General features: G+C 43.9%; 176 protein-coding genes, 2 tRNA genes, 3 rRNA genes and 3 pseudogenes (2 of these 184 cut by a window edge). 84 read left to right on the top strand and 100 right to left on the bottom strand.

The features are described from left to right. Window positions 1-2,235: the 3' portion of a bifunctional fucokinase/fucose-1-phosphate guanylyltransferase gene (locus K429_RS0127650; protein ID WP_029328856.1), read on the top strand. Its footprint begins 600 nt before the window's first position; only the last 2,235 of its 2,835 coding nucleotides appear in the window; its start codon lies off the left edge, out of view; the stop codon is at window positions 2,233-2,235. A 9-nt stretch (window positions 2,236-2,244) separates the two neighbouring features. On the opposite strand, the gene rlmH is transcribed toward K429_RS0127650, so the two are convergent. Then, on the bottom strand, window positions 2,245-2,718 hold the full coding sequence (gene rlmH / locus K429_RS0127645) for a 23S rRNA (pseudouridine(1915)-N(3))-methyltransferase RlmH (protein WP_033160743.1): 474 nt from the start codon (window positions 2,716-2,718) through the stop codon (window positions 2,245-2,247). Between the two features lie 94 nt (window positions 2,719-2,812). On the opposite strand from rlmH, the gene K429_RS0127640 reads away from it, so the two are divergent. The 9 genes from K429_RS0127640 to K429_RS0127595 all read left to right on the top strand — a co-directional run bounded on the left by K429_RS0127640 (window position 2,813) and on the right by K429_RS0127595 (window position 9,668). Continuing rightward, window positions 2,813-3,205 carry a DUF4783 domain-containing protein gene (locus K429_RS0127640; protein ID WP_007209689.1) on the top strand — a complete coding sequence of 131 codons (393 nt, stop codon included), beginning with the start codon at window positions 2,813-2,815 and terminating at the stop codon, window positions 3,203-3,205. Further along, window positions 3,198-4,046 (top strand): carboxylating nicotinate-nucleotide diphosphorylase, encoded by an 849-nt coding sequence (gene nadC, locus K429_RS0127635; protein ID WP_007209688.1) that lies wholly within the window; start codon window positions 3,198-3,200, stop codon window positions 4,044-4,046. The genes K429_RS0127640 and nadC overlap by 8 nt, the downstream gene beginning before the upstream one ends. 104 nt (window positions 4,047-4,150) lie before the next feature. After that, on the top strand, window positions 4,151-4,861 hold the full coding sequence (locus K429_RS0127630; RefSeq protein ID WP_029328855.1) for a hypothetical protein: 711 nt from the start codon (window positions 4,151-4,153) through the stop codon (window positions 4,859-4,861). Between the two features lie 6 nt (window positions 4,862-4,867). Further along, window positions 4,868-5,566 (top strand): hypothetical protein, encoded by a 699-nt coding sequence (locus K429_RS0127625; RefSeq protein WP_029328854.1) that lies wholly within the window; start codon window positions 4,868-4,870, stop codon window positions 5,564-5,566. A 108-nt stretch (window positions 5,567-5,674) separates the two neighbouring features. After that, window positions 5,675-6,226 carry an RNA polymerase sigma factor gene (locus K429_RS0127620; protein WP_007209685.1) on the top strand — a complete coding sequence of 184 codons (552 nt, stop codon included), beginning with the start codon at window positions 5,675-5,677 and terminating at the stop codon, window positions 6,224-6,226. Next, window positions 6,213-7,325 (top strand): outer membrane beta-barrel protein, encoded by a 1,113-nt coding sequence (locus K429_RS0127615; RefSeq protein WP_029328853.1) that lies wholly within the window; start codon window positions 6,213-6,215, stop codon window positions 7,323-7,325. The genes K429_RS0127620 and K429_RS0127615 overlap by 14 nt, the downstream gene beginning before the upstream one ends. Before the next feature lie 18 nt (window positions 7,326-7,343). Then, window positions 7,344-7,886, top strand: a complete 543-nt coding sequence (locus K429_RS0127610; protein ID WP_007209683.1) for a DUF4943 family protein — start codon at window positions 7,344-7,346, stop codon at window positions 7,884-7,886. A 12-nt stretch (window positions 7,887-7,898) separates the two neighbouring features. Next, entirely contained in the window at window positions 7,899-8,582 is a 684-nt protein-coding gene (locus tag K429_RS0127605) for a DUF4858 domain-containing protein (RefSeq protein WP_029328852.1), read from the top strand. A 144-nt stretch (window positions 8,583-8,726) separates the two neighbouring features. After that, a complete protein-coding gene (locus tag K429_RS0127595; RefSeq protein ID WP_007209681.1) occupies window positions 8,727-9,668 on the top strand; it encodes a nitronate monooxygenase family protein in 942 nt (313 codons plus the stop codon). Between the two features lie 226 nt (window positions 9,669-9,894). On the opposite strand, the gene gadC is transcribed toward K429_RS0127595, so the two are convergent. Then, window positions 9,895-11,484 carry a putative glutamine/gamma-aminobutyrate antiporter GadC gene (gene gadC, locus K429_RS0127590; protein WP_007216359.1) on the bottom strand — a complete coding sequence of 530 codons (1,590 nt, stop codon included), beginning with the start codon at window positions 11,482-11,484 and terminating at the stop codon, window positions 9,895-9,897. A 190-nt stretch (window positions 11,485-11,674) separates the two neighbouring features. On the opposite strand from gadC, the gene K429_RS0127585 reads away from it, so the two are divergent. After that, complete coding sequence (locus K429_RS0127585; protein ID WP_007209679.1) at window positions 11,675-12,403, top strand: potassium channel family protein; 729 nt, start codon at window positions 11,675-11,677, stop codon at window positions 12,401-12,403. 689 nt (window positions 12,404-13,092) lie between these two features. Here K429_RS0127585 and glsA read toward each other — a convergent pair. Together glsA and K429_RS0127575 are read right to left on the bottom strand one after the other, a co-directional pair. After that, window positions 13,093-14,058: a glutaminase A gene (glsA, locus tag K429_RS0127580; protein WP_007209678.1), complete on the bottom strand. Its 966-nt coding sequence runs from the start codon at window positions 14,056-14,058 to the stop codon at window positions 13,093-13,095. A gap of 66 nt (window positions 14,059-14,124) precedes the next feature. Continuing rightward, the gene (locus K429_RS0127575; RefSeq protein ID WP_007209677.1) at window positions 14,125-15,567 is read right to left on the bottom strand and encodes a glutamate decarboxylase; all 1,443 of its coding nucleotides are present in this window, start codon (window positions 15,565-15,567) and stop codon (window positions 14,125-14,127) included. Between the two features lie 327 nt (window positions 15,568-15,894). Here K429_RS0127575 and K429_RS0127570 point away from each other — a divergent pair, with 327 nt between their 5' ends. Next, a complete protein-coding gene (locus tag K429_RS0127570) occupies window positions 15,895-17,136 on the top strand; it encodes an MFS transporter (RefSeq protein ID WP_007209676.1) in 1,242 nt (413 codons plus the stop codon). A gap of 71 nt (window positions 17,137-17,207) precedes the next feature. Here the strand turns inward: K429_RS0127570 and ald are convergent, their stop codons facing one another. Continuing rightward, on the bottom strand, window positions 17,208-18,314 hold the full coding sequence (ald, locus tag K429_RS0127565; protein WP_029328851.1) for an alanine dehydrogenase: 1,107 nt from the start codon (window positions 18,312-18,314) through the stop codon (window positions 17,208-17,210). Between the two features lie 723 nt (window positions 18,315-19,037). On the opposite strand from ald, the gene K429_RS0127555 reads away from it, so the two are divergent. The 3 genes from K429_RS0127555 to K429_RS0127545 all read left to right on the top strand — a co-directional run bounded on the left by K429_RS0127555 (window position 19,038) and on the right by K429_RS0127545 (window position 24,235). Then, window positions 19,038-20,705, top strand: coding sequence for a M23 family metallopeptidase (locus K429_RS0127555; protein ID WP_029328850.1), 1,668 nt, complete (start codon window positions 19,038-19,040; stop codon window positions 20,703-20,705). A 36-nt stretch (window positions 20,706-20,741) separates the two neighbouring features. Further along, on the top strand, window positions 20,742-22,385 hold the full coding sequence (locus tag K429_RS0127550; protein WP_007216372.1) for a C69 family dipeptidase: 1,644 nt from the start codon (window positions 20,742-20,744) through the stop codon (window positions 22,383-22,385). Between the two features lie 107 nt (window positions 22,386-22,492). Further along, window positions 22,493-24,235: a phospho-sugar mutase gene (locus tag K429_RS0127545; RefSeq protein ID WP_007216373.1), complete on the top strand. Its 1,743-nt coding sequence runs from the start codon at window positions 22,493-22,495 to the stop codon at window positions 24,233-24,235. Window positions 24,236-24,713: 478 nt separating this feature from the next. On the opposite strand, the gene nudC is transcribed toward K429_RS0127545, so the two are convergent. The 10 genes from nudC to K429_RS0127500 all read right to left on the bottom strand — a co-directional run bounded on the left by nudC (window position 24,714) and on the right by K429_RS0127500 (window position 37,172). After that, a complete protein-coding gene (gene nudC / locus K429_RS0127540; RefSeq protein WP_007210018.1) occupies window positions 24,714-25,517 on the bottom strand; it encodes an NAD(+) diphosphatase in 804 nt (267 codons plus the stop codon). Between the two features lie 33 nt (window positions 25,518-25,550). Next, window positions 25,551-28,646 carry a response regulator gene (locus K429_RS0127535; RefSeq protein WP_007216374.1) on the bottom strand — a complete coding sequence of 1,032 codons (3,096 nt, stop codon included), beginning with the start codon at window positions 28,644-28,646 and terminating at the stop codon, window positions 25,551-25,553. Between the two features lie 85 nt (window positions 28,647-28,731). Beyond that, window positions 28,732-28,875, bottom strand: a complete 144-nt coding sequence (locus tag K429_RS30745) for a hypothetical protein (protein ID WP_007210016.1) — start codon at window positions 28,873-28,875, stop codon at window positions 28,732-28,734. 97 nt (window positions 28,876-28,972) lie between these two features. Then, window positions 28,973-29,467, bottom strand: coding sequence for a GNAT family N-acetyltransferase (locus K429_RS0127530; protein WP_029328849.1), 495 nt, complete (start codon window positions 29,465-29,467; stop codon window positions 28,973-28,975). Between the two features lie 61 nt (window positions 29,468-29,528). Next, window positions 29,529-30,251, bottom strand: coding sequence for a LytTR family DNA-binding domain-containing protein (locus K429_RS0127525; RefSeq protein ID WP_007216376.1), 723 nt, complete (start codon window positions 30,249-30,251; stop codon window positions 29,529-29,531). Next, window positions 30,248-31,300: a sensor histidine kinase gene (locus tag K429_RS0127520; protein WP_029328848.1), complete on the bottom strand. Its 1,053-nt coding sequence runs from the start codon at window positions 31,298-31,300 to the stop codon at window positions 30,248-30,250. Before K429_RS0127520 ends, K429_RS0127525 begins: the two co-directional genes overlap by 4 nt. Further along, window positions 31,297-32,370, bottom strand: a complete 1,074-nt coding sequence (locus tag K429_RS0127515; RefSeq protein WP_029328847.1) for a sensor histidine kinase — start codon at window positions 32,368-32,370, stop codon at window positions 31,297-31,299. The genes K429_RS0127520 and K429_RS0127515 overlap by 4 nt, the downstream gene beginning before the upstream one ends. Window positions 32,371-32,437: 67 nt before the next feature. Beyond that, entirely contained in the window at window positions 32,438-34,831 is a 2,394-nt protein-coding gene (locus K429_RS0127510) for a TonB-dependent receptor (protein WP_029328846.1), read from the bottom strand. Window positions 34,832-34,887: 56 nt separating this feature from the next. Further along, the gene (locus tag K429_RS0127505; protein WP_029328845.1) at window positions 34,888-35,310 is read right to left on the bottom strand and encodes an ACT domain-containing protein; all 423 of its coding nucleotides are present in this window, start codon (window positions 35,308-35,310) and stop codon (window positions 34,888-34,890) included. 257 nt (window positions 35,311-35,567) lie between these two features. Beyond that, window positions 35,568-37,172, bottom strand: coding sequence for an ABC-F family ATP-binding cassette domain-containing protein (locus K429_RS0127500; RefSeq protein WP_029328844.1), 1,605 nt, complete (start codon window positions 37,170-37,172; stop codon window positions 35,568-35,570). Window positions 37,173-37,635: 463 nt separating this feature from the next. Here K429_RS0127500 and K429_RS0127495 point away from each other — a divergent pair, with 463 nt between their 5' ends. Continuing rightward, window positions 37,636-39,765, top strand: coding sequence for a GAF domain-containing hybrid sensor histidine kinase/response regulator (locus K429_RS0127495; RefSeq protein ID WP_029328843.1), 2,130 nt, complete (start codon window positions 37,636-37,638; stop codon window positions 39,763-39,765). A gap of 12 nt (window positions 39,766-39,777) precedes the next feature. Here K429_RS0127495 and cdd read toward each other — a convergent pair whose 3' ends face one another. After that, window positions 39,778-40,257 carry a cytidine deaminase gene (gene cdd / locus K429_RS0127490; protein ID WP_007210006.1) on the bottom strand — a complete coding sequence of 160 codons (480 nt, stop codon included), beginning with the start codon at window positions 40,255-40,257 and terminating at the stop codon, window positions 39,778-39,780. 98 nt (window positions 40,258-40,355) lie between these two features. Here cdd and K429_RS0127485 point away from each other — a divergent pair, with 98 nt between their 5' ends. The 5 genes from K429_RS0127485 (at window position 40,356) to K429_RS0127465 (ending at window position 47,683) form a co-directional block, all read left to right on the top strand. Continuing rightward, window positions 40,356-41,282: a glucosaminidase domain-containing protein gene (locus K429_RS0127485; RefSeq protein ID WP_007210005.1), complete on the top strand. Its 927-nt coding sequence runs from the start codon at window positions 40,356-40,358 to the stop codon at window positions 41,280-41,282. A 148-nt stretch (window positions 41,283-41,430) separates the two neighbouring features. After that, a complete protein-coding gene (locus K429_RS0127480; RefSeq protein WP_007216382.1) occupies window positions 41,431-41,991 on the top strand; it encodes an RNA polymerase sigma factor in 561 nt (186 codons plus the stop codon). Then, the gene (locus K429_RS0127475) at window positions 41,991-42,968 is read left to right on the top strand and encodes a FecR family protein (RefSeq protein WP_029328842.1); all 978 of its coding nucleotides are present in this window, start codon (window positions 41,991-41,993) and stop codon (window positions 42,966-42,968) included. The genes K429_RS0127480 and K429_RS0127475 overlap by 1 nt, the downstream gene beginning before the upstream one ends. Before the next feature lie 112 nt (window positions 42,969-43,080). Next, the gene (locus K429_RS0127470; protein ID WP_007216384.1) at window positions 43,081-46,224 is read left to right on the top strand and encodes a SusC/RagA family TonB-linked outer membrane protein; all 3,144 of its coding nucleotides are present in this window, start codon (window positions 43,081-43,083) and stop codon (window positions 46,222-46,224) included. A gap of 31 nt (window positions 46,225-46,255) precedes the next feature. Continuing rightward, the gene (locus K429_RS0127465) at window positions 46,256-47,683 is read left to right on the top strand and encodes a hypothetical protein (protein WP_007216385.1); all 1,428 of its coding nucleotides are present in this window, start codon (window positions 46,256-46,258) and stop codon (window positions 47,681-47,683) included. Window positions 47,684-47,778: 95 nt separating this feature from the next. Here K429_RS0127465 and K429_RS0127460 read toward each other — a convergent pair whose 3' ends face one another. Genes K429_RS0127460 through K429_RS0127425 form a run of 8 tightly spaced genes read right to left on the bottom strand, consistent with a single transcriptional unit; the run spans window position 47,779 to window position 58,316 of the window. Then, complete coding sequence (locus tag K429_RS0127460) at window positions 47,779-50,334, bottom strand: DUF5686 and carboxypeptidase-like regulatory domain-containing protein (protein WP_029328841.1); 2,556 nt, start codon at window positions 50,332-50,334, stop codon at window positions 47,779-47,781. Window positions 50,335-50,350: 16 nt separating this feature from the next. Continuing rightward, complete coding sequence (locus tag K429_RS0127455) at window positions 50,351-50,932, bottom strand: outer membrane lipoprotein carrier protein LolA (protein ID WP_029328840.1); 582 nt, start codon at window positions 50,930-50,932, stop codon at window positions 50,351-50,353. 9 nt (window positions 50,933-50,941) lie between these two features. Beyond that, window positions 50,942-51,670 (bottom strand): 3-oxoacyl-ACP reductase FabG, encoded by a 729-nt coding sequence (gene fabG / locus K429_RS0127450; protein ID WP_029328839.1) that lies wholly within the window; start codon window positions 51,668-51,670, stop codon window positions 50,942-50,944. A gap of 13 nt (window positions 51,671-51,683) precedes the next feature. After that, on the bottom strand, window positions 51,684-53,159 hold the full coding sequence (locus K429_RS0127445) for an NAD(P)/FAD-dependent oxidoreductase (protein ID WP_029328838.1): 1,476 nt from the start codon (window positions 53,157-53,159) through the stop codon (window positions 51,684-51,686). Further along, a complete protein-coding gene (locus tag K429_RS0127440) occupies window positions 53,156-55,642 on the bottom strand; it encodes an MMPL family transporter (RefSeq protein ID WP_029328837.1) in 2,487 nt (828 codons plus the stop codon). Before K429_RS0127440 ends, K429_RS0127445 begins: the two co-directional genes overlap by 4 nt. Before the next feature lie 23 nt (window positions 55,643-55,665). Further along, the gene (locus K429_RS0127435; RefSeq protein ID WP_029328836.1) at window positions 55,666-55,917 is read right to left on the bottom strand and encodes an acyl carrier protein; all 252 of its coding nucleotides are present in this window, start codon (window positions 55,915-55,917) and stop codon (window positions 55,666-55,668) included. A gap of 24 nt (window positions 55,918-55,941) precedes the next feature. Next, entirely contained in the window at window positions 55,942-57,162 is a 1,221-nt protein-coding gene (locus tag K429_RS0127430; RefSeq protein ID WP_029328835.1) for a beta-ketoacyl synthase, read from the bottom strand. A 17-nt stretch (window positions 57,163-57,179) separates the two neighbouring features. Next, on the bottom strand, window positions 57,180-58,316 hold the full coding sequence (locus K429_RS0127425; RefSeq protein WP_007209990.1) for a hypothetical protein: 1,137 nt from the start codon (window positions 58,314-58,316) through the stop codon (window positions 57,180-57,182). 655 nt (window positions 58,317-58,971) lie between these two features. On the opposite strand from K429_RS0127425, the gene K429_RS0127420 reads away from it, so the two are divergent. The 13 genes from K429_RS0127420 to K429_RS0127365 all read left to right on the top strand — a co-directional run bounded on the left by K429_RS0127420 (window position 58,972) and on the right by K429_RS0127365 (window position 74,813). Continuing rightward, window positions 58,972-60,219, top strand: a complete 1,248-nt coding sequence (locus tag K429_RS0127420) for an efflux RND transporter periplasmic adaptor subunit (RefSeq protein WP_007209988.1) — start codon at window positions 58,972-58,974, stop codon at window positions 60,217-60,219. A gap of 92 nt (window positions 60,220-60,311) precedes the next feature. Continuing rightward, window positions 60,312-61,355 (top strand): ABC transporter permease, encoded by a 1,044-nt coding sequence (locus tag K429_RS29205; protein WP_231501920.1) that lies wholly within the window; start codon window positions 60,312-60,314, stop codon window positions 61,353-61,355. Between the two features lie 34 nt (window positions 61,356-61,389). Beyond that, window positions 61,390-61,551: a hypothetical protein gene (locus K429_RS31065; protein ID WP_231501919.1), complete on the top strand. Its 162-nt coding sequence runs from the start codon at window positions 61,390-61,392 to the stop codon at window positions 61,549-61,551. A gap of 6 nt (window positions 61,552-61,557) precedes the next feature. Beyond that, entirely contained in the window at window positions 61,558-62,844 is a 1,287-nt protein-coding gene (locus K429_RS0127410; protein ID WP_029328834.1) for an ABC transporter permease, read from the top strand. Between the two features lie 176 nt (window positions 62,845-63,020). Next, a complete protein-coding gene (locus K429_RS0127405; protein ID WP_007209985.1) occupies window positions 63,021-63,686 on the top strand; it encodes an ABC transporter ATP-binding protein in 666 nt (221 codons plus the stop codon). Window positions 63,687-63,717: 31 nt separating this feature from the next. Further along, the gene (locus K429_RS0127400; RefSeq protein WP_029328833.1) at window positions 63,718-64,992 is read left to right on the top strand and encodes an ABC transporter permease; all 1,275 of its coding nucleotides are present in this window, start codon (window positions 63,718-63,720) and stop codon (window positions 64,990-64,992) included. A 12-nt stretch (window positions 64,993-65,004) separates the two neighbouring features. Further along, a complete protein-coding gene (locus K429_RS0127395) occupies window positions 65,005-66,267 on the top strand; it encodes an FtsX-like permease family protein (protein WP_022210116.1) in 1,263 nt (420 codons plus the stop codon). A 40-nt stretch (window positions 66,268-66,307) separates the two neighbouring features. Further along, window positions 66,308-66,928 (top strand): GIN domain-containing protein, encoded by a 621-nt coding sequence (locus tag K429_RS0127390; protein ID WP_007209978.1) that lies wholly within the window; start codon window positions 66,308-66,310, stop codon window positions 66,926-66,928. Then, window positions 66,928-68,220, top strand: coding sequence for an ABC transporter permease (locus K429_RS0127385; protein WP_022210115.1), 1,293 nt, complete (start codon window positions 66,928-66,930; stop codon window positions 68,218-68,220). The genes K429_RS0127390 and K429_RS0127385 overlap by 1 nt, the downstream gene beginning before the upstream one ends. A gap of 26 nt (window positions 68,221-68,246) precedes the next feature. After that, window positions 68,247-69,485, top strand: coding sequence for an ABC transporter permease (locus K429_RS0127380; protein ID WP_007209976.1), 1,239 nt, complete (start codon window positions 68,247-68,249; stop codon window positions 69,483-69,485). Window positions 69,486-69,498: 13 nt separating this feature from the next. Beyond that, window positions 69,499-70,779, top strand: coding sequence for an ABC transporter permease (locus tag K429_RS0127375; RefSeq protein WP_007209975.1), 1,281 nt, complete (start codon window positions 69,499-69,501; stop codon window positions 70,777-70,779). A 2-nt stretch (window positions 70,780-70,781) separates the two neighbouring features. Further along, window positions 70,782-72,056: an ABC transporter permease gene (locus tag K429_RS0127370; RefSeq protein WP_029328832.1), complete on the top strand. Its 1,275-nt coding sequence runs from the start codon at window positions 70,782-70,784 to the stop codon at window positions 72,054-72,056. 141 nt (window positions 72,057-72,197) lie between these two features. Further along, window positions 72,198-74,813, top strand: a complete 2,616-nt coding sequence (locus tag K429_RS0127365) for a PAS domain-containing sensor histidine kinase (protein ID WP_029328831.1) — start codon at window positions 72,198-72,200, stop codon at window positions 74,811-74,813. Window positions 74,814-74,815: 2 nt separating this feature from the next. Here K429_RS0127365 and K429_RS0127360 read toward each other — a convergent pair whose 3' ends face one another. After that, entirely contained in the window at window positions 74,816-76,051 is a 1,236-nt protein-coding gene (locus K429_RS0127360; RefSeq protein WP_007209886.1) for a hypothetical protein, read from the bottom strand. A gap of 214 nt (window positions 76,052-76,265) precedes the next feature. Between K429_RS0127360 and K429_RS0127355 the strand changes: the two genes are divergently transcribed. Together K429_RS0127355 and K429_RS0127350 are read left to right on the top strand one after the other, a co-directional pair. Continuing rightward, complete coding sequence (locus K429_RS0127355) at window positions 76,266-77,465, top strand: pyridoxal phosphate-dependent aminotransferase (RefSeq protein WP_007209884.1); 1,200 nt, start codon at window positions 76,266-76,268, stop codon at window positions 77,463-77,465. A 30-nt stretch (window positions 77,466-77,495) separates the two neighbouring features. Then, entirely contained in the window at window positions 77,496-78,740 is a 1,245-nt protein-coding gene (locus K429_RS0127350; RefSeq protein ID WP_007209883.1) for an ABC transporter permease, read from the top strand. Between the two features lie 203 nt (window positions 78,741-78,943). Here the strand turns inward: K429_RS0127350 and K429_RS0127345 are convergent, their stop codons facing one another. The 7 genes from K429_RS0127345 to K429_RS29575 all read right to left on the bottom strand — a co-directional run bounded on the left by K429_RS0127345 (window position 78,944) and on the right by K429_RS29575 (window position 86,471). After that, window positions 78,944-80,116, bottom strand: coding sequence for a glycosyltransferase (locus tag K429_RS0127345; RefSeq protein WP_007209781.1), 1,173 nt, complete (start codon window positions 80,114-80,116; stop codon window positions 78,944-78,946). Between the two features lie 48 nt (window positions 80,117-80,164). Then, window positions 80,165-80,806 (bottom strand): dethiobiotin synthase, encoded by a 642-nt coding sequence (bioD, locus tag K429_RS0127340; RefSeq protein ID WP_029328830.1) that lies wholly within the window; start codon window positions 80,804-80,806, stop codon window positions 80,165-80,167. A 116-nt stretch (window positions 80,807-80,922) separates the two neighbouring features. Next, window positions 80,923-81,693 carry a malonyl-ACP O-methyltransferase BioC gene (gene bioC / locus K429_RS0127335; protein ID WP_007216401.1) on the bottom strand — a complete coding sequence of 257 codons (771 nt, stop codon included), beginning with the start codon at window positions 81,691-81,693 and terminating at the stop codon, window positions 80,923-80,925. Continuing rightward, the gene (locus K429_RS0127330) at window positions 81,678-82,376 is read right to left on the bottom strand and encodes a pimeloyl-ACP methyl esterase BioG family protein (protein ID WP_022208540.1); all 699 of its coding nucleotides are present in this window, start codon (window positions 82,374-82,376) and stop codon (window positions 81,678-81,680) included. Before K429_RS0127330 ends, bioC begins: the two co-directional genes overlap by 16 nt. A gap of 102 nt (window positions 82,377-82,478) precedes the next feature. Continuing rightward, window positions 82,479-83,633 (bottom strand): 8-amino-7-oxononanoate synthase, encoded by a 1,155-nt coding sequence (locus K429_RS0127325; protein WP_029328829.1) that lies wholly within the window; start codon window positions 83,631-83,633, stop codon window positions 82,479-82,481. Next, a complete protein-coding gene (bioA, locus tag K429_RS0127320; protein WP_029328828.1) occupies window positions 83,630-85,888 on the bottom strand; it encodes an adenosylmethionine--8-amino-7-oxononanoate transaminase in 2,259 nt (752 codons plus the stop codon). The genes K429_RS0127325 and bioA overlap by 4 nt, the downstream gene beginning before the upstream one ends. Window positions 85,889-85,895: 7 nt before the next feature. Continuing rightward, entirely contained in the window at window positions 85,896-86,471 is a 576-nt protein-coding gene (locus K429_RS29575) for a hypothetical protein (RefSeq protein ID WP_029328827.1), read from the bottom strand. A 253-nt stretch (window positions 86,472-86,724) separates the two neighbouring features. Here K429_RS29575 and K429_RS30530 point away from each other — a divergent pair, with 253 nt between their 5' ends. From K429_RS30530 to gpmA, 17 genes are all read left to right on the top strand, one after another. Further along, window positions 86,725-86,919, top strand: coding sequence for a hypothetical protein (locus K429_RS30530; RefSeq protein ID WP_195738998.1), 195 nt, complete (start codon window positions 86,725-86,727; stop codon window positions 86,917-86,919). Window positions 86,920-88,002: 1,083 nt separating this feature from the next. Further along, window positions 88,003-89,525 (top strand): 16S ribosomal RNA (locus tag K429_RS29195). A 198-nt stretch (window positions 89,526-89,723) separates the two neighbouring features. Further along, a tRNA-Ile gene (locus tag K429_RS0127300) sits at window positions 89,724-89,797 on the top strand. Between the two features lie 84 nt (window positions 89,798-89,881). Next, window positions 89,882-89,955: transfer RNA gene (locus K429_RS0127295), tRNA-Ala, on the top strand. Window positions 89,956-90,080: 125 nt separating this feature from the next. Further along, window positions 90,081-92,963, top strand: a 23S ribosomal RNA gene (locus K429_RS0127290). Between the two features lie 68 nt (window positions 92,964-93,031). Further along, a 5S ribosomal RNA gene (gene rrf, locus K429_RS0127285) occupies window positions 93,032-93,141 on the top strand. The 16S, 23S and 5S rRNA genes sit together here with 2 tRNA genes alongside, the layout of an rRNA operon. A 327-nt stretch (window positions 93,142-93,468) precedes the next feature. Next, on the top strand, window positions 93,469-94,059 hold the full coding sequence (locus K429_RS0127280) for a hypothetical protein (RefSeq protein ID WP_007213467.1): 591 nt from the start codon (window positions 93,469-93,471) through the stop codon (window positions 94,057-94,059). Window positions 94,060-94,070: 11 nt separating this feature from the next. Beyond that, complete coding sequence (locus tag K429_RS0127275; RefSeq protein WP_007218704.1) at window positions 94,071-94,913, top strand: DUF2764 domain-containing protein; 843 nt, start codon at window positions 94,071-94,073, stop codon at window positions 94,911-94,913. Window positions 94,914-94,931: 18 nt separating this feature from the next. Then, a complete protein-coding gene (locus K429_RS0127270) occupies window positions 94,932-96,686 on the top strand; it encodes a V-type ATP synthase subunit A (protein ID WP_007213465.1) in 1,755 nt (584 codons plus the stop codon). Between the two features lie 119 nt (window positions 96,687-96,805). Beyond that, window positions 96,806-98,128: a V-type ATP synthase subunit B gene (locus K429_RS0127265; protein WP_007218703.1), complete on the top strand. Its 1,323-nt coding sequence runs from the start codon at window positions 96,806-96,808 to the stop codon at window positions 98,126-98,128. 45 nt (window positions 98,129-98,173) lie between these two features. Beyond that, the gene (locus K429_RS0127260) at window positions 98,174-98,515 is read left to right on the top strand and encodes a four helix bundle protein (RefSeq protein ID WP_022210185.1); all 342 of its coding nucleotides are present in this window, start codon (window positions 98,174-98,176) and stop codon (window positions 98,513-98,515) included. 70 nt (window positions 98,516-98,585) lie between these two features. After that, the gene (locus K429_RS0127255) at window positions 98,586-99,191 is read left to right on the top strand and encodes a V-type ATP synthase subunit D (RefSeq protein ID WP_007213463.1); all 606 of its coding nucleotides are present in this window, start codon (window positions 98,586-98,588) and stop codon (window positions 99,189-99,191) included. After that, entirely contained in the window at window positions 99,188-100,993 is a 1,806-nt protein-coding gene (locus K429_RS0127250; protein WP_029328826.1) for a V-type ATP synthase subunit I, read from the top strand. The genes K429_RS0127255 and K429_RS0127250 overlap by 4 nt, the downstream gene beginning before the upstream one ends. Before the next feature lie 43 nt (window positions 100,994-101,036). Beyond that, on the top strand, window positions 101,037-101,501 hold the full coding sequence (locus tag K429_RS0127245; RefSeq protein WP_007213461.1) for a V-type ATP synthase subunit K: 465 nt from the start codon (window positions 101,037-101,039) through the stop codon (window positions 101,499-101,501). A gap of 248 nt (window positions 101,502-101,749) precedes the next feature. Beyond that, the gene (locus tag K429_RS0127240; protein WP_007218699.1) at window positions 101,750-103,411 is read left to right on the top strand and encodes a glycogen/starch synthase; all 1,662 of its coding nucleotides are present in this window, start codon (window positions 101,750-101,752) and stop codon (window positions 103,409-103,411) included. Window positions 103,412-103,449: 38 nt separating this feature from the next. Then, on the top strand, window positions 103,450-106,014 hold the full coding sequence (locus tag K429_RS0127235) for a glycosyltransferase family 1 protein (protein WP_007213458.1): 2,565 nt from the start codon (window positions 103,450-103,452) through the stop codon (window positions 106,012-106,014). Window positions 106,015-106,290: 276 nt separating this feature from the next. Beyond that, window positions 106,291-107,037: a 2,3-diphosphoglycerate-dependent phosphoglycerate mutase gene (gene gpmA, locus K429_RS0127230; protein WP_029328825.1), complete on the top strand. Its 747-nt coding sequence runs from the start codon at window positions 106,291-106,293 to the stop codon at window positions 107,035-107,037. Window positions 107,038-107,131: 94 nt separating this feature from the next. Here the strand turns inward: gpmA and K429_RS0127225 are convergent, their stop codons facing one another. From K429_RS0127225 to K429_RS0127175, 11 genes are all read right to left on the bottom strand, one after another. Next, entirely contained in the window at window positions 107,132-107,854 is a 723-nt protein-coding gene (locus K429_RS0127225; protein WP_007218696.1) for a DUF6064 family protein, read from the bottom strand. Window positions 107,855-107,885: 31 nt separating this feature from the next. After that, a complete protein-coding gene (locus K429_RS0127220; RefSeq protein ID WP_007213454.1) occupies window positions 107,886-108,380 on the bottom strand; it encodes a threonine/serine exporter family protein in 495 nt (164 codons plus the stop codon). Further along, the gene (locus K429_RS0127215) at window positions 108,377-109,144 is read right to left on the bottom strand and encodes a threonine/serine exporter ThrE family protein (protein ID WP_007213453.1); all 768 of its coding nucleotides are present in this window, start codon (window positions 109,142-109,144) and stop codon (window positions 108,377-108,379) included. Before K429_RS0127215 ends, K429_RS0127220 begins: the two co-directional genes overlap by 4 nt. A 169-nt stretch (window positions 109,145-109,313) precedes the next feature. Beyond that, a complete protein-coding gene (gene nrdG / locus K429_RS0127210; protein ID WP_007213451.1) occupies window positions 109,314-109,823 on the bottom strand; it encodes an anaerobic ribonucleoside-triphosphate reductase activating protein in 510 nt (169 codons plus the stop codon). 105 nt (window positions 109,824-109,928) lie between these two features. Continuing rightward, a complete protein-coding gene (locus tag K429_RS0127205) occupies window positions 109,929-112,136 on the bottom strand; it encodes an anaerobic ribonucleoside triphosphate reductase (protein WP_007213450.1) in 2,208 nt (735 codons plus the stop codon). Window positions 112,137-112,442: 306 nt separating this feature from the next. Next, window positions 112,443-113,537, bottom strand: coding sequence for a TlpA disulfide reductase family protein (locus K429_RS0127200; RefSeq protein ID WP_029328824.1), 1,095 nt, complete (start codon window positions 113,535-113,537; stop codon window positions 112,443-112,445). Window positions 113,538-113,660: 123 nt separating this feature from the next. After that, on the bottom strand, window positions 113,661-114,215 hold the full coding sequence (locus K429_RS0127195) for a 30S ribosomal protein S16 (RefSeq protein WP_007213448.1): 555 nt from the start codon (window positions 114,213-114,215) through the stop codon (window positions 113,661-113,663). 188 nt (window positions 114,216-114,403) lie between these two features. After that, a complete protein-coding gene (locus K429_RS0127190) occupies window positions 114,404-114,649 on the bottom strand; it encodes an RNA-binding protein (RefSeq protein ID WP_007213447.1) in 246 nt (81 codons plus the stop codon). Window positions 114,650-114,878: 229 nt separating this feature from the next. Further along, window positions 114,879-116,186: a Na+/H+ antiporter NhaC family protein gene (locus tag K429_RS0127185; RefSeq protein WP_007213446.1), complete on the bottom strand. Its 1,308-nt coding sequence runs from the start codon at window positions 116,184-116,186 to the stop codon at window positions 114,879-114,881. A gap of 209 nt (window positions 116,187-116,395) precedes the next feature. After that, window positions 116,396-117,886, bottom strand: coding sequence for a UxaA family hydrolase (locus K429_RS0127180; RefSeq protein WP_022210191.1), 1,491 nt, complete (start codon window positions 117,884-117,886; stop codon window positions 116,396-116,398). 10 nt (window positions 117,887-117,896) lie between these two features. Next, entirely contained in the window at window positions 117,897-118,955 is a 1,059-nt protein-coding gene (locus K429_RS0127175) for a LacI family DNA-binding transcriptional regulator (protein ID WP_007213444.1), read from the bottom strand. Window positions 118,956-119,317: 362 nt separating this feature from the next. Between K429_RS0127175 and K429_RS0127170 the strand changes: the two genes are divergently transcribed. From K429_RS0127170 to K429_RS0127135, 8 genes and pseudogenes are all read left to right on the top strand, one after another. Further along, the gene (locus K429_RS0127170) at window positions 119,318-120,343 is read left to right on the top strand and encodes a sugar kinase (RefSeq protein WP_022210192.1); all 1,026 of its coding nucleotides are present in this window, start codon (window positions 119,318-119,320) and stop codon (window positions 120,341-120,343) included. Window positions 120,344-120,386: 43 nt separating this feature from the next. After that, window positions 120,387-120,755: pseudogene (locus tag K429_RS29190) on the top strand (four helix bundle protein). Between the two features lie 82 nt (window positions 120,756-120,837). Further along, window positions 120,838-121,506: a bifunctional 4-hydroxy-2-oxoglutarate aldolase/2-dehydro-3-deoxy-phosphogluconate aldolase gene (locus tag K429_RS0127160; RefSeq protein ID WP_029328823.1), complete on the top strand. Its 669-nt coding sequence runs from the start codon at window positions 120,838-120,840 to the stop codon at window positions 121,504-121,506. A gap of 98 nt (window positions 121,507-121,604) precedes the next feature. After that, window positions 121,605-122,376, top strand: a pseudogene (locus K429_RS29185) (cytochrome-c peroxidase); the annotation flags it as partial. A 515-nt stretch (window positions 122,377-122,891) separates the two neighbouring features. Continuing rightward, a complete protein-coding gene (locus K429_RS0127150) occupies window positions 122,892-123,314 on the top strand; it encodes a nucleotidyltransferase substrate binding protein (protein ID WP_029328822.1) in 423 nt (140 codons plus the stop codon). After that, window positions 123,307-123,627 carry a nucleotidyltransferase family protein gene (locus K429_RS0127145; RefSeq protein ID WP_029328821.1) on the top strand — a complete coding sequence of 107 codons (321 nt, stop codon included), beginning with the start codon at window positions 123,307-123,309 and terminating at the stop codon, window positions 123,625-123,627. The genes K429_RS0127150 and K429_RS0127145 overlap by 8 nt, the downstream gene beginning before the upstream one ends. Before the next feature lie 151 nt (window positions 123,628-123,778). Further along, window positions 123,779-124,948, top strand: a complete 1,170-nt coding sequence (locus K429_RS0127140; RefSeq protein WP_029328820.1) for a glycosyltransferase family 2 protein — start codon at window positions 123,779-123,781, stop codon at window positions 124,946-124,948. A 44-nt stretch (window positions 124,949-124,992) separates the two neighbouring features. After that, on the top strand, window positions 124,993-126,036 hold the full coding sequence (locus tag K429_RS0127135; RefSeq protein ID WP_029328819.1) for a glycosyltransferase family 2 protein: 1,044 nt from the start codon (window positions 124,993-124,995) through the stop codon (window positions 126,034-126,036). A gap of 58 nt (window positions 126,037-126,094) precedes the next feature. Here K429_RS0127135 and K429_RS29180 read toward each other — a convergent pair whose 3' ends face one another. The 30 genes from K429_RS29180 to trpB all read right to left on the bottom strand — a co-directional run bounded on the left by K429_RS29180 (window position 126,095) and on the right by trpB (window position 162,076). Beyond that, the gene (locus K429_RS29180; protein WP_044097189.1) at window positions 126,095-126,538 is read right to left on the bottom strand and encodes an N-acetylmuramoyl-L-alanine amidase; all 444 of its coding nucleotides are present in this window, start codon (window positions 126,536-126,538) and stop codon (window positions 126,095-126,097) included. Beyond that, window positions 126,535-126,630, bottom strand: a complete 96-nt coding sequence (locus K429_RS30525; RefSeq protein ID WP_149950328.1) for a smalltalk protein — start codon at window positions 126,628-126,630, stop codon at window positions 126,535-126,537. Before K429_RS30525 ends, K429_RS29180 begins: the two co-directional genes overlap by 4 nt. Before the next feature lie 53 nt (window positions 126,631-126,683). Then, a complete protein-coding gene (locus K429_RS0127120; protein ID WP_029328817.1) occupies window positions 126,684-127,202 on the bottom strand; it encodes a DNA-binding protein in 519 nt (172 codons plus the stop codon). A gap of 236 nt (window positions 127,203-127,438) precedes the next feature. Then, on the bottom strand, window positions 127,439-127,684 hold the full coding sequence (locus tag K429_RS0127110; RefSeq protein WP_029328815.1) for a DUF4248 domain-containing protein: 246 nt from the start codon (window positions 127,682-127,684) through the stop codon (window positions 127,439-127,441). Window positions 127,685-127,749: 65 nt separating this feature from the next. After that, window positions 127,750-129,564, bottom strand: a complete 1,815-nt coding sequence (locus K429_RS0127105) for a bifunctional DNA primase/helicase (protein WP_029328814.1) — start codon at window positions 129,562-129,564, stop codon at window positions 127,750-127,752. Between the two features lie 143 nt (window positions 129,565-129,707). Then, a complete protein-coding gene (locus K429_RS0127100; RefSeq protein WP_231501918.1) occupies window positions 129,708-130,739 on the bottom strand; it encodes a DUF4373 domain-containing protein in 1,032 nt (343 codons plus the stop codon). 686 nt (window positions 130,740-131,425) lie between these two features. Next, window positions 131,426-132,298 (bottom strand): glycosyltransferase family 2 protein, encoded by an 873-nt coding sequence (locus K429_RS0127095; RefSeq protein WP_029328812.1) that lies wholly within the window; start codon window positions 132,296-132,298, stop codon window positions 131,426-131,428. 2 nt (window positions 132,299-132,300) lie between these two features. Then, the gene (locus K429_RS0127090; protein WP_029328811.1) at window positions 132,301-133,080 is read right to left on the bottom strand and encodes a class I SAM-dependent methyltransferase; all 780 of its coding nucleotides are present in this window, start codon (window positions 133,078-133,080) and stop codon (window positions 132,301-132,303) included. Between the two features lie 7 nt (window positions 133,081-133,087). After that, on the bottom strand, window positions 133,088-134,053 hold the full coding sequence (locus K429_RS0127085) for a glycosyltransferase (protein ID WP_029328810.1): 966 nt from the start codon (window positions 134,051-134,053) through the stop codon (window positions 133,088-133,090). Then, the gene (locus K429_RS0127080) at window positions 134,050-135,507 is read right to left on the bottom strand and encodes a lipopolysaccharide biosynthesis protein (RefSeq protein WP_029328809.1); all 1,458 of its coding nucleotides are present in this window, start codon (window positions 135,505-135,507) and stop codon (window positions 134,050-134,052) included. The genes K429_RS0127085 and K429_RS0127080 overlap by 4 nt, the downstream gene beginning before the upstream one ends. Window positions 135,508-135,513: 6 nt before the next feature. Beyond that, on the bottom strand, window positions 135,514-136,650 hold the full coding sequence (locus K429_RS0127075; RefSeq protein WP_029328808.1) for a glycosyltransferase family 4 protein: 1,137 nt from the start codon (window positions 136,648-136,650) through the stop codon (window positions 135,514-135,516). Continuing rightward, a complete protein-coding gene (locus K429_RS0127070) occupies window positions 136,647-137,273 on the bottom strand; it encodes a DapH/DapD/GlmU-related protein (protein WP_029328807.1) in 627 nt (208 codons plus the stop codon). Before K429_RS0127070 ends, K429_RS0127075 begins: the two co-directional genes overlap by 4 nt. A gap of 3 nt (window positions 137,274-137,276) precedes the next feature. Beyond that, window positions 137,277-140,246: a CotH kinase family protein gene (locus K429_RS0127065; protein ID WP_029328806.1), complete on the bottom strand. Its 2,970-nt coding sequence runs from the start codon at window positions 140,244-140,246 to the stop codon at window positions 137,277-137,279. Between the two features lie 34 nt (window positions 140,247-140,280). Then, window positions 140,281-141,399 carry a glycosyltransferase family 1 protein gene (locus K429_RS0127060; protein WP_029328805.1) on the bottom strand — a complete coding sequence of 373 codons (1,119 nt, stop codon included), beginning with the start codon at window positions 141,397-141,399 and terminating at the stop codon, window positions 140,281-140,283. Then, window positions 141,396-142,625, bottom strand: coding sequence for a glycosyltransferase family 2 protein (locus tag K429_RS0127055; RefSeq protein ID WP_029328804.1), 1,230 nt, complete (start codon window positions 142,623-142,625; stop codon window positions 141,396-141,398). Before K429_RS0127055 ends, K429_RS0127060 begins: the two co-directional genes overlap by 4 nt. Then, complete coding sequence (locus K429_RS0127050) at window positions 142,619-144,115, bottom strand: O-antigen ligase (RefSeq protein ID WP_029328803.1); 1,497 nt, start codon at window positions 144,113-144,115, stop codon at window positions 142,619-142,621. Before K429_RS0127050 ends, K429_RS0127055 begins: the two co-directional genes overlap by 7 nt. 25 nt (window positions 144,116-144,140) lie before the next feature. Beyond that, window positions 144,141-146,306: a hypothetical protein gene (locus tag K429_RS0127045; RefSeq protein ID WP_029328802.1), complete on the bottom strand. Its 2,166-nt coding sequence runs from the start codon at window positions 146,304-146,306 to the stop codon at window positions 144,141-144,143. A gap of 7 nt (window positions 146,307-146,313) precedes the next feature. Next, complete coding sequence (locus tag K429_RS0127040) at window positions 146,314-147,153, bottom strand: TolC family protein (protein ID WP_029328801.1); 840 nt, start codon at window positions 147,151-147,153, stop codon at window positions 146,314-146,316. 31 nt (window positions 147,154-147,184) lie between these two features. Continuing rightward, window positions 147,185-148,357: a sugar transferase gene (locus tag K429_RS0127035; protein WP_029328800.1), complete on the bottom strand. Its 1,173-nt coding sequence runs from the start codon at window positions 148,355-148,357 to the stop codon at window positions 147,185-147,187. A 26-nt stretch (window positions 148,358-148,383) separates the two neighbouring features. Then, window positions 148,384-148,743 (bottom strand): PleD family two-component system response regulator, encoded by a 360-nt coding sequence (locus K429_RS0127030; protein ID WP_007662320.1) that lies wholly within the window; start codon window positions 148,741-148,743, stop codon window positions 148,384-148,386. A 36-nt stretch (window positions 148,744-148,779) separates the two neighbouring features. Further along, on the bottom strand, window positions 148,780-150,990 hold the full coding sequence (locus tag K429_RS0127025) for an LruC domain-containing protein (protein WP_029328798.1): 2,211 nt from the start codon (window positions 150,988-150,990) through the stop codon (window positions 148,780-148,782). 198 nt (window positions 150,991-151,188) lie between these two features. Further along, window positions 151,189-153,786 (bottom strand): LruC domain-containing protein, encoded by a 2,598-nt coding sequence (locus K429_RS0127020; RefSeq protein WP_029328797.1) that lies wholly within the window; start codon window positions 153,784-153,786, stop codon window positions 151,189-151,191. 304 nt (window positions 153,787-154,090) lie between these two features. After that, on the bottom strand, window positions 154,091-155,128 hold the full coding sequence (locus K429_RS0127010; RefSeq protein WP_029328796.1) for an asparaginase: 1,038 nt from the start codon (window positions 155,126-155,128) through the stop codon (window positions 154,091-154,093). Between the two features lie 132 nt (window positions 155,129-155,260). Then, window positions 155,261-156,037 carry a tryptophan synthase subunit alpha gene (gene trpA, locus K429_RS0127005; protein WP_022210224.1) on the bottom strand — a complete coding sequence of 259 codons (777 nt, stop codon included), beginning with the start codon at window positions 156,035-156,037 and terminating at the stop codon, window positions 155,261-155,263. 15 nt (window positions 156,038-156,052) lie between these two features. Then, window positions 156,053-156,670: a phosphoribosylanthranilate isomerase gene (locus K429_RS0127000; protein ID WP_022210225.1), complete on the bottom strand. Its 618-nt coding sequence runs from the start codon at window positions 156,668-156,670 to the stop codon at window positions 156,053-156,055. A 56-nt stretch (window positions 156,671-156,726) separates the two neighbouring features. After that, window positions 156,727-157,569 (bottom strand): indole-3-glycerol phosphate synthase TrpC, encoded by an 843-nt coding sequence (gene trpC / locus K429_RS0126995; RefSeq protein ID WP_029328795.1) that lies wholly within the window; start codon window positions 157,567-157,569, stop codon window positions 156,727-156,729. A gap of 127 nt (window positions 157,570-157,696) precedes the next feature. After that, a complete protein-coding gene (gene trpD, locus K429_RS0126990; protein WP_029328794.1) occupies window positions 157,697-158,692 on the bottom strand; it encodes an anthranilate phosphoribosyltransferase in 996 nt (331 codons plus the stop codon). 91 nt (window positions 158,693-158,783) lie between these two features. Next, the gene (locus K429_RS0126985; RefSeq protein ID WP_029328793.1) at window positions 158,784-159,350 is read right to left on the bottom strand and encodes an aminodeoxychorismate/anthranilate synthase component II; all 567 of its coding nucleotides are present in this window, start codon (window positions 159,348-159,350) and stop codon (window positions 158,784-158,786) included. A 125-nt stretch (window positions 159,351-159,475) separates the two neighbouring features. Beyond that, the gene (locus K429_RS0126980) at window positions 159,476-160,876 is read right to left on the bottom strand and encodes an anthranilate synthase component I family protein (RefSeq protein WP_029328792.1); all 1,401 of its coding nucleotides are present in this window, start codon (window positions 160,874-160,876) and stop codon (window positions 159,476-159,478) included. Between the two features lie 27 nt (window positions 160,877-160,903). Further along, the gene (gene trpB / locus K429_RS0126975; RefSeq protein ID WP_029328791.1) at window positions 160,904-162,076 is read right to left on the bottom strand and encodes a tryptophan synthase subunit beta; all 1,173 of its coding nucleotides are present in this window, start codon (window positions 162,074-162,076) and stop codon (window positions 160,904-160,906) included. 535 nt (window positions 162,077-162,611) lie between these two features. On the opposite strand from trpB, the gene K429_RS0126965 reads away from it, so the two are divergent. Further along, window positions 162,612-163,196: an HdeD family acid-resistance protein gene (locus K429_RS0126965; RefSeq protein WP_022210231.1), complete on the top strand. Its 585-nt coding sequence runs from the start codon at window positions 162,612-162,614 to the stop codon at window positions 163,194-163,196. 89 nt (window positions 163,197-163,285) lie between these two features. Here the strand turns inward: K429_RS0126965 and K429_RS0126960 are convergent, their stop codons facing one another. The 18 genes from K429_RS0126960 to K429_RS0126870 form a co-directional block, all read right to left on the bottom strand. Further along, window positions 163,286-164,581: a S28 family serine protease gene (locus tag K429_RS0126960; protein ID WP_029328790.1), complete on the bottom strand. Its 1,296-nt coding sequence runs from the start codon at window positions 164,579-164,581 to the stop codon at window positions 163,286-163,288. A gap of 207 nt (window positions 164,582-164,788) precedes the next feature. Continuing rightward, window positions 164,789-166,978 (bottom strand): glutamine synthetase III, encoded by a 2,190-nt coding sequence (locus K429_RS0126955; RefSeq protein ID WP_007214348.1) that lies wholly within the window; start codon window positions 166,976-166,978, stop codon window positions 164,789-164,791. Between the two features lie 58 nt (window positions 166,979-167,036). Further along, window positions 167,037-168,476 carry an ammonium transporter gene (locus K429_RS0126950; protein ID WP_029328789.1) on the bottom strand — a complete coding sequence of 480 codons (1,440 nt, stop codon included), beginning with the start codon at window positions 168,474-168,476 and terminating at the stop codon, window positions 167,037-167,039. A 105-nt stretch (window positions 168,477-168,581) separates the two neighbouring features. Next, entirely contained in the window at window positions 168,582-168,938 is a 357-nt protein-coding gene (locus K429_RS0126945; protein WP_007214346.1) for a P-II family nitrogen regulator, read from the bottom strand. Window positions 168,939-169,072: 134 nt separating this feature from the next. Further along, entirely contained in the window at window positions 169,073-169,792 is a 720-nt protein-coding gene (locus K429_RS0126940) for a hypothetical protein (protein WP_029328788.1), read from the bottom strand. Between the two features lie 88 nt (window positions 169,793-169,880). Beyond that, a complete protein-coding gene (locus K429_RS0126935) occupies window positions 169,881-171,113 on the bottom strand; it encodes an LL-diaminopimelate aminotransferase (protein WP_007218639.1) in 1,233 nt (410 codons plus the stop codon). A 101-nt stretch (window positions 171,114-171,214) separates the two neighbouring features. Then, entirely contained in the window at window positions 171,215-172,027 is an 813-nt protein-coding gene (dapF, locus tag K429_RS0126930) for a diaminopimelate epimerase (RefSeq protein ID WP_029328787.1), read from the bottom strand. A gap of 638 nt (window positions 172,028-172,665) precedes the next feature. Then, window positions 172,666-173,436: a glycerophosphodiester phosphodiesterase family protein gene (locus K429_RS0126920; RefSeq protein ID WP_029328785.1), complete on the bottom strand. Its 771-nt coding sequence runs from the start codon at window positions 173,434-173,436 to the stop codon at window positions 172,666-172,668. 113 nt (window positions 173,437-173,549) lie between these two features. Continuing rightward, the gene (locus K429_RS0126915) at window positions 173,550-174,872 is read right to left on the bottom strand and encodes an ABC transporter substrate-binding protein (RefSeq protein WP_029328784.1); all 1,323 of its coding nucleotides are present in this window, start codon (window positions 174,870-174,872) and stop codon (window positions 173,550-173,552) included. A 148-nt stretch (window positions 174,873-175,020) separates the two neighbouring features. Continuing rightward, window positions 175,021-175,812, bottom strand: a complete 792-nt coding sequence (locus tag K429_RS0126910; protein ID WP_007214337.1) for an ABC transporter permease — start codon at window positions 175,810-175,812, stop codon at window positions 175,021-175,023. Next, a complete protein-coding gene (locus K429_RS0126905; protein WP_033160611.1) occupies window positions 175,809-176,582 on the bottom strand; it encodes an ABC transporter permease in 774 nt (257 codons plus the stop codon). The genes K429_RS0126910 and K429_RS0126905 overlap by 4 nt, the downstream gene beginning before the upstream one ends. A 16-nt stretch (window positions 176,583-176,598) precedes the next feature. After that, complete coding sequence (gene potA / locus K429_RS0126900; RefSeq protein WP_022210240.1) at window positions 176,599-178,041, bottom strand: polyamine ABC transporter ATP-binding protein; 1,443 nt, start codon at window positions 178,039-178,041, stop codon at window positions 176,599-176,601. Between the two features lie 313 nt (window positions 178,042-178,354). Continuing rightward, a complete protein-coding gene (locus K429_RS0126895) occupies window positions 178,355-179,812 on the bottom strand; it encodes a DUF4062 domain-containing protein (protein WP_029328783.1) in 1,458 nt (485 codons plus the stop codon). Between the two features lie 10 nt (window positions 179,813-179,822). Beyond that, window positions 179,823-181,493 (bottom strand): restriction endonuclease subunit S, encoded by a 1,671-nt coding sequence (locus K429_RS29175; RefSeq protein ID WP_029328782.1) that lies wholly within the window; start codon window positions 181,491-181,493, stop codon window positions 179,823-179,825. Window positions 181,494-181,510: 17 nt separating this feature from the next. After that, entirely contained in the window at window positions 181,511-183,562 is a 2,052-nt protein-coding gene (locus K429_RS0126885) for a class I SAM-dependent DNA methyltransferase (RefSeq protein ID WP_052340685.1), read from the bottom strand. Between the two features lie 78 nt (window positions 183,563-183,640). Then, complete coding sequence (locus K429_RS29170; RefSeq protein ID WP_044097178.1) at window positions 183,641-183,844, bottom strand: helix-turn-helix domain-containing protein; 204 nt, start codon at window positions 183,842-183,844, stop codon at window positions 183,641-183,643. A gap of 227 nt (window positions 183,845-184,071) precedes the next feature. Continuing rightward, window positions 184,072-184,329: a hypothetical protein gene (locus K429_RS30520; RefSeq protein WP_029328780.1), complete on the bottom strand. Its 258-nt coding sequence runs from the start codon at window positions 184,327-184,329 to the stop codon at window positions 184,072-184,074. Between the two features lie 188 nt (window positions 184,330-184,517). Then, on the bottom strand, window positions 184,518-185,603 hold the full coding sequence (locus K429_RS0126870; protein WP_029328779.1) for a site-specific integrase: 1,086 nt from the start codon (window positions 185,601-185,603) through the stop codon (window positions 184,518-184,520). A gap of 458 nt (window positions 185,604-186,061) precedes the next feature. On the opposite strand from K429_RS0126870, the gene K429_RS0126865 reads away from it, so the two are divergent. The 3 genes and pseudogenes from K429_RS0126865 to K429_RS31365 all read left to right on the top strand — a co-directional run. Beyond that, complete coding sequence (locus tag K429_RS0126865; protein ID WP_029328778.1) at window positions 186,062-187,609, top strand: ATP-binding protein; 1,548 nt, start codon at window positions 186,062-186,064, stop codon at window positions 187,607-187,609. 697 nt (window positions 187,610-188,306) lie between these two features. Continuing rightward, a complete protein-coding gene (locus K429_RS0126855) occupies window positions 188,307-188,531 on the top strand; it encodes a DUF3791 domain-containing protein (RefSeq protein ID WP_007214333.1) in 225 nt (74 codons plus the stop codon). Further along, window positions 188,528-188,617: pseudogene (locus K429_RS31365) on the top strand (DUF3990 domain-containing protein); the annotation flags it as partial. The gene K429_RS0126855 and the pseudogene K429_RS31365, both read left to right, overlap by 4 nt. A gap of 221 nt (window positions 188,618-188,838) precedes the next feature. Here K429_RS31365 and asnB read toward each other — a convergent pair. From asnB to gltB, 3 genes are all read right to left on the bottom strand, one after another. Next, complete coding sequence (gene asnB / locus K429_RS0126845; protein WP_029328777.1) at window positions 188,839-190,533, bottom strand: asparagine synthase B; 1,695 nt, start codon at window positions 190,531-190,533, stop codon at window positions 188,839-188,841. A 19-nt stretch (window positions 190,534-190,552) separates the two neighbouring features. Continuing rightward, a complete protein-coding gene (locus tag K429_RS0126840) occupies window positions 190,553-191,893 on the bottom strand; it encodes a glutamate synthase subunit beta (RefSeq protein WP_029328776.1) in 1,341 nt (446 codons plus the stop codon). Between the two features lie 138 nt (window positions 191,894-192,031). Further along, window positions 192,032-196,606, bottom strand: coding sequence for a glutamate synthase large subunit (gene gltB / locus K429_RS0126835; protein ID WP_029328775.1), 4,575 nt, complete (start codon window positions 196,604-196,606; stop codon window positions 192,032-192,034). Between the two features lie 1,042 nt (window positions 196,607-197,648). On the opposite strand from gltB, the gene glmS reads away from it, so the two are divergent. The 13 genes from glmS to K429_RS0126770 all read left to right on the top strand — a co-directional run bounded on the left by glmS (window position 197,649) and on the right by K429_RS0126770 (window position 216,752). Continuing rightward, window positions 197,649-199,493 (top strand): glutamine--fructose-6-phosphate transaminase (isomerizing), encoded by a 1,845-nt coding sequence (gene glmS / locus K429_RS0126830; protein WP_029328774.1) that lies wholly within the window; start codon window positions 197,649-197,651, stop codon window positions 199,491-199,493. A 69-nt stretch (window positions 199,494-199,562) separates the two neighbouring features. Further along, on the top strand, window positions 199,563-201,446 hold the full coding sequence (locus K429_RS0126825) for an amidophosphoribosyltransferase (RefSeq protein ID WP_029328773.1): 1,884 nt from the start codon (window positions 199,563-199,565) through the stop codon (window positions 201,444-201,446). A gap of 68 nt (window positions 201,447-201,514) precedes the next feature. Continuing rightward, on the top strand, window positions 201,515-202,591 hold the full coding sequence (gene carA, locus K429_RS0126820; protein WP_029328772.1) for a glutamine-hydrolyzing carbamoyl-phosphate synthase small subunit: 1,077 nt from the start codon (window positions 201,515-201,517) through the stop codon (window positions 202,589-202,591). A 195-nt stretch (window positions 202,592-202,786) separates the two neighbouring features. Beyond that, window positions 202,787-206,020: a carbamoyl-phosphate synthase (glutamine-hydrolyzing) large subunit gene (carB, locus tag K429_RS0126815; RefSeq protein ID WP_029328771.1), complete on the top strand. Its 3,234-nt coding sequence runs from the start codon at window positions 202,787-202,789 to the stop codon at window positions 206,018-206,020. Between the two features lie 92 nt (window positions 206,021-206,112). Continuing rightward, window positions 206,113-206,310, top strand: a complete 198-nt coding sequence (locus K429_RS0126810; RefSeq protein ID WP_022210247.1) for a hypothetical protein — start codon at window positions 206,113-206,115, stop codon at window positions 206,308-206,310. Next, entirely contained in the window at window positions 206,310-206,585 is a 276-nt protein-coding gene (locus K429_RS0126805; protein WP_029328770.1) for a type II toxin-antitoxin system YafQ family toxin, read from the top strand. Before K429_RS0126810 ends, K429_RS0126805 begins: the two co-directional genes overlap by 1 nt. Window positions 206,586-206,767: 182 nt before the next feature. Continuing rightward, complete coding sequence (locus tag K429_RS0126800; RefSeq protein WP_029328769.1) at window positions 206,768-207,748, top strand: GntR family transcriptional regulator; 981 nt, start codon at window positions 206,768-206,770, stop codon at window positions 207,746-207,748. 70 nt (window positions 207,749-207,818) lie between these two features. Further along, window positions 207,819-209,591: an L-fucose isomerase gene (gene fucI, locus K429_RS0126795; protein ID WP_029328768.1), complete on the top strand. Its 1,773-nt coding sequence runs from the start codon at window positions 207,819-207,821 to the stop codon at window positions 209,589-209,591. 15 nt (window positions 209,592-209,606) lie between these two features. Beyond that, window positions 209,607-210,245, top strand: coding sequence for a class II aldolase/adducin family protein (locus tag K429_RS0126790; RefSeq protein ID WP_029328767.1), 639 nt, complete (start codon window positions 209,607-209,609; stop codon window positions 210,243-210,245). Then, window positions 210,245-211,630: a rhamnulokinase family protein gene (locus tag K429_RS0126785; protein ID WP_029328766.1), complete on the top strand. Its 1,386-nt coding sequence runs from the start codon at window positions 210,245-210,247 to the stop codon at window positions 211,628-211,630. Before K429_RS0126790 ends, K429_RS0126785 begins: the two co-directional genes overlap by 1 nt. Before the next feature lie 106 nt (window positions 211,631-211,736). Beyond that, window positions 211,737-212,126: an L-rhamnose mutarotase gene (locus K429_RS0126780; RefSeq protein WP_029328765.1), complete on the top strand. Its 390-nt coding sequence runs from the start codon at window positions 211,737-211,739 to the stop codon at window positions 212,124-212,126. A gap of 23 nt (window positions 212,127-212,149) precedes the next feature. Continuing rightward, window positions 212,150-213,475: an L-fucose:H+ symporter permease gene (fucP, locus tag K429_RS0126775; protein ID WP_022210253.1), complete on the top strand. Its 1,326-nt coding sequence runs from the start codon at window positions 212,150-212,152 to the stop codon at window positions 213,473-213,475. Between the two features lie 157 nt (window positions 213,476-213,632). Next, entirely contained in the window at window positions 213,633-216,752 is a 3,120-nt protein-coding gene (locus tag K429_RS0126770; RefSeq protein ID WP_029328764.1) for an ATP-binding protein, read from the top strand. Between the two features lie 166 nt (window positions 216,753-216,918). On the opposite strand, the gene K429_RS0126765 is transcribed toward K429_RS0126770, so the two are convergent. Then, window positions 216,919-217,818, bottom strand: a complete 900-nt coding sequence (locus K429_RS0126765; protein ID WP_029328763.1) for an AraC family transcriptional regulator — start codon at window positions 217,816-217,818, stop codon at window positions 216,919-216,921. Window positions 217,819-217,996: 178 nt separating this feature from the next. On the opposite strand from K429_RS0126765, the gene K429_RS0126760 reads away from it, so the two are divergent. The 5 genes from K429_RS0126760 to K429_RS0126740 are packed head-to-tail and all read left to right on the top strand — an operon-like array spanning window position 217,997 to window position 223,932. Then, window positions 217,997-219,259: a TolC family protein gene (locus K429_RS0126760; protein WP_029328762.1), complete on the top strand. Its 1,263-nt coding sequence runs from the start codon at window positions 217,997-217,999 to the stop codon at window positions 219,257-219,259. Window positions 219,260-219,281: 22 nt separating this feature from the next. Further along, window positions 219,282-220,184: an HlyD family secretion protein gene (locus K429_RS0126755; RefSeq protein ID WP_029328761.1), complete on the top strand. Its 903-nt coding sequence runs from the start codon at window positions 219,282-219,284 to the stop codon at window positions 220,182-220,184. A 24-nt stretch (window positions 220,185-220,208) separates the two neighbouring features. Further along, window positions 220,209-221,669 (top strand): ATP-binding cassette domain-containing protein, encoded by a 1,461-nt coding sequence (locus tag K429_RS0126750; RefSeq protein ID WP_029328760.1) that lies wholly within the window; start codon window positions 220,209-220,211, stop codon window positions 221,667-221,669. Window positions 221,670-221,697: 28 nt separating this feature from the next. Beyond that, window positions 221,698-222,801, top strand: a complete 1,104-nt coding sequence (locus K429_RS0126745) for an ABC transporter permease (protein WP_029328759.1) — start codon at window positions 221,698-221,700, stop codon at window positions 222,799-222,801. 12 nt (window positions 222,802-222,813) lie between these two features. Beyond that, window positions 222,814-223,932 carry an ABC transporter permease gene (locus tag K429_RS0126740; RefSeq protein ID WP_029328758.1) on the top strand — a complete coding sequence of 373 codons (1,119 nt, stop codon included), beginning with the start codon at window positions 222,814-222,816 and terminating at the stop codon, window positions 223,930-223,932. Between the two features lie 2 nt (window positions 223,933-223,934). Here K429_RS0126740 and K429_RS0126735 read toward each other — a convergent pair whose 3' ends face one another. From K429_RS0126735 to K429_RS0126725, 3 genes are all read right to left on the bottom strand, one after another. Further along, window positions 223,935-225,938, bottom strand: a complete 2,004-nt coding sequence (locus K429_RS0126735; protein WP_029328757.1) for a hypothetical protein — start codon at window positions 225,936-225,938, stop codon at window positions 223,935-223,937. Between the two features lie 182 nt (window positions 225,939-226,120). Beyond that, complete coding sequence (locus K429_RS0126730; protein ID WP_029328756.1) at window positions 226,121-228,034, bottom strand: hypothetical protein; 1,914 nt, start codon at window positions 228,032-228,034, stop codon at window positions 226,121-226,123. A gap of 4 nt (window positions 228,035-228,038) precedes the next feature. Further along, complete coding sequence (locus tag K429_RS0126725) at window positions 228,039-228,251, bottom strand: hypothetical protein (protein WP_007218607.1); 213 nt, start codon at window positions 228,249-228,251, stop codon at window positions 228,039-228,041. Between the two features lie 166 nt (window positions 228,252-228,417). Here K429_RS0126725 and K429_RS0126720 point away from each other — a divergent pair, with 166 nt between their 5' ends. Next, a complete protein-coding gene (locus tag K429_RS0126720) occupies window positions 228,418-229,560 on the top strand; it encodes an acyltransferase (RefSeq protein ID WP_029328755.1) in 1,143 nt (380 codons plus the stop codon). 91 nt (window positions 229,561-229,651) lie between these two features. Here K429_RS0126720 and K429_RS0126715 read toward each other — a convergent pair whose 3' ends face one another. Together K429_RS0126715 and K429_RS0126710 are read right to left on the bottom strand one after the other, a co-directional pair. Then, the gene (locus K429_RS0126715; protein ID WP_007214301.1) at window positions 229,652-230,080 is read right to left on the bottom strand and encodes an Hsp20/alpha crystallin family protein; all 429 of its coding nucleotides are present in this window, start codon (window positions 230,078-230,080) and stop codon (window positions 229,652-229,654) included. Between the two features lie 276 nt (window positions 230,081-230,356). Beyond that, a protein-coding gene (locus K429_RS0126710; protein ID WP_029328754.1) for a glycoside hydrolase family 43 protein crosses the window boundary here: on the bottom strand, window positions 230,357-230,686 show its final stretch. Its footprint extends 1,233 nt past the window's final position; only the last 330 of its 1,563 coding nucleotides appear in the window; its start codon lies off the right edge, out of view — the gene reads right to left on this strand; the stop codon is at window positions 230,357-230,359.

Raw genomic sequence — 230,686 nt, 5'->3', positions numbered from 1 at the left:
GGAATCTGGTTACTGAGTGATCGGGCTGTAGAGTTATTGATGAAGCGTTCGCTGAAAGATGGCTCGGGTTCTGATTTAAAGTACTATGACTTGTATTCAGATTTCGGTTTATCCCTTGGTAATCATCCACGCATTACTGATGATGAGTTGAATAGGTTGTCTGTAGCTATATTGCCATTACCCGGTGGAGAATTCTACCACTACGGCACGAGTCGTGAACTACTTTCCTCAACTGTTACTTTACAAAATAGGGTGTACGATCAGCGTCAGATCATGCACCGGAAAGTAAAGCCCAATCCTGCAATATTTGTACAGAATGCAGAAGTAGGTATCTCTCTTTCTTCCAATAATGATAACCTTTGGATTGAAAATAGCTTTGTTGGTACATCATGGAAGATAGGTTCCCGGCAAATCATTACGGGAGTACCGGAAAATGACTGGACGTTAGAATTACCGGATGGAGTTTGTATAGATATTGTGCCTCTTGCAGAGAAGCATTGGGCAGTTCGTCCGTATGGTTTCGATGATGTATCTAAAGGAGATATCCGGGATGAAAAAACTTTGTATCTGGGGATTTCCTTCCCTGATTGGTTAGCGGAGCGTGGACTGACTCCGAATGATGTAACTGGAAGAAAAGATGACTTACAGGCTGCCGGAATCTTCCCTGTGGTAGAAGGTGTTGAGCAGATGGGCGCAGTACTTCGCTGGATGACTTCGGAGCCGGAATTGACAGAAGGTAAGGAAATCTGGCTGAACAGTCAACGTCTTTCTGCCGATGAAATCTCAGCGAAAGCTGATTTACGTCAATTATATGCCCAACGCGAGAGTTTCCGGAAAGGTAATTGGGAGTTGCTGGCACGCAATTATGAGAAGAGTGTCTTCTATCAGTTGGATTTGGCTGATGTTGCCGAGGATTTCCATTGTTTGAAGATAGATAAACCGGATGTGTTGCCGGCTGATGCACCTCAGATGCAGCGTATTCATAATCGGATGCTTCGGGCTCAGATAGATAAACTGAACGGAAAAGACTTTCTGAATGATGAAAAAGAGGCTTTCGGATTACTGCGCGAAGGATTACTTTCTGATTTATATGAAAAGAAAAGCAGCCCATATCTGAATGTATACAGCGATCAGATTGTTTGGGGGCGCAGTCCCGTACGTATTGATGTTGCAGGTGGTTGGACGGATACTCCTCCATATTCTCTTTTTGCTGGTGGGAATGTAGTGAATCTGGCGATTGAACTGAATGGACAACCTCCTTTGCAGGTTTATGTGAAACCTTGCAAAGAGTATCGCGTTGTGTTGCGTTCTATTGATATGGGAGCGATGGAAGTAGTGAATACTTTCGAGGAATTGCAGGATTACTGTAAGATAGGTTCTCCTTTCTCTATTCCGAAAGCAGCGTTGACATTGGCTGGTTTTGGTCCGGCGTTTTCAGAAGTGGTTTATCCTTCGTTGGAGAAACAGTTGCAGGCATTCGGCACAGGTATAGAGATTACTTTATTGTCTGCTATTCCTGCAGGCTCGGGCTTGGGAACCAGTTCTATATTAGCTTCTACGGTTTTAGGCTCTTTGAGTGATTTCTGTGGCTTGATGTGGGATAAGAATGAAATATGCCGTCGTACACTTGCTTTGGAACAGTTACTAACAACGGGCGGTGGTTGGCAAGATCAGTATGGCGGAGTGTTACAAGGCATCAAACTGTTGCAAACAGAAACCGGGTTTGTACAGAATCCGTTAATACACTGGTTGCCTGAACATCTCTTTACGCATCCTGAATATCGTGACTGCCACCTATTATATTATACGGGAATTACACGTACTGCTAAAGGTATCCTGGCAGAGATTGTGCGTTCCATGTTCCTAAACTCATCTGCGCATTTGGCTATATTGGAAAATATGAAAGCGCATGCATTGGATATGGCAGAAACCATTCAAAGGAACGACTTTGAAACCTATGGCGCATTGATTGGTAAAACGTGGATGCAGAACCAAGCTCTGGATTGCGGTACTAATCCTCCGGCAGTAGAAGAAATTATCAATAAGATTAAGGACTACACACTGGGATATAAATTGCCGGGTGCAGGTGGGGGAGGTTATTTGTATATGGTGGCGAAAGATCCGCAGGCTGCATTGCGCATCCGTGAGATACTGACGCAGGATGTACCGAACCCTCGCGCACGATTTGTAGAAATGGCGTTGTCGGGAACAGGATTCCAGGTGTCAAGATCTTAATTAAGATCGTTATTCGTGATGGTAAGGACCGCCATTGAGTATATTCATGGCCCGGTATAACTGCTCTACAAAAATCAGCCGTACCATCTGATGCGAGAAAGTCATTTTAGAAAGGGACATTTTCTCATGTGCTGCCTGATATACTTTGGGTGAGAAACCATACGGTCCACCGATAACAAATACAAGCCGTTTATTTACGGTGTTCATCTTGCGCTTCATATAGTCCGCGAACTCTATGGAGCGCATTTCTTTTCCCCCTTCGTCCAGCAATACAATCACGTCGCCCGGCTGGAATGCCTTGCATATCAATTCCCCTTCTTTTTCTTTCTGAACTTCCATTGAAAGACTTTTCGTATTCTTCAATTCCGGGATAACTTCCATTTCGAAGGATAAGTAGCGTTTAGTACGCTGTACATAGTCGTTAATGGCAGTTATAAAGTGCTGTTCTACAGTTCTTCCTACGACGAGTAATGTTGTTTTCATGCTGCTTACATTCTGATTTGTGCACAAAATTAGCGCTTTTTTATTGTATTTTACAATAAATGCTTACCTTTGCGTATCATTAATACTTGTGATTATGAAAAAACGAGTAGTTTTATTGTTGACCTGCCTTTTCTTATGGGTGTCCTCGATCTTTGCTCAGGACGTACCTGTGGGGGTGGTTGTGGCCTTCAAGAAGGGAAACTCTCAGGAACTAAACAGGTATCTGGGTGATAAGGTGGATCTGATTATCCATAATCGCACGACCAATGCTGACAAGCAAACGGCAGAAGGAACTATGGCTAATTTTTTTGCCGAGAACAAAGTCAGTAGCTTCAATGTGAATCACGAAGGAAAGCGGGATGAATCAAGTTTCATCATCGGCACTTTGGGAACCGCAAATGGAAACTTTCGAGTGAATTGTTTCTTCAGAAAAGTACAGAACAAATATGTTATACATCAAATAAGAATAGATAAAACGAATGAATAAGGAAGAAGAACTGATTGACAGGCTGATAGATCTCGCCTTTGCAGAAGATATAGGTGACGGAGATCATACCACCCTTTCGTGTATTCCCGCTACGGCAATGGGTAAATCCAAACTTTTGATTAAAGAGCCGGGTATTCTGGCTGGTATCGAAGTTGCCAAAGAAGTGTTCCGTCGTTTCGACCCTACTATGAAGGTAGAAGTCTTCATCAATGATGGAGCTGAGGTGAAGCCGGGCGATATAGCAATGGTAGTGGAAGGCAAGGTGCAGTCTCTGTTGCAGACAGAACGCCTGATGCTGAACATTATGCAACGCATGAGTGGCATTGCTACCATGACGCATAAATATGCCGAGAAACTGAAAGGTACGAATACGCGTGTGCTCGATACCCGTAAGACTACTCCCGGTATGCGTATCCTTGAGAAGATGGCTGTAAAGATTGGCGGTGGTGTAAATCATCGTATCGGACTGTTCGACATGATTTTGCTGAAAGACAATCATGTGGATTTTGCCGGAGGTATCGACAAGGCTATCAATCGTGCTAAAGAATATTGCAAGGAAAAAGGTAAAGACCTCAAGATAGAGATTGAGGTACGTAACTTCGATGAATTGCAACAAGTGCTTGATCTTGGTGGCATAGACCGTATCATGTTTGATAACTTCACGCCTGAAATGACAAAGAAGGCTGTGGATATGGTAGGCGGTCGTTATGAAACCGAGTCTTCGGGTGGTATCACTTTCGATACGCTGCGCGATTATGCCGAATGTGGCGTAGACTTTATCTCTGTAGGTGCTCTGACCCATTCTGTAAAAGGATTAGATATGAGTTTTAAAGCATGTTGACAAAGGCGAAAGGCTGTATTTAGAAAATAGCAAGAAGCCTCTCATAAGTTTGCCATCATATTGCAATCTTAATGAGAGGCTTTTTTCATAGATACTTGGAAAGTATGGAAAAGATAGATTGGAATAGGGTAAAAGCTACTATCAGAAATTGGAAGCCTGGCGAGTATATACGGCAAACTTCTATTGTTGTGATCGGTGTGCTGATAACCTTCGTTGGCAGTGAACTGGTCACCAGATGTTCGGAACAAGCGGATATTAAATCTACTATGTTGCTGATTAAGGATGAACTGAAAAGTAATCGGAAGAACTTTGAAGGTATTGTGTCTGAATTCAGCACAGATGAGCGCCTTTCTGCTTTGTTGGTGGAACATGATATGAATGTTCGGCTGATACCGGAAGATTCGCTGAAGCAATTTCGTTATTCTATAGGGCAGATTCGTAGTTTCTATTATACCCGGAATGCGCTGGACATACTTAAGAACTCTATGCTGATGCAGAAAATATCCGATAAAGAGTTTTTGCTTTCATTGATTGATGTTTATGAAGCATTAGAAGGATTTAAACTATCAATGAATGGGTATTATGATATGAAGGAAGATGCGGCTATTCCCTTTTATTTGACTTTGACTGATGAACAGACAAATACGGTTAATGAGGGAAAATGGGAAGCATGGGAAATATATCTTTCAGATAGGAAGTTGCGAAACTTTTTGAAAATTCCACAGGGATATTTTATTCCTGGCTATCAAGAACGTATAGAGCAAAAGATTGATAAGATGATTCAAACCATTGAACAGAAATATGGTTCAAGATAAATACTTATGGGAAATATAGATAAGATAAAGTCTACGATTAAAGGCTGGAGATTGGGAGATTATTTCCGCCAGTTCAGTATTGTGGTGGCAGGTATTATCGTTACCTTTTGGGGAAGCGATAAGGTTACGGAGCATAGTCGTCAAAAAGAGGTGCGGACCGCGATGCAACTGGTGGCGGAAGAATTGGAGTATAACAGAAAGGAACTGCGTAATATAAAGCACTTGTTGGATATAGACAGGAACATGAGTTCTTTGCTAATAGAGCATAAAATGGATATATCGGGAATACCGGCGGATACTTTAAGTAAGTATGACAAGCTTTTCAATAATATGAGTGAACTCTCTTATAAAACCGATGCATTGGATGTCTTGAAAGGTTCTTCGTTGATGCAGTATATTTCTGACAAGCGTTTGTTGCAGGATGTATTGCAAACCTATTTTGAGTTGGGAAGGCGGAAGAAAGATGTCAGTGATTACTATGCAGCAAAAACGGATGTAATTATGAAACTTGCCATGTCCAGGAATTTTAAGTTTGCTTTGAAAACTAACAATAACCTGCTGAATCAAATCTCATTTCTTATAAGTAATGATCAATTTGTCAATTTTGTCATAATGGTACCCGGTTTCTTATACTGGGAAGAATTTGATGAACTGGATGAAATGCTTGACAAGCAGATACAAACTTTGAAAGCAAAGTATAAATAATCTCCATTCTTTAACTTCTTTTTAGATATAACATTGCAGCATTCTACGGAAAGCTGCGTCTAACTAACAAACGACGCGAAGAGGCGTCCGTAAAAAATAGCACTGACATTGGAAAATGAAATAGAACTGATAGAGGGCTGCCGGGCAGGAAAGGATTCCGCACGTAAGGAATTGTATACCCTTTATTCCAAGCAGATGCTTGCGGTATGCTACCGCTATACGGGCGATGAAGATGCCGCGCATGACGTACTGCACGATGGGTTCATCAAAATCTTTACCCATTTCACTTTCCGGGGCGAATGTGCATTGGCAACGTGGGTGACAAGAGTAATGGTGACACAGGCAATAGATTATCTGCGAAAGCAGAAACGCATCACCCAACTGGTGGTGAACGAAGAACAATTGCCTGACATACCCGACGAAGCAAGTATAGCCGATAGCGGTAGCCGCCTCTCCGAACAGCAGTTGATGGCATTTGTGGCAGAATTACCCGATGGATGCCGAACCGTTTTCAACTTGTATGTGTTTGAAGAGAAATCACACAAGGAGATAGCGGAAATGCTTGGGATTAAGGTACATTCATCCACCTCGCAACTGCATCGCGCCAAGAATTTGTTAGCAAAAAGAATTAAAGAATATACAGAGTATGAAAGGAAATGATGAAATAACCGGTTTGTTCCGCAGTCGCCTCTCTGGGGCAGAGATGACGGTGCGGGATGGCTTTTGGGAGGAGCTGAAAGGCGACCTGTCAAGAGTTGAAACCGATGCAACCAATACTTCTGCAGCTACTAAACGTTCTGTCCTCACTCCACGCTTCTACCGGGTGGCTGCGGCGGCTTCTGTAGTATTAGTGCTTGGAGCTGCTTCCGCTGCATTCTGGTACTTCTCTCCGAAAGATGAGATTCAGGAAGCATTCACCAAGGTGGCTACACTGACACCGGAAGGTAACTTGAATGGAGATGTGGTGCAGGAAAAGTTCCCCTCTATTCATGAGACTAAACTTACAGCGCAAAATCCTGGTCATAAGAATCCTGTACCAGTATCATCCGGAGGCATACTTGCTGCGAATGGTGATGATGAAGAGACTGTATCAGTCACTGTCTCCATTACAATTTCCCAACGCGTATATGGCAATCACCACCAAGGTAACGGAATGTATGGTCAAACAGCTTCATCAAGGAATGAAAATAATCATCGTGTCACGGCTACTGATCCCGCTGTCACAAATTCAGAGCTTGGCTCAGATTCCGATAAGGCGCTCCCCATTACCAATGCGGGTGGTTGTGCTAAAAAATGGGCTTTCAAAGCAGGTATAGGTACAGCGTTGCCAAAGGGGGACTTCGGGATACCGTTCACCGCAGGGGTTTCTGCTGAGCGTCATTTGAACAAACATTTTTCTCTGGAGGCAGGTTTGCAATACAACCGTCTTGACGGAGACCATGCGATACACACACTGGCTGTTCCGGTAAAACTGAATGCGGTGCTGGCAAGCAATTCTAAAGTAGACTTTTACGCTACATTGGGTGGTGCTGCCGAGAAATGCATAGCCGGAGCTGAAGACAATGGTTTTGGAGCAGAGCCTATACAACTTTCCATTGCGGCAGGTCTGGGAGTCCGTTATAAGTTGAACGACCGGATTGCTCTGTTTGCAGAGCCTACGGTATCTCATCATTTTGATACGGATTCGCAAACAAAAACGCTGCGAACGGAACGTCCAACGAACCTTAATCTACTTTGCGGTGTTCGTATGACATATTAACCTTAATACAATGCAACAATGAAAGCAATTTCTAATATACGTGCCGTAATGGCCATTTTGATATTCTTCTTTTCTCTTTCTTTTGTATCATGTACGGAAGAAACGTTGGACTACAATAATCCTGACGTGGATTTATTCGTCAAGCAACTAAAAGCTGGAAAATACTCTGTCGAAAGTCCGGAAGGTCTGAACACTATTCCCCGGTTTACTGTTGATGACATAGGGGACTTGTTGAAGTATGCCGAAGATTTGACGGTAATTCCTTCTTTCCCATTGGCTCCGGTTTCTTATTCCGCAGGTGGCAAGCTTCGTTTAGGTGAGTGTATTTTGTGGACAGTAGAAACAATCCGTTTAGGGCAGAATGCTTCGATGGGGTGCAAAATGGTACATGTGGATGCAGAGAATTATGAAGGCATTTACTTCTTATCGGATGATGAAGTTCTGGATGCTTCCGCCCGTTATCGCCGCTGGTGGGAAAACCGCAAATACCCCCGTACGATGTGGACCATAGACCCTTGTTATGATGAACCGCTTTGTGGAAGCGGATATATGTGGTGGTAAGAAAATAAATAAATGAGAAAATATTGCACTATAATCGGACTGCTTTTAGTAGTAGTCCTTCCCGTTTGCGCTCAGAACTGGACACCTCAGGACTCTCTGCGATTGCGCCGTCTGCTGGATGGAGAAGGAGAGATTAAGCTGAATCCGGAAGTTCTGAAAGAGATGGGAGTACAGGAACCTCTGAGCAAACAGCAGATATCGATGGAGAAACAATGGCTGGATTTCAACACAACACTTCCCGAAATACCAAATACACCGAAGAAGAAAGTTGTTCTTACCTTGCGCCCGTATACTGCAACTACGAAGTACAATTGGGACCCGGTGTATCAGAAGAAGATTAAAATAGATAAGAACACGTGGCGAGGGGATCCTTTCTATGAACTTAAAATACTTCGCATTTATTCCGATTGGGCAAAGACGCCTTTCGAAAAGGGTGTCCGTAAAAGTATGGATGAAATAGAGGCAACCGGAATGCGCTACCGAATGACAGAACGGGCTAATAATATGGCTGTAGGTAGCTGGCAGGGTGCTAGTGGCGGTTTAGGATTTTCCGGTGATTTTATGGCACCTTTTACCAAAGAATTCTGGAACGTCAAGGGACGTAAGCGCCGTGCCCGTACGCTGGAAGTGTTACGTGCATATGGAGACTCGATAACGGTACGGGGTAAAGAACCTGTCAAGACGATTAAGAATTAAGGATTTGTATAATTTGAACATCCGGTGATATGTATGTTGTAAATTCGTATTTCCGGGTGTGTTTTTTATTACAATTCGCCTTTTCTTCCGAACCTTTCATCCTTTTTTCTTGTTTCTTCCTAATAATCCCTAAACGGAAAAACTATGAACAGAATTACTTCCCTTTTCGGAATTCGATATCCAATAATCCAAGGTGGTATGGTTTGGTGCAGTGGCTGGCGCTTGGCGTCGGCAGTAAGTAATGCGGGTGGACTGGGCTTGCTTGGGGCAGGTTCCATGCATCCTGAAACGTTACGTGAGCATATCCGTAAATGCCATGCTGCTACACATAATCCTTTTGGAGTCAATATTCCATTGATGTATCCGCAGATTGAAGAAATCATGCAGATAGTGGTAGAGGAAGGAGTCAATATAGTTTTCACTTCCGCCGGAAGCCCTGCCAAATGGACGGGATGGCTGAAAGAGCGGGGAGTGACAGTGGTGCATGTGGTCAGTTCTTCCCGCTTTGCGATGAAAGCCGAAGAGGCGGGTGTGGATGCTGTTGTTGCTGAGGGCTTCGAGGCCGGTGGGCATAACGGAAGGGAAGAAACTACCACTTTGTGCCTGATGCCTGCCGTGCGTGCTGCTACTACCTTACCATTGATTGCTGCTGGAGGAATTGCTACGGGTGAGGCTATGCTTGCTGCACGGGTGTTGGGAGCAGAAGGAGTACAAATAGGTACGCGTTTTGCATTGACTCAGGAAAGTTCAGCTCATGAATATTTCAAGGAATATTGTTTGCGTTTGCAGGAGGGGGATACCCGGTTATTGTTGAAGAAGCTTGCTCCGGTACGTTTGGTGCGGAATAATTTCCGTGACGCTGTAGAGGCAGCCGAAGCCGTGGGGGCTACACAAGATGAACTTCGTATTCTTCTGGCTCATGGACGTGCCAAGAAAGGGATTTTCTATGGAGATCTGGAAGAAGGAGAACTGGAGATTGGTCAGGCTTCTGCATTACTTTATGGTAAACAGATAGAGACGGTTGCTGAGGTGATGCAGGAACTGACAGAAGGGTATAGAAGAGCGTGGGATGCGCTAAAGGAATAAGAATTTAGCTATATGAGACGATGAAATTCGTCCCATGAGATGAAAAAATTTGTATCATGAGGCAAAAATAAATGTCTCGTGGGTCAAAAAGATTCATCTCATAGGACGAATTTTTTTGAATAGGGGGAATGAAATGGAGTCATTTCACTTTCTTACCGTCCAAAATAAAAAATGGGGCTGTACGTCAATCTGTACAGTCCCATTTTTATGTTTTCCGGTTGTATCCCTATGATTTAGGTGTGCCGGAATTATTTGTTGTACTAGTTGGATTTACGGTAGGATTTGCAGTTGGTGTTGCCGTAGCTGTGCTTGTTGTGCCTGCTGCTGTTGCAGTGGCTGTTGCTGCGTTTGCTGCAACTTTTGGTTGTTCTTCCCAATGGAAGGGTTCGAAGTTAGTATTCGGATCAACCCAAGTCGGTTTCTTGCAAGCGTAAATGATGAACGGAGCTGCCACAACAACGATGGCACCGATAATCAATACGGAGAACCAAACTGTATTGCTACCCGTTGAAATCTGGCTAGGCGGGATAAAGCTCAGGATGAATGCCAACAGAGAACCACAGAAACCGAGTCCGCCGATGAACCACATCAATCCATTACCACCCTTACCGATACGGAACGGACGGTTCAACTTCTTCATCTTGTAACGCAATACGATAGCTCCTGTAAACATCAACATATACATGATAAGGTAAAGAACTACTGTCAACTGTGACAGGATCTGATAGAAGCTCTGTACGGAAGGCATTACTACGAACAAGAGGCTCAATACTGTTACAGCACCACCTTGTACGAACAGGATGTTCTTCTGTACACCCAGTTTGTTTGTCTTCTGGAAGAACGGGGGCATGTAACCTGCCTTACCTACGGCAAAAATACCTTTGGACGGACCGGCAACCCAAGTCAATACACCTGCCAGCACACCGAATGCAAGAGCAATAGCGATGATCGGTGATAACCAGGAAGCATGGATGTACTTGAAGTAATTGTCGAAACCAACCAGCAAGCTTTGTGTCAGACTGATGTCTTTGGCCGGAATGATAACACCCAGTGCGAAAGTACCCAGTACGAAAATGATAACTGTGATAGCTGCACCGATAAATACTGCTTTCGGATAATTCTTGGAGGGGTTTTCTATATCCTTAACGTGGATACCGCCCATTTCCATACCGGCATAAAAGAGGAAGATACTTGCGGCGAGTACGACGTTGTCGAAGTTCGTCAGATCGGGGAAGAAGCTGCTGTGGAAGTCCAGATTGGAGTGTCCGCCTGTAGCCAGATAAATGATCCCCAGGATAATCAGTAAGGCTGCCGGGATAATGGTACCAACCATACCGCCGACTTTGGCTACCTTACCTACCCATCCCATACCTTTCAATGAGATGAAAGTGGCGAGCCAGTAGATGATGAGCACTACGGCGAGTGTGTAGTACTTGTTACTTGCCAACGACATATCGTGTGCGTCGTTCATTCCGATGAAGGCGATGGATACAGCACCGAATGTCAATACGGTAGGGTACCAGATAGTACTCTCAATCCATTGCACCCAGATGGCAAGGAAACCGAGCCGCTTACCGTAGGCTTCTCCTACCCAGCGGAACACACCACCTTGTTTGTCCTGGAACATCGCAGCCAATTCCGCAGCGACAAGTGACGTCGGTATAAGGAATACGATAGCTGCAAATAAATAGTAAAAGGCCGAACTCATTCCGTACACGGCCTCGGCAGGTAGTCCACGTAGGGATACTACTGCCGTTACATTCATGATTGCGAGGGTGAACACACCCAGCTTCACTGTTTGTTTAATATTTGCCATAAGTTAAGGTTTTAGGTGAAAAATATGTTTTAAAATCAGTCTCTATAACAACGACCCGGTGGAGTTGTTTTCAGGGATAAAGTGAAAGTTGGTAAATTAACACTTAAACAAATGTCTTGTGCAAGACGTTTTAGGGCAATCGGGCAGAAATCAATAATATATTAAATCAGAATAAATAATAGGTATTATTATGAAAATGGCTCTTTCAGAATTTGCATTACGAGAGAAGGGAATTTATGGTGTCTTACACATTGTGATTCTGTTACTTTCGTTATTTTTAGTGGTTAGTATTTCAGTAGATACATTCAAGGGTATTCCTTTCTATACTCAGACGGTATTTATGAAGGTTCAGTTTGCCGTGTGCATCCTGTTTTTGCTGGACTTTATTTTGGAGTGGTTTTTAGCAAAGCATAAAGGACGTTATTTTGCTACTCACTTCGTTTTTCTTCTGGTAGCCATCCCTTACCAGAGCATTATTTCCTGGGCCGGATGGACGTTTTCCGAGGAAATCACTTATTTATTGCGTTTTATTCCTTTAGTGCGCGGTGGTTATGCGTTGGCCATTGTGGTAGGTTGGTTGACGTATAATAAGGCATCCGGTCTGTTTGTTACTTACCTGACGACTTTGCTTGCTACGGTTTATTTCTCCAGTCTGGCTTTCTATGTTATGGAGCATGGGGTGAATACATTAGTTACAGGCTATGGGGATGCTTTGTGGTGGGCGTTTATGGATGTAACGACGGTTGGTTCCAATATTATTGCTGTGACGGTGACGGGGCGTGTACTGTCAGTTCTGCTAGCAGCATTGGGGATGATGATGTTTCCGATATTTACGGTGTATGTGACGAGTCTGGTGCAAAAGAGGAATCAGGAGAAACAAGAGTATTATAAGGAGTTGCAGGGAGGGGATATAAAGTAATGTTGTGTGTGTGTACTTTTTCTTTCGGCTTGTCCCGAAAGAAAAAGATACCAAAAAGAAAGGGACCCCGGCTACGTCTCCGGTGCTACTCCGACACTGTCATTCGCAGACGGGGTTCGAACTCGCTTCGCTCAGACAGATCGCCCCTTACCTGCGCCTGACAGTGCCTACGCTTACGCACCTGCGCCTATGCCGGAGGGCTGCGCGGTAGGGTGCTGCGCTATGGCGATAGTTATGTGCTGGAGGTGTTAATTTATATTGGTGCGGTAATGAGCTATATTCCCATTAGGACTGAACGTACTTCCCACTACGACTGAAGCCACTTCCCACTACGACTGAACTAGTGTTCCACTACGACTGATCTTAGTGGAACACCAAGTAGACTATCACACAAGAAGTTATATTCTTCAGTTCACTTCTATATAATGCATATCGGTATAGTAATAAGTTCTCACCACAGAGTAACACAGAGTTTCACAGAGTTTAATTGATTTGAAATCAAAAGAATAGAACTCCGTGAAACTCTGTGTTACTCTGTGGTGAATGAATTCATAACCGAAAAGAAATGAATTAATTTAGCTGATAGCTTCTATAGTTTACAAGCCGTATATTGAGTATATATAAGTACAGGCGCCGCCTATCCTCTCCGGACTGACGACGCCTTTTATTTATGAAAAAGAGAGATTGTCTTATTCTATAATAGTCACACGGTCACCATTGAACACGCCCAAACCTAATTTGTTCATGATATACTTGATGGCGAGTTGTGATTTAACAGAATTTCCTGCTTCGTCCAAAGGAGGTGCAAATGCAGCTGCGCCGAATACACCGGGCAGTACAGACATAACTCCACCACCTACACCACTCTTGGCAGGTATACCGGCAGTGTACATCCAGTCACCTGAATGTTCGTAGAAACCTACGGTAGAAATCATGGAAGTAATCTTCGGAGCTAATGAAGCTTCAAACACTTCTTTCTTGGTGACAGGGTTTACACCACTGTTAGCGATGGTTCCGGCAGCAATCGCCAGTTGTCCGGCAGTGATACCTAATGAGCATTGACGAGTGTACAGGTCGAGTGCCATATCCGGATTATCGTAGATACGGTTGTAGTTCTTCAGTAACCATGCAATAGAGCGGTTGTTGAAGTTCGTAGCCGTTTCCGACTTATACAGCTCATCAATCAATTGTGGAGCTGAACCGCACAAATCAGTAATATTCTGAACGATAGCTTCCCATTTCTTATCTGAATTGCCCACAGGCTCAACCATGGAACATGCTGAGATGGCACCTGCATTTACCAATGGGGTAGAAGGGTGATCATTCTCCAGCAAAATGGCGATGATTGAGTTGAAAGGTAGTCCTGTAGCATCTGCACCAATCATATCCAGCACCTTCTGTGCTCCGTATTGACGGAGGATGAGGATGGCTGTATGTACTTTGGAAACAGATTCTATACCGAAACGGTAGTCAGTGTCACCTATATTAATGGTTTGTCCGTTCATCAGACAGATGCTGATGCCGAACAGATTCTTGTCGATGTTGGCAAGGTAGGGGATGTAATCGGCATTTTTTCCCCCGGTGTTACCCTTCACCTGTTCATAGGCTTCCTGGGCAACCTCTTTTAGTTGAGAGATTGAAATCTTTTTATCCATACGTTTTCTTTTTAGAATTGACAAGGGGACGAGTTGGCTTGTCCCCTTGTTGATTGGTTCCCTTAATTATTTCGCTGCTTTGTGAGCTTTACAACCGTGATTAAACACTTTAGCTTCTACTGGCAAGTTCTTTTCCTGAGCCATGCGGGTAGGAGTAGGATAATCCAATTTTTCCAGTTCAGTGATGGCATTCTTGATGTCGCCCAGCAGCATGTCTGCCATGTCGCGGCTGAAGCCCTGGCGTACTACCACACGCATTACGACGTAGTCGTCCAGTTTAGAAGGTAGGGTATAAGCCGGTACCATCCAACCATGTTGCGACAGTTTATCCTGAAGATCGTACAACGTCCATTTAGCATTCTTGGCGTATTCCGGTTTCATGTACCAGATGAACAACGGGTTCACCACTTCTTCTGAATAGTTGACGAACGGTTCCATCTTAGCGATTTCATCATGGATATACTTCGCGATGGTCAGTGAGTTATACTGTACCTCTTTGTATCCCTGGAATCCTAAGCGAATGAATTGGTAGTACTGACCCAGGATTTGAGCAGCAGGACGGGAGAAGTTCAATCCCACCTGAGTAATGTTTGCACCCAGATAGTTTACGCTGAATGACATTTCTTCGGGCAGATATTCTTTACCTTTCCAGCAAACCCAACCCAGACCCGGATAAACGAGACCGAATTTATGTCCGCTGACACTGATAGAAAGAACCCACTTCAAACGGAAGTCCCATTTCGTTTCAGGATAGAGGAACGGCAGGATGAATCCACCACTGGCAGCATCTACATGGATAGGAATATCGTAACCGGTCTTGGCGTTGTAAGCATCGAGAGCTTTGTCCAGTGCTTCTACGTCATCGTTCAGTCCGGTCCATGTCACACCCTGAATAGGTACGATACAAATGGTGTTTTCATCACACATCTTTAAGGCTTCTTCCGGATCAAGAGTAGTCTTGTCAAGGGTCAAAGGTACTTCACGCATTTCAATCTGCCACAACTGTGCGAACTTTTCCCACACTACCTGGAAACCTGTTGAGATAACGAAATTAGGTTTATCGAAAGGTTTGCCTTGAGCCTGGCGTTTTTTACGCCAACGCAGCCAAGCTGCCACACCGCCCAACATACATGCTTCACTTGAACCAATGGCCAGCGCACCTGTTTTCCAAGTATCCTTTTCCGGAGAGTTCCACAGGTTTGCTACGATGTTGATACATTTTCCGTTCATCACGGCGATACGGGGATATTCCGTTTCGTCAATGTAGTTAATGTTGATCGCCTCGTTCATCAGCTTGGTGGCGTAATCGTCCATATAAGTGGTAACGAAAGTGGCCAGGTTCAGACGGGGTTGAGTTTGAGCGAAAGTTTCGTCTTTTACCATCTGATAAGCAATCTCGGGAGTAGTAGGTCCATCAGGGATCTTCTCTACCGGAGAGGGTTGCAACATTCTGTTTGATCCAAACACTTCTGTTTTGGCATCACCTTTTCTGAAATTTACATCTTCCATTTTACTAATATTTTAGTTTAGGTTTAGGCGGCGAGGATTTTCCCCGTCGAATTTCCCAGAACAACGGCGTTTGCAGAGGAAAGTTCCGACGTTTTACATCTTTTGGCGTTTATTAAAGGGAAGGTAAATGATAATTTAGGAGTGTAGCTATTGATATTCTGACTATCTCAATTCCCCTCCTCCTCCGAGGAGGAGAGTTTAAGATACTCCCGACTGGCATTCTCTCTCCGTTAAATGATTATTTATCCTTTCCTCCTTTTTTGAACTTTCTATAACCATAATTGTTTCTCTTGCACTATTTCAAACCCTATAAATATATATGTGTATATGAAAATCAATACCGGCCGGGGAACCATTCCTCTTATTACATTGATCGGCATCTGGTCTATTTCTGCATTGACCTCTTTGCCGGGATTGGCTGTTTCTCCTATTTTGGGGCAGCTTTCCACTACTTTTCCGGATGCTTCGGAACTGGATATTCAGATGCTTAGTTCTTTACCGTCGTTATTGATTATACCTTTTATTTTGTTGGCGGGCAAGTTGGCTGAGAAACGCGACTTTGTCCGTCTGTTACGCGCGGGGCTCTGGATGTTCGCCGCGAGCGGGGTGCTGTACCTGTTTTCCACAAAAATGTGGCAATTAATAGCTGTCAGCGCCCTGCTGGGAATTGGTGCGGGACTGATTATTCCGCTTTCTACCGGATTGATTTCCCGTTATTTCACGGGAACCTACCGGGTGAAGCAATTTGGATACAGTTCCGCCATTACAAATGTTACGCTGGTGGTGGCAACCGCTGTTACCGGCTATCTGGCAGAAGTGAACTGGCATCTGCCTTTCCTGGTCTATTTACTACCTTTGGTAGCCATCATACTCACCATCCATCTGAAAGACGAAAATGCGGATGGTGAAGCACAAGTCACTTCATCGGATAAATCTCCTGCCGATACTTCTTCATCGGCAGAAACGGCTGCTCCCGCTATCCCCGGCAAGTATGGTATTCATGTCCGTCATCTGCTGCAACTGATGCTTTTTTATGGGCTTACCACTTATATTGTATTGATCGTGACGTTCAACCTTCCGTTCCTGATGGAGGAACATCACTTTTCCAGTGGGAACTCGGGAATGATGATTTCCCTCTTCTTCCTTGCTATCATGGCACCCGGTTTCTTTCTGGGGCATGTTGTAAAGTATCTGAAGGAAAAGACGAAGTTTTACAGCCTGCTGTGTATTGCACTGGGGTTGGCACTGATATGGATTTCTCCCAAAGAATGGCTGATCATACCGGGCTGCATACTGGTAGGATTGGGCTATGGTGTTATCCAACCGTTGATCTATGATAAAACGGTGGATACGGCTGTTCCCCAGAAAACCACGCTGGCACTGGCTTTTGTGATGGCAATGAACTACTTGGCTGTGCTGCTTTGTCCGTTTATCGTAGATTTCTTCCAATCATTGTTTCATGTACGTTCGCAGGAGTTCCCATTTATCTTTAACCTTTGCATTACGATACTTGCATTGATATGGGCGTATAGGAGGAAGACGGATTTTCTGTTCAGGGATAAACTGTGATTGATCATTTATACAAAGAAAAGGAGTTCCATAAAAACGGAACTCCTTTTCTTTGTATTTATAGCTACTTGTTATAGTTCTATCGGTTCATATTCCAGTCCGAATACATCCGCTACAGCTTTATAAGTAACTTTACCTTCCACTACGTTCAGTCCCAGTGCCAGAGCGGGATCGTCTTTACATGCTTTTTGCCAGCCTTTGTCTGCCAATGCTACGGTATAAGGTAGTGTGGAGTTCGTCAGTGCCATAGTTGAAGTGAATGGTACTGCTCCCGGAATATTGGCTACCGCATAGTGCACGATGTCATCCACTACATACGTCGGTTCGCTGTGGGTGGTAGGATGAGAGGTTTCAAAGCATCCGCCCTGATCTATGGCAACATCTACGAGAACGGTTCCCGGTTTCATCATCTTCAGCATATCTTTGGTAATCAGATGTGGCGCTTTATCTCCCGGAATCAGTACGGAACCAATCACGAGGTCTATGTTGGGCAATTCCATCCTGATGTTATGCATAGAAGAATAGAGAGTTTTTACATTTTTTGGTAACACTTCACTGAGGTAGCGCAGGCGCGTCAGATTAATATCGGTGATTAATACTTCCGCACCCATTCCGGCGGCCATCTGTGCAGCATTGGTTCCTACTACACCACCACCCAGAATTAATACACGTGCAGGACGGACACCGGGTACGCCACCCAGTAATTTCCCTTTTCCGCCTTGCGGCTTTTCCAGGAAACGGGCACCTTCCTGTGTAGCCATGCGTCCGGCCACTTCACTCATGGGGGTGAGCAATGGGAGGGAGTGGTCTTCTTTCTCTACGGTTTCGTAAGCGATGCAGATACCACCGCTTTCTATCATGGCTTCGGTAAGTATTTTATCGGCGGCAAAGTGGAAATAGGTAAATACCACTTGACCCTTTTTAATCAGTTTGTACTCGGGGGCGATAGGTTCTTTCACCTTCACAATCATTTCAGCTGCGGCATACGTAGCTTCGATGGTTGGCAGCATTTTCGCACCCACTGCAATGTACTCTTCATCAGGAAAACCGCTGTTTGCACCGGCAGATGCCTGTACATACACTGTATGACCTCTTTTCACCAACTCGGCTACTCCGGCAGGGGTCATTCCTACACGGTTCTCGTTGTTTTTGATTTCCTTAGGTACTCCGATAATCATAACCTTGCAATTTTAATTGGGGGTTAAACATGTCGCAATGTAGCGATTTCCGTGTTTCGGTGTACTTCGGGAATAGGTGTTTTACAACAGTATTTTTATACAGGTTTTAATCTGGAATAATCGAATGCCCCCTGAGTTTCAATATTTTGCTCAGGAGGTAATTCTTGTATGAATATGAAATGATTAGTGCCCATACCAGTCGTATTTTTTCTCCTTGGTACTTGCTTTATCCTGTTTTTGCAACTGTTTTTGTGTACTGTGCAAACGGCGCATAGTAATAATCGTAAATACGACGCCTAAAATGATAAGCACTACTAAGACAATGCTTGCATAAATAAAAATAGTATGGCTCATAAACTTCTGTACGGTGTTTTTAATTAGTTTGTGCTGCAAAGATATGGCTTTTGGCGGATCCTGCAAGCATATTCCTAATCAAATTTCCATCCCTGCGTCTCCTTCGCTGTTCGTACCTTCCTGCCAGGGATTGATACTGACGGTGGCGTTGTACTAAGTCTACAGGTGCGCATGGTAGTAAGCGTTCGGATACGTACTCTTGGTTATCTCAAGGGAGAGTGTTCAAAGCTTCGCCTCCTTCTTCTCCTTCGTTTTCGTCTTCAGGTTGTTTATATGCGATAAATATTTATCGGGTAATATTTGCTTGCATTTCTTTATAATCTACCCGGAATAATGTACATTTGCCCGACAAATTATTTATCGACCTATATGAAACATACTATATTATCCCTTATACTTCTGGCATGGGGAGCGCAGGCTTATCCGCAAACAACGGAGAATGTGTCTTCCGATGCTACTTTTACCCCTCCTTTTGATTTCCCCATCACCTTCTCCGGGAATTTCGGTGAGATACGTGCCAACCACTTTCATGGCGGATTGGATTTCAAAACAGGAGGAACCATCGGCAAACCGGTACATGCCCTGGCCGAAGGATATATTTCGCGTATTCGCGTCACGCATGGTTCGGGATATGTGCTCGATGTAGCTTATAATAACGGATATAAAACCATCAACCGGCATCTCAGTGCTTTTGTGGGTGATGTGGCACGCCGTGTGGAAGACCTGCAATATGAAAAGGAATCATGGGAAGTGGAGATTACTCCCGAACCGGGTGAATATCCGGTGAAGGCAGGGCAGGTGATCGCTCTGAGTGGTAATACTGGTTATTCTTTCGGGCCACACCTGCATCTGGATATGTTTGAGGCGGATACGGACGATTATATCGACCCGTTGCCCTTCTTTAAGAAGAAAGTGAAAGATAATACGGCTCCCCGTGCCGAAGGCATTATGCTTTTTCCTCAACCGGGCAGGGGAGTAGTAGACGGAAACCAGAAGCATCAGGCGTTTCCGCTTACCCCAAAACAACTTATTACTGCTTGGGGATTGGTAGGTTCCGCTATCCGTGCCTATGATTATATGGACGGGGTGAGCAATCGTTACGGAGTACATACTGTTATTCTGGAAGTAGATAGTGTGGAAGTGTTTCGTAGTGTGGTAGACCGTTTCTCGGAATATGAAAACCGGATGATTAATTCGTGGACATACGGTCAATATATGAAGTCGTTCATCGAGCCGGGAAATACATTACGTATGCTGCATGCTCCCAATGGAAACAGGGGACTGGTTGATATTAATGAAGAGCGTCCCTACCGCTTCGTTTATACACTGAAAGATGCGCTGGGAAATACTTCCAAAGTACGTTTTACGATACATGGAAAGCGTGCGGAAATAAAACCTGTGGAGCACCGGGAGAAGTACATTTTTCACTGGAATAAAGTAAATATCCTGCAAGAGCCCGGTTTGAATCTGGTTATCCCCCGAGGAATGCTCTATGATGACGCATATCTGAATTATGCCGTGCGGGCTGACAGTGGAGACATTGCTTTTACCTATCAGTTGAACGATACCCGTATACCTTTGCATGGACGTTGCGAATTAACTATCGGATTGCTCCGCCGTCCATTGGAAGATATGACGAAATATTATGTAGCAAGTGTGAGTAATCGTGGAAAGAAATATAGTATAGGTGGCAAGTATGAAGACGGATTCATGAAGACGACGATCCGTGAACTGGGCACTTATACTGTTGCCATTGACACCGTACCGCCCCAAATCACTCCGCTCAATCCAAAACAATGGGGGAGCGCGGGACGCATCACTTTCAAGGCAAAAGATGGAGAAACCGGTATCAGTAGCTACCGGGGAACCATAGACGGAAAATATGCTTTGTTTGGCAAGTCCAATTCCATCAGTGGAAATCTGGTTTGCGAACTCGATCCGAAACATGTGAAGAAAGGGGGGCGGCATGTTGTGGAGATGACCGTAACGGATGGTTGCGGTAATCAGACGACGGAGCGATTTGAGTTTGTCTGGTAATGGAATATATTAATCGATAATTAAAATAACTGAAGTATGAAAAGTAAAAGACTGACTCTTTCCGTCTTATGTATGGTGGCAGCCGTAGCGCATGCGTTGGCTTGTACCAATCTTATTGTAGGTAAAAATGCCTCTACTGACGGTTCTACCATCGTTTCCTATTCTGCCGATTCCTACGGGTTGTTCGGTGAGTTATACCATTATCCTGCCGGCGTACATAAGAAAGGTACTCTGATGGATGTACACGAGTGGGATACCGGTAAATATCTGGGCCAGATAGAGCAGGCTCGTCAGACTTACAATGTTATTGGTAACATTAACGAATTCCAGCTCACCATTGCCGAGACCACTTTCGGTGGTCGTCCGGAATTGGTAGATACTACCGGTATCATCGATTATGGCAGTCTGATTTATTTGGGACTGCAACGTGCCCGTACGGCCCGCGAAGCTATCAAGGTGATGACTGATCTTGTGCAGGAATATGGTTATTACAGCAGTGGGGAATCTTTCACGATTGCCGATCCTAACGAAATATGGATTATGGAAATGATAGGTAAAGGTCCTGGTGTACGTGGTGCCGTATGGGTGGCCGTACGCATTCCGGATGATTGTATCTCGGCTCATGCCAACCAGTCCCGTATCCACCAGTTCGATATGAATGATAAGAATAACTGCCTCTATTCTTCCGATGTGATTTCTTTCGCTCGTGAAAAAGGCTACTTCACTGGTGTGAATAAGGATTTCAGCTTTGCTGATGCGTATGCTCCTCTGGATTTCGGTGCGCGTCGCTATTGCGAAGCCCGCGTATGGAGCTATTTCAATATGTTTACCGATCGTGGTGAGGAGTTTCTGCCATACATAGAAGGTAAGACTAATCAACCCATGCCGCTCTATTTGAAGGCAAACCGCAAAATCTCCGTACAAGATGTGAAGAATGCCATGCGCGACCATTACGAAGGTACTCCGCTGGATATCAGCAAGGATTTCGGTGCAGGTCCTTATCACACTCCCTATCGTCTTTCTCCGCTTTCTTTTAAAGTGAATGGTCAGGAATATTTCAACGAACGTCCTATTTCTACCCAGCAGTCCGGTTTTGTTTTCGTATCTCAGATGCGTTCTACCATGCCCGATGCTATCGGTGGTGTGCTCTGGTTCGGTACGGATGATGCTAATATGACAGTGTTCACACCTGTATATTGCTGTACCGATAAAGTGCCTGTATGCTACTCTCGCGTAGATGGCGCCGACTATATTACTTTCTCTTGGAATTCTTCTTTCTGGATCTTCAACTGGGTGGCGAATATGGTTTATCCCCGTTACGATCTGATGATTGGAGATGTACGTGCAAGCCAGTCGGAGATGGAAACCACTTTCAATGATGCACAGGAAGGAATCGAATCAGCTGCATCCAAGCTGTATTCCAAAGATCCTGCCCGGGCAAAAGAGTTTCTGACTAACTACACGAATATGACTGCACAGAGTACGCTCGATACCTGGAAACGTCTCGGCGAATTCCTTATCGTAAAATACAACGATGGTGTGGTGAAACGTATGAAAGACGGTAAGTTCGAACGTAATTCCATCGGTCAGCCGGCTGGTGTGATACGTCCCGGATATCCGAAAGAATTCCTTGAGGAATACGTAAAACAAACCGGTGATCGCTATAAGATGCCGGAATAATACAGTGTAAATCTTTAATGAAAATGTAGGAAATTTGAACTTATTCGCCTACATTTGTGTCTTGTAAATAACAGATATATTTTAACCTCTAAAATAACAATGATTATATGGAAAATCAGGAACTTATCAAACAGGTAACTGAGAAAGCCCAGAGATGGCTCACCCCGGCTTATGATGCCGAAACTCAGGCGGAAGTGAAACGCATGTTGGAGAATGAAGATAAAACCGAATTGATAGATTGCTTTTATAAGGATTTGGAGTTCGGAACGGGTGGCTTGCGCGGTATAATGGGCGCAGGAACTAACCGTATGAATATTTACACGGTAGGTGCAGCTACACAGGGCCTTTCCAACTATCTGAACAAATGCTTCAAGGATAAAGAACAGATTTCTGTAGTGGTAGGTTATGACTGCCGTAACAATAGCGACAAGTTTGCCCGGATTTCTGCAGATATCTTCTCTGCAAACGGTATCAAGGTATATCTCTTCGACGATTTGCGTCCTACACCGGAAGTTTCTTTTGCTATCCGTCACTTTGGTTGCCAGAGTGGTATCAATATCACAGCAAGTCATAATCCGAGAGAATATAATGGTTATAAGGCTTATTGGGATGATGGTGCACAAGTACTTGCTCCGCACGATACCGCTATCATTGACGAAGTAAATAAGGTGACTGTTGATGATATCAAGTTTGAAGGTAACAAAGAGTTGATTCAGATCATTGGTGCTGATGTAGATAAGGTTTATCTGGATATGGTTCATTCTATTTCTATAGATCCGGAAGTTATCAAGCGTCAGAAAGATCTCAGCATTGTTTATACTCCTCTGCATGGTGCAGGTCGTGTGCTGATTCCTTCTTCTCTGAAGGAATGGGGATTTGAGAATGTGAATTGTGTACCCGAGCAGATGGTGAAGGATGGTAATTTCCCGACAGTGGTATCTCCGAACCCTGAAAATGCTGAGGCGCTTTCTATGGCTATCGCATTGGCGAAGAAGATCGATGCTGATATTGTAATGGCCAGTGACCCGGATGCTGACCGTGTAGGTATGGCTTGCAAAGATGATAAAGGTGAGTGGGTGCTTATCAATGGTAATCAGACTTGTCTGATCTTCTTATATTACATTATCAAGAATCGTATTGCAATGGGTAAGATGCAGCCGAATGACTTTATTGTGAAGACCATTGTAACTACTGAACTGATTAAGGCTGTCGCTGATAAGAATAAGATTGAAATGCGTGATTGCTACACCGGTTTCAAATGGATTGCACGTGAAATCCGTTTGAGCGAAGGCAAGCAGCAATATATTGGTGGCGGTGAAGAAAGCTACGGCTTCCTGGCAGAAGACTTTGTTCGTGATAAAGATGCCGTTTCTGCTTGTTCATTGTTGGCTGAGATCTGCGCCTGGGCTAAGGATCAGGGCAAGACGCTGTATGATGTGCTGATGGATATCTATGTAGAGTATGGTTTCTCTAAAGAAACGACTGTAAACGTAGTGAAACCCGGTAAGAGCGGTGCGGATGAAATCAAAGCCATGATGGATAACTTCCGTGCTAACCCACCGAAGGAAATCGGAAGTTCACCTGTCAAATTGATCAAGGATTATAAGACATTGAAGATGATCGATGCTCAGGGAAATGCTGTTGATCTGGATATGCCGGAGACTTCAAATGTTCTTCAGTATTTCACGGAAGACGGTACAAAGATTTCTGTTCGTCCGTCGGGTACAGAACCGAAAATCAAGTTCTATATCGAGGTGAAGGGCGAAATGGGTTGCCCGAAATGCTACGCCAGTGCTGATGCTGAAGCAGAAGAAAAAGTGGTGGCAGTACGTAAGTCACTCGGCATCTGAGAAAGATAAACTGCTGTAAGGCAGAAGGAAAGGTGTAATCCTGCGAAGGGTTGCACCTTTTTTGTTTTTTATTCGTTAGCGTGGACATTCTTTCCGTTTTAAGGTTCTTTTGCTTTCTTTAAGTCAACTCTGAAATCATTCTCTGTTAAATGCCGTTTTATATGCAACGTATAAACCTAACCTAAACCTTAGTAATATCCATCAGGATGATAAAAGGGGATTTTGGCAATTAGTGGCGTAAGAGCGTTTTCAATAGTGAAAGCATCGGTTGAGATAAATTGCTACTATCCTCTTTTTTTCTGATGGATATATTTTAGAATTACTTGATGAAGGTCGAATGACCGGGAGATGAGAAAATATACAGATTGCGGTTGCATGCTAATTGGTTGATGTGAATGAGAGTCGTTTCATTCGTAGTTGTTCGTTTGTTGAATGCATGTCCTCCGCAATCTGTTTTTATTTGAATGATTTCCGTCTTTTAATTATTGCTTAGCCACCAGTCTATCATTTTTCGTGCTATGCTCAGTTTTCGTGGAATTTCCGGCATATTTTCTTTTGAATAGAATGCTCCGGCACTGAGCTCGTCTTTCTGTAACTTGATTTCCCCACTTTCATAATCAGCAATGAAGCCTACCATCAGTCCGCTGGGATAGGGCCAGGGCTGGTTGCCGAAATAAGTGATATTCTTCACTCGTAATCCGGTTTCTTCCATCACTTCGCGTTGTACGCATTGTTCCAGAGTTTCTCCTGCTTCGAGGAAACCGGCTACCAAACCATAGAATGTTCCGCGGAAATTGCGGGCATGTACCAGCAAGATTTCTTCCCCGCGGCGTATTAGTACAATGATAGCTGTAGAAATAGGTGGATATATTTCGTAAGCACACGAAGGGCACTTTTTCATGATAGGGGTCTTATGTTCCGTAGGCATACCACACGCGGGACAAAAACGGCTATGCTGATCCCAATACAGTATCTGATATGCTTTTCCGGCAGCTTTATATTCGTCCAGAGTGATGTATTCGTAGGAACCCCGGAGGTTGACCATAACCCATTCTTCAGTTTCAGTAACGAGCTGTTCAATGGCGAATGCATGTACCATTTCATCCGTGGGCAGAAAAACTTCATGGATCGTACTACCTGAGCCGGGGGCCAACGGTGGTTCTGTACCATAAGGTACACTGTATTTAATCTCTCCTTTTTCTGTTTTCTCTTTTTTCAGCAACAGTTGGTCTTTGAAAAAGATGAACCACTGTGTAGGGCCCTGTTTTTTACTATTCTTCATTCCTGATAAAATATCTGTTTAAAAGATTATATATTAGCTATATTTTTTCAATACAGCCATTAATTTAGCCCGGTCTATGGGTTTAACAAGATACTCGTTGCATCCTGCATCCATAGCAGTTAGGCGGTCATTCTCAAAAACGTGTGCAGTTAATGCTATAATGGGTAATTCTGCATTGAATTTACGGATTTCAGCTGTAGCTGTCAGTCCGTCCATAACAGGCATCTTCATATCCATGAGTAGCAGATCTATGTGACGTTTATGTAGTATTTCTATGGCTTCCTGACCGTTGGCGGCATGCACCAGATTAAAACGTTTCCGCAACAAAGCTGACACTAACTGGTAATTGCTTTGAATATCCTCGGCAACCAGGATTGTTTTACGTCCGGGAGTATTGCTTGACGAGGTTCCGGCAACTATATCTTTTTTATCTGATGAGGTTACCCTTTCTGTTCTTTGCTGAGTAATTTCGGATGGTATTTCCACTTCACAAGGTAACAGTGCCCAGAACAATGAGCCTTTACCGTATTCTGATTCAAATCCTACATTACCTCCCATTGCTTCCGCAATTGCTTTACAAATAGATAGTCCCAAACCTGTACCTTGTGCAAATTCGTCTAATTTCTCAAACCGGTGGAATACTTTGTTTTTCTTTTCGTCCGGTATGCCGATTCCCGAATCTTTTACATAAAAATAGATTCCCTCTTCTCTGTATTCATAGCCCATTTCAATAGTTCCTTCCGTGGTATATTTAATGGCGTTGGTTACATAGTTGGTAATGATTTGTGCAACGCGATTACGGTCGAGAGTAACTAAACAGTGTTGGTAAGGATTGACAGCTACTATTTGTATTTTGGGGTTTGTGGCCCTTTGCTTCATAGAAGCAAACATGGAGTTGAAATAGTCCGTCAGGTCGAATTCTTCATATTTCAATTCTACAGAGCCGGCTTCCAGTTTGGACAAATCAAGAATATCGCTGATCAATTTCAGTAACATTTCATTGTTATTATTAATAATCTGCATGTAATCCTCCTTCTCTTCATCGCTTGCATACATCATCAGTCCGGAGAAACCGACGATGGCATTCAGCGGGGTACGGATTTCATGACTCATGTTAGCTAAGAAAGCGGATTTGAGTTTGTCTGATTGTTCAGCATGCATCTTTGCTATCTGCAATTCCTTAATCATCTCTTCACGTTCGGTCACATCGTCTACACGGATGACAATGCCATCAGCTGTACCGTCTTCAAGAAAAACTGGAGTTCCATATACTTCGACGACGTGTGCATTATCAAGTTTAAATTTGATGAGTTCTGTCTGACGGGATTGGAAAGCACGTGATAATATACACTCCTCGCACGGTGAAGTTCGGTTGTGGGCACTTTTATAGCAAAGTTCACCTTGCTTGTAGGCTTCGAAAGACAAGCTTTTTGAGCAGGAGGAGACATTTTCCCACTGTACGCGATAGTCTCGGGTGATGTATGCTAAGCCGGAATTGGTATTGTTGAGTACTAATTCATTCAAGGTAACCAATTTCTTCAGTTCTTCTTTATTTTTGAGTAATGTCAGTTCTGCTTGTTTGTGTGCATCTATGCAGATGGTCATGCCAAACATATATTTATAGGGAGCATCATTCAGGGTGCTTGTTTCCAGCATGCCACGGGTTTGCCACCATTGATAAACTCCGTTACCGTTTAAATCGAGTTGGTATTCCAATTCCCAAATACCATTATCCTGTTCAACAACGGCTTGCAGGGAATCATGGAATTTTTGTTTGTCATCAGGATGCACACAACTCAGAAATTTCTCCACCGAACAGATCTCAGAAGCCTTTTTGGTAACTTCATTGAACCCTTCGCCAAAACTTATCCTGTTTTTGTCCGGTTCAAAGAACCAAGTAAAGGCATTCATAGCTCCCAGAGTGATTGAAAGAATCTGTGCGCGACGTTTAAGTTCATTTTGCAGACTTTGATCCCAACGGGTATTCAGTAGTAAACGTTTTCCATCATCTTCGATAACGCTCTTGCGCACGATTGTATCATAACTGCGCCCGTCTTTCAGGTTTACACGCTCTAGTCCCAGATAAGGACTACCGGTATTGAAGACCTCAAGATCTGTTTTTTGAATACGTGCCACTTGTTCTTCATCCATGACATCGTATGTTGTCGTATCTTCGCTCGTACCGAACATACGTTTACTTTCTTCATTGCAGAATATATAACGGAAGTTATCTTCTACATCTTTTATATGGATGGAGAGCGGAATATTATTCAATATCTTATCCAGAAGCTGCTTCTTTTTATGGATATCTGTATTGTTTTTGCGAGTACCCACGTATTTAAGTACCTGTCCGCTTTCGCTATAAGAGTAGGGGGAGCCGTTGACGAAGCAATATTGCCATTCGGAAGAACCGAATAACTTGATGCGTCCTTCGAATGTGAACGAGAAGTCTTCACCGCTATTCATTCTCTGCATGATGCTGACCATTTCTTTACGGTCTTCAGGATGAATCGTTTCTAAATAAAGATCTATTGACAGGGGACGTGATTTGTCATATCCGTTCAGAGGCTCATTGTCACTAAAAAATAGCCGGGAGTTGACATCAAACTCCCAAAGCATGATATCTGCTGTTTTTATGGCTATCTCTGTCTTCAGACGGCTTTGGCGGAGCATCTCTTCTTTCTCCAAAGACTCTGTGATGTCTTCCATGATAATAACATAACTTGCCAATTCCCCGTTTGGGTTACGAATGGGTTGCCCATTACATTCCAGGTAACGAATGCCGGTATATACGGTAGTGATGTAACCGTCTACTTTTCCAAAATCATACGGAAAGGAGGTGGATATGGGTAATCCTGCTTTTATTGCATTTTTAATTTCGTCGGTCACTACCGGACTGTCGTATATGTTTGGATGACTTTCTGCCATCTCTTCCATATCTGTCCCAAATATGCGGCAGAAACGTTCGTTGAAATACAATATCTTTCCTTTAGCGTTATAGACAGCTACTGCTACCGGAAGTGAGTTGAGGATAGTCATGCTCTGGTTATAAAGACTATCATATTGCTGCTGTAGTTTAACATGTTCGGCAATATCGTTTGCTAGTGAGTGCTTCTGTTCTTTTTCCATGCGTTTGAGCTGTTATTTGTCTAAGTTCGTAAATACACACATAAAGATGCATCTATACAAGTAAAAAAATACTGGCTAAGGATTCTTAATTGAGAAAGGCTATGCATGCCGCTGCGTTAGCTGCATGAATCATTCTACAACGGATAAATCCGTCTTGTATAAACAAATGCTGCATGATGACATGCTGCATAGCTGAATTGGAAAGCTGGCTGAGACGATTTTCTATCATACTCTGTTGCTATTACTTGAAATAATTTATTTCAAGGCGCAAACATATATAAAAAAAATCATTTTCAGTCTTTCTCTCAGCAGAAAAAAAACGAAGATTATCGTGATATTTTTTGGTATGCAATCCTGGGCGTCCCATTTGAGACATAAACCGTCCCACAACGGATAAATTCGTTTCGCGCAAGGAGATTTTGCATGATGATATTGTCTTTATGTGTGTCCGCACGTAAGTTTGGATATTGCTTGGTGCACCAATTTAAACAGATATCGCCAATGCCTTTGTAACTTCCGTCGGAAGCGATACGGTGAATCACATAATAGGGATCATCATTCAGCCAGGCTCCATCTTCGATAATGGAATAAAAGGGGTCGGGACTCGGAACAAAACAAAATGTTCCGACGATTTTTCCGTGTTCATCTTCGCATGCGTAGCAATGTCCGTCGGTGATTTCTTTGGCAATCAGTTCACGCTGCGGGTAGCCGTTGAGCCACTGGTTTCCGTTTCCTACGGATGCCATAAACTTGCGGGCATGATCGAATATCTCCATCAGGCGGTCTAAGTCAGAAAGTTGGCTGGGACGAATTTGTATCATATCTGTAAACCTGTTAAGTTGCTTAATTCCGGAATACAAATGTACATCATTATTTTTTATATTACCCTTTTCTTTTTCCTTTCATTAGAAATTCTTCAAAGAATGTATCGCGGTAGCTGTTGCCTATGGCAATCTCATAATTGCCTATATAGATGTCATTGTTATCAAATGAATCGATGTGACGGGTATTGACGATATAGGACTTGTTTACACGGAGGAACAGATCCTGGGGCAAGAGCTCGGAGATGCCTTTCATATTCATACGGGTTATGATGCGCTGCTCCGGTAATTGAAGGATTACATAGTCTTTCAATCCTTCGATGAAGAGAATATCGGCATAGTTTACTTTGAAATATTTCCGTTCGGACTTGACAAAGAAATACTCGGAAGATACATTGGCTTCAATAGCCTCTTTCTCTTCTTTCATCAATAAGGAATGATAGGAGAGAGCCTTCTGTACAGCTTTCTGGAAACGTTCTGTTTCTATCGGCTTGACCAGATAGTCGATGGCATCGACTTCATAACTATCCAGTGCATATTCCGTATAAGCAGTGGTGAAGATGATAAGTGTTCGTTTGGAGACAGTATGTGCGAACTCTATGCCGGTGATACCGGGCATCTGGATATCCAGAAAGATCAGGTCGACAGAATGTTCTTCCATAAACCGTGCGGCGGACACTGCATTGTTGAACATGCTCAGTAAGCAGAGCTCTTTATTTTCTTCTACCAGCATTTCCATAGCCTCGCGTGCCAGGGGTTCATCATCTATTATAATACAATTCATAAGTTCAGCTTTAAATTTACTACATATTTGTTTGCTGTTTCGGACACTTCCAGCAAATAGCGACCGATATATAAGAGTTCGAGCCGACGTCGGATGTTTGTTAGGCCGATTCCGCCTACACGGCTCTTGCCTGTTGCTATGGCAGGCTTGGAGTTTTCACACAGGAATTCCAATTGATTATCATCAACTTTGAAGAAAAGGTGAACGTATGACGGATGTTCACTATCGAAATTATGCTTCACTGCATTCTCTACAAAAGGAATGAATAGCAAAGCCGGCAATTGTATGCCATCGATATTACCTTCCTCTGTAATATTGTAGTCAAAGTGGTCACGCCGTACTTTCTCCAGATTCAGATAATCGTTCAGGAAATGGATATCGGAACGGAGAGGTACATGTTCGCGGAAGTTATCATTCATCTGGTAACGCAATAAATCTTCAAGCTTGAATAATACTTTAGATGCTTCTGCGGGATTTTTTCGAATGAGTACATTGGCATTATTCAGCATATTGAATAAGAAGTGAGGATTTATCTGGTTTTTGAGAAACTTCAATTCAGAATGCAGAGTGGCAGATTGGATCTCATCTACACGCTGGTTATAGAGTATCCAGTGACGGAGCAGGAGTATGGCGGACATTCCAGCTACGGTAAATCCCATGGCTAATACTCCTGATATGGCATTTACCACGATAGGTAACAGACCGTTATCGGATGGGGGAACAGAAATATCTATGGTGAAAATTTGGAATATGGCTACAGCTATAATGACTATCAGACTAACTCCGGATACACCGAGGGCATATATCAACAGGCGATTTTTCAGCAGGAAGCGAGGGAATAGCCAATAAAGATTGATATAGAAAACTGCATCGATGGAAATAAAATAGATGGCCCATCCCAGCAATCTTTGAGGGAAGCTGAGTGGTCGCATGGGGACATTCCAAAGTATGTTTACTGTAATCATAAATACCACGAATTGCAGAAACAGATGCCTTGCCGTCCGATAACGTGGAGCAAGCAGGAAATTGGTAAAACGGTTATTGATCATTTTCCACCTCCTTTCAATTCAAGCTGAATGCTTTGGCCGGTTAATTCCAGCCGGTAGTTCTCTCCGTATTGCAAATCAAGACGTTGCCGGATTTTATTTAATTCCTGTTCCGGTTCCAAGCAAAGTCTGGATACCTGGCAGTTGAACTTAATATTCTCATCTTCTGCATGCAGATGGATGTCAATGGATGCAGGATGTTCTTCCTGTGTTTCGATTTGTTTTACGGTGTACTGTATAAAAGGGATGAAAAGCAATGGGAATACAAAAGTGCGTCCTGTCTCTCCCGATGCGTTCATGTGGAAATCAAATTTGCCGGAGACAAGTTGTTCCAGTTCCAAATAATTGGTGAGGAATTTGATTTCTGTATTTAACAGCACTTTTTCCCGGTTACAGTCATACAGCTGATACCGGAGTATCTGGCTCAGTTTCATTAACATTTTCGAAGCCTTTCCCGGATTTACCAATGCCTGTTCTCCTGAATAGTGGAGTACCCGGAATAACATGGAAGGACTAATTTGTTCTTTCAGATGTTCTATTTCAGACTGCAACCTGATTTTTTCCAATTGCATCACTCGTTGGTTTTCCAGTATCCAAAGCCGCAGTAAGACAGTCATGCCACCGCCCATGATACTGAGGAGCGTTAATGGGAAAGAGGAAAGATAGTCCATCACAAATGCCACTTTAGAGTATCCGACATAAATGTTAGGAACTGAAAAGATATCGGATACAATATACTCCTGTGTAGCTTGAAAGATAAAAACTACGATTAAAGCGGTTGAGAGGGAAAGAATATATGTCAGATATCTTTGTTTGAGCAAGTAACGGGGTACCAGATAGAGCAAATTGAAATAGAAAATGGAACCATAGAGCAGAAACATATTGAAGATAAGAAGATAGGTCCACTTCCCTAACATCTCTATATAGCCCTGACAACTGAATAATACCAGATTACAGGCTATGACAAGCAGTGCCACGATGACAGTGATATGTCTGGCTACCCGGAAGCGCGAACTGACGAGGAAGCGGTATAGAAAAGAATTATCATTGCCTATAATAGGTATTACTTTCATGGAGGTATCTTTCATTTGAGGTGACGAAGATAGAATAAATTCATATAAAACACTGGATTATCCTAAATTAAAACTCTATTTTGTAGCTGATATTGGTCAGACCTGTTTTCTGTTCACTTACCTCTATCTTTCCTGTTTTTATATTATAGAGGTGCTGAATGAACTCTTTGCTGCCCGTAAAGTTGAGGCCTTTCACGGAGAATTCATGAGATACACGTCGTTTATTGATGCGGTAGCTTACTGTATAATTACCAATCAACATCGGAGAACGTTGAATGGAATATGCCCGCATTTCATCATACTGTACTTCTTTATCGGGGTGATCCATCGTTGCTTCCACATCTATCGGAGCATAGCGTTCTCCGCCTTGCAGAGTGAGCTTCAGATTGACACTGAGAATGTTTTGTTTATTGCGTCCCAACATCCATTCTTTGCCGATTAGCCCGTTCAATACATATTTTCGGTTAAAGTGTGTGTTGTGCCAGACACCGTCGCCACCGCAATAACGGGAATCGAACAGGGAGGCAGTTATCATGTAGTAGAGGCCTTTGTTCAGTGCTCGTTCCCATGTGAAGTCTACACCGAAGTTGCGCCCTCGTCCTTTGTTCACTAAAGCATTTTCCACGAAAAACTCATCTCGGTTAAGCACTGAAAAAGAACTATCGCGCATGACGGGCACATCGTATAGGAACTGAATGTAAGGTTCCACTTTCAGACTTGTATTTTCTGAAACCTTATAGGCGAATGAGAGCATCAGATGGTGTGCTTTGGTGAAATCGAGGTTTTTGTTTACTGACCGGTCACCGGTACTTTGTGTCTTTACAAAGTAAACGTCCATTTTTTCCATACGGCTATACATACCATAAGCCAAAGCAAAGGAAGTCCGGGTATTTGTTTGCCATTTCAGGCTGGCACGTGGCTCAAGGGTCCAACGATTATTTAGTGTGAGTAGTTGTCCGTGCAGGCCGAAGTTCAGGCTTAGTTTATCGTTTATTCCCCATGCGGAACTGTTGTAGGCTGAAATCAAACTGGTGTTTCCGTCTCCTTTTGAGATTGTTTCCAACGGTTGGTCAATGAATGGAGCAAGTTCTAAATTCATGTTGTAGAACATTTGTGTAAAGGTTAATCCGGTTTTATTGGTAAAACGGTTATTTACTTTCCGGTTCAGTGACGAAGTCAGTATCAGGTTTGTGCTTCTGCTGTTCTGATCGATGTTAGGTGAAGGATTAAATTCTCTGTCATAAGTGGTTTGTATGGCTTCTTGGTCGGAATAGGTTCCGGCAAGTGTGGTTTTCAGCAACGTGTTTTCATTAAAGAAGTAGCGATGGGTAACACCTCCGGCTGCCATGTACTGCGTAGAACGTCCCTGTCCGGCATCTTCCAGATAATCCCATTTATCCGGATTCTTTTCGAGTGAGCTTTTATATTTGTCAAGTAATGCAGTGCCCCATACGGCGAAAGTGCCTGCGTGGCGGGTGGGGAAGTTTAGTTTGAAGTTCAGGTCTTGATAGTCCATCTTTCCACCTAAGTCAACGTTCAGTAATCCTGTAGTGGAGTAGCGGTAATTGAAGATATACGAAGCCTTATGTTTCTTGCTTAACGGCCCTTCGGAGGCGAAATCTATTCCCATGATACCTACCTGGAATGTGTTTTCATTTCGCTGGTTGTTTCCGTTGCGTAGCTTCATGTCGAAGACACCGGAAACAGCATTGCCGTATTCTGCCGGAAAAGCACCTGTGAAGAAGTCGGAGTTTCCTAAAACTTGTGCACTGAGTGAGGACAGAATTCCACCTCCTAAGGTGGCGATATCTGCGAAATGGTTTGGATTGGGAATTTCCACATCTTCCAGTCGCCACTGCAATAAATGCGGGGCATTACCGTGGATAGATATACCATTGTTGGAAACGCTTGGCGTTACTCCGGCAAATGAAGCAACCAGTCGGGCCGGATCATCAAATCCACCTGCATAGCGACTCGCTTCTTCCACGCTGAGCATACGTGCTCCTGCGACAGCCATTTTATTCATGGCTTCGTTCCGGTTGTGCGCACGGACCACTACTTCGCTCAGTTCGTTTACGCTTTCCTGCAAAGCTATTTCCAGATAAACTTCCTTAGCGGAAGTCACCAGAATTTCCCGTACAGTCGCTGACTCATATCCCATGAAAGAAGCTTGTACAGAATGACGGCCTACCGGAACTTTTGGAAGTGCGAAACGTCCGAGACTATCGCACATCATCCCTAATCCCGGAATATCCGTCAACTGTATCGTAGCATACGGAATAGGATGTCCTGATGCCCGATCATTGACTACTCCTCGCAGTGTTTGTACGGGGCGTCCACTACTTTGTGGGATATTCTCATTATCAGTCGATGCTTGTCCGGGGATATTAGAAACTTCTTTTCCGAAAGAGCAAATTGAAATTAGTAATGCAATTATTACTAATACTTTAGTTTTATCCATCTTTATCGTTTTTGGTTTAATGCGACAAAGATAGGTCTCCGTAATACGCTACTCTTTTATTTGAGACGAACCGGATGGCTTTGTAGACGAAACTCGGAAATAGCGGCTAAAGCTTGCTCTGCTTTTTCTTCAGGCACAAAAATGTGATCATGGTAGTACGCGGCAACCACATTGGCACTAATATTCTTTTCTGCCAATTTAGTTGAAAATGCGGCTGTTAATCCAACAGCGTCCAAGCTTGAATGTACATTTAGGGAAATGAGCTTATAAACAGATTCATAATTTATATTTTTATCAATAGCCTCTTGTTGGGTGATGATAAGCGTCAGTCCCTCTTTTTCATGGAAAAAGCCGATGGGGTTCAATTGATGTACATCATCCCAGTGGAATTCGGGAAAAGTACAAAAAACAAAACTGCGTTCATCCAGAACAGGATCGATACTGGATAATAATGTCCCTAAATCTTTGATGCCTGCCATAACGTATTGATTTATATTCTTTTTCTTTTCATTGATGAAGTGATTCTTAATATGCCTTCAATTGCAAAAATAGTACTTTTTTATGATTTAACGGAAGAACCTTTATACTTACGGCTCCTTCTTGTCTTATCTATTCATTTACGAAAGCCTTACCAGTTATATAACTCATACGTGTTGAGTTGTATAACCCAGGCTGTATAAGTTGTATAACTGGTAAACCTTTTCGTAGTAAGTAAGAGAAAAAAGAAGTTAGTAAGCTATTTGCTTTCTAACTTAATCCATGATTTACAGTTTATTTCTTTCAGAAATTCCTTATCATGTGATATGGCGATTACCGTTCCTGTATAGTCCCGGATAGTTGCTGTAATGATCTCGATACTTTCAATATCCAGATTATTGGTCGGTTCGTCCAGTATGAAAACATCTGGGGTGTTATCTGCAATCATCAGGCAACAGAAGGAAAGGCGCATCTTTTCTCCACCACTAAGTAACCTGCAAGACTTGTTCCATGTAGCTGCTGGGAAGAGATAACGATTCAATATCGTTTTCAGCTCATGCTCCGGCAGGTGGCGCCGATTGAAATATTCCGCTTGTTCCAGAATACTATATTCATTATGGATAAGAGAATATTCCTGATCCAGATAAACTGTGCTGAAATCAATACGGTCAAGTGTTCCACTGACGGCAGAAAGATCTCCGCAAAGTAGTTTCAACAATGTGGTTTTGCCGCTGCCATTATTGCCTTCAATATATAAGCGGTCGCCACTCCGTAACTGAAAGCTTAACGGTGTTGTCCACATGGGTTGGGGAGCATCCGGATATTGAAAGTTCATTTCTTTTGCAGTAGCCAATACCTTACCTTCGTGCAGAGTGGAGGCATTGAAATTTGTTTTTAATTTCTCTACAAGGGGAAGAGTACTTTTTATGTTTTGCATGTCCTGCTGTAACTTTTCAGCTTTCTCGGTATGTACACTTTTTAGTTTATTAGTACTTACTTCCGCCCTGTTTTTCATAGTACCCATCATAATGCGGGGAATACCTTTCTTGATAGCAGCCTTTTCACCCCGTACATTCTGTTTTGCCTTTTGTTCCGCCAATTCACGGGCAGTTTTCCGGGCAAGTCGCAGGGCTTTTTGCTTTTCTTCCAGTTGCTCTTGCAGGGCGTTCAGTTGGATTCCTTTTTGTTCCTTAAAGAAATCGTAATTGCCGCCATAGAAAGTTAGTCCGTTAGAGGCTAATTCACAAATGGCAGGTAACTGGTTTAGTAGGGTACGGTCATGGCTGATAACAAGTACAATGGCCGGAGTGCGCCGTACGAAATCATATAACCGTTGCCGTCCTGTTGCATCCAGATGGTTTGTTGGCTCATCCAGCAGAATAGCGACAGGTGAGTGCAATTCCATGCCGGCAAGAAAGATACGTGTTTTTTCTCCCCCGCTTAATCCGCCCATCAGACGGGAGAGGGGAATACCATCCATTCCCCAGGCCGACAAGGCAGCTTGGGCACGTTCTTCAATATTCCAGTCATCATTCAGTGTGGTGAAATGTTTTTCAGATACATCTCCGTTTAGAATGGCATGTAAGGCTTTCAGTTTGCCATCTATCCTTAAAGCCTGTGCAATGGTCCGGTCATCATATTGCCCGAAATGTTGAGGCACATAATAGAGATGTTCCGGGTGGCTGACCGTTCCGGTTGTAGCAGATAAATCACCTGCAATAATCCGCATTAAAGTGGATTTTCCGCAACCGTTGTTTCCAGTCAGCGCTATTTTATCTCCTGGGTTGATAACAAGGTTCAAATGTTGGAATAAGACTTCTTTGTCGGAATGGACATAGCTAAGATCTCTGATAATAATACTCATGGTAAATACTGTGTTTAAAGAGGTGAATACACTGTACCCAAAAATGCTTTGGATACAATAAAATCTCGATTGTGGAGGGGATAGACAAACACAGTATTGGCTAAACATTCACGTTTGTGATGCTCAGCGTTCTGAATTATAAAGCATGTAAAAAGTGATGTTTACCGAAATGTTTGTCTTTACTTGGAAATTCTCATCGTAGTAATTATTAGTTAGTGGGTGCAAAGATAGGTATTTCTTTTGGATATTGCAATATTACTATTAAAAGGTGGATATTCTGAGTATTTCGATAAGCCTTCGATTATTAGACTTTTAGGTAAAATACCGTTTTTAAGAAGATTTTCTTAAATTGTAGAATAAAACCATATGTTTGCCAAATAAAACCATATATTTGCAAAATATAGGGTGTATCTCGTCAGAGAACAATTAATCATTATATTTAATTTATCTCAATAAATCTCGTATGAAATCTACTGATTCCGAACAAGAAGGAGTCGGCATGGAACTGGAACAGTACCGTAACCGGCTCGAACAAATGGTCGAAGAAAAATCTAAGGACCTGATTGCCATCCAAGAAAATCTGGAAGCAACCAACCGGCGGCAGGCATTATTCATAAAAGTATTGCAAATATTACAACTGGAACCGGACATACCCACAGCCATGAATATGGCACTTGCAGAAATCGGTCGTTATACCGGCGTTGATCGTTTGGCAACATGGGAAAACCACCTTGACGGAATTACGTACGGATGCACCAATGAATGGTGTAACGATGGTATTGAACCGGCTATAGATTACTTGCGGAGTATGACTATTGAAGCGGGGAAGCCTTGGTTCGATATGCTCGAAGAAAACCATATCATCTGTACGTCTGATATTTATTCACTTGATCCCTTTATTACTCAGATGCTTGAAATTCAAGGTGTAAAAGCTATTGCTGTTTTTCCTTTGTCGCAGTTAGGGGTGCATTTCGGCTTCCTGTCATTTAACTTTTGCTGGAATAAGCAGTGGGACGAAAAAGATGTGGAACTAATGAGCCAAATATCGCAAATTGTATCTACCGCTACGAAACGCTGGCAAGTAGAAACTTCCCTGCAATTGTCTCAGCGAACCATGCAAAAGGTGTTGGATAATATCAATGCAAATATCTTTGTTTGTGATTATGATACACAGAAGGTGCTTTTTGCAAATAAGCCTTTTAGGGAAGAAGCCGGACAGGTTTCGGGAAATGCAGAATGCTGGAAAATGCTGAATGCAGGATTGAATGGATTGTGTGCGCATTGCCCGAAACCACAGTTGCTCGATGCTGATCGCAAATTTACAGGTGTTCATTTCTGGGAAGACTATAATCCAATTACCGAACGTTGGTATACCATCCAGAGTATGGCGATAAAATGGCTCGACGGACGATGGGCAATCATGGAATTGGCCACTGATATTACTACTCGTAAGCAGGTAGAACTGGAGCTGATTTTGGCAAAGGAAAAAGCGGAAGAGTCGGATAGACTAAAATCAGCATTCCTTGCGAACATGAGCCATGAAATACGCACTCCTTTGAATGCTATCGTGGGCTTTTCAAGCCTGCTTGCCGAAGCTGATGATGATGAGCGTGAATCATACATGTCTCTGGTAGAGGAGAACAACGAACTGCTGCTTAATCTTATTTCTGATATTTTGGATATTTCTAAAATAGAGGCCGGTACAGTAGAGCTTATTATAACAAGAGTGGATGTGGCCCGACTTTGCCGCGAAGTCATTTCCACCTGTTCGCATAAAAAACATGAGGAGGCGGTGGGGTTACGTTTTGACGAAAGTTCACCGCAGATAATGGTTGATGCCGATAAGAATCGAATTATGCAGGTGCTTTCTAACTTCATAACTAACGCTTTAAAATTTACAACCAAGGGATCGGTCACTCTTTCCTATAGATTGGAAGATGACGGTCTGTTGCATTTCTGTGTAACGGATACCGGTAAAGGTATTCCTGCTGAACAGCAGCATGAGATTTTCAGTCGTTTTGTAAAACTCGACTCTTTTTCACAGGGTGCCGGTCTTGGTTTGTCTATATGTCAGAGTTTAGTAGAACGGATGGGAGGACAGATTGGAGTAAACTCCCGTGAAGGAGAAGGTTCGTGTTTCTGGTTTACACATCCGTATACACTCGATGCCTCATTGGATTCGGATGTTGTAACAAAGGGTGGAGAGCAAGTTATAAAGATCGTTTCAAGGAACTATAAACCTCTAATTCTAGTGGCCGAGGATATAGATAGTAACTACTTGTTGATCGAGGCGCTTCTCAGAAAGGATTACCGTCTGCTGAGAGCACATGACGGCAATGAAGCTATAGACCTTTTCAATACTCAAGCTCCTGATCTCATTTTTATGGATATGAAGATGCCGGGTATGAACGGGATAGATACAGTCGTTATGTTAAGGGAAAACGGTGCTCAGGTGCCCATCATTGCACTTACGGCATTTGCTTATGACGATGATAGGGCATTGGCACTTAATGTGGGTTGCAATGACTTTTTGACCAAACCAGTTTCGCCACTCGAGTTACGCAGGATGGTCAGTAAATGGATAGGGAAATAAGTTTTGGAAGTATTATTCCATAGAAGACGCGTCAAATGATAAAGGCAGCAAAGCGCCTACGCTCTTCATTTCGTAAATACCCTTTTTCCCGAAGAGTAAAATGCGCATCGGTTGTTTGAAGCGTTTTTCTGTTTCAAGCATCACTTGACGGCATGCACCACAGGGTGGAATCGGATCATCCAAAAAATCCCGTTCATTGCGTGCAGCAATGGCAAGTGTTTCTACTGCCTGATCGGGATATTGGGAGTTTGCATAAAACAAGGTAGTACGTTCGGCACAAAGTCCCGATGGATAAGCTGCGTTTTCTTGATTGGTACCTGTGACAACTGTACCATTTGCCAAACGTGCAGCGGCACCCACGGAGAAGTGCGAGTAGGGGGCATAACTGCGTTGGGTAGCTTCGCGTGCGGCATCCATCAGTTGGCGGTCAGCATCACTTAATTCATTATAATCGTATATTTTAATGTCAATTTGTAAGGTCAAATCTTTCATAAGGCAGTGATGTATATTGTAATTAATGTTACAAAGTTAGAAAAGAGATTGGTAATTCCAATTCTTTTTAAGATTTTTGTACCTCAACTTTTACTGATATGAATAGAATTAACGCTATCAGACTCACTGCAATCCTGGCACTTCTGGTTTGTACCGTTGCCGCCCAGGCACAGCGCCGGAATACCCGTTACGTGGAATATATAGAGAAGTATGCTCCGCTTGCCGTACAGCAAATGAAGGAACACAAGATACCTGCCAGTATTACCCTGGCACAAGGGCTTCTTGAAAGTGGTGCCGGACAGAGTGCACTGGCACGCAAAAGTAATAATCATTTCGGCATTAAATGCGGTAGTAACTGGCGTGGACGTACGGTGCGTCATGATGATGATGCCCGCAATGAATGTTTTCGTGCATACAGCAATCCCAGGGATTCTTATGAAGATCACTCCGCTTTTCTGAAAAGGGGTGCGCGTTACGCTTTCCTGTTTGATCTGAAAGTTACAGATTATAAAGGTTGGGCACGCGGTCTGAAGAAAGCCGGATATGCAACTGATCCCTCTTATGCTAATCGACTGATAACAATCATAGAGGATTATGACCTTTATAAGTATGACAGTCGTGGCATGAGTAAGCGTGAAGCCCGTAATTGGGAGAAGGAATTGAAGAAGAAACCCTGGCTGGCTAATCCGCATCAGGTATATATAGCTAATGACATAGCTTATGTTGTAGCTCGTGATGGCGATACTTTCCGTTTCCTGGGTAAGGAATTCGATATCAGTTGGAAGAAACTGGTGAAGTATAATGATTTGCATAAGGATTATACATTGGAAGCGGGTGATATTATCTATTTGAAAAGTAAGAAAAAGAAAGCCTCTAAACCACATACAGTTTACATTGTGAAAGATGGTGATTCCATGCATACCATTTCACAAAAATATGGTATACGGTTGAAGAACCTGTACAAGATGAATCGGAAAGATGATGAATATATACCGGAAGTAGGTGACAGATTAAGATTAAGATAAAAACAGATTGCATATACTAAAAATGACCGCTCATAAGCGGTCATTTTTAGTATATGGCAGAGGCTTGTAACAGAAATATAATTTGCTTGTAACCGGAAAATCCTTCTCTTGGGCATACTTTTGCATTTTCTTTTAAAATATTCCGGTTATGGCGACAGGTGACTCTTTTTACGAGGACGAGTACTTGCTTTCCTTGCTCAGACAAGGCAGTCAGGATGCATTTACGCAGATATATAATAAGTACTATTCTATGCTATACTCCTTGTCTTGCAAGTATTTGCAAGACAGAGAACTTGCGGAAGACGTGGTTCAGCAGGTATATTTGCGTTTATGGGAATCCCGTTCTTCTGTTTGCATTACAGCGAGTCTGAAAAATTACCTTTATACAATGGCGAAGAATCATGTTCTGAATATGATTCGTGATAAAAATGAATGGATAGTCAGGCAATATGAAAACATCCAGCAAGAAAATGATATTGCAGACGATGGTTTGCAGGAAAAGCTGGAGGAAGAAAGAAAACTGAGTTGCTTCTACCGGGCTGTGAAGCAATTGCCGGGAGCTAAGCGGGAGATATGTTTGCTGAAGATATATGAAGGGTTGAATAATCAAGAGATAGCTCATAGACTGAATATACCTGTGGGAACAGTGAAGAACTATTATACACAATCCATACAGTTATTGAAATACTACCTCAAAGAATTATATTGATGAATGCAATAAAAGATGTAATGATGAATAAGGTACTTGCTGGTGAAGCCGGTAAGGAAAAGGCACGTGAGTGGGGACGTTGGCTGGCTACGGATGAAGGGCAGGCGTATCTTGCTGCGCAAATGGATGCCGATTTCTTTGAGGAAAGAGAAAATATGGATGATGGTATCTGTGAAGAATCCCGTAAAAGGGTATTCTGCAATCTGCAAAAGAAAATTTCGAGAAGACGTTTTGCCGGACTAACTCTAAAAGTGGTAGCGGCGATGGTACCCGTTGCAGCTGTTATAGCCATATTACTCTATCTTAATACGCAGGTTTCTCTTTTTGAACCTCCGTTTTACCAGGATATCTATGTGGCGAAGGGAGAACGGATGCAAATAGCTTTTCAGGATGGTACCCGTGTTTACTTGTATCCCGGTTCCCGTCTTTGTTATCCGGATAAATTCGGTCTGACGGAGCGTAGGGTGACTTTGGATGGGGAAGCTTATTTTGAGGTGAGCAAGAATTCTCACAGACCCTTCATTGTTGATTTGGATAAAGCTTCTATCCGAGTGACAGGAACTTCTTTTCATTTGCAGGCCTATGCTTGCGAACCGGACATCACAGTTGAACTGGATGAAGGGCAGGTAGATTTACTATATGGTGACCGGCAAGAATACTCTTTGCGTCCGGGCGAATCACTTATATATAATAAGGTGAAAAACGCTTGTATACTTCAATTACAGGAAGGAGTAAGCGGGCTTATTCGTTGGAAAGAACAGGAGATCGATTTCCGGAATACTCCGATGAAGGAAGTGCTGAAAGAATTGGATTTGCATTACGGTGTCCCTTTTTGTGTCGGAGATACGGTTGTCTATCAGTATTCTTATACTTTTTGCGTGAAGAAAGCCTCTTTGGAAGAAGTGATGAAGACACTTGAAATAATCTCCCCTGTCCGTTTTCAGAAGGGAGATACCATCCGGGTACGGATGAAATAGCATTGACATGTAAAAGACATGTTCCCGTTATACACTTTAGCTTACCCTTTGTGTCAATAGTACGTATAAAGATCATATTGAATTAATTTCATTAATCATTTAACGTATAAAAATGAAACGAGGTATTTTGATTGTTTTAATGGCTTTTCTGGGCTTGACTTCTGTTATGGCTGCTCAGAAAGTAACTCTGAAGTGTAGGGAAGTTGCCTTAAAGGAAATCTTCGCTAGAATTACGAAACAGACAGGGCTGACGGTAGCCTATAGTTCGCAGGTGCTTAATGTAGATACAAAAATCAGTATTGAGACAGAGAATGCGGAAATAACAGAAGTCTTGGAGAAATTGCTACCCGCTACAATAGGGTATAAGATCGAAAACAGTTCAATCCTGATATTCAAAAAAGAAGTTTCCAAGAAAGCTTCTACAGTCAGGATGAAGGGAATTGTTTTTGATAAGAAGACGCGGGAACGGTTGGCAGGTGTAACACTGGTTTTGAATGATAATCCGTCTGTAGGTACCATTACCGATATAGATGGAGTGTTTCAAATAACTGCTGCCCAGGGGAGCAAGTTGAAAGTGTCCTATATAGGATATGAAACGCAGCTGGTTGCTATAAGTCCGGTCGATGAATTGAAAGTGGAACTTGATCAGGATAACTTCAAATTGGATGAGGTTGTGGTAACAGGCCAGGGGGCTGAGGTGCAAAAACGCCGGTTATCATCGAATGTAACCACTGTTAGCAGTAAGGAACTGGAACGTATGAAACAGGGGCGTATAGACCAGGTGTTGCAAAATGCTCTCCCCAATGTGCAGATAACGATGTCCAGCGGCCAGGCAGGTGCAACTTCACTGGTAAAGTCAAGAGGTCTATCTTCTGCTTTTTCTAACTCTACTCCCGTGATTTATGTAGACGGAGTGCGTGTGGATAATATGAACACAGGTGCAACTTTGAATAACTCATTAAGCGGAAACAGTGCAGTGACCGGTTCTATCGGTGATATTCCGATGGAGAATATCGATCACATTGAGTATGTGACGGGTGGTGCGGCCACTACCCTCTATGGTTCAGATGCAGCCAATGGCGTTATTCAGATTTTTACAAAGAAAGGAGCGGAGCAGAAGACTACGTTCTTTGCCGAAACTCAATTGGAGGCGGATATTGCTTCTTCCCAGTTTTATCATTTTAAACGTACCAAAGAATTGTTGCATCAGACAGGATTCACACAGAAGTACCGTGTCGGCTTTGACGGTGGAACAGAGAAGTTCGGTTATAGTTTTGGCGGCAGCATGAGTAACGGTACGGGAACTCTGATAAAGAACGGTAACGAGGATCGTAAATATGACTTGCGCTTTGGTTCAAGAATGAAATTCAATGAACAGTTTGAATATCAGAACTCATTTGGTATGGTGATAGAAGACTTTGCGAGAAGCCGCAACGGTAACCAGGGAGGATATACCGGATTATGGTTTACGGAAGGCGCTGCGGCTACTAATTTCAGGTATACGGATGCAGCGGGCGAACTGGTGAATTATGGCGCTGATCTGGACGCTTTAGATGACTATACTTTTGCTCAGATGAAGGCTTTTGTTACGAAAGCGGAGGCATTGCAAAACAACCGTGAGTCCGTAAAGCGTTTTCAGACTTCCCAATCTCTGAGCTATGCTCCTCTGGCTAATCTGACTTTCAAAGGGGTATTAGGAGTAGATTATCGATTGAATACCAATAAGAACATCATAACTAATGAATATCTGATTCACACCCAGCAGAAGCCGGAAGGAACTTCAGATGCAGGCAGTATCTCCAACTTCGACCGCAACTATTTCGGTCTGACTTTGGATTTAAACGGACAGCATAAATATCGTTATAAAGATGTTTTTAGTCTGATCTCTACGGCAGGCTTCCAGTTTTTTAGCACTTATGACCACCAGTCGGTATATAATGGAACAAACGTACGTGATGGTGCCCAGATAATAGAGGGTGCGGGAACGTTAACTTCTAATGAATGGCTAAGCTATCTGTATAATTACGGCTACTTTATTCAGGAAAATATCGGTTTCCTGGACCGCTATTACATTGATTTGGGATTGCGTTCGGACTATAATACTGCTTTTGGTGACAATGTAGGCTGGCAGTATTATCCCAAAGTAGGACTTTCTTATGTTCTCTCTGAAGAACCTTTTATGCAGAGACTGAAAGAGAATAATCTTGTAAGCAGTTTCCGTATTCTGGCCAATTATGGTATTGCCGGTAGTTATCCTCCTGCTTTTGAATATCAACGTACTGTGGCGTTCAATTCTTTCCAGGGAGGACAAGCCGCTTCTTTTGGTAAATATGGAAATCCGGATCTGGCACCTGAAAAGAAACATTCGTATGAAGCCGGTTTTAATGCTGTGCTTTTCAACCGTGTATTGAATTTGGGATTTACTTATTATTATGCTCTGACCAAAGACGCTCTTTTCAGTATTCCGTCCCTTCCTTCATCCGGTCAGTCTGCCAACTATTTGTCTAATGTCGGTGAAATAGAGAATAAAGGTATTGAATTGAGCATTGGGCTGCAATTAGTGGATACAAAAGATTGGAATGTTCGCCTGAATGCATCTTATAATACGAATCATAATAAAGTACTGAGTATTGGTAATGCAGTTCCTTTTGCTATTGGCGGTTTCTCTTCGCGAACGGTTCAAACGGTGGTAGCTGAAGGAGAACCGGTAGGTTTCATCCGTGGTTATAAGGCCGTACTGAATCCGGATAACTCACTGAAGGAAATTCTTCCTTTACAGAATCTGGGCTCTACACTTCCTACAGCTTATGGTAACTTCTCTTTGTCGGCAAGTTATAAGAATCTTTCGTTCATGCTCAGCGGTGATTATCAATATGGAGCTTATGTACATTCGTTCGACCGCCAGTTCCGTTTCTCAAAGGGGCTGAAAGACGATGCTATTCCAGAGAAAGCACTGGAAGGACTTGACCAGGGGGCTAACTGGCTTAATTTCACTAACTTTTTCGTAGAGAAATCAGATTTCCTGAAAATTAGGAATATCGGAATAGCTTATGATTATAAGCCGAAGAAGTATCTGAAATCAGTCAATCTGGCTTTCAATGTTTATAATCCGTTTGCCTTTACAGCCTCATCGGTAGACCCGGAAGCTGCCCTGGCAGGTGCCCGTTCGCAAGGTGCAGTAGCGGTAGGTGGATTGAACTACTCTTCTTATTCCACTCCTCGTCAGTACGTGGGAACGATACGTGTCTCTTTTTAATCATTAGTTTAACTCATAAATAAATATAGATATGAACATTAAGAATTATATATTGATAGCTTCCCTGGCTTGTGCCTGTTCGTCTTGTGAACTTTTACAGCCGAATGAGATCATTAATCCGAATGTAGATGAAGATACATTTCTGAAGACCCCTAATGCCATGAGTACTTGGGTGAACGGAGCCAACCGTTCGTTTGCCACGATTATCGGTTCGTATGTGGAATTGACTGAAATACTCTCCGATAATTATTTTAATAACTATAGCCAGAGTAGTAAGGTTTTCGATTTTCCCACTATCCTGTATACGGATATAGATGTAACCAATTTGCAGCGTCACGTAGGTACATTGCGGGAAACGGCGATCCAGGGATTGGAAGTAGTGGCTAAGGCCGATGCAACTACTACAGATGAACAACGCTATAATCTCTATTATATCAAGGGATATTCTTATCTCCTGGCAGGAGAATATTTCCGGGCGCTCCCTGTTGAAAACGGGGGAGAGGTAAAGGGCTGGAAGGAGAACCTGAATCTGGCTATCTCTACATTTACGGAAGCTCTGAAATTTACAAGTGATACGGATGAGACAGCGTTTATCAACACCTTGATAGCCCGTGCCTATTATCGGCTCGGAGATAAAGTAAATGCAGTGAAGTATGCCAGCAATGTCTTGACGTTGTCGACGGATTTCACAAAACAGGTGACATTTGATGGAGAGAATAATGTGATAAGTTCTATTCAGGGATATATTTATGGCACTAATTTCCAACCACTGCCCCGTTTGGATTTCCTTGATCCGAAATATTTTCAGACTAAGGCAAAAGAGGCACGTCCTATCTGTATTGCCAAAGCGGAAGAACCCTATCTGATTTTGGCTGAAGCTGCTTTAGCTGACAACGATGTAAACGGAGCAAAAGGTTTTCTGAAAACATTGTTGACGCTTGTTAGCAATCGTCCGGTAGCAACAGACATTAATGATCAGTTGGAAGGACGTTATAACGGAGGGTATAAAGAATATCCTAACAGTTCGGAATACCGGGTAGCCGCATCTTCGGAGGATGAATTCAGGAGCGGACTTGTGCTCGACCGTCAGTCACCTCATTTGATTTCTGTTCCTTATATTTCCGGTACTTCCGTTACAGAAGAAATGATTGATGCTCCAACCACAGTCGATGGGCTTTTAGAAGTTCTTTATCTGATGCGACAAGAAATCTTTATGGCAGAAGGCAGACGTGCAGCCGACTTGGGCATTCGTTTCCCGGTATGTGAAACGGAAGCCGCAAATACACCTTCGGCAGCAGAATATACCACTGCACAAATTCCTTCTTTCATTCCTTTGAATCAGGATATGGATGCTTTTGAAATGGATAAGGAAGCGAAAACGGTTGTGATTAAATATAATATGAACCGGATTATCGTACAGAATAAATCTTCGGAATATGTAGCGCCTTTCTTCAATTAAATAATAATCCCCTATGTAGGTATTACTAATATATAATGCCGGCATAGGGGATAATTTGTATAATATCCGGAGTTATAACCGAAGAAGTTGGGATATTAGAATGATAGTCTCATTGTACAACGTATTCCTTTTGTCTGAATGTCCGGATGGTTGCGATAGTTTAATCGCCAGACATAATCAACGCGAAGGAACTTAAAGATATTCTCAACGCCCACACTTGCTTCCATATAAGGAGCCTTTCCCAATGTATATGAACCCTTTGGGAAAAGATATAGCCCGTCCCCTCCATTCTTAGGATTATTCTTCTCCGTCAGATGTCCCCATAAACCACGGAAACAGAATACCTCCCTTGCTTTCAATTTCTTGATGAGAGGCAGACGATTCAGAAGATTTCCATTCATATAGTATGTCAAATCCCAGGAAACATATTCGTCACTGATAAACTCCATGGCGTTCATATTCGTATAAGCTTCCGGCTGAATGGTATAAGAAAGGTTTGCATTCGGCAGAATTAACAGCGGATACGGAACTTTGCTCCATACCTTTCCGGCTTTGGTGATAATGTCGATATATCCAAAAGCTGAAAACCAGAAACGTTTCTGTATGCCGATATCCGTACGATGATAATCGTAGGATGAGCCAAGCAGGTTTTTCTTTGCCATGACATGACTGAAATTAAAAATTAAAGCATCAAATGTAATTGGAACACGACTATTGCGAGTCTGATAGAATTTTTCATTTTTGCCATAACGGAGCTTCAGTTCCAGTTCCGTCATATTATAGTGCTTGACATCGCTGATGGTTCCGTCTGCATTGATACGGTCGAAAACAGCATATTCCGTGGCATATTCGCGACGGTTACGAACAATGGCATTATATGCCAGTCCGTTATACTGTTCGTAAGAGTAAGTCAGCTCAGCTTGTCGCAAATAAGTTGCCCGTGTATCCTTCTGACGTCTGATACTTAGAAGGACATTATCCTTGCTGGTGTACATATACTGCTGTCCCAACTTGTTAATATCATACATATATTCAAGCCGGATTGAATTTATCGGAAATTCCTTGCGGTATTCTTTGCGTTCATTGAATGAATATTCAACAAGGGCATTATACTTCAGCTTTTCATCTCTCGTTCCATACGCCATATAGCCATCGAAGAACCAATTTTTATTGAGTGCGGGCGTCGTTGTGCCTCCCACCCGAAAGCGTGCCCCTTCGATTGCACTACCGCTAATGGTAGAATTCATCGGACCAAATTCGAATTTATTCATAGCCGGGTCTTTATTGGTAGGGATATAGCCCGACACGAGAGTTGTGACGACCTTTTCCGTTACATAAAATACCGGAACAGAGCGTAATTTCACCATCAGTTTTTCCACGGAGTTCGGATTCTTTTTGATTGCTTCTCCCGGACGATTGCTTATCCAGAAATCATCCGGCTGGCGATAAGCATCTTTTGAGATGATGACAGGTGCACTACTTTTAAAGATTTGGGCTTGTTCGGCATTGGGTTCTTCGAATGACTGGTTGCTATAGACATTCAAACGCCTTGCATACATTCCTTTAGTTTTCTCACTTAACTTGAAATTTACGCTGATATCGTCTTTCTTAATAATACGGGTACTATCTGAGGTCCGTTCGAATATCTGCTCGATAGTCATTCTGGAAACAAAATTCAAATTGATATCCTTAGGAACATTGAGGATTGCTTTTTGGACAAAATAAGTGGAGTCGAGCGTGACATACAGATGCCCGGTAAAACCGAAGGTTTCCGAATTGAACGGAACAAATCCGAGATCCACACACTTTTGGCCATTTACGTTTAATGTATCCATCAGATAGTATTTATAATAGTTCGGTCCGATTGTGGAAAGCGGGCTTACAAACCTCTGTAGAAATAACGGTATGTCATTTTGGAAAATGTCGACTTCCCTGAATACTTCGCTCAAAACCTGCTGGATACCGTCGCGCGAGAATATTTCATCTACACCGGACGATTTGTTTCCTTTTACTATATGTTTCTTAGACTTTGGGTCCTTACGGTAATAGACCGTCTCGACTTTTTCTTTTTCCGAAACCGGCAGGATGGTGGTGCCAATATCAAGCGTATCGACAAAATCGGCCAGGAAATCGAACTTGCCTGGCTTGCCATTCTTTTTAGGCTTTGGTTCATACTCATTCATGGCGAAGACCATTTTTTCATACCGGTCGTATTGGAAATAGTCATGATTATGGGGGTCATTACTTTCACGTAGAGCAATCACCTGCCTCACAAATGTAACAGCTGGGTTTTCTTTCTTGCTGTATTTCTCCTTTTGAGGTCTGACAACCACTTCATTCAACATAATTCCATTTGGAACTAATTGTATTTTCAGGTCATTGGTTTTCCCCGGGATGACTTTCATTTGTTTCTTGTCATATCCCAAATAAGATATTTCCAGAATCTTATCGATGGTTGGAGTAGAGAATGAAAAGTTCCCATCCCCATCGGTGGCTGCTCCTATGGTTGTACCCTCAAATTTAAGAGATACATAAGGCAACCTTTCGCCTGTAATCGAATCGGTTACGATTCCTTTTATTATTGTATTCTGTCCATTCGCCACCCACACGAAGAAGAAGGACGCTAACAAAAAAACAATCTTTTTTCCCATTGTAATCTCCTATTAGTTAGTCGGAGAAGTCATATTGCGTATAATTCTTGCCCTTCTCATTCATGCGTAAACCTTTAAATTCGGATGATTGAATATCGATGGTAAGTACGAACGATGTGAACATCATCCTGCGCTTAGCTTTTGCATCCGGAATAATCGGAGTGATGGTCAGCGCACAGAGATTCCCTTGTTTCGTAATTTCCATGTCGGCCACTTCTTTGATATCCGTACTGTCGCTATCGCTCGAAAGTAGATTCCTGAGAACAATCAGAAGAACTTCAAATTGCTTATGGGTTACTCCCTTAGCTATGCTTTCCTGACCATCATTGATCATAGTGAAGACACCGTTGTCCATTATCAGCATATCTTTCCCTTCATTAAACGTCATGTATGCTTCATTAGGCTGCATGAAGTGAAATTTACCTTTGGTAACAGCGTCTTCTGCCACTGCTGCATGGTGCTTAGTCCGAATCACGGTAGCTGTGAAGGTATTTATGCCTTTGTATCGTTCGGCAACTTTTCGGATATCAGCTTCTTGTGCCGATAAGGCGGTACACAAGAGGATGGCAGTGATAAATAGGATATATAATCTTTTCATACATGTAGTTTAAGTATAAAGTCCTCCATTAATTGAAATCACATTACCGGTAATGTAACCGGCGTTTGGCGAAACCAGAAAGCCAACCAGTTCGGCCACTTCCTCGGGAGTACCGAAACGATTGGCTGGAATGGTTTTCTTCAGTGCATCTTCGTCGAGTCCCTCTACCATATCTGTTCTGATAAATCCGGGGGCGACAGCGTTGACAGTCACATTTTTGCGTGCTACCTCCTGAGCCAGTGCTTTCGTGGCGGCTATGATGGCTCCCTTTGCTGCGGAATAGTTGGTCTGTCCCGGCATTCCTTTGACACCGCTTACGCTTGCCATATTGATGACACGTCCGAACTTACGGGCCAACATGGATTGCAGCAAGGGTTGTGTTACATTGTAAAAACCATCGAGACTGATGCTGAGTACACGATGCCAGTCGTTTTCAGGCATGAATATCAGGAGATTGTCACGGCGTATACCAGCATTGTTAACCAATACTTCGATGTATTCTTCAGGATGGGCGTTCTCCCATGACTCGATGGCTTTGCTGGTCTGTTGCCGGTTGCTTACGTCGAACATCAGTATCTCGCCATCCTGTCCGGCCTGGCGTACCAGTTCCAGAGTCTTTTGGGCCTCTGTGGCGTTACTTACATAGTTGATAATGATGTGGTAGCCCATCTGAGCTAATTTTACACAGACAGCACGGCCAATGCCACGACTGCCTCCGGTTACTAATGCATACTTCATTGTTAGGTCTATTTTAGTTTTTTACTATATTCCATATCGGTTCCTTTCCTAATACTTCAGCACAAGTGAAGAGCGCTGTCATGGTCACACCGTGTAACCCGTGCAGCATCAGATTCTGTCCCGTAAGAAGCAGGTTGGGGATGGGTGTACGTGGTGAGAGCAGGGTTATCATCGGATTTCTGAAATCCTTGCGCAGGCCATAAGCTGACCCCTCAGGTGTGAGAGTATAATTACGGTAAGTGAGTGGCGTGCTGGTGTAGCATCCGGTGATCCTATCACGAAGGCCGGGAATGAAACGTTCGGCAAGGGTGATACATTCGTCTGCGACACGCTTCTTCATCGCTTTATAATCTTCACCACGACGGCCCACTTCGGTATGGCTCCATTGTTCACACTCACTCCAGTTCATTGGGGTGAGGAGATCTACCTGTTGTACATACTTACTGCCATCTTCCGGTATGCGGCAACTTACCAGTACTCCGCTTACAGGATTGTTTTTCAGATGAAATGCCCATACATCCGGTTCCTTATAAATATATTGGTTCCAGTTAAAGTATCTGAGAGTTTGCGGCTTGATGCGGAGCGATACGGTGAACATGCCGAAAGTATTCTCCAGATGAGTAATTCTGCTGCGATAAACTTTCTTCATCCTGCTGCTTTGTTTCACCAGATTGCAGGTGACAGCAGGATGGATATTGCTGATAAAAATAGTGCCTTCGTAGATTTCTCCATTAGAGCATACTGCATGCACCAGTTTACCATCTTTTTCCACTAACTCCCGGACTTCGGCATTACAGATAATCTCGCCACCATGCATACGAATGCCATCAGCCAGTGAGTTTACTATCAGAGAACCGTCACCTTTTAATCGCCAACTGCTTTCGATGAAACTTCCGTTACCATGAGCGAAGGTGAACAATGGAAGAGATTCTTTCCGTAATTCCATTTTCAGGGAAGTGCCACAGAGTACATTTATCAGTAGTGGATCATGGAATGTCTCTGTCAGATACTGATAAGCGCTTGTTTCAAAAAGCCGGGAAAGTAATGATGACTCTCCGGTTTGAGGATTTAACGCATCGAATTGCTGTTCACCGCACTGTTTCAGCATATCTGCATATTTGTTCAACGCATCACGTTCAGCTGGAAAGGCTGCTGTCAATGTTTCGACAAATGCATCATATCCTTGTGCGAAGCTGAAAGTCTGATTTCCGATTGTTACCCGGTCGAAATGGTTGTCAAGGCGTTGCCATGGAAGACGTAGCAGTCCCAGATGCCTGAATGCAGAGTGTAGTGATTGTCCCTCGTCCAAACCTCCTACATAGTGAAAGCCTGTATCGAAAGCCAATCCATGCCTTCTGTAGCTTTGGAGGCATCCACCTGCTTGTGTTCCTCTTTCAAGCAGAAGAACGCTCATACCGGCTTTCGAAAGAATGTGTGCACATTCCAGCCCACCCAGTCCGCTACCTATGATAACTGCATCGTACTTCATTCTTTATTCTTATTAATCATTCTGAAAATGGCCGGTTGTACCACATAAGAGATCACTACTGCCGAAATCATGCCCACAAGAGTGGAGAATCCTACTGATTTGATGGCAGGATGTTCGGCAAACAGCATGGAACTCACGGTAACAATCAGGATAAATGCACTGAAGAATATAGCTGTTTTGTGATAACCCAGCAAGCGCGAGTTCTCTTTACCGCCAATAAGTCCGTTCATCACGAATATGCTATAATCAACCCCTATACCAAAGATAAATGTGGAGATGATAATGTTGATGAGATTGAACCGTACATCAAAAATCACCATTGCCCCCAACACTATAAGCCAGCTCGACAAGATTGGCATAAAACCGAGCAGGGTATGCTTGATATTGAAATGGAAACTGAAGAAGAGTACGATGAGTACAAAGAGCATGGAAACCCATTGCAGCACATTGAAGTCGTCATTCAATTGGATCAGTGTATCTGTAGTATAATAATAGGTGTCGAGCACAAGCAGGCTAGGTGATGAAACTATAGCCTCACAGATACGGTTATAGTCACTTTCCTTGCTATGAATAGAGTCGTTTTTGCATCTTACGGATGTAAAGCACAGATACTCGTCGTTGTAGGACTGTTCCATCAGAGTAGACTGGTAGCCTTCCGGAATAATACTTGCTTCATAAAGAGCGTCAGGCTCATAATCAGCAGTTGCAAATTCAAAGAAAGGAGAGAATGCATCGGGAATAAGACCGGCTTCGGGAGCTGTCTTATTGATTAAATCATGTACAAGTTGCAAGCGTTCTCCGGTCCAGAAGTTTTTCCATGCGTCAATGCGTTCTTGTTGTACATGCAAGGGTACAAATATTTGATTCGTATGGGTATAGCTCTTCACAAGTCCGATATTTTGCAGGGAATCGAGTTTGGCAGCCATGATTTCAAAATTCTCTATGGCTTCTTCCATCGTTGCCCCTGAACTTGCGAAATACTTCTGCTTGTCACCTGTATGGGTTTTGGAACGAAGCAGATTCTCTGAATATGAAGTACTTTCGGCTTTATAGCCTAAGTTGTGCATGTCGGCATCGAATTGTGTTCCTCCGGCAATATAGAATCCTATACACACTACCGCAGCGGTAAGTATGGTGAAAAGCAGGGGCTTTTTACGGTCGAAGGGGTAAGCATTAATACGGTCGATGATGGCGAATGCACGGTGATTCAACTTGTTTTTCCTTGGATTGAGGAACTGTGGTAAAAATACCAGGCTGAAGAATGTAGTCCCCACAATGGCGAAAGCAGCGAAGAGACCAAAGTCCTGTAACAGTTCTGTCCGAATGAAGATAAGTCCCATGAAGGAACCAATGGTGGTAAGGCATCCTAAACAAACAGGTTTGACCTGATCGCGCAACACTTGTTCGGGATCACTGATATATTTATAATGCGTAATGATATGCAGTACATAGCTGAGTGCCACTCCCAGTACTACTGCTCCGATACCGAGTGCCAACAATGAGAAATGTCCTTTTATAAAATACATTGCAGCAAGTCCGAAGAGAGTGCCGAATACCACGGGAAGCAGTAATAGCGGTATGGTATTGTAGTTGCGGAAGCAGATAGAAATAAAGATAAGAACCAGTACTAATGAGCCGATAATAGTTCCTTTCAGGTCCGATTTTATTCGCCATGAATTATAGAATCCACTGGCAGGAGTACCGTGATAGCTGATTTTTACGTCGGGAGCAGAGGCGGAAAACTGTTCTATCTGATCATTCAATATGCGGAATAGGGTAGAACCCTGTCCCGTATTGGTGGCTGAATACATGGGTGTAATAAATGCTACACACACTGTGGAGTCTTGGACGAAGAAATGCCCGTTAAGGGTTTTGTAGCTGCCGGCTGCCCCTTCGGTAAAAGGTTTCATCTGTTCCATAAGTAAACCACGCAGTCCTACAGGATCCATCTGTATAAGTTCGGGAAACATACTTCCCACCGGACTCAACAAGTCATCGTGGTTAGCTTTCATTTGCTGCTTCATGTGTGGATAGGTAAGCATCGCATCGAGACGAGTGTAGATGCTTGTATCGATATATGCCGGTAAGTGCGCACTCATATAATCGATAACGTCCAGCATCAGGTCATCGGGCAATCTGTAGAAAATATTCCCGATGACCTGCTGTGTTGAGTCCATGGCTGCATTTCTAGATTCCAGAGAATCAATGAAAGCATCACATATTTCGGTTATATGTTCCACAGAGGCTCCATTCTTTCCTTCAAAGAGCAAGAATGTTTTATCCTTGATGCGCAGGTTGGCAAAGGCGAGTTTGGTAGTACCATCTTCATTTTTCGATGAAGGCATCAGTTTGTTGATGTCTTCTTCCAGATATATTTTTGAGGCAAAATATCCGAAGAAGGCATATAAAGCAATCATTGACACCCAGAAAACTGCGCGATGATTACGGAAAAAGCGATAAATCTTTATGCAGAATTCTGTCATACTACCATCTCTTTATATCTTTATTATTCACTCTGCCCGAAGTGTGATTCTATATAGTCATAGAGATTGTTGAAGGTCTGAATCTTCTGTAAATCGGTTACGGGAATTTTGATCTTGTAGGTATGCTGGATAATGGCTACAAGATCCACAAGACTGAGGCTGTCCAACGAGAGTGTTTCCTTTACATTGGCATTCGGTGTAAAAAGGTCCTGATCAATTTCAAATTCTTCAGCCAATATGGCATTTACCTGTTCAATAATACTTTCACGTGTCATAATAATTTTCTTTTTAAATGGTTACTATAAATTTCTTACAATAAGGGTTGAGTTTGTTCCGCCGAATCCAAAGGAATTGGAAAGGAACATATCAAAGTGCGCTTCGCGCGTTTCCGGTAATATATGGATACGGGTAGTTTCCTCATCCGGATTTTCAAAGTTGATGTTTCCTGCTATAAAGTCGTTCTTCATCATCAACATCGAGTAGATCAGTTCGCTGGCACCAGCCATCCACATCTCATGCCCTGTCTGGCTTTTGGTGGAGGTTACGGGAACCTTGCAATCGCCGAATATCTGAGCTATGGCTGATGCTTCTCTGCTATCTCCGATACGTGTAGAGGTGGCATGTGCATTGATATAACCTATTTGTTGGGGGGATATACCCCCCTTGTTCAGACACAATTCAAGCGAACGGGCCGGCCCTGCTACATTGGGAGTGGAAATATGATCCCCATTGCCCGAGAATCCCCAACTTACTATTTCTGCGAGTATGGGTGCCCCTCGCTTCACGGCATGTTCGTAGCTCTCTATGATTACTGTTGCCGCACCACCACCGGGTACCAGACCGTCACGGTCGCGGTCGAACGGACGGCTGGCATTGGCGGGATTGTCTTCACGTATAGAGAATGATTGGATGCCGTCGAATGAAGCCACGCTGTATAAGTTGGTTTCCTGAGCACCGCCGCATATAATGCAATCCTGCATTCCGCTACGTATAAGTGTGTATGCCAATCCTATAGCCTGGGAACCGGATGCACATGCGGCTGAGGCCGTCAGGTTAATACCGCGCAGTTTGAACAGGCAGGCAAGATTCATCGTCACGGTAGAGTTCATCGACTGGAAAATGGCACCGCTGCCGCAAGCTGATGTATCCTTGAACTCACGAAACTTATCGAGCGCCTGCATGGTAGCTTCAGCTACGGAGTCGTTTCCATAGATAATGCCGATCTCATTTCTGTCTATATAATCTTGATCCAGCTTTGCATTTTCGAGGGCCGACCGTGTGGCCATATAAGCATATTGAGCTTCCTCGGGCATGAAATGCCGTAAATTGCGTGGGATGAACGGTTTAAGGTCAGGACGCTCTACATCTGCACATAATGCGGAACGGAATCCGGCATCTTTGCGTTCCTGGCTGAAGATAATGCCGCTTTTTCCGGTATATAGCGAATCGCGTACATCTTCGAGTGTTTTTCCGAGGCACGACCATATCCCCATACCTGTGATTACTACTTTTCTTTCCATATCTCTTTTTATCGTTATTATAATTTCTTTTTATAGCATCGTCTTCTTTTTGTCAGGGTGGGATGCAGGGGCTTCCATTGAGTCAGTTCTTTTACATTGTCTTCCAGTTGCGGACCTGTCTCAGCCCATTTAAAGTGACGCTCATTATAAACCGGTATAAGGTCATCGAAGAATAATGCATTTACCCCCAGTCCCTGATAATCGGGACGCACCGCTATCAGGAGCAGTTCGGCTTTTTCCTCTTTTTTCCATTTCAGGGCACGAACCAGATGATACCATCCTAAGGGGAAGAGTTTTCCTTTGGCTTTTTGCAGGGCATGAGACAGACTTCCCATGGTGATTGCCACTCCTATAACTTCTTCATTCTCATTTTGTATGACGGGTAGCATTTGCTTGTCTATCAGTGGGAAGTATCGTTTGACATACATATCCACTTGTTTGTCTGATAATTCTGTATAGCCGAAGAGGGGAGCATAGGCAGTGTTTAAGAGTTTGAATACTTTTCTTCCATAACCGTGCTTTACAACATCAGCGTTGGTTAATTTCTTCACTCGTAGTCCGAACATCTCTTTCGAAAGTTGGGTCACACGGGCATATTTAGACGGTATTTCTTTGGGTACTTCAATGCAAACCTGCACCCAATCCACTTCCTTTTCATACCCTAACGTGTCCATGTGTTTGGGATAGTAGGGGTAGTTATATATTGTAATCATTGATCCCAGCTTATCGAAATCTTCAATAAGCATCCCTTCCTTGTCGAAATCGAAAATTCCCATCGGGCCTTGTATATAATCCATACCATGTTCCTTGCCCCATTGCTCCACGGTTTTCAGCAGTGCGGCTGATACTTCCAGGTCATCAATAAAGTCTATGAATCCGAATCGGACGTTCTTCGTTTGCCATTTTTGGTTGGCTCGATAGTTGATGATACCCGCTATGCGGCCAACCGGTTTTCCAGCTTCGTTATATGCAATAAAAGGTTGTAGGACGGAGTATTCCAGTCCTGCATTCTTACGCGGATTAAATGTATTACGAATATCCATTTCCAAGTCAGGAACGTAGTATGGACAGTCTGCATACAACCAGTTTGTGAACTTCACAAAATCGTCCATTTCACGCTTCGTTTCTACTTTTTTTATACTGATATTTTCCATAATGAGGGTAAAAATATAAAAGGATTTTCTTATCACAAAGAGGATGAAATAAGTTGCGCCTTATTAACCAATGTTTGAGGATTTCAGAATATCGTTGACCGCTATGATGTGTTTATCTGGGAAACTATGACAATATTATTGATGCGTATATTGTCCTCTTTTTAGTTTGATTCTAAGCTATTCATTTGTTTTACACCAGGGATCATTTCGTGCAGGACTAATGAATAGTATGTTTATCCTTAGGAACAATTGGGTGTTGACCTTGGTCAACAGGCTTGTTAACCAAGGTTGACGGATTCGTTAGCCAAGGTTGATAGGCCTGTTAACCAAGGTCAACACCCGATAAGACTTACTGTGGAGATGAAGAACAAGCAGGGCAAAAGTAAACGACTGCCTGTCTGTTGCTAAATAACTGCTGATGCTTTTATTGTGAATGGTGTGGGATGAACTTCCTGAAGTATGATATACTTATCCGAAAATGTACAGAGTGTTCGATATCGGACACTCTTCTTTTTTCTCTATCGTCTTGTTTTCAGTTACTTACATTTTTGGCACGCATTTAGTATATATAAATAATGTGAATAATATGCCTGTTCGTTTTTGAAAGCGGAACAGGTTGAAAACTGATAAAATAATAAATAACTCAATATTCAACATGGACAGAGAAATTCCGAAAGAAGTGCGTAACAAAGAGCGCAACAAGAAAATTATCCGCTACGGTGGCATCGGCGTGGCAAGTGTAATCGTTATCAGCGTACTCATCTCATTTATGCGTACGGGAGTGAAAACAAAAGATCTGGTGTTTTCTACGGTTGATAAGGGTACGATTGAAGTCAGTGTTAGTGCATCAGGAAAAGTGGTGCCGGCTTTTGAGGAAATCATCAATTCACCTATCAATACCCGAATTGTTGAGATATATAAGAAAGGTGGAGATAGTGTGGATATAGGTACACCAATCTTGAAACTTGACTTGCAGAGCGTGGAGACGGACTACAAGAAATTGCTGGACGAAGAGCAGATGCGTAGCTATAAGTTGAATCAGCTTCGGGTGAATAATCAGACCAAACTGAATGATCTGGCTATGAAGATTAAAGTATCGGCCATGCAGTTGAACCGTAAAAAAGTGGAATTGCGTAATGAGCAGTATCTCGACAGCTTGGGTTCGGGAACTACGGATAAAGTGCGTCAGGCTGAACTCAGCTATAATGTGGCCCAGTTGGAATATGAGCAGCTGGAGCAGCAGTATGATAATGAAAAGGAAGTGCTTGCTGCCGAATATAAAGTTCAGGAATTGGATTTCAGCATATTCCGCAAGGGACTTGCCGAGATGAAACGTACGCTGGATGATGCACAGATTCGCTCACCGCGTAAAGCTATTCTTACCTATATAAATAATCAGATTGGTGCGCAGGTTTCACAGGGTAGTCAGCTTGCAGTGATTTCCGACCTCAGCCACTTCAAAGTAGAAGGTGAAATAGCTGATACATACGGTGACCGTGTGGCAGCGGGAGGCAAAGCGATTGTAAAAATAGGCAGTGAGAAACTGGAGGGTACAGTTAGCAGTGTGACACCGTTGTCGAAGAATGGAGTGATCTCTTTTACGGTACAGTTGAATGAAGATAATAACCGTCGTTTGCGTTCGGGCTTGAAAACGGATGTCTATGTGATGAATGCAGTGAAAGAAGATGTAATGCGTATTGCTAATGCTTCTTATTATGTGGGACGCGGTGAGTATGAGCTTTTCGTTCGTAACTCTGATAAAGAGATTGTGAAACGTAAGGTACAGTTGGGAGACAGTAACTTTGAGTTTGTGGAAGTAGCCAGCGGCTTACAACCGGGCGACCAGGTGGTGGTGAGCGATATGAGCAACTATAAAAATAAGAATAAGTTGAAACTGAATTAGCTGTAAGTAACCTGATACATAAATCTTATGCACAGGTTTATATCCCCTATAGTGTATCCTCCTATGTGATAATCATTAAAAACGATGATACTATGATTAAACTTTATCTTAAACAAGCGTGGACCATGATAAAGCAGCATCGGCTCTTTACCGGAATCTACGTGGTGGGTACAGGACTTTCAATAGCCCTTGTCATGACACTGTTCATTATTTTTTATGTGAAGTTTGCGCCCATATATCCCGAATATAATCGCAACCGGATGCTGACTGTAACGAAAATGAAGTCTTATCCTAAAGATAATGATAAGAGTTGGAACTGCTCTGCCGTTAGTTATGATGTAGTGAAGATGTTGCAAGATTTGCCACATCTGGAAGCCATTGGTGCAACAGCAAGTAACTATCGTGAAAATTACGTAGAGGTTCCAGATAATAATGAGCCGATTAGCGTAACCCCGCTTTATACTGATGTCGGCTTCTGGAAGGTTTTCACTTTTCGATTTCTGCATGGAAAACCTTTCACGCAAGCGGATATCGATGCGAAACGCAGGGAAGTGGTTCTTCCGGTGAGCGTTGCAAGGAAACTGTTTGCTACAGATGACGTAGTGGGAAGGCGCTTTAATATGGATGCACAGGAATATCGGGTTTGCGGAGTGGTGGAAGATGTTTCTGCCGCTACGCCTTCTTCTGTGGGAGATATGTGGTTACCGATAACGCTTAATTCCTGGGTTACTTCGGATGCTACCGGGAAATTGGTAGGTAGTGTCGGTATATATATGACCGCTCCTGATGCTGAGGATAAAGAAGCCTTAAAGGAAGAAGTGCGTGAAGTTTTCAGAAAATTGAATCTTGCCTCCGATAAGTACATGAATGATTTAATGGGGCAGCCCGATGATTATTGGGCCAGTACATTCCGGTTCGACTCTTGTTCAGCTCCTGATTTGGCTTCTGAGTTGAGAATGTATCTTTATATGTTGCTTGCTTTACTTTTCATTCCTGCAATGAACCTGAGTGGTATGATGTCTTCACGTATGGACGAGCGCCTTTCCGAGTTGGGAGTACGCAAAACTTATGGTGCTACTAATATGAGGCTTATAGGGCAGGTATTATGGGAAAATCTCTTGCTAAACGGCAAGTGACTGGATACTTACTCTCTTTGACAGTTATACAGATGTGGAAAAAACTCCTTTCCTCTCATTCGAGATGCTTTTCAATCCGACGGTATTCTGTGCGTCATTCGGACTTTGCGTGCTACTGAACCTCATATCTGCACTTATTCCTGCAATATGGGCATTGCGCCGAAACATTATTCAGTCGTTGAACTCTAAACGTTAAGATGCTATGATGAAGATAATAAGACACCAATTATGGAATCAGCGCCGGCAGAATGGTTGGATATTTGTGGAACTGGTGGTCGTGAGTTTTTTTCTCTGGACAGTAATCGATCCTATTTATGTATTGACATCCAATCTTGCCATTGATCCCGGTTATAATGAGGAACGGGCGTATGCCCTTTATATGGAATACTATGATGAATTGCATGGTAAGTATGACAAAACCCAGGACAGCACTGCGATTAAGCAGGAGAATCTGTATCGTATTACCCGCTTGGTGAAGAACTGTCCGGAAGTGGAAAGCTTTGCCTTGGTGACCAGTGCCAGCTTCCCAAACAGTTCTTCGTGGAATGGCGCGGAATACTTCAATGACACATTGAAGGTACATTCGCAATATTACCAGTTTGTACAGACAGAGGGGGGAGATGTATTCCGTACGTATGGTATGAAGGATGCCAAGAGTGGACAGATAATGTCTTTGCCCGAAGATTGTGCTGCTCGTGAAGGGGTATTTATTACAGAACGTATGGCAGAAGAGCTTTTTGGCACCACAGATGCGGTAGGTAAAAGGGTGAGGTATAATGACAGTACTTTCCATGAGGTTATGGGAGTATTGCAGGATTATAAACACCGGATTAATGAACAACCGGGTAATCTGTTGATACAGGTAAATAGTAAGGTAGGGAATCACAGTTGGATTCAGTGGATGTATATGTTGACTTTCAAATTGAAACCCAATGTGGATATCCCGACTTTTGAGAAACGCTTCAAGGCGGAAGTGGTTCCCCAACTGAATGTAGGTAATTTCTATTTTACCAAGTTGGGACGTTTTGCAGATATCCGCCACAAATATGAAAATGAGAGTGGAGTGACGAATACTTTACGCCTGCAATATTCATTGGCAGGATTTGCTTTGCTCTGCGTGTTCCTTGGTATGGTAGGCACATTCTGGATACGCTGTAATGCGCGGAGGCAAGATATCGGATTGATGCGCAGTATGGGAGCTACAAAGAAAGTTATCCGCAATCAGTTTTTGATGGAGGCATGGCTACTGGTAACAATCGCATTTGCAGTTTCTCTGCCTTTGACTATGCACCGTATCTATGTATCAGGTTTTGCCAATCCGTCTGAGAATGGTAATCCTGTATACTGGCAAAACCAGCCACTGACGCATTTTCTGATAGTCAGTGTACTGGCGTATATCGTATTGCTTATTATTGCATTGCTGGGTACGTATGCACCCGTCACCCGCGCGGCAAAGATATTGCCTGCTGAAGCTTTAAGAGATGAATAAAATAACGATGCGGACAGCTGAAAACGGACAGAGTGTTCATTTCCGAACAGCTGCTTGGAAATGTAAATGATTGATAATGAATGTATGTTTGCTTTGGCATACCATTTGACTGAAAGCTGTGAAGAATCTATAAATTGAGAACTGAATAAATCAATAACAATTAAATACTTACCATTATGATTAAATTGACTGAGATAAACAAGATTTATCGTACGAATGAGATTGAAACCGTGGCATTGGAAAATGTGAACCTCGAAGTTGAAAAGGGAGAATTTCTCAGTATCATGGGACCTTCCGGTTGTGGAAAATCTACATTGCTCAACATTATAGGGCTTTTGGATGCCCCCACGAGTGGGATCATTGAGATTGGTGGTACTCGTACAGATGGTATGAAGGATAAGCAACTGGCTGCTTTCCGTAATAAGAAGCTGGGCTTTGTGTTTCAGTCTTTCCACTTGATTAACTCATTGAATGTGCTCGATAATGTAGAACTTCCTTTATTATATAGAAAGGTGTCTGCAAAGGAACGCCGCCACTTGGCAGAAGAGGTGTTAGCAAAGGTCGGTTTGAGCCACCGTATGCGTCACATGCCTACACAACTCTCCGGTGGTCAGTGCCAGCGTGTAGCTATTGCCCGTGCCATTATCGGTAATCCTGAGATCATTCTTGCCGATGAGCCGACCGGTAACCTGGACTCTAAGATGGGTGCTGAGGTAATGGAACTGCTGCATCAGTTGAATAAGGAAGACGGACGTACCATTGTAATGGTAACCCATAATGAGGAACAGGCAAAGCAGACAAGCCGTACCGTGCGCTTCTTCGACGGACGCCAGGTAGAATAAGAATTGTAATTAGTAACTCGTAATTATTATGATGCAAACTATTCGTCAAGCCTTTACGATCCTGAGGCAAAATCCGTTGCTGAGCACTATATCCATACTGGGTACGGCTTTTGCCATCACCATGATTATGGCTATCGTGATTACCTGGCAGACGAAGTATGCTGACTTGGAGCCGGAAGTGAACCGCAGTCGTTGTCTGTATTTCTCTGCTATGCACATGCAGGGAAAAGAGAATAAGGATAGGAATAATTATAGCACTCCTTCGGCTGCGTTTATGAAAGAGTGCATACAGTCAATTCCGGAAGTGGAAGCTTGTACTGCATTTACAACGGCAGATGTTGCACTGGTATCTTTAGCTGATGGTAACAACCGATTGAAAGTTGATGCAATGAATACTGATCCTGAATTCTGGAAAGTTTTCAGTATGCAGTTTCTTGGTGGAAGAGCTCTCACTGAAGCCGATCGGGGAGGAGATATGCGCTCTATCGTTATTTGTGCTTCTGTGGCCCGAAAACTTTTTGGAACAACAGAGGCTATTGGGCAGCAAATATTGCTGAATAGAGAACTGTCGCGTATCATCGGAGTTGTGAAGGATGTTTCTGTTACTGCCAAAGATGCTTATGCTCAAGTATGGGGGCTGTATCATACCGATGAATTGAAAGTAACTGGTTGGTGGAGCTATCTGGGTGGAAAAACGATTGCAGTATTGGCACGTACTCCTGATGATTTTCCTGCTATCAGGCAAGGAGTTGAGAAAAGAGTGAAGGATGTCAATGCCGGTCTGGAAGAAATGCAGATGGACATTATGGAGCAACCTGACAATATTGTGGCACACGTGAACCATGTTTGGGCTAATGTAGGGCCGGATCTGCCGATGCTTTATCTGCAATATGGAATTGCCCTGTTCATCATTTTGCTGGTACCCTCGCTCAATTTGTGTGGGCTGAGCAATAGCCGTATGCAACAGCGCGTTAGCGAACTGGGTGTACGCAAAGCTTTCGGGGCAACCGGTAGCACGCTTATCCGTCAGATATTGAATGAGAATCTGGTACTTACATTGATAGGAGGCGCAGTAGGGTTGGTATTCAGTTATCTTGCTGTCTACGTTATGCGTACGTGGCTGTTCACTAATAGCCAGAATATCGGTACGGCAGGTGATTTCAGTTTAAGTATGGACGCTTTGTTCAGTCCGATGGTGTTTGTATTGGCTTTTGTTTTTTGTCTGGTGATTAATCTGTTGAGTGCAGGATTACCCGCTTGGCTTGCCACCCGCCGTACAATTGTAGACTCATTGAACGATAAATAAAAAGGAGACCTTATGAAATTCATATTACATAATCTACGCATGATTTGGTCGCGTTTCCGCAGTAACGGATGGGTGCTGGCTGAACTGTTCCTGGTGTTTGTCGTGATGTGGTTCCTTTGTGACTCATTGGGTTGCCTCAAGTACACCTTTTACCGTCCTCTTGGTTACAACATTGACCACGTATATAGACTTACAACGATTATAGGCGGCGCTACAAGTGATACAACTTTGACAAATGCCGACAGATATCTGCGTGCATTGAAGAAATTGGAGCAGGAACCCAGCGTTGAAGCAGCTGCCCTGTGTTACTGGAGTTTGCCGATGCACGGAAGCAACAGTTACAGTTCATTGGCTGCACAAGATACTATAGGTGTAAATGCACGTATCATCAATACCACTGGTGGATACATTAACGTTTTCCGCATGAGTGATGATCCGCAACGTCCCTTTGTGGAGACTCCTTCAGGGTGGGACAATGTGATGTTGAGTCAGGCTGCTTTCGACCGTTTTCAGAAAAGGATGCCGACGTTCTCGTTGGATACACCATTGAGCAAGTACGGTGACTCCACATCAGTCGTCACGCAAGGTGGAAAGATTGAAGCTTTTAGAACCTATCGCTATGGAAGTGATGCTCCTTGCTTTTTCTATCGTATGGATGAAAATCTGATTAAGAGACATTTTACTGACGAGTGGGCACAGATAGTCTTTCGTGTGAAACCTGCTGCCGATGGTCCGGATTATCGTACAAATTTCATTCGTGAGATTGCGCCAAGACTGGATGTAGACGATCTGTTTGTGGCTGATGCTGTACCTTATACCGAACAGCAACTGCAATTTGAAGTCATGAACGGTGATACGGATAAAGTGAATAGCCAAGCTATTGTTGTGCTTTTTTTGCTTGTAAATGTATTTTTAGGATTGATAGGCACTTTCTGGTTCCGCACTCGTCGTCGTCGCAGTGAGATCGCCTTACGACTGGCAATGGGGAGTACAAAGAATCAGGTGTTCAGGTTACTGGCGGGCGAAGGATTATTGTTGCTGGCATTAGTAACAATACCTGCCATGATTATCTGTTATAATATAGGAATCGCAGAATTCACCATAGGACGAACGGAGCTTATTTCTACCTGGCCGGTAGAGTGGAGTTTTGTACGCTTCCTGCTTGGTTCTTTAGCGGCTTGGTTCTTGATAGCACTTATGGTGATGGTGGGTATTTGGTTTCCGGCGCGGCAGGCGATGAAAATACAGCCGGCTGAAGCTTTACATGAAGAATAGAAAAGAGAAATAGTAAAAACAATTTTAAATAGCAAAACTTATGAAGACTTTATTTATAACTTTGAGTTTATTATTTGCCGCAGTAGCCGGCACAGTATACGCAGCTAATGAAAAGGACCCGCAGGTAAGCGAAGTTCGTAAGGTGGAAGCTTTTTCTTCTGTAAAGGTAACATCTGTAGCGACGGTGTATTTCACGCAGAGTAATTCGTATTCTCTGAAAATAGAAGGTAGGGAAGAGTATGTAACCACTACTACTACAGAAGTGAAAGGAGATTGCCTGATTATCGGTTTCAAGAATAAGAAAGATGGTGATAATAATCGCAACAAAGGGGTGACCATCTATCTGAGTGCACCCGATCTGAAAGATGTAGAGTTTACTGGTGTAGGCTCTTTCAATTGCGAAGGTGCGCTGAAACTGAATGATGTCAAATTCGAGATAGAAGGCGTGGGTAAAGTGAATGTGAAAGACCTGACCTGTAAATCTTTAGTTGTAAAGATGGAAGGTGTAGGTAAAGCTGATATCCATGTGGATTGTGACCGTTTGCGTGCCAGTATGGAAGGCGTAGGCAGCGTTACCCTGAGCGGACGGGCACGTCAGGCAGACATCTCTAAGGGTGGTATTGGTGGAGTGAATACACGTAACTTGAAGATTGGAGAATAATGATAAAGCAATATTTTACTCAGGCCTGGGCACAGCTTCGGCAACAGCCGCTGATAAGTGCTGTCAGCATAGCCGGTACGGCACTTGCCATCTTCCTCATTATGTTGGTGGTGATGATGCAGCAGGTGAAGGTGGCGCCTTTTGCTCCGGAGAGCAACCGTGACCGTTTTCTGCATGTCCACTACATGAGTATTACGAATAAGAATTGGGGTGGTGGTAGCAGTAACGGTCCGATGGGACTCAAGACGGCACGCGAGTGTTTCCAATCCCTGAAAACACCCGAAGCTGTGACTATCTACACCTGCATGGTAGTTTCTACGCCTGTAAACTTGCCGGGACAACCCGGCACAGGTATCGACCTGCTGCAAACGGATGATACTTTCTGGCATGTGTTCGATTTCTCTTTTATTGCCGGAAAACCCTATGATCGGGCTACATTCGATGCCGGACAGCCGGTAGCAGTGATTACCGAAAGCGTAGCACGCCGATTGTTTCAGACGTCGGATGCTATCGGTCGTGAGTTCCTCCTGAACCATGCGCCATACAAAGTGGCGGGCGTGGTAAAGGATGTTTCTACACTGGCTACCGTTGCTTACGGGCAGGTATGGGTACCTTATACTTCAACGGAAATAACCAAGGATACTTGGAGTGATGAGCACATGGGTATGATGAGTTGCACCATCTTGGCACGGAGCCGCGATGACTTCGAAGCTATCCGTGAAGAAGCGGAACGACGCAGGCAAGAGTACAATGTCATTCTCGGCGAGGATGGCTATGAACTGATTTATCGTAATCGTCCTTATGATCAGGAGAAGAGTTCGATTGCGTTCAGTGCCAATCAGGAGCCCGACGTGGAGCAGCATCGCCGTCAGCGTATGATTATTTTTATAATCCTGTTGATAGTACCTGCCATTAATTTGAGTTCGATGACTCAAAGCCGCTTACGCCAACGTGTGGCAGAGATAGGCGTACGCCGTGCATTCGGATCTACGAAGATGGAACTGATGGGGCAGATTATTTCAGAGAACTTGGTAGTGACGTTGCTGGCTGGTGCTTTGGGGTTGTTGTTGAGCGTGGCGTTTGCTTATCTGGGTAACTCGTTGCTGTTTGCACAGGAATTCAGTCAGACGCTGAGTCCTCCGGCAGTGGATGCCGGTATATTGTTGCATGCGTCTACTTTCGGTTGGGCATTGCTGTTCTGCTTTGTGCTGAATTTGTTGAGCAGCGGTTTCCCGGCGTGGCGTGCTTCAAGAGTGGGAATTGTAAATGCATTGGGCGGTCGCCTACATTAATCACTAAACATTAATCATTAAAGAAAATGACCAAGAAACTTCTTGTACAAATAAAGAATGAATGGCGCAATAATCTCTGGCTGGCGCTGGAGCTACTTGTGGTGAGTGTAGTGATGTGGTATGTGGTAGACTACCTGTACACCCGTGCCGCCACTTATCTGGAACCACGCGGATTTAATATAGAAAATTGTTACCTGATAGAGTTGGGTGAACTGACGCCAAAGAGTCCGGATTACATTGCCGATCGGAAATCCGAAGATACTCACAATGATATTGCCGAACTGGTAGAAAGGTTGCGTCGTCGCCCGGAAGTGGAAGCTGTCAGCCTTTCACAGAACTCCTATCCCTATAATGGAAGTAACAGTAGTGGAGAGGTGAAAATCGACACGTTGAACTCTCCCGGTTGGACTATCCGTCGCATGGTGACCCCCGACTTTGTCCGTGTCTTCCGTTATCAGGGTGCACAAGGTGAGACGCCCGAACAAATGGCTGAAATGCTGGAGCGTGGTGAGATCCTTACTTCTAACAACCTTTATAGTAAATATAATCGTAAAATGACTGAATTCATAGGTCAACGCTTTCAGCTTTTTGGTGATACAACGAGGACCTATCGTCTGGGAGCTGCATTACAAAACGTGCGTTATCATGACTATGATCAGGCCCGCAATTCGTACTGTTTCTTATGTAAGCAGTCATTCTACTATGTAGGTTTGGAGCTTTGTGTTCGTGTTCGTGAGGGACAGGACCATGATTTCATTCAACGGCTGAAAGCAGACAGTGAAGCTCAGTTTCGCGTAGGTAACCTCTTTATTTCAGAAATTCGTTCTTTCCATGATATACGTCGTAACTTCCAGCAGGCATGGACCAATGATATCCGTAACTATGTAATGGGTATGGGATTCCTGCTTTTGAATATCTTCCTCGGATTGCTTGGTACATTCTGGTTCCGTACCCAGCAACGTCGCTCAGAGATTGCATTGCACAAAGCCCATGGGGCGACGGACAGTGCTATCTTCAGCCGATTGCTGAGTGAGGGTTTGCTGTTGCTGGCAGTTGTTACGCCTATAGCATTGGTTATAGACTGGAATCTGGCACACATGGAACTGAATTCATGGAGAAATAACACCACGCTGGAGTGGGACCGATTATTGCTTTGTGCAGCTATCAGCTTTGTATTGATTGCTCTGATGATTGCCATTGGCATTGGTATTCCGGCACGTAAGGCAATGAAGGTACAACCGGCTGAGGCTTTACATGACGATTAAATTACTTTAAAATATGATACGACTCTACTTCCTTCAAGCCCTCTATCACTTGCGTGAGAACCCTATCATTACCTGGGTGTCCGTGTTGGGTACGGCAATGGCCATCTGTATGATTATGGTGCTTGTCATCACTTTCCAGGTGCGTCTCGTAGATTGTGAGCCTGAAGTGAATCGCTCACGTACACTCTACGTACCTTATATGTCCGTCAAGCTGAAAGGGAAATCGGACAATGAATCGGCTAATGCTTCTATGTCAGTGCGTACTGGACGTGAATGTTTCCGTGCGTTGACTACGCCGGAAGCTGTGACTCTAGTCAGTAGTGCTGGCAAAGTGCGTGCCTCTGTGCCTGCCGGATCGAAAGCTACTGCTGATATGGTACAGACTGATGAAGCTTTCTGGAGCGTTTTTAGTTTCCGTTTTCTCAGTGGTGCAGGATTTACCCGTGCTGATTGTGATGCCGGATTACCGCGTGCCGTGCTGAGTGCTACGATTGCCCGTCAACTCTTTGGTACTACCGATGTTGTCGGGCATACGGTGCAATTAAACTATATAGATTACACAGTTGCAGGTGTTGTGGCAGACGTATCTATGCTTGCTACGGCCGCTTATGCACAGATATGGGTACCTTACACCGCAGCCGATGCGGAATCCCTCTCTTGGCAGGATGACACGATGGGACCTATGCATGCGGTTATCCTTGCCCACTCATCGGCGGACTTTGATGCGATCCGAAAGGAAACAGAACTCTTACGCCAAAAGTATAATGACGGATTACGGGATGTAGAGATTTTCTATCGCGGGCAACCCGATACACAACTGGCTTATCTCTATCGCCGTTGGTACGCTGAACCTGATGTTCCCGGAGTTATGTTACGTTATGGTATCGTTATCGCCATCTTATTATTGGTTCCGGCAGTGAACTTATCCGGTATGACTCTTTCACGTATGCGTCGCCGTATGGCGGAGATAGGTGTGCGTAAGGCTTTCGGCGCTACTGGCGGTGAACTGATACGGCAAGTTTTCTTTGAGAATTTTGTACTGACGTTGCTGGCAGGTGTTGTCGGATTAGCGTTGAGTTATGCAGCCACATTCCTACTGAATGATTTTCTTTTCAGTAATTCGACAAATGCCTACCTCAGTGGAGAGACAGCACTGACCCCCGGTATGTTATTATCACCGTGGGCTTTTATAGCAGCTTTCGCATTCTGCCTCCTGATGAATGTACTTTCTGCAGGTATTCCTGCATGGCGTGCGTCGCGGATGAATATTACTGATGCAATAAACCAAAGATAGCTATGAAGAATCTACTTACACAAATTAAAAATGAATGGCGAAGTAATCTCTTTCTACTCGTAGAGTTACTGCTGGTTTTTGCTGTACTTTGGTACATTGTAGACTGGGTTACTGTCACTGCGCGCGTTTATCGCGCTCCGATGGGCTTTGATACGGAACATTGCTATAATTTGTCTTTCAGTACCTTGACATCCAAGTCGGCACTTTATAATCCTGAACTCACAGTTGAGGATAATATAGATGCTTTGCTTGAGATAACCGAACGTTTACGGCATCGTCCGGGTGTGGAGGCTGTCTCCATTTCACAGAACTGTTACCCTTATAATGAGGGAAGTAACAGCGCTCAGTTTTATTTGCAGGATAGTATTCATGTGGGTGCTTACCTGGTTTGGTCTGATCCGGATTTCTATCGTGTTTTCCGTTATCAGGCAGTTGATGGAGGCTCTTCCGAGCAACTGGCTGCTGCTATTTCCGACCAAACCATGATTATCACGTCCAATGTCACTGAGGATTATCCGGTACTTGATTTACCCGATGCACGTCCGCTATTGAATCGTGAAGTGGCTCTGACTTATCCCGATCGTGGGTATCATCGTCGTATTGCTGCCATTGCCGTTCCTGTGCGCCGTTCTCATTTTGAAACATCGCACGAATGGGGTGGGGCGTTTATCGGGAATAATCTGAATAGAGATGAGCTGATTAATGAGCTGGGTAACGTGCGCTACGTCCAGGTGAGTCTCCGTGTTTCTCCTGATGCAGACAAAGACTTTGTAGATGCACTTATGGCAGATGCCGACCGCTTATATCGGGTAGGTAACATCTTTCTGTTGGAGGCATCTTCTTTCAGCGATATTCGTCATATCAGCGAACTTGAAGATGTGAACGAAGTGAAGACACAGCTTTGCATCCTGTTCTTCTTGATGCTGAATATCTTCTTGGGAGTGATTGGTACATTCTGGTTCCGTACGCAACATCGTCGCCGTGAAGTGGCATTGCGTATGGCAATGGGATCCAGTCGTCGCGGCATTTTTCTGCGCTTGATGGGAGAAGGCATATTACTCTTGACGGTAGCTGCTATTCCTGCATTGATTATTGCTTTTAATGTGGGTATTGCCGAGTTGGTGGATATCAGTAAAATGCAATTTACAGTCGACCGGTTCCTGATTGCAGCTATACTTACGTGGTTGCTTATGGCGTTGATGATTATTGTCGGCGTCTGGTATCCTGCTTATAAAGCCATGCAGTTACAACCGGCGGATGCCTTGCACGACGAATAGTCAGTTTTTCTTCTATATGTGCACCTTTTCTTTTGCATGGGGTAAAAGAAAAGGTGCATTCTGTTCTGTATTTCAATATAATCCGTATATTTGCGAGGAAAATTCATAGCACATTTATTCAAAACAGAAGAAAAACGAGATATGAAGAGACGCTTATTCCTCGTGATGCTGATAGGCCTGTTTCCTTGCATTGTATTTGCCGGACACCTTTATGCTGCGGAACGTACATACAACGTGCTTTTCATCCAGTCATATAATCATCGTACTCCTTGGAATGACCGCTTGACGGAAGGAGTGCGTGATGGCCTGTCACGTGGAGGTATAAAAGCGAAAGTCACAACAGAATATTTGGATGCTGATTACTGGACTTTTGCATCTGAGTGTGTCATTATGCGGCGTATTTGTGAACGGGCACGTCAAAAAAACACGGATATTATTATTACAAGCAGTGATGAGGCTTTTTATACATTGATGCATTGTGGAGATTCCCTGCCTTATAAACTACCGGTTGTGATATCGGGTATCAAATATCCCAATGAAAAGCTGATCTCGAAGTTACCCAATGTTTGTGGGTATACATCCAAGATTGATTTCGTGCACCTACTCGAAAATGCACGTCGTGTATTTCCCAATCGTACAGAAGTTATTTGTGTTTCGGACAGTAGTCTTTTAGGACTTAAAGGTGTTGCTGAACTGGAGCGTATATGGCCCAATTTCCAGGAGCTTCATCCGGAATATAAGATGAAAGTAATGAATGTACAGTCACAGGCTCCTAATCCTGTCATTTCCTCTATTTGTTATGATTATAATGCCTATAACCGCATTGTCATTGCCCCCAAATGGACACCGTTCCTTTCTTTCATCGGAAAAAACTCTAAAGCTCCGGTTTTTGCCGGACAAAGTCTGGCATTGACTAACGGAGTATTCTGCGTGCACGATATGGAACCTTACGAAGGAGCTAATGCGGCAGGAAAGTGTGCTGCACAGGTGTTGCAAGGAGCTATCCCTTCGGTGATAGGGGTCGTGGACCTTCCCGGTAAACTGCTTTATGACTTCAAGCAGTTGGAATTTTTTAGAGTGAATGCGGATAAAGTGAGTGATAGTGGCATTATCATGAATGCACCGCTGATGGAGCGCTACCGTATCTGGTTTGTGCTTTTTTACTCTGTCGTGGTAGGTGCATTGGTCTTTCTTGTTATCTGGCTCTATCGCTTGAACCGTCATGAATCACGTCGTCGTATGCACGCCCAGACGCGTTTGCTGATACAGAACCGCTTGGTGGAGCAGCGTGACGAATTTGATAATATCTTCTGTTCTATCCGTGACGGACTGATAACTTACGATACGGATTTCCGTATACATTTTGTCAACCGTGCTTTGATGTTGATGCTCGAACTGGACCCTGACACTCATACGGCACGTTCTTACGAAGGGCAGATGGCAGGTTCCATCTTCCACATTTATTCAAACGGAGAAGACATCCTGCAATCATTACTGAAACAGGTGAGGACAGAGCGTCGTGTAATCCCTATTCCGGAAAAGGCTTTCATGCAGGAAGTTCATAAGGGAACCTATTTTCCTGTTTCCGGTGAAATTGTGCCGATTTACTCCAAGAACAAGATGACAGGTATGGCTATTTGTTGCCGCAATATCTCGGAGGAAGAAATGCATAAACGCTTCTTTAATCTGGCTGTGGATGCAAGTTCCGTATATCCTTGGCAATATGATGTACGTACGCACAGTTTCCATTTCTCAGGTGCATTGCTCGATTACTTCGGGCTTCCCGGCAAGCAGACCATCTTGCGGAAAGAATTGGAGCTTTTTATTCATTCGGATGATTTGGAAGAGGCTCGTCAACATTTCACAGCTATTTTTAAAGGCGAGGAAATGGATACCCGGATGAGTTTCCGTATGCGTAGCGGAGAAGGTAAATATGAATGGTGGGAATTCCGTAGTGCTTCTTACAATGGTCTGGATTCCGAGGCACCTTATATGGTATTGGGTGTTTGTCAAAGTATCCAGCGTTATAAGGCTACCGAAGAAGAGTTGATAGCAGCCCGTGACAAAGCTTTGCAGGCTGATACTCTGAAGTCGGCTTTCCTTGCCAATATGAGCCATGAAATCCGTACTCCGTTGAATTCTATCGTCGGTTTCTCTGACTTGCTGAAGGACATTGAAGCATTCAGTCCTGAAGAAGTGAAACAGTTTGTGGATACGATCAACGCGAACTGTACTTTATTGCTGGCACTGATTAATGATATTCTCGATCTGTCCCGTATCGAGTCCGGTTCAATGGACTTCCGTTTTGCCGGATACAACCTCACGTTTGTGATGCAGCAGATCTATGACTCTCAGCGCCTGAGTATGCCTCGGGGGGTAGAGCTGGTCATGAAGCTGCCCGAAGGTGAGGGTAAATCGATAGTAACGGATTCTGTCCGTCTGAAACAGGTGATTAACAACTTCATCAACAATGCCAAGAAGTTCACTACTCAAGGTTCTATCACTTTCGGTTTCCAGACAGAAGAGCCGGGCTATACCGTTTTCTTTGTGGAAGATACCGGAAGCGGCATTTCAGAAGAAAATCAGCGACGCATATTCGAACGTTTCTATAAAGTGGATAGCTTTACGCAAGGTGCCGGCCTGGGACTGAGTATCTGCCAGACTATTGTAGAGCGTTTCAGAGGGGAAATAAACGTATCTTCTGAATTAGGAAAAGGTACACGCTTTACAGTACGTGTACCTGATTTTAATGAATAGTATTATTCAACTCTTTTGCATCCGTTCGCTTGCAGGAATTCATCCAGCAGTATTTCGTAATTTCCCTGTATCAGGATATGATGGTTTCCCAATGGATTTTTGAGGAAATACTCTGCGGGTGTATCCATTTTAATGCGTACCTGTGTGCGGCACATATTAATGTAGTTCGTATTCTCAGTCAGGGTGCCTGTGCTCAGGTAATATTCGTCCAGACATTCTCCGCCACATTTTACCAGAGTGACGTGTCCCGTAGGCAGGATTCCCTGAATACCGATACCCATCTCTGTTTCAAAGTGATTGCGGATGATGTATTGTTCGGTTTGTGCAATACCCACGGTGCAGTGAGCAAGTACGATTTCGTTGGTGCGTGCATTGATCATGGAAGGGTTTGCCATGAAAGAAGCCTTGCCGGTCAGCACTTTTACGGCAAGTTGGGTAAAGATAGATTGCAGGTCACCTTCACATCCGGCAATGATACCGTCATCGTTCAATAGGGAGAGGGCGAGGCATCCGGTGGTTCCGGTTTGTTCTATCAGTTTAAAACAGCTCAGGGTGAGTGCACTCAGTTTTTCTTTCTCCACAATCCGTTTAATGGCGCGATACAGGCGCATGGCTTTTATCAGATCCTCCGGTGTAGCTTCGCGGCAGGCAAGAGCTTTACCGGCAAAAGCAGCGCAGGCTTCGCCCACTTCGTCGTCTGTTACTTGATTGTAATATTCATAAACGCGTTCCAGTGAAATGTCGGTGTATTCAATTCCCCAGCGCCGTTTGGAAAGAAGGTAATCTACATTGCTGGCAACAAGCCAGGAAGAGGGGGAGCCTATTACGCCGATACGCGATCCGAAGAGTGCTTGTTGAGCTTTGAAGTTACTGTGGAGTACGAAGATACGTTTGATGATTTCGGGTAGTTCTCCGTGGAGGATTTCACTTTTCATACCCCGGCCACGTAGCCAGGACGAGATTTCGAGAGCGGCGGCCAGTGAGTTTTGCATACCGTCCGCCAGTAAGATTGCAGGGCGGGGCAGAGACTCGAAGTGCTGGATAACCAACCGTTCTACACCGCCGGTAGCAATGAAAAGCAGGCTGAAATCGTCTTTAGTGAGTTTGTTTATGTTTTGATATTCTACAATATTTACAGTGAAATATTTCTCCAGTTCGTTTAATATAAGTTCGTGTGAGCCGAGAATGGATGCTTGTTTATGCAGCAACGATGCAAATGTTATCAGGTTTAATACCATGGCATTGTATATGATTTACGATTTGACACTCAAAGGTACAATTTCTTTTGAATTCATCACTATCTTTTAAGTCATAGCTAGTGTTTTTAAACTTTTTTGCCAATGCTTTCCCGTCATTTCAAATAAAGTGTTACTTTTGCACCTTCGATTGCATATATATGAAAGTGTATCGTCAATCGTTAATATTTATTTGTCAAATTGTAAAAACTTAGACATGCCAGCAATATCTATTCGCGGAACGGAGATGCCCGCGTCTCCTATCAGAAAACTGGCTCCTCTGGCTGACGCAGCCAAGCAAAGGGGAGTGCATGTATTCCACCTGAACATCGGACAACCCGATTTGCCCACACCGCAAGTCGCGATTGATGCGATACGCAATATCGACCGGAAAGTTCTGGAATATAGTCCCAGTGCAGGATATCGCAGTTACCGTGAGAAGCTGGTGGGCTATTATGATAAGTTCAACATCAAACTGACGGCAGATGATATCATCATTACGTCCGGTGGTTCGGAGGCGGTATTGTTCTCCTTCCTGGCGTGCCTCAATCCGGGTGACGAGATTATTGTTCCCGAACCGGCTTACGCTAACTATATGGCGTTTGCCATCTCTGCCGGTGCTAAGATACGCACCATTGCCACTACCATAGAAGAAGGTTTTTCGCTTCCTAAAGTAGAAAAGTTTGAAGAGCTGATTAACGAGCGCACCCGGGCTATCCTGATCTGTAATCCTAATAATCCGACAGGTTATCTTTATACCCGTCGCGAAATGAACCAGATACGTGACCTTGTGAAGAAGTACGATTTGTTCCTCTTCTCCGATGAAGTGTATCGTGAGTTTATTTATACGGGTTCTCCTTATATCTCTGCCTGCCATTTGGAAGGTATTGAAGACAATGTGGTACTGATTGACTCCGTATCCAAGCGTTACTCGGAATGTGGTATCCGTATCGGTGCTTTGATTACGAAGAATGCGGAAATACGTAGTGCTGTAATGAAGTTTTGCCAGGCACGTCTCAGTCCTCCGTTGATTGGTCAGATTGCTGCCGAAGCTTCTCTGGATGCCGATGAGGATTACCTGCGCGATACGTATGATGAATATGTAGAACGCCGTAAGTGCCTGATAGACGGACTGAACCGTATCCCCGGTGTGTATTCGCCTATTCCTATGGGAGCATTCTATACAGTGGCAAAACTTCCGGTGGATGATTCCGATAAGTTCTGTGCCTGGTGTCTTTCTGACTTCGAGTATGAAGGACAAACCGTATTCATGGCACCTGCTTCCGGCTTCTATACTACTCCCGGTTCCGGTCGGAATGAAGTGCGTATAGCCTATGTGCTGAAGAAGGAAGACCTGACCCGTGCGCTTTTTGTCTTATCAAAGGCATTGGAGGCATATCCGGGAAGAGTTGAATAAATACGTAAGAAGAACACAAGTTATTATGACATGAGTTTAGCCCTGTTTTTGGCCCGACGTATTTATCGCGACAGCGATGCGGGAAAGCAAGTTTCCCGTCCTGCCGTGCTCATTGCCCTGATAGGTGTTGCTATCGGTCTGGCGGTGATGATTATCACGGTGTCGGTGATTGTCGGGTTCAAGAACGAAGTGCGTGGTAAAGTAATAGGTTTCGGTGCGGACATTCAGATAACGAATTCGGATGCTGCACGTTCCTACGAGACGCGTCCTGTGGTGGTGAATGACAGTGTCATCTCCATTCTATCCGAATATCCTGAGGTGAAGCATGTGCAGCGCTATTCCACCAAACCGGGCATGGTAAAGACTGCCGAGGATTTTCAAGGCATGGTTCTGAAGGGGATAGGACCAGAGTTTGATCCTGCTTTTTTCCGTGAACATCTGGTGGAAGGAGAGTTACCGCAGTTCAGTGATACGGCTTCTTCCAATCGGGTAGTCATTTCTAAGGCACTGGCTACAAAGCTGAGGTTGAAACTTGGAGATAAGATAGATACCTATTATATCCAGGATGATATTCGTGCCCGCCGTTTGCAGATTGTAGGAATTTACCAGACTAACTTCTCGGAATACGATAACCTTTTCCTCCTTACCGATTTATATCTTGTAAACCGTCTCAACAACTGGGAACCGGGGCAAGTGAGCGGTGCAGAATTGCAGGTACGCGATTATGATCGTCTTGAAGAGATCACCTATCAGATTGCTGCCGACCTGGACGGAATGGAGGACCGGTACGGTGAAGACTATTGTGTGCGCAACGTAGAGCAGCTGAATCCCCAGATATTTGCCTGGCTCAGTATTCTGGATGTGAATATCTGGGTAATATTGATACTGATGGCAGGCGTAGCAGGTTTTACCATGGTGTCCGGCTTATTGATTATCATCATCGAACGTACTTCCATGATCGGCATACTGAAGTCTCTGGGCGCCAATAACACCACCATACGCAAGGTATTCCTTTGGTTCTCAGTCTTTCTTATCGGTAAAGGTATGCTATGGGGCAATGTCATCGGACTGGCGTTCTATTTCTTGCAAAAGTGGTTTGGTATCTTCAAACTTGATCCGGAGACGTATTACATGGATACCGTTCCCGTATCCTTCAATATTCTGCTGTTCTTATTACTGAATATAGGTACTCTGCTGGCATCTGTCCTGATGCTGTTAGGCCCCTCTTTCCTGATTACACGCATCCATCCCGCTAACTCAATGAGATACGAATAAAAGTGATTAGTGTTTGGTGATAAGTGATTAGCGCCATTCGGTATATTATTTTTTAGACGCGGATGACACGGATAACGCGGATTTTTTTTATCCACTTTTATAGCGCAGCCTTTTAAATCCGCGTTATCCGTGTCATCCGCGTCTAAAAAATTATTTATCATTTAATTCATAACCGAAAAGAAATGAATTATTCCAGCCTACTCTTATTTTCTCAGGAAACTACTTTTCTTTCTGAATAGGCAATACAACTTCCAGCGGAGTGATTGCATAGGCTGTAGAATATCAAATACCGGAAGCGTAAAGATGTAACGTCGTTTCTCTCCGAGATCCTTTGCCGTCTTATTGATAATCAGCGCTTGCAGGGTGTATCGCAAGGCGAACAACAGAAATGCAATGCCGGCTGCCAACCAGTGAAAATTCAGTATCCCAATCACCAGAGCGGTTATCCATGCTGCATGAAACAGTAACCGTGTAGTAGTTTCAAAGCCCGATAAATAGCGTTGGATACCCCGGTAGAAATGTGCTGTACCCATATAGCTGATTTTCTCTTCCCGCCAGTCCTTGGCACGGTAAACGGGTTGCACACGTACCACTGCATTGGCATCGGTCTCTATCCTCGTGTTCTCGGCCGTAGCTGTCTTATTGATGAATAAATCATCATCTCCGCGTTGCAGGTTCAGGTGTGCTGAAAAACCTTTCTGGGCATAGAATAACTCTTTCCGGTATGCCATGTTGCGTCCGATACCCATATAAGGCTTTCCCGCCAGTGCATAGCCCAGGTAGCGCATGGAAGTAAACAGATTATCAAAAGATACCCGTTTGTGCAGCCAGCCTTTTCCACGTTCGTATCCGCTGTATCCCAGTACGATTTGCGCACGGGAGGTAAAGTTGCGTGCCATGGTGCGCAGCCATTGGTTGCTTTCGGGCAGACAGTTTGCATCGGTAAACACAAGCCAGTCATATTTGCTTGCCTTTATTCCGAGAGTGATGGCCAGTTTCTTGCGGCTGATGTAGCGTGAAGAACTGGGCACGAAGCTATGATACAGGTTCGGGTACTTTTCCCCTTGCAGAGTCAGGTAATCTTCGCTTTCATCCGTGTTGCCATCATTGATGACGATCACTTCGAATTGCGGGTAATCCTGTTCCAGCACAGCAGGCAGATTACGGCGCAGATTTTCCACTTCCTCGCGGGCATAGATGATGACCGATAAAGGAGGCAACTCCTGTGAAAAATGTATGTCACTTCGCTTTACGGCACGGCTACGGGCATGTATACGATTATAAAGACAAAAGTAATAAAGGAGTTGAATCAGGAAAAGGATACCGACAGCGGCAAGTAATGCTTGTTCTGTAGTATTGAATGTTAATGCTTCCATGTGGTCGTATGACGTTTTTTGTGTTGCAAATGTACACAAAAAATATGATTATACGACAGGTACCACCACAAACTTGCTTTTCGGGAAATACTTATCCAGATACCGGTGGATATACTGCATCGTATCTTCTTGTATTGTAGTATCTTCTACGGTAGGATAGAGATTATACAGCACTGTATCCAGTTGTATTCCTCTGCTTCGGATTGCCTCGAAGCTGAGCAATGTATGGTTGATACTTCCCAGCTTGCCGGAAGTTACGAATATCAACGGATATTGTTTTTCTGCAATGTAGTCAATCGTCAGGTAATCCTCGGTAAGGGGAACCATTAACCCGCCTGCACCTTCCACGAGCACCACATCGTAGCGTCGGGCAAGTTCTTGTGTGGCACGTTCTATCTTTCCGAAGTCAATCGGACGGTTGTCAATACGTGCAGCCAGATGAGGAGAGCAGGGATAAGAGAATATCTCAGGCATGGTCAATCCCTCACGGTCTTCCTCCGTCATGCCGATGCCCATGAGACGGCGGTGCAGGTCTATATCCTCGGAATAGCCGATGTTACCTGTCTGGATAAATTTCTGCGTGATAACACGTTTACCGCTGCCAATCAGTTGACAGGCATAATAAGCTGTACAATAAGATTTTCCGGCATCCGTATCGATACCGCTGATAAAATACACATTCTTTTCCATTTCCTTTAATACTTATAGTTCACCACAGAGTAACACAGAGTATCACAGAGTTTAATCAGTTTGAAATCAAAAGAATAGAACTCTGTGATACTCTGTGTTACTCTGTGGTGAATAGCTCATTTATATATCTTAATCTTTTTTCTTCGTGTAACAATATAAATAGGATGATACGTCAGAGTGACATTTCCGTCCTCCCGTCTGAACTGTTCGGTATAGCTGTTGCAGAAAGTCTGTAACCGTCCCCGTGTCCATACTTTCTTTTCCGTTCCTGTCACTCCGGTTTCCTTCAGATGTTGCAACACCTGGAGTGGGGTGCTGAAGGGGAGGGAGACTATTTCCTCTTCAGCATACACAGTCTCAAAATGAGGAGCAAGGAGTTCTTTCAGCGCTTCTATGGGCAGATAATCAAGTCCATGTCCTGTGAGCGTGCGGATTTCGCGCATATTTTCAGTACCGAAGGTGCTGAAAGCCAGATAACCGTCTTCCGACAGGAAACGATGACAGCGGGCGAAGAACTCCTTCGGATCATTGAACCATTGCAAGGTAGAGCAGGAAGTGATTAAATCCGTCTTTTCGGGGAAGTCCAGCGCTTCAGCATCTCCGGGAATGAACCGCACGGTATCTTGTGGAAGCAAATCAGTGAGACACTCTTTCATCTCCGGACATAGATCGTTCAGCAGCAGGCTTTCCGGTTGCAACTTGTGCAGCAACAACCTGGAATAGCTGCCGGTACCACATCCGAACTCCACGATACGGCGAAAGAGCGGAGAAGCGCGCTCCGTCAGCAGTTGCAGCATTTTCTCGGCTACCTGTTGCTGTACGCGGGCTTCGTGCGAGTAAGTATCCCGTGCACGGGCAAATCGTTCCGCAATCAGTCTTTTGTCCATATTTCCTGTAAATAGTATCGGAACAGTTCTACTTGATAATGGGCATCTTCTGTGTAATGCACCCGTAAGGTTTTCCGGCTGATTTCCGCTTCTTTTCGCCAGGCATTCAGCTGATTATCGGGAGGAATGATGCGGTCGTTGTTTCCCACTACCGCCTGTTGCCAATAGAACGAAGTGGCGGGCAGCGAGAGATACATGCGTTCTATTTCCGCCAGTTCCTCTTTCAGCTCCTCCAGCGGCCGCCTGGGTGTAATGTTCAGGAACTCTTTGAAGGCCTCCCCGTTGAAGCACATTCTTCTCAGAAACTTATGCAGGGAAGGGCCGGTCAAACCTTCCAGGGTTCCGTGATAGATTGCAGTCGGAATGCCGTATGTATCATCAATAGGATAGGGGGTTCCATTGATGGCTATACTGTTTTTGATGACGAGAGCTGTATCCGTTTCCTGCAATTTACCCATTACTTGAGTTGCCGCCCATACTCCCATTGACCATCCGATGACATTGATTTCGCGGTATTCTTTCAGCAAGGAAGCATCAAACTCCAGTGTCCGGTAATCGTAGCAGAGCATGTAGTCACTGTCCGCAGGTTGATAATCTTTGAACGGTGTTTCGTCGGCTCCCCATCCGGCAAAGAATAGTAATAACCGGGGATGTCTGTCTTTTATGATATAAACTTGCTTCATAATTCTGTATCTTTTTTCTAAGGTACGCGGACAACACGGATGAAAAATTAAAAATCCGCGTTCGTCCGTTTCATCCGCATCGTCCGCGTACCTGTATTATTATTATTTAATATATTTTACTAGCTTCCTGACTTCTTCCTCCCTTATTTCCGCCGTCAGCGAAAAGCGGATACGCGATGTCCCCTCCGGAACCGTAGGTGGCCGTACAGGCAAGGCATAAAAGCCATGCCGTTGCAACTCCTCGGCCTTCTGAATAGTCTCTGAGCTTTTCCCTACAATCATAGGAACTATATAACTGGCACTCGGACACTCATATCCCTTCTCTTTCAGAGCCTCGCGAAGAATATTGCTGATATTTTCCAAATGTATTCTTCGCTCCCTGAAACCACCCAATCGGCGGACGATAAACAAAGTCCATGCGATATTTACCGGAGGAAGAGCCGTTGTAAAAATAAGTGTTCGCATTCTGTTCACTAGATACTCCCGGATGGTGCGTCGGCAAACAATGTATGCTCCGGCTGATGCGGCTGCTTTGCCAAAAGTGCCTACCAGAAAATCAATCTCCCGGATGCATCCGGTTTCTTCGGCGCAGCCCAGTCCTTGTTCGCCCCGTGCTCCGAAAGCGTGCGCTTCGTCCACGTAGAGCAATACGTTTTCGTACATCTGTTTCAGCTGTACCAGTTCTTTCAGATCGGCAGTATCTCCGTCCATGCTGAAAATACTTTCGGTGACGACAATCACCTGTCTGTATGCCGCATGATTTTCGGCGAGCAACCGTTCCAATTGTTTCAGATCATTGTGCCGGTAGCGGATACATTTGGCTGACGAAAGCCGGATGCCGTCGATCAGGCTTGCGTGTACCAGCTTATCCGCCAATATCAGTGTTTGCGTATCGCTCACGGCGGGCAGGATACCCGTATTGGCATGATAACCGCTGTTGAACACCAGTGCCGCTTCCGTTCCGAACAGCTGTGCAAGCGTCTGTTCCAGTTCCGCATAGACGATGAAGTTACCGGTCAGCAGGCGCGATGAGGAAGAGGTGGGCAGAAAACTGTCGGCTGTCAGTTCTTGCAGAAACTCTTCCCGCAAGTTGCGGTCGGCAGCCAGCCCCAAGTAATCATTCGAAGAAAGATTCAGCATACGCTGTCCACCTTCGATAACCTCCCGTCCTTCATGGATCAGGGCGGGCAGGGTTCGCAGGTTGCTGCGCTCTTTCAGTCCTTGCAGCTCTTGCTGCATTTGATCTGTTACATTCATCCTATTTCTCCTATAATCTTCAATAATCCGCTTGTCAGCTTTGTCAACTGCTCCGGTTCTATGATGAACGGTGGCATAATGTAAACCAGCTTGCCGAAGGGGCGCACCCAAATTCCTTCCTCCACGAACCGTTTTTGCATCCACGCCATGTCTACCGGGTCTTGTACTTCAATCACACCGATGGCGCCCAACACCCTCACATCTGCCACCTGTGGAAGTGCCAGCGCAGGTTCCAGTTCACGCCACAACTGTTCTTCAATGCGGCTCACTTTTCCCTGCCAATCGTATTCGGATGACGTCAACAGGCGTATGGAGGCGCATGCCACTGCACATGCCAGCGGATTTCCCATAAATGTGGGGCCGTGCATGAAAGCTCCCGGTGCATGATTGGAAATTGAATCCGCCACTTCGTTTGTGGTCAGTACGGCGGACAGCGTCATGTATCCGCCCGTCAGCGCTTTGCCTATGCACATGATGTCCGGTTCCACGCCTGCATATTCCCAGGCAAACATCTTGCCTGTACGCCCGAATCCGGTGGCTATCTCGTCAAAGATCAGCAGAATGTCATATTCCTTGCATATTCTGGCGGCTTCACGCAAGAATTGCGGATGATAGAACCACATGCCGCCGGCACCCTGAACGATGGGTTCCAGAATCAGTGCAGCCAGTTCCTCGTGATGCTTTTCCACAATGTCCAGCAGTTCCAGTGTGTCGTCGGCATTCCAGTCGCCATCAAAGCGCGATTGCGGACGGGAAGTGAAATACCGCACCGGCAATGCCGAGCCGAACAGGGAGTGCATTCCGGTCACCGGATCGCATACGGACATTGCGTTCCAGGTATCTCCGTGATACCCGCGACGGATGGTTACGAAATTACTTTTCTTTGTCAGATGCGCCCGTCCGGGAGCCGACTGACTTTTGGCATACCAATACTGTACAGCCATTTTCATGGCTACTTCCACAGCTACCGAACCGGAGTCGGCATAAAATATCTTTTGCATGGATGGCGGCACCAGTGGCAACAGCAGTTTGCCCAGTTCTATCGCCGGATCATGCGTCAGTCCGCCGAACATGACGTGTGACATCTTTTCCGTCTGTTCCCGAAGAGCCTGGTTCAGCACCGGATTGTTGTAGCCGTGCACCATGCACCACCAGGACGACATACCTTCTATGAGCACCTGTCCGTTTTCCAGTGTGATGGTTGCCCCGTCTCCCCGTTTCACCTTATACACCGGTAAGGGGTTGGTGGTCGATGTGTAAGGATGCCACAAATGTTCCCTGTCGAACTGTGAGTCGCTGAAGCGGTAGCCTGCATCTTCTATCAGTGCTTTGTCTTCTGAGACTTTCGATCCGAGGGTCGTGAGCAAATCTCCCACGATGGCGGAGTTCACACCTATGTATAAGGATTTTTTCACGGCTTCCTTTGTCAGTTGAGAGCGTCCGCCTGCAAAACGCAGGTAGGCTGTGGGGTTGATGAAGCGGAACAGGGCGATGGTGGTCAGCACTTCTTCCTCGGTCAGCCGGGACTGGCTTTCCAACGGTGTTCCCGGAATGGGCTGCAACAGGTTCAGCGGGATAGAGGGCACTTCCAGATCTCTCAGTGTAAAAGCGAATTCAATCCGCTGTCCGGCTGTTTCGCCCATGCCGATGATGCCGCCGCAACAAATATCCATTCCTACGCGACGGGCGGCTGCCAGGGTTTGTAGTTTTTCTTCCTGTGTGTGCGTGCTGCACAGGGTGGGGAAGTGGCTTGGGGCGGTTTCCAGGTTGCAGTGATAGCGCGTCACGCCTGCCGTATGCAAGGCGCGCAACTCGTCTTCATTCAGCAGTCCCAGCGAAGCGCAGAGTTGGATGGAGCTTTTCCGTCTCATATATCGGGCGGCTTCACACAGTTTCTCCATGTTTTTCCCCGAAGGCTTCCGCCCGCTGGTCACCAATGAGAAGCGGGCTACGCCTTGTGATTCGTTGTGCAGTGCATGGCGCAGGCACTCATCCTTATCCACCAGATCGTAAACATCCGCTTTCGTCTTATAGTGTGATGATTGTGCGCACCATTTGCAGTTTTCGGGGCAGCGGCCGGACTTTGCATTGATGATGGAGCACATATCGAACTCCTGCGATGCCCGTGCGGCGGTGATCTCGTGTGCCGCTTCATAGAGGGCTTCCTTATCCGGCTGTGTGGCCAACCATTCCGCTTCTGCCTGTGTGATGGGGACATCTTGCAGTACTTTGTTTTTCAATTCTTCTACTGTCATATTCTTACTAATTTAGCAAATTCATAGGAGTTATCATTTCATTAGGAATTAAAGGAGGTAAAGCCGATACTCCTGAAAAAAGATTTTTGGGAGCTACTTCCTTTACCTCTAAATACATGTGACGCGAATCGTGCAAATCTGAAAACAGCATTTGCATGATCCGCGTCACATGTGTTCCACTCTTATTTATAATGGTGTTTATATCCAACCCCTGTCTTGTTTTGAGATAGGGGGGATTTACATACTTTTTCCCTTTAGGACCGATTGTAGCCGGGCACAAAACAGGCATCAATCCTCTGAAACCGAAGATTTCGAGCTTTGTTCCCAATCCGTTCTCGCTTCCCAACGGTATGCCTATGTCAGTTTCCTGTCCTTTACCGTTGTCTGTATCTTCCAGGCTCTGCCTGCCGCTTTTGCAGCCGGCTGATGTTCCGGACTTTTGTTTGGAGAGCGAAGAGTCCGCCACACTTTTGGGCAGGCAACCGATAGTGACGCAACGTCCCAGGCTGGCAAATGCAGCATAGGCTTTCCGGCTCCATTTCCTGAAGCGCAGGGTCGTTCTATTGAGTTGTCTTTTTCTCATGGGGTTTCCGGATCGGTTCAATGCCGTTTTTCGGTATTATTCTTGTTAATCGGCCGCAAATGTAACAAAAATATTTTTCTCTTTATAACGATTGAAGGCCTATGATCGCATGAATAAAAAATAGTTCCCCCATGTTTCACAACGTAGAGCCGAAATTCCATCGGACGTTGGTACACTTGGTACAGAGGTTCACCGTTCCCTTTGCTTCACACACACGCGCGTAATATATAAGGTGTACACTCAAGAGGAAAATGTGGCAAATGACAGTAATCCGCTGTCATGGGGGAGCTTTTACGTTTCGCCTCACCGACGAGCAGAAGAAGGAATTCAAGGCCTATGGGATCTCGCCATTACCTCCGCTTCCACTTGGCTGAAGCACTTGTGGAAATACGGTCTGTTGGAAAGCGTAGCCGTAAATGGAACTTATACAAAGTCGGATAAGCGGTGAGGAATGATCAGTGGTGGGGACAGAGTGGTGGGGATTCACACCTTATTATACGCGCACGTGTGTGTGAGGCAAAGGGAACGGTGAACCTCTGTACCAAGTGTACCAACCCCACCATTACAAAACCATACCTCAACTCCGCAAAAATGAATCTCAACCTTACCTCGCTAAACCTCAGCTCTGCAACGCTAAACCTCAGCTTTAGGTTCTCAAACCTTAGCTTTACACTTCCAATCCTCAGCTTTAAGGTTCTCCCAGTACTTTTCCCCGCCTCTGTCTACGCGCACGTTGCGCGCACGCATATATAATAATGTACCCCCTTCCAGCTCCTTTCATCCCCCCCTTTCAAATTTATGTTCTACAACATCCTTATCAATCAGCCATTTACGAAATTGTTTCAAAAAAGTTTCGAAAAAAAGACAGATATGTTTGGAGTGAATAGATATATCGGCTACTTTTGCACCCGCTAACCAAGAGACGGTCAGCCTTGAAATTGACATTCTGACAGAAACGGCGTAGGAACTCCAACGTTTTTCTTTTCTTTAGCCTTTATTCCGATCAGGAATACAGCATTCTAAAAGAAAAAAGAAAAAAACTTCCGGAAACATTTGGAAGATATGCTTAAAAGTTCTTACCTTTGCACCCGCTTTCCGAGAAGAGGCTGACACAGAGTCGGCTTCCCTGATAGAGGCGGCGCTAAGAACTTCTTCTTCTTTTATCTCCCTTTCGCAAAGAGAGACGACGAGAAAAAGAAAAAAGAAAAAAACTTTCGAAATTATTTGGAAGATATACTTAAAAGTTCTTACCTTTGCATCCGCTTTCTGAAAAGAAAAGCAGTTTTAAAAAGAAGCGATCTTTGAAGAATTTACATAAACAATACAAGTAGTACAAGAGCAGGTGCTTCGCAAATTAGTAATTAAAAATTAATAATTAAAGCGCAGCATCTGGGTATAAAAAAAGAACCGTCAAGTAACTTATATATATAGGTAATTTGAAGACTTTTAATAAACCGAGCGTCCTGAACAGAGCAAAAACACTGTCGCTTTTTAATTATTAATTATTAATTTGCGCAGTCACAATACTTTTACAATGAAGAGTTTGATCCTGGCTCAGGATGAACGCTAGCTACAGGCTTAACACATGCAAGTCGAGGGGCAGCATGACCTAGCAATAGGTTGATGGCGACCGGCGCACGGGTGAGTAACACGTATCCAACCTACCGGTTATTCCGGGATAGCCTTTCGAAAGAAAGATTAATACCGGATAGTATAACGAGAAGGCATCTTCTTGTTATTAAAGAATTTCGATAACCGATGGGGATGCGTTCCATTAGTTTGTTGGCGGGGTAACGGCCCACCAAGACATCGATGGATAGGGGTTCTGAGAGGAAGGTCCCCCACATTGGAACTGAGACACGGTCCAAACTCCTACGGGAGGCAGCAGTGAGGAATATTGGTCAATGGACGAGAGTCTGAACCAGCCAAGTAGCGTGAAGGATGACTGCCCTATGGGTTGTAAACTTCTTTTATATGGGAATAAAGTGAGCCACGTGTGGCTTTTTGTATGTACCATACGAATAAGGATCGGCTAACTCCGTGCCAGCAGCCGCGGTAATACGGAGGATCCGAGCGTTATCCGGATTTATTGGGTTTAAAGGGAGCGTAGGCGGACTATTAAGTCAGCTGTGAAAGTTTGCGGCTCAACCGTAAAATTGCAGTTGATACTGGTCGTCTTGAGTGCAGTAGAGGTAGGCGGAATTCGTGGTGTAGCGGTGAAATGCTTAGATATCACGAAGAACTCCGATTGCGAAGGCAGCTTACTGGACTGTAACTGACGCTGATGCTCGAAAGTGTGGGTATCAAACAGGATTAGATACCCTGGTAGTCCACACAGTAAACGATGAATACTCGCTGTTTGCGATATACGGCAAGCGGCCAAGCGAAAGCATTAAGTATTCCACCTGGGGAGTACGCCGGCAACGGTGAAACTCAAAGGAATTGACGGGGGCCCGCACAAGCGGAGGAACATGTGGTTTAATTCGATGATACGCGAGGAACCTTACCCGGGCTTAAATTGCATCTGAATAATTTGGAAACAGATTAGCCGCAAGGCAGATGTGAAGGTGCTGCATGGTTGTCGTCAGCTCGTGCCGTGAGGTGTCGGCTTAAGTGCCATAACGAGCGCAACCCTTATCTTTAGTTACTAACAGGTCATGCTGAGGACTCTAGAGAGACTGCCGTCGTAAGATGTGAGGAAGGTGGGGATGACGTCAAATCAGCACGGCCCTTACGTCCGGGGCTACACACGTGTTACAATGGGGGGTACAGAAGGCAGCTACACAGCGATGTGATGCTAATCCCAAAAGCCTCTCTCAGTTCGGATTGGAGTCTGCAACCCGACTCCATGAAGCTGGATTCGCTAGTAATCGCGCATCAGCCACGGCGCGGTGAATACGTTCCCGGGCCTTGTACACACCGCCCGTCAAGCCATGAAAGCCGGGGGTACCTGAAGTCCGTAACCGCAAGGAGCGGCCTAGGGTAAAACTGGTAATTGGGGCTAAGTCGTAACAAGGTAGCCGTACCGGAAGGTGCGGCTGGAACACCTCCTTTCTGGAGCGACGCTCAGTCAAAATCAGAGATTTTGAAATTAATAATTAACAATTATAAATTAAAAACTCTCTGTACTAACAAATTAGAAGTTGGTTCTTTTGACATGCTACATAAGAACCTCTTGCACTACGCGTAGTTGTTTATATAATATATATTGAGAAAGAAGAAGCCGAGCCGCAAGGCGAGGTTGAACTCGACAGTCCTATAGCTCAGTTGGTTAGAGCGCTACACTGATAATGTAGAGGTCGGCAGTTCAACTCTGCCTGGGACTACTTCTTAAATTAGAAATTAGAAATTAAAAATTAAATTTACGACATCGCATTTTAATTTATAATTTATAATTTTTAATTAATGAAGGGGGATTAGCTCAGCTGGCTAGAGCACCTGCTTTGCACGCAGGGGGTCAACGGTTCGAATCCGTTATTCTCCACTCTGATAACAAATTTAATTATTAATTATTAATTTGTTAATCAACCGTTCTTTGACATGATGTACAAAAAAAAGTAAAGTTATAACAAGCTGAAAGTATATATCGAGCCATACGGCTAGGTAAGACTAAAAGTAAGTAAGGGCGCATGGCGGATGCCTTGGCTCTCGGAGGCGATGAAGGACGTGATAAGCTGCGATAAGCTGCGGGTAGGTGCAAATGACCTTTGATCCGCGGATTTCCGAATGGGACAACCCAATATCTTGAAGAGATATTATCCATCTTACGATGGAGGCGAACGCAGGGAACTGAAACATCTTAGTACCTGTAGGAATAGAAAATAAATAATGATTCCCCAAGTAGTGGCGAGCGAACGGGGAATAGCCCAAACCATATGTGTTACGGCATGTATGGGGTTGTAGGACCACGTCGTGGGACGAAAGTTAGTGAGTAGAATGATCTGGAAAGTTCAGTCATAGACGGTGATAACCCGGTATACTAAGCTAACTGAACCCTAGTGGTATCCTGAGTAGCGCGGGACACGAGGAATCTTGCGTGAATCTGCCGGGACCATCCGGTAAGGCTAAATACTCCCGAGAGACCGATAGCGAACCAGTACTGTGAAGGAAAGGTGAAAAGCACTTCGAACAGAAGAGTGAAATAGTCCCTGAAACCATGCGCCTACAAGCGGTCGGAGCAGTTTAAACTGTGACGGCGTGCCTTTTGCATAATGAACCTACGAGTTACTTTTTCCGGCAAGGTTAAGGATCTTGAGATCTGCAGCCGAAGCGAAAGCGAGTCTTAACAGGGCGGATAGTCGGAAGGAGTAGACGCGAAACCAAGTGATCTACCCTTGGCCAGGTTGAAGGACAGGTAACACTGTCTGGAGGACCGAACCGATAAGCGTTGAAAAGCTTCCGGATGAGCTGAGGGTGGGGGTGAAAGGCTAATCAAACTTGGAGATAGCTCGTACTCCCCGAAATGCATTTAGGTGCAGCCTTGATTTATACTAATATGAGGTAGAGCGACTGATAAGATGCGAGGGCTTCGCCGCCTATCAAGTCTTGACAAACTCCGAATGCGTATTAGTTCTATATCAGGAGTGAGGGCATGGGTGCTAAGGTCCATGTCCTAAAGGAGAACAATCCGGACCATCAGCTAAGGTCCCGAAATAATTGCTAAGTTGATCTAACGAAGTCAGATTGCTAAGACAGCTAGGATGTTGGCTTGGAAGCAGCCATTCATTTAAAGAGTGCGTAACAGCTCACTAGTCGAGGAGTTTGGCGTGGATAATAATCGGGCATAAGCAATTTACCGAAGCTATGGGATGTGCAAACATCGGTAGGGGAGCATTCTACTCAGCGTCGAAGGTGAAGCGTAAGCTTTGCTGGAGCGTGTAGAAAAGCAAATGTAGGTATAAGTAACGATAAAGGGGGTGAGAAACCCCCTCGCCGAAAGACTAAGGTTTCCTGATCAACGCTAATCGGATCAGGGTTAGTCGGGTCCTAAGGCTCAGCCGAACGGTGAGGCCGATGGCAGAACAGGTTAATATTCCTGTACTACCTTAAAGAGTGACGTGGAGACGGAGGCGTGACAGTGCCGCGAACTGACGGAATAGTTCGTTGAAGGGTGTAGATGTTGATCGGGGCAGGCAAATCCGCTCCGAGAGTCGAACCTGATAGTATGGAGCGTTCTTCGGAACAATCCAATAGTGCATGTAAACATACTCCCAAGAAAATCCGCTAAACTTAATCTTTAAGGTACCCGTACCGTAAACGGACACACGTAGTCGGGTTGAATATACTAAGGCGCTTGAGTGATTCACGGTTAAGGAACTAGGCAAATTGACCCTGTAACTTCGGGATAAAGGGTCCCCACTGCGAGGTGGGGCGCAGAGAATCGGTCCAGGCAACTGTTTAACAAAAACACAGGGCTATGCCAAATTGAAAGATGAAGTATATAGCCTGACACCTGCCCGGTGCTGGAAGGTTAAGAGGAGATGTCATCGCAAGAGAAGCATTGAATTGAAGCCCCAGTAAACGGCGGCCGTAACTATAACGGTCCTAAGGTAGCGAAATTCCTTGTCGGGTAAGTTCCGACCTGCACGAATGGTGTAATGATCTGGACACTGTCTCAACCGTGAGCTCAGTGAAATTGTAGTATCGGTGAAGATGCCGATTACCCGCGATGGGACGAAAAGACCCCGTGAACCTTTACTATAGCTTAACATTGAATTTGGGTAATTGATGTGTAGGATAGGCCGGAGGCTTTGAAGCAGGTACGCCAGTATTTGTGGAGTCGCTGTTGAAATACGGCCCTTTGGTTATTTGAGTTCTAACTCGCTGATGCGAGGACACTGTTTGGTGGGTAGTTTGACTGGGGTGGTCGCCTCCAAAAATGTAACGGAGGCTTCTAAAGGTGCCCTCACGCCGATTGGTAACCGGCGGCAGAGTGTAATGGCATAAGGGCGCTTGACTGGGAGACTTACAAGTCGATCAGGTAGGAAACTAGAGCATAGTGATCCGGTGTTTCTGTATGGAAAGGACATCGCTCAAAGGATAAAAGGTACTCCGGGGATAACAGGCTGATCCCTCCCAAGAGCTCATATCGACGGAGGGGTTTGGCACCTCGATGTCGGCTCGTCACATCCTGGGGCTGGAGAAGGTCCCAAGGGTTGGGCTGTTCGCCCATTAAAGTGGCACGCGAGCTGGGTTCAGAACGTCGTGAGACAGTTCGGTCTCTATCTATCGTGGGCGTATGAAATTTGCGTGGCTCTGACACTAGTACGAGAGGACCGTGTTGGACTGACCTCTGGTTTACCAGTTGTGCCGCCAGGTGCATTGCTGGGTATCTAAGTCGGGATTGGATAAGTGCTGAAAGCATCTAAGTACGAAGCCAGCCACAAGATTAGATTTCTTAGGGTCGTTGAAGACTACAACGTTGATAGGATGCAGGTGTACAGGTGGTAACATCATAGCCGAGCATTACTAATTGCCCGTTCACTTTTGGTCCTTGCCTTGTATGGCAGGTATATACGTTCAGTTTAAAATCTTTGCTTTTTGCATCATGTCTAACTTATTTAGGTGACTATAGCATCAGGGTTCCACCTCTTCCCATTCCGAACAGAGAAGTTAAGCCTGATCACGCCGATGGTACTGCGTCAAGTGGGAGAGTAGGTAGTTGCCGTTTTTTAGAGAGAAGCCTCCATATCGAAATGATATGGAGGCTTTTTGTGTTTATAGGTATAATATTTGTATAATGGTTACTTTCAGTAGCTTTTTTTCCTCTTTGAACCTTCTATTTTCCTTTTTCAGCAAGCAATTTCTTTTTAGTTTGAAACTTCATCCTTATCTTTACAGAATAAAAATGGTATAAAAAGGCTTTTTTTGAAAAATAGGACGTTTTTATTCCATTCTTTCCCCCTTTTTTCTAAGGGATTTTAGTACTTTTGGACTCGAATCTAATAAAAAGGGAAAAAATCGCAATTATATAATTATTAAAATTACTCCTGTGTATATGGAAAACAAAATTCAAGAGTTGACTGATAAGATTTACCGCGAGGGGGTCGAAAAAGGTAACACTGAGGCCCAGAAACTTATCGCTAACGCTCAAGATGAAGCCAAGAAAATTGTGGAAGACGCTCGTAAAGAAGCTGAAGCAATTGTGGCTGCCTCTCGTAAGTCTGCCGATGAACTGGCAGAAAATACCAAGTCGGAATTGAAATTATTCGCCGGCCAGGCAGTGAATGCACTGAAGTCTGAAATCGCTACACTTGTGACGGATAAGATTGTCAATGCGGATGTGAAAGCATTTGCTGCCGATAAGGATTATCTGAACGCCTTCATAGTTGCATTAGCTTCCAAATGGAGTGTGAACGAGCCTATCGTGATCTCTACCGCCGATGCCGACGGCCTGAAGAAATACTTCGCCGCACAAGCAAAAGCGTTGCTGGATAAAGGTGTGAAGATAGAACAGGTAAATGGTAATAAGACGTTGTTCACCGTTTCGCCTGCCGATGGTTCGTACAAAGTAAACTTCGGTGAAGAAGAATTTATGAATTACTTCAAAGAATTCCTGCGTCCGCAATTAGTGGAAATGCTGTTCTAAAACCACAGGATATGAGTAAATACTATTACTACTTGGTAGCCGGTTTGCCCGAACTCACTTTGGAGGATAGCAAACTGAGCTATACGGTAGCTGATTTCAAAGCGGAACTGTATCCGGATTTGTCCGACGAAGATAGACGGTTGATTGACCTGTTTTATCTGAAGTTTGACAATGCGAACGTTCTGAAATTACTAAAGGATAAAGACGCTGCCATTGACTCTCGTGGAAATTATTCCGCAGAAGAATTGGCTGAGTTTATCTCATCGCTTAAAGATGGTGACGAGGTGGCTGATGCCGTATTTCCTTCCTATCTCTCCACTTTTATTTCAGAATATTTCAATACTCCTGCCGAGGATGATTTTCTGCATGAGGATCGTCTGGCTGCGCTTTACTATGCGTATGCAATGAAGTGCAGGAATAAGTTCGTGTCTTCCTGGTTTGCGTTCAATCTGACAATGAACAATGTGCTGGTGGCACTGACTGCCCGGAAATTCAAGATGGATATCGCTCCGCTGATAGTGGGAGATACGGAAGTGTGCGAGGCTTTGCGTACATCCGGTGCCCGTGATTTCGGGCTGACAGGAGAGGTGGACTTCCTGGATCAGTTGGTGAAGATCAGTGAAACCGAAGAGTTAGTGGAACGGGAAAAGAAAATTGACCAGTTACGTTGGAATTGGATGGAAGAAGCTACCTTCTTCAACTATTTCACTGTAGAGCGTCTGTTCGTTTTTCTGCTGCAACTGGAAATGATAGAACGGTGGATTTCTTTGGATAAGGAAAAGGGTAATCAGCTGTTCCGCAGCATCATAGCAACGCTGAAGGATGAAGTGCAGATTCCCGCAGAATTCAGATAAAATAAATAACATAATTATATGGCAACAAAAGGAACTGTTAGTGGCGTTATCGCCAACATGGTAACCCTCGTCGTTGACGGCCCGGTGGCACAGAACGAGATTTGCTACATCTCGACCGGCGGTGACCGACTGATGGCGGAGGTGATTAAGGTGGTAGGTACCCATGTGTACGTGCAGGTGTTTGAGAGCACCCGCGGACTGAAAGTAGGGGCTGAAGCCGAATTTACCGGACACATGCTTGAGGTGACATTAGGCCCGGGTATGCTTTCGAAAAACTATGACGGTCTGCAAAATGACCTCGATAAGATGGATGGAGTCTTCCTGAAACGCGGACAATATACCTATCCGCTGGACAAGGGAAGCAGATGGCACTTTATGCCTCTGGTGAAAGTGGGTGATAAAGTGGAAGCTGCTGCCTGGCTGGGCCAAGTGGATGAAAACTTCCAACCCCTGAAAATCATGGTGCCTTTCACTCAAAAGGGTGTATGTACCGTGAAATCCATCGTAGACGAAGGTGAGTACAGCATCGAAGATATCGTAGCCGTACTGACTGACGAAGAAGGGAATGACATCCATGTGAACATGATACAGAAATGGCCGGTGAAACGCGCCATGACGAATTATAAAGAAAAACCGCGTCCTTTCAAACTGTTGGAAACGGGTGTACGTGTCATTGATACCGTGAATCCTATCGTAGAAGGTGGTACGGGATTTATCCCCGGCCCGTTCGGTACGGGAAAAACGGTGCTTCAGCACGCCATTTCAAAGCAGGCGGAGGCGGATATCGTAATCATTGCTGCCTGTGGTGAGCGTGCCAATGAGGTTGTGGAAATCTTTACGGAATTTCCGGAACTGGTTGACCCGCATACCGGACGTAAGTTGATGGAGCGTACAATCATTATCGCTAATACTTCGAACATGCCGGTAGCTGCCCGTGAAGCATCTGTATATACGGCTATGACGATTGCAGAGTATTATCGTAGCATGGGTCTGAAGGTATTGTTGATGGCTGACTCCACTTCCCGCTGGGCACAGGCTTTGCGCGAGATGTCCAACCGTATGGAAGAGTTGCCTGGACCTGACGCATTCCCGATGGACTTGTCTTCTATCATCTCCAATTTCTACGGACGTGCCGGATATGTGGTGCTGGGTAACGGTGAAACGGGTTCTATTACCTTTATCGGTACGGTGTCTCCTGCCGGTGGTAACTTGAAAGAGCCTGTAACGGAGAATACGAAGAAGGTAGCCCGCTGTTTCTACGCTCTTGAACAGGATCGTGCCGACAAGAAGCGTTATCCCGCCGTGAATCCGATTGATTCTTATTCTAAATATATCGAATATCCTGAATTTGAGGAATATATCAAAACTCACATCAATGGCGAGTGGATCGGTAAGGTGAATGAAATCAAAAACCGCTTGCAACGCGGTAAGGAGATTGCCGAACAGATCAATATCCTGGGTGATGACGGTGTACCTGTAGAATATCATGTAACATTCTGGAAATCAGAATTGATCGACTTCGTAATCCTGCAACAGGATGCTTTCGACGAAATTGACGCTGTAACGCCGATGGAGCGCCAGGAAGATATCCTGAACATGATTATTGATATCTGTCATACGGAGTTTGAATTCGATAACTTCAATGAAGTAATGGATTATTTTAAGAAAATGATCAATATCTGTAAGCAGATGAACTACTCGAAGTTCAAATCAGAAGAATATGAAGGATTCCGTAAGCAGTTGCAGGAACTGATTGAAGAACGTAAAGCCTAAGGAAAAGTACAATTTACCATTTACAAGGTACAATTTGCCGTTCGGCATGTGTGTGTAGGTGGTAAAAAGTTAGAATGCGAAAATTGTAAATTGTAAATTGCTAAATTGTAAATAAATAGATGGCAACAAAAGCATTTCAAAAAATATATACCAAGGTCACTCAGATTACGAAAGCTACGTGTTCGCTGAAGGCAACAGGGGTAGGGTATGATGAGTTGGCAACCGTAAACGGCAAGCTCGCCCAGGTGGTGAAGATTGCCGGTGACGATGTGACTTTGCAGGTATTTGAGGGTACGGAAGGTATCCCGACCAATGCGGAGATAGTATTTCTGGGTAAGTCGCCTACGCTGAAAGTGAGCGAACAGCTTGCGGGACGTTTCTTCAACGCTTTCGGTGATCCGATTGACGGTGGTCCGTCTATCGAAGGTCAGGAAGTGGAAATCGGTGGTCCGTCTGTGAACCCGGTACGCCGTAAACAACCGTCGGAACTGATTGCGACTGGTATTGCAGGTATCGACTTGAACAATACGCTGGTATCCGGACAGAAGATTCCGTTCTTTGCCGACCCTGACCAGCCGTTTAACCAGGTAATGGCGAACGTAGCACTTCGTGCCGAGACGGATAAGATCATCCTGGGCGGTATGGGTATGACGAACGATGACTACCTGTACTTTAAGAATGTATTCTCCAACGCCGGTGCGCTCGACCGTATCGTCAGCTTCATGAATACAACGGAGAATCCTCCGGTAGAACGTTTGCTGATTCCGGATATGGCGTTGACGGCAGCCGAATATTTCGCTGTGAACAATAATGAAAAGGTATTGGTACTGTTGACTGATATGACCTCTTACGCTGATGCGTTGGCGATTGTATCCAACCGTATGGACCAGATTCCTTCAAAAGATTCTATGCCGGGTTCTCTTTATTCGGATTTGGCTAAGATTTATGAGAAGGCAGTACAGTTCCCAAGTGGTGGTTCCATTACCATTATCGCAGTGACAACATTGTCCGGTGGCGATATTACGCATGCTGTGCCTGATAATACGGGTTACATTACGGAAGGTCAGTTGTTCCTGCGTCGTGATACAGATATCGGTAAGGTTATCGTTGACCCGTTCCGTTCACTGTCCCGTCTGAAACAGCTCGTTACAGGTAAGAAGACGCGTAAAGACCATCCGCAGGTGATGAATGCTGCTGTACGTCTGTACGCCGATGCTGCCAACGCCAAGACGAAGTTGGAGAACGGTTTCGACCTGACAAATTATGACGAACGTACCCTTGCATTTGCCAAGGATTACTCCAACCAATTGCTGGCTATTGATGTGAACCTCGATACAACTGAGATGCTCGATGTGGCTTGGAGCCTGTTCGGTAAGTATTTCCGTCCGGAAGAAGTGAATATCAAGAAAGAACTTGTGGACCAATATTGGCCCACAAATTAAAAATTAATAATTAAAAATTAAAGCTACGCGGTAAGGACGGATAATGTGATTGATCAGAGGGCTGTTGCTTTTGGGGTTAGGATTGTGAAAGCTTGCAGGTTTTTACAAGAAAACAAAAAGGAATTTGTGTTATCAAAACAAGTCCTTCGATCAGGAACAGCAATAGGAGCTATGGTTAAAGAGAGTGAATTTGCTGAGAGTAAAGCTGATTTTGTTCATAAATTGAGCATTGCACTGAAAGAGGCAAATGAAACGAAATATTGGTTGCTTTTATTGCACGAAAGTGAATATTTAGATGATAGTTCTTATGAATCGGTTAATGAAGATTGTTTGAATTTGATTCGTTTACTTGTTTCTATTATTAAACGAATGAAATGCGCAGCTTGATTTTTTTATTAATATATAATGTGATAAGTATGAGCCTTTAATTTTTAATTTAAAATTTTTAATTAATAAAGTGGCTATAAAGTTTCAATATAATAAAACTTCCCTCCAGCAGTTGGAAAAGCAACTGAAAGTGCGGGTACGAACACTCCCTATTATCAAGAATAAGGAGAGCGCACTACGCATGGAAGTGAAGCGCTGCAAATCAGAAGCTGCCGCGCTGGATGAGAAGTTGGAACGGGAAATCCAGGCCTACGAAGCGATGTTCGCCCTTTGGAATGAGTTTGACTCCTCATTGATAAAGGTGAGCGATGTACATCTCGGCGTGAAGAAGATTGCCGGTGTACGGGTGCCGCTGCTCGAAAACGTTGATTTCGAAATACGCCCCTACAGCCTGTTCAATGCCCCCAAATGGTATGCCGACGGCATACATTTGCTCAAGGTGTTGGCACAGACGGCTATCGAACGGGAGTTTATCGTCGCCAAACTGGGCTTGCTGGAACATGCACGTAAAAAGACTACCCAAAAGGTAAACCTCTTTGAGAAAGTGCAGATTCCAGGCTATCAGGATGCTCTGCGAAAGATCAAGCGCTTCATGGAAGACGAGGAGAACCTCTCCAAGTCATCGCAGAAAATCATGAAATCCCATCAAGAGAGTAGGAAGGAGGCAGAAGCATGATTACAAAAATGAAGAAGCTCACATTCCTTGTATATCATAAGGAGTACGAGGCATTTCTGAACGGAGTGCGCGAACTTGGAGTAGTGCACGTGGCTGAAAAACAGCAGGGAGTAGCTGATAATGCAGAGTTGCAGGACAGCATCCGGCTTTCTTCGCGTTTGCAGGCAACATTGAAAATGCTGCATGGATTGGGCGAGGCGAAGGAAACTACACCCGCTTCTGCTGCCCGCGGGCTGGAAGTGCTGGACGAAGTGGATGTGTTGCAAAGTGAAAAGACCAAGCTGCAACAACAGTTGCAAAACTATCAGAAGGAGAAAGCCGCCCTGGAACCCTGGGGTGATTTCGAGCCTGAAAGTCTGAATCTTCTGCATGATGCCGGCTTTACGGTAAACTTTTACTGTTGCTCGGAAGGTAGCTATGACGAAGCTTGGGAGGAAATTTATAATGCGATGATTATCAGTTGTGTATCCTCACGTATCTATTTCATTACTGTAACTAAGAATGAAGTGGAAGTAGATTTGGATGCAGAGCAGATAAAGTTACCTCCTTATTCATTGACCCGTGTGCAGATACTTTGTCAGGAGACTGAACAGGCTTTGGCGGACAATGACCAAAAGCTGGCTGTGCTTGCTGAGAAGGAGCAACCTTCATTACAAGCAGCCTTGAAGGAGGTGAACACTGAAATAGAGTTTTCTCAGGTGATACTGAACACAGAGGCTACAGCTGGAGAAAAACTAATGTTGCTGCAAGGCTGGGCGCCGGCTTCCAAAGAAAAGGAAATTGCCGCATGGCTGGATGAACAGCATATCTATTATGAGATTACGAATCCGACACCGGAAGATAATGTGCCTATCCAATTGAACAATAAGGGGTTCTTTGCCTGGTTTGAGCCGATATGCAAACTCTACATGCTTCCGAAATACAGTGAGTTGGATCTGACACCGTTCTTTGCACCGTTCTTTATGGTGTTCTTCGGGTTGTGTCTGGGCGACTCCGGTTACGGGTTGTTCCTGTTCCTTGCCGCTACGCTGTACCGTATGTTCGCCAAGAATATCAGTGCTACGATGAAGCCGATTCTTTCATTGATACAGATATTGGCTGCTTCTACATTCTTCTGTGGAATGCTGACGGGTACGTTCTTCGGAGTGAGCCTCTATGACATAAACATACCTTTCTTGCAGTATATGAAGGATCATTTGTTCATGGATAATAATGCCATGTTCCAGTTGTCACTGATACTCGGTGTGATTCAGATTCTCTTCGGTATGATACTGAAAGCAGTCAATCAGGCTATACAGTTCGGCTTTAAGTATGCCGTAGCCACTATCGGTTGGATTGTGTTGCTGATATCCTGCGGAGTAGGATTCATGTTGCCCGAAGTGATGCCGTTGGGTGGTACGGTACATCTGTGCATTCTTGGTGTGGCTGCCGTTATGATATTTCTCTTCAACAGTCCCGGTAAGAACGTGTTTATGAATATCGGACTGGGTTTGTGGGATTCTTACAACATGGCTACGGGTTTGCTGGGCGACGTGCTTTCGTATGTTCGTCTGTTTGCCCTCGGTCTGTCGGGAGGTATCCTTGCGGGAGTATTCAACAGTCTGGCTGTGGGCATGAGCCCTGACAATGTGATTGTCGGTCCGATTGTGATGGTACTGATATTCGTTATCGGACATGCTATTAACATGTTTATGAATGTACTGGGTGCGATGGTTCACCCCATGCGTCTGACTTTCGTGGAGTTCTTTAAGAATTCCGGTTACGAAGGAGGCGGAAAAGAATATAAGCCATTTAAAAAATAACAATTATAGAATTAAAAATTAAAACAATAAAAAACGTAAGATTATGGAAATGAACTTATTGATTGCCTACATCGGCATCGCAGTAATGATTGGTTTGTCTGGCATCGGTAGTGCCTATGGAGTGACGATTGCCGGTAACGCAGCTATCGGTGCTTTGAAGAAGAACGACGGTGCATTCGGAAACTTCCTCGTATTGACAGCACTTCCCGGTACGCAGGGTTTGTATGGTTTTGCCGGTTACTTTATGTTCCAGACTATTTTCGGTATCCTTACTCCTGAAATGACAGCCATCCAGGCTGCCGCTATTCTTGGTGCAGGTATCGCCTTGGGATTGGTTGCCTTGTTCTCAGCTATCCGTCAGGGACAGGTTTGTGCAAATGGTATCGCAGCTATCGGACAAGGTCACGATGTATTCAGCAATACATTGATCCTTGCCGTATTCCCGGAACTTTATGCTATCGTTGCTTTGGCTGCAACATTCTTGATTGGTAGCGCACTGGTTGCATAAGAATCTATTTCTGAATAATTTGCTAACCCAGGGTTGTCATTCCGGTGATGATCCTGGGTTTATTGTTTCCAAATGCCACACTTGAACAAGGCAAATGCCACACCTCGTTAAGTGAAATGCCCTTCTAACTATTTTTCGCAAACGATTGTTTATGCATATTTCATTAGTTTTTTCGATTAATAGGCTATTTTTCAAAGAATAATGTGTATTTTTGCAGCCGGTATTAAGTAATAGAGATTAAAAGTAATATGACTAAAGAGCTGTTAACCCCCGACTACATCTTCGAGTCAAGCTGGGAAGTATGTAATAAGGTTGGAGGTATCTATACGGTTTTGTCCACGCGAGCAAATACCTTGCAGGCAAAATTTCATGATAGATTGTTTTTTATAGGGCCTGATTTTTGGCAGGGTAAAGAGAATCCTTTGTTTATCGAGTCCGATAACCTTTGTGCAGCATGGAGAAAGCATGCAGCTGAGCAAGATAACCTTTCCGTCCGTGTAGGACGCTGGAACATTCCGGGCAATCCGATCGTTATATTGGTTGATTTCCAACCGTTTTTCGCACTGAAGAATGATATCTATACAGAAATGTGGAACCGCTATCAGGTGGATTCACTGCATGCATACGGTGATTATGATGAAGCATCCATGTTTTCGTATGCTGCCGGAAAGGTAGTAGAGAGTTTTTATCGCTACAACCTGACGGAGACAGATAAAGTGATTTATCAGGCACATGAGTGGATGACCGGTATGGGAGCCCTCTACTTGCAGACTGCTGTTCCTGAAATCGCTACGATATTTACCACGCATGCCACGTCCATCGGACGTTCCATTGCAGGTAACAATAAGCCTCTTTACGATTATCTCTTCGCTTATAATGGCGATCAGATGGCGGAAGAGCTCAATATGCAATCCAAACACTCCATTGAAAAACAGACTGCGCACTATGTAGACTGTTTTACGACTGTGAGTGAAATCACAAATAACGAGTGCAAGGAATTGCTTGATAAGCCTGCCGATGTAGTGCTTATGAATGGTTTTGAAGATGATTTTGTACCGAAAGGAACGACGTTTACCGGAAAACGCAAACGTGCGAGATCTACCATGTTGCGCGTTGCCAATTGCCTGATGGGTACGGATATGGGTGATGATACGTTAATTATCGGTACCAGCGGTCGTTATGAGTTTAAGAACAAAGGCATCGATGTCTTCCTTGAATCACTGAATCGGCTGAACCGTGATAAGAACCTGGAGAAGAATGTATTGGCATTCATCAATGTGCCAGGATGGGTAGGTGATGCCCGTGAAGACCTGCAACAGCGTCTCAAGAGCAAGGAGAAATTCACTACTCCGCTGGAAGTACCTTTGATTACTCACTGGCTGCACAACATGACGCATGATCAAGTGCTGGACATGCTGAAGTATATGGGCATGAGCAACCGTCCTGAGGATAAGGTGAAGATTATTTTTGTTCCCTGCTATCTCGACGGAAAAGATGGCATTATAAACAAGCAATATTACGATTTGATATTAGGAGAAGATCTTAGTGTCTATCCTTCATATTACGAACCTTGGGGCTATACCCCGTTGGAAAGTGTTGCTTTCCATGTTCCTACCGTCACGACCGATCTGGCAGGTTTCGGACTTTGGGTGAACAGCCTGAAGAACCAGCATGGCATCGATGATGGGGTAGAGGTACTTCACCGTTCGGATTACAACTATTCTGAAGTGGCTGACGGTATCAAAGACACCATTTCGGCATTTTCTGCAAAGACGGATGCAGAAGTGAAAAACATTCGCAAGCGTGCCGGGCAAGTGGCTGAACAGGCTTTGTGGAAGCATTTTATTGAATATTATTATGAAGCCTATGACTTTGCCCTTCGTCATGCGATGGAACGTCAGTTAGGTTAAAATAAATATGAATTATTAATCAATCAAGTAATCATACAATGAAGATTAAAGTTAGTAATGTAAACACTCCGAACTGGAAAGATGTGAATGTGAAATCTCATGTTCCTGCCGAGTTGGAGAAATTGTCTGAATTGGCACATAACATTTGGTGGTCTTGGAACTATGAAGCTACTGAACTGTTTAAAGACCTTGACCCTGCTTTGTGGAAAGAAGTTGGTCATAACCCCGTCCTTCTGTTGGAAAGAATGAGTTATGCTAAACTCGAGGCGCTTGCAAATGACAAAGTAATTCTGAAGAGAATGAATGACGTCTATGCTATGTTCAGAACGTATATGGACGTGAAACCTGATCAGAAGCGCCCTTCCGTTGCTTATTTCAGCATGGAGTATGGTTTGAACCAGGTACTTAAGATATATTCTGGTGGTTTAGGTGTTCTTGCCGGCGACTACCTGAAAGAGGCTTCCGATAGCAATGTTGACCTTTGCGCAGTAGGATTCCTATATCGTTACGGTTATTTCACGCAGACCCTCTCAATGGATGGCCAGCAGATTGCCAACTACGAAGCTCAGAACTTCGGTCAGTTGCCCATCGAGCGAGTGATGGACGAGAATGGCAATCAGGTGATTGTAGATGTTCCTTATCTGGATTATTTTGTTCATGCTTTTGTATGGCGTGTAAACGTTGGACGTATTTCTCTCTATCTGTTGGATACGGATAATGAAATGAACAGCGAATTCGACCGTCCTATTACTCACCAACTCTATGGTGGTGACTGGGAAAACCGTTTGAAACAAGAAATATTGCTTGGTATCGGTGGTATCTTGACACTGAAGAAACTGGGTATCAAGAAAGATGTTTATCACTGTAACGAAGGACACGCAGCGTTGATCAACGTTCAGCGTATCTGTGATTATGTAGCTGAAGGCTTGTCTTACGACCAGGCTATCGAACTGGTACGTGCTTCTTCTCTGTACACTGTACATACTCCGGTTCCTGCCGGACACGACTACTTCGACGAGGGTCTCTTCGGTAAGTATATGGGTGGTTACCCTGCCAGAATGGGTATCAGCTGGGAGGATCTGATGGATCTTGGCCGTAATAATCCGGGCGACAAAGGCGAACGTTTCTGTATGTCCGTCTTTGCTTGCAACACTTCACAGGAAGTGAATGGTGTAAGCTGGTTGCACGGAAAGGTTTCTCAGGAAATGTTCTCTACTATCTGGAAGGGCTATTTCCCCGAAGAAATGCATGTGGGTTATGTTACGAACGGTGTACACTTCCCGACTTGGAGCGCTACCGAATGGAAACATCTCTATGCTGCTAACTTCGATGAAAACTTCTTGTATGATCAGTCTAACCCGAAGATTTGGGAAGCTATTTATAATGTGCCCGATGAAAAAATCTGGGAAACACGTATGGCTTTGAAGAATAAGTTGATCGACTATGTTCGTAAGCAATACCGTGAAACTTGGCTGAAGAACCAAGGTGATCCTTCACGTATCGTTTCTCTGATGGATAAGATCAATCCCAATGCGTTGCTGATCGGTTTCGGTCGTCGTTTTGCTACTTACAAACGTGCTCACTTGCTGTTCACTGACCTCGACCGTCTGGCTAAGATTGTGAACAACCCTGACTATCCGGTACAGTTCCTGTTCACAGGTAAGGCTCATCCGCATGATGGAGCAGGCCAAGGTTTGATTAAGAGAATTATCGAAATTTCCCGTCGTCCGGAATTCCTGGGTAAGATTATCTTCCTGGAAAACTATGATATGCAGCTGGCTCGCCGTCTGGTATCCGGTGTAGATATCTGGTTGAATACGCCGACTCGTCCGCTCGAAGCATCCGGTACTTCCGGTGAGAAAGCGTTGATGAACGGTGTTGTAAACTTCTCCGTACTCGACGGTTGGTGGTTGGAAGGCTATCGTGAAGGTGCAGGTTGGGCGCTGACTGAAAAGCGTACTTACCAGAACCAGGAACATCAGGATCAGCTCGATGCAGCTACTATCTATAGCATCCTTGAAACAGAAATCCTGCCGTTGTACTATGCACGCAATAAGAAGGGATACTCTGAAGGTTGGGTGAAGACTATCAAGAATTCTATTGCACAGATTGCACCGCACTATACCATGAAACGTCAGTTGGACGACTATTATAGCAAGTTCTACACTAAGCTGGCTAAGCGTTTCAGCGCATTGTCGGCTAATGACAACGCCAAAGCAAAAGAAATTGCTGCTTGGAAAGAAGAAGTGGTGTCTAAGTGGGACAGTATTGAGGTAGTGTCTTATGACAAGTGTGAAGAATTGCTTCAAGCTACTATCGAAAGCGGTAAGGAATATACCATTACTTATGTAATCGATGAGAAAGGCTTGAATGATGCTATCGGTCTGGAACTGGTAACTACTTATACTGCCGGAGACGGTAAACAGCATGTTTATTCTGTTGAACCGTTCAGTGTAGTGAAGAAAGAGGGTAATCTTTATACCTTCCAGGTGAAACATAAATTAGAGAACGCAGGTAGCTTTAAAGTATCCTACCGTATGTTCCCGAAAAACTCTGACCTGCCTCACCGTCAGGACTTCTGCTACGTTCGTTGGTTCGTGTAAGAGTTTAATCTAACAAAATAGAGAAGCTGCTCACGGGAGGTTTACTAAACTTCTCGGGGCAGCTTTTCGCTTTTTTATTCACCTTATAGTATATGTACTATGAGACATTTACTTCTTTCATTGAGTTGTTTGTTTGGTATAGTTTCTGGCGTGCCAACAAATGCTGAAGTTGTGCATATATGCTGATTCACTGCTGAAATAGTGATCCCTCCCTCTTATTGAACAAGTTCCGATAGATGCGTGTTTTATTTATACGACTAATAAAAAATAATTCGTATGAAGAAAATTGTATTACTTCGCCATGGCGAGAGCGCATGGAATAAGGAAAATCGTTTCACTGGTTGGACCGATGTAGATTTGACAGAAAAAGGTATTGCCGAAGCTGAAAAGGCGGGACAGTTATTGATAGATAATGACTTCCAGTTTGATAAAGCCTATACTTCCTACTTGAAACGTGCAGTGAAAACACTGAATGTGGTATTGGATCGTATGGATCAGGACTGGATACCGGTAGAGAAATCCTGGCGCCTGAACGAGAAGCATTATGGACAGCTTCAAGGTTTGAATAAGGCGGAAACTGCTGCCAAATATGGTGAAGAGCAGGTGTTGATCTGGCGTCGTAGCTATGATATTGCTCCGCATGCACTGACTGAGGATGACCCTCGTAATCCGCGTTTTGAAGCACGTTATAATGAAGTGCCCGATGCGGAACTGCCCCGTACCGAGTCTCTGAAAGATACAATCGAACGCATCATGCCTTACTGGAAATGTGTGATCTTCCCGAATCTGAAAACAGCCGATGAGCTGTTGGTTGTGGCACATGGTAATAGTTTAAGAGGAATCATCAAGCACCTGAAACATATCTCCGATGAAGATATTGTAAAGCTGAACCTGCCCACCGCCGTGCCTTATGTTTTTGAATTTGATGATGACCTGAATTTGCAAAAAGACTATTTCTTGGGAGATCCGGAGGAAATAAAGAAGTTGATGGAAGCAGTAGCAAATCAAGGAAAGAATAAATAGAATGAAATCAGTATGAAATATGAAGTATTAGGTATCAGGTATTAATGATGCGTGGCCCTTAATACTTCATACTTAATACTTCATATTTAATTTTCTAGCCCACTAATTCGTTCAATATCGTGATACTTAGAAATACTCCAATTGCTACACAGAGTGCTATTAGAATCCAGTTGGTATATTTGGCACTTGGTTTTGTTTCTTTATGCAGATTCTGGTCGAAGTAATTCTTGAAGAAGAGATAAATGGCAGGAACGGTTGCACTTGCCAGCAATAAATCTTCGGGAATTTTGTAGATGTACACTTTAGAAAACGCTATCAATGCCCAGTGACAAAGGAAAAGTATTACAAGCAGATTCACTTTGCGTGAAAATGCCAGTAGCAACCCGATGGTGAATACGGCCACGGAGCAGGGCATCACACAGGTGGTCATCATTGGGAATTCCATGCCCCGTGCCCATGACAAGAGAGGGTAAAGGAATGGCATGGCATACAGTATGTAAGTCAGTTTGTCATATTTGTGATAACGTTCAAACGGAGTATAGTTTGTAATGAGGTCCCATAGCCAGATAAGTGCAATTATACCCCAGAATATGGCAAGTATATAATTGTAATTCCGGTCACCACAATAGATCATGTAGTAGACGATAGAAATCCAGCTATTTAAAAATACCATATATCCCTTCATCAACCGCTTTATCAGCAGTGTCGGTTTTTGATAAAGTAGTACGGTCAGCAGGATACCTGCAATCGTAATAATTACCTGGAAAATCCAGGTTGCTTCATTATATTGTGCGATTGTTTTCCAAAAAACTTCCATACGCAATCTTTTAAATTTTAATTTTCAACTTTTAATTTTTCTCGTGTCTTGTCATGGAGAAAGCCCGTTTGATAAACAAGAACAACGGTATAGTGGCGCCCACTGCCAACATGAAGATGACGCTACAAGTAACGATTGTGTTCGTGAATAAGTCTATCAGATACTTTTCTTGCAATTCCGGTACTTTCATATTCTGCATGAACATGATGAGTGAGAATACTATTTTGTAGGCGTACATACCCGGAATCATAGGCAGCAATGCAGGGATGTAGAGCACAGTCATGGGACAATAGATACGTTTTCCCAAAACAAGACTTCCCATACCGATACTGAAAGAAGCAAATAGGGATGCAGTAGCGATATCTACTCCCAGATAGGTCATCAGACAAAAACGCAGGGCATGGCCGATAGCGGCAAGTAAGGCAATGGAAGGAAAAGCGCGCAAGGGAGGATCTGAAATCGCTCCGAAACCGATGGCGGCAACTGCGGCAAATATGCCGTCCGTAAGTATATCAACGAGTATCATAATAAACTGTTTCTAATTAACATAAGAGTGCAGGAGAGTCCTACGGAAATACATAATACCAGCAACAATGCCTGGATGAGACGGGTGCAGCCGGTTAGTACATGTCCCTCAACAATATCAATGACACCATTCAGCAAGGGGACGCCGGGCACCAGATAAAGAACACTTGTGGCAATGGCTATCTCGGCTGTCGTTTCCAGCGTAAGCGCTGAAGAAGCAACCATGGAAGCTACGAATGCAGATACAATGAAAACAAGATAATGATTGATTTTCTTCTTCTGCATAATCTGTTTAATGTAGAAACCGATGAGTGTTGCGGAGAATACAATGAGACGCGCTGTCCAGTCACCACCAAACAGGGCGCAGAAAGAAGCATTGGCAAAACCCACTAGAAACAATGTACAAAGCGGGTCCATCTTCGGTCGTGATATTATTTTCTCATACTTGTCCCAAAGTGTTTCCAGAGGTAAATGATTGTCGTAGGCTTCCCAGCTAAGCGCACTCAGTTCAGCGTTCAGTTCGAAACTGATGGGGAAAGCGGGAATAATGGCTACTTCATTGTAGACTTCCGTGCTGTCAATGTCGCATACACTTACCACCATGGTCTTTTGGAAAAGGCTCATTTTCACGTCTACGTCCAGTGACTTTCCGATGCGACGGGTGTTTCGTATCACGCGTGAAGTGTGTACGCCGGACCCCATAAGACGATTAGCATACTCCAGTAAAAACCGGGTAATTTCTTTTAATTCGTTTGGCGAATTCATACTTTAAAATGTTATCCTAATATTATCTATTCTTGAAAAGCGCCGCAAAGGTAAGGCTTTTTGAGGAAAGAAAGAAATGATAATAAGTTATAATTATGGGAATTTCTGAAAGGAGGGAGGAAAGAAAGGAGAGCTTGAGATGATGGCGGCATCTCAAGCATACTGATTATTAAGCAATGCGAGGTACGGGATTATAATTGTATGTCACTACCTCTTCTGCCTGCAATGAAGCCTGTACGTCAATCAAGCGTTGGTTTTTGCTTCCGCGGAAGCACAGGCTTTCATCCCGTAGTTCCTGTTTGAATTTCCCGTCTACCAGTACATCGATATACTGCAATAGTTTGGCCTGTAGTGGGTTGCGTAGCAGAGTCTCAAAAGTATATCCTGTATAGCACCAGATGTTCTTGCTACTTTTTTCCTTGATGGCACATGCCAGTTCTGTAAATCCCTCAGGTTGGTACATCGGATCTCCGCCACTGAATGTTACGTCTGCAAAATTGTCGGCAAGCACTTTCGCCAGAATTTCGTCTGTCGACATCCAGCGTCCCCGGTTGATATCCCAGGATTCAGGGTTATGGCAACCGGGGCATCTGTTCGGGCACCCGGCAGCATAAATGGAGGTCCGGAAGCCCGGACCGTCCACTGTAGTATCTTCTATAATGTCGAGGATAGAAAGCATGATTCAATTAAAAATTAAGAATTAAAAATTAAAGGTTGGTGGGAGGGAATGAAATTAAGGGCTGCTTCGTTATTGCGCAGCTCTTTAATTTTAAATTTATAATTTTTAATTATGAATGACACGGTCGTTGAGTTCCGCCAGTTTGGCATTGTTCCAGCGGTCGGTAGTACCTACCAGGTAACCGGTGATACGTTGTAACTTATCGATGTGCGTACTGCCGCATTTCGGACAGGCTTCCAGGTTCGGAGTAGAGTTTTCATATCCACATTCCAGACAGCGGTTGCGGTTATGGTTTACTGAGCCGTATCCGATATTGTACTGATCCATCATGTCCACTACACGCATGATGACCTCAGGATTGTGTGTCGCATCACCGTCTATTTCTACATAGAAAATATGTCCGCCACGTGTCAGTTCATGATACGGAGCTTCCACTTCTGCCTTATGGCGGGCGCTGCACTTGTAGTACACAGGTACGTGATTGGAATTTGTATAGTAATCCCGGTCTGTAATTCCCGGCAATACACCGAACTTCTTACGGTCTGCCCCTGTGAATTTGCCGGATAGTCCTTCGGCAGGCGTAGCCAGTACACTGTAATTATGGTGATACTGATCGGAGAATTGGTCGGCGCGGTCGCGCATATAAGTTACTATTTTCACTCCCAGTTTTTGTGCTTCTTCCGATTCTCCGTGATGTTTGCCGGTAAGGGCAACCAGACATTCTGCCAAACCTATGAAACCTATGCCCAACGTTCCTTGATTGATAACAGAGGCGATTGTATCGTTTGGTTTCAGTTTTTCGCAACCTACCCATAGAGCAGACATCAGCAATGGGAATTGCTTGGCAAATGCGGTTTTCTGGAACTCCATACGTTCGTGCAGTTGGCGTGCAGTGACTTCGAGCATTGCATCCAGTTTTGCGAAGAATTTGGCTATACGCAATTCTTTATCTTCTATCTTCATACACTCGATAGCCAGGCGTACGATATTAATGGTAGAGAAAGAGATATTTCCACGTCCGATTGAAGTTTTCGGTCCGAAACGGTTTTCGAATACACGCGTACGGCATCCCATGGTGGCTACTTCGTGCTGATAGCGTTTCGGGTCATCTGCCTTCCACTCTTCGCTTTGGTTGAAAGTAGCGTCCAGATTGAGGAAATTCGGGAAGAAGCGGCGGGCCGTCACTTTGCAGGCAAGCTGGTAAAGGTCATAGTTCCGGTCTTCCGGCAGATAGCTTACACCACGTTTCTTTTTCCATATCTGAATAGGGAATATGGCTGTTTCGCCGTTACCTACACCTTGATAGGTGCTTTTCAGAAGTTCGCGGATGATGCAGCGTCCTTCGGCGGATGTATCCGTGCCGTAATTGATAGAACTGAATACTACCTGGTTGCCACCGCGTGAGTGAATGGTATTCATATTATGGATGAATGCTTCCATTGACTGATGTACACGTGCTACAGTCTTGTTAATGGCATGTTGCACAATGCGTTTCTCGTCAGACAGTCCATCCAGCGGTTGTTGCAGGTAGTCTGTAAGTTCTTTCTGATATAGATGTGAATAATCCTTTCCGTTCAACTCTTCCAGATTCTTGATTTCTTCGATATAGCTGTTGCGCACGTAGGGCGCCAGATAAAAGTCGAATGCCGGGATAGCCTGGCCGCCATGCATTTCATTCTGTGCAGTTTCCAGTGAGATACACCCCAGGATACTTGCGGTTTCAATACGTTTGGCAGGACGGGATTCACCGTGTCCGGCAGAAAAGCCGCAGGTCAAAATACGATCCAATGGATGCTGAACACATGTCAGGCTCTTGGTAGGGTAGTAGTCCTTGTCATGAATATGCAGGTAATTGCCGCTTACGGCTTCCAGTACTTCGTCGCTTAGCAGATAATCATCCACAAAGGGTTTGGTCGTTTCACTGGCAAACTTCATCATCATGCCTGCCGGGGTATCGGCATTCATGTTTGCATTTTCCCGTGTCACGTCATTGGATTTTATTTCTATAATCTCCAGAAACATGTCGCGCGTCTTGGCTTTACGGGCAATGCTGCGCTGATTGCGGTAAGCGATATACTTCTGTGCTACATCTTTCCGGCTACTCTTCATCAGTTCCATTTCTACGGCATCCTGAATGGCTTCCACCGTCATTTGTGCACTTCCCTTGAAAGATATATGATCTGTGATTTGGCGTATCAATTGCAAATCTTCGCCTTTATCCGTATGTAACATAGCTTTACGGATAGCAGTTACTATTTTCTCTTCATTGAAGCCTACTACACGTCCGTCTCTTTTGATTACAGTCTGTATCATGGTCTCGTTTTAATTTTTTAGTTATCCATTAGAATTGGGACTGCAAAGGTATAAACTTATCTATAAGTTTTTGTTTTTGGGAAACTTTTGTCGGTCTAAAATATGTTAATCAGTTGATTCTTAGAAATGTATGATTGCAAAGTGGATAACTTTTTGTTTTAGCCGATTTTGAAAAGTTGTTCAAAATGGAAAACTCTGTGTAGTAGGTAGATACAAAAAAACTCCCTTGCTACACCTATTTGTAACAAGGGAGTTTATGCTATAAGAATAAATTCTCGATTGTGATTATTCTTTTCCGGACAAAGATTATTTCAATACTTCAGCCAATTTTTCCTGTAGACCTTCACCGTGCAGCCCGCGTGCGATGATGGTTCCTTCACCGTCGATCAATACAGTGTGAGGAATGCTGCTTACTGCATATAGTTGGGCACCTTCGCAGTTCCAGTATTTCAGGTCGGACATTTGCGGCCAAGTGATATTCAGTTTCTGGATAGCATCTTTCCATGCTTCGCCGCTTTGATCCAAAGATACACCTACGATTTCAAAACCTTTGTTTTTGTATTGAGCGTAAGCTTCTACCAAATTGGGCATTTCACGACGACAAGGACCACACCAGCTTGCCCAGAAGTCGATGAGTACCACTTTGCCTTTACCTACATAGTCAGACAACTTCACTGGTTTTCCGTCAGGAGTTTCCATTTCGAAATCTGTAAACTTCTGGCCTACAGCAGTTGCTTTCATCTTTTCTACATTTTCTTTGATTTTGATGATTACTTCATCATTTGCAAATTCAGCCGGTATCTGCGGTACCAGCGGATCCAGTTCATCTACTTCAAGGTAGTAGTAGTTATTCTTCAGCAAATGAACACCTACGAGGTTTGTGATATTCTTAGCGATACCTGCCTTGGTGATCTCCATTGACTTTTCTTGTAGGTCATTCATTTCCTTCATTTTGGCTTCGCGCTGTTCGTCAGTCAGTGTAGTATCTGACATAGACTCGTATATAGTCATCATTTGTTTGTTCAGACCGTTCAGTTGAGCTCTGATTTCCTGGTAAGCATCATTGCTTGGCGTACCGGTAGCGGAATCATTATCACGCGTCAGGTTGATGTTGATGTTACCGTTTTCAAGGAAAAAGTCCATTAATATGCCTTCTTTTCCTGCCGGTCTGTAAGTCACGTAACGGTTTACGGCAGTATCTTGTACACCTTTGAAGGTGAATGTGCCTTTTGTGATAACTGCGGAGTCAACTTTTACAAGATTTCTTCCGTCTACTTTTTGCAAAAATACGGTGTCGCCGTCAGCTCCACCCTCTACAGTTCCGGTTACCACGTAACCTTTGTTTCCGCTACAGGCAGCAACGATGGCGGCCACAGCGAGCAGATAGATAAATTTTTTCATTGCTTTTATTATTAAGTAAAAATATGTAGCTACAAAGATAATCAATAAAAAATCCCCTCCGGCATAACCGGAGAGGATTTTATAGTTTTAATCCCATTTTTTGTAATCGTGCTGTGCTTACTATTATTCAGCAGCAGCTTCGGCTGCGGGAGCTTCTTCGGCGGGAGCCTCTGTTGCTTCTTCAGCAGGTGCTTCGGCAGCAGCTTTTTCTGCTTCTTCAGCAGCTTTCTTTTCAGCCAATGCTTTAGCTTTCTCAGCGTTCACTTTCTTTTCGGCTTCCAGACGTGCTTTTGCTTCAGCTTTCTTAGCTTCTTCGTCTTTAGCTTTCAAGGCAGCCAAACCGCTTTGTTTGTTGTTCTTCCAAGCTTCAAATTTAGCTTCAGCTTCAGCTTCGCCAAATGCGCCTTTAGTTACACCACCCAACAGGTGTTTTTTCATGTAAACGCCTTCGCGTGACAAGATGTTACGAACAGTGTCAGTCGGTTGTGCACCTTTCATAACCCAGTCAAGTGCGCGGTCGAACTTCAAATCTACTGTGGCAGGATTGGTGTTCGGATTGTACGTACCAATCTTCTCAATAAATTTACCATCACGTGGTGCTCTTACATCTGCAATAACGATAGAGTAAAAAGCATAGCTCTTACGTCCATGTCTTTGCAATCTGATTTTTGTTGCCATTTTAAATAATGTTTTAAATAAATGATTTGAATTATGCTACTATCTCGTAATAGCGGCTGCAAAGGTAGGACTTTTTATTTTGATTGACAAAGAGTTTGCTTATTATTTTCAGTAAATCAACTATAAAAAAAGGATGAATTTCATTAGAAATCCATCCCTCTTTTTAATAACGTATTATCTGAGAATGATTAATTCTTCGGTAATGCTTCTTTAACTACCATCGGACGGCCTCCGTATTCAGCACCGTTCAATGCATTGATAGCGTTAGATGCTTCTGCAGAATCCGGCATTTCGATGAATGCGAATCCTTTAGATCTTCTTGTTTCACGGTCAGTGATGATTCTTACTGAGTCTACTGTTCCGTACTCTTCCATAACTTCTCTCAAATCTGATTCTCTAACCTTGTAATTAAGGTTACCTACATACAAATTCATAAATCTAAATAAAATAATAAATTAATAATTCAATAAACAAAGTTTTTGGAAGTTGTTAGGTCAGAGATGGAAATACTCAATGTAGAGGAAATACATACGTGAAATAATCAAATCGAATAAACTTTCTTATTGTTCGGGTACAAAGTAACGCATTCTATTTTAATAATGCATCATCTTTTACCATATTTTTTTTCGATATTTTCATTTTTTATTGGATATGGGAGATTTTTTACGAATATTTCCGTGGATATCTCACTAATATTGCCAGTAATGCACATATTCCCATTGTAAACGGATAATACAAGCTACCGATAATGCTGATGGGAGAAATTCCCGCTAATCCGGCGGCAATCAATAGTTGCGCCCCGTAAGGAATGATACCTTGTATCAGGCAGGAGAAGGTGTCCAGGATACTGGCTGTCTTCCGGCGGTCCAGATGAAAGCGTTGGGCGATGTCCTTGGCTATCGGTCCGGTGGTAATGATGGCGATGGTATTGTTGGCGGTGCATAGGTTGGCAATGCTGACGAGTGCGGCGATACTCAGTTCTGCACCTCGCTTGCCTTTTACGTGACGTGTCAGGCGGGAGATTATGAAATCGATGCCTCCATTATACCGAATGGTCTCAAGCATGCCGCCCGCAAGTAAAGTGATGATGATAAGTTCTCCCATTCCCGTGATGCCTGTTCCCATGGCGCCGAACCAGTCGAAGAAAGCTGTGCTTATGTCTGTTCCGCTTGTAATGATGCCTATGATGCCTGTGCTGAGAATCCCCAGCAGTAAAACCAACATTACATTTACACCTGCCACTGCCGTACCCAATACGATGAGGTAGGGGATAACCTTTATCCATTCAATCGCTTGCGTCTGTGCAGGGGCTGATATTGATAATCCCTGGAATATATAGATACATAATACGACCAGTGCTGCCGGAACCACAATCATAAAGTTCACCCGGAACTTATCCCTCATCACACAATCCTGTGTTTTGGTGGATGCAATTGTTGTGTCCGAAATAAAAGAGAGATTATCTCCGAAAAATGAACCGCCCACTACAATGGCAACCATATATGGCAGATCTATACCGGTTTTTTCCGCCAGTCCGATGGCTACGGGCGTCAGTGCTACAATTGTTCCCACACTGGTGCCGATGGAAAGTGAAATGAAACAGGCAGCGATGAAAATTCCTGCCAGTAATAAATTGTCCGGCAGAATACTCAGAGTCAGGTTTACTGTAGCGTCGATTGCTCCCATCTGTTTGGCGCTTTGTGCAAAAGCTCCGGCAAGGATGAATATCCATATCATCAATATGATATTCTTATTGCTGGCTCCTACCGAGAATTGATACACCCGCTTTTCCAGACTCAATCCGCGCGTCAGTGCGATGGCATAGCAAGATGACAACAGGAATGCTACCGTAATGGGTACTTTATAGAAATCGTTTACAATCAATGAAGTCACCAGGTAAAGGCATAAAAATACCGCCAGCGGGCTCAATGCCCACCATCCACCTTTTCGTTTATTCGCTGTATTTGTCATTTTAATATATATATTGTAATACGGAATTACTTCACCACAGAGTAACACAGAGTCTCACAGAGTTTAATCAATTTGAAATCAAAAGAATAGAACTCTATGATACTCTGTGTTACTCTGTGGTGAAACATTTATTCGCTGCAAAATTATAAAAAACAAAGAGCGGAGCAAAATAGTTTTTGCCCGCCCTCTATCTCTATAATTGTCAATTGTTATAGCGTTACTCCCGTTTTGAAGATTGCGATTTCCTTGTAACCTTTCTTCTCGTTGTTCACGAATTCACCACTTGCCACCTGGATAATGTAATCGATAAACCGTTCGCAAGTCTTTTCCATCGGCTCGTTTTCCACGATAACTCCTGCATTGAAATCAATCCATCCCGGTTTGTTCTTTGCCAGAGTGGAGTTGGTGGAAATCTTCATGGTCGGCACATACGTTCCGAATGGTGTGCCACGTCCTGTGGTGAACAATACCATGTGGCAACCGCAGGAGGCCAGTGCTGTTGCTGCCACCAGGTCATTTCCCGGAGCTGACAACAAATTCAATCCTTTTACTTTCAGACGTTCACCATACGGCAACACACCTTCCACGTAGCTTTTGCCACATTTCTGGGTGCATCCCAAGGCTTTGTCCTCCAAAGTTGAGATACCGCCCGCCTTGTTTCCCGGAGACGGATTTTCACCTACCGGTTCGCCATGTGAAAGGAAGTATTCCTTGAAGTCGTTAATCAGTTTCACAGTTTCTTCAAATAATTCCTTGTTGCGGCAACGGTTCATCAATATGGTCTCTGCACCGAACATTTCCGGAACTTCCGTCAATACGCTCGTACCACCTTGTGCCACCAGGAAATCGGAGAACATACCCAACAGCGGATTGGCTGTGATACCGGAGAAACCATCCGATCCGCCACACTTTAAGCCTACTCGCAATTCACTCAGGGGTACATCCACACGTTCGTCCTTGCTGGCTTTTTCATACAGCTCCCGCAACAGTTTCATACCTTCTTCGTACTCATCGCCTACTTTCTGCGTTACCATGAATTTTACACGGTCTTCGTCATATTCTCCCAGGAACTCACGGAACACATCCGGCTGATTGTTTTCACAGCCTAAGCCCACTACCAGCACTGCACCTGCATTGGGGTGCAATACCATGTCCCGCAGGATTTTCTTAGTGTTTTCGTGGTCGTCTCCCAGTTGCGAGCAGCCATAGTTGTGAGGATATGCCATAATCGCATCCACTCCTTTGCCGCCGGTTTCCCGACGCAGACCTTCGGCCAGCTGGTTGATGATACCATTCACGCAGCCTACGGTCGGTATAATCCACACCTCGTTGCGAATTCCCACTTCGCCATTTTTACGGCGATAACCTTTGAATGTCAGGTTCTTGTGTGGAATATCCAGCGTAACGCTTGTCGGATTGTATGTATAATCCAGCAATCCAGCCAAATTTGTCTGGATATTATTCTCATTCATCCAATCCCCCTGTTTCTTAGTCGTGCGTGCATGACCGATAGGGTACCCATATTTAATGACGTTTTCGCCTTCTGCAAAGTCTTTCAATGCAAATTTATGTCCGGCGGGCACTTCCTCACTCAGAGTGATTTCCGTCCCGTCCACCGTGAGCTTTTCTCCTGCCGGCAGTGTCACGATAGCGACAGCTACATTATCTGCAGGGTTGATTTTAAGGTACTTAGTTTCCATAATTACTTTATTATTTATTTGAATAAAATTCAATATTCTCTTTCGTAAGCAAGTCTATCGGCATAAAGTTTTCTCTTGGTACTTCCTTTTTGAAGATCAGGTAGTCGCACAATGCTTTGATACCATCGAACCCTTGCAATTCAGGCTGTTGGGCGATGAGAAAGGATACACTGCCTTCCATCAGGCATTTCACGTTGCGTTCCAGCAAGTCATATCCCATCAGTTTAAAGTCTGTTTTTTGTTGCTTCAATAAATATTCTCCGACAATGTAAACTTTCGAATTGAAAGTGATGCCATTCTTTACGTTCGGATGTTTTCTGAAAAAATCGTTCAGCATCTGTGCGTCATCACTGTCTCGCTTGGCGTGCAGGTTCAGTTCCCAGATGCGGCAATCGGAGTGATGCTTCAGCATGTATTCACGAAATCCGATTTCCCGGCGCTCTTGCTGGTTAGAACCTACAATACCTTCGTTTATCTTGCGGAAAATTACGATTTCCCGTTCCCCGCCTGCAAGCAACATCATCATTCGTGCGGCAAAATATCCACTCTGGTGCGAATTCTGTCCGAAAAAGGAGAGGGCAGGCTGATCTTTCAGATTAGAGTCTATATATATATAAGGTATAGAACGTTTGTTCAGTTCCTCTGTGAACGGTTTCGTATATTGCGGTACGGTAGGGGCGAACATAATCCCGTCCGGTTTCTGTTCCAGGATATTCCGGGCAACATCTCCGAATGAATGATAATCGAACGGATCGTAATAGGAGAGGTTCACGGAGATATTGAAGTCCGAATACGCTACCAGTGCGTCTTGGATACCGGCTTCTACGGCAGTCCAATATTCGCCTTTCTCATGTTGCGGCAGCAGGCAGGAGAATGTATATTTCTTGTTCGATGCCAGTGCGCTGGCGTACATATTGGGTTGGTAATCCAGCTGTTTCAGAATTTCCTCCACCCGTTTCCGGCTGGCTTCCGATACTCCGCTGCGTCCGTGTATCACCCGGTCTACTGTTCCCACCGATACATCCGCCATTTTGGCGATATCTTTAATGCGTATTCTTTCAGACCCCATATCAATTTATAATTTGACAATTTACAAAGTACAATTTATTGTGTGCATCAGATTTTGTACATTTCCCTCCTTTTTTATGTTTTCAAGGGGATTATTCAGCCCGTTTGTACATCGTAAATGGTAAATTGTACTTTTTGTTGTGTCCGCACACAATAATAATCTTAATATTTTCGACACAAATATATGACAATTTTTGTAATTACGAAAATTGTTGTATCTTTGTGCTCGCACACGAAGGCTATGAAGAACGAACCTTGTTTTAGTTTACTCTCCATAGTATCAAGTTGTTAAGGTGGTTTTTGACCTTAAAATGACAAATTGAAAGTTATAAATTAATCACATATTAAAAAAATAATAAGATTATGGGAAAGAAAGTCGTTACATTAGGCGAGATCATGTTGAGATTGTCCACTCCGGGAAATACCCGTTTTGTTCAGTCTGATTCATTTGACGTAGTATATGGTGGTGGTGAAGCAAATGTAGCTGTCAGCTGTGCCAACTATGGACATGACGCTTACTTTGTGACTAAATTGCCGAAACACGAAATCGGTCAATCAGCTGTGAACGCACTGCGCAAATATGGTGTAAAAACAGATTTCATTGCCCGTGGTGGCGACCGCGTAGGTATCTACTATCTTGAAACAGGTGCTTCTATGCGTCCCAGCAAAGTAATCTATGACCGTGCACATTCTGCCATTGCTGAAGCAGATGCAGCTGACTTCGATTTTGATGCAATCATGGAAGGTGCCGATTGGTTCCACTGGTCCGGTATCACTCCCGCTATCTCCGATAAGGCTGCCGAGCTGACAAAATTGGCTTGCGAAGCTGCAAAACGTCATGGCGTTACGGTATCGGTTGACCTCAACTTCCGTAAGAAACTCTGGACGAAAGAAAAAGCACAATCCATCATGAAGCCGTTGATGCAGTTTGTTGATGTTTGTATCGGTAACGAAGAAGATGCAGAGCTTTGTCTGGGCTTCAAACCCGACGCTGATGTAGAAGGTGGAAAGACTGATGCTGAAGGCTACAAGGGCATCTTCAAGGCAATGGCTAAAGAATTCGGATTCAAATATGTTATTTCTACTTTGCGTGAATCATTCTCTGCAAGTCATAATGGCTGGAAGGCAATGATTTATAACGGTGAAGAATTCTACGAATCTAAACGTTACGATATCAATCCGATCGTCGACCGTGTAGGTGGTGGTGACTCTTTTTCCGGTGGTATCATCCACGGTCTGCTGACGAAGCCTAACCAGGGTGCGGCTCTTGAATTTGCCGTAGCTGCTTCTGCTTTGAAGCATACTATCAATGGAGACTTCAATCTGGTATCGGTAGAAGAAGTTGAAGCATTGGCAGGTGGAGATGCAAGCGGACGTGTACAGAGATAAATTCATGTACAATTTACCATTTACAATGTACAAATAGCGGCAAATGACGAGAGAGGAGATGAAAAACCGCTTAAAGGTATTTGCGGTACGAGTTATAAAGTTGGTAGATAAACGTCCTAATACTCCGGCAGGAAGAGCTATCGGAAACTAAGTAGTTCGTTCAGGAACTTCTCCCGGAGCAAACTATAGAGCCGCTTGCATTGGAAAGTCTGATAAGGATTTTCTGAATAAATTGAAAATGGTAGAAGAAGAACTTGATGAAACTGCATATTGGTTGGAGTTGATAATGGAACTTGAACTTGTGAAACCCGAATTGCTGCAAGATTTGCATCATGAAAATAAGGAACTGGTTAGCATAATTGTAAAGTCTATAATCACTATGCGCAATAAGCAGAATATAGAAATAAAGTAATAAAGTAATAATAACAGATGTCTCTGTATAATGTCCGCATGGTTAAATTGTACATTGTACATTGTAAATTGTAAATCATAAGATGGCTAAGTTTGATAAAATAGCAGTATTGAATAAGATCGGCTCTACCGGAATGGTGCCCGTCTTCTATCATAAAGATGCAGAAGTTGCAAAAAAAGTAGTGAAAGCGTGTTATGAAGGTGGTGTTCGTGCCTTCGAATTTACTAACCGTGGTGACTTTGCTCACGAAGTGTTTGCAGAAGTTGTGAAATTTGCAGCGAAAGAATGTCCGGAGATGGCTATGGGCGTAGGTTCTATCGTTGATTCAGCTACGGCTGCCCTTTACTTGCAATTGGGTGCTAATTTCGTTGTAGGCCCGTTGTTCAACCCTGAAATCGCTAAGATTTGTAACCGTCGCCTGGTTGCTTATACTCCGGGATGCGGAAGCGTTTCAGAAGTGGGCTTCGCACAAGAGGCAGGATGCGATCTTTGCAAGATCTTCCCGGGTGATGTGCTTGGCGCAAAACTGGTAAAAGGCTTGTTGGCTCCGATGCCATGGTCTAAGCTGATGGTGACCGGTGGGGTAGAACCTACTCAGGAAAACCTGACTTCATGGATCAAAGCCGGTGTGTTCTGTGTGGGTATGGGATCTAAACTCTTCCCGAATGATAAAGTTGCTGCGGAAGACTGGACTTATGTAACAGAAAAATGTAAAGAAGCTCTGGCTTATATCGCAGAAGCTAGAAAATAAGATATTTCATTTTGTTTAAAGGTGTTTAAAGGGGACAACCATTGGAGTTGGCAGATCGTGCCACTCCAGTGGTTTGTTTTTTATATCTTGTACTGATGTATGTCCCATCGCTTCATTATGATGCAAAGGAAGAAACTTATGTGGGCGGGCTCTTTTGGGATGGCCGCTCTCCTTCATTGAAACATCAGGCAGGTGAGCCTTTTCTATGCGTCCTATTATCCTGAATTGGTATACATTTATGGTGAAACGTCCGATATTAATTCAATTTATGCTCATATAACAGATGCTCTAGCTGCTTATCAGCAGTCCGAGGAAGTAAACTCCTTTTCTTCTAAATATGATGCTTGGATGCAGGGTAAAGCTATTTTTACTGAGGCAGAGTTGCACGGGATGAATTTGTTTGGAAATAAGGGCATGTGTGCTGAATGTCATATATTGAATAAAGATGAATATGCCAGACGTGTTCTTTTCACAGATCATACTTATGATAATCTTGGCATTCCTCGTAATCCTGGGAATCCTCACTTTCATGTGCCTGCCGATTATTTTCTTTTGACTTCGGATAGTGTAGATCTGGGATTAGGTGCTATTGTGAATAAGGAAGAAGAAAACGGTAAATTTCGCGTACCTACTTTGCGTAACATTGCTTTGACTGCTCCTTATGGACATAATGGCTATTTCCAAACTCTTGAAGAGATTGTGCATTTTTATAATGTACGTGATGTAAGCGATGAGTTTCCTCCGGCTGAGTGTCCTGCTACGGTCAATCGTGACGAGTTAGGCAATCTTGGTTTAACCCCGAAAGAGGAAGCTGATCTTATTGCATTTATGAAAACGTTAACAGATGATTTTAAATCCGTCCAGAAGTAGTTTATACTGTGAATAATGGCGGATAAGTTTAAAATAATGTTATAAAACATACTTTTTTTTGTGCTACTGTTTGCGCACACGGGAAATCTTCCTATCTTTGTATCGCAGTTGGGAAACTGCTCATGATTTTGACTTTTAAATAAATTAGTTTTGTAGTTTTCAATAAAGGAATTAGTTAGGTAAAAAGATTCGTTAATAGTTTTTTCATAGGCTAAAATTTGGATTTAGAAATTAGGTAATTAGGTATATAAAGGTAAAAGAGAAAGTTTGTTTTTATAGGTAATTAGAAGTTTGATTTTTGGGTAAAAAGAAGATTGATTTTTAGGTAACAATGATGCAGTTTAAAAAGAAAAGCCTCTATGGCTTTTCTTACAGAGGCGAGAGGTTCGTGAGAGCTTGCTCGTTTTTTTGTTATATACTTCTCTTTCTATAACTTTTGTTCGGTTTTTATTTCTTTTTTGTATCTTTGTTGCAATTGTATTCAAATGAATACTTTAAAGCAAAGATAGGCAAGTATGGAAGAAATAAGCAGTCAAGATATACGTTGGAAACAGCGTTTTCAGAATTACGAGAAGGCATTCAAACGTTTATCTCGTGCCATAGAAGTTGTAAAATCCGCTCCTGATGATGATTTGTTGCAATCCGGGCTCGTTCAGACCTATGAGTACACATTTGAACTGGCATGGAAAACATTGAAGGATTATCTCACGTTAGAAGGTTTTGAGGTGCGTTCCCCCCGTGAAACGATTCGTCAAGGCTTCCAGAGTGGATATATCATGAATGGAGAAGATTGGTTGCAGGCATTGGCCGACCGTAATCTGACCACTCATATTTATGATGATGAAATTATTATTCGGGTACTGAATGATATCTTTGAGCGTTATTTTTTTCTGCTTCAAGACTTTTATGTTTCTTTTAAAGAAAAAGCAGATGAATAAGATTCTGTGGCAACAATATGGATTGAGTGAAATAAACGGGAAGCGAATCATTGATGTTCTTTCTCGTTTTTCAGAGGTGCAAGAAGCTGTTTTGTTCGGTTCTCGCGCCAAGGGCAATTATAATCGTGGATCAGATATTGACATTGCTGTAAAAGGAACCATTTCAAAAGATGTGCTGTCGGCATTGCTTGTTGCTTTCGATGAAACAGTTCTGCCTTATTTTGTAGATATAGTGGTTTATGGACATATCAAAAATTTGGCATTGAAAGAGCATATTGATAGAATTGGAATTTGCATTTATTCAGTGCTATGAAAATGAAATCAGACGATATGTATGTCGCATGAGAGCCTGCAAGTTTTTTATGTTCCATTACGAAAATGGGATATTTTCTTTTTTTAAGAAATGGTGATTATTTCAGCCATTTTTTGTATATTTGTGCCATTATCTACATAAAGTTTTAATTTTGGAACAGGTACTGCTTATACTCGATTGGATCTTATACGTATTGTTTGCAATAAACGTATTGTATTTATTAGTTTATAGTTTGGCATCGCTCCGGTGTAAGCCTGATAAGGCAGTATCTGCGAAAGAATGCAAACGATTTGCTTTATTGATAGCGGCATATAGAGAAGACGCTGTTATTATGGATACTGTACAAGCTTGTTTGGCGCAGAATTATCCAAGTAATAAGTATGATGTGGTTGTAATTTCAGATCATATGCAGTCTTCAACGAATGAGAAATTGCGTGCATTGCCTATTAAGTTACTTCAAGTGGATTTTGAAAAAAGTACGAATACTAAATCTCTGAAAACTGCTCTTGAATATCTAGGGGAGAATTCATATGATGTTGCTTTGATTATCGATGCAGACAATATTATTAACTCTTCGTATCTTTCTGAGGTAAATAATGCGTTTGCAGATCCGAAAGTGCAAGTTGTACAGACCCATCGTGTAGCAAAGAATTTGAATACGGATATGGCTTATTTGGATGCCATTAGTGAGGAAATAAATAATTCAATATTCCGTCTGGGGCATGTCAATTTAGGAATGTCAGCAGCCCTGATAGGTTCCGGTATGGCTTTTGAGTATTCTTTGTTCTATAAAGCGATGATGAGTAATACTTCAGTCGGAGGCTTCGACAGAGTTCTGGAAATGAAATTGCTTTATCATCGTATTTTCTTTCATTACTTGCCAGATACCTATGTGCTGGATGAAAAAATACAGAAGACTAAGAATTTCTATCAACAGAGAAGGCGTTGGTTGTCTGCGCAATACTATAGCTTCGGTGAGTTTGTTCATCATTTGCTTCCAGCTATCCGTGAACGGAAATGGGATTTTTGTGATAAGTTATTTCAGCAAGCTTCGTTCTCACGGGTCTTATTGTTAGGCTTTACTTTTATTTTTTCTGTGTGTTTTTCAATATGGTTTCCGATGTTAGCGTGTAAGTGGTGGGTGATATTCGGATTGTTGTTATTGGCATTAGTGGTAGCTATCCCTCGTCGTTTCTGGAAATGGCGCTTGGTTAGAGCAGTATGTTTTGTTCCCTATTCGTTTCTATTGATGTTTTTTAATTTATTTCGGTTGAAAGAGGCTAATAAGAGATTCATTCATACAACACATGGAGTGGAGTGATTTTATCTTTCTACTTTATAACATTGAGTAAGATATAAAATGCTATGTATAAAGTAACTTTGGGAATTCCTATTTATAATGGAAGAAATTTATTAGAGCGTTCATTATTGTCTGCACTCAATCAAACGTATCCATATATTGAATATTTATTTATTGATGATAAGGGAGATAGTATGGACATCGTTCATCGGATTGTTGCGGAACACGAACGAGCTGAGTCTGTTCGGATTATTGATCAAGGATATAATCGTGGTACAGGTGCTGCTCGAAATGCAATTATCGAAAATGCAACTGGGGATTATTTATTTACGATGGATTGTGATGACGTAATTACTACGGATTGTATCGAAATACTCTGCAATAAGATGCAGGAACATCCTGTTGATTTTGTAGCGGCCTCTTTTCTTCGAAGAGATTTGGCTGGAACGATAACCCCAGGATGCTCATACCCCGATATAATAATTGAAGGTGGAGAAAATCCTGTCGCAGAATACCGTTATGGGCAAGGTAAGGAGATATTTGTCGCTATTTGGAATAAATTATATAAGGTGGACTTTTTGCGTCAAAATCACGTTCAATGTATATCATATCATTTGAATGAAGATCCTTGGTTTACATATCAAGTAATGATGTATGCCCGTTCTTGTCAGCTGATATCTGTTTGTACACTTTATTATACTATAAATCCAGTTTCGATAACAGGACTGATTGCTACCGAAGGATATTCTGAACGTACTGCTCGGCAGTATGTGGAGATCGAGAAGTTAAAGGCTGAACTCGTTTCTTTGTATGCAGCAAAATCCTTTTATATAGGGGCGTTAGTTGATATTATTTGGATGGGTACTTATTTCGCTTATAGAGTGCTTGCTTCTAAACAGTTGGCTAAAGATATAAAGAGAGAATTTGCTACGTCTCTATTGCGACGTAAATTTGTTTTTCCGGAAAAGTACTCAATAAATAGAATGTTTATTAAGTATCTCATGCTCTATGTTTTTTGGGGATTGCCTGTATGTTTAAAGTATCATCTACTTTTTTTTGCTGTTTGGGCTAATTTGAAAAATAGGATACGACGTTGGGTTCATTTTTAACCGTTGAAGAATTCTATTTTTGTCAGTAAATACTAAGGCTGAAAATGAAAAGAGAGGTTCACCACCTCTCTTTTTCTACCTTAAAGCACGGACATTCTTTCGTCCACTCCATCGGCTCCACCTCCCCATTTCCATTCACATCCGGACTCAAATCCCGATGTCCCACCACTTTTGCTTCCGGATAATCCATCTTCAGGGCTCGCACCAACACTCGCAATGAATGCCGTTGCCATTCCGTCCGTGTATCCTTTGCTATCCCATGGCAGTCCAAGCCGCCCTCATAGCAAATTCCGATACTATGGGCATTGTAGCCCTTCGCGTGGGCACCGACCCTCTCGACCGGGCGTGTGGATCGGATATCGCCGTTGCGGCGGACGTAGAAATGATAGCCTGCGCCATCAAAACCACGGCGGCGGTGAGCGGTATCCAGGTCGCGCTCGGTAAAGGGGCGGTCCTCGCGAGTGGCGCTGCAATGGATCACAATTAGATCAATTCTTCTCACAGATTCATCGCGTTTGCGCTAAAAGCGCCTATTACGGCTGAAGCCACTGCGATGATTAATTTCAGGATCTTGTCCCAAGTCGTTTTTTTCATATTGATAAGTGAATTAGTGATTAGTGATTAGTGATTAGCGGGCTGTGCAACCTTTATCCCAACGGATTTTCATCCAGGCCTCCGTCTCCGCCTTCTCCGCTGCCACCGGAAGAGGAACCGCCGCCGTTGCCGGACGAGCTGCCATCTTCCGATACCAGTTCGAAGACGATGTTGTTCGGTCCACCTTTTGTAGTGGCGATGCTGTCGTTTGCCAGTCGTAGGGTGTTGGCCACCTTGAAGCGGATGTTGACACGTTTGATATTCTTCACTGTACAATCCTTGGCCGCATCGGTGGCAAGGCATTTGAAGGTGGTGTGGAAAATCCCGAAGCCGTCCAGGCGGACGCTGTTACCGTCAGTCATTGTTTGGCGCATCTGACGCACGATGGCCTTGCCTACATGTACCACGTCCTCGGCCGACATTCCGCCCAGGGCTTCGATGTCCTGTGCGATACGTTCAAGATCGAACATTTTCGCGTCTTTCGGTTTACGTTTCAGAGTGTAAACCATGGGAGATGTTTTATCTCCGATTTTCTTGTGGCGCTGTGTGCGCACTACTAATGCATTTGCCATAATTTTACAAATAATTTAGAGTGAATAAATGGTGAATTATTTCATAACCTTTCCGATAGTAAGGAAGACACCTTTCTTCCGGTTTGGTTCAACAAAGATAGAGCATGCCATCAGTGTGTATGGAGGTTCGGAGAGTTTCGTGGAGGTTTACGGAGGAAAAAAGAGCTTTTCGGAGGATAAACGTTGGGAAATGCGGGCAGACGGTGCGAAACAGTGTGAAAAAGGGAAAGGGAGCCCTAAGGCTCCCCTAAAACATTGACGATCAAACGTACTTGGGCAGGTGTGTAGCACCTGTCGGTGCGGCTCAGTCCTGTTTCCTGCAGGCGCTGCTCCAGCCCGGGAGCTTTTCGTATCCACGTGTTGAAGCGGTTGACGGCTGTCTGCTGAGCTACTCCGCGAATGTAGCACATGGCCAATTCGCCTTTCCCGTAGCTGCGTATCACAAAGCAGACTTCTAAAATGGAATCATCAGTTTTTTGCATATTCAATAATGAATGTTTTGTTGTTTATATTGGATGCTTTTAATTGTATGTAAATGTACTGAAAATTAGTCAAATAAGCAACCTTGTCCCGAAGTATTTTCAAGCCAATTTTCATTGTCGAATACCGTGTTTATCGGTCCCGGTTTGTCACCGTCCGGTCCGTGCACAATGGCTTCTTCGCAGGGCCAGTAGCGTCCGTTGATGCGGTTGTAGACGAATTTGGCGTTGGTGTGGGCACTGCCCAAATGCTTGAACCGGACTTTGTCAATGTGGATGGTAACGATTTCCTTATCGTCGTTGCGATCTACGATAAGACAGTAGTCGGCCATGTTACCGAAGTTGGCGGAACCGTTAATGTCGTTCATCTCTGCACGCCGCCGTTCGCCGTTGGTGGTGTTACGGTTCACCTTGCGCGGATGCGCCACGAGGATAATGAGGCACTTGTGTTGCTGGGCGAATCGGCTCAGCTTGTTCAGCAGCGAGGTGATGTATTGCAGTTCCGTTTGTCCCGGTTCCAGTTGCTGGTCGATGCGGTTTAGCGGATCTATGACAAAGATGCGCATCCCGCGGCGACGTACCAGTTGGCGGGCTTTCTCAAGGATGCAGTCCACGGTGTAGCTTCCTGTGTCCGGTAAGATGTGCGTCACGTTGTCCGTCAGCCAGCGCACCACCCGGTTGTAGAGGGTTTCCGTCATACCCGCTCCGGGGCGGAAGGGATGCCCGGTCAGCTTTTCGGAGAGCTTGGCCAGATGGTATTCCATGGGCATGTTTTCGGGACTGAAGTAGCCGATTTTCCACCCGTGCCTCAAGCAGAGGCGCAGGACGAGTTCGTCGATGAATTCTGACTTTCCATCTCCGGGAAAGCCGCTCGTTACCACGAAACGTCCGGTTTCGAAAGTGCAGTTCTCGTCCAGATTGTCCCAGCCCGTTTCAGCGCCCCGTTGAAGGCCGTTTTCGAAGAGCGTGCGGAAGGCATCTTGGCGGTCTTCGGCGGTGAAGACGCCTTCCAGCGGGATTTCTTCGGCCTGCGCCAAGGTGATGAGCAGGCTTTCGGCTCCGTAGCGGATGAGATGCTCGTTGGCATCCTTGCATTCCGGCCCGAAGTGTACCAGGCGGCAGCGTTCGGCTCCGAGGCGCCGCACGAGTTCCCGTTGCAGCAGCCGGCCGGAGTTGTCCTCGTCTGTGGCGATGTAGATGAGTTGCTTCGGCTCGAAGTGTGTATCCACAAAGCGGTCCATCCAGGTGAGGTTGTTCTGCGCGCCGGCGGGCACGGAGATCACGTCCTTTCGTCCGGCGCTCATGAAGGCGGCGGTGTCGAATTCGCCCTCGGTGATGATGCATTCCGGAGTGTCCAGTATGGCGTCAATGTTGTAGGGGATCAGCTCAGCGCCCTTCACCATCATGAAGTGCTTGCGGCCGCTGCGGTACTTGGTGTTGATGAGCGTGCCATTTTCGAAATAGTTGAAGCAGAGGCAGTTTTCCAGTTCGTGGCTTTCGGGCAGCATGATGCATTCTTCAGTGATGCGCAGTTCGGCCAGCAGATGTTGCGCCAAGCAGCGTTCCTGTGTCCAGTATCGTTCCAGGTTCTCGCTGAGTTTTGTCTTGGCGGCGTCGAAGACGGGGCGGCGGAAGTGGGAGGGGAGCTTGCTGGTACGGTTGTATTTTTCTTTTAACTGTTGCCGTTCCCGCTCTTCGGCATCATCGGGCACGTAGAACTTGTGACCGCAGTGATGGCAGTAGCATAAGCCCTTGTCCAGATCGATGGAGAACGATTTGTTGCCTTTGTGTCCGCGGGTGGCGTTGCACTCCGGACAGATGGTTTTGATTTTGCCGCTGGTACGACCGTGGGTGTCGATTCCGTACTTATGAAAATTTCTCATTGTTTGTTGGATTGTTGAAAATTATTTTTGGAAAGTCATTTGTGAAGTCGTTTGGAAATGCCACACTTCAGTATCCCAAATGCCGCACTTCGTGGGGGCAAACGCCACACTTGGATGAGCGTGATCTGTGGCATTTGCTTTGTTCAGCTGTGGCATTTGCTTTGTTCAACTGTGGCGTTTGCCCCCACGAAGTGCGGCATTTGCGAACTCCATGAGTGTGTGGATTCATTCCAGAAAGCGGTGGCGTCCGGTCGGGGAGGGGCATTATCGGGAATAGTGCAGCCCAGATAGGTGCGTCGGCCGTCAATGCGCTGTTCGTAGCGGTAGGGGTCGGGCGGGGCGGCGGATTTCTGCTTGGCGTCAAGTGCCAGTAGGGTTGCGTACAGGGCTTGCGAAGTGCGTTGTCCGCCTTTGGTATAGTTTGCGAAATAGCGGCGCGCATCGCTTTCATTCAGCAAGTCGTGCCATTTGTCGTAGACTTCGACATGTTGTTTGAAACAATCCACAGCCACCTTGATGTGGCGCATCAGTAGTGCACCGTAGCCGCTGTGCATGCAGGTTGCTTCGAGCCAGGGCGTTTTTTCGACCAGTCCGTCCACCAATTCCCGCCAGGGACGTATGGGATACAGCGGTGCTTGCGGCCGACCGAAGTCGTCGCAGACGGTAAGCGTAGTCGGAGAATTGTTGGCATCATTATCAGCATCAGCAGTAGTTTCTTTTTCTTTTGCTGCTGCTGTTATTATATCTTTTATATTCTCTTTAAATACTTTGCAGACTATTTCTTCAACGGTGCTGTCTTTTAGCGTGTTACCTTGATTTTTGACCTGGTTTTCCGGATTCAGCTCTGACGTTTTTTGCCGAATTTCATCATTTTTTGCATCGGAACCGACGTTTTCTCCAGCATTTTTTGCCGTTTCTTTTTCCTTCTTCTTCACCGGATTCAGTTCTTCGGGGCTGAAAAAGCCGTCTTCTTCAAGATTGAAAAGTTGGAATTCGGAGATGATTTTCTTCAGGTAACTGAGCGGCATCTTTTTGCTCTTGCAGTAAGGGCGCAGATATTCCAGTTTTGCTCTGGGGGCAGGTAGTATGGAGAGTTTCTCGATGATGATCCAGTAGGCTCCGGTTCCTCTGGGGCCTTCCTTGTCGAACAGATCTTGCATTCGTGGGTCGTGCATGGCCATGAGCGGGTGTTGCAGGTAAAAATTTCTTTTCATTACAATTGCTTTAAATTTGATTAATTACTTGTGGGAAAATGTTGCGTAAGGCGGAGTAGCCTGTTGTGGCGGCGACGGCGTTTTTTCGTAGCGTTTTCTCTTGACGGCGTCAAAGGTAAGCATAGCCCAAAGATTCTGGATGTACGGTCTGTCCACTGCTTGTCCGTGTCAGAATAGCTTCCGGACAAGGTTTAGTGGGCCTGGACCGTACATTAGAAATGAATGGTTACTCATTGTTAAAATTAAGGTTTATTATGAATTGGGGGAGCCCTGACACCGAAGAGAGCATTACGATAATTACATGCAATCATCTGGCCGTCATTTTTTTAGCTTCTTTTTGCTCGGGGCCTGGCTGTATCTGTGAGTGACCTCGCGAATGTGTCCCAGCGCTAGTTTCAGGCGTACGCTGATATTGCCTTTGCCTTCAAGCAGATCCTTCACGCCTTGGGCGAAAAGCTCCAGTACGATAAATTCCAGTTTTACATGGTTTGTTTCGATCAGAACGTTGAAGATTTCTACATGATCTCCGTTAGTAACGGATAGCTCAAATGTTTTTTTTCATGATTTTTGTATTAATAAAATAAATGGCGGCAAAGGTAGAAATACCCGGAGAGGGAGTCTGGCAATTTTTGGGATATAATTGGTGTTTACTGTTTTGATGAAAGAAATCCGCGGAAGGTGCCCCGGATAACGGCCGCTGCCAATCGAAATTTACCGTGTAGCAGATATACCATTGCCTTTTTAGGCGCGGCAATGAGAGAAATGTATAGGCAGGACAGGATCTTTTCGCCGCCCGGTATGTTTCGACGGGCGTACAGGATGCGGGCGCGTGAGAGATAGAATTCTCTTAAGGGGGTTCCTTTCTTGGCAGTCATGCTTTCCTTGTGGTAGACTACGGCTTCGGGTTCGTACCATAATTTATACCCGGCCCGGTGTAGCTGTGCCGACCAGTCAAATTCTTCATAAAACAGAAAGTAGATTTCTGTCATTGTGCCTGCTTGTTGCAGGGCGTCACGACGCACCATCATGGCGGCGCCATGCAGGGAGGCGGTTTCGCATGCTATCCGATAGCTGGGCTGGTCTTTTTCGTTGAAGCCGATGGCGGCATTGCGTAGTGTGATGCGTGAGAATGGGGTAAAGCCGGCGTATTGTAGTGTGTCGGGTGCGTAGCTGTATTTTAGCATGGGCGATACACCGCCGTTTTGGGGGTCTGTTTCCAGCCGGTGGATCAACGTTTCCAGTATCGGTTCTTTGATAATCGTGTCATTATTGAGGAAAAACAGATAGTTGCCTTCAGCTACTGTCAGTCCGGCGTTGTTGCCTCCGGCAAACCCGGTATTGGTGTTTTGTACGACTTTTACTTCGGGGTGGCGCAGCTTGATTTCATCGGCCTCGGGCATGCGGGAGCCGTTGTCCACTACAATGATTTCATAGGGGTGGGTTTCGTGCTTGCGGAATGAGGCGATCATTTCGCAGGTGTCGGCAAGGCCGTTGTAGTTGACGGTGATGATGGAGACCATATTTATAAATTTTCAATTTTCTTTAGTTGCTTATACTCTTCCAATGTGAGCAACTTTTTGTGAGGTGCTAATTTACGCATTTCATATTTAATGAGATACCATATTCCTTTCATTAATTTCCTAAACTCTTTCAAAGTATTGCTGCGTGGAAAAATCTTCTCTACCATTTCCTTGGTCCATGGTTGGATGAAAAAAGAACGATAGTATTCTTCTGTTGGATTGACAATGAAATCAATATCGTTTTCCCATTCGTAGCGATTGACTGCTAATTGCGGCTCAGATAGTTGAAGAATTTTATAGGTTAAAGATTGATATGGAAGATAGTTGAGAAACAACATTCCGTAATCATGCATATAGTGGGGCATTTGAGATTTCTCAAAGAGTATTAGCTTTCCATCTATTGACAATATCGCCCATTTATGCGATTTTTTTGGAAAAAGAAATTCTCCTAATAAACTTGGAGTTTCTATATATCCGCGTTTAGCAACACGGCAATGTTCTTTTATAAATTGCGTCGGATTTTCTGCATGTTCAAGAACCTGGTTACAAATGATATAGTCAAATTCTTTGTCTTTAAAAGGAAGATGCTCTCCATCTGCATTTACAAATACTTGATGCGGATATATTTTTATATCTCCGCTTCGATGGTAATTATCATTGATAAACTTTTCAACAATAACATTAGCTCGATGGGATGGATTATGTCCGGAGCCAACTTCAACAACTTTATCACTCCTGCGAATTTTTAAATCATACCTTGTATGTGGTATACGTTTTCTCATTTTTTATTTATTTAATATTATTATTAGTTCGATTTTTCATCCAATATACAATCCAATTTCTAAATGTAATGTATTTAGATAACTTTAATCGATGGAAACGGCAAATAGTTTCTATTTTTTCCCAAAAAGCCATTTTATGTCCTGCCCAGATAACAGCATTTAAATTCTGTACTAAATATTTATTGATAACTGCTGTCCATTCCGGATGTGACTGTGTTAAACCATATATCTGTGTACAAACTGTAGTATAGCCTTCAATATTTCGCATTCCAAAACGCTGAGTCATTATGGAATTATTTCGTATTCTTCTTTTAAAGAAAGTTTCTGAAATGTACCGTGCTCGCTCTGCATGTAAATAAATTTGTATGGAGAAAAAGTGATCTTCGTGGATAATACCTGGAGGGAAACATTTGAAAAAGCTATTTAGGAAAAGGCGATTAACCAAACATAGGCAAACAGAACTTAGAAATAGTTTATTATCAAGTTCGTAATTCAGCAAATCTATTCCTTTTTGTACTGATTCTTCTATGCGGCCTTTTCTGTTATAATTAGGAATATTACTATTATCCAAAGATTCATAAATGGGTTCTGCATCAAAAAAAATAAAATCTAAATTATCTTTTTCACATATATTATAACAACATTGTAGAGCCTTTGTGTCTAATAGGTCATCACTATCCATAAAATATAGATATTTGCCGGTAGCATATTTCATGGCTTGATTACGTGCAACTGATAGTCCTTGATTAGGTTGTGTATGAGATTGTATACGAGAATCTAACGCTTCGTATTCCTTGATGATATTTATACTATCATCTGTTGAACCGTCATTAAGGAGAATGATTTCTATCTCCTTTAGGCTTTGGTTACGTATACTATTTATAGTATCATGCAAATAAGCAGCAGTATTGTATATCGGTATAATGACAGATACTTTAGGCTGTGAAAGATATTGTTGAATATTCTTGCTCATCTTTTTTTTATTTTTAATGTAATCTTTTTAACCTTAGAAATGATATCATATTCTTTTGTATATTGAATATATATTCCCCAAACAATAATACTAAAAACAGTTTTGAAAATCAATGATATAACTATATTCCATTGTTCTGAAAATAAAGATATCAAATATAATATGCTACCGATAATAGCGCTCACAATAATAGGAGATAATAGCTGTTTGTAGAAAAAAAGAATTTTGCGATGTAACATGCAACTATATAATTGCCAATAACATTGAATGAAATTTATACAAAAAGAAATAAAGATGCACCAAGCTATTGCTTCTAATGAACTGAAATAGAATATACCAATTATAATGCTGCTTACACTTACTATAGCAGAAAATGTGCCACTTATGAATAACCCACGGGTATCATTTCCAGCTTGATAAAATGAACCTGATGAAGATAGAATTAGTTGGATTCCAACAGTAAGAGATAGTATCTTGAAAATAGGAATAGAAGGTATCCATTGCTTCCCGAACACACATAATACTAATTCTTGAGCACTGAAAAAAAGTAATATTCCAAGTGGAAATCCAATGAAAGCCAATAAGCGTGTAATGCGTTCATGAGAATAAGCCAATTTTTTCATATCATTTTGATAGTCACTCAGAATAGGATGCATTACAGGAGTGATAACATACGTTATATTCTGCAAAGGTAGCATCATTAAGCGATAAGATTTTTCATAATATCCTAATGGGGTCATCCCCATATATTTACCGATAAGGAGTTTGTCTAAGTTGCGGGTAAAGTAATTGACAACATTGAATAGAAACTGATATATAGAATAATTCCAGATTTTCTTTACACTTTCTATGCCTACTGTCCATTGAATTTTTTGAGGATATTTTTTTAATGAAACTCCCAAAATAAGGGCACTAGATAAAATTGGTTGTATAGTTAATGTATATAGGCCAGCTCCTAGTAGAGCAGCAATGATAGAAAGTATTCCAACTGAAAACTGAATGAAAAAAGTTCGGTAGGCTATAAATTTAAAGTTCTTGTTTTTATAAAATAAGGTATTTGGAACAATGGAAACAGCAGAAAAAAACAGACTGATTGATAGCAGATGACATATATGAATGAGTTGGTTATCTCTGTAATATGAGGCAATACCCCATGCAGAGAAAAAGAATAAGATACTTAGAATGATACCCAACCATATGGTAAACATATAGATATTGTTTATATCTTTGGGGGTTAGTCTTTTATTCTGAATAATTGCAGAGGAAAAGCCTATGTTGGTAAATATGTTGAAGAAATTGATAATAACTGTTGCAATAGCCATCACACCAAAGTCGTCTGGGCGTAATAAACGAGCTAAAACAGCCATTACTATCAGAGAGATAATAATACCTGAATATTTGGCGATTGCTGTGTAAAAAACGCCGGAGAGCATTTGTTGCTTTATACTTGTCATTAACAATTATAATTTAGAATCTTCTTGAAAAATTTTATCTTTACATACCTTTTTCATTTGCTCTTTCCAGGATAAATGTTTGATAGACTTTCTAATTTCTTCTGGTGGTATAGATTGTGAGTGGCAAAAGTTAATAATTTGCAAGATGTTTATGGGACTTTCATTAGCAGGAGCTTTCAATATATAGGGCATGTAATCAAAATCGTCATCCGTTTCTGAATAAATGAAGGCAAAACCACGTGCTGCATACTCTCTATTTTTTAGAGTTTTTATATTGAATATTCCACTGCGATGCCGTCCTAAACTACCGATAGCAAAATCTGCATGATTGAAAAGTTCGTTTAACTCCTCACCATGTTTGGCACCATGTAGAATGACATAAGGGGCTATTTTATATTTCTGTATGGAGTTTATAATCTCATCTTTTTCCCTTTTTCCTGCTATATTACCTACAAGATGAAAGTAAACTTTATACTCAGGATTTTCCTTGTAGTACAATCCTAAACCTTGGATGAGACGATCAAAACCGTGCCAGAAGTGTATCTCGGCAACACCTATTAAATGTATCTCCTTACTTAAATCATGAATGTCTTTTCTCAATGGTATGTTCGAAAAATCGATGCCATTAGAAATACGTATAGTACGTTGCCCGAAAATTTTCGTGTCATTGGAAAATGTAATAATAGCATCTATATATTTACAGAAACTATACCTGAATAATTTATCAATATAGAGGTAAATTTTTCGTGCAGAATTACTGAATTCATGGTCATAAGGATAAGTAGGTATCTCTACAACTATTTTAATCCCGTTTTCCTTTAATTTTTTTACTAAGTGTATGGTAAAGGGATTGGCATTATGGTAATATCGTATATATACCCAATCTATTTTATTCTCTATAGCGTATCTTTTGATGGCAGTAAAATCAATACGTTTTTTTATTTTAGCTTGTATTCCAGTTCCTAAATCAGCAATTATTTCATCATTAATTAACCATTGTCTATGTCCTTCAGAAGATACATCATAATGACAAGTACTCACATCCATACCACACTCTTTTAGGGCACGTATTTGATATCTGATTTTTTTGCTGATTCCATTATATTCTTGGAATCCGTGAAAGATAATAAATAGCACTTTCATACTTTTATCCATTGTTTTTGTTCCAGATCATATCTTTTTATTACTTTAGCTGGATTACCTACTGCAATACTATAATCAGGAATGTTTTTTGTAACGACACTTCCTGCACCTATTTGACAGCGTTTTCCTATATGTACTCCTGCTACAACAACAGCATTAGCTCCAATATGTGTGTCTTCGTCAATTATGACTTCTCTTTTATCGAGTTGCTGTTCTGAAGAGTTTTTAGTGCCATCCTGATAGCAATGATTGAATCCTGAAATAAACACGTGTTGGCCTAATCCGCAACCATCTTTTATGATTACTGGACCAATAACAACACTACCTATCCCAATTCGTACTTTGTTACCTAAAATAACATCTCCTGCACCATTATTAATTGTGGTAAAATCTTCGATGGTACATTTTTGGCCTATCTCAAATCGCTTCCATGGAAATACATCTATGCGTGATCTTTTCCAGCGAATAATACTACCTTTGCCCTTTTTATGTACAAATGGATTAAAGAAAAGCTTAACCCAAAGACGTGGTTTAGGATTATCGGGAGGACTGATTAGCCAGCTGCTAAATTTCAACAGCTTTTCGTTCTGCTTTATATTCCGTTTTAACTTTTCTATCATCATTTCTTATCGTATTATTTTATACCCCCATCGTTCATTGTCGGATTCAACAATAATTAAATAAACTCCTTTAGGATATTCTCCAATACTAATATATGATTCTTCCTGAGTGAGGAGAATTTGTTTTAGCACATTGCCATTTAGAGAAATAATCTTTAAGTTTTTTCCGTTCAAACATTGAACGAAAATTTGTTCGTCTGAACTTTTGTATACCACTGGGCGTTTAGAGTTGATTATATCGGTAATATTGCTCACTAATGGAAAATCTTCTGTGTAGTCTATCTCATTGTGTATGGAATATTGATTCATAGATTTAAAACTCGGAGTTGTGAAAGTATACAATGTTAGCCCACCGTCAGGATAACGTCCAAATGAGGTTGTTTTATCATGGGAAGCATAGCAGACAGAATCTACTAATATCACTTCATTAGTTTCATCTATTTTAGAAAGATATACACTACCACCTGTTTTGCTCAACTTAAAGTTAGTATGTAGTATACCTCGCTCAGGCTTTTTAGAACACCATATTATACTATATCCGCCAGCTGGAATAGTCGTCTTTTTACTGTCAGTATCTGCAAATTGAAACATTGTAGGATTGTTCTTCTCATTTGAAATGTAATATTTAGAAAAATCTATTGATTCACTTGATGAATTGTAGAGTTCTATCCAGTCTTCATATTTATAGTTATCATCTACATAAGAAGCGTTATCTGCAGATATTTCATTGATGAAAATACCATTACGACGTACCATTCCACTTGACTCATATATTGCGGTCACCTGCATATCTTTTTCTACGGATAATTCTATTGATGTTTCAGTTTGTTTTCTTATATTGTTATCCGAATCTATAATATTCCAATATGCAAACTTTTCACCTTGATCGTAAAGCGGTGCTTGTAAATGTAAGGATTTGTTTTCAAACCATTTACCATCATAAGGTAATACTGGAATTTGTCGTTTGTTGAATAAAATTGGAGTTCCTGTATGTGTTGAGTTGATATTTAGAGAATGAATTTCTCCTAAAGAAAAATTAGTCTTTAAGTGATCGAAAATTTGAGAACAAGCAAGTGCCTCATATTTTATTGTATTCTGAGTTGTCTTTTCCAATTCGCTTTTTCCTTGAGTTGGCCATTTTTCTTGGTAATAAGGGTATTCAGTTTCAATAGCTTTTTTCATTTCTGTTAAACGTGTTTTAAAACGTTCAGGGGCATATACAGAGCTTGCTACGAGAGACTGTACTGTGATATATTCATCTTTAAATTTTTCATTATTAAGAAGGTATACAATAAGTTTGGTTGAAAGTAGAGTGGAGGTACTCTCTATTAGAGCTTGTAATTTATTAATAGGACTTCCACCTACAACCCATTGATCCAAATCTTGTAATATCCATTTCCATTTTCCTCCTTTTGCATGGGGACAGAAAACCAGCTGATTATTATTAGGCCAATCCATATTTTTCCCCATAATTTGGATAGACATATAATAAAGAAAATTATCTATATCCATTAATTCGCATATTTTTTCATAATCTTCATTTTTGCTGAAATTAGAAGAACGTACTATATTTTCAAATTTATTCCAGTTTTCTTTGCTTCCATTAGATACTACTGGTCCCCAAGCAAATTCTATCATATCAAAATCTGTTTCGGATAACCCATAATATGAATATATCATATCTTTGTTTTTCCGTTCACGGAGGTTATAAATTCCCCAATATTCCCCGTTTAAATAGACTACTGCGGGAATTGCAGCTTGGTAATTAAGAGGCGTAACGTCTGCAAGACTTTGTATGCAAGCATCATGTACTAACTGTACAGTAGTCGAAAATTGCCCTCCACTTCTGAGTAAGAAGCTTTTATAGCGTAAGCCTTCGCGTGTTGGAAATAAGGGTACATCAAATCTTTTTTTACCATGTTTTGTTTTTCCTTTTATTTTGAAAGATTTTTGATCATATCCTCTTGAAGCATTTCCACTAATAGCTAAACCTATTGGTTGGCTAATGCTTACCTCGCGTTTCTCATCTTGGAACTCAATATAGCCCCAACGTGTCCAGTCACGGTTATAATTTGCCTTAGGATTGTTTGCTGTAAGAATAATGCCATTTGTTCCTATACAATAAATGCCTATCATGTCATCGTATAAGTTTTCTGGGGCAGTAGTTAGGAAAATGATTGGGAGATTTTCTGGTTTACGCTTATTAATCATATAAGTATTAGTGGCAATTAATCCATCTAAACATCCGTCTTTAAAAGCTCTTGCACGTAATACTGTTGTTGAGGGGATGGTTATTTCATTCGTATAAAGTGTACTCTCAAGAGTTGGTTCTGAAGCATCAGTAGTATAATAAATTTGGGCCCCCTCTGTTCCACAGGTAATTTTGACTTTAACGGTACTTTCATAAAATCCACTTTTTGTAGAAATTTTCGGTGTTTTTATGACTTCTGTAGCTGTTACAGCCTTGTTATTGGTGTTACCAAAAGTGTTCCTTATAAAATAAACTAATGGAGAAGTTGTATCACCATCAACTGGGCGTCCATAACTAATATTGGGGTATTGTTGACCATAATTCATGGTATCATATATATTTCCATTCTTATCCGCTACAGATAGGAAACCACCATCATCGGCATCAGTATCTAAAGAATAGCCTGTTTTGCTATTTATTAATTCATCATTTAGCCATACAACTGCATATCCTTGGGCTGGTAAAATACGATCATCTGAGATTTTGTATTTTAAAGGTTGTTCAGAATCATCAGAGAAGTACAGATTTTTTATGTTTATGTCAGTATTTGAGCAATTGTATAATTCAATCCATCCTGAATAATCATAATTTGGATCTAGTTCCTGGTTTACATTACAGATGGAGATTTCATTAATAAAAATCTGGGCATGCAGGATGTTAGGTACGGAGAATAAGATAAAAAAAACTCCAAATAAGAATGCTATGATGTTGTGTGTCGTTTTCATAATATCATCATTTTATATAACAATAATGTTTGCTTTATAGTAATGCGTTTTGATAGATGCTCGTTAATTGATTAGCTGTTTGCTTCCAAGAAAACTGCTTTACCCGTTCTAATCCATAATTTTGTTGTTGTTGGTACAACACATTGTCTGTTTCCAAACATAATAATGCATTAGCAATCTCTTCTGGTTTATAAGGATCGATAGTTAGTGCCCCTGGACCTGCTACTTCAGGCATAGATGAAGTATTTCCTGTAATAATAGGTGTACCACATGCCATAGCTTCTAACATTGGAATTCCAAAACTTTCTCGTAGTGACGGATAAAGGAAAGCAAATGCTGCATTGTAAAGAGTTGCTAAATCATGATTGCTTATATAGCCTGGATAATAAAGATGAGATTTTATATCAATAATATTTTCTTGTTGCAATAGGGTATTGATATATTCTTCTTTCAGGTCAGCAATGAGTAATGGACGTTTAATCGTAGACCGATGTAGATAGATACTATATGCTTTTAAAGTACGAGCAGCGTTCTTTTTAGGATCTGTATTACCGAGGAAAAATAGAAAATCTTTTTCAGGGATGTATTTATGAACAATATTCACATCTGCTTCTTGTTGGTAGAAGTGAGTACTATATCCATTGTAGACAGCTGTAATGCGATCTGAAGGAATATTTAGAGCTTGACGAATACGATTACATTCGAAATGTGATACAGTAATAATCCTTTTACACTTCTCTAGAATACGTGGAACCACTAAACGACGATAATACCATCCCATTTCTTGATAAAGTGATGGACTCCGATGTTGACGAGGTTCTAAATAAATGATATCATGCAATGTCAGAACTAAGGGTACCGGACATCTTATAGGGGCTGTGTTAGATGTACAATGTAATAACTCAACTCCTAATTGCTTAACAATTCGCGGAAGCCCCACTTGTTCCCAAAGAGGATAAGTCGGATATTTCAGTTCAATAATTGAAAGGTTGGCACTGTTTTCTATGCAGCGGTCCTCACCTGGTGCGACAATGACATAATATTCATTACCATCATTTCGTCTCTGCAATTCACGTATGGTTTCTAACGCAACAAAATCCATTCCATGTTTATTGAGACGAAAGATACGTTGGGCTTCGATTGCTATTTTCATATTTCTTTTTTCTGTCTTCTTTCTGTTTTTTTCTTTCTTTTACCACCTCCAAATAATCTTGTTATGTGGCTGAAGATTGATGCAAATACTAAAATAGGAAGAGCCCATATGGCTTTTTTGAAGCGCTTATTGACTTCGCCATCTGGCAGAGCCATCAAAAATGTAATGCCAATGACGCCAAGTAATATGTACCATTTGAAGCTGAGAGTCCAATCAAGTAATGTGATTCCAATAGCGCATAATCCAATAAGGGCAATTAAAAGGAAACGGGATGGCATCAACCATTGGAATAGTTTAAGAGCATAATCCCATTCACCTCTTAATAAGGTTATTGGTAATTTTTTCAGTGCAAAAATAGTACTGCTATATTGTGAACGAAGCCAACTAATACGTTGCGCTTCATATCCATTAGCACTTTCTTCTTTCTTACTGTAACATACAACTTCTTCTAAATATTCTGTGTATATATTTTGTTGTAATAGAGCTGTTTCCATAGCTTTACTTAAATCTGCTCCTTTCAGAGTAGGGGCTATCTCGTGAAACATTGTAAAATCAAATGCCATTGCTGAACCTATGAGTGCGGATGAAAATCCCATACGAGTATGAGCTTTACGGAAGATATTATTATTGATTTCTTCACTAGTGGCATTCAATACAGCAATACTGGTTGTGAGATTTTCTGTCATGCGATGCGCCTGTATTGCATCGCAACCAGAATAGTATGCATTATTGAAATAATTCAGGGCACTAGGTACAATGCGGTTGTCTGAATTAAATATAACGACCATATCATATTCTTCAGGAGAATATCGTTCCATAACTTGCTGGATAGCATATACTTTGGTGCATTGTTCTTTGTCTGGGACAACAATGTTTACTGGCATTTGTAGCAAGGTGACAAGGTCTTCTTCAGGTAACTGGGTTGCTGCAACTGCAATGTCGTACTTTTCACGTGGGTATAACTGGGTATCCAAAAAGTGATTAATGGAATTAATAACTTCTTTACCATTGCGTAATACTGTAAATAACACAAGAAAACGATATTGAGTTTTTGCCAGCGGGTAGGGGTTTTTGTATTTGCCTAATGAAAAAAGAGCACATACAAAAAGGTATAATACCGGAATAGCTAATAGCAGATATAATACAGCATCGGCTATTTGTAAGGCATTGTTGTTTTCGTCTACCCACCAATCGGGATTGAATATGGAAAAGATATCGCTCATAATAAAATTGTATTACTTGTTTTTTTATTTGAATTCTGGTTACATTTACTGATCTGCTTATCTATATATGCGCCATTCATTATAAATGCTAAAGATGCAACTAGTACGAAGTTTGTAGGAGGCTGTCCCATTCCCTCTCCTACATATCCATTGAGCCACATTCCAAATGTACCGCATGTTAAAGCGGCTAATGTGTGCATCAACTCTCGATTTTGGATACGAAACATGACTATATAACAGCACCGTAATAATATAATGCCATATATTATGAGTTGGAGAACTAAACCTACAATGCCGGTTTGTATCCATATACTTACATAATATGAATCAGGTGGGAGATTACCTTCTATGTAACTACCATCTTTTGCAGGCCACAATTTAGGAATATCTTCCTCTAATCCTACACCCAATGGAAGAGTTTTCAGATATTCAGCAATCTGTTTTCTATTCTCTATGCGAACATTATATGAGGCATCCTGCGTTGGTTGGAATGCTGTTCGCATACGGCGTATAAATGAATTCCCATTTCCTATGTTAGTAAAAGAAAAGAATGCAAATAAAAACAGTCCAGTAATAGCAGATATCATCATTACTTTTACACTTTTACAAAGTAGACAATATAAGGCTATTCCTCCAAGGGGAACTATTATCGCACCACGTGTTCCCGACATCAATAATCCTATTAATCCCATCAAGGCTATACTTCTATAAAACCAGGCTAACCATTTTTGGCGAGTGTGAAAGCCTACAATCGAATAGACAATAGTAATGATTCCCATGTGTGGACCAAAGTTACCTGCATCAGAAAAAAATGAAAAATAGCGGATACCACTATTTAAAATATGAGTTACAGCTCCACCATTAATAAGCCATATCTTTTCTGCATAATCGAAGCCAACATATCTTTGATATAATAGTTTTAAAAAGGCTGTAATAGTGAAGATTCCCCAGACGATTAATCCTCTTTTTAACATTTTGGGGCTATCTAATAATAGACAGGAAATGAGATATAATACGAGGGTGCCTACTATCCAGTTACGAATTCCCGCAGTAATACCTTCAGAATGGATACCCGGGTTGACTAATTGAACTAAGATGAATAATATCCAAACAATATAAGTAACAGTTAATACATTTATTGCATTGGATAGTTTTATATCAGATTTCTTACGAATAGAAATAAATAAGATTGATATGAATATATAGACCAAGAGTATATCTAAGCCCACACTTAAACCTTCTTTACGGCTATAACGCATGATGACCATAAAATAATATGCATAAGTTGCATATAGCAAATATCCAAAGCGAGGAGTTTGAAGTCCGTATATAAGTATAATACTTGCTAAAGGAAAACAAATGACTGCTATTGCTGCAATTAAGTTTTGAGTAATAATGGCATAGGCAAGAGCTGCCAATCCCGCAACAAGCAAAAAGTGAAATAATGCTTTAGGGGGCAATTCACGGATAGAATGTTGATTATTATATGCCATTTTTATCTATATCTAAATGATTTGTTTATTTTACTGCTGCTTTTTGAGAAGTCAGCCCTAGTTGTGCCAAGCGACTAAAGAATGAATGAATTGGCATTTTAGGCGGTAACTCACCTGTAAATGATTCAACAACATCACGATCAGCATTATTTAAGTACAGCAGGAATGGAGTTGTTTGCAAGGCTTCTTTTATGGGATCAAGGGTGGCATCGTCACTGTTTCGCCATAAACGACAAGCATTTGCTATTAATAAATTTGCATCAGCCTTTTGAAGCACCGGTAATGGTATAGATGCATCTTTGATTGCAGGATATTCTACTAAAATAATGTCAGGTATCTGCTCAACTTCATTGAGTTGCCAAAAATCAGATAACTGTTCTGCTTGTACGTATCTTTTGTCTTCGGTTTCAAAATCTAAGTCATGCCGTACTAAACGTACATGAAGTCCTTCTGATTTCCAATATTCCATGAAGTACTTAATTAAGAACGATTTGCCTTCTCGAGGATTAATACTTAACAAACTGATTATGGTCGTTTGTCCTGGTTTCATATATTTATTTAATTGACGGCAACTATAAGCTGCAGCAATACGATTGCAGGCTTTAAGAAAACCACGGTATTTCAGGTTACTGATACCATTGAAGGCTGCAATGACGGGTAATCCCGTGAGACGCTTGCTGCGGTAAGGATCACGTAACGTACGGTCAAGCAATTCTATAAGAAGGAAATAAGTAATAATGAACACTATAGTACCTACAAATGCAATGAGGATGTAAAGTAAACGTTTTCGCCCATTATCTGTTAATGGATAATCTGGAGGAGCTACTGTCTGTAAGTTACTTGTGCTCATTTCAATATTTTTGAGACGGAGATTTGCATCTGCCAGTCCCTTGAGTTGTGTGCGATAGTTGTCTTCAGCAATATCAATAGCACGCTGTTTGCGATTTACTTGCGTACCGATAGGGGACATGTGACTGTATTGGCTAAATATATCTTCTTGACGTTTTAACAGTACTTGCAATTCTGCTTTAGCTTTTGCTTCATTGACACATGCAGTCAGCCACTCATTTACCATACTTTCAATACCGACACCTTCTTTAGTAAAATTGTATTCATTAAGATTGTCAGAAATATGGCTAATATTGTCTTCAGCTTTTTTAAGAGCTTCTTTTTCTTTGCGTAATTTGCTATCAGTTTGCTGATGTTTATCAGTGGTAAAGATTTCTTGCTCCATAATGCTTTGGTTCAGTGTGCTGACTTTATTTAATTCTTGCAACAAATTTGTGTTGCTACGAATTATTTGAGCGCGTACATCCATTCTTTCATCAAGCATATCGCGCAAAGCTACAGCACCTTGATAGATGCGCTCGGCTTCTTCTAGACGATCTTCGACTTCATAGCGGGTAAATGCTAATGCTTTAGTTTCCTCCGGATAGTTTATAACACGCTCTTGCACATTATAATTCATCAAATCGTCTTCTTCCTTATTTAATGCTATTTTAGCGAGCCGTACTTGTTCTTGAAAATAAGCGATTACATCATTTGTTGATTTGAAACGAAGTATTTCGTATGCTTTTATTAATTCATCAATTAAAATACTAACTGTTTTTTGAGTGATGCCTGGATCGGCAGAAGTATATGTTATTTCAAGTATATCACTATTTCCTGCACGTTTAATATTTATACTCTCTAAGGCAGCTGCACTATAAAATGCAACTGGACGATTAAAAATTGAATATACGAAATTATTACTGCTCTCTTTCCGGTATGCAGTAAGATTGGCTAATGTTTTCTCAACATCTTTCCGATCTACTAAAGCTAATACTTCTTTTGGAGCCATTTGTAATAACTGCCGATAATGTTTAGCTTGGATATATTGATTGTCTTTCCATTCTTCACCGTAGGTAAGCGAGTTAGCTAATAGACGAATAGAAACCTTTTCTAATGTGCCTCGTGATTTTGCTATATTTATAAGGTTGTCGAAAGTACTGGTTACTACTCCAAAATTAATAGCAGAACCATCAAGAGAAGTAGAAGTAGTAATACCAGCATATAAGCTACTTTTCACGGTATAGCTATATGGAAGAAACTGAGTGAAGTAGATAACTAGACTTGTAACAAAAATAGTTCCCCACAATAGCCAATAGCGAATGCGGTAAAGAAATTGTGATATGAATCGCATTATATCCATAAGGTATTTACTTTTCTTTGATGATTTTTACATTTGTCAGCATCTCTAGTAACACAATAGAATTGTGTAGAGCTACACGACTTTGTTCGTAAGTTGTAACCGCACCAGTACGTCGGGCGCGCTCCAATGAAAGTGAAATGATATTTATTTTTCCTTGTATAAAGTCATTTTCTGATATTTTCATTTGTGCATTATATAATGCGGCTGTTTCTGCTTTGGCTTTGATAGTAGCTAATTGTTCAGTTACAGCATTGTAGGCTTCTAATACTTTCAATTTACGTTCTTCCATTACTTCATCTTGAGTATATTGTAGCTGTTCTATATTGTAACGATAATTTTTGAGCTTTAATGGACGATTAAATAAATCACCTAAACCGATACTGACACTGGCCCCTAAATTGAAGGTATGACGTGTACCAGTACTTGTAGATTGGTACCAATCTACAAGTGTTTCACTACTTTCACTTAAAGTATTAAAACGGCCAAATGCATAGTTGCCATTTAACCGGAAATAGTTCCACCAACTACGTTTTTCAATACGATATTCGTTTTTTTGTTGTTCTACCTGTGACTGTGCTCGTTTTACTGTGGCATTTTCAGATACAGCATCCAAAAAAACAGATAATGGAGGTAATTCTAACTTTTCAATTTCAAGAGGTACTTCTTTTCCTGTTTGCATTACTGTCACAGTTTCCCATCGTGCATCTTCCATCTTTAGAAGTTCTAAAGCTTTTATACGTTCTTCACGAGTCATAGTCTGTTCTTGGGCACTAACTTCCACAGGGATAGTAAATAATCCCCAAAGGGTTACGCTACAGTAAATGAGTGTAATATACCTTTTTATCATTTTCTTATTTGCTGTATGATTAATATTGTAATTATACATTTTCTTTTTGTACAAATGCTGTCAACGTCTTAAAAATAATTTTCATATCTAACCAAAATGAAAAGTCTCTAGCATATTTGATATCCAACTGTTTTCGTTCCTCTGCAGACATTTTACCTGCACCACCTCGTTTTTCTACTTGCCATAATCCGGTTAGGCCGGAAGGAGCCATAAAGCGATCTATATAGGCGTCACTTGTTAGTAATTCTGCTTCATAAAGTGGAAGAGGACGATTTCCCACAATACTCATGTCACCTTTCAAAATATTAAATAGTTGTGGTAATTCGTCAATACTATATTTGCGAATGATACGTCCTACTCGTGTTATGCGTGGGTCGTTTTCAAGTTTAACAAATGTATTCTGTTGAATTTTCTCTTTCTTCTTGATAAAATCTTCTTCAGAAATCACGAAATCGTCTGAAATTAAAAGGTTTTCTTCTTCATCAGGTGTTCCTGAAAGATCATCAAAACGAATTTCAGGCCCTTCATCAGAATTTTCAACTTCCTCAATTTGATATTGATTGAGAGCATTCAGTTCTTTCAAACGCTTATCTGCATTAGTATACATAGAACGAAATTTCAGAAAATCAAAAATCTGGTAGTTAGAACCAACACGTTGCGATTTGTAGATAATTTTTCCCTTACTTTCCAAACGAATGGCAGCAGCTGTTCCTATTAATATTGGAGAAAGAATAATTACAGCGGTACCTGCGAAGAGTATATCAAACGTACGTTTCCATAAAGGAAGGCGAAACGTATTCAATATCTTGCGATGGGTTTCACTAAATTCTTTCAGCTTGCTTTCTTTCCGTGCTTTAAGATAAACGGTCATACGTTGAATACTATCTTCTTCAGCATGGGGTGGAAGTGTGTTATTAACTCCGGCTTGTAGGTAATTTTTTCGGTCTTCAGCTTTTAATGCTTCAGTAATAAGGGTGATATAGAGTCGAGGATAACGTTTACGTAGATAGCTAATTTCGATATAATCAGCTTCACGTAAGTCGGTTTGTTCGTAAAGAATGGATATGTTATACCGATCACGAATACCATCAATAACTTTTGCCGCTTTCTGTGAAGAAGATACGGCAACGAACATACCCCCTGTAACTTTGCTCAGGTGATCAATTATAATCCGGTTATTTCCGATATAGATATAGTATAACATGTGTCTTTACGTGTTTTTGTTATTAATCAGATGAATTTCTTGAGGCGCACTTTCAACTCCATAGGATTGAAAGGCTTCAGTATGTAGTCCACAGCTCCTTCTTCAAGCAAACGGATACGTTCAGTAGTACTTTCTTCACTAGAAAGCATCATAACGGGAATGTGCTTAAATAACTCATTACTTTTAAGGTAATGGAGGAATTCCGAACCTGTCATTTTCGGCATACGTATGTCGGATATGATCAAGTCTGGTTCATTACCTTCGTGTAACCAATCGATAGCTTTTAAGGGATCTTCACAGTACACAAAATCATACTCTTTTCCCAAATACATAGAAAGTACTTTGCCTATGGAGGCTTTATCATCCACTAATAATATCTGTTTCATTATTATAATTTATAATTGTTCTCTACCTGTTATTTATTATCTATAAACTTTTCCTTCATTAGGGTACTTATACCAATCTTGGCTAACGTTACGGTTGCGAGCCCAGTCTAAAAACTTAGGATAAGCACAGTCGTTGTTATCTTTTTGATTACTGATATTGATACTTTCGTTGGGGTAACGGAAATTAGGAACACAGATTGCCCATGTGTTATTACCAGCTAATTCAAGATTGGTCTCTTGAACAGTACCCGCATTAGTAGCACCGTATTTCCAGAATTCATAGAGGTGGACTTCCACACGCTTTTCCATGCTTTTATATTTGTACGCAATGAAAAAGTCTAAATTATCTTTGGTGATGATTGGATCTTCCTGTTGATAGGCATTGTTTTGCTCTATTTTAACTTTGCAAGTGTAGACTGGGGCTGTCGCCTTTCCTGTATTTACCATTGTTCCGGAAGATACCCCAAATACTCTGTGTGCATTTCCAAAAAGTGGGATTGTCATATCGTTCTCAATACCTGTACTGAACATGGAATTAAGCAAAGTTGCTTGGAATTGATCTTTATCTCCACTAAAACTAATATTGCCAATAGCTGATTTTTCTATTCCAACAATACGTAATCCGGCACCAATCGTTTTGGTAGCTCCGGCAGCTGCTAAAGCGACATTAAGATAGGTGGACGTGATTTTATTGTCTGCTCCACGATCGTATTCAATGGTTACATCCAATACGATGTCATTAAAGTCGTAGTCTCCTACAAGAGGATAATTGTCTTCGAATACATAAGTATAAGGCATTGGATCAGAAGGAATTTCACTTCCTTCTCCTGGATTGTTACCTTCACCGGTACAGTCTCCTTTAGGGATGATGACAGGGGATTCTCCCCATTTAGAGAAGTAAGTCAGTTGGCCTATGTATCTCCAAGTATCATTGCTCCAATTACTATTAAAACTGTTAAACTCAAAATAAATATTTCCTTGGGCAGTGTTAGGATTAAGTTGAATATCTGCTAATGTCCCTACTTTAATGAGTGAGGGTTGCGAACTACCTGTAAATATTGTCTGCATAAAAGACGCTTTATTTATGGTAATCATGCAATTGTCACCCAGAGTTATTTTCTTCCCTCCCCAAGTTGCAGGGTATTCATTGATAATGGCGGCACAATTATCACCAAGAGTTAAATCTCCCCGGAATTCGCCGGCTATATCTAAGTAGCACCCATTTTCAATATAAGTATTGTTAGTGGTTGAGGTGATTTTTGCATGTCCTTGGTTAATTAGCTTTCCGCCACTGGTTATATCTAATGTTCCTATTTGAAGAGTACCATTATTATATAAAATACCTTGGGTGTCTATACCAACATAAGATACCTGAAGTGTGCCGGCATTATAATTATATCGCTTGTAAGATCCGTTGGAATAATAAATCTTGTTTCCGTTTACTATTCCGCCTTTATATATCATTAAACGGCTATTTTCTATAAATGACAATGTTTGAGAATCCGGGATTGTGATTTCTCCTCCATTCATTACATAGAAGTCTATTCCACGTTGTATATTTAATCCCATAGTGGGATGCCATTTACCTAAGATGATAATAATGGCAGGATTATCATAAGATAAACCATTTTTATTGATAACACCTGTATATACGTTTCCTGCTGATATCTTATATACTTTTCCATTCAATAAATCTGTTTGGGACGTAATCTCTTCCGCCTCTTTTAGCATTGCATTGATGTCGGTTTCTGAATATTCAGGGGTGTATGTTTCAATTGAAACAGATCGTGTCATAGAACGTGTATGGGTAGCATTGCCGAATGTTGTGCTCACTTCTCCATTAACTATAGATACATAGCGGACCACGTTACGGTTATGCGCATCAGTACGGCATACAAACACATCTGTTAATGTGATAGGACAGTCCATTGTAGTAATGAAAGAAACATTATTGCTCATAGTTCCTTCTGCTAATAATTTAGCTGTGGAATTTACTATTAAAGGATTGCTGTCGTAAATGCGAATGATGTAGTCTGTTTCAGAGTCTTCGTATACACTTATGTTAACTTTTACTTGTTTGGTCATTTTCCAATCCATCTGCGGGTCGATGTCTTTGACAGGGAACTTATCCTCATAAGTTGCTTTAACCTTTTCGGGGCTAAAGACATCTTTTTCGCAGCTACTAAGAACACATAAAGTGACTAATAGGGCTGACAAAAATAGACTTATTCTAAGTTTCTTTTCCATGACCTTGTTTGTTTTGCTTGATTAATAACAAAAATACGTACAATTAAGATAATAACAATTTTTATAAGGTTTAAAAAGATTGTTTATTAGTGATTTTTAACTATATGATGAGGTATTCTGAATAATACCTTTCCTTATTGCTGAAAAAGCCGATGAATAAAGAGATTCATCGGCTTTTCTCATCAAGGAATTTTTGAATTATTCTTTAAATACTTGACCATTGTGAACTGTGTACCAATCTTTATATTCTTTGCCACCACTGGTTACCCAGCTAACAAAGTTTGTGTACACATTTTTGATATTCTTATATTCCAAAGGCCATGCAAATTCTGTCGGAATAACAATCCCCCATGCTAAGTTTTCAGAACTCAGATAATAACATTTTGCTTCTGCAGATGATTTATCATTTCCTTGTCCAAATAGTTTAGTGTTCCCTAGGTCGGTAGGAGCATACCCAGCTACATGTATTTCTGTACGTTTGATTTTAGAACTTGCCTCTTTTGATATAATAAATACATCAAGCTGGTTGATATTGAGATCCTTGGGTTGCACTGCACCTTTTCTGAATTCTATGGATATTTCAAATTTAGCGCCGTTCTTATTGTTACTGTTATTTGCAAGGGTATTGACATAACTCCTGTCATTTTCTGAATTGCCTATGAAGCGGTGCGCATCATTGCAAATGATGATTACAGGATTGCTTTGATTGGCTTCAAAACCCAATGGAGTGGAATTGCTTGTGACACCTTCTACGATACCTTTCAGCTCTACGACATTGGAAGCTGCAAATCCCAGGAACTGAATGCCTAAACCGAGTTTCTTGCTGGCACCTACAGCTTGTAAGGTTCCGTTGAGTGTGTATGTTCCTACAGAGCCGTCTTCATGCTGGGCAAAAGTTACTTTATCGATAGTGGCTACAATGTCATTCAAATCAAAGTCACCGTAAGTGGGCCAATTGTCCTCGAATGCAAAAGTATAGTTGGTTGCATCTTCAACGATGATCGGGAATTCCGGATCACTTGGGTCACCACCTTCGTTGCCACCGTTGATTATACCGCTACAAGATTCGATGGAATGTTTGGATTCATCGTAACCGGTGGTAGCACATGTAACGTCAAGCTGTCTATATTCGTTTGTATCTTCCCTCTCAAACACTAAATTGCCACTAATACTGGTTTTTCCGTTGTTTTTTAGTGTGAGCTGACGAATTTTTATCATGGATATTTCACCTTGTTCGCCAACGATGTTGTTGGGTGCATTGCCTAAAATGAAATTATCAGCTTTTATGATTGAGCTGTTTCTCATTTTGACATCAACCTTTTGATTACAGGTGATGGTCGGAACAGGTAGCCATTCGTTTGCTGTTTGACTCCAATCACTTGTAATAGATCCATTATCCAAAATTAAATTAACGAAAGTAAATTCATTTCTGATGATAAATGCACAGCTATTATATATCTCACCTACTGCTGTGTTATAGAAATCAGTAAGTTGAACAAGTCCATCGTTATAAACTGAAGCGCCATTGTTCCATGTTGATCCTGCCAAAGTGGCTTGGTAATGATTGATGAAACTTGCCGTACCTGTATTGTTATTGGTTGCAAGTGTTCCATTGAATTTCACATCACCATAGTTGAATATCTGACTACCGTTGATCAGGATATCTTCGCAATTTTCTATATATGATTTATTTAGTACGGTAGTTTTTATAAATTCAAGTTTACCCGCGCTTAATACACCGTAGTTAAATACTTGAGCACTATTGAAATAGCCTGTTTCTGTAGCTTTAATACTTCCGTTTTCACCAATGTATATTTCAGGTGTGCCAATATTTACCTTTACGTTTGTTGCATTAATGGAGCCGTAGATTTTGGCTGGACATCCTAAATAGAAGATGCCGCCTTGGGATTCAACACTTCCTCCACTTTGAATAGTAAGAGTGTTTTGGGCATCGATTGTGATGTCTTTTGAACCAATTATCTTACCGCCATTCATCACATAAATATCAAGTCTGGAGGCTAGTTTTTTACCTGATGCAGACAAATCCCATACTCCTTGAACAAATACAGTTGCTCTGCCGCTGCTTTCGTGAACTCGTATATTGTCTTTGAAAGGGACGTCATCTGTGTATTCCGTTCCGATAATGAATTTAGCTCCGGCGTTCAAAGCTCCCGGATTATACTGAACATAACCGTCTGAAACCGCGGGTACTTCAGGTATTATTTTTGTTTCATCATAGAGAGGCTTGATATCTTCGCTGTCCTTATGGCTTGGTTCTATGAAGCCTGCTCGTTTGGCGGCTTCGAATGCTGAACCTGTATTTCCTGTAGCTCTTGTGTCAACTCCGGTATAGTACAACTTGAAATTCATTGAGCCGCCATTCTCGGGAACTGTACGTGCGTACACTTCTTTCCGTTGCTTCGGGTCGGTCTGACGAATGTATAGTTTCTCAATGGCTGTAGGCACATTGATTTCTGTGATGTAACTTGTGTTCCCGTTTGTTACACCTGCTGCAATTGGCGTTGCATTTTTATCATGCAATGGATTGGTGGTGAATACTTCAATCAAGTACTTGTACTGACCATTGAAGTCGTCCTTTACCTCAATATTGAGCTTTACTGGGGTAATCATAGTCCAACCAAAGCCATCCGGGGCTGCAAAGCCTTCCCCGAAAGGATTTTCTGCTGGAGGTGCCTGCGGTTCCTTACTGGGATCGTACACGTCACCCGCGCAACTGGCTAAAAATATGGTGCTTACCACAGTAGCCATTACTGATAATCGGTTAATTAGTCTCATACTTGATAGAATAATATATATGAATTATAGCTTATTTTTTATTAATTAACTGTCGAAAATGTGCATATCTTGCATATTCTCGCCACAAAGATAACGATAAATTTGATATAATAATAAAAAAGTTGTTTTTTTGTTTCAGTAAGATGCTTTATTTATTAAAAATGAGTGTGATATATATAAATGGAGAACTTGTAAATTTTATCCAGTGGTTTTTTGAGATATGCAAAATAAAGCGGGTTATAGTCAATAAAAAATGTTTTATCGACTATAACCCGTTGATTTTAGACTGAATATTTTTTATCTGCTATTTAGTGATTTCTCCCGCAAGGTCAGAGTTCATCCGGTAGCGGATTTCGGCTTGATTGAGACCATGGCCAAGGAGGAACATAAGTTTGGTTACTGCACATTCGGGAGTACTGTCGTATCCGCTGATGACGCCTGCTTGCAGCAATTTCAGTCCGGTTTCGTAGCGTCCCATTTCGACTACGCCACGTTGGCATTGAGTGATGTTAACAATAATGATGCCACGTTCTGTGGCGTCCTTCAGTTGGCGGATGAACCATTCCTTCTGAGGAGCATTTCCGGAACCGAATGTTTTGAGTACAACCGCTTTCAGACCCGGGACATGGAGAACAGAATTGATGATGCTTTCCTGGATACCGGGAAAAAGAGTGAGCATAACCACATTGGTATCGAACAGGTAATGAGGCTTCATGGGACGCGTCGGATCAGGACGGCGGATGATGTGGGCGTCATATTTGATGTGGATGCCTGCATGGGCCAATGAGGGATAGTTGAATGAACGGAATGCGTTGAAGTTTTCGGCATTGATCTTTGTGGTGCGATTACCGCGCATCAATTCATTCTCGAAAAATATACACACTTCGGGAACGATGGGGGTACCATCGGGGTTCTTTGCCGCAGCTATTTCTATAGAGGTAATAAGATTTTCTTTTCCATCTGTACGCAGAGTGCCGATAGGAAGCTGAGAGCCGGTGAGAATAACGGGTTTAGCCAGATTCTCAAGCATGAAACTGAGAGCAGAGGCCGTATAAGACATGGTATCGGTTCCATGAAGAATGACAAAGCCGTCGAAGTAATCATAATTGTAGTTGATAATCTTTACGATTTTTGCCCAAAGCGAAGGCTCCATGTCAGAAGAGTCAATAGGAGGATCAAACTGATAGGAAGAGATGCGGTAATTGAAACGTTTCAGTTCGGGAACATGTTTGAGAAGATGATCGAAGTTGAAATTTTCAAGCGCACCTGTCTCTGGGTTCTCTATCATGCCGATGGTTCCACCGGTATAAATTAGCAACACGGATGGGTAGTCAGTCTTCATAAACATAACCGGGTTTGATTATTTTGGGTGCAAAGATAGGAAAAAAATAGTGATTAGGGGTAAGTGGTTAGTGATAAGTGACATTTTGCCATTACAATGTCATTTACTTATCACTAATCCACTCCTTTCCAATCACTTCTTCAACCCTTCTTTCAACTGTGTGATCGCCTTTTCCGCATCTCCTTCAGCTTCATTCAGCAGGGTGACGAATCGGCTACCGATGATAGCACCGGAAGAGTTGGCACAAGCGGCATCAAATGTCTGTTTGTTACTGATGCCGAAGCCAACCATGCGGGGATTGCGCAGGTGCATATCCTGTATCTTTTTGAAATAAGCTTGCTTCTGGCTATCGAAATCTTTTTGGGCACCGGTAGTAGCAGCGCTGGATACCATATAGATGAAGCCGTCGGTATGTTCGTCGATTTCACGGACACGAGCCTCGCTGGTTTCGGGGGTGATGAGCATGATGACACGGATATCGTAACGGTCGGCAATAGGTTTATACGTTTCTTCGTAATCTTTGAAGGGAAGATCGGGAATAATAACGCCGTCGATGCCACATTCTACACATTTCTGACAGAAAGCCTCGAACCCGAATTTCATGATAGGGTTGAGATAGCCCATCAGAATGAGGGGGATACGGACATCGCTACGGATATCGCGGAGCTGCTCAAACAAAATACGCAGCGACATACCGTTGCGAAGAGCACGGGTAGCAGCTTCCTGGATAACAATGCCGTCAGCCATTGGGTCACTGAAGGGAATACCGATTTCAATCGAATGGACCCCATTGCGTTCGAGGGTGCGGATGACGTCGGCAGTACCTTCCAGGGTTGGACAACCAGCACAGAAGTAGATGGACAGCAAGTTTTTAGGGCTGTCCTGAAAAAGTTGATTTATACGATTCATGATGTTATTCTAAATTTAATTCGTTCTTAATTCTTTGAGAAAACGTTCGATCCGTTCCACATCCTTGATGCCCGGAGATGTCTCGAAGCGACTGTTGATATCGATACCGGCAAGGCGGGGATGGTGGAATTCTTTCAGAGCTTTGACACTGTAAGAATTGATACCACCGCTAAGCAGGAAGGGGGTACTACCAGTGTAACGTTGCAGAATGCTCCAGTCGAATTGCTGTCCGGAGCCACCGTAGTGGACGGTACGTGTATCGAACAGATAGTAGTCGCAGAAACCTTCATAATCAGATACGGCAAGAAGATCCTTGGGCAAAGCGATGGAAAACGCTTTGATGATCCGGATACCCTGTGAATGAAGGGTGCGGCAATATTCGGGTGATTCGTCACCGTGCAGCTGGACGTAGTTCAGACCGAAACGGTCGACATACATAAGGATGTTTTCTTTGGTTTCGTTGACAAAAACACCGACACGTTTGGCAAGCGTAGGCAGGTACCTGGGTATCTGGTACAGGTATCTGGGGGATTTGGGGTAGAAGATAAAACCGATCATATCTACACCTAATACTTCTACATCGCGGATATTGTCTGCATCGGTCATTCCGCATACTTTGATCATTGTATTCATGGGCTTATGTACCTTAAAAATCACGAATATATGACATTATGTGTGAATTTCCAAATTCATACGCCGTGAATGAGTTCTTCCAATGTGCTTCCGGGATCGTCTGTACGCATGAATGTCTCTCCCATAAGGAAACCACGGAAGCCTGCTGAGCGTAGCTCACGGATGGTTTCAGGGTGCGAAATACCACTTTCGGAAACGAGCAGCGGAGGCGTCTGAAAATCAATTTCAGCAACAGCATTTTTTAACTCTTCTGCAATGCGGAAAGAGTTTTCTATGTTGGTGACGAAGCTGCCCAAATTACGGTTGTTGACGCCGATCATATCCGTCTCCTTATATATATAGGAGAGTTCGGAGATACTATGCACTTCGAGCAGAACTTCAAGCCCAAGTTCGTGTGCCTGCATAGTGAGTGTGTGGCACTCATCAGGTGTGAGGCAGGCGGCAATGAGCAGCACTGCATCGGCACCTACAATGCGGGCTTGCAGAAGCTGATACTTGTCGATGATGAAGTCCTTACGCAGGATCGGGATGTTGACCAACGGGCGTGCTGTACGGATGTCACGCAGAGTTCCGCCGAAGAACTTTTCATCCGTGAGGATGGAGAGAGCGGAAGCTCCGGCTGTTTCATAAGCAGGAGGGATGAGGTCGGCCTGTGCACTTTCCTTGATCCAGCCCTTGGAAGGGGAACGGCGTTTGAACTCGGCAATGATGCCGGATGAAGAGTTTGCGAGTGCACGCTTCATGCTGCGGACGGGCGTTGTGCCGGAAGCTCCGGTTCCGACAGTTTCCTGCATCATGGCAGCAGCTTGCTCTTGCAATTGACTGAGGGAGACTGCTTGCTTTTGCTGCTCTATCTCAATCCGCTTGTGGGCGATGATTTCGGATAAAATATCTTTCATTGTTTTTGTTTTTTGAGTTGACGAGGGGACGAGTTGACGAGGGGGGAAGGGCTGCGCTGTACTTGTGAGCGAATTTGCCCAGCCATCATGCCGAAAGGCCTTGTTCCCTTGTTAACTAGTTCCCTTGTCAACTATTAATCATTATAAACTTCTTCAACGTCTCCAGCGCCCGTCCACTCTCCAGCGATTGGCGAGCGATGGCAATGCATTCTTCGATTTCCTTTTCAGGTTCCATCACTTGGATGGCGAAGGCGGCGTTGACAATGACACATTGTGTTTGGGCACGTGTGGCACGGTTATTAAGGATGTTATCAAAGATGCGGGCGGCATCCTCTTTGCAGGCTCCGCCGAAGAGCTCTTCGGGTTGCGCGGCATTGAAACCCAGCGCTTGGGGACGGTAAATCCGTTCGTAATTGCGCGTCATAACTTTGAATTCGTCCGTGAGGGAGATTTCGTCGTAGCTATCGAGACTGTTGACTACCGCAAAATCGATACCGAGTTTGTAAAAAACATTTGTGTAGAGTCGCATCTGTGCAAGATCGGCCACACCGAGCAACTGGTAAGTAGGCTTGCAAGGATTGACAAGCGGGCCAAGAAGGTTGAACAGTGTACGTACTCCCAATGCCTTGCGCACAGGGCCGACGAACTTCATTGCCGGATTGAAAAGTTGGGCGTGCAGGTAGGCGATGTTACACTCGTCCATGCTGCGTTTCAACTTGTCGGGATCATTGGTGAAGCGGATGCCGTGTTGCTCCATGACATTGCTTGCCCCACTGACGGAAGTGGCACCATAATTGCCGTGTTTGGCAACTTTGTAACCGGCTCCGGCCACCACAAAACAGGCACAAGTGGAAATGTTGAACGTGTTCTTTCCATCACCTCCCGTACCTACGATATCGATAGGCCGATAAGGCGCGAAGTCGATAGGGATACGAGTCTCCATAAGGGCTTCGCGAAAGCCGATTAGTTCATCTACTGTGATGCTACGCATCTGAAATACAGTGAGTAATGCGGAAATTTGTGCTTCGGGGTAAGCTTCCCGGGTGATGTTCAGGAGAATTTGCTTGGTTTCTGCCGAAGTAAGCTCTTCGTGGTTGAAGAGACGGGTTAATATATCTTTCATTTTCTTATTTACGATTAGACGATTTACAATTTACGATTGAAAATTCTGTTGTGTTCGGAATGCCTCACTTTAGTGTTTGAAATGTGGCATTTCAGAAGCCTTTCAGCCAGTTGCCTACAATCTGTTTTCCATCGGGAGTCAATACCGATTCCGGGTGAAATTGGATGCCGTGAACATCGTATTCCCGATGTTTCAGTGCCATGATTTGACCTTCGGAGCTGATGGCGGTGATAACCAATTCTTCGGGAAATCCTTCCGTATCCACTACCCAGGAGTGATAACGGCCGACTGGAATTTCAGTAGGAAGACCGGAGAAAATGTAATCTTTATTCTTTATTTTTACATTCGTTTGTATGCCGTGAAAGACTTCACTCAGATTGGTGAGCTTCCCGCCGAATGCTTGTCCGATGGCCTGTTCACCCAGACAGACGCCAAGTATGGGTTTTCGTCCTGCGTAAGTGCGGATGACCTCTAATAATAAGCCTGCCTCCTCGGGAATGCCGGGGCCGGGTGAAAGGATGATCTTATCATATTTCTCCAATTCCTCAAGCTCAAACTTATCATTGCGTAGCACATCTACTTCTGCACCGAGTTCTTTTACCAGATGGGCAAGGTTGTAGGTGAAAGAGTCGTAGTTGTCTATGATTACTGTTTTCATGATTTCATTTACAATTTACAATTTACAAAGTACAATTTTTAGTACAATTTACAAAGTACAATTTGGCTGCGCTATGTACGCCGCATGGCAAATTGTACTTTGTACATTGTACATTGTACATGAATTTACATTTTCTCCGCCATTACGATTGCCTTTTTCAGTGCTCCCAGTTTGTTGTTCACCTCTTGCAACTCATATTCTTCATTGCTCTTGGCTACGATGCCGCCGCCTGCCTGAAACCAAAGTACACCGTTGCGACTGACGAAGGTACGGATGGTAATGGCCTGGTTCAGTGAACCGTTCAGTCCGATGAAGCCGATGCAACCGCCGTAAGCGCCGCGATTGTGCGGTTCCAGTTCGCTGATGAGTTGCATGGCGCGTACCTTGGGTGCACCGCTCAGAGTGCCTGCCGGGAAGGTGTCGATGAATGCTTTGATGGGGCGGGCATCTTCGTTCAGCGTACCACTGACGCGGCTTACCAGGTGGATAACATGACTGTAATACTGCATTTCCTTGTAGAAATCCACTTTTACATCGTGGCAGTTGCGGGAAAGATCGTTACGGGCGAGATCGACCAGCATGACATGCTCTGCATTCTCTTTGGGATCATCATGCAGGTATTGGGCGTTCAGCGCATCCTGTTCGGGATCTCCGGTGCGCTTGGTAGTACCGGCAATGGGGTCGATGTAGGCGTAGCGGCCTTCGATGCGGCAGTGCGTCTCGGGTGATGAACCGAAGATGCGGAAACCTCCGAAATCGAAATAGAACAGATAAGGAGAGGGGTTGATGCTGCGCAAGGCACGATAAAGTTTGAAGTCATCGCCTACGAAACGTTGTTCGAAACGGCGGGAGAGAACAATCTGGAAAACATCCCCACGCAGGCAGTGGGCAATTCCCTGACGGATATTTGCTTTATGCTGTTCGTCGGTCAGTGGGGAAGTGGTTTCACCAACGGCACGGAAATCGTAGGCGGTGTAATTGCGGTTATTGATGGCTTTCTGCACGGTATCCAGTTCACTTTCTTCACCGGGGGCAAGCATTTCAAGAAGTACCATTTCGTTCTTAAAGTCGTTGAAGACAATGAGGTACTGATACAAGATGTAGAGCATATCCGGTGCGTCGTTGGTGGCTTCGCGGCTATCTTTTACGGGAATATTTTCAAAATAGCGTACGGCATTGAAAGAGGTGTAGCCATAAAGACCGCAGTAATTGGCATATTCGCCTTCCACATGGAAGCGGCCGAGGAAATCCTCTAAAGCTTTTTCTACAGGATATTCCGGTGTGATGGGACGTTCTTCGCGAGTGCCGTCGGGTAGGCGGAAGATGGCTGTTCCATGGTCGATGCTGACGCTTGCCAATGGACAGAGTCCGATAAATGAACGGTTATTTTCACTGCCGTGATAGTCGGAGCTTTCCATGAGTGCACTTTGGGGAAAGACGTCGCGGACTTTAAGATAGGTACTTACAGGAGTGTGCAAGTCCCCAAGAATAGTACGACTATGTGTTTGATAGTTATATGTATTCATAACCCTTTAATTTTTAATTTATAATTTTTAATTATTAAGATACGTCTCTATATCCTTGTCTCCACGTCCCGAAACGGTCAGTACAACAACATCATCGGGTTTGAAATTCAGCTTTTCGAGGGCACCGAGGGCGTGGGCACTTTCCAGGGCGGGGATGATACCTTCCAGTTTCGTCAGCTCGTAGGCGGCGCGGATGGCTTCATCATCATTAACAGCAAGTACGATGGCACGTTTTTGTGCAGCCAGATTGGCATGCATGGGGCCGATACCCGGGTAATCCAGTCCGGCAGAGATAGAGTAGGGTTCTTCGATCTGGCCGTCTTCGTTCTGAATGACGTAAGTGCGTGCACCGTGAATAATTCCCATCTGTCCGAGGGCGATGGTAGCGGCAGTCATACCCGTATCTATTCCTTTACCACCGGCTTCGGCGAGGACGATCTGCACGCGGCTATCGTCGATGTAATGGTAAATGGTTCCGGCGGCATTGCTACCACCACCTACACAAGCGATGAGATAGTCGGGGCAGTCACGGCCTTCTTTCTCAATGAGTTGCTTTTTGATTTCCTCGCTGATGACGGATTGCAGACGAGCCACCATGTCGGGATAAGGATGGGGACCGACTGTGGAACCGATGATGTAGTACGTATCGGCAGGATGACAGCACCAGTCGCGGATTGCCTCGTTGGTAGCATCTTTCAGCGTCATATTTCCGGAAGTGACGGGGATGACGGTTGCACCCAGCATTTTCATTTTTTCTACATTGACATGCTGGCGTTCTACATCCGTTTTTCCCATGTAGACGATGCATTCCATGTTCATCAGGGCACATACGGTGGCAGTAGCTACGCCGTGTTGTCCGGCACCGGTTTCGGCGATGATGCGATGCTTGCCCATGCGGCGTGCCAGAAGAATCTGTCCGATGGTGTTGTTAATCTTGTGAGCTCCTGTATGGTTCAGGTCTTCACGTTTGAGGTAGAGCTTGCAGCCATACTTTTCGGAAAGCCGGCGGGCATAGTAGAGTGGGGAAGGACGTCCTACGTAGTCACGCAGCAGTTGGTCGAACTCTTGCTTGAAATCTTCGCTTTGCAGTACTTTGAGATAGGTGTTCTGCAACTCTTCCACACATTTGTGGAGTATTTCGGGAACATATGCTCCACCGAATTCTCCGTAATAACCATCTTGATTTACTAAAAAACTCATAATCCTATTTTTTATTTAATTGTTTACGATTTACTGTTTATCTCAAAACCGGATAAAAGAAAAGAGCCCTGTCGCAGGTTGCGACAGGGCTCTTTCTTAATCTATATTATGTTCACATATATACATACGAGCGCTGCTCCCTTACGACTGTCGGAGTTGTAACGGGCGCCACCACCAATATGTATTTATGAGCATTGTTTTCATTGTCTTTTTGTTTTAGCTGGGGGCAAATGTAAGCACTTTGTTTTAATTACCAAAGAATTTCTTGCTTTTTTTCTTTCAAAGAACATTTTTCTTATAAAGTTGTTCTATAGGGGTATTTAGAACAACTATTATTCACAATAAAAAAGAAAGGATGAACTATGAAGCGAAAACATTTAGTTGCCATTGGCGTATCGATTGCTATTCTCTTGTTACTTTATTGGCTATTGGTGGCCGAAGATATGAATGCTTGGCTGAACGTTAATTGATTTTTCGTGACTTTCTTGCGGAGTTGTGCGGATAAAAATGTATCTTCGCAAAAAATCATAAGCTCATGAAAGGAATAAGTAACTCATTTTTGCGTACGATATGTGCGCTGATAATCGGTTTGGTATTGGTGATGTTTCCCAATGAGGCCGGAGACTATTTTGTAATAACGATCGGTGTTGTGTTTCTGATACCGGCATTATTAAGTATCATCGGGTATTTTGCCATGAGTGCCGAAGAGAGACGTCGCCTGCCTATCGAAGGAATCGGTAGCCTGCTGTTTGGTCTGTGGCTGATCATTATGCCCGGTTTCTTTGCAGACTTGCTGACGTTTGTACTGGGATTTATCCTTGTACTGGGTGGTGTGCAACAGATTGCGTCGCTTTCTGCCGCCCGTCGCTGGATGCCGGTTCGTGTGGGATTTTATATCATTCCGGTGCTCATTCTGATTGCAGGGCTGGTTGCCTTGTTCAATCCGACGGGGGTACGTTCCACGGCATTTATCATTATCGGTATCACCAGCATAGTATATGCAGTTTCCGAATTGATAAATTGGTTTACATTTACTCGCAAACGGCCGAAGGCACCGGGTACGCCGGGAGCTTCTTCAAAGGCTGTAGATAATATTGAGGACGCGGAAATTATAGAATAAAAAAACAGATCGTCTGTTGAGCTAAAACAGACGATCTGTCGAGTAGAAACGGATGGTCTGTTGAGTGTGAACGGACCATCCGTTTTTTATTATTTCAACCATTCGTTTATTAACTCCATAACTTTTGCCTTTTCGGCTTCGGGCAATGTGTTGATACGTGCCAGATGGCTGCCATTCGGTTGGATAAATACATGAATATTCTTCTTGTTCTTCAGCCAGGTGACGCCTGCGGCTGTCCATGGGTCGTTCTGACCGTAAATGAAGATCATCTTCGGGTCCTGTTTCTTTAGAAACTTGGTTATTTTCTTGCTTAAAGTTTTGTCGAAAGGCATATCTTTCAACTCTTCGGGAAGCATCAGACGGTGCAGATAGCCTTCACTGGACTGGATGGAGAGATACTGCTTGAACGGTTGGACGTCATAACCATAGTATCCCAATTCACGGGCAGCTTGTACAAAAAAAGAAGCATTGGGACTGTCGGCGGTGAAATATCCCGGTTCACTGATGGCAAGCAGATGAGAGAAAATTTCATCATCAGAGGCTGTAGTAGCGGGTATGGAGCTGATAGGAGTACCCCACTGCCACAAAGCGAAAGAATATTCCAATACCGAGTAATCGTAAATTTCTTCAATCGGTGCACGGAATGAATAATTCTTTTCAGTGCAATACTTTTCAAAACGGGGAAGTAAAGTTGCTTTCCGTTTCAATGCTTCCAATTGGAAATCTTCAATTTTCTTGCGGTTTTCCGGTGTTGAAACTTTATGCAGGAAAGGCTCATGACGTCCATCTTCTACTCCATAACAAAGCGGAGCTACGTAAGGAACGGAAATATCTACATCATCCGGATAGAAAGTGCGGTAAAGAAGGGTAGTCTGTCCTCCTTTGCTGATGCCGGTGGCGATCCATTTACCCGGATAAATGTTTTTGAATGCGGTGGTGATGGCATGTAAGTCGTCTGCAGAGTTCTCGGCTGTCAGGTATTGCCAGTCTTTGGGTTCGGGGGTAGACTCAAGGAAGTAGCGATATTCCACGAATATCATGTTGGCATTGAGAAGTTTTGAAAGCTCTTCACGATATTGGGAACGGAGGGCGTAAGCGGCGCCATAGCCTTCGGTAACGATCACTGTGGGGCGGTCGAAGCCGACATGAGAAACGATAACGCGTTGGCGAAAACTGCCTTTCTCCGGATGGCGGTGATCCAGCGGTTGGGTAAAATAGGTCACGTATTTCTCTGAAAACTCAGAAGTTTCCAGTGGGCGGATTTCTTTAATGGCGGAAATCGCACTGATTTTTTGCTCCAGAACGGTCTGTGCGAAAGAAGAGGCCGATGCTGATAGCAAAACAAAGAGTAGGAGTGCTGCATAGCGAATGTGCATGTTCTTCATAATGAATCGTTTTTAATTTATCATCTGGTTTTGTAAATATTGACAAAGGTACGAAAAAGTGATATGCTGGAAAATAAATTACGATGATATTTTAGTTTTCAAAAAAAGAGAGAGAACTACCTCCCGGCACCTCTCCCCCTGCAAACTTAAAACAACCAACAAAAGAAATAGAATAATTTTATTAGTGATCGTTAATCACTTCTTCACTTATCTTATAAACAAGAGTTCCCTATATTTTGGCAGTGTCCACATCTGGTTGTCGACAATCAGTTCCAGCTTGTCGATATGATAACGGATCTCTTCCATTGCCGGTACGATGGTGTCGTGGTAGGCAATGGCTTTCTCACGTTCACTTTCGATCTTGTTGGCCACTTTGCGGGCTTCGATCATGGCATCTACATGCTCTTTGATGAAGGCGGTGCGGTCGGCAATCTCTTCGATGAGTTCCAGGTTCTTGGCAGACAGTTTTGCAGCTTTGTCGCTTGGAAACAGCTCCTTCATCTTGTAAACGTTATCAATGAGATCCGTTTGATACTGCGTGGCTACCGGGATGATGTGGTTCATGGCCAAATCACCTAATACACGAGCCTCAATTTGAATTTTCTTAGTGTAAGTTTCCCATTTCACTTCGTTGCGGGCTTCCAGTTCTTTCTGAGTCAGTACACCGGTATTTTCGAACATGCGGATACTTTCCGGCTTCAGATAGCTGTCGAAGATGAGAGGTACACTGGTTTCGCAATCCAGACCGCGTTTCTTGGCCTCTTCTTTCCATTCGTCACTGTAGCCGTTGCCATCGAAATGGATGGGCTTACAAATCTTGATGTATTTGCGGATAACCTCAAGGATAGCCGAAATCTTCGGTTCGCCCCTTTCGATGAGTTCGTCCACATCTTTTTTGAATTCTACCAGTTGCTCGGCTACGGCGGCGTTCAGGGCAATCATGGCACAGGCACAGTTTGCTTCCGAACCTACGGCGCGGAACTCAAAACGGTTTCCGGTGAAGGCGAACGGACTGGTGCGGTTACGGTCGGTATTGTCAATCAACAATTCCGGAATCTGCGGAATATCCAGTTTCATGCCTTGCTTGCCGCTAAGGCTTACGAGATCATCCTTGGTACTCTCTTCAATGTGTTCCAATACCTGCGACAACTGTTTGCCCAGGAAGCTGGAAATGATTGCGGGAGGTGCTTCGTTGGCGCCCAGGCGGTGTGCGTTCGTGGCACTGGAAATAGCGGCTTTCAACAATCCATTGTGCTTGTAGACTGCCATCAGGGTGTTCACTACGAAAGTGATGAAGCGCAGGTTTTCTTCGGGTAGTTTACCCGGGCCCATCAGTCCGATGCCTGTATCCGTACCCAACGACCAGTTGTTGTGCTTACCGCTACCGTTGACGCCTTTGAAAGGCTTTTCGTGCAGCAGTACGCGGAAGCCGTGGTTACGGGCTACTTTACGCATCAGTGCCATGACGAGCATGTTATGGTCTACAGCCAGGTTACATTCTTCGAAGATGGGAGCCAGCTCGAACTGATTGGGGGCTACCTCATTGTGACGCGTTTTAACGGGGATGCCGAGCTTCAATGCTTCGATTTCCAATTCCTTCATGAAAGCTGCCACGCGGGTAGGGATGGCACCGAAATAATGGTCTTCCAACTGTTGGTTCTTGGCACTGTCGTGTCCCATCAGCGTGCGGCCTGTCATCAGTAGGTCGGGACGTGCGGCATACAGACCTTCATCGATCAGGAAATATTCCTGTTCCCAACCCAAGTAGGCAACTACCTTCTTCACTTCCGGATTGAAGTAACGGCATACGTCTACGGCAGCTTTGTCTACGGCACGCAGGGCTTTCAGCAACGGAGCTTTGTAGTCCAGTGACTCACCGGTGTATGCTATGAAAATGGTCGGTATGCAGAGCGTATCATCGACGATGAAAGCCGGAGAAGAGGGGTCCCATGCGCTGTAACCGCGTGCCTCGAACGTATTGCGGATGCCACCGTTAGGGAAGCTGGATGCATCCGGTTCCTGCTGAACGAGCAGTTTGCCTGTGAATTCTTCCATCACACCGCCTTTGCCATCATGCTCGATGAAAGCGTCATGCTTCTCGGCTGTACCCTCAGTCAATGGGTGGAACCAGTGGGTATAGTGGGTAACACCCATTTCGAGTGCCCATTTCTTCATACCGGCTGCCACTTCATCAGCAATGCTGCGATCCAGCGGAGCACCATTGTCGATCACGTCAATCAGTTTGGCATATACCTTGCTCGGCAGATACCTGAACATCTTTTCCTTGTTGAACACATACTTGGCATAATATTCCGACGGACGTTCCGCGGGGGCTGCCACTGCAACGGGTTTCTTTTTAAACGCCGTTTCTACTACTCTGAATCTCAATTTAGACATACCTTGTAATTGTTGGTTTATAAAAACTATTTGTTAGAGTAAAAAAAACTTTTTTTCTTTATCCGTTATAAGCTGATTCACCATGCTCGTAGATGTCGAGCCCTTCTTCTTCAACACGTTTTGAAACGCGGAGACCGTGTATCCTATCGAGTCCTTTGAAGATGAGAAATCCCATGCCGGCTGCCCATGCACCTACTACGAGGGCGCCAAATACTTGTGCTCCGAGGAATCCCCAGCCTGCACCATAAAAGAGTCCTTCGCTGGTAGACAAGAAACCTGTGAGAATGGTACCTGTGAAACCGCAGACCCCGTGTACGGAACTTGCACCAACGGGATCGTCAATCTTCAGCACTTTATCGATGAACTCAACCGAGAATATCATCAGGATGCCACAGATTGTACCGATGATGACAGCACCCAGCGGAGAAACCATATCACAGCCTGCCGTGATACCTACCAAACCTGCCAGGATACCATTCAGAGTCAAGGATAAAGATGGTTTGCTGAATTTTAACCAACTGACCACCAGTGCGAAGAAACCTCCGGCACAAGCTGCAAGATTCGTGGTGAGGAAGACGTGTGAGATAGCCATTGCATCGTCCGTAGAGGCTGCTGCCAACTGTGAACCGGGGTTAAATCCGAACCAGCCGAACCATAAAATGAATACACCCAGCGCCGCCATGGTGAGGTTGTGTCCCGGAATAGCTCTGGATTTACCATCTCTACCGTATTTACCGATGCGTGGACCAAGGATGGCTGCACCTACCAGCGCAATCCAGCCACCGACGGAGTGAACAATGGTGGAACCTGCGAAGTCGTGAAACGTGGTGCCGAACAGATTCATCATGAACGAACCTTCTTCGCCGTTCATCAACCAGCCACCGCCCCAGGTCCAGTGACCGGAAATCGGATAGATCAGTACGCTGATGAAGATGGTGTAAATCAAATACATGGAGAATTTGGTACGTTCGGCCATGGCTCCTGATACGATAGTAGCTGCTGTGGCACAGAATACAGTTTGGAATACCAGAAAGCCTTCTGTTGGTAATCCTCCTCCATCATAGAACGAGAGGTTGAAGAAGTGGGGCATTCCCACGAAACCACCTACGCCGAACATCAGTCCGAAACCGATGAACCAATAGAGTAGGGAACCGAACATGAAGTCTACGAAGTTCTTCATCAGGATATTGGCAGTGTTCTTAACCCGGGTGAAACCGGCTTCTACCAATGCAAAGCCCGGTTGCATGAAAAATACCAGCATAGCGGCGAGTAACATCCATACTGTGTTGAGTCCGTTTACCAGTTCTCCGACGGTGGAGGGGGCTGATGATTCTACAGTAGTCTCTTCTAATGTAGCTATAACAGCGGTTGTTGTAGCTGATATACTATCCGTTGCTGCGGAAGTTTGTGCAAAAGTCTCTGTTGTTGTGCAGAGTGCCATAAGGACAGCAAGGGCTATCCACAGCCTGGCAATGCTGCGTTTACTATATTTATCCATAAAATCTTTTTGCTTTTAGTTGTACTTGTATTCTTAGTTTTGTTAAGTAGCTCTTACAGCTCTCTGGAAGATGCTCTTAACAGTTGCGGTTTGGTGCTGCCTGGACTATCTTTCCTGTTCAGCATTGTAGAGGGCGATGTCGCCACGTTCGGCGGTGCGGATGCGGATAGCGTCTTCTATGGGGATGATGAAGATACGCCCGTCGCCGATTTCTCCGGTCTGTGCGGACCTGATGATGGCCTGCACGGTCTTTTCGGCGTTCTTGTCGCGTACCACGATAGAGATCAGGATACGCTCAATGGAACTGGTGTCGTACATTACACCGCGGTAGATGCGTGCCTGACGGGATTTTCCTATTCCCCGGACGTCGTAGTAGGAGAACCATTCGATGTCCGCTTCGAGCAATGCGTCCTTTACATCCTCGAATTTTGTCTTGCGGATAATTGCTTCAATCTTTTTCATACCTTAATACATTTACGTTTTTTTTAGTTGACGAGGTTTTTTAGTTGACGAGTTGACAAGGACCTTTCGGGGTGTCCGTTTCTTATCCTTGTCTCCTTGTTCCCTCGTCCCCTCGTTCCCTATTTTACTCTCTCTCAAAAACTAACTCCGAATACGAAGTATGCACCCTGCGTGTGTGGATTGAACGTCACTTGTGCAAAGGTGGGCAGCGAAAAAGAATTTGTGAATTTGATTTCTTTTTCTGCTTTCAGTGTGAGGTTGGTTACGTTGAACTTGTTGGCATACGCACCTTCCCATGGGGTAAGACCGACTTCTGCCGACCAGTCCAGGCCACCGAGTTTAAAGGGTGCGCTGATGCCTACATACGTGGAATAAGCTCTGTCACCGTTCTCCTTCGTATAATCATCTCCGGCAAAGTAAGTGTTCCAATTCAGTGCCAGCGGACCGAAATCATATCCCAGAGTGGCTTCGAAGATGTGTACCGTGCTATGTGCGCCATACTTGAAATAATCTCCTGTATATCCGCCATCCTCTTTGTGGTAGGAGAACCAGTAATCTGTAACGGATACGTTGAAACCGCCTGTATTGTAACCCAGTGTGAGGTCGATTTCCCTGGCATCTTCCTTGTCGATGCCTACCGAGCCCCAAGCTGTCAGTGACAAGCCCTTGTAGCTGACTCCCATGCTGGGCTGGATACTTACACCACCGCAGTCTGTTCCACGCCAGATGTAGTTGCTTACAAAATCTGCACCGACTGAGGCCTCCACTTTATCCTGTGCCTTTGCTGTGAAAGGCATTGCTGCTGATAATAGCGCGATGGCTATCATTCGGAATTTTACGCTTTTCATTTTCATACCTATTTTACCTTTTAAGTTTAGACAAATTGCGGATGATCAGTCCGGTGAAACTATAGTTTTATTTTAGTTGTTATCTTTTTCATCTTCATACCAGCCATTTTCTGATTCTCCTCATGGCTTCCACACAATCTTCGTGATTCCCGAAGGCGGTCAGGCGGATGTAGCCTTCTCCGCTGGGGCCGAAACCTACACCGGGTGTTCCTACTACATTGGCTTCGTACAGCATCTGTTCGAAGAAGCGCCAGGAACCGATGCCATTCGGTGCTTTCAGCCAGATGTAAGGAGCATTCACGCCGCCATACACTTTCAGTCCGGCTGCTTCCAGACCCTCTTTCATGGTTCGTGCGTTGTTCATATAATAGTCGATGTTTTCCTTTATCTGCTGCTTGCCTGCCGGGGTGTAGATGGCTTCGGCAGCCCGTTGGGTGATGTAGCTGGTACCGTTGAATTTGGTGCATTGACGGCGGTTCCAAAGACGGTTCAGCGGAATGCGTTCACCGGTCAGGGTGGCGGCTGTCAGCTCTTTCGGGACTACGGTGTATCCGCAACGGACTCCGGTGAATCCGGCTGTCTTCGAGAAGCTGCGGAACTCTATGGCACATTTCTTGGCACCTTTTATTTCGTAAATGGAGTGGGGAACGTCTTCTTCCTGTATAAACGCCTCATAAGCGGCATCGAACAGAATCAGAGTGTCGTTGGCAAGTGCGTAGTCCACCCATTTTTTCAGTTGTGATTTGGTCAGCGTTGTTCCCGTCGGATTGTTCGGGTAGCAAAGGTAGACGATGTCAATCCGTTTGTCCGGTATCTCGGGAACAAAGTTGTTTTCGGCGGTACAGGGCATGTAGGTCACGTTGCTCCATTTGCCGTCTTCTTCCAATACTCCGGCACGGCCACACATTACGTTGCTGTCTATATATACCGGGTAGATGGGGTCTGTCACTCCCACGCTGTTGTCGTGGCGGAGGATATCGCCTATGTTGCCCGTATCGCTTTTGGCTCCATCGTTTACGAATACTTCCGTAGGGCTAAAATGAATGCCTCTCGGAGCATAATCATGTTTGATGATCGCTTCAATCAAAAAGTCATATCCCTGTTCGGGACCGTATCCGTGGAAGGTACTGGCATTTGTCATCTCGTCCACTGCCCTGTGCATCGCCTCGATGCAAGCCGGTGGCAGTGGCCGGGTAACGTCTCCGATACCCAGGCGGATGACCTCTTGTTTAGGGTGCGTTATCCTGAAAGTATTCACCTTTTTAGCTATGTCTGAAAATAAGTAACTTCCCGGTAGTTTCAAAAAATGTTCGTTTACTAATGCCATACTTTCTTGTTGTTTTAAGCGTTATTTAGGTTAGTGATTAACGTTTAGTGATTAGTGATTACACTGGATGCTGAATAGGGTTAATCACTAATCACTAACCATTAATCACTAATTATCTTTTCTCCGTCGAACACCCGGACTGCTCCTCCCGTCATCCATACGTGATCCGTTTTTTCGTCCCATTCGATGGTAAGTGAGCCTCCATCCATAATGATGTCTGTTTTTCTTCCGGATTTTCCGGTCAGTGCGGCAGCTACTGCGGTGGCACAGGCTCCGGTTCCGCAAGCTTGGGTGATGCCCGAACCTCTTTCCCAAACTCTCATCCTGATTTTCCCATGCTCCAACACCTGGGCAAACTCTACATTAATGCGGTCGGGAAACAACGGATGATTTTCCAGTTTCGGACCGATGCTTTCGAGGTTGATATCTTTAATATCTTCTACAAAGATTACCAGGTGAGGATTTCCCATTGATAGGGTGGTTCCGGTGAATTTCTGTCCGTTGGCTTCAATGGGTTGTTCTTTCATATCGGCGGGACGTCCCATATCCACGGTTACGGTGTTCACTTTTCCGTCTTCTACATGGAGCTTCAGTATTTTGATGCCCGACAGGGTATCAAGGCTAACGGCTGTTTGGGAAGTCAGACCGTATTCATATAAGTATTTACCGATGCAACGACTGGCGTTGCCGCACATTTTGGCTTCGGAACCATCTGCATTGAAGATGCGCATACTGAAATCTGCCTTGTCCGAACTGCCGATGAGTACCAAGCCGTCGCTTCCAATTCCTGTATGCGGGGCGCTCCATTCAACCGAAAGTTTTTCAGGGCTTTCGATGGGATATTTCAGGGTGTTTACATAAATGTAATCGTTGCCTGCTCCGTGCATCTTAGTGAATTTTATAACTCTTGTCATTTTGTACTCTGTTGGTGGATTAATCTTTCTTTTTGTTTTATCACACTGCAAAGATACGACGTTTTGCTAAATTATTTGTAGAATACATATCTTATTTCTATTGTTTTTATTTATTCTTTCAGTCGCTGCAAATATACGGTATTCAAGTTTCAAATTAAAAGTTTGCGGGTACATATTTGTATAAATTGTTATTTATGGAATTATTTCCGCATATTCATTCTATGTAGATAGTGGCGTAAATACGTGTTTTAAGTGAAAAAATGGAGTTTATGGGGTGAAAATGAAGATTTGTATATGACAGAATGAAATTGTTTTCTTCTTTTTGCTGACTAAATGATCTTTTGTATAATGCCACACTATTACAAGCCAAATGCCACACTTTAGCTTCCGCAATGCCATTCATTTGAGCCATCGAAGTGTGGCGTTTGAATTGTTGAGGTGTGGCATTGGGGGAGTTAAAGTGGGGCATTGGTACAGATTGGAAAAGTAATGAGTTTTCACCACAGAGTAACACAGAGTTTCACGGAGTTCTATTCTTTTGATTTCAAATTGATTAAACTCTGTGAAACTCTGTGTTACTCTGTGGTGAATTAATTCATAACCGAAAATAAAGAAATAAATTTAACTACCGATCTGCATTACTTCTTTTTCAATATCTCCTGCAATAATACCGGTTCGTTGGTGGTGATGAAATCCGCTCCCTGGCTGATGAGCCATTCCATATCTTTGGCATCATTTACTGTCCAGGCGTTAACCTTCATGCCAAGGTCGTGACATTCTTTGATCCACTCGGGATGTTTTTTGAAGACGGAGAAATGGTAATCAGGACCGGCACAACCCATGTCTTTCAGTTCCTGCGGATTGAGGTCACCTTCCAGATAATATACGGGAGTACCTTTAGGAGCCAGGCGAATGAATTCTTTGGTCGCATGGCGTGAGAAAGTGATGTATTCGGTACGTTCTTCCAGTCCCATATCCTTAATCATTTTCACAATTTGCTCTACGGCGAGCGTTTCCCGTTCGGGAGTCTTGTGTGCTTTGAGTTCCAGGATAAGGCGGGTTTTCAATCCTTTGGCTTTATCGAGGTATTGCTGAAGGGTAGGGAGGTTCTCACCGTTGTCGAGGGTGATAGAGGTACATTCTTTCTCGGTGGATGTTTCCATGCGGACACCTTTGAATACACCGTCGTGGTCTACGATAAGTTTGTTGTCGGCAGTGAGCCAGACATCGAACTCGGAGCCGTAGCAATGAATGGAGTCAGCTTTCACCAGGGCGGCAATACTATTCTGGGCAGAACCGTCGGTCTTCCAGAAACCACGGTGGGCAATGACTTGGGTGTTTTGGGCCTGTAGGATGCCGCATGCGGCAAGAGACATAGCGGAGGCAAATAACAGTTTTTTCAGTTTCATAGTTCCTTATTTATAATTCTGCCGCAAGGTACAAAATATGTCTGAAAAGTGATGTTTCATTTATGTTATTAATGCGAATCAGGAGATAAAGGTGTTATCTCCTTTACCTCCTATTACCTGCGTATACGGCGTCTGCGTCTGTGGTGACGTTTCTTCTGCTTATAAATGCTGATCCGTTTCCAGACAATCCACACAAACAGTATTCCGAAGACTGCAAAGATGAGAAGCACGATACCCGTATTCAGATTATCACCTTTGACGCGGCTCCACATTTCGAGAACAAGCTCTGTGCGGTCACCGAAATCACGGATCATGGCGCAACGCTCCACGACTTTACGGTCAGGGTATTGTATCGGATTGATTTGAACGCTGTCTGCACCTGGACCGAAGAAATAACTGAGGTCGGAGAACTGTTCAAGAGTCGTGTCGATCTTTGCCTCCATAATCTCGGGCGTTGCTACGGCACTGACGTAGCCGATGGCATCCATATTGCGCAGAGCAATATCCGGCTGGCAAAGATAATTGATGAAGTAGCTGGCAGCTTTTACGTTGCGGGCATACTTGGGGATGGCCCAGCCATCGTACCAGATGTTGCTGCCTTCACGGGGAACCACATAGTCCAGGTCCACGCCTACAGCTTCCGCTTCGTCAATGGCCCAGACGGCATCGCCACTCCAGGTAAGGTTGAGCCATGCTTTGTTTTTCGTCATCATTTCTTTGCCGAAGTCGGCTTCCCATCCGGCAATGTTGGGTTTCAGATCTTTCAGGTATTGTTCTGCAAGGGCAATGGTTTCAGGGGAATTGTCGTTCATCAGTTGCTCCACGGTGATGGTGCTGTCGGCAAGTTGCCGGGCATGGGCATAGATGATGGCAGTGCCGTAGGCATCGCGGTAACTGTCTTTCATCAGAATCTTACCACGGTTGACGGCATCCCAAAGGCATCCCCAGGAGCTGACTTCTTCAAGGGTCTTGAACTTCTTGTTATAGAGTATTCCGGCGGTACCCCACATGTAGGGAACAACGTAATCATTGGTGTGGCGACCGGGCTGGCTGATCTTCTCCAACTCTTTCTGAATATACGGGGAGATGTTGGGGATATAGTCCGGAGTCTTCCCAAAATTGCGGTTGATAGGGAGGAGGAGATCTTTCTTCAACATTCGTTCGATGATGTATTCCGAGGGGCATACAAGGTCGAAATCTTCCTGTCCGCGCTCTATCTTGGTGAGCATGATTTCGTTGATATCGAATACCTGGTAGATGATGCGGATATCTTCGCCTGTCTGCTCTTTGTACCAGGTAGGAAATTCGGCGAGGACTTCTTCGTCAATGTAATCTGCCCAGTTGTATACTTTCAGTACACGGCTGCGCTTCTCACTGGCACCGGTACAGGAGGCAAGGAGAAGAATGCAGAGAAGGAGGGGGATGTATTTCTTCATTGTTTATAGGGGTATATAGTAGGTAAATGATAATTTAGTGGTGTAGCTATTTATGTTCGGACTATCTCAATTCCCCTCCTCCTCCGACGGAGGAGGAGAATTTGAGATACTTTAGTCTTTCATTTTCGCTCCGCTAAATTATTATTTTTCATTCTTTCTTGTTTCTTTCTGCTCTCTTATTAATCACAATCAGCAATACTAACACCGTTACAAAAATGATTGTTGACAGTGGGCGCAGTTCAGGAGTCAGTCCACCCTTACGTGCATCCGCATAGATGTATGTCGACAACGTTTCCAATCCTTCATTTCCGATAGTGAAGATCGTTACTGCGAAATCATCAATGGAAAGCGTGAAAGCGAGGATGAAACCACTGATCATTCCCGGCAGAATTTCCGGGAAGATGACTTTGCGAAGCGCCTGGAAAGGAGTAGCTCCGAGGTCGAGAGCTGCTTCGTATACATTCTGATTCATTTTCTTCAGACGGGGCATCACGCTAAGTACCACATAAGGGGTACAAAAAGTGATGTGTGCCAATACCACCGTAGTAAATCCCTGCGAAATGCCAAAGCTGACAAACAGCAGGAACAGGGATACACCCGTAATGATATCCGCATTCATCATCGGAATAGCATTGGTGAAATTCATCACCTGACGTGCTCGGGAGCGCAAGTTAAAGATGCCGATAGCTGCCAGGCTTCCCAGCAGGGTAGAGGCTGTGGCGGCAATTGTAGCAATGGCGAATGTGTTCCAAATGGCATTCATCAGTGAGTGATGCATGCCGCCTGTAAATAGTGAACTGTATAGTTTGGTAGAGAATCCTGTCCAGTTACCCAGTACCTTGGCTTCAGTGAAAGAGAAGATCATAATGATCAGGATGGGCGAATAGAGCAGGGCGAGCAGAAACCAAAGATAGCCTTTCGCCAGAATACGTGTCATCATATCACACCTCCGCTTTCATTTTGTGCACTGTCGTCCTCGTTGGTAAAGAGGGCGGTGACGCCAATCAGCAACAGCATGATGAGCGACAAGGCAGCGCCGTAGTTCCACATTCCGTTATATATATTTTCTTGTACGGTAGTACCGAACAGCTTGATGTTGTTCATCGTCAGCAACTCGGCAATGGCAAAGGTGGAAACCGTGGGCATGAAAACCATCACCACACCACTCATGATGCCGGGCATCGAAAGGGGGAGGATCACTTTACCGAATACCTGTACAGGCGTAGCTCCCAGGTCTTGGGCTGCTTCTATCAGACTGCCATCCATCTTCTGTAACGTATTGTAGATAGGGTATATCATGAACGGCAGGAAGTTGTAGACCATACCGAATACCAAAGCTCCTTCGCCCAGCGGCAGGTTGAGGAAATCAAACAATGCCACCGTGGCAAGTGTACGTATCAGGATGTTCACCCACATAGGCAAGATGAACAGTACAACCATGGTCTGGGAAGTGTTGAAGCGCTTCTGACTGAGAATATAAGCAGCCGGATAACCGAGCAGGAGGCATACCAGAGTCGTGATGACAGCTATTCCGATGGAGTAGACGAATGTGTTGATAGATTCGGGATGCATCATGAATTTGCGGAAGTTGGCAAACGTGAATGCGCCTTCAGCATCGGTGAAGGCATAAACCACAATGAGCAACAGAGGCATCACAACGAAGATGATGAGAAACAATGCGTAGGGAACTGTCCAGTTCCGGCGACGCATGAAGAAACGGGATATATTACTGAGCACTTCCTTTCTTATTAGCAGATTCGACAATAGGGATAGAACCGGTGGTCTGTGCCGGCGCAACAATTCGTATATTTTCGGGTGCGATGGTGATGCCGACACGGTCGCCGTCGTCCCAGACGTCAGTGGTGTCTACAAAGATATCCTCGTCCCAATCGGTAAACACGGTGAGATGGTAATGGTTTCCTTTATAAAGGATGAATTTCACTTCGCCCGTCAGATGGCCGTCTTCTTCATTATCTTCGAGGATGACGTTTCGGAAATCTATTTCTACAAGGACGGAACTGCCCGGTTCGATGTCCTGCACTTCGGCACACTCAAAGGTGTAACCGAGGAATTCGACGTGTGTGGCGTCTATGAGCTTGCCTTCGAAGGTGTTGCAGGTGCGTTCTTTCTTCATTACGTGAATGTCGAAAGGTTTCACGAGCAGACCGACTTCCCGTCCGGCTTCGAAACTGTGATAGTCCTGCACCATGAATTCGTAGCCCTCGTTAGTCTGTACCATCATTTCGTAATGCACGCCTTTGAAGATGCAGGAGGTGACAGTACCCATCAGTTGGGCAGCGGCAGAAGGTTCGAATATATAGATGTCTTCGGGACGGATGACTACATCGACGGGAGTGTTTTCGCCAAAGCCCTTGTCGACACATTCAAATTCGTGTCCGGCAAAGGATACGGCTTTGTCCTGAAGCATGAGGCCGTTCAGGATGTTACTTTCTCCGATGAAATCGGCAACGAAAGAGTTGATGGGTTCGTTGTAGATGTCTGTCGGCGTACCTATCTGCTGGATGCGGCCTTCGCTCATCACGACGATGGTGTCGCTCAGAGTAAGGGCTTCTTCCTGGTCGTGGGTGACGTAGACGAAGGTGATTCCAAGCTTCTGGTGCATCTCTTTCAACTCCATCTGCATGTCTTTACGCATTTTGAGGTCGAGGGCGGCGAGGGGTTCGTCCAGTAACAGCACTTCGGGTTCGTTGACGATGGCACGGGCGATGGCAACACGTTGTTGCTGTCCGCCGGAGAGGGAGTCGACGTCACGGTCTTCGTAATCCGTCATACCTACCATGCGGAGGGCTTGTTTCACCTTCTTGCCAATGGTGGCTTCGGGCATCTTTTTGAGCTTCAGTCCGAAAGCGATGTTGTTGTACACGTTGAGGTGGGGGAAAAGGGCATACTTCTGAAAGACAGTATTCACCGGACGTTGGTGTGGCGGTGTTTGCGTGATGTCTTTTCCGGCGATGGTGATGATACCTTCCGAGGCGGTCTGGAAACCGGCTATCAGGCGCAACAAAGTAGTCTTGCCGCAGCCGGAGGGGCCCAATATCGTTACAAATTCGCCCTTACGGACAGAGAGGTTTACATCATTCAGTACGGCTTTGTCTCCGAAGTATTTCGATACGTGCTCTACACCGATGATGCAGTCAGACTTTTGCATAAGCGTTATTAAGTGTTTAACCTAAAACTAATAGAACGAATTCTGCCTTTCTAAAAAAGCGGGTACAAAGGTAGGGAATAAATTGGGAAAATGAAAGTGCTGCCTTCGATTTGCATTATCTTTGCAACTTGGATAATCAATCATTTCGTATCTGCTTGATACACAAATAGCGAATGCTATGATAGAAAGTTGTTGGTAACGATTTGGCTACAGCAGTCTTGCTCCAATCTTCTGTGTTATGCTTTGTCAAACAACTCTGATACAAAAGTAGCTAAACTTCTTAATCGAGCAAAGAGTTTGGCTACTTTTTAAACTATATTCTATTAATAATCCATTTTCCAGAGTTTCCACCTTCCCGCGTTAAAACGCCATTCTCCCGTAATTGGTCTATTATTTTTCGAACTTGTCGCTCACTCATATTTAATTGTTTGGAAAGAGCGGCTCTTGAAATAGATGGATTTTCTCTTATTATTTCTAACAATCTTTCCTCATTCATTGGAACGCTTTGGAACGCTTTTGGATCATCGTTGGAACGCATTGGATCACCTTCTTCATTTACACGCCAAATAACAACTCTGAAATCTTCCTCTTGATAGAACTCTGGAGTTTTTAGCCCATACTCACGACACTTATTGATGATGTCTTCTGTGCCTGTACCAACCTTCTCTATGTATCCGTTCCAATACATAGGGTCAGCAAGTAGTGGATTAGCAGGCAAAGACTTATGAGGACCATGCAACTTTTGCACTGTCAATCCATATGGCAATGTGCCAGGATTCCAAACCTCCAATCTGTCACGAAACAACATTATCTGCACACTGGCATTACTTGTATAATCCCGATGGCATACTGCATTCACTATGGCCTCTTTTACAGCATCAATAGGCAATTCTGGGCGTGTCGGTATATCCGCTTTCTCACCTTTTGCGCGTGTTCCCACCCAATTATTGATACGGCTCATCACGAAACTTGTGGCTTGATCAACAAGTTCAAATACATCACCCCTGTATATTTGATATGCAGGCATCGGCTTTTCCACCACATTTCCATAGAACTGCACACATTTAACCTCAGACGTAATGAAATATTTCTGAGGTTTCTTCCCAAACAGCAGTACTGCCGCATTTGCCAATCTGCCTTTATCGTCTATCAAGTCAAGATGCGTAAGCAATGACATAGGCGATGTTTCCACCGGAAGAGGGAAGTTACGCTTAGTGCGTGCCATGTGGATAAAATTCTTCATCTTATCCTCATCCAAATCTTCCAATGTCGCTCCATTGTCATTAGAGGCATCAAATGGTCGCCAGCGGATATATTCTTTCTCTTCCAGATAGCGGATTAACGAAGCATATACAGAAGTACGCAATCCGTCAATATCTACAAAAGTTTTACGCACAATATCTCGTTCTACTTTTCGGATTAAAGCGGTTTCTTTTGGATGTCTCTTTTCCTCTCCAATACTCTTGATGTAGATTAAGCGACTTTTGTGAAGCGTTGCTGCCAAATCATATTCTCGTTCTGTAGGAGAAACACCCTCTTCATCCTCATATCCATAAAGATTGCCATACAAACCTAAGTATATATCACATTGTTCTACTTCTTTTAAATAAACGTGACTTGTAGGGTATTCATTGGCTGGGACTTCTTCAAATATAAATGGTTCAAAGAATTTACCCAACAGAACATCTGTTCGGATATAATGACAAAGCATAGCTCGCTCTTCGGCAAATTCACTCTGCACACTGCTTATGAATATTCTGATTCGTTTCATAATCATGATTCTATTCATCTTTAATACTTTCTAATGTTGTCACAAATGGGAGGTACCTGATTTCGCCCCTTCTTTGCGTTTTTAATATATTGACATCTCCAAAATCCGCAGATATTAGGGGGGCATACTCAAGCAACAAAAATGTCACAGCATCTTTCTCCAGTCTAATCAGGTAGTCTTCCGGAACATGATCCTTATCAACAAATTTTGGTTCTTTAGTCAGTTGGAATGCTTTGGGGTTACTCCAATAATGGAACATCAGATATTTAATGCTTTTATATGCAGCAATCTGTTCATCCTTAAGCATACTTTCTTTGATCCCCAATGCAATTTTCCCTGCTGTTTCAGTTTTCTGCCGAGCTCCACTACTAATAGCATACATTAAAATAAGATTCAGTTTTTTATCTATGAGTTCATTGCATTTAATACCAGGTAAATCAACAGGGATGCTACCATAGATAAAAATGTCCTCTGCAACCATCCTTGGAGCATTGTCCTCAAGTATATCATATTGCTTAAGTATATGATGTTGTTGTAGGGATATGATTTCTGAATCGGTCTTAATGATATCCTTTGTTGCAGTAATCTCTCGGTCTCTCCAATCTTTAACCTTCTGAATTGTCAACTTTTCGATGGCTCGAATATAAATCTCCATAAACTGATAATCAATTGAACCAGTAGAAGTTACAGGAAGTTCTAATTTATCCTTAACAATTTTTGATTTTGAGATTGAATCACCCCATGAATATATAGGTTTCAAACTTTTATTGAGAGTTGCTACCATGAATAGTTGGATAAGTTCTTTTCGCAAATTGTTATCCTTAGCATATAAAACCAAGTTGTGACTGTCATTAGAAAAGAAGTCCTCGGCTTGATAGGTAATAACCATTGTCTTGCCTCCAATCATAATGGCATTCCCTTTTTCTATTTGATTATTATCGTATGAAATATATGCATAGACAGAGTTGTTGCCTTCCCCTGCCGTAACATAAGGAATTGTACCACTACCTGCAACTATAGAACTTTGTAAGATGTTATGAGCATTGTTTACATCAAAAATACCATTTGTTCTTTTCTTTTTCTTGTCATCTGTTACATAGAATGATTTAAATATGATTTTTCTATTGTTCATATTATCAATAGCATTCTTTTCCTCCTCCGTCAGTTCACAATTATCAAATCCTGAAACTTTTAGATACGCCTCCATCTCACGAATGCGAGATTCCTCCATTTCGCGAATGCGAGATTCCATATAAGCAAAATCTATATCTCCTGTTTTTGTAATAGGTAAGTGAATATACTGTTCTTTAATCTTAGACCATGTCCCCATGTTGTTATATGAAAATAATTTTCTCATAAACGACATGGTAGATACAAGATATAGTCCAACATTACGATTCTTTATCACATTTCCAGACAATGAGAAAACATGATTATGGGTTGCCATCTTATATTTAAAGTCGCGGTAATAAGTATTGCCCCAGAAATCAACAGTAATAGTATTGTTGTTAAAAACTTTTGCTTTTCTATCAGTCTTTCCTTTTATTCCTTGCGCTTCAACCCCAGAATTGATGAAATAATTACCTTTACCATTTATGTCTTTCTGCTGTAAATCTGTGTCACCTGTTTGAGCAGAGAATAAATGTCCTATTTTAAAGTCTTTATATGCCCACGCCTTCAACGTCCTAAGTCGTGGGCTTACTGTTTTCCCAGGCTGGACTCTCCTTTAAGAACTTGTCCAACCTTCCATGAAAGATACTCCTTGACTACGTTTTGGAAGTCCTCCTCAGTGGGCACGGTATCTATCTTTTGATGTTGCCCATATGTCCAATCTTTGCCGGAAAGGCTGATATAGTCCTCGGTATAGTCATCCTTGAAATAATGCAGGTTCTTATCATTAGCGCCCTTACCATAACGCACAAGGTTAGCAACCTCTGCATATCTTTCTTTTGCATTATCTGTATCGCGTAAGTTTACACTCTGCCCTGACTTCTTTCTGTTCATACGAGTATATCCGTCATTACTGAAATTGATAAAACGAACCACATCATTTTCTGCGTCATGAGGTCGATTTACCTCAAATACATAGATTGCAGTCTGTACACTCGCCTTTCCACAGAAGATATCAGCCATTTTGATAGATGCACGCAGGGTGTTGTTTTTTAGAATATTGGTAGTAAATGGAACTCCATTACCACTACCTGCATTTTCTTGTATCAATATGGCAGCACGTCCGCCATGGGTCATCTTTTCTAATGCCTTTTCTACAAACACAAAGCCTTTTCCGTCCGCTGAATATGGAGGATTGAGTAAGAATACATTAGCTGGGAAGGGCTTGTCTTTCTTTTTACCTTGTTTGTAATTTCCATCATACTCTAAAGAATTACTATGAATGATGTTGGCACTACCATCCTTCATCAGAATCATATTCAGAACGGCTAGCATATAGACATCGGCTAACTTCTCAATGCCGAGAAGTTGCTCCATCTTAATCTTTAGTATTTTTTCTTCCAATTTTGTTGGACTATCTTGGAGCTTTTGCTTAGCATCATCGATCATCTGATGCATGGCTGAAATAAGGAAGCCTGCCGAACCTGTCGCAAAGTCCCAAACGTAAGAATTCATATTTACCTCACAAAGCTTTGCCATCAGCTCTGTAACATAGCGTGGAGTCAGAACAACATCATTCTCGCCTCCATCAGGAACTGCTACCCATTCATTCATTACATTGAATAGGCGACCTGTAAAGTCTATGTTATGTAATTCTCCTGTAACGTATGGTAGAATATCGCGTTTTACATCAGCATAAATTGTATGTAGTTTACTTTCTCCATTTATCGGCACTTGAAGGTTTGATTGAGTAAATACAACTTTGAGTATGTCTGTAATCATCTCAATCTTTTCTTCCGGTAAGTTTTTATGTGCCAAATACATCCTAATTTTGCTCATCACGACTTGCCCATCGTTGTTCTCATCATCCTCTCTACCAGCCAAGTCTTCAACCCGAAGAGGTGGGACTCCTTCAGCTCCAAGGCCAGCCATAATTAGGCCAGCAACAAGTTGAACTCTATTATTTACCACAATTTGCTTTTCATCATGCAAACTTTGGTTTAAAGCTTTCAATTTACGTTCGATTTCATCCTCAAGAGCAAGTTTTCGTTCTTCTAATTCTTCGGGAGTTAGAGCGAGGGTGCCAATTTTCTGAACAAATTCCTTGACATTGCTATCTAGCAAGAAGGATATATCTTCATATTTCCCTACATGTTTGGGAACGAAAAGATTATCTTTGGAAATATACCAAACGTCAACTTCATGAATAGTTTTCCCTGCTTCTTCATAACCATTCACCCCAATAGCAACAACTTCATTATATGATTCAGCGTATTCTAATATGGCATTGGCATAATGAACTGCTCCATTAACAGCATACTTTGCTATATTCTGGTAATTGGGCTCTGAATTCTTCTTTGTATTTTCTACATCTCCCTTGTCGTTCGTTTTTATTAAATCACCTTTTTTCCCTTTCACCTCAATCATTACAGGTATCTTGCACCCGTTGTCAGAAATCAGTATATATTTGACATCTGGATAGTTCTTTCCCGAACCACCTTGCTTGCTTGGTGCCTTTTCAAGCGCATTTTCAATTTCGGGATTAATATATTCAGTTTTAGTGTAATACTTCTGTCCGTTGAATTGTTTTTTACACCAATCCTCAATCTGTTCTTCTATGCTTTTTATTTTCTTTGCCATTGTAATTCAAGTGAACTTATTATATTCTTAAATCGATCATTAATAGTCTTTACTTTATTTCAAAACGTTAACTATAAATCAATTTTTTGATTGTATAATTAGTTCTCGTACATCAACCTCTAATAAGGTTGCAATCTTCACGAGTGTCGCCAAATCCGGTTGAGCCACATTAGAACACCATTTAGATACAGTTGACGGATTTTTACCCAATTGTTCTGCCAACCATTTGCCTGTACGTTTCTTTTCTACAAGCACTATTTTAAGACGATTTATATCCTCCATCAGAATCAATCTATTGAATTTAACGCAAAGGTATTTATTTTATTGAGAACAAAAGAGTATTTGCCCAAGAAAATTTCGCAACTCTGCAAATCTCTCGACTTCGGAGGGAGAAGTTCGCGGAATGTGGCAAGGTATGTTCCGGCGAACATCAAGTTTTCAGCGGCTCAATTCATTTTGAGCCGCCATACCTTGCTGTGTTCAATAGAACACAAACCCGAAGCTTGAATTCATGGTTTATAAATGGCAGGATTGTTATAGCATCGGCAAGCAATATGCCAGTTTGCAAAGTTTGTGGGCAATAAGGCTGTATGGTTTGCAAACCAGCCTGCCGTATAGCTGGTAGGTCTGCTGGCTGACCAGTCTGTGGTAAATGTCGAATTGTGAACTTTTGTTTCTTTGAGGGAGGGATTCTTCCTCTCAAATGCAAAAAAACGGATAGCGAAGCAATCAAGGCTCTGCCATCCGTCTGATTTTCTGTTTCCCATCGGTCGGTTATCTCCTCTATGGGTGCTTTACCTGTGCGACCTTGAAAGATGCAATTTTTTTCGGATCAATACACTCGAAGAATGAAAGGATGATTGTTCCGAAAACGGTTTACCGCTTGAATTTGCAGATTTCAAAACCAGTTCGCACAGACCTTTGCACCCGTTGAGGAATGAACGTATGATGGGAATTAACAAAAATGTATGTATGAATTGGTTGTTGCGTATGAATGCCTGCTTTGATGCCAGCAGACGTTCTTGTTGATTCCGCATAGTTTCGCAACAGCTTTTATCCCATGTCGACAATTGGCATAGCAGGGTACGGGTAACAACTTATTTCCCTCTGCCATTCCGCTGTACTTCTCGATGATATGTTTGGCTGTATAGAGCAATCGGATATTTGTTTCCGTTCCCGTCTTTTGACGGTTGGTCTTTATCCACAAATGACCATCGAATGATGTTTGAAGGTTATCGGTAGTTAAATTATATATATTCCTCCAACTCAATCCGCTGAAACAACAGAAGATGAAAAGGTCTCTAATCAACTCGTAACTTTTCTTCTTGAATGTACCATTGATGAGCATTGTGATTTCTTCTTTGGTCAGAAATTCTCTTTTGGTTTCCTCTTTTGTGATGCGATAGGTATAAAACGGGTCGAGTTGTAACCAACCGTTGTTAATGGCTGTGTATATGATACTGCGGAACAGTATCATATACGACCAGACGGTATTTGTGCAATGGTTCTTCTCGGTGCGAAGGAACAACTCGAAGTCGGTGATGAATGCAGGGGATAACTCACGCAAGGTAATATCACTCACCTTGTAGCGATGCTTGATGAATACCTCCAAATGGTTGTAAACGGTACAATACTTCCAATAGCTGCGTTGGCTTTTCATCTTACCTACTTGTTTGGTATAATCTTCATTATGCTGTTGAAATACGGCAAGCAAGGTTTTATGGTTCTGTCCCATACCCAAGAATGCGTTTCTGACTTTCTCTGCCGACACATAACCGTCTCTTTCTATAATTTCTTGATAAGCCTTGTTGATACCTACTCTGATTTTATCCAACATTCGGTTGGCTTCTTGTGCAACAACGCTTCTTCCCGACATTCTGCTGAGATTTATGTTCCACAACTTTTCCTCCACATCCAATTTGCAACTGAATTGGGAAATCTTGCCGTTCACTGTGAGACGGTACATTACAGGCACAAGCCCGTTCTTCTTCGGGGCATTGCGTTTGAGATAGAATAATACTCTGACAGTGCTTCTGCTCATAACTCTACTTTTTTGTTTGCAAAATTATTTATGGTAGAGTCGAATGACGGTAAGCAGAACACAGCGTATCGGTACAGAAGAATCCGGCAAAGTGAAACCATAACGAAGATATGAGAAACTTCACTACATTTGCAGCCACAATCGCTTAACAAGTATTGCCATTCAATCTGTTACAGCCACCAAAACAACCTTTCAAAGTCAAGATTCAAAGTAACGGGATAGTAACGAAACTCTGTCATTTCTTGGCTTTTCGTTGGCTTTCGATGGCACCGCAACATTTTGGCTAATACTGTTAAATCGCTAACAGACAACATTCTTTCCCCGTTTTGCACTCACTTTCGTTTCTTTGTTGTATCTTTGAAGAAGATAAAAATGAACGAGTTCATTTTATACTGTTCTCGGTTTACATTATCTTTGTAGCATTAATGAATACTATTATAGTAGAAGGAGGCAAGGACATGGGTAACAGAATATATCCTATCGGGATACAAAACTTCGAGAAGATTCGTAAGGAAGGATACGTTTATGTGGATAAAACTGCATTGATGTATAAGTTGGTGAAGAGTGGTAGTTACTATTTCCTTTCCCGCCCCCGCCGTTTTGGGAAGAGTTTGCTGATTTCCACGCTCGAAGCCTATTTTGAGGCGAAACGGGACTTGTTTGAAGGCTTGGCGGTGGAAACTTTGGAAAAAGACTGGGTGAAACGCCCCGTGTTCCATCTGGACTTGAATATCGGGAAATATGATACGCCGGACAGTCTGGACAAGATACTGAATGAAACGCTTGATTACTGGGAGTCACTTTACGGAATGCGTTCTGCCGAAACGACTCTTGCCTTGCGCTTTGCAGGAGTTGTGGGACGGGCCTATGAGCAAAGTGGTGAGCGTGTAGCCATTCTCATCGACGAATATGACAAACCCTTGCTCCAAGCTATCGGCAACGAGGAACTGCAACGCGAATTCCGCAACACTCTGAAACCTTTCTATGGCGTACTGAAAACCATGGACGGCTGCATCAAGTTTGCCTTGCTGACGGGAGTGACCAAGTTTGGCAAAGTCAGTGTGTTCAGTGACCTGAACAATCTGAATGACATCTCCATGGACGAGCCGTTTATTTCCATCTGTGGAATCACTGAAAAGGAGATACATCTTAATTTTGAAGAAGACCTGCACGAATTGGCAGCCGCGCAGAAAATGACGTATCAGGAAGTGTGCAATGAACTGAAAGCGTGCTATGACGGTTATCACTTTACAGAAAACACGGACGGCATCTACAATCCTTTCAGTTTGCTGAATACATTCTTTAAGATGAAATTCGGCAACTATTGGTTTGAAACCGGAACGCCTACTTACCTTGTGGAGTTGCTGAGACGCAATCATTACAATTTGGAGCGCATGGCACATGAAGAAACGAATGCTGATGTACTGAACTGTATTTATGGCGACAACGAACCCATACCGGTTATTTTCCAAAGCGGTTATCTCACGATAAAGGGATATGATAAGGAATTCGGTCTATACCGTCTCGGTTTCCCTAACCGGGAAGTGGAAGAGGGCTTTATCAGATTTCTGATGCCGTTTTATACCCGCTTCAATCAGTTAGAAGCACCGTTTGAGATACAAAGATTTGTTCGTGAGATACGTTCCGGCCAACCTAACGCTTTCTTTAAGAGGCTGCAAAGCTTTTTTGCCGACACACCTTATGAATTGGTGAAAGACTTGGAATTACATTACCAAAATGTGCTGTTTATCGTCTTCAAGCTGGTGGGTTTCTACACACAGGCGGAGTATCACACTTCGGAAGGGAGGGTGGATCTGGTAGTGAAGACTGCCGATTACATTTACGTCATGGAATTCAAACTGGAAGGTACTGCAGAAGAAGCTTTGCAGCAAATAGAAGAAAAACAGTATGCTCTTCCTTTTGAGGCAGACCCGAGGAAATTATTCAAAATAGGTGTGAACTTCAGTAATAAAACAAGGAATATAGAGAAGTGGGTTATTGAATGACAGATTTGTGTAATTCGCGTTCTTTTATTCCGTTTTGACACTATCTTATGCGGATTGGAGTAGAGAGTCCTTTTATATTTCATCTTTGTTGTGTGTTAAGTTAACGTAAGTTCCTAATTTCTAATTCTCAAAATTAGAAAAATGGTATTGGACAAAAACAAAATGGAAGAATTAAAAAATAAAAAAAAAGAAAAGTCGGAAAAACCGGCCCGAATACTTGACTTCGCCTTTCGGATGTCGTATCTTTGCAGGGTAGTTGATAATAGAGAATTCATACGACTTGTTTTCTAAGATAATAACAGACAAAAAATAAGAAAGGCGGTAATTTCAATAGGAAGTTATCGCCTTTTTTGTTGATATTTATTGGATTCGGGCTTAAAAGAGGCTTTTTATGTTTTTAATAAACGTTGAGCACATTCTTTAAAAACGTTCCTGTTATTCTTTAAAAACGAATAACAAGAAGCTTAATAAAGCAGAGAAATGCCTGTGATTTGTCTATATTTGAGACTGTGATAAGAACCTTTGGTATTCTGTTAATATGCTTCGTTTGGTAAATTGTTTATACGATGATGCTTGAAAATACCATTCTAAATATATGAATATTTAAAAAATGATAGTAAATGGGTGCAGAAGGAGTAATAAATCATAGAAATAATGATTATCTTTGTGATGTTTCATTGCTAAAAAGAATACTTTTATGGATTTTAGTGTTAAGGATAAAATAGAGTATATTGTAGCTCTGATCAGTGAGTTTGCTAAGCTACATTCGCTTGCTCCCAGCCAGGCATACCGTTATCTGGATCGGTATAAAGCTATTGATTTCATAGATAAACACTATGGTATTGCTCATACACAACGTTTTGAGGATGTAATATCAGATATTACGGCTTATTGTCAACGTTTTGGAGGGGCAATAAAATGATTCTTTATCATGGTACAACGGTAGATATTAAGGAAATTGATCTTCAAAAATCAAAACCTAATAAAGACTTTGGAAAAGGGTTTTTTGCGTACTCTGTATACATCGGATACGTATGCAAAATTGCAGGATGCTAAAACCGGACTTTATTTTCAGAGTCCTCGCTATGTGTATGACTTTTTGAGGAATGAAATTAAAACTGGTAAAATGTCATAGCTGACAGAAGCTATATATTATTATGGATTCGCCCCGCCAATTCTTTGCAAAGAGAATGGGCGGGGCGAATCCATTATTAATCAGTAAAGACTCATTACCCGGCATATGTTGCCTCGTGCACATCTGCCACCGCCCGTCCGCTCGGATCATTTTTCCCTTGCAACGTGGCATCCCAGGCAAGTGCTTCAGCAGTAGAGCAAGCCACGCTCGGCACACTGGGCACGCTTCGGGCAGCCGACTGACTGGGGAAGTGCTCTTCGAAAATGCTACGATAGTAATATTCCTCCTTATTCTGTGGCGGATTGATGGGAAACCGTTCGGCGGCATGTTCCATCTGATGGTCGGTGACGGCGGCCGAAGTAATGGCTTTCAATGTATCAATCCAATTGTAACCGACGCCATCGGAAAATTGCTCTTTTTGCCGCCAGGCAACACTCTGAGGCAGCATATCTTGAAAAGCTTCGCGCACAATGCGTTTCTCCACTTCTTTGCCCGGACACATCTTGACGGCAGGGCTGAGGTTCATTGCCACATCCAGGAACTCTTTATCGAGGAAGGGAACACGACCTTCCACACCCCAGGCAGAAAGGCTCTTATTGGCACGCAGACAGTCGTACAGGTGCAGCTTGGAGAGCTTACGGATCGTTTCTTCGTGGAAAGCCTGCGGTGTGGGGGCTTTGTGGAAGTATAGATAACCACCGAAAACCTCATCGGCACCTTCGCCACTAAGCACCATTTTGATACCCATAGACTTGATGACACGTGCCAACAGGTACATCGGTGTGGAAGCACGTACAGTGGTAACATCGTATGTTTCGATAAAGTAGATGACATCACGCAAGGCATCAAGTCCTTCCTGAATGGTATAATTGATTTCATGGTGAACAGTGCCGATATATTCCGCCACTTCACGGGCTTTAATTAAGTCCGGTGCACCGCGCAGGCCGACGGCGAAGGAGTGGAGTTGAGGCCACCAGGCTTCGCTCTGGTTATCAGTTTCAATGCGCTTGCGGGCATACTTCTTGGCAATGGCAGAAATGACGGAAGAGTCGAGACCACCACTGAGCAGAACACCGTAAGGAACATCGGACATTAACTGGCGTTGCACGGCAGCTTCAAGGGCGAGTTTTACGCTGTTGATTTCTGGTTGGGTAGCCCGGCGGGCGGTGGTGTCATTGGCTTTGACGGCGGCATAATCGGTCCAGGGGCGTTGATACCAACGATGCATTTTTCCTTCACGTCCCCAGAAGTAATGTCCGGGCAGAAAAGGCTCGTAGATATCACAGAAACCTTCGAGAGCTTTCAGTTCGCTACCGACGTAGATATGTCCCTGGTCGTCACGACCGATATAAAGAGGGATTACCCCGATAGGGTCACGGGCAATCAGATAATCGTCTGCTTCCTCATCGTAAAGGGCAAAGGCGAAGATACCGTTCAATTCTTCGAGGAAATGAATGCCTTTATCCTTATATAATGCGAGGATGACTTCACAGTCCGATCCTGTACGGAAAGCATACTTGTCGGCATAGCGGGAACGGATTTCCCGATGATTATAGATTTCACCGTTGACGGCAAGGATTTGCTTGCCATCCGGAGAATACAATGGTTGTCCGCCACTTTCCGGATCGACGATGGAAAGACGTTCGTGAGCCAGGATGGCACTACCGCCTACATAAATACCACTCCAGTCCGGTCCGCGATGACGGATTTTCTGCGCCATTCGAAGCGCTTTGTTTCTCAATTCCTGGGATTGAGATTTGATATTGAAGATACCTACGATTCCACACATGATACTTAGTGATTAGGGGTTAGTTACTCAAATACTTGTCTATCCGTTCTGCCACTCTCCGTCCGTCCGCCAGTGCATGCACCACAAGGCTGGCACCACGTGCCGCATCACCTGCTACGAATACATTTTCCGGAAATTCCGGTTGTTCCGGTTTCAGGAAGCCCATGGCTAGAAGCACCATATCGGCGTCTATCACTTCCTTCTTTCCGGTAGGTTTCATGGTAGGGCGTCCTCCATCCTGAGCCGGAATCCATTCCACTTCTTCCACCTCTACACCGCAGACTTTTCCATTCTTGCCAATAAACTGATTGGATGCCAGTGACCAGCGGCGCGTGCAACCTTCTTCGTGACTTGAAGTCGTCTTCAGTACAATGGGCCATTGCGGCCAAGGAGTAGCGTCATTGTGACCTACGGGAGGCTGTGGCATGATTTCAATCTGTGTCACACTCACGGCTCCCTGGCGGATACTCGTACCGATACAGTCTGATCCTGTATCACCGCCACCGATGACGAGAACCCGTTTGCCCTTGGCATTTACCAGACGGTCTTTGGGGAACGTTTCTCCATCGAGGATATGATTTTGCTGGGACAACATTTCGAGGGCAAGATAAATACCTTTCAGTTCGCGTCCGGGGATATTGAGGTCGCGTGCCTGTGGCGTCCCGGTGCAGATGCAGTAGGCATCAAAGCCCGCGGGGAGTTTCTGTACATCTACCGTTACGCCCATTTCGAACTTGATGCCTTCGGCTTCAAGCACTCCCATCCGGCGGTCGATTACTGCTTTATCGAGTTTAAAATTAGGAATACCATAGCGCAGTAATCCGCCGGGCATGGGTTTGCTGTCAAAAAGAGTCACTTCATAGCCTTTAGCATTCAGCCGGCAGGCAGCGGAGAGTCCCGCAGGACCTGCACCGATGATGGCAACCCGCTTTCCATTACGTTGGGGCTGAATGGGCACGATGTAACCTTCGCGAAAAGCCGCTTCAGCAATAGCCGCCTCGTTTTCACGAATGGTGACAGGTGCATCACACGAAAGCTTCAGTACACACGACTTTTCGCAAAGTGCCGGACAGATGCGTCCGGTAAATTCGGGGAAGTCGTTTGTGGCGGCGAGCACTTCGTATGCTTCGCGCCATTTACCTTTATAAAGTGCATCTTGAAATTCAGGTTGTTTATTGCCCAACGGGCATGCCCAGTGACAGAAGGGTACACCGCAATCCATGCAACGTGATGCCTGGAGTTTGCGTTCGTGACTGTTTAAAGTTTGCTCCACCTGACTGAAGTCGGTGATACGTTCGTGGACAGGACGGTATCCCGCTTCCTGTCGTGGTATGTTTAAGAATGCTTTTGGATCTGCCATTTTTAGATTTATGATTTGTAATTTATTTTTAGATTTATGATTTCAGGTTTATGATCTCTGCTTAGGCTTACGCTATGGCATGCCCTTATGATACCGTCCGGCAAGTCATAAAATCATAAATCTGAAATCATAAATCTCTTAATAATCTCTCTGCATCTCTGCAATCTTCTGTTGCAGTTTCCGCATTTGCTCTTCTTGCAGTACCTTCTTGTACTCGATGGGGACTATCTGGATAAACTCATCCACATATCGGTTCCAGTCATCAAGCATAGTGCGTGCCAGGTTGGAGCCTGTATAGAGGTAGTGCTGACGGATGAGTTCGTGCAACTCCTTACGATAGGAGGCTTCTTCGATGAGGCTTAGTTCCACCATTTCCATGTTACAGAAATAATCGAAGTTTCCATCCTTATTCCATACATAAGCTACACCGCCCGACATACCGGCTGCGAAGTTGCGCCCTGTTGCCCCGAGGACTACCACACGACCGCCCGTCATGTACTCGCAACAATGATCACCTACACCCTCTACTACGGCAATGGCACCGGAATTGCGGACAGCAAAACGTTCGCCTACGCGCCCATTGATGTAAACTTCACCACTGGTTGCGCCATAGAGCAAGGTGTTTCCTGCAATCGTATTCTTTTCGGCCTGGAAGTTAGAGCGTACCGGAGGTAATACGGCAATCCGTCCACCCGAAAGGCCTTTGCCGAGGTAATCGTTCGCTTCACCTTCCAGCTTGAAGTTAACACCCGGTACAAGGAAGGCACCGAAACTTTGTCCTGCAGAACCTTTGAATTTTACGTTCAACGTATGTTCCGGCAGTCCCGCTTCACCGTACTTCGCGGCAATGGTACCCGAAAGCATAGCTCCGCAAGCACGATCCGTATTGGCAATCGTATATTCCAGTGAGATTTCTTTCTGGTTTTCCAGAGCTTCGGCAGCGGCATGCAGCATTTCAACGTCTTTTACGTGGTCGATGCCGTGTTGCTGGTCGATGGTGTGGCGGATGGCTGCACCATTATCGACACGTGCCAGTATTTTGTCGAAACTAATTAGGGATTGCTTGGGCGATTCGTTTTCTGACTTGCGGATAATAAGATCCGTGCGTCCGATGATATCATCCATACGTTCCACACCGATTTCGGCGAGATATTCCCGCACTTCCTGCGCCAGGAAAGTGAAGAAGTTCACCAGGTATTCGCTGCGTCCGTGGAAGCGCCGGCGAAGTTCCTCGTTTTGCGTTGCCACACCCACAGGGCAGGTGTTCTGATGGCATTTGCGCATCATGACGCAACCCAGTACAATCAAAGCGCTGGTTGCAAAACCGAACTCTTCGGCACCCAGCATCGCCATCAGTACGATGTCGCGACCGGTTTTCAATTGCCCGTCCACTTGCAGCATCACTTGCCCGCGCAGACCGTTCAGTACAAGAGTCTGTTGCGTCTCGCTTAGTCCCAGTTCAGGAGAGATACCGGCATAGCGGATGCTGGAGGCAGGAGAGGCGCCCGTACCACCTTCCGCACCGGAGATGACGATAAGGTCTGCTTTTGCTTTGGCCACTCCGGCGGCAATGGTTCCTACACCGCTTTCGGCTACCAGCTTCACACTGATCTTGGCACGAGGATTTACATTCTTCAGGTCGAAGATCAACTGTGCCAGGTCTTCGATGGAATAAATGTCGTGATGGGGCGGGGGAGAAATCAATGAAATGCCAGGAATGGAATGGCGCGTTTTCGCAATCACCTGATCTACTTTAAAGCCCGGTAACTGACCGCCTTCACCCGGTTTGGCCCCTTGTGCCACTTTGATTTGTATTTCATCGGCATTCACCAGATACTCCGTTGTTACGCCGAAACGTCCCGAAGCTACCTGCTTGATGGCGCTACGCAGACTGGTTCCGTCTTCGCGGGGCGTGAAGCGTGCGCTGTCTTCGCCGCCCTCACCTGTGTTGCTGCGTCCGTGAATCCGGTTCATGGCAATGGCCATTGCCTCATGCGCTTCTTTGCTGATAGACCCGTAACTCATGGCACCCGTCACAAAGCGGTGCATGATGCTTTCTACCGGTTCAACCTTATCTATAGAAATGGGGGCACGGCGGAAATCCAGGAAATCGCGCAGGAAGATAGGCGCTTCTTTTCCATCTACCAGACTGGTAAATTCTTTGAACTTCTTATAGCTGCCCAAGCGTGTGGCAAGTTGCAAGGTAGAAATGGTTTCCGGGTTCCAGGCATGTTTTTCTCCGTCTTTACGGAAAGCATACAAACCGTTGTTGGGGAGTAATCCGTCTACCTGTGCGGCAAAACCTGCATCGTGGAATGCGATTGCATCGCGTGCCACTTCATCCAGCCGGATACCGCCTATTGTGGATCTCAACCCGCCGAAATAAGCATTGCTGAGCTCTTCACTCAAACCTACGGCTTCGAATATTTTCGCTCCCCGATACGAGCGGATGGTACTGATACCCATCTTACTCATGATCTTGAACAATCCCTTGCAGATGGATTTGATATATTTCTTTTCGGCTGTGGCATAATCCAATTGGATTTCTTTCTTCGCCACCAGCTTGTCGATCACGGCGAATGCCATGTAAGGGTTCAGGGCGCTGGCGCCAAATCCCAGTAACAGGGCTGCGTGCATCACCTCGCGTATTTCACCGCTTTCCACGACCAATGCCGTCTGTACGCGTTTTCCTACCGAAATCAGGTGGTGGTGTACTGCGCTTACTGCCAGTAGGGAGGGGATAGCCGCATGAGTGGCATCCACATCACGGTCGCTCAATACAATGTAGTTCACCCCTTCGCTGACGGACTCTTCCGCTTGCTTGCAAAGTGCTGTGAGTGCTTCCTGCAATCCGGCACGCCCCTTTGCTACTTCAAATAGCAAGGGTAGTTTCACTGTTTTGAAACCTTTGTAGCGGATGTTGCAAAGAATATCCAGTTGTGCATTGCTTAGGATGGGATGGTTGAGGCGCACCATCTTACAATGGCTTTCGCTGGGTGTCAGGATGTTCATGCCCACGGCACCGATATATTCCGTCAGTGACATTACCAGTTCCTCGCGTATCGGGTCGATAGGCGGATTGGTGACTTGTGCAAACTGTTGTCGGAAGTAATTGTACAGTAGTTGCGGCTTATCCGAAAGCACGGCAAGCGGCGTATCATTCCCCATTGAGTGGATAGGCTCGGCACCCGTGGTACACATCGGGACGATGAGCCGCTCTACATCTTCCTTGGAATAGCCGAAGGTGCGCAGCATCCTCTCGTAATTCTCTACGCTATGGGGGACTTTGCGCCCGCTTTTCAGCTCATTCAGTTCGATGCGGTTCGTTGCCAGCCAACTGCGGTAAAGCTTGGCTTCGGCCAACTGTTTTTTCAATTCTCCGTCGTAGTAGATTTCGCCTTTTTCGGTATCTACCAGTAGTATCTTACCCGGTTGCAGGCGTCCCTTTTCTTTGATGTCTCCCGGTTCGAAATCCATCACGCCCACTTCGCTGGCCACTACCATCATATCGTTGTGCGTAATCAGATAGCGTGCAGGACGCAATCCGTTACGGTCGAGCATACCGCCAGCAAAACGTCCGTCGCTGAACAGCAAGGCGGCAGGGCCGTCCCAGGGTTCCATCAGGATGGAATGGTATTCATAGAATGCTTTCAGATCTTCGCTGATAGGGTTCTTTTCGTTGAAAGATTCCGGTACTAGCATGGCCATGGCATGCGGCAGGCTGAGGCCTGACATAACGAGGAATTCCAATACATTGTCCAGTGAGGCACTGTCGCTCATTCCCGGCTGAATGATGGGGCGTATCTCCCTGATGTCGCCCAAGACGGGAGAGGAGAGCACACTTTCACGGGCTTCCATCCAACCCCGGTTGCCGCGGATGGTGTTGATTTCGCCGTTGTGGGCCAGGAGGCGGAACGGTTGTGCCAGTCCCCAGGTAGGGAAGGTGTTGGTGCTGAAGCGGGAGTGCACCAGTGCTATGCCGCTGGTGAAGTAGGGGTTTGTCAGATCGGGGAAGTAGCCTCGCAGTTGCAGTGAAGAGAGCATACCTTTATAGATGATGTTCTTCGTGGATAGGGAGACAACGTAGAAATCTTCACGCGTGGCAATATCGGATTTGCGTACTTTGTTTTCTATTCTTTTTCTTATGAGATAGAGTTTACGGTCGGCTGTCTCGCTTTCCGTAAATCCGGTGATGAAAATTTGTTTGATATCCGGTTCGTTGGCAAGTGCCGATTCTCCCAGAATTTCTGGACAAGTGGGCACATTGCGCAGGTGCATCAATGTCAATCCTTCTTTTTCAATCTCTTCGATGATGATACTTAAGATAGCACCCTGGTCTTTCTCATCTTTCGGTAGAAAGAAAAGACCTGTACCGTATTTCCCTTTCTCGGGAACAGGAATACCCTGCAAAAGAATAAACTCGTGCGGGATTTGCAGCAGGATGCCGGCACCGTCTCCGGTTTTGTTATCCGCACCTTCGGCGCCCCGATGACGCATGTTCTCCAACACCTTCAATGCAGACTCTACCAGTTCGTGTGACTTGCCTCCGTGGATGTTCACTAACATACCGACACCACAAGCGTCATGCTCGTTCTCTGCATCATACAAGCCCAACTGCCTGGGATGTCGTTGATATACAGGATGTTGGCTTTCTTCCCTTCCCTGTTGTCCGGCTTTTCTCTTTGTTTCGTTGTTAAAAAGTTCTTCTTTCATCTTTTTAAGTTTACTTTATTCTGTAGTAATACCTATTATTACTATCAAAATGTTTGGCAAAAGTATTAATTTAATTTCAAATTGGTATAATAATATGGGTTTTTGTGACTTGCAAAATGTCTGTTTATTGGATCTGTGTTTTAAATTGAAATAAAATATACGCTTTTGTGTTTTGAATTGAAGTAAAATGCGTGGTTTATATTCTGTATTGTAAGTACGCCTTTCCCTCGTTCGAGAAATTGCCATAATGCCAAATAGCCAAAAGGGAAGTGCATGACATTTTTTTTGTTTCATCCTTATCCGGATATAACCAAGTCCGTACCAACTCCGTGTCAAGTCCATACCAACTCCGTACCAAGTCCATTCCTATAAATACGGAGATGGTACGGACTTGATACAGTGTTGGTATGGGATTGACATGGATTTAGTCTCTTTACCCGTTGGCAGAATTGATTTCTTTCTTTAGGGTATGAATAAAATGAGTATCTCTACATTAAGTAAATAGAGTATCTCAATTCCCCTCCTCCGTCGGAGGAGGGGTGCCCAGAGGGCAGGGTGGTAGGTAAAGCAAGAAATACCGATGAATCATATCAATAAGGAATTCTTTTCTCACCTACCACCTCCCCCTACGGGTACTCCTCCTCCGACGGAGGAGGAGAATTGAGATAGTACTGTTTAATCACTTTTATTCATTACTTTTCCATTATGAATTAATTCCGCCAACAGGTTCTCTTTATCTTAATTGGCCTTTTCCTTTGGCCTTGGCAATTTGGCTTTTTGGCAATTTGGCAACCTTGAAAAACGACAGTCTTTATCGGATTGGAAGATTTTTCCGCTATCTCCTTTCAATATAAAACTAAAATTCCATTGCTTGCTTTGAATTTATAAAATTACTCCTTTTGCTTTAATAAGTTTGTTTTCTTTAACTTTTTGACAAGAAAATAACTTTTTTCTATTCTTTTGATAAATAAATAGGCAAAACATTAACTTTATGTTCTCGGGTTTTTATATCTTTGCAGCGCAAAATCAAATATTAATTAGTATGTGTGGAATCGTAGGCTATATTGGTCAAAAGAAAGCCTACCCCATTCTTATCAAAGGATTGAAGCGATTAGAGTATCGCGGATATGATAGTGCAGGGGTAGCATTAATCAGTGATAACCGACAGTTGAACGTTTACAAAACGAAAGGTAAGGTTTCGGAACTGGAAACTTTCGTTACTCAAAAAGATATTTCCGGTAACATCGGAATTGCCCATACCCGTTGGGCTACGCACGGGGAACCTTGCTCCGCTAACGCCCATCCTCATTATTCCTCTTCCGAACATCTCGCTCTCATCCACAACGGCATCATCGAAAACTACGCCGTCCTTAAAGAAAAACTCCAGGCCAAAGGCTATTCATTCAAAAGCAGTACGGACACCGAAGTACTGGTGCAACTGATAGAATTCATCCAGAAATCCAAAAATACAGATCTGCTGACTGCTGTGCAATTAGCGTTGCGTGAAGTAATCGGCGCTTATGCCATTGCCGTGCTGGATAAGGACAATCCGGATGAGATTATAGCAGCCCGCAAGAGTAGTCCGTTGGTGGTAGGTATCGGTGAAGATGAGTTTTTCCTGGCTTCGGATGCTACGCCGATTGTGGAATATACAGATAAAGTCGTATATTTGGAAGATGAAGAGATCGCCGTCATCCGCCGCGGAGAGAAACTGAAGGTGGTGAACCTGAAAAATGTGGAATGTCCGCACGAAGTGAAGACGGTGGCACTGAATCTGGGACAGTTGGAAAAGGGTGGTTATCCGCACTTCATGCTGAAAGAGATTTTTGAACAGCCCGATTGCATTCATGACTGTATGCGCGGACGTATCAATGTAGAAAGTACAAATGTGGTGCTTTCCGCAGTGATTGATAACAAAGACCGCCTGCTGGCAGCCAAACGTTTCATCATCGTGGCGTGCGGTACTTCCTGGCATGCAGCGCTTATCGGAAAGCATCTGATAGAAAGTCTTTGCCGCATTCCGGTGGAAGTGGAGTATGCTTCGGAATTCCGTTACCGTGATCCGGTGATAGACAGTAAGGATGTGGTGATTGCGATTTCGCAAAGTGGCGAGACGGCGGATACACTGGCAGCTGTGGAACTGGCGCGGAGTCGTGGGGCATTTATCTATGGCATCTGTAATGCGATTGGTTCGTCTATTCCGAGGGCTACGCATACGGGTTCTTATATCCACGTAGGCCCTGAAATCGGAGTGGCTTCCACCAAAGCGTTTACGGGACAGGTGACAGTGCTCACCATGCTGGCGCTGACGCTTGCCAAGGAGAAGAATACGATAGATGAGGGGCAGTTCCTTGCCATTGTGCAAGAGCTGAACCGCATTCCTGATAAGATGAAAGAAGTGCTGAAGCTGAATGGCAGCATTGCAGAGCTTTCCAAAATCTTCACGTATGCGCATAACTTTATCTATCTGGGACGCGGATATTCGTATCCCGTAGCCTTGGAAGGTGCGTTGAAGCTGAAAGAAATCTCTTATATCCATGCCGAGGGTTATCCGGCTGCTGAAATGAAGCACGGGCCTATCGCACTGGTAGATGCTGAAATGCCGGTGGTAGTGATTGCTACACAGAACGGGCTTTATGAGAAAGTATTGAGTAACATACAGGAAATCAAGGCGCGTAAGGGCAAAGTGATTGCCCTGGTGACAAAAGGGGATACGGTTATCAGCAAGATTGCCGATACTTGTATCGAGTTGCCGGAAACAATCGAGTGCCTCGACCCGTTAATTACTACAGTACCGTTGCAGTTACTGGCCTATCATATCGCAGTATGCAAAGGGATGGATGTGGATCAGCCGAGAAACTTGGCGAAGAGCGTCACAGTGGAATAAAGAGGGTAATACGAAATAAATAGTAAACGATAAATTGTACTTTGTACATTGTAAATTGTAAATGAACTGATGGAAGAACTGAAGCATGAATGTGGCGTTGCCATGATACGCCTGCTGAAACCTCTGGAATACTATGAACAGAAGTACGGCACATGGATGTACGGTTTGAACAAACTCTATCTTCTGATGGAGAAACAGCACAACCGCGGACAAGAGGGCGCCGGTATAGCTTGTGTAAAGCTGGAAGCAAATCCCGGTGAAGAGTATATGTTCCGTGAGCGTGCACTCGGTTCGGGTGCCATTACCGAGATATTCGGTACGGTGCAGAGCAACTTTAAGGATCTGACAAAAGAGCAGCTTCATGATGCGGATTATGCTAAGAAGTACCTTCCTTTTGCGGGCGAGGCTTACATGGGGCACTTGCGCTATTCCACTACCGGAAAGAGCGGCATTTCCTATGTGCACCCCTTCCTGAGGCGTAACAACTGGCGGGCTAAGAACCTTGCTCTTTGCGGCAATTTCAACATGACGAACGTGGATGAGATTTTTGCACGTATCACTGCTATCGGCCAGCATCCGCGGAAGTATGCCGATACGTACATCATGCTGGAACAAGTGGGACACCGTCTCGACCGTGAGGTGGAGCGCCTCTTCAATCTTGCCGAAGCGGAAGGATTGACAGGCATGGGCGTGACTCACTATATAGAAGATCATATGGACCTGGCAAACGTGCTGCGTACTTCGAGCAAGGAGTGGGACGGAGGCTATGTGATATGCGGACTGACGGGAAGCGGTGAATCGTTTGCCGTGCGCGATCCGTGGGGAATCCGCCCCGCATTCTGGTATCAGGATGATGAAGTGGCAGTGCTTGCCAGCGAACGCCCTGTGATACAAACCGCTTTCAATGTACCGGCAGCCAGCATTAAGGAATTGATGCCCGGACAAGCCTTGCTGATTAACAAGACAGGCAAGCTGCGTACCACCCAAATCAATAAAGTACGCGAGGTGAAACCCTGTTCTTTCGAACGTATTTATTTCTCACGAGGTAGTGATGTGGATATTTACAGGGAACGTAAACTATTGGGTGAGAAACTGATACCTAACATCTTGAAAGCCATCAATAAAGACCTTGACCATACTGTGTTTTCCTTCATCCCGAATACAGCGGAAGTTGCTTTCTACGGCATGTTGCAGGGATTGGATGATTATCTGAATGAAGAGAAAGTGCAACAGATCGCTTCCTTGGGACATAGTCCCAGTCTGGAGGAACTGGAACAGATACTTTCTCGCCGTATCCGTAGCGAAAAGGTAGCCATCAAGGATATCAAACTGCGCACGTTTATTGCAGAAGGAAACAGCCGCAATGACTTGGCTGCGCACGTGTATGATATCACCTATGGCAGTCTGGTGCCGGGTGTAGACAATCTTGTCATTATCGACGACTCCATTGTACGCGGAACTACTCTGAAACAGAGTATCATCGGTATTCTCGATCGTCTGGGTCCCAAGAAGATTGTGATTGTTTCTTCTTCCCCACAGGTACGTTATCCTGATTATTACGGCATCGATATGGCAAAGATGAGTGAATTCATTGCTTTCAAAGCGGCCATCGAGTTGCTGAAAGACCGGGATATGAAAGATGTGATTGCCGCTGCCTACCGCAAATCGAAAGACCAGGTAGGGTTGCCGAAGGAGCAAATGGTGAACTATGTGAAGGATATCTATGCACCCTTTACTGACGAGGAAATCTCCGCCAAGATGGTGGAACTGCTGACACCTGCCGGAACAAAGGCGAAGGTGGAAATCGTATACCAACCGTTGGAGGGGCTGCATGAGGCTTGCCCCAATCATCGGGGAGACTGGTATTTCAGCGGTGATTATCCTACGCCGGGCGGGGTGAAGATGCTGAATAATGCCTTTATTGACTATATAGAACAAGTATATCAATTTTAACGAAATAGTGTTTAGTAATAAGTGATTAACGTTAATCACTTATTACTAAACACTAATCACTAACTAACATGAGAAATGTAACTCTTATCCTCGACGACGGGAGCCGCTTCCACGGCAAGTCGTTTGGCTACGAAAAGCCGGTAGCGGGAGAGGTGGTTTTCAACACAGCTATGACGGGGTATCCCGAGAGCTTGACTGACCCCTCGTATGCCGGACAGTTGATGACGCTCACTTATCCGTTGGTGGGCAATTATGGTGTGCCGCCTTTCACTATCGAACCGAATGGACTGGCTACCTTTATGGAAAGTGAACGTATCCATGCGGAAGCCATCATTGTAAGTGATTATAGTGAGGATTTTAGCCATTGGAACGCTGTGGAAAGCCTTGCTGATTGGCTGAAGCGTGAACAGGTGCCGGGCATCACAGGTATCGATACGCGTGAGCTGACAAAGGTACTCCGCAAACATGGCGTGATGATGGGTAAGATTGTTTTTGATGATGAACCGGAGAATGTGCCTGATGCCGTGTATGCGGGAGTGAATTATGTGGATAAGGTGAGTTGCAAGGAGATAATCCGGTACAACGAAGGTGCGGGTAAGAAGAAAGTAGTCCTGGTGGATTGTGGAGTGAAGAGCAATATTCTTCGCTGTCTGCTGAAGCGTGATGTGGAAGTCATCCGTGTGCCTTGGAACTATGATTATAATGAACTGGAGTTTGACGGACTTTTCATTAGTAACGGCCCGGGTGATCCGGATACCTGTGATGCTGCGGTGCAGAATATCCGCCGGGCAATGAAGAATGAAAAACTACCTATCTTCGGTATCTGCATGGGAAATCAGTTGCTGAGTAAGGCAGGAGGAGCAAAGATATACAAGCTGAAATATGGTCATCGCAGTCACAACCAGCCGGTGCGTATGGTGGGCACAGAGCGTTGTTTTATCACTTCGCAGAATCATGGTTATGCAGTGGACAACACTACGCTGACGGAAGATTGGGAACCGCTGTTCATCAATATGAACGACGGGTCTAATGAGGGTATTAAACATAAACGGAATCCCTGGTTCTCTGCACAATTTCATCCGGAAGCTGCCAGCGGGCCGACGGATACGGAGTTTTTGTTTGATGAGTTCGTGAAACTGCTGTAAAATAGTATCTAAATTCCCCTCCTCCGACGGAGGAGGGGTGCCCAAAGGGCGGGGTGGTAGGTAAAAAAATTCCTTAGCCTTATAATTCATAGGTATTTTATTGCTTTACCTACCACCTCCCCCCGTTGGGGTACTCCTCCTCCGACGGAGGAGGAGAATTGAGATAGATTTTAGAAATATAATGAATAAATAGAAATGAAAGAAAACAATATAAAGAAAGTCCTGCTACTCGGTTCCGGTGCACTGAAAATCGGCGAGGCAGGTGAGTTCGACTACTCCGGCAGCCAGGCACTCAAAGCCTTGAAAGAAGAAGGTATCTACACCGTTCTTATCAACCCGAATATCGCTACTGTGCAGACTTCGGAAGGCGTTGCCGACCAGATTTATTTCCTGCCTGTCACTCCTTATTTTGTAGAGAAAGTCATCGAAAAAGAACGTCCGGACGGCGTTATGCTCGCCTTTGGTGGACAAACGGCATTGAATTGTGGTGTTGCCCTCTACAAAGACGGAGTTTTTGAGAAATATGGTGTAAAAGTTCTCGGTACTCCCGTACAAGCCATTATCGATACGGAAGACCGTGAGATTTTCGTGCATAAGCTGAATGAAATCAATGTAAAGACTATCAAAAGCGAAGCTGTAGAAAATGCCATTGATGCCCGTCGTGCTGCTGCCGAATTGGGGTATCCGGTGATTGTCCGCGCTGCATACGCGCTTGGTGGACTGGGTTCCGGCTTCTGTGACAATGAAGAAGAACTGGATGTGTTGGTTGAGAAAGCTTTCTCCTTCTCCCCGCAGGTGCTTGTGGAAAAATCCTTGCGTGGATGGAAAGAAGTGGAGTATGAGGTGGTGCGCGACCGCTTTGACAACTGTATCACCGTTTGTAACATGGAGAACTTCGACCCGCTGGGTATCCATACGGGAGAGTCCATTGTTATCGCTCCGTCTCAGACGCTCAGTAACTCCGATTATCATAAGTTGCGCGAACTTGCTATCCGTATCATTCGCCATATCGGTATTGTAGGAGAATGTAATGTGCAGTATGCTTATGATCCTGAAAGTGAAGATTATAGAGTGATTGAAGTAAATGCCCGCTTGAGCCGTTCTTCTGCTCTGGCTTCTAAAGCTACGGGGTATCCGCTTGCTTTCGTTGCTGCAAAACTCGGTCTTGGCTACGGATTGTTCGACCTGAAGAATTCTGTAACGAAAACCACAAGTGCTTTCTTTGAACCTGCATTGGATTATGTGGTCTGTAAAATACCCCGTTGGGACTTGGGTAAGTTCCATGGTGTAGACAAGGAACTGGGTTCCAGCATGAAGTCAGTAGGCGAAGTGATGGCTATCGGCCGTACTTTTGAAGAAGCCATTCAGAAAGGTCTGCGTATGATAGGACAGGGGATGCATGGTTTCGTAGAGAATAAGGAACTTGTTATCTCTGATATAGACAAGGCGCTCCGTGAACCGACGGACAAGCGTATCTTCGTCATATCCAAAGCTTTCCGTGCCGGATATACCGTTGATCAGGTGCACGAACTGACGAAGATCGATAAGTGGTTCCTGGAGAAGCTGATGAACATAATGAACACCAGCAAAGAGTTGGAACAGTGGAGTAAGAACCACAAACAGATAGCCGATCTGCCTTTGGAATTGCTGAAAAAAGCCAAGGTACAAGGTTTCTCCGATTTCCAGATAGCTCGCGCCATCGGTTATGAAGGAGACATGGAAGACGGTATCCTCTATGTACGCAATCATCGTAAGAGCGTTGGCATTGTCCCTGTGGTGAAGCAAATAGACACTCTTGCTGCCGAATATCCTGCACAGACTAATTACCTGTATCTGACGTATAGTGGCATCGCTAATGATGTTCATTATCTCGGCGACCGTAAATCCATCGTTGTACTCGGTTCCGGTGCGTATCGTATCGGGTCTTCCGTAGAGTTTGACTGGTGCGGTGTACAGGCACTGAATACCATCCGTAAAGAAGGGTATCGCAGCGTTATGATTAACTATAATCCCGAAACCGTATCTACGGACTATGATATGTGCGACCGCCTCTACTTCGACGAACTTACCTTCGAACGGGTAATGGATATCCTTGAACTGGAAAATCCGCACGGGGTGATTGTTTCTACCGGTGGTCAGATACCGAATAACCTTGCCCTGCGTCTAGATGCGCAGAAGGTGCCTATACTCGGTACTTCCGCCAAAAGCATTGACAATGCCGAAGACCGTGAGAAGTTCTCTGCCATGCTGGATCGTATCGGCGTAGACCAGCCTCGCTGGCGCGAGCTTACGAGCATGGACGACATCAACGAGTTTGTGGAAGAAGTAGGTTTCCCGGTACTTGTGCGTCCGTCATACGTGCTTTCAGGTGCTGCAATGAACGTTTGTTCCAATCAGGAAGAACTGGAACGCTTCCTGCAACTTGCGGCCAATGTATCGAAGAAGCATCCGGTGGTTGTCAGCCAGTTCATTGAACATGCCAAGGAGGTGGAGATGGATGCAGTGGCACAGAATGGGGAAATTGTGGCATACGCTATCTCTGAACATATTGAGTTTGCCGGGGTACATTCGGGTGATGCTACGATTCAATTTCCGCCGCAGAAGCTTTATGTGGAGACGGTACGCCGCATTAAGCGTATCAGTCGTGAGATTGCACGCGAACTGAATATCTCCGGTCCGTTCAATATCCAGTATCTGGCCCGTGAGAATGACATCAAGGTGATTGAATGTAACCTGCGTGCATCCCGTAGTTTCCCGTTCGTCAGCAAGGTGCTGAAGATTAATCTTATCGAACTGGCTACGAAGGTGATGTTAGGGCTTCCGGTAGAAAAGCCGAATAAGAATCTCTTTGAACTGGACTATGTAGGCATCAAGGCCAGCCAGTTCTCTTTCAATCGCTTGCAAAAGGCCGACCCGGTGTTGGGTGTGGATATGGCATCTACAGGTGAGGTAGGTTGTATCGGAAGTGATACGTCCTGTGCCGTACTGAAGGCTATGCTTTCTGTAGGCTACCGCATACCGAAGAAAAATATCCTGCTTTCTACCGGTACACCGAAACAGAAGGTGGAAATGCTTTCCGCTGCCCGTCTGCTTCAGCAAAAAGGGTATAAGCTCTTTGCAACGGGAGGTACCAGTAAGTTCCTTACGGAGAATGGGGTGGAGAATACGCAGGTGTATTGGCCCAGTGAGACTAACCAACAGCCGCAAGCGTTGGATATGCTGCACAAAAAAGAGATCGACATGGTGGTGAATATTCCGAAGAACCTCACTGCGGGTGAGTTGAGTAACGGATATAAGATTCGTCGTGCCGCTATCGACCTGAATGTTCCGCTGATTACGAATGCCCGCCTGGCAAGTGCTTTCATCAATGCTTTCTGTACGATGACGCTGGATGATCTGGCAATTAAATCGTGGGCGGAGTATAAATAATCTCTGTATAACAAAGTGAGAAAAACATTTGTTAGTCAAAGAGAATGGTTTAACTTTGCATTTACAACTATAAAAATATAGGAGAGTATATTATGGATACAACGATGGAAACCATTTCATTTGAGTTGCCGAAAGCTGACTTAAAGTTATTCAAAGAATTGGCAAAGAAGATGGGCTGGACTATTACTGACAAAAAGTCGGGTATAGAAAAGGCTATGGAGGATGTGAAGACCGGGCGCGTGTATAAAGCAAAAGATGCAGATGAGTTATTTAAGCAAATATTAGGCTGATGGCATATACCTTGATATATACCGGACAGTTCAAGAAAGATTTAAAGCGTTGCCAGAAACGAGGATTAGATATTGAACTTTTGCATAAAGTGATAACTCTTTTACAAGAAAACGGTTCTTTGCCGACTGAATATAAACCTCATATATTGTCGGGACAATTTTCAGGATATTGGGAATGTCATATAAAGCCGGATTGGTTGTTGATATGGGAGCAGAATGATAAAGAATTGACTTTATTGCTGCTTAATACTGGGACACATTCGGACTTGTTTTGATAACTTTAGAAATAGCAGGTCTCGTTGCATTGCAAAGATGTAACGGGGCTTTTGCTTTTTATATGCTGCAAAACATATCACTATTTCTTGCTGATTCAGAATAAATAATCTTTCTTTGCACCAGCACAGTTCAGCATAGTTGTCTGTGTCATCCTTACTTTGATTAAACCTGTATACGCAATATGAAAACAATTTTCGGGCAACAAACGACGAAGGTAAAACAACTGGCCGATTTGATCAGCCAGGACATTTCTATGGGACGTTACAAGACGGATACCGCCCTGCCTTCCATCAATCAGCTGAGCCACGATTATAAAGTTTCCCGCGACACGGTTTTTAAAGCTTTTATTGATCTGAAGGAGCGGGGGATTATCGACTCTACTCCTGGTAAAGGTTACTATGTGGTGAACCGCCAGAAAAATATTCTGCTGCTGCTCGATGAATACTCACCCTTTAAAGATACGCTGTATAACAGCATCATCCGCCGCCTTTCTACGCGTTATAAGGTAGACCTGTGGTTTCATCAGTATAACGAAGCATTGTTCAATGCTATTCTTCGCGATTCCATTGGCCGCTATAATAAATACGTGGTAATGAACTTCGATAATGAAAAGATTTCTCCTTATCTCTATAAGATAGACTCTTCCCGCCTGTTGCTGCTTGATTTCGGGCAATTTGATAAGCGGGAGTACTCATACATCTGCCAGGACTTCGGTGAAGCCTTTTACGCAGCTATGGCTCAATTGTCAGATAGGTTGCAGAACTATCGCAAGCTTATCCTGTTTCTGGCACGGGAAAGTAAGCATCCCAAGGAGACGTGCGATTATTTCAGGAAGTTTTGTGCAGATCATCAATTGGAATGTGAGATAATAGAGACTTTGGACGACAGGGAAGTGCATTCCGGTGAAGCCTATATCGCCATCCGCCAGGTGGATGTGGTGGAGATTGTGAAGAAGAGCCGTGCGGCAGGTTTGACGTGTGGTATTGATTTCGGCTTGATAGCCTATAATGATACGCCGGCTTATGAAGTGATTGATAAGGGAATAACAGTGATGAGTGTTGATTGGCAAAAGATGGGAATCCTGACGGCAGATTTCATCTTGAGTGGCAAACCCATACAGGTTTGTCTGCCGACGGAAGTAAATTTAAGAGGCTCTTTATAGCCTTTTTTTACAAACTGATTTCAGCACAGTTCAGCATAGATAATGTTTTATTAACCAAATAAATGATAGCATGAAAAAGTATCCGAAAATCGGGATTCGTCCCACTATCGACGGCCGCCAGGGTGGCGTACGTGAAAGCCTTGAAGAAAAGACAATGAACCTGGCTAAAGCAGTAGCCGAGTTGATCACCAGTAACTTGAAGAATGGTGACGGAAGTCCTGTGGAGTGTGTGATTTCAGACAGTACCATCGGTCGCGTAGCCGAAAGCGCGGCTTGTGCCGAGAAGTTTGAACGAGAAGGCGTGGGTTCTACTATCACAGTGACCTCTTGCTGGTGCTACGGTGCCGAGACTATGGACATGAATCCGTATTATCCGAAAGCTGTTTGGGGATTTAACGGTACGGAACGTCCGGGAGCTGTATATCTGGCAGCTGTACTGGCAGGACATGCACAAAAAGGATTACCTGCTTTTGGCATTTACGGACGTGATGTGCAGGATCTGGATGACAATTCCATCCCTACCGACGTTGCAGAAAAACTGCTTCGTTTTGCACGTGCCGCACAGGCAGTAGCGACCATGCGCGGAAAATCTTATCTGTCGATGGGTAGCGTATCTATGGGTATTGCCGGTTCTATTGTGAATCCGGATTTCTTCCAGGAATATCTGGGCATCCGTTGCGAATCTGTAGACCTGACTGAAATTATCCGTCGCATGACTGAAGGTATCTATGATAAGGAAGAGTTCGCTAAAGCCATGGCATGGACAGAGAAATATTGCAAGAAGAATGAGGGCAAGGATTTCAATCTCCCCGCAAAGACCAAGACCCGTGAGCAAAAAGACGAAGATTGGGAGTTTATTGTGAAGATGACCCTTATCATGCGCGACCTTATACAAGGTAATCCGAAACTTCGCGAAATGGGATTCAAGGAAGAAGCACTTGGACACAATGCCATTGCCGCCGGTTTCCAGGGACAACGCCAGTGGACGGATTTTTATCCGAATGGTGACTACTCCGAAGCTCTGCTGAATACTTCTTTTGACTGGAACGGTATCCGTGAAGCATACGTAGTAGCTACTGAAAATGATGCCTGCAACGGTGTAGCCATGCTCTTTGGTCATTTGCTGACAAACCGTGCACAGATATTCTCTGACGTGCGTACATATTGGAGTCCTGAAGCTGTGAAACGTGTTACGGGTAAAGAATTGACCGGTTTGGCAGCTAATGGTATTATCCATCTGATTAACTCCGGTGCTACCACTCTGGACGGTACAGGCCAGCAAACAAATACACAGGGTGAACCTGTCATGAAACCTCATTGGGAAATCTCCGAGGCTGAAATGGAGAAATGTCTTGAAGCTACCACCTGGTATCCCGCTAACCGTGATTATTTCCGTGGAGGTGGTTTCTCTTCCAACTTCCTGTCGAAGGGTGGAATGCCTGTAACTATGACCCGTCTGAATCTGGTAAAAGGCCTTGGCCCTGTGCTTCAGATTGCTGAGGGATGGACGGTAGAGATTGATCCGGAAGTTCACAAGCTGCTGGATGAACGTACGGACCGTACTTGGCCTACTACTTGGTTTGTGCCCCGTCTTTGCGATAAACCGGCATTTGAAGATGTGTACTCGGTAATGAATAACTGGGGAGCCAATCATGGTGCTATCAGTTACGGACATATCGGTCAGGATTTGATTACGCTGGCTTCCATGCTTCGTATTCCTGTTTGCATGCACAATGTGGATGAGAAGAAGATATTCCGTCCTGCTGCTTGGAATGCATTCGGTATGGATAAAGAAGGAGCTGATTACAGAGCCTGCACAACGTACGGACCTATCTATAAATAACAAATAGAAATAGACATGATAACAAACGAACACATAGAACAATTCATAGCCCAGGCGCATCGGGTAGGAGATGCCGGATTGACAATATGCAGTAGCGGCAATATCTCCTGGCGCATTGGTGACGAAGTCCTGCTTTCCGGAACAGGTTCATGGGTACCTTCTCTACCTAAAGAAAAAGTAGCTGTCTGCCGCCTTTCTACAGGAGAAGTATTGAATGGAGTGAAACCCTCTATGGAAAGCGGTTTCCATCTCGGAGTACTCCGTGAGCGTCCTGATGTGAATGTAGTTCTGCATTTCCAGTCACACTATGCCACGGCTGTGGCGTGTATGAAGAATCGTCCTACGAACTTCAACGTAACAGCAGAGATTCCCTGCCATGTGGGAAGCGAGATTCCGGTAGTTCCTTATTATCGTCCGGGATCGAAAGAATTGGCTCAGGGAGTGATTGATGCTTTGAAAGACCATAATTCCGTCCTCTTGCTGAAACATGGGCAGGTGGTGTGTGGCAAGGACTTCGACCAGGCTTTTGAACGCGCTATGTTCTTTGAAATGGCATGCCGCATCATTATCCAGTCCGGAGGAGACTACACAGTACTTACTCCTGAAGAGATCGACGATCTTGAAACATACATTTTAGGAAAGAAGACTAAATGATGAATACCTATCTGGCAGTAGATTTTGGAGGTGGAAGCGGTCGCGTTATGGCCGGTTCCATCTGCCAGGGTACGCTGAAACTGGAAGAGGTGTACCGCTTTCCAAACCGTCAGGTGCGGATGGGAAACCATGTGTACTGGGATTTTCTGGCTCTGTTTGATGAGATGAAGAACGGACTCCGGCAAGCGGTGCGCAAGGGATATCATATCAGGAGCATTGGCATTGATACCTGGGGTGTGGACTTTGGAATGATAGACCGTAACGGTAACTTGCTGGGAAACCCAGTGTGTTATCGTGACCCCCGAACGGATGGTTTGCCGGAAGAGTTTTTCGGTGACAACCTTGTTCGGCATTATTCCGAAGCCGGCATACAAGTGATGTCCATCAATACACTTTTTCAGCTTTACAGCATGAAGAAAAGCGGTGATACGCAATTGGAAGTTGCAGACCGTCTTCTGTTTATGCCCGATCTTTTCAGTTACTTCCTCACAGGGGTGGCAAATAATGAATACTGCATTGCATCCACCTCCGAACTGCTTGATGCACGTAGCCGGACTTGGAATCAGCCACTCATCCATCGCTTGGGAGTACCTGCACATCTCTTCGGAGACATTGTGATGCCCGGTACGATACGTGGCAAACTGAAACGGGAGATTGCCGAAGAAATTGGTCTGACGGATGAAGTGGATATCATAGCTGTCGGTTCGCATGATACGGCAAGCGCTGTTTATGCGATTCCTTCGACACAGGTGGATAAATCCCGTTGTGCCTTCCTCAGTTCCGGTACGTGGTCTCTGCTGGGTGTTGAACTGGATGAGCCTATCCTCACGGAAGAAGCTTGCCGGGCCGGCTTCACCAATGAGGGCGGGGTAGGCGGTAAGATTCGTTTTCTTCAGAATATCACCGGGCTTTGGATCTTGCAACGTCTTATGGCACAATGGAAAGAAAGAGGAGAGCGATGTGAATACGATTTCTTGCTTTCTGCCGCTGAATCTGCGGATATTCCATCCGTCATTGACGTAGATGATAAAATATTCCAGAACCCTGTGGATATGGAGGATGCCATTGCGGAGTATTGTGAAGCGCACGGACAGCCTATACCGGAAACTTACGGTGAGGTAGTGCGTTGTGTACTCCAATCACTCGCCCTGCGCTATAAGCAAGGAATAGACCAACTGAATCGTCTGCTTCCCGCTCCGATAGAACAGCTCAATATCATCGGTGGCGGATGCCGTAATTCACTGCTGAACCGCCTGACAGCCGAGGCTTTGGGTATTCCCGTCTATGCCGGACCTGTAGAGGCAACCGCTATCGGTAATATCCTGGTGCAAGCCATTGCCAAAGGAGAGATCGGCAGCCGTGAAGAAATCAAAGAATTTATTTAATAACTTAGCCGGAACGCAGATAAACACTGCTTTGCGTAGATAATTATCGTATCACTTTTTAATCTGCTAAAATCTGTGTTTATTTGCGTTTCAATATTGATTTACTATGGACACATCAATCAAACGTTATCCCGCCAAAGAGCATCATCAGCCGGTGGAGCGTATCTGCCGGACACTGGAACTCCGTGACGATCCGCAGTTGATAGCCGAATATCGTCGCCGGCACAGCCAAGGGACTATCTGGCCCGAAATACCTGCCGGTATCCGTGAAGCCGGTATTCTGGAAATGGAAATATATCTTTTGGACACCCGCCTGTTTATGATAGTCGAAGTGCCTGTAGGGTTTAACTGGGATGCAGCTATGGAGCGCCTCGCTTCCTTGCCCCGACAACAGGAGTGGGAAGACTATATGGCCATCTTCCAGCTTGTGAAACCCGGTTCCACAGCCGCCGAGAAATGGCAACCGATGGAGCGTATTTTCTACCTTTATGACTAATCCCAGCCAAAGAAATAACTACCATGAAGAACAACACTAAGAAAAACAGCATTATCAGTAAAGACGGAGTAAGCTACCTCATTCCGTTCATTCTTATCACCAGTTGCTTTGCCTTGTGGGGCTTTGCCAACGATATCACGAATCCGATGGTGAAAGCCTTTTCCAAGATTTTCCGTATGAGTGTTACCGACGGGGCACTGGTGCAGGTGGCTTTCTATGGCGGATATTTTGCCATGGCATTCCCCGCAGCTATTTTTATCCGTCGCTTTTCATATAAAGCAGGGGTACTGCTGGGACTGGGATTGTATGCTATCGGTGCATTCCTGTTCTATCCCGCCATGCTGACGGGTAATTACTATCCCTTCCTTATAGCCTACTTTATACTGACATGCGGACTCTCGTTTCTGGAAACCAGCTGTAATCCCTATATCCTTTCTATGGGCGATGAAGCTACATCCACACGCCGACTGAACCTTGCACAGTCTTTCAATCCGATGGGCTCGTTATTAGGTATGTACGTGGCGATGAACTTTATTCAGAATCGCTTGAACCCGATGGATACGATGGAGCGTAGCCAGCTTTCGGATACAGAATTTGCTGCGGTACGTGATTCAGACCTGATGGTACTGATTGCGCCTTATCTGATTATCGGGCTTGTCATTTTGGCTATGCTGATCGTGATCCGTATGGTGAAGATGCCGAAGAATGGCGATCAGTCTCATAACATCAACTTCCTGCCTACATTGAAACGTATATTCGGTATACACCATTACCGCGAAGGAGTGATCGCACAGTTCTTCTATGTAGGTGCGCAGATTATGTGCTGGACATTTATCATTCAATATGGTACGCGCTATTTCATGTCGGAAGGAATGGAAGAGAAAGCTGCGGAAGTGCTTTCACAGCAATATAACATTGTGGCTATGATTATCTTCTGTGCCAGCCGCTTCATCTGTACGTTTATCCTGAGGTATCTCAGTCCGGGGCTGTTGCTGAAAGTACTGGCTATTGCAGCTTGCTTCTTCACGGCCGGGGTGATTGGTTTCCAGGATATCTGGGGAATGTACTGCCTCGTAGGAGTATCTGCTTGTATGTCTCTGATGTTCCCCACAATCTACGGTATAGCATTGCAGGGATTGGGTGATGATGCCAAATTCGGTGCTGCCGGATTGATTATGGCGATTCTCGGAGGTTCGGTATTACCTCCGGTTCAGGCAAGCATTATAGACTGTGGTACATTGCTGGGTATGCCTGCTGTGAACCTGTCATTCATCCTTCCGTTCATCTGTTTTGTGGTGATTGTGATCTATGGACACCGGTCTTATTGCAGGGAAAAAATGCGAAAGTAATTATAGATACATCTGAATTTGATGATGGAGAACCTTTTATAGAAAAAAAGGTTCTCTTTTTTATTTATATAATTGTATTTCTTCTTTTTTTGCTACTTTTGTGTTGCAAAATGAAACAAGCAAATATTTCGCATAACATAAAATTCTTCTGGTACAGATGAAACAATATCTTCTATTTCTGTTTTTCTACCTCTTGTCTGTAAATTGGGCTTTTGCACAAAAAGATGCGATAGAGGGTAAAAGTTATATCCTTTGTATAAACTCATATACGGAATCATCTCCCTGGAGTAGTCGGCTCATTTCCAACGTTACGGAATTCGTTCAAAAAGACCCTGGAATCACTCTTTACGTAGAGCATCTGAATATGTTGCTGGTTGAAAATGATTCCATTCTGGAAGAATCCAAGCGCAATATATTCGATAAATACAAAGGTCGTTCTCCACGCATGCTGTTATTACTGGGAAATTCGGCATTGTTGTTGCGGGATGAATATAGAAAAGTTTGGGGAGATATTCCCATTGTGCTTTGTGCACAGGAAGATTATTTAGATTCCTATGAGGCTTATATCCACAGGCAGCCTTCTACGCCTGAAGAACGAACTCCTCTTTCTTATTTGGTTGACCCCTACAATTTAGTTTATCTGTACGCTGATTTGTATATCCCGGAAAACATTCGCCTGATGAAACAGATGATTCCCGGAATGAAAGAGCTTATATTTATAGGTGACGGGCGCAAAGTCAATCAAGACAACTCCGCACTTATCAAGCAAGAACTGAATACGAAATATCCCGATATCAAGTATAAATTTTGGTCTGCTGAAAATATGACGACCAATCAGCTGTTGGATTCCCTGTATTTCGTAGACACTAAAACAACGGGAGTTCTGTTCGCCTCGTGGTTCTACAAATACGCATTTGCCGGTACTAGCATGTTAGCCACTAATTCTCATAAGCTTATAGCTGCTACTTCCGTTCCTATCTTTTCTTTGAGTATGGTAAATATAGCAAGTGGAAAAGAAGGTATGCTGGGTGGATATACTTACAATCAGGATCGTTATGATGCAGCATTGATTCAAACCATTTCGGATGTGTTGAAAGACAAACAGGCACGCCATATTCCTTGCTATATCCCCACAGACGGGGCGCCTGTTATTAATTATGAAATACTGGTACGTGACGGGCTTTCTCTTTCCACGTGTCCTGCCAATACCCGTTTCCTGAATAAACCGCCTACGTTTTGGGAGCATTACCGGTATTTTATCTTGGGAACTCTTTTCTCTATTTTGCTTATTACACTGCTCTTCCTGTATCGTATTCGCAACTTGAATGCATTGAAGAAAGCACAACAGAACGAGATAGATGCAATGGCTACTTATAAGATGTTAGTGAACAATATGCCCATACTCTATATGCAGGAAGAGTTGGTGACCGATAAGAACGGTAATCCCATCGAATTGATTTATCGGAATGTAAATTCGGAATTTGAGAAACATTTCTATCGTAAGGAAGAGGTCATAGGCAGAAAAGGAAGTGAAATATTTCCGGAATCCATGCCCGAATTCCTGCATTTTACAAAGATGGCGTTGACGGAGAAAAGAGCCATCACATTCCCTTACTACTTTAAAGCCATCGATACTTTTTACGATGTGGTATTGAAAGGAACCCATCAGGGAAATATGATTGATATCTTCTGCCTGAACAGTACAGAACTGCACAAAGCACAGCAAAAGTTGAGTGCTACCAACAGTAAACTGGCGATGGCTCTTGATGTTGCCAACATCGTACCCTGGAAGTGGGATCTGAAGAGCAAAACAATCCTGTGTGATATCAATAGACCGATTGAACTGAGTACTGACGAACAGGAGGTGGAAGATTCACAACTATCTGTGCCCGATTCTCAGTATTTCTCAAAAATCTTCAAGGAAGACCGTGAACGGGTGAAACAGGCCTACCGGGACTTGATAGAAGGACGGGTGGAAAAAGTGAAAGAAGAATACCGCATCGTCAATGTGCAGAAAAACAACCTGCACAAGGTGGAATGGGTGGAAGCACAGGCTGCCGTAGAAGCTCGTGACGAAGATGGAAAGCCATTGACACTGGTAGGCTCGTCGCTTGTCATCACCAACCGGAAGAAAATGGAACAAGAACTTACGACAGCAAAAGAGCTTGCCGAAGAATCCAATCGTTTAAAGTCGGCCTTCCTGGCTAATATGAGTCATGAAATTCGTACCCCGTTGAATGCTATTGTCGGTTTCTCGGGGATATTGGCGTCTACCGAGGAAGAAGAGGAAAAACAGGAATATGTCAGCATCATCGAAAACAATAATACCTTGTTGCTGCAACTCATCAGTGATATTCTTGATTTGTCGAAGATTGAGGCGGGAACGTTGGAGTTGAATTACTCTAATATCGAACTGAATGAGTTGATGAGGGAACTGGAGCGTGGTTTCTTGTTGAGAGTGAAGACGGATGCGGTGAAACTGGAGTTTGTGGAACCTGCCGGGCCATGTATGGCTTATACGGAAAAGAACCGTTTGTCCCAATTGATGATTAACCTTGTGACAAATGCCATTAAGTTTACCGAAAAAGGCAGCATTCGTTTTGGCTATGAAATGCGGGAGAATGAATTATATTTCTATGTGACCGATACCGGATGTGGAATTCCGAAGGATAAGCAACAAAACATTTTCGGGCGTTTCGTCAAGCTGAACTCTTTTGCCCAGGGAACAGGGTTGGGACTTTCTATCTGTAAAACACTGATGGATCATATGGGTGGCAGAATCGGCGTGGAATCGGAAGAGGGTAAAGGCTCTACTTTCTGGTTTACGCTTCCCTACAAACCGGCTGTGAAGGAAGACAAGAAACAGATGCCCAAAGATATTCAACCAGTTTCGATAGAAAGAAACAAATTGACCATACTGGTTGCAGAAGATAATGCAAGCAATTATAAGCTTTTTGAATCCATCCTGAAGTACGACTATCATTTGATTCATGCCTGGGACGGTATGGAGGCTGTGGAAATGTTTCGGGAACATAATCCTCAGATTGTATTGATGGATATCAATATGCCCGTAATGGACGGATACGAGGCTACCCGGGAGATCCGCAAGTATTCTGCAAAGATTCCTATTATTGCCGTTACAGCCTTTGCCTATGCTTCGGATGAACAGAAGGTGATGGAAAGCGGATTCGATGGATATATGCCCAAGCCTATCAATGCCAAGTTATTGAAAGCGCAATTGGTGGATATTATGCAGAAGCGTATCATCTTGTTATAAGATGAAAGTTTCTCATTTTCAGTTGAATGTTTTCCAATGCTGTGTTTCAGCACCCGCAATGCCACACTTCGTGGGTGCCGATGCCACACTTGGACGAGTGTGAAGTGTGGAGTTTGCCCCGTTTAGGTGTGGCATTTGCCCTGCTCAGGTGTGGCGTTTGCCCCGCTTAGGTGTGGCGTTTCTTTTGATATTCCGCCGGTGTCATCCCCGTCATCCGTTTAAAGAATTTGCTGAAGAATGACGGATTGGGAAATCCCAGTTCATCCGAGATTTGGAATACCAACAAGTCACTGTGTTTCAGCAGTACTTTGGCTTCAAGAATAACGGCTTGGTTAATCCACTGCATTACCGTCTGCCCGCTTACTTCACGAATAACCGTGCTCAGATAATGAGGAGTCAGACACAGTTTATCTGCATAGAAACTGATGTTACGTTCACGTTTACTGTGTTCATTAACCAACCCGATGAAGCGGCGGAATACTTCTTCCTGGCGTGAGAGCTGCAATGGGGCGGACTCTTCATTCTTTGCATGTATATACCTTATATTATAGAGTAATGCCATAATCAAGTGTTGTACCACTTCCCGGCGGAATGGCACTTTGTGCACAGCATCCCATATCATTGAAAAGAAAGCATCGATTTGCGGTAATTCTTCCTCTGTGGGCGAAATGAAAATGCCATGCTTTGTGTACGAATCCGTCAGTGCGCCTCCCTGTGCGATGGGCAAAAAGTTATTATCGGGAACAATGACCTGAAAGTCATAATCCTCACTGATTTCCACAATTTCTATCAGTGAATTGAAAGGGCTGATAATAATCATTGGTTCCTTTACCTTATATTCTATCAGATTGATGGAAATCCGTGCTTCACCTCTCAGTATCCGGATGATTCTGCTTTCTTTGGCGCGATAGGGCCTCCCTGTGCTAAAGAGGATACTATCCATTTGGGCAAAGCTGATGATAACACCGAGATCACGGCTGATAAAGCGAAAACTGTTATTGTTTACGATGTTTGGATTACTCAGCAGCTCGCCAAGCCCAAGCTCCATAGGTTTGCTCTTTTCCATATCCTTTTCCTCCTTTAATTTATCTATATCTGTGGCAAAGATAAGAAAACATAGGGTTTTCCTGTCTTTTAATACTGGTAATCGGATAAATAGAGCATCATTGCACACAAATAGAATGTATCCATATACTTTTAAGCTCTATCTTTGCGTCCTATAAAGAAATAAACAAGAAATGTATATGGAAATGAAACGAACTATTCTCTCTTTTTCCTTTGTTCTTGCGGCAATGCTGGCACATGCGCAGCTCACGCTGGAGGGATGCCAACACTCGGCACAGACCAATTATCCGCTGGTGCGGCAATACGGTCTGATAGAGAAAGCCCGGGAGTATAACCTGGAGAATGCCGGAAAAGGCTATCTGCCACAATTCACCCTTTCAGGAAAAGCAACCTATCAAAGTGATGTTACAAAGCTGCCGGTGGACGTTCCGGGAATCGATATAAAAAGTATGCCCAAAGATCAGTATCAGGTGATGCTGGAAGTGTCGCAGAACATCTGGGACGGTGGAGATATCCGTTCCAAAAAGCAACTGACCCGGGCTACTTCGGAGATAGACCGTGGGAAGCAGGAAGTAGATATGTATGTGCTGAATGATCGTGTGAATCAGCTATATTTCGGCATTTTGTTGCTGGACGAACAGTTGAAACAGAATCAGCTTTTGCAGGAAGACTTGGGACGCACCCATCAGCAAGTATCCAACTATATAGCAAACGGCATTGCCAATCAGAGCGATCTGGATGCCGTAAGCGTGGAGATATTGAACACGAAGCAGAAACGCATTGAGCTGGAATCTTCGCGACAGGCCTATCTGAGTATGCTCTCTATCTTTATAGGAAAGGAAATCGCTTCCGGAACTACATTGGAGAAGCCTGCCGATACTTTTGAATCCACTTCATTGGTGAACAACCGTCCGGAACTTCGCTGGTTCGATGCCCAAGGCGGACAATTGAACGTACAGGAGTCTTCATTGAAGACGCGCTTCCGTCCCCGCTTCGGGCTGTTCGTGCAGGGAGCTTACGGAAATCCGGGATTGAACATGCTGAAAGATGATTTCTCCGCATACTATGTAGCGGGAGTCCGTATGTCGTGGAACTTCGGTAGCCTTTACACGTTGCGCAATGATCGGAGGCTGATAGATAACAACCGCCGTAAATTGGAGACCAGCCGCGATGTGTTCCTATTCAATACCAATCTGGAATCTACCCAACAAAGCTCGGCCATCCAGTCCATGCGCCGACAGATGGTGGATGATGATGAGATTATCCGTTTGCGTGTCAACATCCGCAAGGCCGCCGAGGCTAAAGTGGAGAACGGTACGCTGACCGTAACCGATATGCTTCGTGAAATCACAGCTGAGAATCTGGCACGCCAAACCAAGGCTTTACACGAGGTACAGTTACTGATGAACATCTGGAATCTGAAATATACATTGAATAATTAAAGGCATAAAAATATAGATCATTATGAAATCAAGGAACTTACTGGGACTTTGTTCCCTATTGGCCCTCTTTTCCGCTTGTGGAAACGGTGCCCCGAAATATGATGCAACAGGAACGTTTGAGACTACGGAAGTGCTTGTATCTGCCGAAGCATCGGGGCGCCTGCTTTATTTTGATATCGAAGAAGGAATGTTGTTGAAGGCCGGTGAAGAAGTCGGCGTAGTAGATACCGTACAGCTCTACTTGAAGAAGCTGCAACTGGAGGCGAGTCTTAAATCCGTCGAAGAACAGCGTCCTGATATCCTGAAACAGGTAGCCGCCACCAAAGAACAAATATCTGCCGCCCAACGTGAACGGAATCGTGTGGCGAACTTACTAAAGGTAGGTGCGGCAAACCAGAAACAACTGGATGATGCGGAAGATCAGCTTGAAGTGCTCCGCAAGCAACTTGTTGCGCAGAACTCTACCTTGTCCAACAGTCACCAGAGCCTGACATGGCAAAGTTCATCCGTCGGTATTCAGGTGGCACAGGTGGAAGACCAGTTGAAGAAGTGTCACATCACCTCTCCGATAACCGGCACTGTACTGGCAAAGTACGCCGAAGCGGGAGAGCTCACAGCTATGGGCACTCCGCTTTTCAAAGTGGCCGATACGGAACAGATGTACCTTCGTGCTTACATCACCTCCGAACAACTGTCGCAGGTAAAGCTGGGACAGAAAGTAACCGTCTTCTCCGATTACGGCACCAATGAGCATAAGCAGTATCCGGGCGTAGTAACCTGGATTTCGGATACCTCGGAATTTACCCCGAAGACTATCCTGACTAAGAATGAACGTGCCAACCTGGTGTATGCCGTGAAGATTGCCGTGCACAATGACGGGCTGTTGAAGATAGGCATGTACGGGGGAGTGGAGTTTAGTGATTAACGGTTAGTGATTAGTGATTAATTTATGGAACATGCGGTTGTTGTAGATAACGTTACCAAGAAATATGGGGCGGTGGAGGCGTTGAAGAGTGTTTCCTTGACGGTTCCTTCCGGAGAGTTGTTCGGCATTATCGGGCCTGATGGGGCGGGGAAGACTTCTCTTTTCCGTATCCTCACCACCTTGCTGCTTCCCGATAGTGGAAATGCTTCGGTGTGCGGTCTGGATATAGCGAAGGATTATAAAGAAATCCGTCGTCGCGTAGGCTATATGCCGGGACGCTTCTCCCTCTATCAGGACTTGACGGTAGAAGAAAACCTGAACTTCTTTGCTACTGTTTTCCATACCACCATTGAGGAGAATTATGAATTGGTGAAGGATATCTACCAGCAGATAGAGCCTTTCCGCAAACGCCGTGCCGGAGCTTTGTCCGGAGGTATGAAGCAGAAACTGGCGTTGAGTTGTGCGCTTATCCATAAACCGGATGTGCTTTTCCTCGACGAGCCGACAACAGGTGTAGACCCTGTTTCCCGCAAGGAGTTTTGGGGGATGCTTCGCCGGTTGAAGGAACAGGGCATCACCATCATAGCCTCTACACCTATTATTGATGAGGCACGCCAATGTGACCGCATTGCCTTTATCAATGAGGGGCAGATACATGGGATAGATACTCCGGAACGTATTCTGAATCAGTTCGCAAGCATTCTTTGTCCGCCGGGGCTGGAACATGGCAAGGTGGAACAGAAAGATGAGTATGTCATCGAAGTGGATAAGCTCACCAAACGTTTCGGCAATTTCACGGCAGTGGATCATATCTCTTTCAAAGTCCATCGTGGCGAGATATTCGGCTTCCTGGGCGCCAACGGTGCCGGAAAGACTACTGCCATGCGCATGCTTACCGGATTGAGTCATCCCACAGGAGGCACGGCCCGCGTAGCCGGTTTCGATGTTGCTACACGGACGGAGGATGTGAAAAAGAATATCGGCTATATGAGCCAGAAGTTTTCTCTTTACGAAGACCTGAAAGTGTGGGAGAATATCCGGCTGTTTGCCGGGATTTACGGCATGGCAGAAGATGAAATAGCCCGCAAGACCGATGAACTTCTGGAACGCATCGGACTGAGTGCCGAGCGTGATACGCTGGTAAAAAGTCTGCCGCTGGGCTGGAAACAGAAACTTGCTTTCTCCGTTTCCATCTTTCACGAACCGAAGATCGTCTTTCTGGATGAGCCGACGGGTGGGGTGGATCCTGCTACCCGTCGCCAGTTCTGGGAGCTTATTTATCAGGCTGCCGACCGGGGGATCACTGTCTTTGTCACCACCCACTTCATGGATGAGGCCGAGTATTGCGACCGTATCTCTATCATGGTGGATGGCGTGATCCGTGCTCTCGATACGCCCGATGAATTGAAACGGCAATTTAAAGTTGCTACAATGGATGATGTTTTCCAGCAGTTGGCACGGGAGGCGGTGCGTACGGCGGATTAGCCGATTCATAACATAATTAGTAAGAACAATGAAACAATTTATAGCTTTTGTCCGAAAGGAATTCTTCCATATCTTCCGTGACAGGCGAACCATGCTGATATTGCTGGGTATGCCTGTGGTGCAGATTATCCTTTTCGGCTTTGCCATAACCACGGAAGTGAAGAACATCCGTGTCGCCATTCTCGACCCGTCGAACGATGTTGTCACCCGGCGCATTATCGACCGTCTGGATGCGAGTGAATATTTCTCCGTCACCACGAATCTGAATACTCCGGACGAGGTTGAGAAGTCTTTCAGACGGGGAGACATTGACCTGGCAGTCATCTTCAGCGAGCAATTCGCGAATCACGTTTATACCGGAGATGCTTGCGTACAGTTGGTGGCCGATGCTACCGACCCCAATACGGCAACCACACAGACCGGTTATGCCGCCAACATCATATCCTCTGCCGGACGCGAAATGCTTCCGGCGGGAATGCAGGTTTCCACTATTGTTCCCGAAGTGAAGCTGCTTTATAATCCGCAGATGAAGAGTGCCTACAACTTTGTGCCGGGTGTGATGGGACTGATCCTGATGTTGATTTGTGCCATGATGACTTCCATATCCATTGTCCGGGAGAAGGAGACAGGAACGATGGAGATATTGTTGGTTTCTCCGGTGAAGCCATTGTTTATTATTCTTGCCAAGGCAGTTCCTTACTTTGTGCTTTCGTTTGTCAACCTGACAACGATTTTGCTGTTGTCTGTCTATGTGCTCGATGTTCCCGTGGCGGGTAGCTTGTTCTGGCTGATTGTGGTATCGCTGCTCTTTATCTTCGTTTCCCTGGCTCTGGGCTTGCTGATATCCTCGGTGACGCGGACGCAGGTTGCTGCCATGCTTGCATCGGGATTGATACTGATGATGCCTACCATGCTGCTCTCCGGTATGATATTCCCCATAGAGAGCATGCCCTTGCTGCTTCAAGGCATTTCGGCCGTACTTCCTGCCCGTTGGTACATTCAGGCTGTGCGGAAGCTGATGATCGAAGGAGTGGACATTTCACTGGTATTGACGGAAGTCAGTATTCTTGCTGTAATGGCGGTTGCGCTGATTACGATTAGTTTCAAGAAGTTTAAGAACCGATTAGAATAGGAGAGTGGTGGTATGATAAAGTTTCTGATAGAAAAAGAATTCAAGCAGTTGCTCCGTAACTCGTTCCTGCCGAAGATGATTCTTATCTTCCCCTGTATGATTATGATACTGATGCCCTGGGCGGCAAATCTGGAGATAAAGAACATTAACCTGAACATTGTGGATAATGACCACAGCGTCCTTTCGCGCCGCCTTGTGGATAAGATCGGTGCATCCACCTATTTCCGTACGACGGCCCTTCCTGATACTTACAATGAAGGATTGCGCTCCATCGAAATCGGTTCGGCAGATATTATCCTGGAGATTCCCCGCGATTTCGAGAAGAATTGGGTGACGGGCAACAGCCCCCGCCTGTTGGTTGCCGTCAATGCGGTGAACGGTACAAAGGGAGGATTGGGCGGCTCGTACCTGTCTTCCATCATTAATGACTATACCCGTGAGTTGCAATCGGAATCACCGGCAAAGGCAATGTCTGCCGGGATGGGATTGCCCCGGATCGGTATTTCAACGCAGAATTTGTATAACCCGCACCTGAACTACAAGCTCTTTATGGTTCCGGCATTGATGGTGATGTTGTTGACAATGATTTGCGGCTTTCTTCCGGCGCTCAATGTAGTAGGTGAGAAAGAAGTGGGCACTATCGAGCAGATCAATGTAACGCCTGTCTCCAAACTGACGTTTATTCTTGCCAAGCTGATACCTTATTGGCTGATAGGTTTCATTGTGCTTACGATATGTTTCTTTCTGGCATGGCTGCTCTATGGCATTCTTCCTGTGGGGCATTTTGTGACGATATATCTTTTTGCAGTGGTCTTCCTGTTCGTGGTCTCCGGATTCGGTCTGGTGATTTCCAATCATTCCGCTACGTTGCAGCAGGCCATGTTCGTCATGTGGTTCTTTATGCTGATACTGATGCTGATGAGCGGCTTGTTCACTCCCGTACACAGTATGCCGGAGTGGGCACAACTGATTGCTGCGCTCAATCCGCTGAAATATTTTGTAGAGGTGATGCGTACCATTTACCTGCGGGGTGGTGGCATTGTGGAGTTACTTCCACAGTTGGGAGCATTGACGACCTTTGCGGTGTTCTTTAATTTGTGGGCGGTGAGGAGTTATAGAAAGAGTAGTTGAGATTACTCTTTCATAATCCTTTTGATCTCCGCATCCAGCGAAGCTTTCTCCGGGATATTGAGTTTCGGCCTTAACCGATAACGTATCCTGGTGACGCTGGCGGAGGCTATACCTAATATCCGGGCTATTTCTTCGGTGCTTTGATTGAGCAGGATGAGCATACACAGCAATTCTTCATTCTTGGTGATATTGGGACACACATCGCGCAGGCGGATAAGTGCCGTAGAATAAATGCCGGAGAAGGCGACACGGAATTCAGCTTCTTCTTTGGGTGTCAGCATGGTGGGAGACAGAGTTTCCATAAGCTTGTTGAGTTCGCTACCGGATTGGTTTGAGGTTTGTATTTCAGCCAGTTGCCGAAGCAGTTCCTGGTTGTGTTCATGAAGTTCATGGCGCGATTCAAGAATTCTTTTCAATTCCTTTTCCTTTTTATCCAGGCGGATGGAGGTGATTTCGAGTTCCTTTTCGTCCAGTTGATGATGTAATTTCAGAGATCGGTGTCTGTTCCAGAACCAGGTGGCCAGGAGCAGGATAAAGAGGATGGATGCAATTGTGCCGATGGTGTATGTGCGGATAACACTGTTGCGTAAGGCTATGCCTGCTGTGAGCAGACTATTTTCCTGTTCCACCTTCTCCGTCTCGTAACGTATATGCGAGGCTATGGATTCGCGAATGGATTTTCCATGAATTACAGAGTCGATAATCATATTATAGCGGGGGAGCAGTTCTTTTGCAGCTTTCATCCTGTTGGTACGGTGGTAACTGTCGAGCAGTAACCGGTTGTTGTGATTTTCGGTTTCCATATCTCCGCGGACTTTGGATAAGTTGACGGCTTTTTCAAGCAACGGGATGGCTTCTTGGTATTTTTCGGCTCTGTACATGGCATTTCCGTAGCCCATGTAATAATCCAGCAGCATATAGCCGGGCACTTTATCTTTTATTTCTTCATAGTGCGTCAGGACTTTCGGCAGGGAGTCCGGGAACTGGGCTTTGGCATCCAGCTTTTCCATCTTTACACGTATTTGTCCGCGCGGATTGGTGGCTCTGATGTAGAAGCTGTCGGCAAGGTTGAGCGCGAGGAAGGCTGAGTCGATGAGGCCCATTCTTTTATAAATCAGGGCTCTCCTTTCGTACAGGCTTGCCGCCATACCCCAGGTCTCGTTATCTTCACGGAACAGGTGGAGTCCTTCATTGTTGTAATGCAAGGCTCTGTCGAAGAAGTTTAGTTCGGTGTAATTGCCGCACAGGTTGATTGCGGCAAGCATCGCCCCACGCGGATTCTGCGATTTATTGCTTTGTTCCATGACCTCCTGACAGAGGCTGATGCCTTTCTGGAATTCATTCTTCCGGATGTAGATGTTTGCCAGGTTGGCCATGGCCTGCGGATAGAGTCCGGTGTCGTCGTATGCTCCGTTTCTCATAGCTTCGGCGGCTCGCAGCAGGGTGGGCTCTGCCCGTGTTTCGGTGGAGTCGACGGCCATATAGGTGATTCCGGCGGCTATGGTGCAAAAGAGTTCACTGGAAGGATCATCATTTTCATTTATGCTCATGGCTTGGTCGAGGAGTTGGCAGGCTTCGGCACGGCGGCCGAGGGTTTGCAACATTTGTGCGTCGCATACCAAAATCTCGCGTTGGCAATGATTGGATAGTATCGGGTGGTTCATTTCCCTGAGCCGGAGGAAGTGTTCGTGTCCTTCGGCTATTCTTCGGGAATGATTGTATGCGAACATTAAGTGCCTGATTGCGTAGGATATCAGACGGCGGGCGTCGTCAGGAGATAGTCCGTTGGGGTGTTGGCTGCTTTTGACGGGTAGCAGGAAGGCGGAGTCGAGTAGGGAAATAGCGCTGTCATATTCTTTGTCTAGCCGGAACTGATTGGCTTTTGCCAGTATGGCTATACTGTCTGCATGGAATTGCGCAGGTGGATGGGTGCTGCCTGGCGGCTTGTTGCAGCTTACTATGCCGGATACGAGAATGATTAGCGGGAATATAAAATACTTGTTCATTTTGTTTAGGATACTTGTATAGGTCTCAAATATAAGTAAAATGGGTGGGTTAATAAAATGATAATTTGAAAATGTTAGAAAACTGATAATAAGGACGTTCATTACCGGGAGTTATCATATTCTTTTCTAAACTCCCGGTAATTTGATGAATTTCCTGTTATTTGGGGCAGGAGAGTTTAGGGTTAATGCTCGTTTTCATCATCGATAGTGGGTGTCCAGGCGGGATTGCTTCCAATCCATTGGGATTGTTCACCAACACTTTCGTTGCAGGAATAAACAGTAGCATTGCTAAGTTCTCCTATCAAATATCCAAGTCTCACAGTTTCTTTAGAAGTAACATTAAAATCTGTCGTTAAATTCCGGTTGAGATGGTATTTTCCCCATGTGATATACCCTGCAATTCCTCCAACATCCACTGGAGAGAGGCAACGTCCGGTTATGGAGCCTTGATTGCAGCATCCCAAAACCTTTCCGGCCATACTTCCCCCAATTCCACCTACTGATATAGTATAATTTGTATTTGAACGTTCTGGGTTAGAAAGTATAATGGAAGAAGCATTTATACAATGCTTATGCTCACTTCCTAGTATGCCGTTTTGTCCTATTATACCTCCAATACGAACTAAGCTTCCTTTACAACTTACATCACTTTGTCCTGTTGACGAACAGTTGTTCATATGGGCTCCTGAATATCCAATTATACCACCTATGCATAAATAGCCATAGGCGAGGTTCCCGCCTGATATTTTCATTTCTCCCGACATTGTACAATTGTAAACTGTTATTTTCAGCGTAGGTCCATGTCCAATGACGCCACCTACACCAAAATATAAAGTGCTTGTTCCTTCAGGCGATGCAAAGGACCATGTAATATTAGCCGCTATATGGATATTTTCTATCAACATACTACTTGTAGTTGTCAAGTAACCAAAGAAGCCGAAGTTTTGTAGATCATCAGAAAAACTTCCTTTTAATTCGCCGCTTATGGTATGTCCGCCACCATCAAAGTTTCCACTAAAAGGCTTGGCATATGAAATCCCTACTGGCGTCCATGTATCAGCCGTGACCTTTATATCCGTAGTTAATTTAAAGAACTTATCCAGATAGCGTTCTCCCGCTTGTACTTGTTCAATTAAATATTTCAAGTGTCCGGCACTCTCTATCAGGTAAGGGTTATCTTTCGTGCTACCTTTATTATCACTCTGATCCCAAGTGTTGCCTATTACATCATTATCGAATATAGCAGCAGTCCCATAACCACCTTCTATTCCCCCAAAAGTAAGCTCCGAATTATAAACCTTGCCTGCCTCATAAGGAAAATCTCCACTGAAAGAAACCGTGTAACTATAAACCATCCCGTCGTCGCCTGTCACGGCAAGAGCCAGTTTCTCTTTCAATGTGGAGGGAAGAATGGCCATGTAAGCAGTGAATTTTTTGCTACTGGCACCGGATATAGCCGCAGTAAGCTGTTTGGCAGTAGTGACGTTGCTTTCATCACTTGCTTTCTGGGAGATGGCTATACCGGCATCATCCTGTGTGCTTAGAGTGATGTATTTAGGAACAATGCCATCAGGAAGAGTTACCTCAAACTTCAGAACAGCTATTTTATGCTTAAAGCTTATTTCCGAAATCTCCGTACCGGAAGCAGTAGTCTGTGCAGTCATAAAGTTGTAACCGGACAGATGGACAAAAGGAGCATTTGCATCGATAACCTGCCCTATAACATTAAAGTAGCAATCCTCCCATCTTTTCTCAGCTTTTGATGCAGGAAAGAAAGCATGCTGGGCATCCTCAACCGCATTTCCTGTGAAAGTAGCAATCTTGCCATCACCATCAGTAGGTCCTGTCGTAGTAAAGACCTCAGTCGTAGTACCATAAAGTTTAAAGGCATCATTTGCCGTCCACCTTAGTATCAGGCCGTTAGCACCATCCTCTTCATGGCTTATGCGGGTGATAGCTCCGCCTTGTGTGACGGTAACGGATATTTTTTCTTTTCCCCCGACAGAAGTATCCTCTTTTAGAACTTCATCCTGGGTACATCCCATTAATACCAATAGGAATACTGCAAAGAAAGGTATCGCAATCTTTATTTTCATAGTTTTATTTTTCAAAGGTTAGTATATCGTTTATCAAGTCTTCCAATTCGCTTATGCTACTTGAACTGTAGCGTTGGGTAGATCTTCGGGAACTACGTCCACCAGGCATACCAGGGTTACCACCGGGCATATTGCTCAATGCCATTACACCCTCACTTTCCATTTCTATGATCTCTATTTGCGGAGTCACATACTTTGCTTTTCTCTCTTCTTTCATATTTCCTTTTTTAAAGTTGATAGTCATCTTGTATTTTGATAGCAAAACTAACGATTCCACTATTAGAGAAGCCAAATCAGGACTGTACAATTCAATGTACAATTGCGTGGTTTATTCCACATTTTATCCTACTTTTGCATCCAAATTAATTATATCTGATATCCTAATGAACACGCAGACAACTTATCTCGCCTCTAAGCCGCATTATGAAATCCTGGATGGATTACGTGGAGTGGCAGCTGTTATGGTCGTAGCCTTCCATCTTCTTGAAGCACATTCGGGTGGCAACCATCTCGCACAAATCATTAATCACGGCTATCTTGCCGTCGACTTCTTCTTTATGCTTTCGGGCTTTGTAATCGGTTATGCCTATGATGACCGCTGGAACCGGATGAGTATCGGCACTTTCTTCAAACGTCGTGTCATCCGCCTGCATCCTATGGTAATTATGGGCAGCATTATCGGTGCCCTTTTCTTTTTCCTACAGAAATCCCCCTGCTTTCCGAATATGGATAATGTATCGGTAGGAACAGTTCTGATAATCATGCTTTATGGCTGTACGCTGCTTCCCCTTCCTTTGAAGTGGGACATTCGCGGGTGGACGGAAATGCACCCGTTGAACGGGCCGGCATGGTCACTCTATTATGAATATATCGGCAATATCCTGTACGCACTGTTTGTCCGTAAGTTCAATAAGGTTGCCTTGTCCATCCTTGTTTTTCTGGCAGCTTGTGCCACTTTGCATCTCTGTCTTACGGCGCCCAATGGTGATATCGTGGGCGGATGGGCATTGAATTGGGAACAGCAGTATGTGGGCTTCGTCCGTTTGCTCTATCCGTTCTTTGCAGGCTTGCTGCTTTCACGCTTAGGCTGGCTCATACGGGTAAAGAAACGCGCATTCTGGTGGTGTAGTCTGATGATTGTGATAGTTCTTTCCGCTCCCCGTATTGGCGGTGAAGATGGCTTCTGGATGAACGGACTCTACGAGGCACTTTGCATTATCTTCATCTTTCCGGTCATTGTTTCGATGGGAGCCGGTGGCAAAGTGACGGGAAAACGCTCTGTAGGTATCTGTAAGTTCCTGGGCGATATCTCATATCCCGTTTATATCACTCATTATCCGTTGATATACACATATACGGCCTGGGCATGCAACCATAATGCGACCATCACCGAAGGTCTTCCTTATATGATACTGACCTTTGTCGGAGCTTTCGTCCTTGCTTATGCCTGTCTGAAGCTCTATGACGAACCGGTACGCAAATGGCTGACCAATCGCTTTCTGAAAGGAACGCGTAAGGCGAAATAAATACATCCGGAGATATAAAAAGAAACGGGCAGCTTCTCGTAAGAGAGGTTGCCCGTTCTGGTTAATACATCTGTTGGGTTCACCGGAAACCTTATTTCACTTCAATAGATTTCTTGTTTTTCTGTTTTTCTTCGGCTGAGAACTTCGGCAGATTGATGTTCAGCACGCCATTTTCTACTTGTGCTGCAATCTTTTCCTTGTCCACATTGTCCGGCAATATCATGGTCTGTTGGAACTTAGAGTATGAGAATTCGCGACGCAGATAGCGACCGTCTTTCTTTTCCTCCTTGTTTTCAGTCTTCTTTTCCATGCTGATAACCAGATTGTTGTCTTCGTCGATATGAACGTTGAAGTCATCTTTGGTCATTCCCGGAGCAGCCAATTCTACTTTGTACTCCTTTTCCGTTTCCAGCACGTTGATAGCCGGAGCGGTTGCATTGGCTTTTTCCATCCATTCGTTATCAAAGAAATCATTGAAGATACTTGGTAACCAATTTTGAGTTCTTCTAACAGGCATCATAATTTTAGTCTCCTATCCTTTAAGTTAAACATTCGGTTAGTTCTGAACTCCCGGTCTTGGACTGCTTTCGGGAGCCGTTTCTTAATCACTCCCATGCGGTTCCTGAACCGTCGTTCACAAACATAATCGCAAAACGTATGCCAATTGATTTTAGTTTCGCTGATTAACAAAATGTCACTAAAGTTCTGACAAAATTACTTGTTTTATGCCGTTTTGTACATTTATTATATAAAATTGCTTTCGAATACTATGAATGTGAAATGTTTCGCCTCCGGTTTACTCGTTTCCTTGATAGTCAAAATAATCAAAGTCAGCCTGTGCCTTTGAAGAAGCGGATACGGCATACAAGCCCAATATGATACCGGTAAATCCGCCGGCAGTTTCGGTACTGAGATAGCGCGTATTCATCTTGGCTATTTCCTGGAACTTATTTCCGGTGGTGGAATAGCCGAATGAATAGAACTCATTATTCCCTTTGACCTGAAGCTGCACTTTTCCTTGAGGGATATTGATTTCCTTTTCTATATGTTTCAGTTCTCCCAACTGATATCTTAGGACGATAGACTGCTGTCCCTTGGCATCCTGCCTTACAAAAAGATCATAGTG

Source organism: Bacteroides sp. 14(A), assembly GCF_000526555.1.
GTDB lineage: Bacteria > Bacteroidota > Bacteroidia > Bacteroidales > Bacteroidaceae > Bacteroides > Bacteroides cellulosilyticus.
The sequence above is the reverse complement of the archived record's forward strand: the minus strand, read 5'-3'. Positions and strand labels throughout refer to the sequence as shown.

Bases quoted from the DNA above. Each gene is read 5' to 3' on its own strand.
- K429_RS0127640 (WP_007209689.1), top strand. From the start codon at position 2,813: ATGAAAAAACGAGTAGTTTTATTGTTGACCTGCCTTTTCTTATGGGTG.
- K429_RS0126960 (WP_029328790.1), bottom strand. From the start codon at position 164,581: ATGAAGAACATGCACATTCGCTATGCAGCACTCCTACTCTTTGTTTTG.
- K429_RS0127445 (WP_029328838.1), bottom strand. From the start codon at position 53,159: ATGAAGTACGATGCAGTTATCATAGGTAGCGGACTGGGTGGGCTGGAA.
- K429_RS0127035 (WP_029328800.1), bottom strand. From the start codon at position 148,357: ATGTTATACTATATCTATATCGGAAATAACCGGATTATAATTGATCAC.
- K429_RS0127375 (WP_007209975.1), top strand. From the start codon at position 69,499: ATGATACGACTCTACTTCCTTCAAGCCCTCTATCACTTGCGTGAGAAC.
- K429_RS0126915 (WP_029328784.1), bottom strand. From the start codon at position 174,872: ATGAAGAAATACATCCCCCTCCTTCTCTGCATTCTTCTCCTTGCCTCC.
- K429_RS0127525 (WP_007216376.1), bottom strand. From the start codon at position 30,251: ATGAATTGTATTATAATAGATGATGAACCCCTGGCACGCGAGGCTATG.
- K429_RS0127550 (WP_007216372.1), top strand. From the start codon at position 20,742: ATGAAAAGTAAAAGACTGACTCTTTCCGTCTTATGTATGGTGGCAGCC.
- K429_RS0127050 (WP_029328803.1), bottom strand. From the start codon at position 144,115: ATGGCATATAATAATCAACATTCTATCCGTGAATTGCCCCCTAAAGCA.
- K429_RS0127085 (WP_029328810.1), bottom strand. From the start codon at position 134,053: ATGAGCAAGAATATTCAACAATATCTTTCACAGCCTAAAGTATCTGTC.
- K429_RS0126730 (WP_029328756.1), bottom strand. From the start codon at position 228,034: ATGAAAATAAAGATTGCGATACCTTTCTTTGCAGTATTCCTATTGGTA.
- K429_RS0127465 (WP_007216385.1), top strand. From the start codon at position 46,256: ATGAACATTAAGAATTATATATTGATAGCTTCCCTGGCTTGTGCCTGT.
- cdd (WP_007210006.1), bottom strand. From the start codon at position 40,257: ATGAAAGATTTGACCTTACAAATTGACATTAAAATATACGATTATAAT.
- K429_RS0127395 (WP_022210116.1), top strand. From the start codon at position 65,005: ATGAAATTCATATTACATAATCTACGCATGATTTGGTCGCGTTTCCGC.
- K429_RS0126735 (WP_029328757.1), bottom strand. From the start codon at position 225,938: ATGAACAAGTATTTTATATTCCCGCTAATCATTCTCGTATCCGGCATA.
- K429_RS0127355 (WP_007209884.1), top strand. From the start codon at position 76,266: ATGCCAGCAATATCTATTCGCGGAACGGAGATGCCCGCGTCTCCTATC.
- K429_RS0127135 (WP_029328819.1), top strand. From the start codon at position 124,993: ATGTATAAAGTAACTTTGGGAATTCCTATTTATAATGGAAGAAATTTA.
- K429_RS0127185 (WP_007213446.1), bottom strand. From the start codon at position 116,186: ATGACAAATACAGCGAATAAACGAAAAGGTGGATGGTGGGCATTGAGC.
- bioD (WP_029328830.1), bottom strand. From the start codon at position 80,806: ATGGAAAAGAATGTGTATTTTATCAGCGGTATCGATACGGATGCCGGA.
- K429_RS0127095 (WP_029328812.1), bottom strand. From the start codon at position 132,298: ATGGTCTCCATCATCACCGTCAACTACAACGGCCTTGCCGACACCTGC.
- fucP (WP_022210253.1), top strand. From the start codon at position 212,150: ATGAAGAACAACACTAAGAAAAACAGCATTATCAGTAAAGACGGAGTA.
- gltB (WP_029328775.1), bottom strand. From the start codon at position 196,606: ATGAAAGAAGAACTTTTTAACAACGAAACAAAGAGAAAAGCCGGACAA.
- K429_RS0126840 (WP_029328776.1), bottom strand. From the start codon at position 191,893: ATGGCAGATCCAAAAGCATTCTTAAACATACCACGACAGGAAGCGGGA.
- K429_RS0126800 (WP_029328769.1), top strand. From the start codon at position 206,768: ATGAAAACAATTTTCGGGCAACAAACGACGAAGGTAAAACAACTGGCC.
- K429_RS0127075 (WP_029328808.1), bottom strand. From the start codon at position 136,650: ATGAAAGTGCTATTTATTATCTTTCACGGATTCCAAGAATATAATGGA.
- potA (WP_022210240.1), bottom strand. From the start codon at position 178,041: ATGCAAAAGTCTGACTGCATCATCGGTGTAGAGCACGTATCGAAATAC.
- K429_RS0126810 (WP_022210247.1), top strand. From the start codon at position 206,113: ATGGATACAACGATGGAAACCATTTCATTTGAGTTGCCGAAAGCTGAC.
- K429_RS0126740 (WP_029328758.1), top strand. From the start codon at position 222,814: ATGATAAAGTTTCTGATAGAAAAAGAATTCAAGCAGTTGCTCCGTAAC.
- K429_RS0127025 (WP_029328798.1), bottom strand. From the start codon at position 150,990: ATGGAAAAGAAACTTAGAATAAGTCTATTTTTGTCAGCCCTATTAGTC.
- K429_RS0127180 (WP_022210191.1), bottom strand. From the start codon at position 117,886: ATGGAAACTAAGTACCTTAAAATCAACCCTGCAGATAATGTAGCTGTC.
- K429_RS0126805 (WP_029328770.1), top strand. From the start codon at position 206,310: ATGGCATATACCTTGATATATACCGGACAGTTCAAGAAAGATTTAAAG.
- trpB (WP_029328791.1), bottom strand. From the start codon at position 162,076: ATGAGTTTTTTAGTAAATCAAGATGGTTATTACGGAGAATTCGGTGGA.
- K429_RS0126870 (WP_029328779.1), bottom strand. From the start codon at position 185,603: ATGAGCAGAAGCACTGTCAGAGTATTATTCTATCTCAAACGCAATGCC.
- K429_RS0127000 (WP_022210225.1), bottom strand. From the start codon at position 156,670: ATGAATACAATGATCAAAGTATGCGGAATGACCGATGCAGACAATATC.
- K429_RS0126920 (WP_029328785.1), bottom strand. From the start codon at position 173,436: ATGAAACTGAAAAAACTGTTATTTGCCTCCGCTATGTCTCTTGCCGCA.
- K429_RS0127250 (WP_029328826.1), top strand. From the start codon at position 99,188: ATGATTACAAAAATGAAGAAGCTCACATTCCTTGTATATCATAAGGAG.
- K429_RS0127110 (WP_029328815.1), bottom strand. From the start codon at position 127,684: ATGCAAAAAACTGATGATTCCATTTTAGAAGTCTGCTTTGTGATACGC.
- K429_RS0127455 (WP_029328840.1), bottom strand. From the start codon at position 50,932: ATGAAAAGATTATATATCCTATTTATCACTGCCATCCTCTTGTGTACC.
- K429_RS0126895 (WP_029328783.1), bottom strand. From the start codon at position 179,812: ATGAAACGAATCAGAATATTCATAAGCAGTGTGCAGAGTGAATTTGCC.
- nadC (WP_007209688.1), top strand. From the start codon at position 3,198: ATGAATAAGGAAGAAGAACTGATTGACAGGCTGATAGATCTCGCCTTT.
- K429_RS0127235 (WP_007213458.1), top strand. From the start codon at position 103,450: ATGAAGATTAAAGTTAGTAATGTAAACACTCCGAACTGGAAAGATGTG.
- K429_RS0127405 (WP_007209985.1), top strand. From the start codon at position 63,021: ATGATTAAATTGACTGAGATAAACAAGATTTATCGTACGAATGAGATT.
- K429_RS30525 (WP_149950328.1), bottom strand. From the start codon at position 126,630: ATGAAAAAAACGACTTGGGACAAGATCCTGAAATTAATCATCGCAGTG.
- K429_RS0127010 (WP_029328796.1), bottom strand. From the start codon at position 155,128: ATGAAGACTGACTACCCATCCGTGTTGCTAATTTATACCGGTGGAACC.
- K429_RS0127330 (WP_022208540.1), bottom strand. From the start codon at position 82,376: ATGAAGCAAGTTTATATCATAAAAGACAGACATCCCCGGTTATTACTA.
- rlmH (WP_033160743.1), bottom strand. From the start codon at position 2,718: ATGAAAACAACATTACTCGTCGTAGGAAGAACTGTAGAACAGCACTTT.
- trpC (WP_029328795.1), bottom strand. From the start codon at position 157,569: ATGAAAGATATTTTATCCGAAATCATCGCCCACAAGCGGATTGAGATA.
- K429_RS0127485 (WP_007210005.1), top strand. From the start codon at position 40,356: ATGAATAGAATTAACGCTATCAGACTCACTGCAATCCTGGCACTTCTG.
- K429_RS0126935 (WP_007218639.1), bottom strand. From the start codon at position 171,113: ATGGCATTAGTAAACGAACATTTTTTGAAACTACCGGGAAGTTACTTA.
- K429_RS0127100 (WP_231501918.1), bottom strand. From the start codon at position 130,739: ATGCACGACCCACGAATGCAAGATCTGTTCGACAAGGAAGGCCCCAGA.
- K429_RS0127495 (WP_029328843.1), top strand. From the start codon at position 37,636: ATGAAATCTACTGATTCCGAACAAGAAGGAGTCGGCATGGAACTGGAA.
- K429_RS0127530 (WP_029328849.1), bottom strand. From the start codon at position 29,467: ATGATACAAATTCGTCCCAGCCAACTTTCTGACTTAGACCGCCTGATG.
- K429_RS0127360 (WP_007209886.1), bottom strand. From the start codon at position 76,051: ATGGTATTAAACCTGATAACATTTGCATCGTTGCTGCATAAACAAGCA.
- K429_RS0126905 (WP_033160611.1), bottom strand. From the start codon at position 176,582: ATGCGTCGCCGGAACTGGACAGTTCCCTACGCATTGTTTCTCATCATC.
- fabG (WP_029328839.1), bottom strand. From the start codon at position 51,670: ATGAAGTATGCATTAGTAACCGGAGGCAGTCGTGGCATTGGCCGTGCT.
- K429_RS0127195 (WP_007213448.1), bottom strand. From the start codon at position 114,215: ATGGCAACAAAAATCAGATTGCAAAGACATGGACGTAAGAGCTATGCT.
- K429_RS0127615 (WP_029328853.1), top strand. From the start codon at position 6,213: ATGAAAGGAAATGATGAAATAACCGGTTTGTTCCGCAGTCGCCTCTCT.
- K429_RS0127345 (WP_007209781.1), bottom strand. From the start codon at position 80,116: ATGGAAGCATTAACATTCAATACTACAGAACAAGCATTACTTGCCGCT.
- trpA (WP_022210224.1), bottom strand. From the start codon at position 156,037: ATGAATCGTATAAATCAACTTTTTCAGGACAGCCCTAAAAACTTGCTG.
- K429_RS0127145 (WP_029328821.1), top strand. From the start codon at position 123,307: ATGAATAAGATTCTGTGGCAACAATATGGATTGAGTGAAATAAACGGG.
- K429_RS0127105 (WP_029328814.1), bottom strand. From the start codon at position 129,564: ATGAGAAATTTTCATAAGTACGGAATCGACACCCACGGTCGTACCAGC.
- K429_RS0127270 (WP_007213465.1), top strand. From the start codon at position 94,932: ATGGCAACAAAAGGAACTGTTAGTGGCGTTATCGCCAACATGGTAACC.
- bioA (WP_029328828.1), bottom strand. From the start codon at position 85,888: ATGACAGTAGAAGAATTGAAAAACAAAGTACTGCAAGATGTCCCCATC.
- K429_RS0126940 (WP_029328788.1), bottom strand. From the start codon at position 169,792: ATGAAAATGAAAAGCGTAAAATTCCGAATGATAGCCATCGCGCTATTA.
- K429_RS0126750 (WP_029328760.1), top strand. From the start codon at position 220,209: ATGGAACATGCGGTTGTTGTAGATAACGTTACCAAGAAATATGGGGCG.
- K429_RS0126720 (WP_029328755.1), top strand. From the start codon at position 228,418: ATGAACACGCAGACAACTTATCTCGCCTCTAAGCCGCATTATGAAATC.
- K429_RS0127325 (WP_029328829.1), bottom strand. From the start codon at position 83,633: ATGAATGTAACAGATCAAATGCAGCAAGAGCTGCAAGGACTGAAAGAG.
- K429_RS0127070 (WP_029328807.1), bottom strand. From the start codon at position 137,273: ATGATGATAGAAAAGTTAAAACGGAATATAAAGCAGAACGAAAAGCTG.
- K429_RS0126785 (WP_029328766.1), top strand. From the start codon at position 210,245: ATGAATACCTATCTGGCAGTAGATTTTGGAGGTGGAAGCGGTCGCGTT.
- K429_RS29205 (WP_231501920.1), top strand. From the start codon at position 60,312: ATGATTAAACTTTATCTTAAACAAGCGTGGACCATGATAAAGCAGCAT.
- K429_RS0127030 (WP_007662320.1), bottom strand. From the start codon at position 148,743: ATGAAACAGATATTATTAGTGGATGATAAAGCCTCCATAGGCAAAGTA.
- K429_RS0127480 (WP_007216382.1), top strand. From the start codon at position 41,431: ATGGCGACAGGTGACTCTTTTTACGAGGACGAGTACTTGCTTTCCTTG.
- K429_RS0127555 (WP_029328850.1), top strand. From the start codon at position 19,038: ATGAAACATACTATATTATCCCTTATACTTCTGGCATGGGGAGCGCAG.
- K429_RS0127220 (WP_007213454.1), bottom strand. From the start codon at position 108,380: ATGATACTCGTTGATATACTTACGGACGGCATATTTGCCGCAGTTGCC.
- K429_RS0126780 (WP_029328765.1), top strand. From the start codon at position 211,737: ATGGACACATCAATCAAACGTTATCCCGCCAAAGAGCATCATCAGCCG.
- nrdG (WP_007213451.1), bottom strand. From the start codon at position 109,823: ATGCTTTCTATCCTCGACATTATAGAAGATACTACAGTGGACGGTCCG.
- K429_RS0127020 (WP_029328797.1), bottom strand. From the start codon at position 153,786: ATGAGACTAATTAACCGATTATCAGTAATGGCTACTGTGGTAAGCACC.
- K429_RS0126910 (WP_007214337.1), bottom strand. From the start codon at position 175,812: ATGATGACACGTATTCTGGCGAAAGGCTATCTTTGGTTTCTGCTCGCC.
- K429_RS0127440 (WP_029328837.1), bottom strand. From the start codon at position 55,642: ATGACAGAATTCTGCATAAAGATTTATCGCTTTTTCCGTAATCATCGC.
- K429_RS0126985 (WP_029328793.1), bottom strand. From the start codon at position 159,350: ATGAAAACAGTAATCATAGACAACTACGACTCTTTCACCTACAACCTT.
- K429_RS29170 (WP_044097178.1), bottom strand. From the start codon at position 183,844: ATGGAGGATATAAATCGTCTTAAAATAGTGCTTGTAGAAAAGAAACGT.
- K429_RS0126950 (WP_029328789.1), bottom strand. From the start codon at position 168,476: ATGGATAAATATAGTAAACGCAGCATTGCCAGGCTGTGGATAGCCCTT.
- K429_RS0127610 (WP_007209683.1), top strand. From the start codon at position 7,344: ATGAAAGCAATTTCTAATATACGTGCCGTAATGGCCATTTTGATATTC.
- K429_RS0127575 (WP_007209677.1), bottom strand. From the start codon at position 15,567: ATGGAAGATGTAAATTTCAGAAAAGGTGATGCCAAAACAGAAGTGTTT.
- K429_RS0127265 (WP_007218703.1), top strand. From the start codon at position 96,806: ATGGCAACAAAAGCATTTCAAAAAATATATACCAAGGTCACTCAGATT.
- fucI (WP_029328768.1), top strand. From the start codon at position 207,819: ATGAAAAAGTATCCGAAAATCGGGATTCGTCCCACTATCGACGGCCGC.
- K429_RS0127240 (WP_007218699.1), top strand. From the start codon at position 101,750: ATGACTAAAGAGCTGTTAACCCCCGACTACATCTTCGAGTCAAGCTGG.
- K429_RS0126955 (WP_007214348.1), bottom strand. From the start codon at position 166,978: ATGTCTAAATTGAGATTCAGAGTAGTAGAAACGGCGTTTAAAAAGAAA.
- K429_RS0127460 (WP_029328841.1), bottom strand. From the start codon at position 50,334: ATGGGAAAAAAGATTGTTTTTTTGTTAGCGTCCTTCTTCTTCGTGTGG.
- K429_RS0127475 (WP_029328842.1), top strand. From the start codon at position 41,991: ATGAATGCAATAAAAGATGTAATGATGAATAAGGTACTTGCTGGTGAA.
- K429_RS0126965 (WP_022210231.1), top strand. From the start codon at position 162,612: ATGAAAGGAATAAGTAACTCATTTTTGCGTACGATATGTGCGCTGATA.
- K429_RS0126755 (WP_029328761.1), top strand. From the start codon at position 219,282: ATGAAATCAAGGAACTTACTGGGACTTTGTTCCCTATTGGCCCTCTTT.
- dapF (WP_029328787.1), bottom strand. From the start codon at position 172,027: ATGACAAGAGTTATAAAATTCACTAAGATGCACGGAGCAGGCAACGAT.
- K429_RS0127040 (WP_029328801.1), bottom strand. From the start codon at position 147,153: ATGATAAAAAGGTATATTACACTCATTTACTGTAGCGTAACCCTTTGG.
- K429_RS0127515 (WP_029328847.1), bottom strand. From the start codon at position 32,370: ATGAAAGTAATACCTATTATAGGCAATGATAATTCTTTTCTATACCGC.
- K429_RS0127570 (WP_007209676.1), top strand. From the start codon at position 15,895: ATGAAAATCAATACCGGCCGGGGAACCATTCCTCTTATTACATTGATC.
- asnB (WP_029328777.1), bottom strand. From the start codon at position 190,533: ATGTGTGGAATCGTAGGTATCTTCAATATCAAATCTCAATCCCAGGAA.
- gadC (WP_007216359.1), bottom strand. From the start codon at position 11,484: ATGGCAAATATTAAACAAACAGTGAAGCTGGGTGTGTTCACCCTCGCA.
- K429_RS29575 (WP_029328827.1), bottom strand. From the start codon at position 86,471: ATGAGAAAAAGACAACTCAATAGAACGACCCTGCGCTTCAGGAAATGG.
- K429_RS0126855 (WP_007214333.1), top strand. From the start codon at position 188,307: ATGGATTTTAGTGTTAAGGATAAAATAGAGTATATTGTAGCTCTGATC.
- K429_RS0127435 (WP_029328836.1), bottom strand. From the start codon at position 55,917: ATGACACGTGAAAGTATTATTGAACAGGTAAATGCCATATTGGCTGAA.
- K429_RS0127120 (WP_029328817.1), bottom strand. From the start codon at position 127,202: ATGGCAAATGCATTAGTAGTGCGCACACAGCGCCACAAGAAAATCGGA.
- ald (WP_029328851.1), bottom strand. From the start codon at position 18,314: ATGATTATCGGAGTACCTAAGGAAATCAAAAACAACGAGAACCGTGTA.
- trpD (WP_029328794.1), bottom strand. From the start codon at position 158,692: ATGAAAGATATATTAACCCGTCTCTTCAACCACGAAGAGCTTACTTCG.
- K429_RS0127205 (WP_007213450.1), bottom strand. From the start codon at position 112,136: ATGATACAGACTGTAATCAAAAGAGACGGACGTGTAGTAGGCTTCAAT.
- K429_RS0126945 (WP_007214346.1), bottom strand. From the start codon at position 168,938: ATGAAAAAGATTGAAGCAATTATCCGCAAGACAAAATTCGAGGATGTA.
- K429_RS0126825 (WP_029328773.1), top strand. From the start codon at position 199,563: ATGGAAGAACTGAAGCATGAATGTGGCGTTGCCATGATACGCCTGCTG.
- K429_RS0126980 (WP_029328792.1), bottom strand. From the start codon at position 160,876: ATGAATACATATAACTATCAAACACATAGTCGTACTATTCTTGGGGAC.
- K429_RS0127365 (WP_029328831.1), top strand. From the start codon at position 72,198: ATGAAGAGACGCTTATTCCTCGTGATGCTGATAGGCCTGTTTCCTTGC.
- K429_RS0127080 (WP_029328809.1), bottom strand. From the start codon at position 135,507: ATGACAAGTATAAAGCAACAAATGCTCTCCGGCGTTTTTTACACAGCA.
- K429_RS0127370 (WP_029328832.1), top strand. From the start codon at position 70,782: ATGAAGAATCTACTTACACAAATTAAAAATGAATGGCGAAGTAATCTC.
- glmS (WP_029328774.1), top strand. From the start codon at position 197,649: ATGTGTGGAATCGTAGGCTATATTGGTCAAAAGAAAGCCTACCCCATT.
- K429_RS0127065 (WP_029328806.1), bottom strand. From the start codon at position 140,246: ATGAAAACGACACACAACATCATAGCATTCTTATTTGGAGTTTTTTTT.
- K429_RS0127160 (WP_029328823.1), top strand. From the start codon at position 120,838: ATGGCTAAGTTTGATAAAATAGCAGTATTGAATAAGATCGGCTCTACC.
- K429_RS0127420 (WP_007209988.1), top strand. From the start codon at position 58,972: ATGGACAGAGAAATTCCGAAAGAAGTGCGTAACAAAGAGCGCAACAAG.
- K429_RS0127215 (WP_007213453.1), bottom strand. From the start codon at position 109,144: ATGAATTCGCCAAACGAATTAAAAGAAATTACCCGGTTTTTACTGGAG.
- K429_RS0127520 (WP_029328848.1), bottom strand. From the start codon at position 31,300: ATGATCAATAACCGTTTTACCAATTTCCTGCTTGCTCCACGTTATCGG.
- K429_RS0127045 (WP_029328802.1), bottom strand. From the start codon at position 146,306: ATGGATATAATGCGATTCATATCACAATTTCTTTACCGCATTCGCTAT.
- K429_RS0127380 (WP_007209976.1), top strand. From the start codon at position 68,247: ATGACCAAGAAACTTCTTGTACAAATAAAGAATGAATGGCGCAATAAT.
- K429_RS0127385 (WP_022210115.1), top strand. From the start codon at position 66,928: ATGATAAAGCAATATTTTACTCAGGCCTGGGCACAGCTTCGGCAACAG.
- K429_RS0127170 (WP_022210192.1), top strand. From the start codon at position 119,318: ATGGGAAAGAAAGTCGTTACATTAGGCGAGATCATGTTGAGATTGTCC.
- nudC (WP_007210018.1), bottom strand. From the start codon at position 25,517: ATGAAGAATAGTAAAAAACAGGGCCCTACACAGTGGTTCATCTTTTTC.
- carB (WP_029328771.1), top strand. From the start codon at position 202,787: ATGAAAGAAAACAATATAAAGAAAGTCCTGCTACTCGGTTCCGGTGCA.
- K429_RS0127505 (WP_029328845.1), bottom strand. From the start codon at position 35,310: ATGGCAGGCATCAAAGATTTAGGGACATTATTATCCAGTATCGATCCT.
- K429_RS0126725 (WP_007218607.1), bottom strand. From the start codon at position 228,251: ATGAAAGAAGAGAGAAAAGCAAAGTATGTGACTCCGCAAATAGAGATC.
- K429_RS0127200 (WP_029328824.1), bottom strand. From the start codon at position 113,537: ATGAAAAAATTTATCTATCTGCTCGCTGTGGCCGCCATCGTTGCTGCC.
- K429_RS0126885 (WP_052340685.1), bottom strand. From the start codon at position 183,562: ATGGCAAAGAAAATAAAAAGCATAGAAGAACAGATTGAGGATTGGTGT.
- K429_RS0127510 (WP_029328846.1), bottom strand. From the start codon at position 34,831: ATGGATAAAACTAAAGTATTAGTAATAATTGCATTACTAATTTCAATT.
- K429_RS0127410 (WP_029328834.1), top strand. From the start codon at position 61,558: ATGATGAAGATAATAAGACACCAATTATGGAATCAGCGCCGGCAGAAT.
- K429_RS0126790 (WP_029328767.1), top strand. From the start codon at position 209,607: ATGATAACAAACGAACACATAGAACAATTCATAGCCCAGGCGCATCGG.
- K429_RS0127060 (WP_029328805.1), bottom strand. From the start codon at position 141,399: ATGAAAATAGCAATCGAAGCCCAACGTATCTTTCGTCTCAATAAACAT.
- bioC (WP_007216401.1), bottom strand. From the start codon at position 81,693: ATGGACAAAAGACTGATTGCGGAACGATTTGCCCGTGCACGGGATACT.
- K429_RS0127245 (WP_007213461.1), top strand. From the start codon at position 101,037: ATGGAAATGAACTTATTGATTGCCTACATCGGCATCGCAGTAATGATT.
- K429_RS0127390 (WP_007209978.1), top strand. From the start codon at position 66,308: ATGAAGACTTTATTTATAACTTTGAGTTTATTATTTGCCGCAGTAGCC.
- K429_RS30520 (WP_029328780.1), bottom strand. From the start codon at position 184,329: ATGGGAAACAGAAAATCAGACGGATGGCAGAGCCTTGATTGCTTCGCT.
- K429_RS0127430 (WP_029328835.1), bottom strand. From the start codon at position 57,162: ATGGAAAGAAAAGTAGTAATCACAGGTATGGGGATATGGTCGTGCCTC.
- glsA (WP_007209678.1), bottom strand. From the start codon at position 14,058: ATGGATAAAAAGATTTCAATCTCTCAACTAAAAGAGGTTGCCCAGGAA.
- K429_RS0126770 (WP_029328764.1), top strand. From the start codon at position 213,633: ATGAAACAATATCTTCTATTTCTGTTTTTCTACCTCTTGTCTGTAAAT.
- carA (WP_029328772.1), top strand. From the start codon at position 201,515: ATGAGAAATGTAACTCTTATCCTCGACGACGGGAGCCGCTTCCACGGC.
- K429_RS0126745 (WP_029328759.1), top strand. From the start codon at position 221,698: ATGAAACAATTTATAGCTTTTGTCCGAAAGGAATTCTTCCATATCTTC.
- K429_RS0127350 (WP_007209883.1), top strand. From the start codon at position 77,496: ATGAGTTTAGCCCTGTTTTTGGCCCGACGTATTTATCGCGACAGCGAT.
- K429_RS0127425 (WP_007209990.1), bottom strand. From the start codon at position 58,316: ATGGAAAATATCAGTATAAAAAAAGTAGAAACGAAGCGTGAAATGGAC.
- K429_RS0126760 (WP_029328762.1), top strand. From the start codon at position 217,997: ATGGAAATGAAACGAACTATTCTCTCTTTTTCCTTTGTTCTTGCGGCA.
- K429_RS0126715 (WP_007214301.1), bottom strand. From the start codon at position 230,080: ATGATGCCTGTTAGAAGAACTCAAAATTGGTTACCAAGTATCTTCAAT.
- K429_RS0127275 (WP_007218704.1), top strand. From the start codon at position 94,071: ATGAGTAAATACTATTACTACTTGGTAGCCGGTTTGCCCGAACTCACT.
- K429_RS0127150 (WP_029328822.1), top strand. From the start codon at position 122,892: ATGGAAGAAATAAGCAGTCAAGATATACGTTGGAAACAGCGTTTTCAG.
- K429_RS0127190 (WP_007213447.1), bottom strand. From the start codon at position 114,649: ATGAATTTGTATGTAGGTAACCTTAATTACAAGGTTAGAGAATCAGAT.
- K429_RS0127605 (WP_029328852.1), top strand. From the start codon at position 7,899: ATGAGAAAATATTGCACTATAATCGGACTGCTTTTAGTAGTAGTCCTT.
- K429_RS0127585 (WP_007209679.1), top strand. From the start codon at position 11,675: ATGAAAATGGCTCTTTCAGAATTTGCATTACGAGAGAAGGGAATTTAT.
- K429_RS0127595 (WP_007209681.1), top strand. From the start codon at position 8,727: ATGAACAGAATTACTTCCCTTTTCGGAATTCGATATCCAATAATCCAA.
- K429_RS0127280 (WP_007213467.1), top strand. From the start codon at position 93,469: ATGGAAAACAAAATTCAAGAGTTGACTGATAAGATTTACCGCGAGGGG.
- gpmA (WP_029328825.1), top strand. From the start codon at position 106,291: ATGAAGAAAATTGTATTACTTCGCCATGGCGAGAGCGCATGGAATAAG.
- K429_RS0127470 (WP_007216384.1), top strand. From the start codon at position 43,081: ATGAAACGAGGTATTTTGATTGTTTTAATGGCTTTTCTGGGCTTGACT.
- K429_RS0126765 (WP_029328763.1), bottom strand. From the start codon at position 217,818: ATGGAAAAGAGCAAACCTATGGAGCTTGGGCTTGGCGAGCTGCTGAGT.
- K429_RS0127500 (WP_029328844.1), bottom strand. From the start codon at position 37,172: ATGAGTATTATTATCAGAGATCTTAGCTATGTCCATTCCGACAAAGAA.
- K429_RS0127625 (WP_029328854.1), top strand. From the start codon at position 4,868: ATGGGAAATATAGATAAGATAAAGTCTACGATTAAAGGCTGGAGATTG.
- K429_RS0127225 (WP_007218696.1), bottom strand. From the start codon at position 107,854: ATGGAAGTTTTTTGGAAAACAATCGCACAATATAATGAAGCAACCTGG.
- K429_RS30745 (WP_007210016.1), bottom strand. From the start codon at position 28,875: ATGATAGAAAATCGTCTCAGCCAGCTTTCCAATTCAGCTATGCAGCAT.
- K429_RS0127630 (WP_029328855.1), top strand. From the start codon at position 4,151: ATGGAAAAGATAGATTGGAATAGGGTAAAAGCTACTATCAGAAATTGG.
- K429_RS0127175 (WP_007213444.1), bottom strand. From the start codon at position 118,955: ATGGGGTCTGAAAGAATACGCATTAAAGATATCGCCAAAATGGCGGAT.
- K429_RS0127545 (WP_007216373.1), top strand. From the start codon at position 22,493: ATGGAAAATCAGGAACTTATCAAACAGGTAACTGAGAAAGCCCAGAGA.
- K429_RS0127535 (WP_007216374.1), bottom strand. From the start codon at position 28,646: ATGGAAAAAGAACAGAAGCACTCACTAGCAAACGATATTGCCGAACAT.
- K429_RS0126865 (WP_029328778.1), top strand. From the start codon at position 186,062: ATGGGTAACAGAATATATCCTATCGGGATACAAAACTTCGAGAAGATT.
- K429_RS0127400 (WP_029328833.1), top strand. From the start codon at position 63,718: ATGCAAACTATTCGTCAAGCCTTTACGATCCTGAGGCAAAATCCGTTG.
- K429_RS0127090 (WP_029328811.1), bottom strand. From the start codon at position 133,080: ATGAGAAAACGTATACCACATACAAGGTATGATTTAAAAATTCGCAGG.